The following is a 230,686-nucleotide window of genomic DNA, read 5'->3' as shown; positions in this document are numbered from 1 at the left end:
CAGGTCGAACTGGGCAACCCCTTCGGTACAGAGCAGGTAGATTTTCCCGTTCTGGTCGCCTGCCATACGGAGCACGGTGTTACAGAAGAGGCTGTAGGGATCGTTTTTGTTCAGTTTGTAAGTCTGTATGTCATTTCCATTGTAGCGGTTTAAACCTTCGCGCGTACCAATCCATAAGATACCATTTTCATCAATATACAAACTGTTGACACTAAACTGAGATAGGCCGTCGTCGGTGGTCAGATGATTGAAAGTGATATTCTGGCTGTGTACGTTTGCCGTAACTATGCTTACTAAAACAAGAAACAGCGTTCTGATAAACTTTTGCACTTTTCCTCCGGTATTTTAAGGTTTCAAACACAAATATAAGGCGTTTTGCTCAAAAGGGGGATGTTTATTGGCTGATTTTTATGGTTATGTCTGTCGAAATGTATATTTTTGGGCGTTTGTCGGACGAATTTTGACTTTTGCTTTCATTCGGAAGGCGTATATTTGCATACCAATTTTAAATCTATTATAAAATATCATGAATAACCTCCAATCCATTGTATCCCATTTCAATACGAAGGGTACAGTTAATGAAATTCAGCCTTTGGGCAGCGGACTGATCAATGACACGTACAAAGTGACTACTCTGGAAGCCGGCGCGCCCGACTATGTATTGCAACGTATCAACCACGCTATCTTCCAAAATGTGGAGATGTTGCAGGCAAACATTGAAGCCGTTACCCGGCATATCCGCAAGAAACTTACGGAACAGGGAGCGGATGATATCGATCGTAAGGTGCTTTCTTTTATTCCTGCCGATACGGGAAAAACGTATTGGTACGATGGAGAAAACTATTGGCGCATCATGACTTTCATCCCCAATGCAAAGACTTATGAAACGGTGGATGCGGAATATTCTTATTATGCCGGTGTAGCTTTTGGCAATTTCCAGGCGATGCTTGCGGATATTCCGGATACGCTGGGAGAGACGATCCCTGACTTCCATAATATGGAGTTTCGTCTGAAACAGCTTCGGGATGCCGTGGCTGCGGATGCGGTGGGCCGGGTGAAAGAAGTGCAATATTATCTGGATGAGATTGAAAAGCGTGCAGACGAAATGTGTAAAGGTGAACGTTTGTATCGTGAGGGTAAATTGCCTAAACGTGTATGTCACTGCGATACGAAGGTGAACAATATGATGTTCGATGAAGAAGGGAAAGTACTTTGTGTGATTGATCTTGATACCGTAATGCCCAATTTTATCTTTTCCGATTTTGGAGACTTCCTTCGTTCAGCAGCCAATACGGGCGCCGAGGATGATGAAAATCTGGATAATGTGAATTTCAATATGGAAATATTCAAGGCGTTTGCAAAAGGTTATCTGGAATCTGCGAAAGTCTTTTTGCTTCCGATAGAGATTGAGAACTTGCCGTATGCCGCTGCGTTGTTCCCCTATATGCAGTGTGTTCGTTTTTTGGCAGATTATATTAATGGTGATACTTATTATAAGATTAAATATCCGGAACACAACCTTGTACGTACAAAAGCGCAGTTCAAATTGCTTCAGAGTGCCGAGGAACATACACTGGAGATGAAGGAGCTTATAAAGGAATCATTGGTATGATAGTTACGAGCTACGAGTTACAAGCTACGAGTGCCTTTCGTTATTAGAGCGCAGCCACTTGTAGCTTGTGACTTGTAGCTTCTTTAATGCAATCAAAATATGAGTAAAAGAACCCCTGCATACTTGGTGTTGAAATCAGCAGTCTTGTTTTTATCTCTGCTCTGTTTTTATTCCTTGTCTGCAACTAACCTCCAAAAGAAAGAAATGAAAGAGTTGAATGTAAAGAAAGTGAGTCTGGCTAATGTGGCGGTGGAGAATGTTCCTGCTTTGCTGGACAAAGAAAAGGTCGATTTCCAGCCGATCAATACGGTGAATTGGGAAGCATTTCCTTATCAGCCGGAAGTGCAGTTCCGTATTGCCCATACAGACGATGCGATTTTGGTTCATTATAAAGTAAAGGAAGCTAGTGTGCGTGCTGTAGCAACGGGAGATAACGGTGCTGTATGGGAAGATGCTTGCGTAGAATTCTTTTCTATTCCTGCGGGAGACGGTATTTATTATAATGTAGAGTGTAACTGTGTGGGGACTTTGCTGATCGGTGCAGGTGCCGGACGTAGCAATCGCGAACATGCTCCGCAAGAAGTAATGGATAAGGTGCAGCGTTGGTCTTCTCTGGGACGCGAACCTTTTGAAGAACGGGTAGAAGCGTGCAGCTGGGAATTGGCATTAGTCATTCCTTATTCTGCTTTTTTTAAACATCAAATCACCAGTCTTGACGGAAAGACGGTTCGTGCCAATTTCTACAAATGCGGTGATAAATTACAAACACCTCATTTCCTCTCATGGAATCCTATTAATCTGGAAAAACCAAATTTCCACTGTCCCGAATTCTTCGGTATATTGAATTTTGAGTAACTATTTCCAGTCTTTCAAATTATAGCTTGCTTCTACCGCCTTTTCTATATCATCGGGAAGGGCGGGGAAGAAGTCTATCCCTGTGATCCGCTCCACTTCATCCACAGTGTTTACATAAGAGTCCAGTGGATTATTCCCTTCGTTGTTTTTATAGATAAATCCGATGGCTTTCGGCCTTTTGTGCAGAGAAAGTATCACTTTAAAGAAAGCATCCGGCACGGCCACTTTATGCTCGCCTATGGTCTGTGGCTTCCGGTCATAGAAGATAGGGCCGGCTACAATGTAAAGACAACTGTCTTTTTTCACCCACTTGCGGCATTTTTGTTCCAGTTCGTTCCAGTCGCCCCGGTTTAGATTATGGTGCTGGGGACAGATGTTGGTCATGTAGAAACTTTCTATCATGGCTTCACGGTCCCATTTGTTGTCACCTGCCGGACAAAGGTGCCCACGGTCCCAGCCACTACCTTTATAGTCTTGCGTGGTGACGGCTTTACTCTTAGGTAGGTCAGGGTCGGGACGGAAGCTATTGATTCGCTCGGTATTTTCCTTTAAACGTTCGGGAGTCAGTTTCCAGGCTACCCAGTTGGCTATGCGGGTGTTGGAGTTGTAGGATACGAGGTATCCGGTGCGTTGCAACAGTATTTCGGGGATACCTGGGGCAATGGTTTGCTTGATGTATATATCAGAATTCAGGGGAAGATTCTGAACGATGGTTTCTGTTTGTTCAATACCAGTAGCTTTTTCTTTAGAGTTCGTTGTTTGATAAGTGGTGACGATGCTGCATATGATCAGGATAATCAGGAGCGTCAGTTGTTTCTTGCTATTCGTTTGTTTTTTCTTCTTTCTCATAATTGAATGGGTAAGGTGGTGCAAAGATAACAAAAAAGGCGGACGAGTAAACCCGACCGCCTTCTGAATAAGGAGTATTCCTTTATTTTACAATGCCTTTGGAATCTCGCACGAAGTTGATGATATTGTGTATCTCATCACTCATCGGCACTTGGTCCTCAATCTTTTGCAAGGCATCGTGGATGCTGAAGTTACCTTGATAAATCAGTCGGTAAGCATTTACGATATGGCGTAGAATGCGTTCGGAAACCTGGTGCTTGTGCTGTAGCACAACAGCATTAATTCCGTGATAACTTGCCGGATTACCGTTCATGATAACATACGGTGGTACATCTTTCGCAATGCGGCATCCTGACTGTATCAGTACCCAACTTCCGATGTGGCATTTCTGTTGCAAGATGACGTTACTGCTTAGAATCGTAAAGTCGCTGATACGACAGTCACCGGCTACGATAGTCTTAAGTCCCAGTACACAATGGTTACCTATTTGCACGTCATGGCAAAGGTGTACGCTATCCATCAGAAAGTTCTCGTTTCCGATACGTGTAGCATCTCCTTCATGTGTAGCGCGGCTCACAACCACGTTCTCGCGAATGTCGTTCTGGTCGCCGATGATCAACATACTTTTCTCACCTGTATAGTGGAAATCTTGCGGGGTGGTACCAAGTACGGCTCCATGATGCACTTTATTCTTTTGCCCCATACGCGTACCGTCGAGGATACGCGCACCGGACATGATGATACAATCATCTCCAATTTCCACATCGCCTTCGATATATGCAAAAGGCTGGACCGTTACATTCTTGCCGAGCTTTGCGGCAGGATCTACAAATGCTAATGGACTTATCATAGTAATTAGTTTTTAGTTATTACTTTCTGCCTCCTCCGAGCGCCTGGTACAGGCTGATAACAGCTTGCATGCGGTCGAAAGTGTCGGATACCTCGGAGGTTTGTGCACTGAGGTAAGATTGCTCAGCAGACAGAACTTCCAGATACGTTGACGTGCCTAAGTTAAACAATTCTTTTGTATCTTCCGCAGCTTTACGGGCGGAATTTACCTGGATTTCACGAGAAACAGCCTTTTCGGAAGTCATCTGATATTGATATAAGGCGTTGCTCACTTCGTTTCCAGCTTTCAGCAAAGTGGTCTGGAACTGGATTTTGGATTGCTCTTCCTGTGCTTTGGCCTGTTTCAGACGGGCGATATTAGCGCCGCGATAGAACAACGGTTGTGTCAATGACCCTATGGCGGAAGCCAGTAACTTACCCGGATTCACAATTGCAGAACCTGCACTGTTAGTCCATCCTGCCGAACCACTCAATGTAATCTGCGGATAGAAAGCCGCACGTGCGCTGTTAGTATCGTAATAACTTGCAGCAAGAGACATCTCGGCAGCCTTTACATCGGGGCGGTTAGACAATAGTTGCAAAGGGATACCGGCTGAAAATTCTGTCGGTAATTGCTGGTTTTCCAATACACCGCGTTCTATTTCCTGTGCCGGTTGATTCAACATCAGGCAAAGAGCATTTTCTGTTTCACGAATGCTTTGGCGCATGCCTGGCAGAGATGCCAGCACCTGCGCGTAAGCTGCACGGGTTTGTTCTACTCCGGCAGAAGTCGTATTGTATATGCCTGCATCCTTCATAGCCTCTACGGTTTCCACATTCTTTTTCAGGATATCGGCTGTGGATTCTGTTATCTGCAACTGGCGGTCGAGCATCAACAATGTGTAGTATATATTGGCTACATTAGCGATTACCTGAGTTTGCACCGCTTGTTCATAGAACTGTGTCTGTTTCAGAGACACCTGTGCACCACGTTTCGGGTTCAGTATCTGACCGAACAGATCAATTTGCCAGCTTGCTGTAACAGGAAGCGAATAAGTTTGCGTAGCTTTTCCCTTATCCCAGCTGCTTACGGTTCCTTGCGGAGACAGTGCAAGCGTGGGAGCATAAGCCAGACGTGCAGACATAAGTGCAGCTTCTGCCTTCTTCACGTTCAGAGCGGCGCTGCGCAAATCTGGATTATTGGCAAGTGCTTGTTCGATGAGCGCTTGCAACTGAGGGTCGGTAAATACTTCCCTCCAAGGCAGGTTGCCGAAGTTTGCTGTATCCGCAGCCAGTGTATCGTTCACAGCTGTCGTGTCGCGATACAGTCCGGCAGCCGTAATATCTTCGGGTCTGTCGTATGATTTGTAGATATGGCAACTACTTAAAAGAGCAGTTGCACACATCAGAGTTATAATTTGTTTCTTCATATTCATTTGTTTTAATGAAGAATGATGAATGATGAATGAAGGATTTCCTCGGCGTCGTTTCTTTACTATCACGTTTCTAATTCTTCATTCCTCATTCCTCATTCTTAATTTATTTCGTGTATTGCTCAATTTCAGGTTCTGCATCAGAGTTATCCACATCAGCCCATTCCATCGGTTTAATCTTCTCTTGCAGATATTGGAATGCAACGAACAGGGCCGGTACGATAAAGATCTGAAGAATCATACCGATTAACATACCGCCGATGGCAGAGGTACCCAGCGTACGGTTACCATTGGCACCTGCACCGGATGCCATCATCAACGGAATCAAACCGACGATCATGGCCAGTGATGTCATCAAGATAGGACGCAGACGGGCTGCGGCACCCAGTACGGCTGCCCACGTAATACTCATACCCATCTTGCGACGGTCGAGGGCAAACTCAATAATTAAGATGGCATTCTTCGCCAACAGACCCATCAACATGATCAATGCAATCTGCATATAAATGTCGTTGGACATGGACCCCATTATCATTTTCAGAATGGAGATATTACCGATGGCGCTCATACCGTTGACGAACAGGAAGCTACCCAACAGACCAAACGGAATAGACAACAGTACGGCAAGCGGCAAGATGTAACTTTCATACTGTGCACTCAGCAACAGGTAAACGAATACGAAGCAGAGAACGAAGATCAATCCTGTGGTGCTACCACTGGTTTCGGCTTCTTCACGTGCCATACCTCCCAATTCGTAAGCGAAACCGGCAGGTAGGTTCTCTTTGGCAACCTCGGCGATAGCCGCCAGTGCCTGACCGGAAGTATATCCGGAAGCTGGGGCAACCATTACTTTCATAGAAGTATACAAGTTGAAGCGGCTGATAATATCGGGTCCGTATACCTTCTTGATGGAAACGAACTGAGTTATCGGGGCCATTTCATCGCCGTTGCGCACCTTGATGCTGGACAATGATTCCAGATTCTTGGTTGCTTCCGGCTCTGCCTGAACCATTACACGGTACATCTTACCGAAACTGTTAAAGTTAGAAGCATACAGACCGCCGAAGTACCCCTGCATAGTGCTGAGGATGTCGCTCGGACTGATACCCGCTTTCTTACAGGCAGCAGCGTCGATGTCCAGCATATACTGCGGGAAGCTCGGATTGAAGGTCGTCTTTGCCGAGTTGATTTCCGGGCGTGCTTCCAATGCGGCATTATAAGATTTCACTACATCGAAGAAGTGGTTCAGGTCACCACCGGTCTTATCCTGCATATTCAACTCGATGTCGCTGGATGCAGAGTAACCAGAAATCATAGGAGGAGCGAAGAACAGTACCTGCGCTTCTTTGATAATCTTCTGTGCACGCATAAAGAGCGTGATGTAGACGATGTTTGAATTCTGCATTGTGGAACGTTCGTCCCAGTTTTTCAGCTTGATGATGATAGAACCGTAAGAAGGTCCCTGTCCGCCGATGAAGCTATAACCGGAAATCACTGTACGGGATGCAACAGCCGGTTCGGCGGCCACAAGGCTGTCTACACGGTGCAGCACCTCTTGTGCGCGTTCCTGTGAAGTACCCGGAGGCAGAGTTACTACACCCATGATAGTACCCGTATCTTCGTTAGGCACCATACCCGTCGGAGTAATCTTCATGAAGAAAATCAGTAATACGATGGAACCGGCTACAAGACCGAAACTCAACCATTTCTTTTGGATGAAGAACAATACATTATTTTTGTATTTCTTCAGCATCTTGTCATAAGCTACATTGAAGCCTGTATGGAAACGGCTGATAAATGTCGATTTCTTTTCACCATGCTCATCATGCGGTTTCAGGAAGATGGCACACAATGCCGGACTCAACGTCAAAGCGTTCAATGCGGAGAAACCGATAGCGATAGCCATCGTCAGACCGAACTGCCGGTAAAATATACCTGCCGTACCACCCATGAAACTTACAGGGATAAATACAGACATCATGACCAGCGTAATAGAAACGATGGCACCACCCAGTTCACTCATGGCATCGATGGAAGCGGCACGGGCAGACTTATACCCCTGGTCCAACTTCGCATGGACACCCTCGACGACGACTATGGCATCGTCGACCACTATCGCAATGGCGAGCACCATGGCTGAAAGGGTCAGCAAGTTGATACTGAAGCCGATTAGTTTCAGTACGAAGAACGTTGCGATCAATGCTACCGGAATAGCGATGGCAGGAATCAATGTAGAACGGAAATCCTGCAGGAAGACATATACTACGATGAACACCAGGATAAAGGCCTCGATCAATGTCTTGATTACCTCATGAATAGAGGCGAACAAGAAGTCGTTGGCACTCTGTGCAATATTGATATGCAAGCCTGCGGGCAGTTTATCGGAATAGTCATTCAACAATGTCTCCAGGTCACTGATGGTTTGTGTAGCATTACTTCCGGCCATCTGGAATACAATACAGCTGACGGCCTTATGACCGTTTACGGTGTTATTGAAACTATAGGTCAGACGTCCCAACTCGATATCAGCAATATCTTTCAGACGGAGTACTTCTCCGTTTTCCATTGCTTTGATAACGATGTTCTCAAATTCTTCCGACTGTTGCAGACGTCCTTTGTAACGTATTGTATATTGGAATGTCTGGTTACCACGTTCACCAAACTGTCCGGGGGCAGCCTCGATATTCTGTTCTGCCAAAGCTGCCGCTACATCATTAGGTATCAATTTATACTGAGCCATTACGTCAGGCTTCAGCCAGATACGCATGGAGTAGTCAGTACCCAACACCATTGCGTCACCTACACCGGCCACACGTTTTACTTCAGGAATAAGGTTGATGTTGGCATAGTTTTCGAGGAATTCGATGTTGTATTGGTCCGTCTCATCATAAATAGAGAATACCATCAACATAGAAGTCTGTCTCTTTTGTGTCGTCACACCTACCTTGGTTACTTCAGCAGGCAGCAGACCTTGTGCCATAGATACACGGTTCTGTACGTTTACGGCAGCCATATCCGGATTGGTTCCCTGCTTGAAGTAAACGGAAATATCAGCGGAACCACTGTTGGTGGCATTGGAAGTCATGTACATCATGTTCTCTACACCGTTGATCTGGTCTTCCAGCGGTGCAATAACGGAGTTCAACACCGTTTGGGCGTTGGCACCCGTGTAGGTGGCGCGCACCGATACGGTTGGCGGTGCAATGTCCGGGTATTGGGTGATAGGCAAGGTTGCCAGACCAATAAGACCCAGGATCACTATCAGCACGGAGATTACCGTAGATAGTACCGGACGATTAATAAATCTATCTAATTTCATGTTATTTAGTGATTAGGAGGGGGTGATTCGTTAATTGAACGCAGTTTGGATATTACCTTCTTTTTGGTCTTTCAGTGCTTTCTGATATTCAGCCTCTTTTTCGGCAGGAGTGATAGGAGTGATAGATGCTCCGTCTCTCAGGTTCTGCACACCTTCCATTACTACTTTATCACCGGCTTTCAAACCTTCGGTTACGTAGTAATACTTACCATCATTCAGCTTGAACACCTGGATTTCCGTATTCTTCAGGGTGTTGTCAGGCTGCACTACGAATACGAACTTCTTATCCTGTATTTCTGTAGTGGCTGATTGAGGTATCATAATAACATTCGTCATCGGGTTGGGGAATACCACATTACCGGTACTTCCACTGCGCAGAACGTTACGCTGGTTGGGGAAGAGGGCACGCATGGTTACAGAGCCTGTCTTCTGTTCGATAACGCCACTGATTGTTTCCACACGTCCGCTGTCGGCATACATGGTTCCGTCGATGAGTTGCAACTGCACGTCAGGCATCTTCTCCAGGATTTCCTTGGTGCTGCCACCCTCGCGTATTTGTGAAAGTAATTGCCTTTCAGTCATGGAGAAGTAAGCGTACATTTCAGAAATATCGGCAACGGTAGTCAGCGGAGTGGCAACGGAAGGGCTCACCAAGCTACCTACACGGTAGGGGATGCTACCTACTACACCATCGCTGGGGCTGGTTACACTGGTATACGACAGATTGTTCTTGGCGTTTACTAATTGTGCTTCAGCTTGTGCTAATTGTGCTTTTGTTTGTGCCAGTTGATTCTCTGCCATCTGCAAATCGTAGTTGCTGATGATATTCTTTTTGTTCAACTCACGCTTGTTGTTTACGGTAAGTTCTTGCGTGTTTACGGCAGCTTTAGCTGTTTCAACAGCAGCTTTGGCTGAGTTCACGGCAGCTTGATACTGTACGGGGTCAATGCTGAACAACACTTGTCCCTTGCGTACTACTGAACCTTCGTCTACATGCAGTTTGGTGATAAAACCGCTTACCATGGGGCGGATTTCAACATCTTGTTTACCTCTGATTGTAGCCGGATAACTGTTCGTTAAGTTGGCAGTGGTTGTTTCCACTGTAATCACTGCAAATTCGGGTGCTTTACCCGCAGTTTTGTCACTTTGTCCGCAACTGAACAGTGACAGGCAACATGCCAATAAAATCAATCTACTCTTCATACTTGTAATTATTCTCTGTCTTTTGGTTTATTTTTTCATTTGGTAAATACAGGCTTCTTCTGTCTTGTCATAGTTTGGATAATACGGAGGACAAAGGGGAAAACTTAAAGCACTCTTCGGGTTTTCCGGCTGCAAAATTATCTATTTTTGAACAGATTAGTTCTATTTGCGTCTATTTTTAACTATGTTTCATACATATCTTATATATGTTGTTGGCAGAATTGATTCATTTCTTTCCGTTATGAATTAAATGGGTACGCGTTCATCCGCCTTATCGTTCGCATGCTTATTACTTCCACAAGATCTTACTGAAGTTCCTTCCTTTTCATTTTCCCGATTGAACCTTTCCTTTATTTTATCTGTTTTACTGTCTTCTTGCTCTTTTTTGATTAAAATACTGTAAAGCATTCTGTTTATTAAGGGATAACCTTTATTTTTGCAGCATATTACGTAATAAATATTTAGATATGAAGTCTCTTTTCAATCGTCTGGCAGGTGTTGCCGTTGTTGGTGTCGTGCTTTATTCTTGCGCCAGCATCGGTCGTCCGGAAGGTGGTGCTATTGATGAAACCCCTCCACGCTTCGTAGGTAGTACGCCTGCGCCGGGCGCCCTCAATAATAACCGGAAGAAAATTACGATTGAATTCGATGAATTCATCAAGCTCGATAAACCTGGGGAGAAGATCGTGATTTCTCCGCCCCAGGTGCAACAGCCAGAAATTAAGGCGAATGGAAAGAAGGTGGTGGTCACCTTAAAGGATACCCTAAAGCTGGATATGACTTATTCGATAGACTTCTCGGATGCTATTCAGGACAATAATGAAGGTAATCCGTTGCCCGATTTCGGGTTTACTTTCTCCACGGGTTCTGTTATCGACTCGATGGTGGTTTCCGGTACCGTGCTGAATGCAGCCAATCTGGAACCGGTGAAAGGCATGCTGGTAGGTATGCATTCCAATTTGGCTGACTCGGCCTTTACTACGATACCTTTTGAACGTGTAGGTCGTACCGACAGTCGCGGACGTTTCACAATTCGGGGTGTTGCTCCGGGCGAGTACCGCATCTACGGATTGCAAGATGCTGATCAAAACTTCTATTATAGTCAGCCCACTGAAATGATTGCTTTCGAAGACTCCCTGATTATTCCTGCTATGGATGAACGGATACGTCTTGATACACTCTGGAAAGATTCTCTGACGATAGATACGATCATGGAGAGAACTTATACTCATTACTCTCCGGATGATGTCATATTGCGCTGCTTCAAAGAACGGGTTTTGTCGCAACGTCTCATCAGGAGCGAACGTCCCGAATCCCGGAAATTCTCTTTCTATTTCTCTACCCAGGCTGACAGCCTGCCGTTGTTGAAGGGACTGAATTTCGATGAAACCAACGCTTTCATCGTGGAGAAGCCTACCGGACGCATTGATACGCTTCATTATTGGATAAGAGACTCTCTGATCTATAAGATGGATACTTTGAAGATGAGTCTCACTTACCTCTATACGGATACGCTCAACCAGTTGGTACCGCGTACGGATACTCTGAGACTTGTATCGAAGATTCGGCCTAAGTCCGAGAAAGAACTTGAGAAGGAACGTGAGAAGAAGGAAAAGGAACTGGAAAAAGCCAAAAAGAAAGCGGAGAAAGAGGGTAAGGAGTATGTAGAACCGACGGTATTCTTACCTGTAGATGTATATGCACCGGGTACGATGGATATCTACGACTATATCTCTCTTACGTTTACTGAACCGCTGGCAACTGTTGCTGATGGTGCCATTCATCTGAAACAGAAAGTAGACAGTTTGTGGAATGATGTTCCTTACGACTTTGTTCCGGACTCTCTGAACCTGATGCGCTATAATGTTTATGCAGATTGGGTGCCCGGTGAAAGCTATGCTTTTGAAGTTGACTCGACAGCTTTCCATGGAATATATGGCCTTTTCACCGATAAGATAAAGAAAGAATTTAAGGTGAAGAAACCTGAAGAGTACGGGCAGATTTTTTATAATGTGACGGGAGCGGATTCAATTGCTTTTGTAGAGTTGCTGGACGCACAGGACAAAGTGGTACGTACAGTGCCGGTTGTTGACGGTAAGGCGGATTTTTACTTTCTGAATCCCGGCAAATATAGTGCGCGCCTTATAAATGATACGAATGGAAACGGTGTGTGGGACGCCGGAAAATACGAAGACAAACGGCAACCGGAGAAAGTGTATTACTATCCTCAAGTGATAGAGCTGAAAGCTAATTTCGACCTGACCCAGGATTGGAACATACATGAGAAGCCGCTGGATAAACAGAAACCGGATGAACTCAAAAAACAAAAACCAGATGAAGACAAGAAAAAGAGAAACCAGAATAACCGCAATTCCGGCAATAACCGGTAAGCGCAGATGGGTGTTCTGCCTGTTGGGAGCACTGTTACTTACGATGATGCCCACGCCTGCCAAGGCACAATGTACAGCTCAAAACACCGCATTTCAGTCCGGCGAGCACGTGATGTACGATTTATATTTTAACTGGAAGTTTATCTGGAAGAAGGTGGGGCTGGCAAGTCTGACCACCTTCTCCACTACTTATCAGTCACAACCTGCCTACCGCTTCAACCTGCTTTCGGTAGGAAGTAAAAAGACCGATTTCTTCTTTAAGATGCGTGATACGCTGACTTGCTATGTCAGTGAAAAGCTGGAGCCGCTCTACTTCCGTAAAGCGGCCGAAGAGGGTGACCGTTATACGGTGGATGAGGCTTGGTTTTCATATAAGGATGGTGTATCCAACGTAAAGCAGAGGCGGGTCTGGCACAATCCGGTCCGCGATCCGCAAGAGATGGAATACAGTGATAACCGTTGCATCTTCGATATGTTGAGTATTTTGGCGCAGGCGCGTTCGTACGATCCGGCAGATTATAAAGTGGGCGACCGGATTCTGTTCCCTATGGCTACCGGACGTAAGGTAGAAGAACAAACGCTGATTTACCGGGGTAAAGAAGATGTGAAAGCCAATAACGATACGGTTTATCGCTGCCTTGTATTCTCTTTTGTAGAATATAAGAAAGGAAAAGAGAAAGAAGTGATTACTTTCTTTATCTCGGATGATAAGAACCATCTCCCGATCCGCCTGGATATGTATCTTAACTTCGGGTCGGCAAAGGCTTTCCTGAAGAGCGTACAGGGAAATCGTTATCCGATGACGTCGGTGGTAAAGAAGAAATGAGATAACTCATAACTCTATACCTTGAACGGCAGCGGATCCCCTTTTCTGAATACGCTGGACTCGAATGTGGCAATCAGCTTCCCGTCCTGGTTCGTGATATCTATCTGGTAATATCCGGTAGTACGTCCGATGTAACGTTCGCGTGCTTCGGCATACAGCGTATCACCCGGTCCGCTGGCGCGCAAAAAGGTGATATTGGAAGACAGGGAGAAAGCCAGTGCGCCATGTGAATTGGCAGCGGCGGCCAGTGCCAGGTCTGCAAGAGTGAAGATGGCTCCGCCTTGGGTGCGGTGTCCTGCATTAAGGTGATTCTCCGTGATAACGAGGCGTGCTTTACTATATCCTTCGCGTACTTCCAGTAGTTCTACGCCGGTTTGTTCTGCAAAGAGATCTTTCTTGAAAAATTCTTGTAGGGTCATGTTTATGATATGATTAAAAAGTTCAATCTGTGTGATTTATGTGCAAATGTAACAATTTTGCCCTTTTCCTGTATAATTTAGGAGGGTCTTTTCTGTAAACCTGCGCTACTTTTGCTGACGAAAGAATACGAAACTTTAATAAACAAATCATTATTATGAAAACAATCCTCACGACATTGGGAATATCCCTCCTTGTTTTGGCGGGTTGCACAAGTCAGAAGCAGACCGAGAGCAACTTTATCCAAGAGAATATTGATAATGCGGTGGCGCAGGAAACCATTCAGACCGACATTATCGAAAAGTCAGGGAAAATTCTGAATCCAAGAACTATCAACAAAGATGGTAGCATTGTTTATGTACCCATTGATGACTGGTGTTCTGGTTTCTTCCCCGGTAATATCTGGTATACGTATGAGTTGACCGGTGATAAGAAATGGTTGCCGCTGGCTGAGAAGTATACAGAAGCGCTGGATTCCGTGCAATACCTGACCTGGCATCATGATGTGGGCTTTATGATTGGTTGCAGCTATCTGAACGGGTATCGTTTTGCCGGTAAAGAAGAATACAAGCCTGTGATTATTCAGACAGCTAAGTCCCTTTCTACCCGTTTCCGTCCGGCGGCAGGCGTACTTCAATCTTGGGATGCTGATAAAGGCTGGCAGGCAGAACGCGGCTGGAAATGTCCGGTTATCATAGATAATATGATGAATCTGGAACTATTGTTCGAAGCTTCCAAGCTTTCAGGCGATTCTACTTATTATAATATTGCCGTGAAACATGCCGATGCCACCATGAAAAATCATTTCCGTGCCAATAACAGTTGTTATCATGTAGTGGATTATGATCCTGTGACCGGTGAGGTACGTAAGAAACAAACTGCACAGGGGTATGCTGACGAATCTGCCTGGGCACGCGGACAAGCATGGGCTATTTACGGATATACCATGTGCTATCGTTATACCCACGATCAGAAGTACCTTGATATGGCTGAGAAGATTTATAACTTTATTTTCAATAACCCGAACCTGCCGGAAGACCTTGTACCGTATTGGGATTTTGATGCTCCCAACATTCCGAACGAACCCCGTGATGCTTCGGCCGCTGCATGTACGGCATCTGCTTTGTACGAGTTGAGTACATACATTCCCGGCAAAAACTATAAGGAAACAGCAGATAAGATTATGGAAAATCTCGGCTCTCCGGCTTATCGTGCAGAAGTGGGCACAAACGGTAATTTCATTCTGATGCACTCTGTAGGAAGTATTCCTCATGGTGCTGAGATTGATGTTCCGTTGAATTATGCGGACTATTACTTCCTGGAAGGAATTATGCGTAAAAGAGATCTGGAATCGAACAAGAAGCTCTTCTAATAAACGAATAATAGTGAATGCAAGGGCGTGGTGATTCTGAAAAATCAGAGGAAAACGCCTGGTGTTCAAAGAAATTAAAAGATATGATGAATCGGTTTAGTTTGTTTTTGGGAGGCTTGGGCCTGTTTGCCCTGCAAGGCTGCAAAACTCAGCAGGAAGAGCAGGCACAACTTCCGAATGTTATTTATGTCTTTCCCGACCAGTACCGTAATCAGGCTATGGAGTTCTGGGGACAGGATGGGTTTCGCGACAAGGTGAACTTCCGCAATGATCCGGTGCATACCCCTAACTTGAATAGCTTTGCCCGTGAAGCGCTGGTGTTAAGTTCTGCCCAAAGTAACTGTCCGTTGAGTAGCCCTCATCGCGGTATGCTGCTGACGGGGATGTATCCCAATAAAAGTGGGATACCTTTGAACTGTAATTCAGACCGGCCTATCAGTTCCCTGCGTGCCGATGTGGATTGTATAGGTGATGTATTCAGTAAATCCGGATATGACTGCGCTTACTTTGGTAAGTTACATGCTGACTTTCCTACACCGAACGATCCGCAACGTCCCGGTCATTATGTAGAAGATCGCATACCTGCCTGGGATGCCTATACGCCGAAAGAACGCCGTCACGGCTTTAATTACTGGTACTCCTACGGTACTTTTGATGAACATAAGAATCCCCGTTACTGGGATACGGATGGAAATCGTCACGATCCGAAAGAATGGTCACCGTTGCATGAGTCCAAGATGGTGGTTTCCTATCTGAAGAACGAAGGGAATGTGCGTGATCCGAAGAAGCCTTTCTTTATAATGGTGGGTATGAATCCGCCCCACAGTCCGTACCGTTCATTGAATGATTGTATGGAAGAAGATTTCAATCTGTACAAAGATCAACCTCTGGACAGCCTTCTTATCCGTCCCAATGCAGATAAGAAGCGTGAAAAAGCAGAGAGCGTCCGCTACTACTTTGCCTCTGTTACCGGTGTAGACCGTGCCTTCGGACAGATCCTTGAAACACTGAAAGAGCAGGGTTTGGATAAGAATACGATTGTGATCTTTGCTTCCGACCATGGTGAAACAATGTGTAGCCAGTTTACGGATGATCCGAAGAATTCTCCTTATTCCGAATCTATGAATATACCGTTCCTGGTACGTTATCCCGGCCATATCCAACCGCGTGTAGACAATCTTCTGATGTCTGCGCCGGATATTATGCCCACTGTCCTGGGACTGTGTGGTTTGGGCGATTCCATTCCGTCTAATGTGCAGGGACGCAACTGGGCACCTCTTTTCTTCGATGAAAAGGCGGAAATTGAACGCCCCGGTGGTGTTTTGTATATCCAGAATCTGGACGGAGAAAAAGATGCGGACGGTAAAGTACAGACTTACTTCCCTTCTTCAAGAGGATATAAAACGGCGCGTTATACTTTGGCTTTCTATATTGATAAGAAAGATCATAAGCTGAAGAAAAGCCTGTTGTTTGATGATGAAAAGGATCCTTATCAGATGAATAACCTTCCGTTGGAAGAAAATAAAGAAATCGTTGCGGAGCTTTGCCGTGAGATGGGCAAGGAGCTGAAGGCGATAGACGATCCTTGGTATAAGGAACGTATTCTTTCCGATATGATACCTTACTAAAACTCTCTTTTCTAAATGAAACTGCCTCCCTCTCGATTCGCTTGAATCAGAGGGAGGCAGCTTTTTTATAGGGTAGTGGAGCTTATTTATTCAGCTTCCACTCGCAACCGTCTTTACCGTCTTTTATCTCAAAACCAAGTGCTGTCAGTTCATTGCGGATCTTATCACTGGTAGCCCAGTCTTTATTGGCTTTGGCCTTCATGCGCTCTTCCAGCAGCATATCTACTACTTTACCGAAAGCAACTTCACGCTCTTCGTTCGAATTGTTCTCTTCTTTCAACCCCAGAATATCGAAGCAGAAGAGATGGAAAGTTTCTTTCAGCTCTTTCAGATCATCGGCAGTGATGGTGTCGTTGCCTGCAATGATGTTGTTAATCATTCTGGCTCCGTCGAAAAGATGAGCAATGACTATTGGGGTATTTAAGTCGTCATTCATGGCTTCATAGCACTTCTCACGCACTGCTTTCACATCTACGCTGGAAGTGGCGGACGGAGTGATCTTTTCCAGTCCGTTCAAGGCATCCATCATTCGGGTTAATCCCTTCTCAGCTGCTTGCAAGGCTTCGTTACTGAAGTCTACCGTACTGCGATAGTGGGCTTGCAGGATGAAGAAGCGGATGGTCATCGGACTGTATGCTTGTGTCAGCAACTTATGTGTGCCGTTGAAGAACTCGTCCAGATTGATGAAGTTACCGTAAGACTTACCCATCTTCTGTCCGTTGATGGTAATCATATTGTTGTGCATCCAGTAATGTACCATGTCATTGCCTTGCGATGCAACCGATTGGGCGATTTCACATTCGTGGTGAGGGAAGATAAGGTCCATGCCGCCACCGTGGATATCGAAATGTTCGCCCAGGTATTTCTTACCCATGGCCGTACATTCGGCATGCCATCCCGGAAAACCGTCGCTCCATGGAGAAGGCCAACGCATGATATGCTCCGGTTGGGCGCATTTCCATAAGGCGAAGTCGGCGGGGTTATGCTTTTCAGCTTGTCCATCCAGTTCGCGGGTGGTGTTCAGTACGTCATCCAGATTGCGGCCGGAGAGTTTTCCGTAATGGTAATCCTTATTGTATTTCTCTACGTCAAAGTAGACAGAGCCTTCACTGACATAAGCATAGCCATTCTTCAGGATTTCTTTCACTAGCTCTATCTGCTCGATGATGTGTCCCGAAGCGTGCGGTTCGATACTGGGTGAAAGTACGTTCAGCGCTTCCATTGCCTTATGGTAACGGTTGATGTAGTATTGCGCTACTTCCATCGGCTCCAATTGTTCCAGTCGTGCTTTCTTGGCTATTTTATCTTCTCCGTCATCAGCGTCATGTTCCAGATGGCCTACATCGGTGATGTTACGGACATAACGTACCTTATATCCCAAGTGGGTGAGGTAGCGGAAAAGCAAGTCGAAAGTAATGGCAGGACGTGCATGTCCCAAGTGCGCGTCACCGTAAACGGTAGGACCGCAGACATACATACCTACATGTGGAGCGTGCAGTGGCACGAATAGCTCCTTTTTCCTATCTAAGGTGTTGTAAATTGTCAGTTGATGTTCCATAACGTTTGAGTTTTAGTTTTTTAAAGAGCACAAAGTTACAACATTTTCATAAGATAATAAGTTCTTTCATTCTTTTTCTTGATATGATCAGAGATATAGTAGCTCATTGGCATTGTTGTTTTTAAAGTAGCAAATGTAGTCATTTTCTTTTTCCTTTGTTACTTTTGCACTCATGAAATCAAAGAAGCGTGTATTGTTAGGTATGAGTGGAGGTACAGATAGTTCTGTTGCCGCCATGTTGTTGCAAGAGGCCGGTTATGAAGTAACCGGTGTGACGTTTCGTTTCTATGATTCGGAAAGCTTTGAAGAATCTTTGGATGATGCCCGTACTCTCGCTTCCCGCCTGAATATCCCGCACATGATCTATGATGCCCGCGAATTATTCCGTGAACGCATTATCCGCTATTTCGTAGATGAATATCTTTCCGCCCGTACCCCTGTTCCCTGTACGCTTTGTAACAATGAGTTGAAATGGCCGTTGCTGGCAAAGATTGCCGATGAAATGGGTATTTATTGGATTTCTACCGGACACTACGTACGTAAAGTTTTCTGTGATGGTTACTATTTTATAGCCCCGGCTGCCGACCGTGATAAGGATCAGACTTTTTTCCTCTGGGGACTGCAACAGAACGTTTTAGAACGTATGCTCCTTCCAATGGGTGACTGGACTAAAAGTGAAGTGCGTGCCTATGCTGTCAAGCGGGGCTTTGAACGGACGGCAACCAAAAAGGACAGTCTCGGTGTATGCTTCTGTCCGATGGATTACCGCTCTTTCTTGCAGCGTGAAGTTCCGCAGAATGCTTTGCCGGGAAAAGGACAATTTCTCGATGAAAGCGGGACTTTTTTAGGTTGGCACGAAGGATATCCCTTCTATACGATTGGTCAGCGCAGAGGACTGGGCATTCATCTGAATCGTCCTGTTTTCGTAAAAGAGATACATAAAGAGAGAAACGAAGTTATACTTGCTCCTCTCGCTTCTCTTTACAAAGAGGAAATGCTGTTGAAAGACTGGAATATTGTGGATACTTCCCGTTTACTGAATTCCGGGGATGTCATTGTCCGGATTCGCTATCGGAAGCAAGCTAATCATTGCACTGTCAGTATAACAGATGAGAATCTTTTGCATGTGCTATTGCGCGAACCGCTCGAATCCATTGCTTCCGGGCAGGCTGCAGCATTTTATGATGAGGCAGGTTTGTTGCTGGGAGGAGGTATCATACTGTAATTTCCGTACAATCATTCTTTTTATTTGTTTCTGAACAAAAAAATAGTTTACTCTGTTTGAAATACAAAGACGTCTTTGTTTTGCGGAACAATTAAAACGAATAACAGTATGAAACGTATATATTTAATGATACTATTTGCCACTTTGGCAACAATCGTCTCTGCTCAAACGGACGATAAGGGATATAAAGAAGGAGCTTGGGTACTGAAAGGTGTGACAGGTATAAATATGTCGCAAACTGCAATGACAAACTGGTCGGCCGGTGGTGAGAATTCTATTGCCGGAAATGCTTACCTGAATGGTTCACTGACACATAAGAATGGAAACTGGCTATGGGTGACGAACCTGGTGCTGGATTATGGTCTTTCGAAAACCAAATCGCAAGGGATGAGAAAGAGTTCCGATAAGATAGGATTATCTACCCAGTTGGGCTATGCAGCCACTAAAGTTTGGTATTATACGCTTATGGCTGACTTGAATACTCAATTTGCCAAAGGATATAATTATCCGGACAAGAGTCACTATATATCTAACTTCTTTGCTCCCGCCTATTCTAATGTGGCATTGGGTATGGAATATCGTCCGAAGAGTAATTATTCTATATTCCTTTCACCTGTCTCCACAAAGATGACCTTTGTGAGCGATGATTATCTTTCTGATTTAGGTTCTTTCGGTGTTGATCCGGGGGATCACTTTAAGATCGAAGCCGGAGCTTTCCTGAAAGCCCGTGCAGAGCTGCCTGTCATGGAAAATGTGAATCTGATTACTACAGCCGATTTCTTCACTCCTTATAATAAAGACTTTGGTAATGTGGATGTCAACTGGGATGTGCTCATCAGTATGAAGATCAATAAAGTACTGTCAGCAACCCTGAATATGACTCTGAAGTATGATAATGATGTGAAAACCTTTAATGATGAGGGTATTGAAAGAGGACCGAAGGTACAGTTCAAGGAGATACTGGGTATCGGATTAGCCTATAATTTCTGATAGCCTGGGGTGGCTGTTAGTTTCTCGGTGTGAAACTAACAGTTTCAAGGCATGAAACAAAAATGAAAAAGGCCGTATCGGTTTTGTCTGATGCGGCCTTTCTTATTTATTATCGTATTGTCCTATGTTATTGCAGGAATCAGTTGTTCAGTTCCAGCATTTCCTCGATATATTCCCTTGTATTGCTGAGACGCGGAACTTTGTGTTGTCCACCCAACTTTCCTTTTTGCGCCAGCCAGTCATGGAATAGGTCTTTGCGGGCAACAATCACCTCCAGAGGTTGCAGGGCAATGTTCTTCTGTCGTTTTGCTTCATAATCGGAATTCACTTCTTTCAGTGTATCATCCAGTATTTTGGCAAAATTCTCTATACTGTCCGGTGCTTGTACAAACTCAATCAACCATTGGTGACGGCATTTAGCATTGGCATCCATAAATACAGGAGCAGCCGAATAATCGGAAATCAATGCTCCGGTAGCCTCGCAAGCCTTTGCCAAACCTTTTTCCGCGTTATCCACAATCAATTCTTCACCGAAAGCATTGATGAAATGCTTGGTACGTCCGGTGATGACGAATTTATATGGATCCTTTTGCGTGAACTTCACGGTATCTCCAATCATATAGCGCCACAAACCCGCAGAGGTAGAGATGACCAATGCATAATTCTTGTCCACTTCCACTTCTTCCAGGCAGTAGATACGGGGATTCTCTTTACCTACATCTTCCAATGGGATGAATTCATAGAATATACCATAGTCGATCATCAACAGCATGGACGGATCATTCGGATCGTTTTGCGTACCGAAATACCCTTCGGAAGCATTGTACGTTTCTACATAATGCATTTTAGGTGACCGGATCACTTCTTTATATTGTTCACGATAAGGGGTGAAAGCAACGCCACCATGGAAGAAGACTTCCAGATTGGGCCATATTTCTTCCAGCGATTGTTTACCGGTCTTTTCAAGAATACGCTTAATGAGTACTAACATCCATGAAGGAACGCCCGAAAGGCTCGTTACATCTTTTGATACGGCACTGTTGGCGATTGCTTCTATCTTCTTTTCAAAGTCGCTCATAAGAGCGATTTTCTTGCCCGGAACACGGACGCAGTTCACTAACGGATGTATATTTTGTATCAGGATAGCAGAAAGATCGCCTACAAGTCCGTGCCTGGAGTTGAGGTTGGGGCTGTGGCTTCCACCTAAAATCAAACCTTGTCCGGAGAAAAAGCGGCTGTCAGGATTCTGCCCCAGATAGAGGGCAACCGCATCTTTACCGCCCTGATAATGTGTGTCATTCAATGCTTCTTTGCTGACGGGTAGGAACTTGCTTTTATCGTTCGTTGTACCCGAGGACTTGGCAAACCAGCGTATCTCCGAAGGCCAGAGCAGGTTTTGTTCTCCTGCACGCAAGCGTTCCACATACGGCTTTACCTCTTCGTAAGTCTGTATGGGGAGTCTGTTTCTAAAGTCTTCATAAGTATGAATGCTTTTATAATCATATTTCTTTCCCCATTCCGTATTTTCTGCCATGCGCACTAAGCGGTCAAGAACCCGGTGTTGAAGTTCTCCTGCGCGGTTAGCATAGAAGTCGATTTTTTTCAGGCGAGGGGCAAAATACACCTTATCCAGCAATGTTGTGATATTCATCTCTCTTAGTTAAAACTATTTTGTTGCGCAAAAATAATCTTATTTATCGGCTTCTCTATCTTTTTTCTCTTTTTTTTCTATCTTTACGGACCTAAAGAACAATAATTCAAACAAAAGTGTCATGAGAATCGGTATTTTGACTTCGGGGGGCGATTGTCCCGGCATCAATGCCACCATTCGTGGAGTGTGCAAAACTGCAATCAATCATTACGGGATGGAAGTTGTGGGCATTCATAGTGGCTTTCAGGGATTGCTTACCAAGGATGTGGAGTCGTTTACTGATAAATCTTTGTCCGGTTTGTTGAACCAGGGCGGCACAATGCTCGGTACTTCCCGCGAGAAACCTTTCAAGAAGAACGGTGTGATATCCGATGTCAATAAACCGGCATTGATAGAACAGAATATCAAGGAATTAGGATTGGATTGCGTGGTTTGTATCGGTGGTAACGGTACGCAGAAGACTGCTGCCAAACTGGCTGCCATGGGACTGAACATTGTATCTGTGCCTAAGACTATCGACAATGATATCTGGGGAACGGATTTCTCTTTCGGATTTGATTCGGCTGTAAGTATTGCTACGGATGCCATTGACCGCCTGCACTCTACTGCCAGTTCGCACAAACGGGTGATGGTGATCGAGGTTATGGGGCATAAGGCCGGCTGGATCGCGCTATATTCAGGTATGGCAGGTGGCGGTGACGTTATCTTGATACCCGAGATTCCTTATAATATCCATAATATTGGTGAGACTATTCTGAACCGGTTGAAGAAAGGAAAACCTTATTCCATCGTGGTGGTTGCCGAAGGCATACAGACGGATGGCCGGAAACGTGCCGCTGAGTACATTGCCCAGGAGATAGAGTACGAAACAGGTATTGAAACCCGCGAAACTGTGCTTGGCTATATCCAACGGGGAGGTTCGCCCACGCCTTTCGATCGGAATCTGTCTACCCGCATGGGTGGGCATGCTACAGAACTGATTGCAACAGAACAGTTTGGCCGGATGATTACGTTGAAAGGGGATGAGATTTCTTCTGCGCCACTGGAGGAAATTGCAGGGAAGTTGAAACTGGTAACGGAGGATAATGATCTGGTTGTTCAAGGGCGCCGGATGGGAATTTGTTTCGGCTGATGATGATGTGGGCGAAGATTATTCGCCCTTACATTCGTCCGTTTCAGGATTTTCTACAGACAGAATAGTTTCTTGATTTTCTTCAATCAAAGTCTCCTCTATAAGTTCCTCTGTCTCTTCTGTATTCTCAGGCAAATGATTCTGCGCTTTTGCGGCTTCTATTTGTTCTTTGAATGCAACATCATTCTTTATTTTCTTCAAGGCAGCCTGTGCGGCATTTTGCTGAGACTCCTTTTTAGAGTATCCGGTTCCTTTTCCGGCCGAAATACCTTCTATGCGGATTTCTGTATGAAACATGGGGTTGTAATCTTCATCAAGGAACTGCTCGATAAGCTCAAATGAGACTTCAACTTTGCTTTTCTGGCTCCATTCAATCAGCTTCGATTTGAAGTTGACCTCCTTGCGCGACATCTTGTCGAGGTCAATGTAATTCTTGAATATCTTTTCTTCTATGAACCGCTTACAGCGCTCGTAGCCTTGATCCAGATAGATGGCACCGATGAATGCTTCGAAAGCATTTCCGTACATATAACTGTTGTGCGAGGAAGAACGGGTGGAATATTTTACCAGCTTGTCCAGTCCTGTTGCTACTGCCAACTTATTCAGAGTTTCCCGCTGTACGATTTTGGAACGTGTATTTGTGAGAAAACCTTCGCGGCGGCCTTCGAAATGCTTGTAGACAATATCCCCCACGATGGCGTCAAGAATGGCGTCACCCAGGAACTCCAGGCGTTCATTATTCAAAGGGCGTCCCTTTTCTGAGCGGATGGAGGTGGATTTGTGCAACAAAGCCTGCTGGTAGAGCTGGATGTTGCGGGGATAGAACCCCAGGATCTTATAAAAACAAAAATAAGACTCTTTGTCCTTATGGAATAAGAGCCTTATTTTGTCTATTTGATTACGTAACACGACTGATTATTCTGCGTATTTCTTAAAAATAACACATGCATTATGACCTCCAAATCCAAATGTATTGGACAGGGCTACGTTCACTTCGCGTTTTTGAGCTTTGTTGAACGTAAGGTTAAGGTCATAGTCAATGTTTTCGTCGTTATCACCCTCTTCGTGGTTGATAGTCGGAGGTACGATGCCATTCTTGATCGCAAGAATACTTGCGATGGCTTCTACCGCACCGGCGGCGCCCAGCAAGTGACCAGTCATGGATTTAGTTGAACTGATGTTCAATTCAAATGCATGCTGACCAAATACTTCTTTAATAGCTTTAGCTTCCGATATATCACCTACAGGAGTAGAAGTACCGTGTACATTGATATAATCTACTTCCTCGGGGCTCATCTCGGCGTCTTCCAACGCATTTCTCATCACTAACTTGGCTCCAAGTCCTTCCGGATGAGAAGCGGTCAGATGGTGAGCGTCGGCAGACATTCCTACACCGGCAACTTCCGCATAAATCTTAGCACCACGTGCTTTGGCATGTTCCAGCTCTTCAAGAACCAAACAACCGCCGCCTTCACCCATCACGAAACCGTCACGGCTTGCGCTGAACGGACGAGATGCAGTTGTAGGAGATTCATTGCGTGTTGATAATGCATGCATGGCGTTGAAACCGCCTACACCGCCAACGGTGATTGCAGCTTCCGAACCACCACTTACGATAACATTAGCTTTGCCCAAACGAATCAGGTTGAAAGCATCAGCGATAGCGTTTGTGGAAGTAGCGCATGCAGAACATGTAGCGTAGTTAGGACCGTGGAAACCATACATTATAGAAATTTGTCCGGCAGCAATATCCGAAATCATCTTGGGGATGAAGAACGGATTGAACTTAGGACCGTTTTCTTTACCGGTCAAGGCATAGTTACTTACCTCTTCCTCGAATGTACGGATACCACCGATACCGGCGCCAAAGATGACACCGATTCTGTTTAAATCCTCATTTTCGATGTCAAGACCGGAATCTTCAACCGCTTCTTTTGCGACGGTGATGGCATATTGTGTATATAAGTCCATCTTGCGGGCTTCTTTGCGGTCGATATATTTGGTAACTTCGAAGTCTTTCACTTCGCAGGCAAATTGAGTCTTGAAAAGGGAAGCATCGAAATGAGTAATAGGTCCTGCTCCACTAACCCCATTCACAAGATTTTCCCAAAAGTCGGAAACATTGTTGCCAATCGGAGTAATGGCGCCGAGACCTGTTACTACAACTCTTTTTAATTCCATATTAAGTTGATGGATAGGATTACTTAGCGTGTTCTTCGATGTAAGAAACGGCGTCGCCTACAGTACCAATTTTTTCAGCTTGGTCATCCGGAATAGAGATACCGAATTCCTTTTCGAATTCCATGATAAGTTCTACAGTGTCAAGAGAATCAGCTCCTAAATCGTTAGTGAAGCTAGCTTCGTTAGTAACTTCTGATTCTTCAACGCCTAATTTGTCGACGATAATCGCTTTCACTCTTGATGCAATTTCAGACATAACTTTAAGTTTTTAATTAATAATTAGTTTTATTTCTTTAATTTTGCGGGGCAAAGGAATAAAGATTTATCGTCACTCGCAAATATTTGACGAATTAAATGCAATGTTTTGCACATTTTTCACGGTTTTGTGCACTAAAAAGAAGGAATATGAGGAAAAATATCGCAGTTTTAGCATCGGGAAGCGGCACGAATGCCGAAAATATCATCTGTTATTTCCGGGAAAAAAGTTCGGCTTGTGTGGCCTTGGTTTTAACTAATCGTCAGAATGCGTTCGTTTTAGAGCGTTCTCGTGGGCTGGAAGTGCCATGCTTTTATTTTCCGAAGAGTGACTGGGAGAATGGAGAGGCGATTTTATCGGTGTTGCGGGAGTATGATATTGATTTTGTAGTGCTGGCCGGTTTTCTGGCGCGCGTACCGGATCTTATTTTGCATGCTTATCCTAATAAAATGATAAATATACATCCTTCGTTGTTGCCGAAGTTCGGTGGAAAGGGTATGTATGGTGATCGCGTGCACGGAGCTGTGATTGCTGCGGGCGAGAAGGAAAGTGGTATCACTATACATTATACAAATGAACATTATGATGAAGGTGCTATTATTTGTCAGGTGAAATGCCCGGTGTTGTCGGAAGATACTCCTGATGATTTGGCACAACGTATTCATGCGCTGGAATATGGCACTTATCCCAAAGTGATAGAAAAATTGCTTGAATCCGAAGGCTAAATTTTATAGCTTTATTATACCCGGTTCTGTTCTGAGCCGTGTCTGCTCCGTGTTATCTCCGTGTCTTAGAGTATGGAGCTGGTACGGACTTGCTACGGAGGACTTACGGAGATGCTACGGAGAATGCCGTCTTTTCTCTCCGCAGCGGATAGTCTCCTCTTAACTTTTCAAACAATTCGGGATGAGCTCTCAACGCTTCGCAGTCTTGCCGCGGATCATACATTTTTAAATAGGCTTCTGTGGGGGTCGATGCTATGATAATCGGATTTTCCGGTTTGGGTGGATCGATGTGGTAGTCGGCTTGTATATTGAAATATCGGCAAAGGGAGTCCAGAGACATTCGTGTAGCATTTGCTTTTCCGTCTGCCGAGTATCCGGCGATATGGGGTGTGCCGATGAATACCTTATATAATAAGGAGAGATTAATGTTGGGTTCATTTTCCCATACGTCAATGACGGCATCGGAAATCAGGCCGGTTTGAAGAGCTTTCAATAAAGCTGCTGTTTCAATTACTTCTCCGCGGGAAGTATTGATGATGATGGGAGAACGTTTGAGGGAACGGAAGAATGCTTCATCGGCCAGATGGAAAGTTTTATATTTCCCTTCCTTATATAAAGGTACGTGGAAAGTGATGACATCACATGCTTCGGCAAGAAGTTGCAAAGAGCAGAAGTCAGTACTTCCTTCTTTCTCTTCTCGTGGTAAGTCGTTCAGCAATACCCGCATGCCTAATTCGCGGGCCACTTTAGCCACTTTGATGCCTACGTTGCCTACTCCGACAATGCCGATGGTCATTTCTGATAAGTTTTTTCCTTTCAGGAGATTTATTAATAAGAGTGTGGATTGCAAGTATTGTGCTACGGAGGCCGAGTTGCATCCCGGTGCATTGGTCCAGGTTATGCCCGCTTCGTGGCAATACTCCGTATCTATATGGTCGAAACCGATTGTGGCTGTAGCAATGAATCGCACCCGGCTTCCTTGCAGTAATTCGCGGTTGCATTGAGTGCGTGTGCGGATTATTAGTGCGTCCGCATCTTTCACTAAAGCAGGGGTGAAGTCTTTTCCGGGGACATATATTACTTCGTCGGCTATTTTCCCGATAGCTTCCTTTATAAAAGGTATTTTATTGTCAACAATAACTTTCATGGAATTCTGCATTTTTTGAATACAGGCAAATTTAGAAATTAATTATATGTATAGGGCTATGTTGTACTAATAAAGTATAGCTGGTTTCTATTTTCTTATGAAAGTTGCTTTGATTTGTTAACGTATTCTTCATGCGAATCCTTTCATTCTATCTTACTTGAAGGTGTTATGGGGTAGTAAAAATATGAAATAAATAAGGAAGAGGATGTTTTGCTTTTGGAGTAAGATGGGAATAAAAAGTGGGGAACGGTTGCTTGTGTGGGAAATATTGCATAACTTTGTATTATTGTATAACTGTAAAGTTCGTTAAGATTATGGCATTTAGTAACCTTTGCAACAGCATTTTTGAGAAGTCAGTCGCGGATTATCATGTAATGGATAGCGTGGATGCGCCGATGAACAATCCTTACGAGTTGAAGACGATTGAGTATTATCTGTATTTGAAGAATTGGATTGATGCCGTGCAATGGCATTTTGAAGATATTATACGTGATCCGCAGATTGAACCGAATGCGGCATTAACTTTGAAACGAAGAATAGACAAGTCTAATCAGGACAGAACAGACTTGGTAGAACTGATCGATAGCTATTTCCTGGATAAATATAAAGATGTGAAACCGATGGCAGAGGCTACCATTAATACGGAAAGTCCCGCATGGGCGATAGACCGTCTGTCTATTCTTGCATTAAAGATCTATCACATGCAAAAGGAGGTGGAACGTACGGATACTACTCCCGAACATCATGCTCAATGCAAGGCTAAACTGGACATTCTTCTGGAACAAAAGCAAGATCTTTCGTCGGCCATTGACCAATTGCTGGTTGATATTGAATCCGGAAAAAAATATATGAAAGTATATAAACAGATGAAGATGTATAATGACCCGGCTTTGAATCCGGTGCTTTATGCAAAAAGATGACGAATGGCACGTATCCTTATTATCCGTTTCTCTGCGCTTGGCGATGTAGCCATGACGGTTCCGGTAGTGCATTCGCTGGCAGCCGAATATCCTCAGCATGAAATCATAGTGCTGAGCCGTGCTGCGTTGCAACCTCTTTTCCTGAAGTTGCCGGAGAATGTAAGTTTTTACGGTGCCGATTTGTCGGGGAAACATAAAGGATTACGAGGATTAAACAGTTTGTATGCAGAACTAAAAGGGCTACATTTTGATTATGTGGCCGATTTTCATGATATACTTCGCGCGAAATACTTACGATGGCGTTTTCGGTTGGATGGCGTGCCTGTAGCTGCAATATGCAAGGGGCGGGCAGGTAAGAAGAAACTGGTTCGCCGTCATCATAAGGTTTTTGAAAAGCAGGAAAGCTCTTTCCGGCGCTATGCTGATGTGCTGGAAAAGCTGGGACTTCCGGTTCAATTGAAGTTCACCTCCATCTATGGAGAGGGAAAAGGTGATTTCTCGCAAATAGAACCGGTAGTAGGTCCGAAAGGGAATAATAAATGGATAGGTATTGCTCCTTTTGCTAAACACAAGGGTAAGATTTATCCGGTAGAGCAGCAGGAACGGGTTGTTGCCCATTTTGCCGCAATGCCGGATGTGAAAGTTTTCCTTTTGGGTGGAGGGAAGAGTGAAAAGGAGGTATTCGACCGCTGGACCGCTAAGTATCCTTCCGTCATATCGTTGATTGGTAAGCTGAAAATGGATACGGAATTGAATCTGATGAGTCATTTGGATGTGATTCTTTCCATGGACTCCGCTAATATGCATTTGGCGTCTCTGGTCAATGTGTCTGTTGTTTCCGTATGGGGTGCTACGCATCCTTATGCCGGATTCATGGGGTGGAAACAGTTACCGGCCAATACGGTGCAGCTTGACTTGTCCTGCCGTCCATGTTCGGTTTACGGGCAGAAGCCCTGCTGGCGTGGCGATTATGCTTGCCTGAGGGAGATAAAACCTGAAGAGATTATTGCGAAGATTGAAGAGAATATAAGGTAAATGATGGATAAATATTTTAGAATGACGGGACCGTCTAAAAAGGTGAAGGCAGAGTAAAATATGAAAATAATAGTAAATCCTGCATACGAACATTTGCGGAAATTTGTAGAAAGCATTCCTGATATCTTTGAAAGTGAGGGGAGGGTGATCTACTCTGGAAGAAACCTCATCAAAGTGATGACGGTGGACGATGGATTGGAGATCAATATAAAACGTTATGGAGTTCCGGCTTTGGTAAATCGGATTGCTTATTCTTTTTTTCGTGCCCCGAAAGGAAGGCGCGCCTTTTCATACCCCAATATATTGCTTCAGAGAGGCTTTGAGACCCCGGTTCCTATCGCTTATATCGAAGAGTGCAAGTGCGGTTTGATCAAGTACTCTTATTTTATCAGTCTTCAATCTTCCTATCGAAGAAACTTTTATGAATTCGGCAATGCCGATGTTAACGATTGCCGGGATGTTGTTATAGCCTTTGCCCGTTATACGGCTCGCCTGCATGAATCTGATATTATGCATCGGGATTATTCTCCCGGAAATATCCTGTTCGATAAGATAGACGGTGAGTATCATTTTATGTTAGTGGATATCAACCGCATGAGCTTCGGCAAGATCAGTATTGATATGGGGTGTGCCAATTTTGCCCGTTTATGGGGACAGAAAGCCTTTTTTGAATTACTTGCCAGAGAATATGCACGGGCACGCAATGCTGATGAACGATACTGCGTTGATAAAGTGCTTGCACACCGGAAGAAGTTCTGGATTTATTTTGCAAAGAAACATCAAGTGAAGTATAAACTGGAGCTATAGAGAGAAGTATGCGTATTGTCTTATTCTGTGAAAATAAGTATGCTGTTGATATATTATTGCCTATATATCAGGAAGCGGTAAAGTCGGAGGCGAATCATATCTTGTGGTATGTGCATCTTCCGAAGATCCCGGTTTTTCCACTGGATGGAAAAGTTGTTTATACACATTCGATGCAGGAGGTTTATGATTTTTCTCCGGAAGCTATATTTGTGCCGGGTAATATTGTTCCCTATTATTTACCGGGTGTGAAGATACAGGTTTTTCATGGCTATGCGGCAGAAAAGAAAGATCATTGGATCATCCGTCGCTATTTTGACACCTATTTCACCCAAGGTCCTTTTTTTACGAAAAAGTTTAAGGAATTAGCAGCCGAATATAAAGATTTTGAGGTCGTGGAGACCGGCTGGCCCAAGCAGGATTGGATAAAAAATCATTGGCATGATTTTGACCGGGAACGTGAAGAACTGTTGAAACTGCATGGAAAAAGTCAAATTGTATTATATGCGCCTACTTTTTCACCAAGTTTAACATCTCTTCCTGCATTAAAAGAGGCTTTGCTGCATTTAGTAAAGATGAGGGATGTCGTTCTGTTGTTGAAGTTGCATCCGTTGACTAAAAAAGAGTGGGTGGATGAATATAGACAACTGGCAGAACAAGAAGAACACATTATATGGGAAGACGGCTTTAATGTTACAAAGTATCAGTTAATGTCCGATGTCATGATAAGTGACACTTCCTCAACGGTATATGAATTCTTGCTTCTGGGACGTCCGGTAATCACTTATCGCACCATAGCGAAGGACATTTACTGGACTGACATAACGGATACATCCCAATTGGTGGACGCCTTTGAAAGTGTGCAGCATGATGAAAGCGCTATTGCGAAAAGACGATGGGTGGTTGATAACTACGATCCGTATCTGGATGGAAATGTAGCCAGGCGAATGCTGGAAGCGGCTGAAGATTATATTCGCCGTCATGGTGTTCCGAGAGAACGGAAGTTGAACCTCTGGAGAAAATATATGAGTATAAAGACGTTCGGAAGGATAAAGAAGTGATGAAAAGTAATGTAGAATTATTAAAAAGCAGGAATATGAAATCTTATGTTTTTCCGGGAAATATAGAAGAGCGGATTCTTCGAATCGCAGGAGAACCTTTTCCGTATATGCGCACTGCTTTGTTTTCTGAAATAGTGAATGATTCAGAGCGTATGTTGCTGGAACTGATACATTGTCCAGGCGGGCGTGTTATCTTCTATACAGCTTCAGGAACCGGTGCGATGGATGCTGTGGTTACCAATTATGTTTCCCTGAAAAAGAAAGCTTTTATTATAGCCGGCGGTTCATTCGGCTACCGTTGGAAGAGTCTCTGCAAGTACTATCAGGTTCAGAATGAAGTTTTTGAAGTTCCTTTTGCTCGTGATATCGATTATGCCCGGCTGGAAAATGCTGTGGCTGCTTCGCGTCCGGATGTGTTTTTATGTCAACATCATGAAACCTCTACCGGTCAACTGTTTGATTTAAAGAAAATTTCTGCTATTTGCAGGAAACATAATGTTTCGCTGGTTGTTGATGCTATTAGTTCTTTCTTGTCCGATGATTTGGATATGGAAGAGTTGAATATCGACATCTGTATTACCAGTAGTCAGAAGGGGCTGAATATAGCCCCGGGTTTGTCGTTTCTGTTTCTTTCGCCTAGAATCCTGCAGACTGATTTTTTGCATAAATCTTATTATTTTGATTTTGCTGAGAATCTGAAGAATCTGGAACGCGGTCAGACACCTTACAGTCCGGCCACCAGTTTGTTTATGCAATTGCATGCCCGTTTAAAGGAGAATATAGTCCTTGGGGTTGATAAAATCATTGCTTCCGTGCGTGCTAAAGCACTGTATTTTCGTGAGCTGTGCAGGCAGAATGGTTGGGAAGTTCCGGCGGAAGTGCCATCCAATTGCATTACGGGATTCTTTGTTCGCCGGAATGGAGATATTCTCTTTAATGAATTGTTGAAGCAAGACATATTCATTATGCCGGGCGGTACTCCTTGTTATTTCAGGGTTTCCCATTTGGGAGTTCAAAGTGAAGAGGATCTGGATGATCTGGCAAAGAGAATTAAAGAAATAGAATACCGATAAATCTATATAATATGGAAAAAAAGAAAATCAGAGTATTCACATCCGGTAGTTTTGACCTGTTTCATATCGGGCATCTGAACATATTGGAACGTTCGGCGGCATTGGGCGATGAACTTATAGTCGGCGTAAGCACAGATGAGCTGATACAGCATTACAAGGGAATGCCGCCTATTATTCCCTTTGAACAACGTTTCCGGATTATTTCGTCTTTGAAGTGTGTGACTAAAGCTGTGAAGCAAGTGAAGCTGACTGAGGTGGCGCAATTACAGAGAGAAGATATTGATATAGTAACCATTGGGGATGATTGGATAAATAAGTATCTGGAGGGGCTTGAGTGGATGAAGCAACAGCCCGGTAAGGAAGTGGTCTATTTTCCTTATACTCCCGATGTAAGCACTACAGGTATTAAGAAGAAAATAATAGAGAGTACAAGTGAGATTATCAGGGCAGCGCTACAACGTGAGGCTGAATTAGATTATAATTGGCCGGAAGATCAGAAAAAATGAAGTTGAATTAAAGAATTGATACATGTTAGTCTCATTAATGATATCTACATATAATTGGAAAGAGGCCTTGTCCCTATGTCTGTACAGCGCTTTCGCTCAGACCGTGAAGCCTTGTGAGATTCTGATTGCAGATGATGGCTCACGTGACGACACCAAGCAGCTGATTGATAAGATGCGGGCAAAGACCGATATTCCTATTGTGCATGTATGGCACGAGGACAAAGGTTTCCGTCTTTCCGCTATCCGTAATCGCTCCATTGAAAGGGCGAAAGGGGATTATATTATCCAGATTGATGGTGATATCCTTTTGGATAGGCACTTTATCGCTGACCATCTGGAATTGGCGGAGAAGGGATATTTTGTATGTGGCAGTCGGGTGCTTTTGGGGAGAATGGCTACTGCCCGGTTACTTAGAGGGGTGGAAACTCATCCTGCACTTTTTAAACAAGACCTTAGCTTTTTGTTGAACGCTTTCCGTTCACACACTTTACGTTTGTATTTGGCAAATCGTTATGCCAAGCGTAGTATGTTAAGAATCCGGGGGTGTAATATGGCTTTCTGGAAAGAAGATTTATTGCGCGTTAATGGTTATAATGAGTCTTTGGAGATGTGGGGGCAGGAAGATGTGGAAATTTCCTATCGGCTTATCCATGCAGGTATCCAAAAGAAACAATTGAAGATGGGAGGAGTACAATTTCATCTTTATCATAAATTTGCTTCACGGGAGAATTTGGAATATCACGAACAGGTATTGAGAAAGGTTATTGCAGAGAGGACGGTTTGGTGTGAGAATGGGATCGTGAAAGAAGGTTCGGATTCATAGAATTGTTTTTTGTAAACTTTGATATGTATTATAAATGATGGAAAATATTCCTTTGGTTAGTGTTATTATTCCAAACTATAATTATGCCCGTTTTCTGGAAAAACGTATAGAATCTGTGTTGTTACAAACTTGCACTGATTTTGAAATAATACTTTTAGATGATGCCTCGACTGATAATAGTGTTTTCATTTTGAATAAATATCAGACAAATGCTCATGTATCTTATGTGGATATAAATTCTGTTAATACAGGTAGCCCTTTTGCTCAATGGCAAAAAGGCATTGCCTTGTCACGTGGGAAATATATATGGATTGCAGAGAGTGATGATTTAGCAAGTCCTTCTTTTCTTGAAAAAGCGGTTTGTGTATTAGAACGGTATTCTCAAGCATCATATTGTTTTGTTGGTTCATATAGTATTGATGAATCAGGCGAACAGCTTTCGATAGATTTTGATAGATGGACTGCAAAGCAGAAGAAACGCTCAGATAATTTAGGGTTTTTTGCAGGGAAAGATTATATAATGCATAATTTGTATTGGGCTAACTATATTTATAATGCAAGTGGAGTTGTTTTTAGAAAAAAGTGCTTCGAACGAATAACTGATTATTCGTGTTTTTCCATGAGATACTGTGGTGACTGGCTTTTTTGGATTGAGATGGCACTCCAAGGGGATGTAGTCGAAATTTATGAAAAACTAAATTATTTTCGCCAGCATAAATGCAGTACTACAATGAAATCTATTATAACAGGAGATGGCTTGAAAGAAGATATATCTGTTATAAGATTTATAGAAAATCTGCTCCCCTCTATTTCTTCGTGGAGAAAAATATTGCGGCGTGGCATTTTTTATAAGAAAATAAGAAGGTTGAAGGTGGATTCTAAGGTAAAGAATGAGCTTTATCAAGAACTAGAAACACAATTAAAAGGAGGGGCTTTAGATTATTGCATTGAACGTTTGAATAAGAATCTAAGTTTTATGATACCTTGTTTGTTGACTCGAGATAAAGACCGATTATAATAATTATTATATTTTATAATGGAAAAAAGAACAATTGCATTCTATTTGCCTCAATATCATCCCTTTCAAGAAAATGATGAATGGTGGGGAAAGGGGTTTACTGAATGGCGAAATGTAGTGAAAGCTAAACCTCTTTATAGAGGGCACTATCAACCACATTTACCTGCAGATTTGGGCTTTTATGACTTGCGTCTTTCTGAGGTGCGTGAACTGCAAGCTGAGATGGCTCAAAAATATGGTTTGAGTGGTTTTTGTTATTATCATTACTGGTTTAATGGGCATCAATTGATGGAAAGACCTTTGAAGGAAGTATTAGATTCCGGCAAACCTAATTTCCCTTTTATGCTTTGTTGGGCCAATGAGAACTGGACAAGAGCATGGGATGGTGGTGAAAACCAAATTTTAATAGCTCAAAATCATTCTGAAAAAGATGATCGTATTCATATTCAGTATTTATTGGATAATGTATTTAACGATTCTCGTTATATTAAGGTAGACGGCAAACCTGTGTTTATGATTTATCGTTCAATGCTTTTCCCTAATATAAAGGAAACTATTAGAGTTTGGCGGGAAGAAGCTGCATTGAAGGGGCTTGGGTTATATCTTTGTAGGGTCGAAACAGAAGAATATTATGGTGAAAAATATCTGCAGGATGGATTTGATGCTGCAATAGAATTTCAACCTTTTACTCATCAGATGCGTGAGTTTATAAACAAAAGAAATCCTTTGAAGAAGTTTTGCTATAATGTGAATCGCCATTTGTTTAATACTTGTAAAAAAAGAAAGGTAGACTATCAGGAATATGTGGATTATTCTTCTGCTTTGCCCACTCCTGATTATAAAATGTTTCCGTGCGTAACTCCTATGTGGGATAATACTGCTCGTAGAAAGGAGAGAATGTTTATTTTGGATAAGAGTAGCCCGGAAATATATGGCAAATGGCTGAAATCGGTTACTAATAAGTTTGTCCCCTTTAGTAAAGAAGAAAATTTCATCTTTATTAATGCATGGAATGAGTGGGCAGAAGGAAACCATCTAGAACCTGATCAGAAATGGGGCTTTCGTTATCTAGAAGAGACTAAAAAAGCTCTACTGAGAAGTTCTCTACGATAATTCTTAATTGGGATCATTTTCCGCGTGCTCATAGCAAAAGTCTGGTTTTAAATCATGCAGAACCAGTCTATTTTGAACGACATGTGAAGGATGTAATGAAACATATTGAAAAAGCCTGTGGAACATCGGCTCGCTTTTGTGAAATCTTGGGATGAGTGAGGAGAAGGAAATTATCTGGAACCGGATTTGCGATATGGAAAGCGTTATTTAGAGGTGGTGAAAAAATGGGTTAATATTGTCTGATAATCAGTAGAGAGAATTTATTTGTTGTAAAAGAAAAAAATAAAATATTTATGCCTCAAGTTGCTATAATTATACCAGTACATAATACAGCTGCTTATTTGAAGCACTGTGTAGAATCTGTTCGTAATCAAACATTGAAGGATATTGAGATTATTTTAGTAGATAATCTTTCGAGTGATGGATCTGCTCAAATCTGTGATGATTATGCGTTAATGGATTCTCGTATAAAAACACTTCATTTAACTGTGGCTGGTCTTTCTATTGCTAGAAATGTTGGTATAGCCTCCAGTGTGGCTCCTTATATTGGTTTTGTTGATAGTGATGATTGGATTGAGCCGACGATGTATGAAAATTTGTTAGATGCATTGATTTCTTACGAAGCAGATATGTCCTATTGTAATTACTGTTGTGAATATGAGGATGGTCATAAAGAGCAGTTGTATCCGAATTCTGGTCGGATATATTCTTTAGTGCCTAAAGATGTTGTGATAGATATCTTGTTGGACAAAGTCAGTAGCTCTTCTTGTACGAAATTGTTTAGAAGGGAATTATTTGATATATTTACATTTCCTGAGGGGGTATATTATGAAGATCATTTGACTGTTTACAAGTGGGCGGCTCAATGCAATAGAATCAGTTGGGTAGATAAGACATATTATAATTATTTGCAGAGAGAAGGCAGTATTTGTCATAGCCCGGATTTGAAGAAGTTGTATGATTATTTTTTAGCAGAATATGACAGACTGTCTTTTATTGAGAATGCTGTTTTTTTCAATGAAAAAGAACGTGAGGTATTAACTGCAAGAGTAGTGAAGCATTGTTTGTGGATTTTTAATACGTTTATCCGAAAGCCAAATCATACTTTATATAAGCAAGAAATAAAAGCCATGAAACTACGGTTGCGTGAGTTTTTGTCTTTACCCAGAGAAGCTCTTGATCTTCAAAGTTATAGGCGTTTACGGAAAATATCCTATTTTTGGCCTATGTACTATTTAACCCATTGCTCAAGAAGGAATAAAGTTTAATTGTAAGAGATGTTTATTTTATCATGAAGTATCCGTTAGTATCTGTTGTGATACCTGTTTATAACAGTGAACAAACACTGGACAACTGTCTGCATAGTGTAATCACTCAGAGTTATGTAACCCTTGAAATTATAGTCGTGAACGATTGCAGTACTGATGATAGTTTGGCGATAATGAAGAAGTATGCCGAATTAGATTCTCGTATTGTTATTGTAGATAAGCATAAAAATGAAGGTCTTGTTTATGCCCGAAGAACAGGGATTGATGTAGCCAAGGGAAAGTATGTTCAGTATTTAGATAGTGATGATATGCTATGCGAGGGTGCCATAGCATGTTTGGTGGACAAGGCAGAAAAAACACAAGCGGATATGGTTGTGGCTCCTTTTTTCTTTAGCATTGAAGGTAGACTTGAGAATTCTTTGTTTTTTGATTTTGAGGAATTACAAGGAATAGATTATTTGAAGCATTTATTGTCATGGGAAGCGCATTGGTGTGTTTGGTCTAAGTTTCATCTGAGAGCTCTATATGAGCATGATATAGAGCGCCCTAACATTTCTTTGGGAGAAGACATCATTCTTTCAGCTCAATTGCTTTTTTATTCGAAGAAAGTAGTATGTATTCACAAAGAAATAGTTAATTATAATTTCACTCCTTCTTCAATGTCTCATCCGGAAAACTTTGATGATTTCAAGTATGAAGATTTTAATGGTTATGTGGATTGGATTAATAATTATGTGGCTAAAAAGGGATTATTGTCGAAATTGAGAAGGGAAATGGCCTGCTTCAATCTTAAAACAGTACTGATGCGTTTACATTGGAATAAAATAGAAGACGTAGATAAGAGGATGAAAGGGGTTATTGCTGATCTTAAACAGTTTCCAGACTTACAGGGTATATTGACTAGAAGAGAACGAAAAATTGTAGCTGTTTATAGATTCTCTAGCTGGCTGGGCTATTTGAATTTGAAGCGTTACAAAAAACAAGAGAAACTTTAATGATGTGAAAATGAGAATATTAAGAAAGTGGAAAAGAAGTATTTATAAAAGGTTACTGAAGTATGGAGTAGTATCTCCTAAGGTAATACTTCTCTTGGATGGAGGCATTTGCTCCCAAATGCATCAGTATTTGCTTGGACAATTGTACAAAGAACGTGGGTATAAGGTGGTATATGATTTGTCCTTTTATGATGAATGGGGGATGGATAAGGATCATAAATTTGTACGTAATTTTGATTTATTAAAAGCATTTCCCTATTTGAAAATGGAGATTGCATCCCCATTAGCTGTGAGTGTATATAAGCGGAAGTTCTACAATGAGGGAAATAATACGACAGAAAGAGTTGATGATTTTTCTTTTTTAGAAAAGGTACCTCCGCTTTATTTAGGTGGTTATTACCACCTTCCCGCTGATATTTGGCTACCCGCTTTTCGTTCTATATTTAGGTTATGTCCGGAAATTTTGGATGATGCCAATGCTCGGGTATGTGATGAAATAAGATTGGTTTCTTGTTCTGTTGCCGTGCATGTACGTCGTGGTGACTTGAAAGTGGAGATGTATGATTATGGAAAACCTGCTTCTTTTGATTATTTTAAGAAATCTGTTTCTTATTTTCAAGAAAGAAAATCTGCTCCTTATTTTTATTTTTTCTCAGATGAACCGGAATGGGTAATCAATGAACTTGCTCCGCAGCTTCAACTTACAGAACAAGATTGTAAAACAATAGATATAAATGGTTCGGATAAAGGGTATATGGATTTATATCTAATGGCTTATTGTAAGCATCAGATTACCAGTAAGGGTACTTTGGGTAAGTATAGTGCTTTGTTAGGAGATAATCCTGAAAAGTACGTGATACTTTGTGATGATGAGATAGAGTATTCTTGGAAAGAGTTATTGCATAACCCGATTTTTTTATAACTTTTGAGAAGGCGATTTATCCATTTTCTTGTCTTCTCAAAAGTGATGTGTAACGTTTATCATTGCCTGTTTTTTTCTGACCAATGAGTAGACTTCTTTAGGTGTGTAATATAATATTTTTCCTCTTCTGTCAAATTATGATTGTCTATATACCAAGGTAAGTGTCTTACTGAATAAGGAAATCCAGTACGCAAATATAGGTGTTGGATATCTATTGCTTCTCCCTTAAAGTAAGGCTTATATACAGCGAAGGTGGTATCTATAGGGGCTATGAAAACGTTAGTTTCTATTTCTTTCTGCCAAAATTGGCTTTCCCATTCTTGTACTTGATCTTTTAAGTTATAGCAATCAGGTAAGTCATCAATGCAGATTGAAAAACCAACCTTCAGTGCTTTAGGGTACTTCTTCAGTAAAAGAATGAATTTTTCCATAAAATCTTCTGGGCAATTTGGGTGAATTTCTAAGTCGGAGTCTGTGTATGCAAAATATGAATCAGTAAATTGTTTGTAAATTCCGGTTTCCCAAATAGCTAGGTGACCAATATTTTTGTTTAGCATATATACAGGATAAGTACACTTTTTATAATATTCCAGTAATGGAGGATAAGTGGAATTGTTATCAATAATATATATATTACTGTAGCCTCTTGATTCTAGTCCGTCGATTAGGGTTAATAGTGAATTGACGCGATTGAAATTATTAATAACAATAGGAACATTTTTATAAGAAATTTCTTTGGTATGACTAAAACGCCACTTTAATTCTGGAATCATCCATTTCTTAAATTTGTTATATTTTCGTATAAGTTTTCTTCTCATGATGCATATTTATAATGGTAGATAATAACTGCTTTCAGGTAAGGTCTTATGACTTTTTGAATAATCGGCTTATCCATGGACTCTTTTTGCGTAAATACTTGTGACCTCCATACTCTTTTTTACTTTTGTCCCGTATCATTATTTTTTCTTCAAAAGGTAAAGCCCAACCTTCAGGATATAAATAGGCAGGTGATAATGTCATTGGAGGATAATCCAGAAAATATCGATTGATATGGGATTCATCGTGCCATATTGCTACGAGATTATTAGATTCATCTATATCAACTTGTGATTTTATTGTTTCACAGAGTTGTATGTAGGCTTCTGTGCGACCTCCAGAGAATCCTCCCGCATAATAGTGCTTGCCACTTCCTATGGCAATGTAAGCGGTAGATTGTGGGTTCCGTTCGTAAGTGAAATCTATATTTGGAACATTATAAAAGCCTGGATGTAATGTGCCAACAAGTCCATTGCTATCATTGGGAGGTAAAATTTCATCGTTTACCAGCTGTTTGAACAGCAGATTAGCATTGCAAAAGAATAAATAATCAGTTTCTTGCAATAATCTTTCTTTAATGCGGAGAAATATGTGAAACCGTTTCAATGTATTATCAGGCCATCCCAGGTTTTCCTGTTCTATTCTATGTATATGTTGATTTTCCTTTTCTCCGAATAATGACGGGCTATCTGTAAATACATAATATTCACGTATCACATCAGGATTTTGCATGAAGTAAAGTTCTGCACTAAGATAGAAGTTTTTCCAAAATATATCATATTTGCCTGTACAGATGTATAATATGCCAATTCTCATGGTTTGTTTAAGTTTTGATAATTGCAGCAAAAGTATTAATAAGTTGCAATAATATCTATATTTCTTCTACTCTTTGTGCTCTTTTTTTAGCTATTTATATAAATTTGCGCTTGTTGATCTTTTCTTTTCATAATGGTGATGTGATATTTGTAATGTAAAAATGATTGGCCATGATATCGATAATAATTTGTAATAGGGCAACAGAGGTAGATAAGAATCTATTAATAAATATTAAAGAACATATTGGGGATGTTGTTTATGAAGTCATAAGTATTGATAATAGTAAGAATAGATATGATATATTTCAAGCATATAATATTGGAGTGCGGAAAGCGCAATACCCAATCATTTGTTTTATGCATGATGATATATTGTTTCATTCTTATAACTGGGGGATAAATGTTATAAATCATTTTAAGGATGATCAGCTTGGAATGTTAGGAGTAGGAGGTCCTCGTTTCTTAAGCAGTATTCCTTCTATATGGTGGGCTTCGAATGCACATAATAAATATTCTCCGTCTGCATGCCAATATAGCATAGATACTGAACGGAATACAAGAGTTTCAATACATCAGAAGATTCAACCGATTGATAAAAATCGAATTGAGGTAGTTGTTTTAGATGGTTTATTCTTTTGCATAAGAAAGTCATTGTTTAAAACTATCTCTTTCGATGAGATAACATATCATGGCTTTCATTTTTATGATTTGGATATATCTATGCAGGTAAGAAGTGCTGGCTTTAAAATCGGTGTTATATACGATGTGCTTTTGGAGCATATTTCAGCTGGTCAGTTAAATTCTGAATGGCTTCGCTCGGCAAGATTATTTTATAGAAAATGGAAAGAACAATTGCCAATATTCACATATGAGTTAACAGCTAAAGAAAGACGGTGCTTGGAGTACAGTAATCTAAAAGTTATGTCTGGTATTCTGTCATCTAATCATATTTCTATGATTTCATATTTTACTTGTAAGGAAATATTATATTTGTTGAAATGGTGTCCTAAAGGTTTTATTAAAGTAGTGAAATCTTGGGCTACAAGTTAAGACTCTTCTTTTGTTGTTTAATAAAAAAGTCTTGAGAATTTTGGCACTATTCTTTAAGGTGGCTAAAAGCATGGATTAATTAGGTAAAGAGTTAATATCCTGTTGTTGTACAATTTGTTCTTGTTGTAGAAGTAGAACCGTTTTAATATACTATGACTGCCTTGTTCGTAATGTCATTCTTTCTGTATAATTAGTTTCTGAATATAGAGATTCACCATAAAATGTTATAGAAATATAGCAATGATACTTAAGCATAAATAGTATAATAAGTTTGGGATATTTTTGCTTCATTGTTTCTTGTCGAGTAGTTCGTTTTTTAAGAAAAAGAGTGAGATGCTGATGGCTAAAGTAAAAAAAGAGACAGCCTCGTGCAAGGCAGTCTCAATTCGTTTGTAAGTATTCAAATTATAAATTATTGTAATGCTAATCTGAAATACCTGCCTTAATCGGCTGGATAGATATATCCGGCATTCGGACTGTTTAATCGTATCCAGCCTGAAAAGTTTCCGATTATATTGGTATTGGTGGAGGTATAATGGTTGAAATTGTCGTCGTGATAGTATTCTATTAAAGGTATTGCGCCAATAGTCGCATTTTTGTAAACATACCCCAAAAGGTTGAGCATTATATAATGAGTATATTTCTTATGTATATCTGGTATAGTTGTAACATAATGATCTCCACCTAATTCATTATAATATTCATATAGAGCAACAGTTCCAGGTAATTGTTTCTTCAAAATATACCCCTCTATGCAAAGGAACTTCCACCCTTTAAAACGTTCTACAATGTTTGACGCAGTTGTAACACAATGGTCTCCAATTACATCATGGTAGTATGTAAATAATGGCATTAACTCAAGTGTATTTATTTTGGATGCTGCAATATATTTCAATACAGCAGATTTTATAGCAGCTTTTTTGGTAGGGTCTGAAATAAAGTCATAAATGGGATGTGTTTCTTTCCATGTAATCTCTGTTAGACAAGAATTTTCTAATGAAACGGAATTTTCCCAACTTTGTATGTCTATATTGGTAGGGGTGCCTTTTTCTAAATCATATTTTAAATTTGTTCCTTTACCACCATAAAATAGTACATACAATTCTTTGTATTGGTTATTTTGAGCAAGGCTATTGTCAACTGTTTCACTATGTTCTAAATTGTATCCAAATCCTATTTTACCTAAGGATACTTTGAAGCCCGATTGAACAGTTTCTCTTTTTGTTGAGGCATCTTTAGTATTAGTAATAATAGATCTAAACATTAATTGGTAACGCCCGCCAATAAGAAAATCTGTTAAAACATGAGTTCCATATCTTTCAATGATTCTTTCTGGGGCTAATTTGTTTAAATCTTCTTTAAATTCAAGTGTTAGATATTTTGATAAATTGCTTACTTCATCGTTTATACGTATATACTTTCGGTTTCTTAAAGCGTCTAAACTTGCAAAAGAATATTTATCAGAATATGAATATTCAGTCTTTAAATATGAATTATTTGTTATGTTGGCTGTAAAAAAGGATGTGTCTTTTTCGCTACCATAATTCATTGTATATGTGGCTTTTGTTTCTGTAGTTATATTCTTCACGTAATCAGAAGAGGAATAACCATAATACATTCTATCATAGCCGAATGATGGTGTACCATAAACTAATCGTCCTTTAGAGTCATTTTCATATTTTGCTATATCCAAAACAGGGTTCTTCACTGACATTGGATGCAAATATTCACCTGTTACATCATAACCAAAACCTAGCACATCATACTTTTCATCACCAGCTAATCTCGTCATTACATCTGGTGATAAGGAGTTTACTTCTGGAAGCTCAGCTTCTAAGCAAGAATAAAGAATGGGTAATACTCCCAACAAGTAATAAAGTTTCTTCATCGCATTAATATTTAAAGTTTAACAATTTTCAAATATAAGAAACTTTATAGATATAACATATTTTAAAATGATGCTTATAAACATGATTCTGTGTTTTAATAATGTAGAAATAGTTCTGTATTGCATTATAGAAGAGTGATACCTTTTTTAAAATAAGATAAAAAGTGATTAGTGTGTAAGGTGTATATCATATCCTTTCATAATTGTTATCTTTTTAAAGGAGTATTTTGAGTGTAAAAAAGTACTTTCTTACAGTTTTTTCTCTAAACAAAGTATTTTCAATAGATCGTATTTTTTATTTGATATCAGGTCTTCTTGTATTCCTATTTCCCTAAACAATTAAAGTGTGTTATCAAGTCGGCTACATTATAGGTATCCTTAGCGAATTCTAAATCCTCGGCATTATATTTTTTCTCTTTTAATATTTATTTGTGATCCTGCGGTAAAATCTTTCTTTTGGGGGGTAAGGATACATTGACCAAGTCCAATCCGGCAATAATCGTGAAGTTGTAGCAGGGGGATGCATGTCTATTTGCCCCATTACTTTATCATAACGCATCCCCACGGGGGAGTTCGAATTCTATATATGATTGTTATGTTTATAAACATGCTTTTGAAATTAAATAGAATGATGATTTTTCTTACTTTTGGTAATTGTTAATCTTTTAATATTACTATTATGAAGAAGTCTTATTGTTTATTGTTTTTTTTGCTTCTTTTCTATTCTTGTTCAGAAATAGAGGATTTACCAAATGTTGAATCTTCAGTGTCAAATGTAACAACAAAGGCGGCCGGAGATGGAGTGTATGATGTATTAGGTTATGGCTATGATATAACCGATGAATACATGGGTGAGAATTCAACAAGGTTGAAAATCTTAGATGTAGAAGCATTTGTGAAAGCAAATCCTAATAGATTTGATAAGCAATTTTTAGGGGTAATTGATCAAAGATGTTTTGCAGGAGCAAATGCGCAATCTTTTTTATCTCAGATAATAACCGATACGAATTTTAGTGGTTCTGTAGGTTCTTTACCAGAGAAAAAGGATAAAGAAGGTTTTTTCTCAGGGACTATAACGACGGGATTCAAAACAAGTTCAAAATATTTTTATTCTTCAAAATACTCATTTGCTAGAGCGGAGGTTTTTAAAAAGCAAAGAAGATATTTGCTGAATACAGATATTGGAACCTTATCTAAATATTTGTTGTCTTCTTTTGTTGAAGATTTAAATAAGTATTCTGCGGATCGAATTGTGGAAATGTATGGAACGCATGTTTTGACTAATATAATAGTTGGAGGAAAATATACTGCATATTATAAATCAGCTATAATAGAAGAGAATAGTAGTACGGAAAAGACAGAGATTGTCAGTGCTGGGGCAAAATATAATCTAAGTAATATTGGACTTGATGCTCACGGTTCATGGAGCAAAACGGAAGTAGAGGAACGCAATAAGAAAAATTCTAATTGGGAATGCTATATTAAAGCTCTTGGTGGTTCTACTTCTGGTACTACTATTACGCTCGTACCCGAACAAGGACCAACTTTTACAATTAATTTGGGAGCATGGACAGAATCGGTTGATGACCAGCATTCTAGATTGTTTGATGTCAACTGGAATGCTACGTATCCTATTTATGATCTAATTTCTGATCCTATAAAGAAGCAGGAAATAAAGGAGGCTGTATTTAGGTATATTGATAGTAAAAAGATAGAAATATTGAATACATCATTTGTTTATCAAAGCTATAATGGCAAAGAGCATTACTATTGCACATTCTATAGCCCATCTTATGGTTCAGGTGATCTTATATATGAAGCCCCTGTTTTTAGTATATATACAGAACAGGTGCTAGAGACTGTGCCTCTTTATCAGTATTGGAATGGGGGAGATCATTTTTACTCAACAGATTATTATCCTGGTGGCATATCTGGATATAGTTTTGAGGGACCATTAGGATATGTATATACTAAGCCGCATCCGGAAGCTATCGCTTTATATAGATATTTTAATGGGGTGGATCATTTTTATACTACTATTCTCGGATATTACGAAAGTTATAAATTTGAGTCTATTGAATGTTATGTGTTGCCATTAGAATAAAAAATATTTCTAAGAATGCGGTTGCCGACTTATCCAAGTGTTGTATTTCCTAATGAGATGCAAGGACTTTCATATTGGCAGATGATATAGAAACCCCTTATCGGCATAAATTGCCAATCTGGATTGTTGGTTTTCTATATTGATTATACCTCTTCACATACAGGCATATCCATCCCTTTATACACCACTACAATTTTATGCAGCCTTGTGTTGCCGACAGCATTTCTCACCGTTTCCGTATCGGCATAGCGGTTGGCTTGGGCAATTGCTTCTTGACGCAACTCCTCCACACGGCTTTCGGGATCTTTATACTTGGCATACTTCAGTTCTACAATGTAACTGTGTTTCATGTCGGAATAGATTTCCAGCAACGGGCAGAGAAATATATCGACATAGCCGGCTTGTGTATCCTGCTCTGAAATGGGACGATAGAAACGATTCTGAGCCGTCATGGCAAGGGTGAAGCCGTGGACAAAGAATTCTCCTTTCTGTTTGTCACGCTGGGAGGCATAACGTTTCAGGCAGTCGGCAATGTAGCCGAAATAGGCTTGCCAGCTGCCGTCGTAAGCGAGGGAGCTGGACAGTTCATTCTTTTCGTAACTGCTGAAATTAAGGTCAGCTTCATCGTAGGTACTCAGCAGGTAGGCGTAGAGTTGCTCACGAACCACTTGGTTGGGAATGGTGAGTTTGGTTTTCCCTTTATATGTGCCACTGATAGTGAGCATACCGAAATAATAGAGTAGACTCACGAAGTTGTCGGGATTGGTGATGCTGGTGGCAGGAAAACTATCTTTTAAGTCTCCGGTAATATAACCCTGATTCACTAAAGTCTGAATGATGGAAGCATCGTGGGCGAACTCCTTGTCCTTGCGGATGAGCATGCGCAACTTCTCATAGTCGATACGGATGTTGCTCTCTATCATATTCTGCGGTGCTTTGCCGTCATTATCAAGGTAGTTTTTGACAAAATAGAGTACCATATTAGAGTTGTACATGGTGGTTTCACCGTAACGTCCCTGTGCGAAGCAATAGTTGTCGTACCATGGTTTCATTATGTCCAACAGCTCGTCCACAGTGTGGTTGAAGTGGCTGGTGGTGGAGTAATAGGTCAGCATTTGCCGTACTTCCTCCTCCGTGAATCCTATCATTTCATTGAATTTTGGAGAGAGCGAGTAGTTAGTGCCGATATTGAATCCGCTGGTGAGATCGTCCATCGTAACGGGGCTGACGCCTGTGATGAAACAACGCTCGATGCTGGAATAGGTCCCTGCTTTTACCTTGTTGAAAAAAGCACGCAGATAGCCTTCGCCATGTGTCTCGTTGGTGTAGTGGCGTAAACTCTCAGGATCGGCGAGGATGGCGTTGGTGAAGTGGTCGTATTCGTCGATGAAGAGATAAATTCTTTGACCTGCACGGGCACATACTTGATAGAGAAAATCCAGTTGCTCCACAGCTCCCTCCTTTGTATGCAGTTCTTCCACAGTATCCTTAGGCAGGTAGTTGGCGTATATTTTGCAAAAGTTCTCAAAAGTAGTACCGCAATGTGCATCCAGTCCTTTGCGATAGTTGTGCAGTTCACCTACAATTCCCGAGAAATTGAGATACAATACCAGATAACTGTTACGGTCACGCGTGGGATGTTTTCCGATATAAAGATCGCCAAACAAAGCATCAAACTTATCCTTGGCAGCTATGTCGTAATAATGTTGCAGCATGCTTACCGTCAGGCTTTTGCCGAAACGACGAGGACGGTTAAAGAAGAAAAACTTATCCGCGTTTTCTATTATGGGAATAAAGTGGGTTTTGTCTACATAATAACAATCGTCACGGCGAATCACGGCGAAGTTCATCATGCCGTAGGGGATGCGCTTCCTTCTGGGTGCTATATATTCTTTCATAGCTGATGCCCTTTTTAAAAGTTTGCTTTGAATGCAAACAAAGGTACGCCCTTTCTGCTATTTCTCCAAACAAAGATTCTTAAAAACACGGAACGCTTTCTTTATTATCTTACTTTCCTCCGAAATAATTAAACCGTATCATCTCATCCGAAATATCATATGCCTTCTTTGCAAACTCCACATCTTCCGGACTATACCCTTTCCCTTCCACGTTCATCTGTGAACCTACGGCGAATCCTTTCTTTTTAGGATTGAGAATACTTTCTCCCAGTCCGGTCCAATAATAATCGTCAAGTTGGAGTAAGTTCAGCAGGGTGGGATACATATCTATTTGCCCCATCACTTCATCGTAACGCATACCTATGGGAGAGTTGACAACGATGAAAGGAGTAAACTGCTTGTCGGACACGATCCCTTTGCCACCGGGACTTTCGCATAGCTCTGCACGATAAGACGCTAACCCTTCGTGATCTCCTGTAATTACAATCAGCGTTTCCTTATATTGAGGGAGCGTTTTCAGATACTCTACGAATTTACCGATAGCCTTATCCGTGTAGCGGGCAGTGATCATATAATTACCCATCTTTTCCGGAATGTTGGAGGAGAATGAAATCTCTCTCAAATATTCCGGTAATATGAATGGAGCATGACCGGAATAGGTAATAAGCTGCATATATGCATTTTCCCCTTCTTTCCAGATCTCCCCTTTTTCTATCTTTTCCTGGCATTGGGCAAAGAATGAGCCGTCTCCGGTACGTTTGTGCGTGCCGAAAGCTTCCGTCAGTTCGAAGTCGTGATAGGCGATAATGGTATCCATACCGAAACTTTGGGCTATGGGACCTTGATTCCAGGTGGATATCTTATCTATGGTGAGCAGATAGTTGCGCGAATGGTTCTTTTCGTGCATGGCTTTCTGCAACGAAGGATAGACATGATTGGGGTATTGGCTGCTGTACGTGCCACTGTTGATGGGCAGCAATCCGGTACAGAGCATGAGTTGGGCATCTATGGAGCGTCCGCCTTTTACCTGTGTCAGTACGTGTGGGGCATAGATGGTGGTGGAGTCTTTCAGAAGTTTGTTCAGGTAAGGGGTGATTTCTTGTCCTTCCACTTCTTTCTCCAATACCCAGCTTTCCAATGATTCTGCCAGAATGATGATACAATTGGTGCGGCGATTAGTACTACTGTCCGGCAGGGCAACTTCGTGTTTGGGCTTTTTACTTAACCATTCTTCTATCTTTGCTTCCAGCTCAGGGGTTAACCTTTGTTGCTGACCTACCAGATCATAGCAAAGGCTACCGAAAATGGTATAGAGAGAAGGTCCGCTTGAACAGAAATATGCTTTGTCGCGATACTCCTTGTATGCATTTGAAAATCCGCCTTTAATCAGGGTCATTGTGCCAAAGATACAGATGATGACTGCAAGTACCACCGAATAAGCAAGTACCGGTGCGGGACGCTTCTGGTGTGCCGTTTTTGTACGCCAATGAATGACGGCAGCCGCAAGGGTGGATAATGGGAAAAGTATATCATACCAGCGAAGAGAGTCGAAAACGCTTCCGGTGAAATCGGCTAAGTTTCCTGATAATCCGTAGCTGTTCAGAGGAATGGCGGTATAATAGGTTCTGAAGTACATAAGATTGGCTATCAGCAGGAGATCCAGCAGGAGCATGATGAACGCCTCTGTTTTCCACATACGGAAGAAGGCGTAAGGAATAAGTAATATAAGTGTGGCTATCAGTTTTGTTGTATAACATTCAACTGTAGAAAGAGAAGCGAAAGTAGTCGGGATACACCATAATATATCGAATAACATGAATTTCAGAAAAATAGTGATTCCGAATGTCAGCACGGACTTATCGATCTTTGTCATAATAAAGCGTTTGTTTTATATCCGGGTGCAAAGATACGATATATTTTTCCGATATCACTCCGTGTGCTATATAAATGAACTACAGAACTTATTTGCCGGGGCTTGTATGGATAAATCTCGTTAATATTGGATATATCTTCTTTAACTTAAAGATATTTCTTGTATCTTTGCACCCTTAATTCGTTAAATCCCAAGCAATGAAGGAATTCCTGCAATTGATGCGACGTTTTGTGTCGCCGTATAAGAAGTATATAGGATGGGCAATCGTGCTCAATGTTTTATCGGCTGTTTTCAATGTATTCTCATTCACTTTGTTGATTCCAATCCTGAATATCCTGTTCAAGACAGGTAGCGGGGAGAAAGTATACCATTATATGGAGTGGGGCAGCGATGATTTGAAAGATGTAGCAATAAATAACTTCTATTACTATGTTACTCGGTTGATAGAGGTGCATGGCCCGATAATGACGCTTCTGTTTATGGGGCTTTTCCTTGCTCTCATGACGATGCTGAAAACTTCCTGCTACTTCGGTTCTTCTGCGGTAATGATTCCTTTGCGTACGGGAGTTGTTCGTGATATACGTATCATGGTTTATTCTAAAGTAATGCACTTGCCGCTTGGCTTCTTCTCTCAGGAACGGAAAGGGGATATTATTGCCCGTATGAGTGGTGATGTGGGAGAAATAGAAAACTCCATTACCAGTTCGCTGGATATGTTGCTGAAAAATCCGATTTTGATTCTGTTCTATTTTACAACACTGATTATAACCAGTTGGCAGTTGACCCTGTTCACCATCGTAGTACTTCCCGGAATGGGCTGGTTGATGGGGAAGGTCGGCAAGAAGCTGAAACGCCAGTCTTTGGAAGCGCAGGGTAAATGGAGTGACACCATGTCACAGCTGGAAGAAACTCTGGGTGGCTTGCGTATCATTAAAGCCTTTATTGCAGAAGATAAAATGGTGGATCGCTTTACCAGATGTAGTAATGAACTGCGTGATGCGACCAATAAAGTGGCCGTTCGTCAGGCGTTGGCTCATCCGATGAGTGAGTTCCTGGGAACGCTTTTGATTGTATTGGTGCTTTGGTTCGGCGGTATGTTGATTCTGGGTGATGAGCATTCTTCGCTGGAAGCCCCGACGTTCATTTTCTATATGGTTATTCTGTATAGCATCATAAATCCGTTGAAGGATTTTGCAAAAGCAGGATACAACATTCCGAAAGGTCTGGCCTCCATGGAACGTGTGGATAAGATTCTGAAGGCTGAGAATCCTATTAAGGAACCCGTAAACCCGCTTCCTTTGCATGGCATGAATCGGCAAATCGAGTTTAAGGATGTTTCTTTCAGTTATGATGGGAAGAGGGAAGTTTTGAAGCATATCAATCTTGTTGTTCCGAAGGGACAGACGATTGCATTGGTTGGGCAGTCCGGGTCGGGGAAATCTACGCTGGTAGATTTGCTTCCGCGTTACCATGACATACATTTCGGTGAAATCATGATTGATGGCGTTAGTACCAAGAATTTCCGTATTCATGATTTGCGTGGCCTGATAGGAAATGTAAATCAGGAAGCGATCCTGTTTAATGATACATTCTTTAATAACATAGCATTTGGTGTGGAAAACGCCACACTGGAGCAGGTAATGGAGGCGGCGAAGATTGCCAATGCGCACGATTTCATTATGGAGACAGAGCATGGATACAACACAAATATCGGTGATCGTGGTGGCAAGCTTTCCGGAGGACAGCGCCAGCGTATCAGTATTGCCCGCGCTATTTTGAAGAATCCGCCTATTCTTATTCTTGATGAGGCTACTTCTGCTCTCGATACGGAATCCGAACGTCTGGTGCAGGAAGCTTTGGAGCGTTTGATGAAAACCCGTACTACAATTGCTATTGCCCACCGTCTTTCTACTATTAAAAATGCAGATGAAATCTGCGTACTCTATGAAGGAGAAATTGTGGAACGCGGCAGGCACGAGGCTTTGTTGGAAAAGAATGGATACTATAAGCGTTTGAATGATATGCAGTCTCTGTCTTAAACAGAACTGATACAACTATAAGTTTTTGTCAGTTTTACCTACACTACCTACACCCGGGAGGGTAAGATTTTCATTCATAGTATGTTATGTGGTGTAGGTAACGGTGTAGGTAGGTGTAGGCAATTGGTTTGCCTACACCGGCTTTTTTACTTTTCTTTATTTGGGGGGCGATAGGTGATTGCAACGACATTAGGGCTACTCCTTTCTTTATAATATAAACTAACATCTTGTTGGAATACAGTGTTTTACGACTATCTGGTGCTAGGGAACTTGCGTTCCTGCACTTGGAAACGAACGTTTCCCTTAATGGGAATTATCGTTTCCCTTAATGGGAACGCTCGTATCTCTTAATGGGAACTGTCGTTTCTCTTAATGGGAATGATGTGTACTGGTTTTAGTTGACAACTTCGTTTGTTATAACTGGATTAGTTTACTCAATATACTTTAATATCTAAAGAGGTTTACTTTTGTTTTTCTTATTCCTATTTTAGTTGTCTTTTGTTGGTGCTTGCAAATTTATGCATCTTCCTTTATTTACGCAAGCCTTCTTCAGGAAAATGTAATGTTGCCAACAAACAAGAACTCTTCGGTCGGGGATCGCCCTAGCGGCAAGGGGCGGGCCCCCCCCCGTCCCGACGAGCGGGTATTATGCTGTAAATCCTACCGTTTCTCTGAGCACTTCCATAGGTGTCCTCATGTTTATCCCTTGATGAGGCCGCACATGATTATATACATATACAGCATCTTCAATGCGCTTGCTTACTTGCTCGAAGCTCTCATCATCACAGTCGAATAGCCAACCGTTTTTAATGGTGTTGTTCATTCTTTCAGCCAATGCATTATGCAAAGGATCACCACACTGCGTCATACTGATGTTGATTTGATGCTCTTTAAGCCTCTCTACATATTTATTTGAGCAATATTGGACACCCCGGTCGGAATGATGAATAAGAGTGCTCATGTCTATGTGATACTTCTCATAGAATGATATTGCCATCTCCAAAGCTTTCAAGGGCCCCTCCGTCTCAAGAGTTTTGTAAAGCGCATATCCAACGATGGCACGACTTGCCGCATCGGTAAGCAACGAGAGGTAAGCCCAGCCCTGACCGGTGTTTACGTAGGTTATATCCGCCACTACCATAGCGCCCAATCGCGTAGCGACAAATTTGGGTGTAACATTCAACAGATCGGGGTAGATATAGTAATTATGGTTCGAATTCGTTGTTTTAGGACGCTTGCGACTTGTACGTTGACACAAACCATTGGAACGAAAAATGTCATAACAACGATCACGACCGATAACCATCTTTGGTCCAAACTTACTCACGCAGCAGGCGTATAACTCGCGCATACCAGCTTTGGGCATGAGTTCCAACAGTTCCTTGCAGTACAACACGATGCTTGTGGTAAGGATATCAACCTCCAAATGCCGGTTCACATGCTTGTAATAACCTTGTCGGGTTATGCCGAAGTAATCACAGAGGAACTTTATACAACCATGTTTGCGTCGGGTTGAGTGCCTCTGTGACAAGGTGTCGATTACTTGGCATCGGAGTTTTTTCGTACCTTGATATGATACGTGGATTCAGCAAGATTGATGAGTTCTTCGCACGCCTCATGACGTAAACTCTCATCAGCAAGAGCCCGATGAAGTTTACGGTTCTCAGCACGCAATAGCGATAGTTCTTTCTGGAGCTCAGAAATACTAGAATCAATAGCATCGCTATTTACCGGTTTAGGTGATATACCCATAGCTTTGTCTTCCATTTGATACTTGTTAAGCCAATAAGTAAGAAGCTTGGCACAAAAGCCGTTACGCTTACAAAACTGAGATTTGCTCTCGGGACTTGATAAATACTCACGAATATAAGACATTCGTTCATCATCACTGTAATAGTTGTACTTCTTTTTCGAATATTTCATCTTTATTTTCGATTTTTGAAGTGTCAACTTATTCAGTACACTACAGAATGCTCGTATCTCTTCGTGGAAACGCTCGTTTCCTCTGTTGGGAACGGATACCGAAGCTTGTTTTGTTGACCTTAATGAATAGAAGAAAGGGGAATGGAAAGGCTTATTTTCTTCCGAAATCGGCAGCTATTTCTCCCCACTGTTTAGTTTCCCACTTCATGATTTTGGTGGTGTAGGTGTTTTCGCGCAGCCACTTTTCGGCGCGCTCTATCAGCTTGAATAGCTCTTCTGTTTTGGGTTCACGTGGCAGTTTTGTCTTGCATTTTTTCTGTTTTATCCAGCTGATGGCATTCACACTGTCGCTGTAGATGGGCATATCGAAGCCTTTCTGTTTCAACAGGGCGAGTCCGTGGACGATAGCAAGAAACTCACCGATGTTGTTTGTGCCATATACCGGTCCGAAATGGAATATTTCTTGTCGGCTGGCTACGTGTACACCGCGATATTCCATAGCTCCGGGATTACCGCTACAGGCAGCGTCTACGGCGAGGCTATTCTCTACGACAGAAGAAGGAAGAGGGGCATTCACATCTTTCTTCTGGGCGGGAGCAGCCGGAGAGGAGCGCTTGATATACTCATACGGAGAAGATCCAAAGGCTTTTTCCGCTTCTTCGCGCGTCTCGAACGACTTGTATTTCGCTCCTTCGTAGCCTTTGATTTGTAACTGACAGTCCGTCCAGGAAGGATAAATGCCCGGATTGACGCCTGACCATACAACGTAAAACTTCTCTTTATTCATAATTGGGTGCAAAGGTACAAATATATTCTACAACTTCGAACAACTTCAGCCTTTCACTTGTTCCACTATATAAGACAAAAGTGATAATTACGAAAAGAAAGGATTAAATATGATCAGAGAACGGACATTTGCTGAGGCATTGGAACATCGCCGCAGCTATTATTCCATCAGTAACGACTCTCCGGTTCAGGACGAGGAAATTGTACACATCATCCGTACAGCAGTAAAGCATGTGCCTTCGGCATTTAACTCGCAGACTACGCGTATTGTGTTGTTGCTGGGGGACGAACATCAGAAATTATGGAGAATAGTGAAGGATCAGTTGGAAGAACGCCTGTCCGAAGAACAATATCGCCAGTCGGAGAAGAAGATCGATACCTCGTTCTCTTGCGGATATGGCACGATACTTTTCTTTGAAGACCGCTCCATTGTGGAAGGACTGCAAAAACAATTCCCTACTTATCGTGAGAATTTCCCGACGTGGTCGCAACATACCTCTGCCATGCATCAGCTGGCCATCTGGACTATGCTCGAAGATAAAGGCCTGGGCGCTTCCCTGCAACACTATAACCCGTTGATTGACGAAGATGTACGCAGCACATGGCATCTTCCCGAAACCTGGCAGTTGATTGCACAGATGCCTTTCGGTACTCCTGTTGCCGAACCGGGCGGGAAAGAATTTGATGATTTGAGCGAACGCATTAAAATTTTTATCTGATAGTAAATCTCTCAGAATAGAATTGCTTACCTTTGTACGCAAAGGTAAGCGCTTATGATACGTATTTTTTTAACCGGCTACATGGGAGCCGGTAAAACAACTTTAGGAAAGGCTTTTGCCCGCGAACTGAATATACCGTTCATAGATCTGGACTGGTATATCGAAGAACGTCTTCACAAATCCATACGTGAGCTGTTCACCGAGCGGGGAGAGGCCTCTTTTCGTGAACTGGAACGAACCATGCTGCATGAAGTGGCTGAGTTTGAAAACGTCATTATTTCGACCGGAGGCGGCACTCCTTGCTTCTTCGATAACATGGAGTATATGAACGAACACGGACAGACCGTTTTTCTGGATGTTCATCCTGACGTTTTGTTCCGCCGGCTGCGAGTGGCTACACAGCAGCGTCCCATTCTGCAAGGGAAAACGGACGAAGACTTGCGAGCTTTTATTGTAGAAGCCTTGGAAAAACGTGCGCCGCACTATGGCAAGGCAAGGTACCGTTTTGATGCCGGACAGTTGGAAAGCCGTCGGCAAATTGCGGACTCTGTGCAGCAATTACGTAACTTGCTGGGCATTTAACCGCTTGTAAATGTGTAATTTTAGGAGGAAAACGCAATAAATATCGAGAATTATCGTATTTTTGTCGCCCTATTAAAATCAAACAACAAACATCTGAGTTACAAAAAATGAGAAAATGGCGTATTGAAGATTCAGAAGAGCTTTACAACATTACAGGTTGGGGCACTTCGTACTTTGGTATCAATGACAAAGGTCATGTAGTGGTGACACCTCGTAAAAACGGTGTCGGCGTCGATTTGAAAGAATTGGTGGATGAGTTGCAATTGCGAGACGTGGCGGCTCCTATGCTGATACGTTTTCCCGATATTCTGGACAACCGGATTGAGAAGACTTCTTCATGTTTTAGGCAGGCCGCTGAGGAATACGGCTATAAAGCGCAGAACTTTATCATCTATCCTATCAAGGTTAATCAGATGCGCCCTGTGGTTGAAGAGATTATCAGCCATGGAAAGAAATTCAATCTCGGGTTGGAAGCCGGGTCGAAGCCTGAACTTCATGCCGTGATTGCTATTAACTCAGATTCTGACTCGTTGATTATCTGCAACGGCTATAAGGATGAGAGCTATATAGAGTTGGCTTTGCTTGCCCAGAAGATGGGAAAACGCATTTTTCTTGTAGTAGAAAAAATGAACGAGCTAAAGCTGATAGCCAAGATGGCGAAGCAGTTGAATGTTATGCCTAACATTGGTATTCGTATCAAGCTGGCTTCTTCAGGAAGCGGCAAATGGGAAGATTCAGGCGGTGATGCAAGCAAGTTCGGACTCAGTTCCAGTGAATTGCTCGAAGCACTCGACTTTTTAGACTCAAAAGGACTGAAAGATTGTCTGAAATTGATACATTTCCATATCGGAAGCCAGGTGACAAAAATCCGTCGCATTAAGACAGCCTTGCGCGAAGCGTCTCAATTCTATGTGCAGCTTCACTCTATGGGATTCAAAGTAGAATTCGTAGATATCGGTGGTGGCTTGGGCGTAGACTACGATGGAACACGCTCGTCTAGCAGCGAAAGCAGCGTCAATTATTCCATTCAGGAATATGTGAATGACTCTATTTCCACTTTGGTGGATGCCAGTGATAAAAATGATATTCCCCATCCCAATATTATTACGGAAAGTGGACGTGCACTGACTGCCCATCATTCCGTGCTTATTTTTGAAGTGTTGGAAACCACCACTTTGCCCGAATGGGACGATGATGAAGAAGTAACTGAGGAAGACCATGAACTGGTGCAGGAACTTTATGGCATCTGGGACACATTGAATCAAAATAAGATGCTGGAAGCCTGGCACGATGCACAGCAAATTCGTGAAGAAGCGCTCGACTTGTTCAGTCATGGAATCGTGGATTTGAAAACACGTGCGCAGATTGAGCGTCTTTACTGGTCTGTTATGCGTGAGGTGAACCAGATTGCAGGCGGCTTGAAGCATGCTCCCGATGAACTTCGCGGATTGCCGAAACTGTTGGCGGATAAATATTTCTGTAACTTCTCGCTGTTCCAGTCCTTGCCGGATTCCTGGGCCATCGACCAGATATTCCCGATTATGCCCATTCAGCGTCTGGACGAACGTCCCGACCGTGCGGCAACCTTGCAGGACATCACTTGTGACTCGGATGGAAAGATCGCTAACTTTATCTCGACTAAGAATGTGGCACACTATCTGCCCACTCATTCTTTAAAGAGTAAGGAACCTTATTATATGGGTGTGTTCCTGGTAGGTGCCTATCAGGAGATTCTGGGTGATATGCATAATCTTTTCGGTGATACGAATGCTGTGCATGTATCTGTTAATGAGAAAGGATATACCATCGAACAAGTGATTGATGGCGAAACTGTAGCGGAAGTGCTTGACTATGTTCAATATAGTCCTAAGAAACTGGTGCGTACACTGGAGACTTGGGTGACTCAATCAGTAAAAGAGGGACGTATTTCGTTGGAAGAAGGAAAAGAATTCCTTTCCAATTATCGTTCCGGTCTGTACGGATATACTTATTTGGAATAAGAATATGAGAGAAAAACTGACAGTAATAAAGGTGGGTGGCAAAATCGTGGAGGAAGAAGCTACCCTCCATAAGTTGTTGGATGACTTTGCAGCTATCGAGGGCTACAAAGTCTTGGTACACGGAGGTGGCCGTTCGGCCACAAAATTGGCTGCCCGACTGGGCATTGAAAGCCAGATGGTAAACGGGCGTCGTATCACGGATGCCGAAACGCTGAAAGTAGTGACGATGGTGTACGGCGGGCTGGTGAACAAGAATATTGTAGCCGGACTTCAGGCGCGTGGTGTCAATGCACTGGGATTGACAGGCGCGGATATGGATGTAATCCGTTCCGTAAAGCGCCCGGTGAAAGACGTTGACTATGGCTTTGTGGGTGATGTAAAGCAAGTGAATGCAGAGTTTCTGGGTGATTTGATCCATAAAGGAGTAGTGCCCGTAATGGCTCCGCTGACGCACGACGGTGCAGGCAATCTGTTGAATACAAATGCCGATACGATTGCAGGAGAGACTGCAAAAGCCCTTGCCGCTTTGTTCGATGTGACATTGGTATTCTGTTTTGAGAAGAAGGGTGTGCTTCGTGACGAGAACGATGACGATAGCGTGATACCCCAGATCACTCCTGCCGAATTCAAACAATACGTAGCGGACGGTGTTATCCAAGGAGGTATGATACCTAAGCTGGAGAATTCTTTTGAAGCTTTGAATGCGGGAGTAACTGAAGTGGTAATTACCTTAGCGTCAGCAATTAACGAGAATAGTGGAACCCGCATCAAAAAATAATTCAAAAAAAGTGGTGATCAACTGTAACTTTCCATATACTTAACCGTCATTATTAATAGAGATGCAAGAAATCAGTTTTCGGAATGACATTCTCCCTCTGAAAGACAAACTCTTTCGGTTGGCTCTCCGGATTACTTTCGACAGAGCAGAGGCAGAAGACGTTGTGCAGGAAACACTGATAAGAGTCTGGAACAAACGTGATGAGTGGACGCAATTCGGTTCTATCGAGGCTTATTGCCTGACAGTGGGAAAGAACCTGGCAATAGACCGTAGCGAAAGAAAAGACGCTCAGACCGTGGAACTGACACCTGAAATGGAACAGACTTCCGGAGCATCCAACCCTTACGATCACTTGGTGGATAAAGAGCAAATGACACTCATCCATCGTCTGGTCAATGAACTTCCCGATAAACAAAGGCTGATCATGCAGCTTCGGGATATAGAGGGTAAGAGTTATAAAGAAATTGCGGTCGTCCTGCATTTGACGGAGGAACAGGTAAAAGTGAACCTCTTCAGGGCGAGGCAAAAAGTAAAACAACGGTATTTAGATATAGATGGTTATGGACTGTAAATATATAGAACAACTTTTAGAACGTTACTGGCAGTGTGAGACTTCCCTTGAGGAAGAAGCGCAGTTGCGTGCTTTCTTTAACGGAAGCGACGTTCCGGAGCATTTGCTTCGCTACAAAGACTTGTTCGTATATCAGCAACTGCAACAAGAAGTGGGGCTGGGAGCAGATTTCGACGCCCGCGTGCTTGCAGAAGTGGAGACTCCGGTGGTAAAGGCAAAACGCTTGACGCTTACCGCACGTTTCGTTCCGCTGTTCAAGGCCGCCGCAGTAGTGGCAGTGGTACTTTCATTAGGGAATGTGATGCAGCATTCATTCTATAGTGATGTAAAAGAAGTGGCCGCAGCCGATACGATAGGCAAACAAATTACCACACCTTCGGTAGCTCTCTCGGGAGACGTGACGATTACCCATGAACAACAGATTCTGGATAGTCTGCAACGGGTAGACAAGAAGGTGGAACTGAAGAAGTAACGTTTTCATTTGCTTTTAAGAATAACATTTTCATTTGCTTTAAACATAAATATAGTTAGTGTGCTTTATTAAAACAACAAATTGAGGCTGTGAAGTTTCAATTCTCTCAAATTCTTATAAAAACTAACTAAGATAGATGGGACGCCGCGAGATGCAGCGTCCCTTTTATGTATATATACTCTTCAAAGTTGAGGCGATTTATTAAAAACGAACCGGTAAGATGGTTATTATAGTAGGATTTTATATCTTTGTCCTGTTCGTAAACGTTTGTAAGCATGAAAGACCGGTACCTGCTTTTTGTAATTTCTTTGCTGTTCTGTTGCCTTCTGCAAGCGCAGGAGAAAATAGATTCTTTACTGGTGGTTCTGGACAGGACAATTGAGAACACCACTCAATACGAGCAAGCCAGGCTGAAACGCATTGATCAGATCAAAGAATATTTCCGGACTCGTAAGAGTACTTCTCCTTCCGAGGAATACCAAATCAATCAACAACTTTTTGATGAATATGAAGCGTATATTTGCGATTCAGCAAGACATTATATCAATCGCAATATCGAGATTGCCCTTCAGCACAACAATCAAGACTGGCTGGATGAAGCCAAACTGAAGAAGGCAAGCATCCTGGGAAAGACAGGTCTGTATGCAGAAGGCGTGGCCTTGTTGAAGTCTATAGATAGCAAGCAACTTTCCAGAGAACAACTCATTGAATATTACATCACTTTTGAGGATATTTATCTCTATCATGCAGAGTATGCGATGGACGACGAATATCAGATCGAATATCTGAATAACCTGTATACCTACCGCGACTCTGTATTGCAGATGGTAGAAGAAGGGTCTTATCAGTATGTCATAGCTTATACTCCCGAACTTCTGCAACAAGGAAGAGGAGAGGAAGCCATTGAAATGTTGGAAGCCTATCAGCAAAAGCTTTCACCGGATACACGGGACTATGCAGTGGTGACCTCTATTCTAGCTTTTATCTATCAGAGTACGGGACAGCGGGAAAAGCAAAAAGAATATTTGATAAAGAGTGCAATTGCCGATATTCGTGGTGTGGTGAAAGAGAATAATTCCTTGCGTGCATTGGCGGAACTGTTATATGAAGAGGGACAATTGCAACGGGCGGATGTTTATATGAAGCGCAGTATGGAAGATGCCAATTTCTACAATGCCCGTCTTCGGAATGTGCAGGCTTCAAGGATGCTCCCGGTCATAGACCATGCCTATCAGGTGGAGAAACAGAAGCATCAGCAGGTGTTACAGATCTTCCTGGTTGTTACCAGTTTACTGACGCTGTTTCTGGCATGTGCGGTCTGGTATGTAATTCGTCAGGTGAAGAAGCTGGCCCGTGCGCGACAGGATTTGCTGGCTATGAATGAAGAGCTGAAACTTCTGAATGAAAGATTAATCGAAGTAAATCAGAGACAGCACGAAACGAATAACTCGTTGACGGAGGCTAATCATATTAAAGAGGAGTATGTCGGTCGGTTTATGGGATTGTGTTCCACATACATTGACAAGTTGGAGGGATACCGCCGGATGCTTAACAAACAGGCTGCTTCGGGAAAGGTGGAGGAACTCTACAAAACGTTGAAATCGTCCCGTTTCATCGATGAGGAGCTGAAAGAATTCTATCAGAACTTTGATAATTCATTCCTTAGTATTTTCCCTGATTTCGTGAAACGCTTTAATGAGCTGTTACCGGAAGAAGAAAGAATTATTCCTAAACAGGATGAACGGCTGACAACAGAACTTCGTATATTCGCCTTAATTCGCCTGGGAATTACGGACAGTGCCAAGATTGCAGGTTTCCTGCGTTATTCCATTACTACTATTTATACCTACCGCTCCAAATTGAAGAATCGCTCTCTTTGCCGTGATAATTTTGAGGAAGAGGTGATGAAGATTGGGTCTTTTGCTGGTTAGTGAGGTGTGTTTTTCTTTGTTCTTATTTAGTTTTTTAACGCCTTTTATTTGCTTTATCTTGCTGATATATAATGTTTTGTTCCTTTTGTTAACCTAGATTTTCTTTAGTCCTCTTTTTCTTCCCCCTTCTTTTTACAGACATTTGCATTGTCGCCTCAACCTGTGGAGGTGAACAGAATGATTGCTAATCTAAAAACTAATAGTATGAATGTAAAAAGAACAAAGTTATGTTTGTGCCGGTCTCTACTTCTTATGGCCGGATTACTTTTTGCAGTGGCATCCTTTGCCCAGGATTTAACCGTGAAAGGAAAAGTAACGGATACCACGGGCGAAACTGTAATCGGTGCTAACGTAACCGTGAAAGGTACAACTAATGGTATCATTACCGATATTGACGGTAACTACACTTTGTCGGGCGTGAAGCCTTCTTCCGTCCTTGTTTTCTCCTTTATTGGCTACAAAACACAAGAAATCCCCTGTAGCGGACGCAAAGAAATCAATGTAGTGCTGTCGGAAGATGCCCAGGCACTGGATGAAGTTGTGGTAGTGGGCTACGGTTCATTGAGCAAGAAAGAACTTTCCAGTTCCATTGTGCAGGTAGACAGATCGAAGTTCCTGCAAGGTTCCATGAACAATCCGATGGAGATGCTGACCGGTAAAGTAGCCGGTTTGACCGTAAACAATACGGCGGCAGCCAATCCGAATGCAAGTTCCTCTCTTCAGATTCGTGGTGCAACCTCTATTTCGGCATCCAATGACCCGTTAGTGGTAATTGATGGTGTGGCAGGTGGCGATATCCGCAACCTGGCAGCACAGGACATTGAGTCGATGACCGTACTGAAAGATGCCGCTTCCGCCGCTATCTACGGAACACGTGGTGCCAATGGTGTAATCCTGATTACTACCCGTAAGGGAGCCGGAGAAGCCGGACGTGCCCAAGTGACTTACGACAGCTGGTTCGGTGTGAACCTGGCAAAGAGTGGCCCGGATATCTTGAGCGCAGACGAATTCCGTCGTTCCCGCCGTGCAACGGATTATGGGTATTCTACTGATTGGTATGACCTGTTGCTGCGCGACTTCTCGTATGATAACAACCAATATCTTTCTATCGACGGCAGTACCAAGAACGGATACTATGGCGCTTCTTTCAATTATAAGAAAGCAACCGGTCTCGATCTGAACAGCAGCCGCGAAGAATTTGGCGGACGCTTTGTCCTGAACCAGCGTATGATGGATGGAATCGTAGAACTGAACGGTTCACTCAACGCCCGTCGCGTGAATGAAGTATGGGGTAACGATGGTATGTTTGATACTGCCCTGAGCATGAATCCTACCATGCCTTTGTATAACGAGGACGGAACTTACTTCCAGCCTACGTCTCCTACCGGAGCACGTAACCCGGTGCAGGAACTGAAAGAGATTGACAATAACGGACAGCGCGTTTACCTGTTGGGTACTGCTGAGGTAAAAGTCAACCTGATCCGTTCGGAAAAGCAAATGCTGAATACTTCATTGAGCTACTCTTTGCACTACAACGATCTGAAACAGCACTATTATACCCCTTCCACCGCCGGTGAATCATACTGGAACGGTTATAACGGACGTGCAGAAGTGACTTACCAGAAATGGTATACTTCCCGCCTGGAGTGGTTGGGTAACTACTCGCTGGATCTGGGGGACCACAACATCAAAGCAATGGTAGGCTACAACTACGAGCAAACCACCTGGGAACGCCTGCAAGCCGGAAACAGTGACTTCAATTTCGATGATATTCTCTGGAATAACCTTGGAAGCGGTTCTTATCTTGCCAAAGGAAAAGCAAGCATGGGTACCGGTAAATCTCTTGCCAAACTGATCGGTGTCTTCGGACGTGTTAACTATAACTGGAAGAATCTGTTGATTGCTTCCGCTTCTATCCGTTACGAAGGCTCTACCAAATTCGGTGCAGATCATAAATGGGGCGCTTTCCCGTCTCTTTCCCTTGCCTGGGAAATGGCGAATATGGGTTTCCTGAAAGACCACCAAAACATTGTCCAGAGTTTGAAGCCCCGTGTCTCATACGGTGTAACAGGCCGTTCGGATTTCGATTGCTATCAATCATTGGCCACTTACGGCTCTCATAAAAATGCCCAGCTGAATGTTACGGATACCTATCTGATGGATGGTGCCTGGGTAACAGGTTATGCCCCTTCGGTGAATGCCAACTCTAAACTGGGCTGGGAGAAGAGTGTCAGTATGAATATTGGTGTTGACTTTGCCTTGTGGAACAGATTGCGCGGTTCTGTTGAATGGTTCGACCGCCAGTCACGCGACTTGCTCTACAACTATACGGCTCCGCAGCCTCCCTACATCTACTCCACAATTCTGGTAAACGTAGGAACCACCGTGAACCGTGGTATCGAAGTTTCTCTGGAAGGCGACGCTTTCAAAGGAACTCCCGTAGAATGGACAACGGGTATCAACTACTCCTATGGCACTACGAAACTGGATAAACTCTCCAACAGCCTGTACAAAGCTTCTTATGTGGAACTGTATCAGAAACCGGGTGTAGGTACCAGCGAATACTTCTTCCGCGTGGAAGAGGGCAGCAAGATCGGTCAGTTCTATGGCTACGAGTATGCCGGTGTAGAGAATGGCGATATGATGATTTATACCGATGAAGGCGAAAAGGTTCCCGTGTCCAAGGCAGATGTGAAGTACAAACGCCATATCGGTAATGGTACGCCGACCTCTTATCTTTCCTGGAGTAATACGCTCCGTTATAAGAACTTCGACCTGAGCCTGATGTTCAACGGTGCTTTCGGTTTTGAAATCTTCAACATGCGTCGTTACGGAATGGGGCTGAAAGGCTGCGGTACGGACAATGTGCTGCGCGATGCTTATGGAAAAGATGCGGATATTACAACCGGTGGCGGTGTTATCTCTTCTTTCTTCCTCGAAAAGGGCGATTACTTTAAGCTGGATAACCTGACTCTGGGATATACCATCACCCCGAAAGAAAACAAGTTCATCAAAGGTATGAGAGTTTATCTGACAGCTAAGAATCTGTTTACGCTGACCGGTTATTCCGGTAACGATCCTTCAGCTGTTGCCATCAACGGACTGACTCCGGGTGTAGATACAAACAGCGCCTATCCTTCGGCTACCCAGTTGAGCGTAGGCTTGAATATCCGTTTCAAATAAGGCTATCGTTTTAATCATTAATACAGAAAAGAATTATGAAATATCTGAAATATAAATGTCTGTTGGCAATCATTCTGGGTTGTTCATTGAGCGGTTGTTTCGACCTTACGGAAGAAGTGTTCGACCGTGTAGACTCCGGCGTCTATTATCAGGACGAGAATAGTGTGAAGAGTGCGGTAGCTACCATTTACTCCACAGGGGCTACCAGTTATGCCGAATACTTCTGGTACATGCAGGAATTTCCTGCCGATCAGGTGACCTGGCGTGTATGGAATGGCGGTCAGTGGGGATATGATGAAGGCGAAAAGTTTATCTTCTCCATTCAGAACTGGACTCCCGATGCCAAGATTATCCGCAGTGCCTGGGAGAATGCATGGACCACTATCGGCCTGTGTAACACTTTATTGGCTGATATGGGGAAGTTAACTTCTGCTGATCTGAAGATGACCGATGAAAAATTGAAAGCTTATGAAGGCGAAGTACGTACGCTCCGTGCCTGGGCTTATTACAATATCTTCGAAATCTGGGGTGGTGCATTGCCGCTGAATATTGAACCGGCCACCGTAGACGGTGAATTGCCACCCACTGCCGATCCGGACTTCGATACAAGTTGCAAGAAGATTTATAACTTCATTGCTACCGAGCTGGATGATTGCTACGAAGGAATGGTCGAAAATCAGGTGAACCGCATGAACAAGGCCGTGAACCGTATGATCAAAGCCCGTCTGTTGCTGAATGCCGAGGTGTTTATCAAAGAAAGCCACTATACCGAATGTGCCGAACTGTGCCGTGAAATAATCGGCGGTAAATATGGAAAATATGAGTTGGCAAAGGATTATCGCGATATTTACTCTATCAATAATACGGAATGTCCCGAAGTCATCATGGCTTTTGCCTGCGAAGACGGTAAGCTGAATATGGGATGGATGCGCATGACTTTCTATCCTTATAATATCTGGGATTATTTTGGAGGCACTTACAGTCAGAGTGGTTGGAACTGTACTTGTCTGGTTCCTTCGTATGACAATGCGGGAACGGTGAATGAATTGGGAGGTACACAGGGAGCTACCTGCTTCCTCGATGCGGCTTACGGTGATAAACTGGGTGCAGTCTACGAACGCTTCGACGACCGCGACATCCGTAAAAAGAATTATAGTTATGACAAAAAGAACGGCTACAGCGGTATCTTCCTGAAAGGTACCATAAAAGCTAACTATGGTAAGGGTGAAGCCTTGAAAGCCGATGCCGACCGTGACGGACAAGACTTGGCATATGTAGACCAGGTAGGTACGTTTATGAACCTCGGACGCAACTTGGAAACCGTCATGTCACCGCGTTGGGGAGAGACGAACTCCGGCCTTCGTCTGGTGAAGTATCCGGTATATCCTACTTCCGCCGCTATCGACTTCCAGAACATCGACGAAGTGGAATTCCGCCTGAGTGAAGTGTATTATATGCTGGCAGAATGTGAAATGCGTGCCGGACAAGCCGACAAGGCCAAAGAACTGGTGAACGAAGTACGTAAACGCTACTTCAGTGCCGGCGACTGGGCAGACGTGAAAGACAAACCGGGCCGTGGCTTCACCGCCTTCGATATGGACTGGATGTTGAGCCAGTGGGGTGTTGAGTTCCTGAATGAAGGTCGCCGCCGCCGTACAGATCTGCGTCGTTTCGACAAATTCACGCAAGGTCAGTGGTGGTTCTTCGGACGTGCCACGGACAATGGTCAACTTTATCCCGCCAAGCGTGATCGTAAATATGAGTGGTATCCGTTGCCTGCTTCTGCATTGCTTGTCAATTAAGGACTGATACAGAACCCGAATTATAAATAACTCAAAAACAGAAAATCCATGAAAAAGATAGTTTATTGGCTGTTTATGTTGCCGTTGTTTGCTCTGCTCAATGGGTGCGACGATACAGATACAATTATATTCGATGACGAACTGCCTCAGTTCGAAATCAAGGCGAACGCCATATTGCTGGAAGTCATCATGCCGAAAGGTAGTGCTGCCGATGACGAATACTACATTGTAGGCGACTTTAATGGAGGAGCCAAAGCTGCCGTTGGTAATCTGGAATGGCAGTTGGAGAAAGCTACCGGAAGTGAATCCAAGTGGGGAATCTATCTGTTACCTTCCACGTTTAAAGATGGAAAGACACTGGCGGATGGCTTCTACTTCGTATCGGCCTCGAAAGGTGAAGAACGTTCGGTGAAGAATGAGACCGTGGTGCATCGGCTGGATGTAAAGGTGGGAACCCGTACCAATGTATGGGTAGACCGCTGGGAGGCTTACTTTAATACGGAAGAAGAAGGACATGATGGCTTTGTGGTTTATGTGGCTGATAAGTCCGGTTGGGATAATCTGTACCTGTACGGTTGGGCCGGTGATGGTGATGTGACGCCTGCTTGGCCGGGACTTTCGGTGAAAGGTACGGAAGTGATCAATGGGGTTACTTATAAGTACTTCGATATGGGGAAATCTTTGGATGGCTATGAAGGGTTGAATCTGATATTCAATAATGTAGATGTGCAGGTGAACGGTCCGGCAGTGACGCTCAACAGAAACTTCTACTTTCGCATTACCGACAAAGGCTTTGAAGAGATAGATCCGGAAGCAAGCTATTGCATCTATGTAGACGACCAGTCCGGTTGGGAAGATCTGGCACTTTACATCTCCGGAGCTGGTGATAACAATGAAGACTGGCCGGGACTTGAACCTGCCGGAACAAAGGAAATCAACGGAGTGGTTTATAAATACTTTGAAACCGATGTGGAACTGATGAATCAAAGTCTGAAGCTGACATTTAATAATAACAAAAAGGAAGACGATCCGGGACTCGTGCTGTCTTTCGTTAAGAACATCACTTTCAGCCGCGATTTCTATTTCAGCATTACTCCAGAGAAGTGCGAGGAGATAGATCCCGCAAATCACGGTACGCGCTATTCTCTTTATGTGGAAGATAATACCGGTTGGGGTACGTTGGCACTTTACAGCTATGGAGATGTGGAACTTGGTGGCGGCTGGCCCGGCATACAAGTGTCGGAGACGAAAGAAATCAACGGTACGACGTATAAGTGTTTCCATCTGACACCGGATTGTACAAATAAGAATGTCAATCTGATATTCAATAATAACAATGGTGGAAGCCAGTTGAATGACTATAACCTGACGATAGCTCGTGATTACTACCTCCGCATCTCGGAAGCGGGTTGTAGTGAAATAAAAGATTGTACCGTGTATGTACAGGATAACTCAGGTTGGGATGCTTTGGCGCTCTATGGCTGGGGCGACGCTGCAATTGGTGACAGTTGGCCGGGCATACAAGTAACCGGAACGAGGGAAATCAATGGCGTTACTTATAAATACTTTGATTTATCGGAACATGTTGGTAAGTATTCGAATTTGATTTTCAATAATAATGGAGGTGGACAGCAAATAGAAGATGGCGGGCTGTATACAGCATTGATAGGAGATATCTACTTCTCCATCACAGCTACTTCTTATGAAAAACTGCCCAAGCCCTAAGATGCTAAGAGTTCCACCAGCTGAAACATAAGCTGAAACACTTTTATCAGATAATTAATAGGTATAACATTATAGATATGAGACTAAAAGATATCCTTAAGATTTTGTGCTCCAGCCTTTTGCTGTTGAGCTTTACCGGATGCAGTTCGGATGATGATCCTGATATGCCGCCTCCCGCAGATGACGTTACTACAGACGGAATGGTGATTTATGAAGCCAATCCGGCACTCTTCGGCGAAACGCAGGCGCTGAATGGACTGACTGCCCAACTGCCGCGTATCAAAAAGCTGGAAGCCAATGTTCTTTGGCTCATGCCCATTTTCCAGCAAGGTGAAAAGAATGCTGTCGGTTCTCCGTATTGTGTGAAAGACTACCGGGCTATTAATCCTGCCTATGGAACGCTGTCCGATCTGAAAGCATTAGTTACGAAGGCGCATGCTGAAGGTATACTGGTTATTCTGGACTGGGTAGCCAATCATACCGCCTGGGACCATGCCTGGACTACGGAACATAAGGACTGGTATACGCAGGACGCTAACGGTAATATTGTTTCTCCGCCGGGAATGGGTTGGGACGATGTGGCTGATCTGAACTATGACAACACTGCCATGCGTGTCGCCATGCAGGAGGCCATGCTTTACTGGCTGACCGAAGCTGACATAGACGGATTCCGTTGCGACCATGCCGAAGGGGTACCTAATGATTTTTGGAAGGAAACCATCACGAAGCTTCGTGCCGCCAAAAGTACCTTGCTGATGCTGGCCGAAGGCTCACAAACTTCACTCTACGATGCAGGTTTTGATATGCTGTATGCCTGGAACTTCGCTTATAAACTACAGGATGTATATGCAGGAAGCGCTTCTGTGGCTAATCTGTATGATACACATCGCAGTGAGCTTGCTTCGGTAACGGATAAACGGTTACTTATGCGTTATTCCACCAACCATGATATGGCTTCCGAGAAATCGCCCGTGCAGGCTTATCAAACCAAGGAAGGTGCTTTCTCGGCCTTTGTGGCCTCTATTTCTATGGGTGGCTGCCCAATGATTTATAGTTCGCAGGAACTGGCTTATGACAAGGCCCTCTCTTTCTTTGGCTATCAGGCGATGGACTGGGATTCTAATACCGATTATCAGGCGGATTATACCAAACTGATGCAGTTGTACCGTAACTCTCCCGCTTTACAGAATGGAGAAATCAAACTTTATCAGACGAGTAAAGCGATTTGCTCTTATCGTATCTCCAGTACGGAAAAGATACTGGTACTGATAAATACCAGCGGCAATCAGGAAAGATTGAATCTGCCTATGGAGCGGGTAGGGGATAGTGCGAAGAACCTCTGGACCGGTGAAAGCACCGTATTGCCGAGAACAGTAACACTGGAGCCCTACCAATATTACATTTGGAAAATAGAAGGATAATATGAAGAAATATATATTTATTGTAAGTCTGCTGTGCCTGCTTGCTGCCTGTACAGGTAAGCGGCAGGGCGAAGCGGCGGCGAAAGTTGCGGCATTGCCTGCTGTGGAAGATGTGGTGATGTATCAGGTCAATCCGCGTGTCTTTGCTTCTGAGAAGTCGTTCAAGGTGGTGGAACGTCGCTTGGATTCCATTCAGGCATTGGGAATCAACGTGGTGTGGTTTATGCCGATCAATGAAGTGGGGCAGGAGAAATCAGTGAATTCCCCCTATTGTGTGAAGGACTATAAAGGAGTGAATCCGGAGTTCGGTACTCTGGATGAGTTTAAGGCTTTGGTTGCCACTTGCCATCAGAAGGGGATGAATGTGATTATCGACTGGGTAGCCAATCATACTTCCTGGGACAATGCCTGGATTGTCAACAAAGAATGGTATACGCAGGATGAGGCCGGAAACATAATCTTTCCTGCCGGAACCGGTTGGAAGGATGTGGCTGACTTAAACTTTGATAATCAGGAGATGCGCCTGGCAATGATTGAAGCCATGAGGTTTTGGGTTACAGAAATCGGCATCGATGGCTTCCGTTGCGATGCGGCGGACTTTGTTCCCTTCGACTTCTGGAAACAGGCGCTCGACTCTTTGCGTGCCATCCCCGGGCGTTCGTTACTGATGCTGGCTGAAGGGAAAAGACGCGACCACTTTGATGCTGGTTTCGATATGAATTATTCCTGGGACTTTCTGGAGTCACTTCGCGATGTATTCGTAAAAGATGCTCCGGCACAGGAACTGTTTGCTACGGATAAAGCGGAGTATGACACTATCCCTGTAGGAAAAGTGAAACTGCGTTTTACCACCAATCATGATGAGTCGGCAAAGATGTCGCCTACTAAAGAATTCGGAGATGTGCGCGGCTCTATGGCAGCTTTCGTACTGACTACTTATCTGCATGGAGGAGCGTTGATTTATGGTTCACAAGAGGCGGGTTATCCCGAAGCTATCAACTTCTTTACGTATGTTCCGGTGGATTGGACGGGGAACAGTGAACTGTATCAGGAATACTGTCGTCTGATGGCTCTTTACAACGAGTATCCGGCTATCCGTAAAGGGGGATTGAAGACATATCCGCAACCCGATGTGCTGCTCTTTGAAAAACAGGATGGTAAAGACCGTGTGTTGGTTGCTGTAAATGTACGTAATCGTGAAGTAAATGTGACGCTTCCGCAAGAGTGGAACGGACATCCAAGTAAAGATATGTATAGCGGAACAGAAGAGAAGCTGGAAGCAGAACTGAGTCTGTGCCCTTATCAGTATCGAATCTTTAAGTATTGATGAGATGATATTAGTGTTTAAAAGTATCATACTAAAACCATAATAGAATATGAAACATTCTCTTTTTATTGCCTTTTTCCTTTGCCTCGGCTCGTTCGCCTCGGCCCAGCAACTCACTTCTCCTGACGGTAACCTGTCATTGGAGTTTATGGAGCAGGCAGACGGCGTTCCGGCATACCGGCTGGACTATAAAGGCAAACCCGTTTTAACTTCCGGTCGTTTAGGTCTCCTGACGGAAGAAGCCGACCTGACCCGAGGATTCAAACAAACAAACCTTGAACGTGCCTCTGTTGATAACTACTGGAATCCCGTCTGGGGTGAGTACAACCGGGTACGGAATCATTATAACGAAATGACCGTCACCTTGGAACAACCGGAAACAGGACGGATCCTAAATATCCGTTTCCGTCTGTTCAATGATGGTCTGGGCTTTCGCTACGAACTGCCTTTGCAACGCAAGATGAACTACCTCACCGTAAAAGATGAAGTAACCGAATTCAATCTCACGGGAAATCATAAGGCCTTTTGCATCCCCGGTGATTATGATACCAATGAGTTTGCCTATACCACCGCCCCTCTATCGGAAATAGCAGTGGATATGGAGAAAAGAATCGCCAAGAAATCTTATGAATCTAAAGCCGAAGGCGGCCTGACAGTGCAAACCCCGTTAATGATGAAAAGCGAAGACGGCATCTACCTGAATATCCATGAAGCCGCTTTAGTGGATTATGCCGGTATGTTGCTGAATGTAGATGATAAGCAGTTTAAACTGAGCGCCCACCTGACTCCTGATAAATTGGGTAAGAAAGGCTATTTGCAACTGCCCGTGCTGTCTCCCTGGCGTACTGTTATTGTCAGTGATGATGCCCGCGACATTCTTGCTTCTCAATTGATTTATAATCTGAACGAACCTTGCCAATATGAAGATACCTCCTGGATTCGTCCGATGAAATTCGTCGGCGTGTGGTGGGAAATGTTCACAGGCGAAGGAAAGACCTGGGCGTATAGTGATTTCTATCAGGCCAAACCCGGCATTACAGATTATGCAAAACTGAAACCCAACGGCCATCACCCCGCCAATACCGCCCATGTGAAGGAATATATTGACTTCGCCTCCGCCCATGGCATCGACGGAATACTGGTGGAAGGCTGGAACGAAGGTTGGGAAGACTGGGCTTCCTATCGGAAAGACCGTCAGTTCCTCTTCAACAAAGCCTATCCCGACTTCGACGTCAAAGAACTGCAACGTTATGCCAAAGAAAAAGGCGTACAAATGGTGATGCATCACGAAACAGCTGCCAATGCCGCCGACTACGAGCGCCAATTGGATGAGGCCTTCCAGTTCATGGTAGACAATGGCTATCATGCCGTGAAAACCGGTTACGTAGGTTACATCATCCCCCGTAATGAATATCACTCTTCCCAATGGATGAACAACCATTATATTCATGTAGCCCGTCGCGCTGCTGATTATAAAGTAATGGTTAATAGCCATGAGGCGGTACGCCCCACAGGTTTGTGCCGTACTTACCCCAACTGGCTGGCTCAGGAATCTGCCCGTGGCGGAGAGTTCGAAACAATGGGTGGCAATGATCCCGATCATACCTGTATACTGCCTTTTACCCGCCTGAAAGGTGGTCCGATGGACTATACCCCGGGTATTTTTGAGACAAGATTGTCTTATTACAACGGTGAGAAACCCAACGAACGTGTGCATACCACTTTGGTGAAGCAAATGGCACTTTACATGACTATGCCTTCTCCTATCCAGATGGTAGCCGACCTGCCTTCCAATTACGCCCGTTTCCCGGATGCCTTCCGCTTCATTGAAGACGTTGCGGTAGACTGGGACAACAGCTGGTACCTGGAAGCCGAACCGGGAGATTACATCACCGTAGCCCGCAAGGCAAAAGGTAAAAACGAATGGTTTGTTGGCGGCATTACCGATGAGAACAGTCGTACGGCAACGATTCCTTTCTCCTGGCTTCCGGAAGGAAAACAATATATCGCTACCATTTACGAAGATGGCAAAGATGCAGATTGGGATACCAATCCTCAGAGTTATCGTATACGTAAGGTAGTAGTGACACCCAAGAGTGTGCTGAAACAGAAATTAGCCGCCAGTGGCGGCGTTGCCATCAGCATCAAAGAAGCTGATAAAGCGGAGATGAAAGGTTTGAAAACTATCCGCTAAGGCATAAGGGCATTAAATGGAGATATACTCTGCATTTAATATTAAAGTTAACAATACGAATAGGGAGGCCGGGAGGTTTCCCTATTTTTTTGTGCTTTAGGGAAGCCTTTTGAGAAATTAATTCATTTTAGTATAGAAAAGAACAAAAGTGATTAGTGTTTGGTGATAAGTGATTAGCGCCATTCGGTATATTTTTTTTAGACGCGGATGACACGGATAACGCGAATTTAAAAGGCTGCACTATAAACGTGGATAAAAAAAAGATCCGCGTCATCCGTGTCATCCGCGTCTAAAAGATTATTTATCATTTAGCTCATAACCGTATAAAAACGAATCATCTTCATTTGAAATAACACCATTGGATAAAAACAACGAAGGGTTTCCTCCCGGAAACCCTTTCGCTTGAATTTTGTGTTAAACTATCCTTTTTATAGTAGTTATAAGAGAGAATCTTAAAGTTTGTACAGGCTCTTCTTCGGGTAATCCAGTTCAGGATTTCCTTTATAGCCTATCTTTCCGCTGCCGCTGGTGCGTGCTTTCAGGAACTCGGTAGCGAAACATTTGATGCTGCCGGAACCTGCTACGCTGGCAGTAACGCGTTGAGCCTCGTAACCTTCTGTAAGTAAATCACCTGATCCGGCTACGCTGTAAGTAGCTGTTTGGGTTGTACCGGTAATAGTTGCCGAGCCTGATCCGGCCACACTTGCTTCCGTGCCCGTAGCTGTTACATTTCTTAATACCATGTCACCCGATCCTGCAACGGATACTTTCAGGTTGTTACAAGTAATATTATCAGCATTGATATCGCCCGATCCTGCTACAGACACTTTCATATCATTGCATTTGATGCCGCTGCCTTTGATATCTCCTGAACCGGCAACATTGATTGATAAATTGTCATTAGTCTGAAGGCCGTTTTTCAGGAAGATATCTCCTGAACCGGCAACAGAAATCCCATTCAGAGTTTCGGCGGATACACGTACTTCGAGTTTCTTGTAAGACACATTGACGTTCTTCTTGAAGCCTATATATAAGGTGTTGTCCTTTACTTTAATATCCAGCAAGTCAACAATGTTGTCCGAGGTGTAGACTTCTACTTCGGGGCGTCCCGACTTTTGAGTAAACGTAACATCAGGACTACCGGCTACACTGATCTTTTTGAAGTTATCTACCTTGATATCCTTTGTTACGTATTTATTGCTGGCTATCACTTTTTTACTACCCCAGTTACCTGAACTGTAGTTTTTGCTTTGCGAACACGCTGTTGTACTAAGGATTAAACAGATACATGTGAGGAGGCTTGCTAACTTTTTCATAACTTTTTTAGTTTTATAATTATTCATTTATATTATTCCTGTTTATCTATAAGACGTAAGTTACTTAAAAAAGGTTGCATGTCTTTTTCTCTTTTTTCAGAAACTTTTTTATCAACGTCCGGTTGTATTCTATAGGTCAATATTCATGCCAATTTTATAAAGTGTTGATAATTAGTATGTATTCTTTTAGGGAAGGTGTTCGTTTTCGGACACTTGTCCGTTTTTGGGTATCCGGTCATTTGTATATTCGAACGATATTTTGTTTATTTGTCTGTTTATTCATTGGGAGGTTTTGTCGTTTTGGAAAATGTATTGGAAGATAATGAACTTGGACGCTTTCTTATTAAAGTGAATACCCGTGCGCGGCGTTTGACTTTCCGTACGCGGGAAGATGCTATCTATGTAACCATTCCACCGGGAACTACACTAAAAGAGATAAAGAATGCGATAGAAGAACTGCGTCCCCGTTTACGGGTAGCCCGGAAAAAACATATCCGTCCTCTGATAGACTTAAACTTTCGGATTGATACGGAGTTCTTCAAATTAAGTCTTGTAAGCGGACAGCGCGAACGTTTCCTTTCACGCTCCGAGTTGGGAGAGATGCAGATTATCTGTCCGCCGGGAGCCGATTTTGCTGATGCGGAATTACAAGCATGGCTACGTAAAGTTATCGAGGAGGCTCTGCGTCGTAATGCAAAGATCATTCTTCCACCCCGTCTGTATATGCTTTCACAGAAACACAATCTGCCTTACCAAAGTGTAAAAATCAATTCCAGCAGTGGACGCTGGGGGAGTTGTTCGGCACGGCGCACAATCAATCTGTCTTACTATCTGGTTTTGTTGCCGAAACATCTGATAGACTATGTACTTCTACACGAATTGTCTCATACTCGTGAGATGAATCACGGTGAGCGCTTCTGGACACTTCTCGATGAATTGACAGAAGGAAAAGCCCAAGCTTTGCGGAAAGAATTGAGGCAATATCGCACGGAGTTTTAACCACTTGAAGTCATATCGCATATTGCTTCTTTACTGTACACTTACCACGACTTACCAAGCTACTTACCCAGTCGCTTACCATACTAGGATTACCCTTAAACCGTATCTGAACCGTACTTGCTCCGTACCAACTCCGTAGTTCCTTCGGTCAGAGGTACCTCTGAGTGGAGAATGTACGGAGCAAGTACGGTGCAGATACGGTTCGGGTACGATGCAGACATGGTTCTGATACAATCAATACATGGTATAGGAGTTGTCACTGTTTTCCGTGATTGTATTTCTTTTTTGAGTTAATAAACGTAAACGCTCTTGCGGTTTGATAACAAATGTTTATTTTTGAAAAATTAAAGTAAGATACAAGTTCAGAAGTTTAAATTATATAATTCAAGAAGTTTATGAGAAAGATTGTACTCTTAGTGTTTTGTGTGGTATATTCACTTGCCGGTTATTGCCAGAACTTTGATGAGCCGAAGGGAAAGCCTACGGTATTCATTGACTATTTCAAACGCTCCGGCGATGCGCCGTTCTCGTGGGTAGAGGGCTTGCGTAATACGGTGATTGAGGGTATACAGAAGATGGAACGTGTGATTCTGATTGATGTGGATGCACAGGATGCCTTGCGTATTGAATCGCAACGTCGCTCATCTGCTAATATCTCTTCGGGTGACGATAATGAAATGGACCGCCTCTCGGTGATGGAAGAATTGGGGGCGCAGTTCATCATTACAGGTCAGGTATCTTCTATGACTGCCGCTTATAAGACAAGAGATGGAAAAGGATATTATGATGGCTCAGTATCTTATACACTGAAAGTTATCAATCCGAAGAACGGTACATTGATCGGTACCAAGACGTTTCAGCACAGCGGACTGACCGGAGGAACCGGTGGCAATAAGGAAGAAGCCATTGCCAACACTATCAAAAGTGCGGTATACAGCATGCGCGACTTTGTGGATGAATACTTCAAAATGGAAGGAACTATCCTTGAAGTAAATAGCGAGAAGAAAGGCAAGGCAGAGGAAGTGTACATTAACCTCGGCTCCATGAATGGTGTGAAAGAGGCCCAGAAATTTACTGTTTATGCCATACGTGAAGTTGCCGGACGCGAAGCCAAGAAGGAAATCGGCCGTTTGACCGTGAAGGCGGTTGAAGGAGATGATATCTCTTTGTGTAAGGTGCAGAAGGGTGGTGAAGAAATCATGAAAGCCATCCGTGATGAGCAACCGATAAAGATCGTTTCCCGCGAACAGACATTGATGGGCGGGATTTTCAACTAATAAAACCATACAGTTATTATGAAGCATTGTTTTATGTTTCTTTTGGGAATATTTCTGTCCGCCACTCTTTGCGGACAGAATTATTCCAGTGAAGTGGTCTTTCTGCAACAGCAGGGAAACACATTGACTGTCCGTGCCCTGGGTATCAGTGAGAAGAAGAAAGAGGCGGCAAATATGGCATTGAAGTCTGCCTTCTATACCTTATTTTATACGGGGGTGGATGGAGTCAATAAAGGAAATCCGATGATTTCTACTGCAAAACCTGACTATGACCGCCGCTTTTTCGATGAAAACCGTTATTCCGTGTTTGTTAAGGATTATACAATTACGGAGGGACCGGAAAAGCAAGGTAAGCAATACCGCTGCACGGTGGAAATGACTATTTTGTTCGATGCTTTGCAGAAAGATCTGAACCGGAATAAGGTGCAGACTAATCTTGGTATGGCAGTGGGTACCCCTGGCAGTCAGGTAAGTTTGCCTACGGTGACGGTGGTTCCTTATACCAGGGAAGATGAAGATATACGTGCTATTCTCGACCATAACCAGATGTTGAGTTATGCCGTGAGTAAGATGACCAGTGAGTTCAGTTCACGCGGATATAAGACGAAAGATTTCCTTGCCCAACTGAAACGGGCGAAACGGAATGACGTGCTGACAGCCGGTACTCAGTCTGATGCCGTAACTAAGATGATTCAGAATATGGGTGCGGATATCATTGTGACTGCCAAAGTAATGACAACCACTGATGCAAGACGCCAAAGCGAAGTGTCGCTGGAACTGACGGCAACTGAATTTCAGACGGCAGGCAATCTGGCAAGCGCCACTTTCCAAAGTGGTAGGTATGTCACCACAGATACCATCAAGCTGACGGACTATGCTCTTAAAAAGGTAAAAGATGAGTTTTTCACCAAGTTGCAGGCTTCTTTCAATGACATTGTGAAGAACGGTCGTGAGATGGCTATCCAAATGGTACTGGCGAAATCCATCACCGACTGGGACTTTGACCAGCTGTTGCCCGATGGAAGCGCAAGTTTCAAGACCGTATTGGAAGACTGGTTGCAGGTTCACGCTTTGAATGGTGTTTACGATATGAGCCGCAGCAACGACAAGGTGATCGATATGTCTGTACAAGTGCCAATTTGGGATGAAGCGCAGGGACGCGCTTATACCATTTCCCGCTTCAGTACCGAACTGAAGAACTTCCTCGATGAGAAATTAGGGGGAGAATATGTTGCCTCTGTAGTTACAATGGGGCAAGGGCTGACTGTAATCATTAAATAAATCTGCATTTTATGAAGAAGAATAGATTTCTATGGGCTTTATTGTTGCTCGTTTCGCTGGGTGCGGCGGCGCAGGATAACATTCATTTTGTGGCGGGTACGCCCACGCAGAAGGGATTAAGCCAGAAGAACATGGATGCGCTGAAACTGAAAGTGGAGCAAATTATTGCCCGCAATAATGCCGGAACTGCTTCACTTTACAATGCGTTTGTCATTCAGCCCGAACTTGTTCTCGGAGAGACGAAGAAGACGGAAGGATTACTGCGGGATGTGACGCTGGTTACAGGTGAATTTTCATTGACCGCCCGTAATAAATATGACGACAGCGTATATGGAACAGCCGTTATCGAGGTACAGGGAGACGCTACCGGAAGTAAGGACGATGCAATTGCTTCGCTTATCTCCGGTATCAAGGTTACTGATCCGGCTTTTGTGCGTTTCATCCGCACTACACGTAAGCGTATTGCTGATTTCTACCAGCAGAATTGTTCTGTCATCATTAAGAAAGCGGAGGTGCTGATAGATGCCGGGTTGCTGAATGAAGCCGCGGATTATTTATCTATAGTTCCCGAAACGGTGCCTTGCTACGATGAAGTGTTGGGGCTATTGCAAAAAATAGGGAAGCAGGAGCCGCAGGAATCGCCTGTCGCTTCTGAACCTGCTCCCGAAGAACCGGCTTCCCCGGAACCTGCTCCAGAAGTGCAACCTACTCCCGTTGCAGAGCCTGTGAGGTCTCCCGAACCGGTTGCCGTGCAGCCTGAGAAGTCTTCTTTGCCCGAATGTAAGATCTCGGTATCCTGCAATGACCTTTCTTTTGAACTGGTGTCTTGTGAGGGTAATGAAACGGCTGAAAGTATTCGTGTCTATGCCCGTTTCACCAATACAGGTGTGACGAATAACAGTGCGACTATTCGTATGACTTCGGCGATTGATCCGGATGGTGCGACCTTTACTAATTTCTCTCAGATAGAGACGAATGGCTGTACTTCCTGGACTTATGGAAACAAGATGCCGAAAGGTGTCAGAATAGGTAAGGTGTTCGAAATCAAAGGTGTCAGTACTCCTTGTGTCACACTTTCGTATGTAGAAATGACGGTGGATAACTGTAAAGTGATTATCCATAATCTGCCCGTTGATTGGAAATAAAGAAAGGAAAACCGCTTATGAAGATGAAAAGAATAGGAATTACGGTTGCCTTGTTTTTCTGCATGGGAACAGCTTCATTGTTTGCCCAGGCATATAAAGTCGTTGAAAAGAGCGATAAGAAAGCTCCCGTCTGGTATGAGTCTGCGGAGTCTGGCTATATCGTGGCTTCTGCTGAGACTGGTTCGATGGAAGAGGCGCGTCAGCAATGCCTGGAAAGTGTGAAGCGCCAGATTATTCAGGCTGTGGCACAGAATATCGAGTTCTCGGATTCGCATACAGTGAAACAGACTTCCGGTAACGGTGATCGTATCACGGAGTTTGTCGATCAGTATATGGCCGAAGGCTCTACCCGTGCGGCTTCTTTGCCTTTTATCAAGGGGATCTCACTTTCTAAAGTCGATGGTTCGTATTGGGAGAAACGCCGTGATAAGAAGTCCGGTAAGATAACGTACGCTTATGCGATACGCTATCCCTTCCCTGAAAGTGAACATAAAGCGTTGGTTCGTCAGTTCGAAGAGCAGGATCGTGCGATGGAAGACTTGATAAAGAAGATGGAAGAGCGTATTTCTGATATCTCTTCGGTGGAAGAAATAGACCAGTGCATCACAAAAATGCGTCCCGCCGCAGAATATTTCTTCGATAAGACACGCCGCGAATGGGCGGAAGGTGTTGTTCAGAACTACCGGAAATTGCCAACCTTTATCACTGCCGAAGGAAGGTCGGACGGCAAGGATGCTTATATAGTCTCCTTATTTATAAAAGGAAAGAAGATAACTACGGCTGCTATGCCGAAACTTACTTCTAACTGTGCTTCCCAGCTGAAAGCTGTGCCATGTGGCGAAGACATTCTGATAACTTATAATAGCGAAGACTGTCTGGAAGACGAAGAGAACTTTGTGGAACTGACATTTAAGATGCCGGGAAAATCACTGAAGCATAAGTTCTATTTTCAAGTGAAATAAGTTTTCACCACAGAGTAACACAGAGTCTCACTGAGTTTAATCTATTGAAATAAAACTCAGTGAGACTCTGTGTTACTCTGTGGTGAATTATTTTTGCGCCAGCTGTTTTATTTCCCCATTTTCTTTTTCAAACCGGTAGTTACCACCTTTTTCACTCAGTTCGAATAGGGATAGTTGATCCGTTGCTTTATCCACAATCAACAATGCGCTCTGTTCGGCAAAACGTTTCACATCCATACTGAATGGTTCTTCGGTTATTTTCTTATCCACCAGTACGCTGTCATTAATCATTAGTGACAGGGAATCTCCAATAAATCCTTTTTCCAGGGTGATGGTGTACGTTTCGATAAAGTTCCGGTCTTCATCTTTCTGCTTCTGCAAACGCAGGCTCATGTAAACGAAGATGACGACAACGAAAATAACTGCAAAGGCCAGGATGCCGTTGCCTACCATAAACTGTTTGTTGGTATTCAAGTGGTGTGCCATAATTGTAAGAAATTGAATGCTTGCGCAAATGTAATGATTAAAATTGAACGTATAGACAATCTTTTCAACAATTAAGAAGCAGCTCTTTGAAATTATTTGCCTAATATTGCAGCTACAAACCTTTAAACAAATATGCCATGAAAAGGAAAGTGACACTTCTGTTGTTATTATTCTGTATGTTTACCCTGCATGCACAGGAAGTATATAAAACTGTAAAAGACCTGTCGTATATTGCCAAGTCCGAGACTGACGCTTACCGGAAGGAACGTTGCAAACTGGATGTCTACTATCCGGTGGACAAAAAAGATTTTCCTACTATCGTATGGTTTCATGGCGGTGGTCTGGAAGGCGGTGGGAAGCATATCCCCCAGGAATTGATGAACAGAGGCTTTGCTGTGGTGGCGGTGAACTACCGTCTAAGTCCCAAGGCCAAGAATCCCGCTTATATTGAAGATGCTGCGGCTGCCGTGGCATGGACATTCAACCATATAGAAGAATACGGCGGCAGTAAAGACAAGATATTTGTTTCCGGACATTCCGCAGGCGGCTACCTTACACTGATATTGGCTATGGATAAGAAGTACATGGAAGCTTATGGTGCGGATGCCGATAAAGTGGCTGCTTATCTTCCCGTCAGCGGACAGACGGTGACTCATTTCACGATTCGTAAAGAACGCGGGTTGCCAAACGGTATTCCTATTATAGATGAATATGCCCCGGTGAACTGTGTGCGTAAAGATACCCCTCCTGTCATACTGATTACCGGAGACCGCAATCTGGAAATGGCGGATCGATGGGAAGAGAACGCCTTATTCGCTTCCGTAGCGAAGAATATCGGCAATAAGAAGGTGGCTCTGTATGAGTTGCAAGGCTTCAATCACGGCACAGTACTTGAACCTGCCTGTTTCCTGATTATAAACTATATCCGTGAACATTGATATATACATACTTATGAAAAGATTAACAGCTTTGATCGTCGCCTTGCTGATTGGCGTGACGATGTTTGCACAACAAGCCCTTTGGGGAAGTGCTCCCGTGGTATCTCCCGAGATTCATGACAACAATACCGTAACCTTCCGCTTCAAAGCACCAAAAGCGGTGAGAGTACAGCTTACAGGAGACTTCCTGCCTGTACAAAAGAATGCTAAGTTTGAGGCTCCCGGAATTGTGGATATGAAGGAAGGGCAGGAGAGTGTATGGGAATATACTACTCCCGAACCTCTGAAACCGGAGCTTTACAGCTACTCTTTCATAGTAGATGGCTTGCGGATGAACGATCCCGCCAATGTCTACCTGATCCGTGATGTGTCCACCTTAACCAACGTATTTATCATTGGCGGCGACCGTGCCGATTTTTATAAAGTCAATCCGGTGCCTCACGGAACTGTCTCCCGAATATGGTATGATAGTCCGGCACTTGGCCTGGAACGTCGTATGACGGTCTATACTCCTGCCGGTTATGAAACCGGCGGCAAACGCTATCCCGTGCTTTATCTCCTTCACGGAATGGGTGGCGATGAAGAAGCATGGATTTCTTTGGGTCGTACTGCACAGATATTGGACAACCTGATTGCACAGGGTAAAGCAAAGCCCATGATTGTAGTAATGCCGAACGGTAATGCTTCACAGGAAGCTGCTCCCGGAGAGTCATCCCGTGGAATGGTTCCCCCGACAATGCAGTTGCCCAAGACGATGGAGGGATCTTATGAACAAGCGTTTCCCGAGATCGTGAAGTTCATCGATAAAAACTATCGTACGATAAAGAGTAAATCCGGTCGTGCCATTGCCGGTTTGTCTATGGGTGGTTTCCATTCTTTGCATATTTCCAAGCAATATCCTGATATGTTCAATTATGTCGGACTGTTTTCCGCTGCCATTATGCCTAACAAAGAGGTGTCTTCACCGATATACGAGAACATGGAAGGAAAACTGAAAGTGCAGTTTGACAAGAACCCTGCCCTTTACTGGATTGCCATCGGTAAGACGGATTTCCTCTACAAAGCCAATGAGGAGTACCGTAAACTGCTGGATGAAAAGGGATATAAATATACCTATTACGAATCGGATGAAGGACATATCTGGAGGAACTGGCGTATTTATCTGACGGAGTTCGTTCCGATGTTGTTCAGGTAAGAGAAATACAGGAAATAACAAAACAATACCTAAAAAGCATCCTGTTATACCCTTGAGGATAACAGGATGTTCTTATCTTTGCCTGCTGAAACCCAAAAACAATACCATGAATAGAAAATTAATCTTATCCGCAGCCCTCTCCGGGCTGATGTTAACCGCTACGGCGCAAACTACAGTGGCTCCTGCCATCCCAAGAGATGGGAAAATAGAAAAGAAGGTAGAAGCCTTGCTCAAGAAGATGACCCTTGAAGAGAAGATTGGGCAGATGACAGAGCTTACCATTGACGTCATTACCAAACGTGATAATTCGACCCAAGAGTTTCAGATAGATGATGCTTTGCTGGATACCGTTATCGGCAAGTACAAGGTCGGCTCTATCCTGAATGTGCCCCAGGGCGTTGCCCAATCCAAAGAGAAGTGGGAGGAAATCATCCGGAAGATACAGGACAAATCGATGAAAGTGATGGGTATTCCTTGTATTTATGGTGTAGACCAGATACACGGAACAACTTATACATTGGGTGGAACCTTCTTCCCCCAGGGTATCAATATGGCAGCTACCTTCAACCGCGAACTGGTGCGTGAAGGCGCCCGCATCTCTGCTTATGAAACCAAGGCCGGAAGTATCCCCTGGACCTATGCTCCGGTGCTCGACCTGGCACGTGATGCCCGCTGGCCCCGTCATTGGGAGAACTACGGTGAAGATTGCTACGTGAATGCCGAAATGGGACGCGAAGCTGTAGTCGGTTTCCAGGGCAGTGATCCTAACCATATAGGAAAACAACAAGTAGCCGCCTGCATCAAGCATTATATGGGTTACGGTGTCCCTGTTTCCGGTAAAGACCGTACCCCTTCGTCCATCACCGTGCAGGATATGCGCGAGAAACATTTCGCTCCGTTCCTTAAAGGTATCAAGGCAGGTGCTTTGTCTGTGATGGTGAACTCTGCCATGAACAACGGGCTTCCTTTTCATGCCAACTATGAACTGCTGACCGAGTGGCTGAAAGAGGACTTGAACTGGGATGGCATGATTGTGACCGACTGGGCGGATATCAATAACCTCTATACCCGCGATAAGATTGCAGGCAGCAAGAAAGAGGCTATCAAGATAGCTATCAATGCTGGTATCGATATGTCGATGGTGCCTTATGAATGGAGTTTCTGTACATACCTGAAAGAGTTGGTGGAAGAAGGCGAAGTGCCGATGAGCCGTATTGACGATGCTGTACGCCGCGTGCTGCGCATGAAGTATCGCTTGGGCTTGTTCGAAACGCCTGCTTATAATCATACGGATTTCCCCCTGTTCGGAGGTAAAGAGCATGCCGCCGCCGCTTTGCAGGCTGCCGAAGAGTCTCTAGTCTTATTGAAGAATACCGATCACATCTTGCCGTTGCCCAAAGATAAAAAACTGCTGATTACAGGTCCTAATGCCAACTCCATGCGTACGCTCAACGGTGGCTGGTCTTACACTTGGCAAGGGCACAGGGCGGATGAATTAGCAGCGGATTATAACACCATTCTTGAATCGTTCACTCAGAAGTTCGGTGCTTCCAATATCATCTATGAGCCGGGTGTCACTTATAAGGAAGGTGGCGCATGGTGGGAAGAAAATGCTCCAGAGATAGATAAAGCCGTAGCTGCCGCCGCCAATGCGGATTATATCATCGCTTGTGTGGGTGAGAACTCCTATTGCGAAACTCCGGGTAACCTGAACAATCTCTTCCTTTCCGAAAGCCAACTCAATCTGGTGAAAGCATTGGCTGCCACCGGAAAACCGGTTATTTTGGTTCTGAACGAAGGCCGTCCGCGCATCGTCAACGAAATAGAACCGTTGGCAAAGGCTGTTGTCAACACCATGCTTCCGGGTAACTATGGGGGCGATGCTTTGGCGAACCTCGTGGCAGGAGACGCCAACTTCAGCGGTAAGATGCCTTATACTTATCCGAAGGAAATCAATTCACTGTTCACTTACGACTACAAGCCGTGCGAAGACCTTGAAAAGATGTCGGGTGCTTATGATTACGATGCCGTGATGTCCGTGCAATGGGCATTTGGTTACGGATTGAGCTACACTACCTATGCTTACAGCAACCTCAAAGCGGATAAAACCAACTTTACGGCTGACGATGTACTTACTTTCACCGTTGATGTGAAGAACACCGGTAACTGTATTGGCAAGGAAAGCGTTCTGCTGTTCAGCAGCGATCTGATCGCTTCCCTGACTCCTGATATCCGCCGCCTGCGTGCTTTCGAGAAAGTAGAACTGCAACCGGGAGAAACGAAAACCGTTACGCTGAAAGTAAAAGGCTCAGACCTTGCTTTCGTGGGTTATGATGGCAAATGGATTCTGGAAAAAGGTGACTTTCGCATACAGACGGGTAATCAAACTTTGAATATTACTTGTACGGATACCAGGAAATGGGATACGCCGAATAAATAAAAATATATAAAAGTTCAGGTACGTTTTACCTCCTATGGATAGAGCCAATAGTTCCCTTATTTCGAACTATTGGCTTTCTTTGTATGCAAAAAGATAGTAAAATGCCTGTATTACTTACGCTCCGTTTTTATAAAAGAGTGGAAATAGTATCTTGTTCTGTCTTATAAAGGAATATAAATACGGAATATTGAATAATATACAGTCATTATACGGACTTTATACAAGATAACTATACATCTTATGCCTCAAAACTATATATCTAATGTCTACTATCTATATATCTAACGCTTACGATCTATATATCTAATACTTGCCATCTATATATGGAACGCCTACGATCCATATATCCAATGCAAACCAACAGTTTATGGGCTCCAAGCCGCATGCGTTTTATTTTTCAGCATTGTCCGTATTTATGTATCCATCTGTCAGTCTGCCGGATACACTTTTTTACTTGCGTATTTCCATCCAGACCGGCGGAAGGACGGATATACGGCATTCTCCTTATGCATAAAATACAAAATGTCAGAATCCACCTTGCCATATCGAAGCGGTTTTACAGAAGTCATTTGCATTACTTTCTTCTTTCAGGAGCGTTAAATCATTCTTTTTTTCTCTAATATTTTGTAGTCGAATAGATTATTTATATCTTTGCAACCGCAATGGATGAAAGGTGGAGGGGCAATTAAGCTCCTTTTTTTGTTCTTATATAGTTAATCAATGGTAGAAAAGAAAACTGTTTGTCAGATTGTTGACGAGTGGCTGGACGGAAAAGAGTACTTTCTGGTGGAAGTAGCTATCAGCCCGGACGACAAGATTGTGGTGGAAATTGACCACAAAGAAGGGGTTTGGATTGAAGATTGTGTGGAGTTGAGCCGATACATCGAATCCAAGTTGAACCGTGAGGATGAGGATTATGAGTTGGAGGTAGGTTCTGCCGGTATCGGACAGCCATTTAAAGTGTTGCAACAGTACACCAACCACATCGGAAAAGAAGTGGAAGTGCTGAGAAAAGATGGACGCAAGTTGTGCGGCGTGCTGAAGGCGGCCGATGAACAGCATTTTACTGTAACTGTAGAGAAGAAAGTGAAACCCGAAGGAGCCAAGCGCCCCCAGCTGGTGCAGGAAGACGAAATGCTTGCGTATGATGAAATAAAATATACTAAATACTTAATCAGTTTTAAATAAGACTATGGCCAAGAAAGTAGAAACTATCAGCCTGATAGATACATTTTCGGAATTTAAGGAACTGAAAAATATCGATAGAACCACCATGGTGAGCGTGCTCGAAGAGTCGTTCCGTAGTGTGATCGCGAAGATGTTCGGCACCGATGAGAATTACGACGTAATTGTGAACCCGGACAAGGGCGACTTCGAAATATGGCGCAACCGTGAAGTAGTGGCGGATGAAGACCTGGAAAATCCGAACTTGCAGATTGCATTATCGGAAGCACAGAAAATAGATGCTTCTTATGAAGTGGGCGAGGAAGTGACGGATGAAGTAATCTTCGCGAACTTCGGACGACGTGCCATCCTGAACCTGCGTCAGACGTTGGCCTCTAAAATATTGGAACTGGAAAAAGACAGTATCTATAATAAATATATTGATAAGGTGGGTAATATCATCAATGCAGAAGTATACCAGATATGGAAGAAGGAAATGCTGCTGCTCGACGATGAAGGAAACGAATTACTGCTGCCCAAGACGGAACAGATTCCGAGCGATTTCTATCGCAAGGGAGAAACGGCGCGTGCCGTGGTGGCCCGTGTGGACAACAAGAATAATAATCCGAAGATTATCCTTTCCCGTACATCGCCTGTATTTCTGCAGCGTCTGTTCGAGATGGAAGTACCCGAAATCAATGACGGACTGATTACCATTAAGAAGATTGCCCGTATCCCCGGTGAGCGTGCCAAGATTGCCGTTGAGTCGTACGACGACCGTATCGACCCGGTAGGTGCCTGCGTAGGTGTGAAGGGTAGCCGTATTCATGGCATTGTTCGTGAGTTGCGCAACGAGAATATTGACGTAATCAACTATACGTCCAATATCCAGTTGTTTATTCAGCGTGCCCTCAGCCCCGCGAAGATATCTTCTATTCGTCTGAATGAAGAGGAACGTAAGGCAGAAGTATTTCTGAGGCCTGAAGAGGTTTCGCTGGCTATTGGTAAAGGCGGTTTGAATATCAAACTTGCCAGTATGTTGACCGAGTACACCATTGACGTATTCCGTGAGTTGGATCAGGCTGTTGAGGATGAAGATATCTATCTGGATGAGTTCAGAGACGAAATCGACGGTTGGGTGATTGATGCCATCAAGTCGATTGGTATCGATACAGCGAAGGCCGTGTTGAACGCTCCGCGCGAGTTGTTGATTGAAAAGACTGACTTGGAAGAAGAAACGGTGGATGAGGTATTACGCATTTTAAGTTTGGAGTTTGAAGAAGGCGAACCCGAATTGGATCCGGCACCTGAGGTTATGCCTGAGACAGAGCCCGAGGTTGCCCCTGAGGCAGAGCCCGAGGCGGAATAAAGTGTCTGTTGACATCTGTTTCTGTTTGCACTAACTTCTTTCTCCACATTATTCATTAATTTTTTAGTATGACGATAAGGTTAAATAAAGTAACAAGAGATTTGAATGTAGGAATTTCAACGGTCGTTGAGTTCTTGCAGAAGAAAGGATTTGCCGTTGAGGCAAACCCCAACACAAAAATTAACGAGGAGCAATATGCCTTGCTCGTGAAAGAGTTCAGTACAGATAAGAATCTTAGACTTGAATCGGAACGTTTCATTCAGGAACGGCAGAATAAAGACCGTAACAAAGCATCGGTATCTATCGATGGTTACGAGGCTGAGACTACGGAGAAACCGAAAGTTGAAGAAATAAAGACAGTTGTCCCCGAAGATGCACGTCCGAAGTTTAAACCTGTCGGAAAAATAGACTTGGATAAACTGAACCGGAAACCGGTAGTAGAAAAAGTGGAAGAAAAGAAAGTGGAAACATCTGCGCCTGTGGTAAAGGAAGAACCTAAACCGCAGCCCAAACCGGAACCGAAGCCTGAGTTCAGACCGGAACCGAAACCGGAACCCAGACCGGAATTAAAGCCCGAACCGAAGCCAGCTCCGGCTCCCGAACCGGTTCCTGTGGTGAAAGAAGAACCGAAGCCGGCAGTCGTTGCAGAAAAACCTGCACCCAAACCCGCTCCGGCAGTAGCGAAAGAAGTAGTGAAAAAAGAAACACCTGCTCCCGCGGCACCTGTCCGGGAAGAGGAGAAACCGGCTGTGGCAGAAGAAGCGCCTGCAAAGAGTGGTGAAGCGGAAATCTTCACAATTCACAAGCCGGAGTTTGTTTCTAAGATCAATATCATCGGTCAGATTGATCTGGCGACATTGAACCAGTCTACACGCCCTAAGAAGAAATCCAAAGAGGAGAAACGTAAGGAGCGTGAAGAGAAGGAGAAGATTCGTCAGGATCAGAAGAAGCTGATGAAAGAGGCGATCATCAAAGAAATCCGTCGCGAAGACATCAAAGCGAAGGATGGCAAGGAGAAAGATGCCGATGCCAACGCCAACAAGAAGAAACGTCTCCGCATTAATAATAAGGAGAAGGTGGATATCAACAACGCATCCAACTTCCAGCGTGGAGGCGACAACCGTGGTGGAGGTAAAGGATCTCATGCCGGTGGTGGTCAGCAAGGTGCCGGTGGTGGTAATAATCACCAAGGTGGCAACAAGAACAATCGTAACAACAATAACAGGGATCGTTTCAAGAAACCGGTCATCAAGCAGGAGGTTAGCGAGGAAGATGTAGCTAAGCAGGTAAAAGAAACCTTGGCACGCCTCACTTCCAAAGGTAAGAGCAAGACTTCCAAATACCGTAAGGACAAGCGCGATATAGCGAACAGCCGTATGCAGGAGCAGGAAGACCGCGAAATGGCGGACAGCAGAGTGCTGAAGATAACGGAATTCGTGACTGCCAACGAGTTGGCAAGCATGATGGATATTTCCGTGACGCAGGTCATCGCTACTTGTATGAGTATCGGTATCATGGTGTCTATTAACCAGCGTCTGGATGCTGAAACCATCAATCTGGTGGCGGAAGAGTTCGGATACAAGACTGAATATGTCAGTGCGGAAGTGGCGCAGGCCATTGTAGAAGAGGAGGATTCTGAAGAGGATCTGGAACCGCGCGCACCGATTGTTACCGTCATGGGTCACGTAGACCACGGTAAGACATCATTGCTCGACTATATCCGTAAGGCGAACGTTATTGCCGGTGAAGCCGGTGGTATCACGCAGCACATCGGTGCTTACAACGTGAAACTGGAAGACGGACGTAAGATTACGTTCCTCGATACTCCGGGTCATGAGGCGTTTACCGCTATGCGTGCCCGTGGTGCGAAGGTGACGGACGTGGTTATCATTATTGTCGCTGCCGATGATAACGTGATGCCGCAAACGAAGGAAGCTATCAACCATGCTATGGCTGCCGGTGTACCTATCGTATTTGCAATTAACAAGATTGATAAACCGACTGCCAATGCTGACAAGATTAAGGAAGAACTGGCAGGTATGAACTATCTCGTTGAAGAATGGGGCGGCAAATATCAATCGCAAGATATCTCGGCCAAGAAAGGCTTGGGTGTGAAAGAACTGTTGGAGAAAGTATTGCTGGAAGCAGAAATGCTTGATCTGAAAGCAAACCCGAACCGTAAGGCGACAGGTTCCATCATCGAGTCTTCATTGGACAAAGGACGTGGTTACGTAGCTACCATGCTGGTATCAAACGGTACACTTCAGGTGGGAGACATTGTACTGGCAGGTACAGCATATGGTAAGGTGAAAGCTATGTTCAACGAACGCAACCAGCGTCTGAAAGAGGCCGGACCGTCTGAGCCGGTATTGATTCTGGGATTGAACGGTGCACCTGCTGCCGGTGATACGTTCCACGTAATCGATACGGAACAGGAAGCACGTGAAATCGCTAACAAACGTGAACAGTTGCAACGTGAACAAGGTCTGCGTACTCAGAAGATGCTTACTTTGGATGAAGTTGGCCGTCGTCTGGCACTGGGTGACTTCCATGAACTGAATGTTATCGTTAAGGGTGACGTGGACGGTTCTGTTGAGGCGTTGAGCGATTCACTGATCAAGCTGTCTACAGAGCAGGTACAGGTAAATGTAATCCATAAAGGCGTTGGAGCTATTTCCGAATCCGATGTTTCACTGGCTGCCGCTTCGGATGCTATCATCATCGGCTTCCAGGTGCGTCCGTCGAATGCCGCTGCAAAGATGGCAGAGAACGAAGGTGTGGATATCCGCAAGTACTCAGTGATTTACGACGCTATCGAAGAGGTGAAGGCCGCTATGGAAGGTATGTTGGCACCGCAGGTGAAGGAGCAGGTAACTGCAACCATCGAGGTACGCGAGGTGTTCAATATCACCAAGGTAGGTCTTGTAGCCGGTGCGGTAGTGAAGACCGGAAAGGTGAAACGCAGCGACAAGGCCCGTTTGATCCGCGACGGTATCGTAATCTTTACCGGTTCTATCAATGCTTTGAAACGTTTCAAGGACGACGTGAAGGAAGTAGGTACCAACTTCGAGTGCGGTATCAGCCTGACGAACTGCAATGATATCAAGGTAGGCGATATGATCGAATCTTACGAAGAAATAGAAGTAAAACAGACTCTTTGACAGTTGACAGTTGATAATTGACAATTGACAATTATCTGTAAAATGGACTTAGCAATGGATAGTTGGTAGTTGATAATAAAAGGAATTGTCAATTGTCAATTATCCATTGTCAATTTATATAGTTATGACAATAATAGATATCATCCTGTTGGTGGTGATTGGTGCGGGAGCGGTCATCGGTTTTATAAAAGGCTTCATCAAGCAACTGGCATCCATTCTCGGATTGATTGTTGGATTGCTGGCTGCAAAAGCACTGTATGTGTCGGTGGCGGAGAGAGTCTTTTCTAAGATAACGGACTCTATGACGTTTGCACAGATATTGGCGTTTGTTGTAATCTGGATAGTGGTTCCGTTGTTGTTCCTGCTGGTAGCGGCTTTGCTGACGAAGGCGATGGAAGCAGTCTCGCTCGGTTGGCTGAATCGCTGGCTGGGTGCCGGACTGGGCGCGTTGAAGTTTCTGCTGCTGGTGAGTCTGCTTATCTGTGTTGTCGAGTTTATCGACTCGGACAATACGATGATTGATAGAACAATGAAGGAGGAATCCGTGTTATATTATCCTATAGAGTCGTTTGCGGGAATGTTTTTCCCGGCTGCAAAAGAAGTTACAGAACAATATATACTTAATACATAATGCAACCCGAAGAACCCAATAAATATGTAAAGGAACTAACGCAGGAGAAGTACAAGTACGGCTTCACCACCGACGTACATACGGAAGTCATTGAGCGTGGGCTGAATGAAGATGTTGTACGGCTGATCTCTGCGAAGAAGAACGAGCCGGAATGGCTGTTGGAGTTCCGTCTGAAAGCATATCGTCACTGGTTGACGATGGAGATGCCTACATGGGCGCATCTCCGTATTCCTGAGATAGATTATCAGGCTATTTCCTACTATGCCGATCCGTTGGCGAAGAAGAAAGATGCGCCTAAGAGTATGGACGAAGTAGACCCAGAGTTGATAAAAACCTTCAATAAGCTGGGCATCCCCCTGGAAGAACAGATGGCGTTGAGTGGCATGGCAGTGGATGCCGTGATGGACTCCGTATCTGTGAAAACTACGTTTAAGGAAACGTTGATGGAGAAAGGAATTATTTTCTGTTCCATTAGTGAAGCCGTACGTGAGCATCCGGATTTGGTGCAGAAGTATCTTGGTTCCGTAGTGGGCTATCGTGACAACTTCTTTGCCGCACTGAACTCGGCGGTATTCTCCGACGGTTCGTTTGTATATATCCCGAAAGGGGTACGCTGCCCGATGGAGTTGTCCACGTATTTCCGTATCAATGCGCGTAATACAGGCCAGTTTGAGCGGACGCTGATTGTAGCGGATGATGATTCGTATGTTTCCTATCTGGAAGGTTGTACGGCTCCGATGCGTGATGAGAATCAGTTGCATGCCGCTATCGTGGAGATTGTGGTGCACGAGCGTGCCGAAGTGAAGTACAGCACCGTACAGAACTGGTATCCGGGTGATGCCGAAGGTAAAGGCGGTGTTTATAACTTTGTTACGAAACGTGGTAACTGCAAAGGTGCGAACAGTAAGCTCTCTTGGACACAGGTGGAGACAGGATCGGCTATTACGTGGAAATACCCTTCCTGCATTCTGACTGGAGATAACTCTTCGGCTGAATTCTACAGTGTGGCGGTGACGAACAACTACCAACAGGCGGATACGGGTACGAAGATGATTCATCTGGGTAAGAATACCAGCAGTACCATTGTCAGCAAAGGTATCTCTGCCGGACATAGTGAGAACTCTTACCGTGGTCTGGTGCGTGTAGCTCAAAAGGCGGATAATGCGCGTAACTATAGTCAGTGCGATTCTCTGTTGCTGGGTGATAAGTGTGGTGCGCATACCTTCCCGTATATGGATATCCATAATGAGACGGCGGTTGTGGAGCATGAGGCGACTACCAGTAAGATCAATGAAGACCAGATCTTCTATTGCAACCAGCGTGGTATTTCTACGGAGGACGCAGTTGGGCTGATTGTGAACGGTTATGCTAAGGAAGTGCTTAATAAGCTGCCTATGGAGTTTGCGGTAGAGGCTCAGAAGTTGTTGGCAATTTCGCTGGAAGGCAGCGTAGGATAAATGAAGAGTTAAGAATGAAGAATGAAGAATTAAAATAAAACGATGAAGAGTTAGGAGTGGAGAATGTTGCGATATTCTTCATTCTTAATTCTTCATTCTTAATTTAATAGATTATGTTAGAGATAAAAGACCTGCATGCCAGTGTAAATGGTAAAGAGATATTGAAAGGCATCAACCTGTCGGTAAGAGCAGGTGAGGTGCATGCTATTATGGGACCGAACGGTTCCGGAAAAAGTACTCTTTCGGCTGTATTGGTAGGTAATCCTGCCTTTGAGGTGACGAAGGGAAGCGTGACTTTCTGCGGTAAGAACCTGTTGGACTTTTCACCGGAAGACCGTAGTCACGAGGGTATCTTCCTCAGCTTCCAGTATCCGGTAGAAATTCCGGGTGTGAGTATGGTTAACTTTATGCGTGCAGCGGTGAATGAGCAACGTAAATACAATCATTTGCCCGCTCTCAGTGCAAGCGAGTTCCTGAAGTTGATGCGTGAAAAGCGTGCCATTGTGGAACTGGACAATAAACTGGCTAACCGTTCGGTGAATGAAGGTTTCTCCGGTGGAGAGAAGAAGCGGAATGAAATCTTCCAGATGGCGATGCTGGAACCGAAATTGAGTATTCTGGATGAAACGGATTCCGGGCTGGATATCGATGCTTTGCGTATCGTAGCCGAAGGTGTGAACAAGTTGAAAACACCGGAGAACAGCACCATTGTCATCACTCACTACCAACGCTTACTGGATTATATCAAACCTGACGTCGTACATGTGCTTTACAAAGGTCGTATCGTGAAGACGGCGGGACCGGAATTGGCGCTGGAACTGGAAGAGAAGGGGTATGATTGGATTAAGAAGGAGTTGGGAGAATAAATTATGAATGCAGAACAACAATACATAGATCTTTTCTCCCAGACGGAAGCTATGATATGCCAGCACAGTGCCGAGGTGCTGAATACCTCTCGTGCCACTGCGTTTGCCGACTTCGAGCGGCTTGGCTTTCCTACCCGTAAGCAGGAGAAATATAAATATACCGATGTCAGCAAGTTCTTTGAACCGGACTATGGGTTGAACCTGAACCGTCTGGATATTCCGGTAAATCCCTATGAAGTATTCAAATGCGATGTACCCAATATGAGTACGTCCCTCTACTTTGTAGTGAATGATGCTTTTTACAATAAAGCGCTACCTGCTTCACATCTGCCCGAAGGAGTCATCTTCGGTAGTTTGAAGGAGATGGCGGCGAAGCATCCGGAACTGGTAAAGAAGTACTATGGCAAGCTGGCAGACACTTCAAAAGACGGAGTGACAGCATTCAACACAGCTTTTGCACAAGACGGTGTGCTGTTGTATATACCTAAGAACGTCGCTTTGGAACGTCCCATTCAGTTGGTAAACATCCTGCGTGGTGACGTGAACTTCTTGGTGAACCGCCGGGTATTGATTGTATTGGAAGATGGCGCACAGGCACGCATGCTGGTGTGCGACCATGCCATGGATGCCGTGAATTTCCTGGCAACCCAGGTAATAGAAGTATTCGTAGGTGAGAATGCTGTCTTTGATCTTTACGAACTCGAAGAAACGCATACAAGTACCGTACGTATCAGTAATATGTATGTGAAGCAGGAAGCCAACAGCAATGTATTGCTGAATGGCATGACCTTGCATAACGGCACTTCCCGCAACACCACTGAAGTATTGCTGGCAGGTGAAGGCGCCGAAATCAACCTTTGCGGTATGGTCATTGCAGATAAGAATCAGCATGTAGACAACAATACAAGTATCGATCATGCCGTACCTAACTGTACCAGCAATGAGCTCTTCAAGTATGTGCTCGATGACCAGTCAGTCGGTGCATTTGCCGGTTTGGTATTGGTGCGCCCGGATGCGCAACATACCAATTCGCAACAAACGAACCGGAATCTTTGTGCTACCCGTGAAGCACGTATGTATACGCAGCCGCAACTGGAAATTTATGCCGATGATGTAAAGTGTAGTCATGGCGCTACCGTTGGTCAGTTGGACGAAAATGCACTCTTCTATATGCGCCAGCGCGGTATTCCGGCACGTGAAGCCCGCTTATTGCTGATGTTCGCCTTCGTAAACGAAGTAATCGATACCATCCGTCTGGATGTATTGAAAGATCGCTTACATCTCTTGGTAGAGAAACGTTTCCGTGGTGAACTGAATAAGTGCCAGGGCTGTGCGATATGCAAATAAATGAAGAATTAAGAATGAAGAATTACCATGCGGCATGACATGGCGCAGCCAATTCTTCATTCATCATTCATAATTCTAAGCTAATATGGATATTCAAAAGATAAGAGCCGATTTTCCGATACTATCCCGTGAAGTGTACGGCAAACCATTGGTCTATTTGGATAATGGGGCGACGACACAGAAGCCCCGCTGTGTAGTGGATGCCATAACGGATGAATATTATTCTGTCAATGCCAATGTGCATCGTGGCGTACACTTTCTGTCGCAACAGGCAACGGAACTGCACGAGGCAAGTCGAGAGACAGTGCGAAAGTTTATCAATGCCGGTTCTATAAATGAAATCGTATTTACACGGGGAACCACGGAAAGCATCAATCTGTTAGCCTCCAGCTTCGGTGAAGCATTCCTGCATCCGGGTGATGAAGTGATTGTTTCCGTAATGGAACATCATAGTAACATCGTCCCCTGGCAACTGCTGGCCGAACGGAAATGCATCAATCTGAAGGTTATTCCGATGAACGACCGCGGCGAACTCCTGATGGATGAATACGAGAAGCTTTTCACTGACCGGACGAAGATTGTGAGCGTAGTACATGTGTCCAATGTTCTGGGTACGTTCAATCCTATCAAGGAAATGATTAAGATTGCCCATAAGCATGATGTACCTTTTCTGGTAGATGCGGCACAATCCATTCCTCACATTGCAGTGGACGTGCAGGATCTGGATGCTGATTTCCTTGTATTCTCCGGTCATAAAGTGTATGGGCCTACCGGTGTGGGCGTGCTTTATGGTAAGGAAGAATGGCTGGATAAGTTACCTCCTTATCAAGGCGGCGGTGAGATGATAAAGCATGTATCTTTTGAACGTACTACCTTCAATGAATTGCCATTTAAGTTCGAAGCCGGTACTCCTGACTATATCGGTACTACGGGACTGGCGAAAGCTCTCGATTATGTTTCTGCCATTGGCATGGATCAGATTGCCGCTTATGAGCATGAATTGACGGAATATGCCACACAGCGATTGAAAACAATCCCTGGTATGCGCATCTTTGGTGAAGCAGCTGCGAAAGGGAGTGTCATCTCTTTCCTTGTGGGTGATATTCATCACTTCGATATGGGCACATTGCTCGATCGTCTCGGTATTGCCGTACGTACAGGACACCATTGCGCCCAACCGCTGATGCAACGCCTCGGCATAGAAGGAACAGTGCGTGCTTCCTTTGGAATCTATAATACAAAAGAAGAAATCGATGTCTTGGTGACAGGTATCGAACGTGTCGGTAAGATGTTTTGATTAGCGATTAGGGGGTAGTGATTAGTGATTGGCGCTATGCGGATGGTTATCACTAATCACTACCCCCTAATCGCTAATCATTAATTTTCGCCTCTGCCAGCTTCTTCTGCCACTTATCCCGTGCCAGTTTCTGCATATCCGTTACGGAGTCTTTTTCATCCACAATCTCAAAACCTAAGGCTGTTTCGATAATATCCTCCATTGTGACAATTCCCCAGAAGCAGCCATATTCATCAATCAAGATTGAAATATGCTCTTTCTTTTCAAGCATCTGTTCCCAAACCGTGGAAACAGGACTATTTTCCGGGAAGGAAAGGATAGGGCGGGCCACATCCTTCAGACACATATCGAATCTGTCTTCTGCTAACTTTTCGAGTACAGTCTGCCGCAACACATATCCTGTGATATAATCTTCGCTATCATTATAAATTGGAATACGAGAGTAAAACTTATACTTTCCATCCTGATAGAACTCTTTCAGAGACATACTTTCGGGAGCTGTTGCCACTACAGTACGGGGAGTCATAATGGATTGTGATTTTACTTTATCCAGTTTAATGAGGTTTTGTATCATCTTGTTTTCTTTCATCTGGAAAACACCTTCTTCTACCCCGATGGAAATCATAGCCGAAACCTCTTCGCGGCTTACGGATAATTCTTGTTTGCCAGAAGAAAACAGACGGGTAATCAGCTCGGACAACCACACCAGGGGATAACAGATAATAATAAGGAAATTAATGATACGGGCTGATGGAAGTGCCAGTGTGCGCCAGTAGCAGGCGCCTATCGTTTTAGGAATGATCTCTGAGAGAACGAGAATTAAGATAGTCAGTATGGCGGAGATTACACCGAAGTAAGCTTCTCCGAATATCTTTACTGCTTCGGCACCGACACCGGCCGCACCCACGGTGTGGGCAATGGTATTCAGAGATAATATGGCGGCAATAGGCCGGTCGATGTCTTGTTTGAACTTCTTTAATAAAATAGCGCTTTTCCCGTGTGTTTTCTCTTTGGTGGAGATGTACGACATTGGGGTAGATAATAAAACTGCTTCAAGGATGGAGCATAAAAATGATAATGATAATGCAATGGTTAAATATAATATAACAAGTCCCATATATAAGTTTATTAATTAGACATAGCGGAACGAATGTATGATTCGTCCCGGATAGAATATAAAAATACGGTAATAGAAGGACTTGTGCTAAAGCCGGTATATACAAAGTAGGGAGCGTTCGGGTGAATATACGCTCCTGAGGTTGCACGGTTGGCTACCGTCACTATATTGATATAAATTAGTATTCTCAGTAGAGAAAATATAAGTAGTCGTAGTCTCTGCACAGAGCTTACGCGCACGGTTTAAAGAAAGTGTACGTGAGATAACAGCTTCATCGTTAAACTCTTCAGGCGAATGATGCTCATTTTGTTCGATGCAAAGAAAGGGAGGTTCGTTCTCGGAAAAGGAATTATAATCTTCTGGTTGCAGAGCAAAAAGCACTACGACCAGATACATCATTATTTTAAATATAAAATGCTTTGTTTCCATTTCTTCGGCACAAAGATAGATAAATGCTGACTTTGCTCATATATAGGTGCTCTCTTTTTTGTTTTTTTATTATAATGAAGAGGTATAAAAGCTCTCGCTACTGCAACTTTTCGTTCTATTCGTGCGTCTAATAGGGTACAAATAACTTAAATAAATAGAGAAAGATTATGTTAGTAACAACAACCCCAACTATCGAGGGTGGACGTATCACCCGCTATTACGGTATCGTTTCAGGCGAGACGATTATCGGTGCCAATGTATTCCGTGACTTTTTTGCCAGCATCCGCGATGTAGTGGGCGGACGTAGCGGCTCTTATGAGGAAGTGCTGCGCGAAGCGAAAGATATCGCCCTGCGTGAAATGCAGGAACACGCCAGAGCTCTCGGAGCAAATGCCGTGATAGGCGTGGATTTGGACTATGAAACTGTAGGTGGAAGCGGTAGTATGCTGATGGTAACCGCTTGCGGTACGGCTGTGACAGTAGAATAGTAAATACAGGAGGAAGAACTTTCCGGCTCTTCCCCCTGTATATCAATGTTTGGGAGAATAATCGCTGATGATTACTTTTCCCTTTTTTTGTTCCAGTTTGGCTATTCCCAGATCATTAAGTGCTTGCACTACTTCTTCCAAGGAAGTTGTTCGCGGGAAGCGGAAATGAATGCGTTGTTTCAGCAAGTCGGGCGAATGAAAGATGATACTGGCATTATACCATGTGCCGACAGACTTCATAATCTCCGCCAGTTCGGCATCATCGAAGCTGAACTCTCCTTTGGTCCATCCTTCCGTTGCGGTGAGTTGTGCTTCGGCTATGGTGAAACCATTATCTTCAGACAATATAGCTTGCTGTCCGGGCAATATGTCTTTCTGCCGTGTTTGTTTTTTGTCGCTGACGCGGACGCGCCCCTGAAATAAAGTAACTGCCGCTACTTTTCCCGGATAGGCATTTACATCGAATACCGTGCCCAATACCTGTGTCTGCATCTTACCGGAAGAAACAATGAAAGGACGTGTACTATCTTTTGCCACTTCGAAACGTGCTTCTCCTGTCAGATGGACTTCACGGGTCCCCTCTGTGGGGAATTGTTTAGGATATTCCAGGCGGGAATTGGCGCTGAGTGTAACCTGTGTGCCATCGTCCAGAATGATTTGCGTGGTAGTGGCTGGGGGAGTTGAAAGAGTAATCCTGCCATTGCTTTCCGAGGTGATGATTGCTTCGGGAACATCCAGGGCCGCAAAGATTTCAATATCTTGTATTGTGTCTTCGCTGATAATGCGGGGCACGATAAGCGCTGCCAGCACTACGATGGCAGCTGCAATGCCGGAAGTCCACATCTGTATGATGCGTCTGCGTTTTTGGGCGTCTTGCCGGGAGGCAAAAGCATTCCATGCCGCGCGGGTTTCTTCTTCCGAAGGTAAGTCTCCGAGTGCTTCCCCGAAGGCATTCAGTAATCTGAGGTCTTCAGTATCCATCTTGAAATCATTTTCTTTTTTCTCTTCCATCATCGGTTTCCTCCTTTCTGAGTCATTGCTTCGCGCAAGGTACGCAAAGCTTTGGATATATGTTTCTTTACGGTGTCGGGACTGATGCCAAGTTGTTCGGCTACTTCCCGATAGGTTTTATGTTCATAATAGCAGAGCCGCAATACCGTGCAGGTCGGTTCCGGTAGGTTACGGGCAATGCTTTCCGCCTGTTGCAGTAGTCGCTCATGTTCCCGGTAGTCGGTTGCTACATCCATGCGGGTGGCTTCGTGTAATGCTTCCAGATTGGTGGCTTCTACTTGCAGATGCTTCAGACGGTTAAGGCAGGCATTACGTGCGGCAGTGTAAAGCCAGGCTCCCCGGTTTTCCGGTTTCAGCTTTTCGAATTGTTTCCACGCCTGCTCCATCACACTACCCACAATATCACGGGCTTCTTCTCCGTCGCCCAATAGTTGGGTGGCGTAGCGCACCAGACGGGGATATAGCTCCGTGAACATCTGTCCGAAAACTTCTCTTTTTGTGTCTTTTTTATGAAACAAGGACATTCTCTGATTCTTTTTTGGTCTGCAAAGGTAAGGATTATCCTTTATTTCCTTTATCAATCTCCTTAAACTGTCGCTGCACCGTTGTGGAAAGGGCATTGTACATATTGGGAAAGAGAGATACTGGAATGGTTAGTGTTCTCGCAATCAGTGGTTTGCATTTACAGGTCATTTACATCGCACGGTAAAAGCCTTTACCGCCGTATGTAACGACCTTTACCCCTTATTGTAACGGTCTTTACCTCGGTATGTAACGGTCTTTACCTCGGCGTGTAAACGGAGTTATCATTTGAGGTAAACAGAATCATCCTTTGAGGTAAACGGAATTTAAAGACGTCCTTTTTCACTTTCTCCGGCACCTTTACCTTTATATTTATTCTTGGTGGCATTGAACTGATAGTTGAGGCGTATGCCGAAACGTTGTTTGTCGGCATAATTTTCAAACTCGTTGTAGGTGCGGTCGCCATATACACGAAAGTGATAGGTACCTGTACGAAATATATCATTCGCTACCAGCGAGATGCGCAACGCACGGTCTTTCAGGAAAGATTTGGTAAGTTGCGCATCTACAGTCCCTTCTGTTTTTTTGATGGCATAGCTTTGCTTTGCACCAAATGCCAGTCTTCCTTTTATATTGAAAAACCAGCCACGAGGCAATGTAAAACTGTTATTCAGAATGAAATCCGGTTGCACCTCATTCCAAAGGGGCTGAATATTCAGTGAACGGGCGTTGGACTGAAACCAGGACACGCTGGCCGTAAATTGCGGTTGCCACCAGCCGAACTTTGGGGAGAGTACCAAGGCGCCTCCGTATGCATAGGAGTTGGGAATGCTTGCCATCGTCCACAATACTACGCCGGGATGCATTGTATCGTCGTATGGTTTAGCATAAGTGGTGTACATGTTTCGTACGTGGTTGAAGTACAAACTGGCATTGATCCATTTCCAGCCTCCTTCCAATGAGAAGAGGTTATGCTTTTGTGGTTCCAGTTCAGGATTTCCGTTGTGGTATTGGTACTTGCTTTGGTAACTGATGGTACTGGACAGCATACTGTAGCTGGGATTATGCTTTTTCATGCGATAAGACAGGCCGATATTCCAAGCGTCCTTTTTGTAGAAAATGCCCGCTACGGGAATCAGGTCATGATAAGCAGGACTTTTCTCTTCTTTATAGATATCTGATTCGTAATAATCCGTCTTTTGATATTCATAGCGTAACCCTGCCATGATGTCGAACTGTCCCAATTCTATGGAATAATCGACAAAGGCAGAGGCGATGGACTGTTTGATGCGGTTATCGGCATCATTGGAGAAACCGCTTTGCTTGAAGATGTCGTGGCGCTCGGTGAAAGTTTCTTCAGTACCGAAAGAGAGTTTGCCTTGCCCGAGCGGTGCTGTAATCACCAGTTTAGCGGCATACAAGCGGTTTTTTACTTCACTGTCGGATGAAGCGTCTGTTTCACCATTGTTGTCTACCTTCTGCCCACCTCCGGAGCGACCGTAGAGGTAGTCGGCATTGAAGTCGATGTTCCATTTTCCGAAAGTACCGTTATAATAGCCATTCACGGTATGATTCCAGTTGGTGTGCTTGCGACCGTGTGCGTCGGATGTGAGACGATCTACCTCTTCTCCGTCCCGCAGCATCACGGTTTCACCTTGCGAATAAAGCTCCTGATCGCCCAGTCCGGTTTTGGGTACATAGCGTATACCGAAAGACTGATGGTCATCCGGTTCGTAGTTGAAACCTACTTCGCCATTGAAGTTCGCGTCATGTGCACGATTGACGTTGTCAGAGATGCTTTTCCATTCGGAGGAAGTGTTCAGTTGCAGTTGGGTATGACTGGTGGAGTATGTGTCCGACTCATTGAAGTGCCCTTTGACAAAGATGTCCAGTCCGCCGGTACGATAATTTAGTGAGGCACCTTGTTTGCCTTTTGCCGAGTGTCCCTGAGTATAGTCTGCGTAGGCATTGGCACTTAAACCTTGCCCGCGCTTGCGGATGGTACGTAGCCGGATAACGGATGACACGCTGGAGGAATAACGTGCTCCGGGCGTGGTTACAATTTCAGCGGAGAGTATTTCGTTAGCCTGAAGTTGGTTTAGTTCGGAGGTGTCGCGCACTTTCCGGCCATTGATGTAGATATCCGATTTGCCTCGTCCGATAACGGTATAGTTACCGTCCGAGCCGGTGACAAAAGGGAGGTGACCGATCATATCGCTTGCGGAGCCCAGCATAGAAAGCGGTGTCCCAGCTACGTTGGCAACAAAAGCGCCATTCTTGCGTTCCACCAGCGGGCGGGAGGCAGTGACGGTCACTTCTTTCAGCATTTGTGCGTCTGGTTGCAGGCGGATGTCATTTTCCGGCTGGCAAGGAAGCGTCAAGGATTGATAGCCTATGTAGGTTACTTTCAGCAAATGATTTTTTTCATTGTTGCCGGGTAGGATAAAGCTACCGTCTTCCGCTGTGACGCATCCTGTGATAAAGGCGGAATCAGCTGCTGCCAGCAGGATGACGTTGGCATACGCTAACGGTTCATTCCGGTCTCCGTATATGGTTCCGCGTACCTGGGTAGTCTTGCCATCTTTTCCCTTCCGTTGAATCACGAAGTAATCGGTACGTTCGATACAGTTGAAAGGTTTTCCTTTCAGTACTGTGCGGATGGCTTCGCCTTGCGTCTGTTTACGGATACTTGCTGTTACGTGATAATTCTCCGTCTCTTCATAGGCAAAAAGGATATTCTTGCCGCCCATCTTCTCTATCTGTTTCAGTGCGACAGACAGCTTTTCGTTTTTTAGTTCCAGGCTGACCAGGCTGGCTGTTTGCTGTGCATTTGCGGTTGGGGTAAAGAGTAGAAGAAAATATACAGTGTATATCATCCATGCCTTTCTAAAAGTAAAATCTGTGCGTTTCATTATTCCTTTGTTTTTATTGATTTTACTTATACTACAACATGGGTGCTCAATCGGGTACGGTTTTCGACTGCAAATTTAGTGTAATTATTGAGCCGTCATTGAGCAAACGGAAGATTATGGCGGATTTTGATGGATAAATTGGGTAAATAGCTATTAAATGACTGGCTAATACTGACTTTCTATGTTGCGAGTAACCTATATTAACGATTATGTAACATATTACTGGTACTATGTTACGTGGAGGAAAATATGTGTATTATTTGTTTTCTTGCATTTGTTTTTTATTATATAGTTTTGTCTTCGAGAAGTTTTTTAATGCAAAAAACTATGTCGTGAATAGTAAAATATGTTTAACCTATAAATTAATGTGTATGAAGACATAAAAGACGAATCTTAATGCGTGAACTTGTATTTTTAATTAATGGTAATTTAAATCAAAAAAATGTTTTTATGAAAAACACTAATTCTTATTTTAAACCTTTGGTACTATTGTTCTTACTTAGTGTAATACCCTCGTGGGGTTTTGCACAAAGTATCCGGGTGCAAGGTGTAGTAAATGATAATGCGAGTGAATCGATTATCGGAGCTAATGTGACTGAAAAAGGTACTACAAACGGCGTGATTACTGATTTGGATGGTAAATTCTCGCTTTCAGTGCAGAAAGGAGCTACGCTCGTAATTTCTTATATAGGATATGTGACGCAGGAAATTCCGGTAGAAAATGAAACCGAACTTAAGGTTATACTGAAAGAAGACTCCAAAGCATTGGAAGAAGTTGTTGTAATTGGTTATGGTACGGCACGCAAGTCGGATGTAACGGGATCTATTGCATCTGTAGGCGGCGACAAATTGCGTGAAGTACCTGCCGCTGATGTATCTTATGCTCTGCAAAACCGTATTGCCGGCGTGGATATGTCACAGACATCTTCTCGTCCGGGTGCCACTATGCAGATACGTATTCGTGGTACACGTTCTTTGAGTGCTACTAACGACCCGTTGATTGTGTTGGATGGAATACCGTTTATGGGTAGCCTTACCGATATCAATCCCAGCGACATCAAGAGTATGGATATTTTAAAAGATGCTTCTTCAACGGCTATTTATGGTTCGCGCGGTGCCAATGGTGTTATCCTTATTACAACTCATAAAGGTGTGACCGGTGCTCCTGCCAAAGTATCATATAATGGTTATGTAGGTTTGAAAAAGGTATTCTCCAAATATCCTATGATGAACGGTGAAAAGTTTGCTGAAATGCGTAAATATGCAGGTAAATTTGAGAATTCTATGGATGAATCGGATGATGTCAATACCGATTGGCAGGATCTGATGTACCGTAATGGTTTTGTTACCAGCCATGATGTTAATATTTCAGGTGGTACGCAAGGTGGAAACTACAGTTTTGGTGGTGCATACTACAAAGATCAAGGTGTGATTCCTACACAGAATTATACCCGTTATTCATTGCGTGGTTCGTTCGATCAAGGTGTAGGTAAATACTTCCGTTTTGGCCTTACCACAAACAGCAATTACAATGTGACTAAAGGCAACAACATCGGTCTGTATGGCGTATTGTCTGTTTCTCCTATAGCCAATCCGTATAACGAAGACGGTACTTTGAAGCGTACTGTAAAATATAACAGTCAGGATGAGGCATTCGTGATGACTCGCGATGTTGTAGAGAATTTGGAAGAGAAATGGTTGAACGAAAGTAAAGGATTCGGTACTTATAACAACCTTTTTGCGGAAGTTCAATGTCCTTGGATAAAAGGATTGAAGTATCGTATGAACCTTGGTTTAAACTATCGTTCCACCAAGCAGGGTGAGTTTACCGGTTACGGCATTAACAATACGGCGCCCGATGCCCCCTCTACTGCAGCATTGGCACATTCGGAAACAACGAACTGGGCGGTTGAAAACTTGCTGACTTACGACCGCACTATCGGAAAACACCAATTCAACGTCATTGGAATGTATTCAGCCGAACAAACTGTTTATACGCGTTCTCATGTGGCAGGTCGGGATATTCCGGCAGAGTATTTCCAGTACTACAATATTGGTCGTGCTGAAGGTACTATTACTGTAAATCCGAGTAACTGGAATTATCAAAAGACAGGTTTGATGTCATGGATGGGGCGTGCGATGTACACTTATGATAATCGTTATATGTTGATGGCAACGGTTCGTTCGGATGCTTCTTCACGTTTGGCAAAAGGTCATCAATGGCATACTTATCCGGCTGTATCTGCCGGTTGGAATATTCGTAACGAAGCCTTTATGGATGGTATAGAGTGGCTGGATATATTGAAATTGCGTGTAGGTTATGGTGAGACTTCCAATCAGGCTGTAGATCCTTATAAGACATTGGGTAGACTGAATACACGTCCTTATAACTTCGGACCTACTAATTTTGCTACGGGATATTACGTATCAGAAATGCCCAATGCGATGTTGGGCTGGGAATATTCTTCCACATGGAACGTAGGTTTGGATTTCACTTTGTTCAATGGTCGCTTGTCCGGTACTTTCGAATACTACATCCAGAAGACACATGATTTGTTGCAGAACGTGAACTTACCTTCTACATCAGGTGTAGGTAGCTACATGGCCAATGTGGGTAAAACCGAGAATAAGGGCTTTGAGTTGACATTAAACGGTACGATTCTTGACAATCATAACGGATGGACATGGGATGCCAGTCTGAATCTTTCTGCCAACCGCAATAAACTGGTTGAGTTGGCATCAAAGAAAGACCGTGATGAAGGCAATGGCTGGTTTGTAGGCTATCCTATTGACGCTATTTTTGATTATGAATATGTCGGCTTGTGGCAAGAAGGGGATCCTTATCTCGATATTCTTGAACCGGGTGGTAATGTAGGTATGATCAAGGTGAAATATACCGACGATTACAATGCGGACGGTACTCCTGTACGTGCTATCGGACCGGAAGACCGTCAGATCATGAGTTTAGAGTCTAAATTCCAGGGAGGTTTTAGTACGCGTGTGGCTTATAAGAATTTTGACTTGAATGTGATTACTGCGTTCAAGTGTGGCGGTAAGTTGTTGAGTACGCTTCACCATTCCAGCGGTTATCTGAATATGTTGAGCGGCCGTCGTGGACAGGTAGATGTAGACTACTGGACAGAAGAGAATACCAATGCTAAATATCCGAAACCGGGTGGCATTCAAAGTGGTGATAATCCGAAGTATGGTTCTACGTTGGGATATTTTGACGCCTCATATTGGAAAGTACGCACCATTACATTGGGCTACAACATGGACAACCAACGTTGGCTGAAACAACTGGGAGTACAAGGATTGCGTGCATACGTAACGATCCAGAACCCGTTTGTAATCTGTTCTCCGTTCCATAAGGAAACCGGGCTTGATCCGGAGACAAACTCCTATGGTGATGAGAATGTAGCAGTGGTAGGTTTTCAGAGACGTTTCCTGACAGTAGGTACGAACTCACCCTCTACGCGTAACTATTTATTTGGTATTAACTTGACATTCTAAAGTATTATGAAGATGAAATCGATATATTCTCCTATAAGAGTTCTCGGAACCGCTGCTTTGGGTCTGCTTTTGGCAACTTCTTGTTCCGATATCCTAGACGAACAACCCCGTAGCAGCTATGATCCAACTTTCTTTAAAACGGAAAAAGGGGTGGAAGGCGGTATTACTTCCATGTATTCTTATTTGCGCGACATCTACGGACAGGCTTATTACTACAATTCCTGTCTTACGGGTACGGACGAGGCTACTTACGGGCAAAGCGCCGACGGCAACTTTAAGGATGCCGATCTTTCGGGAGTAGGAAACCTGACCTCTTCTACTTGCCGTGCGGATGCATTATGGGGTATGGCATTTACCAATATCAATACTTGCAACGGTGTGATTGCTAATGGCGGAGAAGTGGGTATATCAGAATCTTTGATATCCGAAGCGCGTTTCTTCCGTGCCATGTACTATTTCCTGCTGGCTCAGACTTTCGGTGGTGTGCCCTTGGACTTGGGCTCTGGTGAGTTGGCTTTCAACATTACTCCGTCACGCACGTCCGTGCGTAATACGGTACCGGAAGTTTATACTAAAGTCGTTTTCCCTGATTTGGTTACAGCTGTTCAGAATTTGCCGGACAATCCTCGTATGACGGGTGGTTTGACTAAAACAGTGGCTCGTCTTTATTTGTCAAAAGCTTATCTGACTTATGCATGGTGGTTGAAGAATCCGAACAATATTCCTACTTATCCGGAATGTCAGAGGACCGATCCTGATGGACATGATGCGGCTTGGTATTTCCAGCAAGCTTATAATATCGCTGTAGAAGCCATAGAGAATCCTGGTCCGTTCGGTTTGGAAGAAAGTTTCTGGAAAGTGAATGCAGGAGTTAATGATCGCAATAAGGAAATCTTGCTTTATGCTGACCATACTCAAGAAGATGAATATTATAATGGTGGTAGCTTGTCATACGGTGGTGGTGGCGCTCCCGATAACTTTGCCGGATGGATGATGAACTGGAATTATACGGATGCGCAATCTAAAGTGAACGGTGTCACTGTGGCTCCTGTCATTCGTGTGGCAGAGCAGGCTTATGGTCGCCCTTGGACTCGTATGGCTCCTCCTCATGGGGTGTTTACTCACACTTTCGCTGATAAAGTGAATGACTCTCGTTATGATGGAACTTTCACGACAGTATATCGTGGAAATTGGTCAACCAATGGTGCCAATTGGGATGCAGTGGAAAACGCCAACGGAATGATGGTAAAAGAAGGGGAACCAATTTTCTCTTTCTTGCTTGAAGAGGATCCTAACGTTGCCTATGGTTCCAATTTGGGTAATTTAGGCGCAGGTATTCTGCCCGGACGCGCCGATTGGGTAATGAATCCCAGTGGAATCAGCCGTCGTATATTTCCTGGACTGTGGAAATTAGGTCCGTATCGTACGGATAACGGTACAGGTACAGGCCAGCCGAATGCAGGTAGTACTCGTCCTTACAATATAGCTAAGTTTTCTGAACTTTATTTGGTGGCTGCTGAGGCTGCAGTAGAGGGTGCAACTACTAAGAGCGGAAAGAATGCGCGCGAACTGGTGAATGTTCTTCGTGCACGTGCCGGTAAATGGACATTCAGTAATGCTCTTAATGCAGAAGTATTGGAAGACCATAGTGCGGAAATGGTTGCCGCCACTCCGGTTACCATTGATATCGACTATATTCTTGATGAACGTTCACGCGAGTTCTTTGGTGAGGGTTATCGCTGGTTCGACCTTGTTCGTACACAAAAGTGGAATGAATATGCCGATGAGTATGTGATTTGTGGAAACGATAAGGGAGATCATACCCCGAAAACTTACCGTCGTACTATCGAAGCGTTCCATTATCTTCGTCCCATTCCGCAAGGACAATTGGACGGTATGGAAATGACCAAAGAAGAAAAGATGGCCTATCAGAATCCGGGATACAGAGATTGAACCGGAATGTATAGACTTTTGCGACAATTTATTAATGTACGTATGCAAGATTGACCTATAAGGGGTTAACAATTAGGTCGCTTAGTTTGATATTCTTACTTTTTGATCAAAAGGTAATTGTGGATTTTCTAAAATTCAAAAAGAGAATATAGAACTGAGCGACCTATTATTACCGGTAAACTTTCAGGCTATTGCTGTTAAACTATTGTGCTTATACTGATAAACCGACAGCTTGCTTTATTTCATTCCACTTTATTTTTCTCCATGGTATCCACGATATTGGACTTTGCGTTGTTGGCACTCTGTTCCATATAGGTAGTGGGCGAGATACCGAATAATTCCTTGAACGCTGTCGAAAAATGGGTGGTGTTGGCAAAACCTACCGCCTCTGCCACTTCCGTGATGTTATGGTGTTTCTGTGCAAGTAGGAGGGCAGCTTGTTTCAACCGGACATTGCGTATAAAGTTGCGTGGTGATTGGTTGGTAAATTCTTTTATTTTGCGATATAAGTGTACACGGCTGATTCCTGCTTCTGCTGCAATCATTTCCACGCTGAGATTTGGGTTTGCCATTTCCTTATTAATGATGGTCATTATGCGCGCTATCAGCTTTTCATCCGGTGATTGAACCTCAATCGGTTGTATCTTGTCAGTTTGTTCCATGCTTCCATTAAAGGTATTTTTTATCAGTTCATGCCTGTAGATGACATTTCGGATTGTTTTTTTCAGAACGTCTATATTGAACGGTTTTGTGATATAGGCATCCACTCCTCCTTCTAAAGCCTCCAGATTACTTTCTTCATTAATTTTGGCAGTCAGCAGGATGACCGGAATGTGGCTGACAAGAATGTTTTGTCTTATTTTCCGGCAGAGGGTCATTCCATCCATTTCCGGCATCATGACATCACTGATAAGGGCGTCGGGTGCATCCTTTATGATTTGCTCAAAAGCTTCTTGTCCATTGTTACATTCAGTTATGTGGTAGTCGGGGGTTAGTTCCTGACGTATGTATCTGCGTATCTCTTCATTATCATCTGCTATCAGTATGCGATATTTGGTTTTGGTGCGTATTCTTTCTTTTTCCTCATTTTCAGGTAAGAATATGGGTAACACCGGATTATTGTCAGATGCGATCTGTCCTTCAGTGTTAGTTTCTTCTATTTCCTCCGGTTTCAAGTGTTCTTTTCCTAATGGCAGGCGAATGATGAATCGGCAACCGGCTTTTTCTTTATTATTTTCGGCATGGATTGTTCCTTTATGTAATTCAACTAGCGATTTGGTCAAATGTAGACCGATTCCGGTACCTGAATTATTTAATCTGTTGGCAACTTGATAAAAACGGTCGAAAATACGTTCTATTTCTTTTTCGTCAATACCCGTACCGTTATCTTCTATTACAATCTTAAAATAAGCTGGTTTTGTTTCATACGCTTCATGTGTGTGCAGGTAGATATTGATTTCTCCTCCTGATTCGGTGAACTTAAATGCATTTGAGAGTACATTGAATATGGCCTTATCAAGATTTTCAGGATCTATCCAGGCACGTAGTTCTTTTGTATCGGGATGGAAGTTCAAGCTAATCTTTTTGGCATTTGCCTGATATTCGAAGCTACTGGATAGATTACGTATAAACTCTACTATTTCTACTTCTCTAAATTTCAGTTGCATCTGGCCTTTGTCAAGCTTGCGGATGTCCAGTAGCTGATTCACCAATTGGAGGAGACGTCCAGCGTTACGCGAGATGGTTTGGTAGTTTTTTTGGCGTTCTTCGTTTCTGTCCTTGCTCATTAGTTTTTGCAGGGGGCTGAGGATAAGGGTGACCGGGGTACGGATTTCGTGAGAGATGTTGATGAAGAATTGTAACTTGGCCTCGTTGATTTCTTCAGCATGTATGTGTTCTAATAATTTTCGGTGAACTTGATAGCGATGGCGTATCTGTGCGCCAATGATGTAAATTATGGTCAGTGCTATCAGCAGGTACACTCCTTTGGCCCAATTTGATGCATACCATGCGGGAGAGATATTGACAATGAAATTTTTAGGTTCGGAATAGAAAGTATAATCTTTGGCCTTGATACTGAACTTGTAAGTGCCGGGTGTCATGTCATTAAAAGATATCCGGTTAATACCTGATTGCATAGTCATCCATTGTCCGTTGTTGACTGAGTACATATAAGTAATGCGTTCAGGATTGAAGAATTCCATGACAGAAAACTCCATGCTGAAAGAATTATGTTTGTGCGACAGATTGAACTGTTGAGCATTCATAACGGAGGTTTCTATGATTCTTCTTCCTTCGGACAACGTATTACTGTTGACGCTTTGATTGTGTATATAGAAACCGGTGAGATGCACGGAAGGAGTGGTAGCTATATCTTTTATTTCTGCAGGATTAAAATAGGTAACCCCGTTAATTCCACCGAACAGAATATGTCCGTTATTGTCGGTACAGACGGCTCTTTTGCTGAACTCATTACCTTGCAGGCCATCATTGGCATAATAAGGGGTAAAGTTGCCTTTTTGTGGGTTGTAGCGTGCTATCCCGTGGTTGGTACTGAACCATAAAGCGCCATTGATATCTTGGGTGATGGCGCATATGATGTCACCAGGCAGTCCGTCTTTTTGTGTGTATTCACGTATTTTATATTCTTGGGGATGCATGGCTTTCAACCCCTCCGATGTGCCTATCCATATAGTGCCTTCTTTGTCTTCATAAAGGGAATGGATGACGGAATTTGGAAGGAGTGTATTGGTGTTGAAAGCGGTGGCAAGGTGCATGGTTTTCAGGTCAAGGCAACCCAGCCCGTCATAAGTGCCGATATAGAGTCTTTCGTCATGACTGTGTAACAGGCTGGTTATCCAGTAACCGGGCAAGAAGTTGCCGGTTGCATAGTATGTACTGTCTTCTTGTTCATAGCGATGCAAGGTTTCGGTGTTTAGATCTATGTAGTAAAGTCCGTTACCCATGGTGCCTATCCAGAGTCGGTCGTGTTTGTCTTCTGCAAAGCTGTATACACGCAGTTTCCCTTCTTTGCTGTCTGCATCGGTTTTTCTTTTGAAATATTGGCAATGGCCGGTTTCTTTGTCAATCTTAGCCATACTTTGCATGTATGAACCTATCCAAAGATTCTGACGCGAGTCTTCGTAGATACTCATGATGGTTGAAGGTACTGAGCCGGTTTCCTGTGTAGGAGGGAAGTGGACGGTATGTTTACCATTCTTTTCCACTTTGTATAAACCATCGTTGTCTGTACCTATCCATAATGTGCCGTCATGATCGTTACAGACAGACATAATACAATTGGAACCGATGATATTGTTTCGTACGGATTTGTATCCTATATATTGAAAACCATTGGCAATGGCAGGAATCAGCAATACCCCTTTTTGGAAGAATCCCAACCACAGATTGCCGAAACGGTCTTTCATAATGGAATGAATTTTTGACTTGTCAAGGTTGAAAGTGGTGATGTTTAACTGATTTTCTGTGATAGTGCGACTTTGAATGTTATATACTTTCAAACCGTATCCGTCAGTTCCAATGTATATTTCGTCCGGCGTGGCAAGAAGAAGACTTTTGACAGGTAATTCAGGGTGATTGGCATAGATGATGGGTTCAAATAAGTCGAGAGTTGGATTATATTTAAGTAGTCCTTTACCTAAGGAACCAATGTAAATCTGTTTGTCGGGGGTCTCACAAATACTACTAATGGTATATTCTGATTCGTTTGCCCCTTTCTGATAGCAGTGTAGTTGTTGGTTCCGGTCTATTCTGAAAATTCCATTTTCACCGGCACTTATCCATAGGTTACCATTACGGTCTTCGTGAAGCGCATTTACGATGGGGATAGGGATTCTTTTCTCCATGCTAATTCCGACCAGTCCTTTATGGGTGTTTGTAATCTTGAACAATCCTTGACCGGCGGTACCCACTAATAAATCTCCGTTACTCAGTTCTTCTATGGCGGCTACGTTAGGCTCTACTATTATACCATCTTGCAGAATCAGTGGGATATCGGTAAAGCGGTCGGCATCAGCACTGTAGTGTTGTAATCCACTTAATGTTCCTACAAAACACTCCTTCTTGCTGCTTTCAAAGACACAACGTACATAATTGTTTGCTAAGGAGTGTTCATCGTTTTTGTCGCTTTTGTAGATAGAGAATTTGGCACCGTCATATTTGTTTAGTCCATCTTCTGTGGCAATCCAGATAATTCCGTTATGGTCTTGATAGATAGAATTTATCATGCTGCTCGATAACTCCTGATCTGCTGTAAATAGGCGACCTGTTTGTCCGTAGCACAATATAGACATCCATGCATAGAAGATACATAGTATAATAGATTTTTTGTTCATAAGGTTCTTTTTTTATATAGCAAGCAAATGTAGTAATTATTTTGTTATTTATGTAACTAACTCTTCTTTTGTATGAAAATATAGGGTTGGGGCATAGTTTATGTGAGTTGTATGAGCTGTGATGAAAGTAGATCATATAGTTTAAAAGCAAATAATTCTATTTATTTTTTGTTTATTTCGTTTCAAATCAATACTTTTAGACTTTCAATCAACCTTTTAATACGAATAACACCATGGACAGTTTGCTTTTCTGGCTGATTCCGGCCGCTTCCGTTTTAGCTCTCTGCTTTGCTTACTATTTCCATAAGCAAATGATGAAAGAGAGTGAGGGTACTCCGCAAATGATAAAGATTGCCGCTGCTGTGCGTAAAGGCGCGATGTCTTATCTGAAACAACAGTATAAGATAGTTGGCTGGGTATTTCTGGGACTTGTGATCCTTTTCTCTATTATGGCATACGGTTTCGATGTACAAAATCACTGGGTACCGATTGCCTTCCTGACGGGTGGTTTCTTCTCCGGACTTTCCGGATTTCTCGGTATGAAGACGGCAACGTATGCTTCGGCACGTACGGCAAATGCTGCCCGTGATTCACTGAATGCAGGATTGCGTGTTGCTTTCCGTAGCGGTGCGGTAATGGGACTGGTTGTAGTGGGCTTGGGCTTGCTCGACATCTCTTTCTGGTACCTGTTATTGAATGCGGTTATACCGGAAGATGTTTTGACTCCGACTCATAAACTCTGTATCATCACTACCACCATGCTTACTTTCGGAATGGGTGCTTCTACACAAGCGCTCTTTGCCCGTGTAGGTGGAGGTATTTATACGAAAGCTGCCGATGTAGGCGCTGACCTGGTAGGTAAGGTTGAGGCCGGTATTCCCGAAGATGACCCTCGTAACCCTGCAACGATTGCCGATAATGTAGGTGACAACGTAGGCGATGTAGCCGGTATGGGTGCAGACCTCTATGAAAGCTATTGTGGCTCTATCCTGGCAACTGCCGCTCTGGGTGCCGCTGCCTTTATTCATACGGGAGATACGGCCATGCAATTCAAAGCTGTTATAGCTCCGATGCTGATTGCAGCCGTAGGTATTCTTCTTTCTATTATCGGTATCTTCGCAGTACGTACCAAGGAGAATGCGAAGATGAAAGACCTGCTCGCTTCGTTGGCTTTCGGTACGAACCTGAGTTCAGTGCTGATTGTAGTGGCTGCTTTCTTTATTCTTTGGCTATTGAAACTTGATAACTGGATGTGGATATCTTGTGCCGTTATAGTCGGTCTGGTAGTTGGCATCATCATCGGACGTTCTACAGAATACTATACCTCACAATCTTACCGTCCTACTCAGAAGTTGAGCGAAAGCGGAAAGACTGGCCCGGCTACGGTAATTATCTCCGGTATCGGTTTGGGTATGCTGTCTACTGCGATTCCTGTGATTGCTGTGGTAGTCGGTATCATTGCTTCCTACCTGTTTGCATCGGGGTTCGATTTCAATAATGTAGGCATGGGACTTTACGGTATCGGTATTGCTGCCGTAGGTATGCTTTCTACCTTGGGTATCACGCTTGCTACGGATGCTTACGGTCCTATTGCCGACAATGCCGGTGGTAACGCTGAGATGTCCGGTCTGGGTGCGGAAGTACGTAAACGTACGGATGCTCTCGACTCTTTGGGTAATACTACTGCCGCTACCGGAAAGGGGTTTGCCATTGGTTCGGCTGCACTTACGGGACTTGCCCTGCTTGCCTCTTATATTGAAGAAATCCGTATCGGACTGACTCGTTTGGGAACTACGGAATTAACACTTCCTCATGGGGATGCCGTGGGTCTCCAGGATGCCACTTTCTTTGACTTCATGCATCATTATGATGTGACGTTGATGAATCCGAAGGTTCTTTCGGGTATGTTCCTGGGTAGTATGATGGCATTCCTCTTCTGCGGATTGACAATGAACGCTGTTGGTCGTGCTGCTGCTCACATGGTGGACGAAGTGCGCCGTCAGTTCCGTGAAATCAAGGGTATTCTTACCGGTGAAACAGAACCGGATTACGAGCGTTGTGTGGCTATCTCTACAAAAGGGGCACAGCGTGAGATGGTGGTTCCTTCACTGATAGCCATTATTGCTCCGATTGCAACGGGACTTATCTTTGGCGTTCCCGGTGTTCTGGGTTTGCTGATCGGTGGGTTGAGTAGCGGCTTCGTCCTTGCCATCTTTATGGCGAATGCGGGCGGTGCATGGGATAATGCAAAGAAATATGTGGAAGAAGGTAACTTTGGCGGTAAGGGTAGCGAAGTACATAAAGCTACTGTGGTAGGCGATACGGTAGGTGACCCATTCAAAGATACTTCCGGTCCGAGTTTGAATATACTTATCAAGCTGATGAGTATGGTAGCTATTGTGATGGCCGGACTGACGGTTGCGTGGAGTCTCTTCTAAGGAAAGTTGCCTGAAAAACGGGGGTGAGGAAACTTAATAAATAAGCCATCTGTCAATGACTTCTTCTACATTGACAGATGGCTTTCTTTTTATCGAAGAAATTCATACCGTCCGGCAGTACCTTCAAAAGAAAGGATACCATCGTCTGTACGAACTTCCAGTGCGGGAATATATACCTTGCCGTCTTTCTTAATTTGCCAGGTTCCCGGAATAAGGTCGGTAATGACAAACTTCATAGTTTGGCCGCCACTTACCGTGAAATTAAATTTACCGGGCAGCGGCTGGCTGTTTTTGCTGAAGGTGACGACGCGGTCGGCTATCTGTACGCCTACTATTTTATCTGCGTCGATGCGTTTTACTTCATTCATTTGCAGACAGGTGTTGTCAGCTACTTGCATTACATTCAGAAAGTAATTTTCGGCAGTAGCGGTTGCAGGTGATATTTCTATACGCCATGCGCCTCTTTCGTTGGCGTCGTCGGGACGTCTCGGCATGGCATCGTTGGCATAATTGGTGCCGAATACCCAAAATTCTTTTCCTTTTCCACCGATTTTCTCTATCCGTGCATCTTGAATTTCGGGGAGCAACACTTGATTCTGTAACATGCCGGTGTCTTCGTTTTTGGTGCGTTTGACGGTGAAACGGTTACTTTCTATTATCGGCTCTTCTATACTGTGCAGTAGCCAGAACTTCTTGAACTGAGGGTCGGCAGAGACTACTTTATCAAACACAATTAAGGCGGCAGGCACTTCGGTAGCGTGCAGGTTGAGGAAAACAAAAGAGCGTTTCGCTTCTTTTACCTTGTCTGTATAGGCTTGCGTGATGTCACCTTTCAGATAAGAATAGTCAGGTTTATTGGCATCGGGGCCGAAACCATGTCCCAGGACTTTACCTGTAGTATATTCCTTGCTTAATAAATCTTTAAAAGAGCGGCAGGTTTCCCAGCGGTCGCCCGGCATGCGTTGTCCACCGTCATTATCGGCAAATTCCGTTTTATCTTGTCCGCCATAATTCCAGCTGGCAAATTTCTCGTTCGGGTTGTATACTAACAATGAGTTATGGGCAATGGTACGTTTGAAGAAATTTTTGTTGTGCGGGCTGTTATATCCGCCGGAACTTCCTTGGTAAGCTCCGGCATCTATTGCCAACGGGCCTTTATAATAAAGTTGAAACGAACCACCGTCCATGTGTTGATGGTTACCAAAGAATTGTTCATTGATTTTCATTTCGGCAATCACGCTGTTTTTGTCCCATCCTGTACGCGCTATCATCCACCCGAAAGGTGAGCCTGAGTATCGGGTCAGCGGCAAGTCATCAGGAGCCTTGGCTTTCAAATCAAAATCTCTCCACAGTATCTCGAAGATGAGGCAGTGGCTTTCTAACTTGGGTTTGAGTTCGTATTCGTAAGCCAGATAATTGTCTTTATAGAAACTGGAAGCGAGCATGGCGGGCAGGGAGTAAGAAGGAATGTTCCTTTTGTTAGGATTCGTATCGCCTGCGGGCATTACTTGTCCGTCCGGACGACGGCGGTACAGGAAGTCGTATGGTACGAATTGTTGCGCGGGATTGTAGATTGCGCCGGCTCCCATACGATCCAGAATCCATAAGGAGAACAGGTCATTGCTGAAACGCACATTGACATAACTTGTTCCCTGATGATAATTATGGCCGGAATAGATGTAATTTCTTACCGGCAAGTAATCCTTGTACAACATTCGGATGACATGGAGGTACATATCCGGATATTCGTCGTAGATAGCAATACCGGCTGAAAGCATGTCCCGCAAGATCATCCATTCGGAAGAGTGTCCGGCTATGGGTTCGTTATTTTTGGGTGGATAACCGCATTCCATGGTCTTGGAGATTCGGATGAACGATTCTATATATGCTTTCTTTTCCGATTCTTTCATCTGGTCGTAGCACCAGTCATATACCATTGCGCCGCACATCAGCATGACTCCGCTGGCGCGCGATAAGTCTTGTTTGGTTCCGAAATTGGTATGCTGTAATGAATCGAGCATGGAAGTGATGGCGCGTCTGGCTTGCTTCTTGTCACCATATACCAGATAGTCGAGAGCTTGTACTTGTACACGGCTGGTTACTCCCCGCATCTCGAAGTAGTAGCGGAAGCCTCTGTCGGTTACTTTTGCCTCTTCCTCTGCGGTGCGGTCTATGCCAAGTTTACGCAAGGTTGCCAGATTTGCTTTTACTTGCGGGTGATCCATCCGTTTCTTTAAATCCGGTAAATTGGCGGGACGTACATAGAGTCGGGGGTGAGTTGAGGGAGGAATGGGGATGGTGATGTCCTCGAATTTCTCCCAGGTTACTTCATCTCTTTTCTGAGCACCGGCTTCCAGACAAAAGATGAAGAAAAAACTCGCTGCTAAAAGAAAATTTTTCTTCATGGTTGCTGTTTTATAGATTAATAAAATACTGGTTCATGCATGATATACGGTGCGAAAACCATATACTCTGTTTACAAATGTAGAACATTCAACCATTACCTACATCATTATAAAACAACAAAATACTGCCGGTGCAGCATTCTGAGACATAAGTGACATTTTCCAAAACAATATTAGCGTAGCTATGAAATCATAGAGGGATAGATTTCCAAGGAAAGCTATCCCTCACGCAGGAATTACTTTCCGTAATCATCGTACATCATCAGCAGATGGGAGGAACTCCAACTAAAATGCGGTGCTTTTAGTCGCTCTCCGGTGTGAGTGCCGTAGTTCTCGTGGACGGGCGCTCCTTCTTTCAGTCCGTTCAGGCGGTCGAATACCTGCAAGGTATATTCATCGGCGAGCTTATGATAACCGTAGTTGCGGAGTCCGCGGATGGCAAAGTAAGTTTGATCCAGCCAGATAGGACCACGCCAGTAGCCGCGTGGGTTATACTTGGGATTATCCGCGGCAATGGTGGGGAAAGGAATATACGTTGAGAACTTTGCTGTATCTTGAAGCATGGGCAGCATCTTGTCTACCTGTTCTTGCGTGGCAATTTGTGTCCACAGCGGAGTATAGGCTTCGCATCCCGGTTCTTCAATAAATGAACCGTCTTTCAGGCGGCGGTCAAAGAAGAAGTTGAGTTTGGGATCAAAGAAATAATCGGCTACTTTGTCGCTATAGTCAGGACCGTCGAATGGGACATTCAGTAATCCGGCAAACTTCTTCAGCATTTTACATTCCAGTGCCAGGTAGGCGTTCAGGTCTACACTTTCCTGGTCCATACTCCAGGCATCTTCGCTTCCATCGTTTTTCAACATCATGGCATCGTCAAAACGGATGGCATTGTCCATTCCGCTTTCCCAAGCGGCTGCTTCCAGAGTACCGTCTGTGGAGCCGTATTCACACATACCGTTATGGTTATGGTCGCGTTTCTGATACCACCATTTATAATAAGAAAGCAGTTGCGGATACATCTCGGAAACGAAAGCCGTGTCGCCTGTATGCGTGAAAATCTTGTCTACAGCCCAACATACAAGGGGTGGCTTGCTGTCGCGCGCATTGTTTTCGGATGGATCAGTGTAGATACAGTCGATTACCATGCCGTCCGGTTGCTGATAATCGAACATGGCGCGGATGTTATTCTTTGCCAGTTCAGGATCGAACTTAGCAGTCCCCGCACTGAAACGCCAGGTGTCCCATGCCCAGAAACCTACGAAGTAGCTTGCTGCATGACTTGGAACGATTCCCTCGTGCAACAGACCGCCACGGTGGGTGCGCCAGTTGGAGATAAGAGTGGTTACGGCTTTCACGGCGATGCGGTCATATTCGGGTTTCATGTCGGTACGCAGTATCTTCGTCAGGTATCCTTCCCAACGTTCGGCATTGGCCTGCAATGCTTTCTCGGGATTATTGAGCAGGTTGGGGAGGTTCTGTAATCCGGCTGTCATTTCCTTTTCGGAGGTGAAGAAGGAAATGGCTACATTTACGGGATACTTAGAGGGGTGGATAAGGGCGGTATAATTGTTATCCGTTCCGGTAAGTGCCACATCGGGAGGGAACGTTACAGTTACGCTTTCTCCACTGGGATGGCGGGCTATTACAGAGTTCTGCTCTACGCTTACGGTTATATTCTTCCCCCATTGACTACCGGTCAGCATCAGTTCTTCCGCTTTGTCGGCTTCTATACGAAGCAATGCGGTGGAGGCACTTACGAAGTTAAGCCGTTGGGTGATAGTTCCGTTGCCGGAATGGGCGGACATATACAGTTCTCCGGGATAGTAACAGGTGGAGTCAGGCACAAAGGTATCTGAGATTTTCTGACTAAAACCTACCGTAACAGCGGATTGAGCCATCCACTGGCGGCGGAACATATCCAGACTGAACGGGCCGCAGAAACCGTTTACCCAATTCTCTTTCTCGGGAAGAGTGAAACCCATCCACGAGCCGGCATCTGTGAACCAGCCGTAACAGCGGTGCAAGGTATCGGGAGTGTAGGCGATATCCAATATATTGTTGAAGGTATACCGCTTCTCTGCAGTGTTTTTGTTGCCGGGAGTGCAGGCGGCGATACCTGCAACCAACAGAGTAAAACAAATGATGTGTATAAACTTGTGTCGCATGATCTAATTTATAATTAATGATTTCTTTTTAGGTGATAAATTATCATTTATCTCTCAGAACCAACATTTGTGAGCCTGTTCCGCTGCATCATCTTTTGCTTCGAGCGGTTGCAGTGTGAAACTGTATTTCCACTCTTGTGGCGTGATGGTGTATTCGGGATGTACCTGTGCTCCCCAGGTATTGTCACCCCCCACACCCATCTGCCGATGATCGATGTTCAGCCAAATTATATCCTTTTTCAGGATACTTCCTCCATGACGGCGTTCCACCTGCGAGGGACGATATTCAATGTCCTCCATCGGGAAGTTCCAGACGCTTACGCTCAGAGGCTCTTCTCCCGTAATCAGTAAACCCTCTCCGGCGGCATTGCGTAGGGCAGTCCAACGTACATCACAGTGATTGGCCGTTTCCTGGGCACGTACATACGGATGGAATTGTTCCCAAACCGTAGCATTATACAGGCCTATCAATGCTCCTGTCTTCCGGTCTGCATAGTTTTCCTGCGGACCGCGTCCTAGCCAGGACATCATTTCATATTCTGCCGGAAGTATCATGCGCATACCCAGACGAGGCATTTCACTCAGTGCCTGTTTGCCCGGGGTGAAGTGCATGCTCACCCGGACAGCACCGTCAGGATGAATATCATAGATCGTTTGCAATGTAGAGCCTTGCGCTTCCATCTTATAAGTAGCCGTTACGGTGGCAATCTGCTGTTTCTCCGTAACTTCCAGATTCTCCAGTTTAGCATCCTTTCCGGCAGTCTTCCAGGTGGCGCAGCGATTGAGGTGTCCATTAGGAATATCGTTGTCCGTCAACGGACGCCAGAAGTTGGGTTGTAATCCCTCTTTTATCAGATTCTTTCCATGGTAGATTAGTTCTGTTATCTCACCGTTTTGGGCAGAGAAGGCTATCTGGAAGTTATTTCCTTTCAGTGTGATTGCTTCGTTATTCCGGTCTATTGCCAATGTATTGTTGGCGGGCTGAACCTTTCCGGCGATTTGAGTCGTGGGGAGTATCCATTGCTCGATGGCCACTTCATGTCCTTTCGGTATCAGCGGAGCTTCATGCTTGGTGAATGCGCGCAGAGTCAGGAAGTATTCCTTACCGTCGGCAGGCAATGCTTTCAAGGGTAATTCTATATTGGCAGAGTTTCCCGGAGTGATTACGGGGAAGTCCATTTCACCTCCTTGTACCGCTTTTCCGTCGCACTCTACTGCCCAACGCAGGATATATCCTTCCAAGCCGATGAAATCATGTCGATTGCTGGCTTTTATCTTGTTCGGAGTAAAAGCTATCGGTTCGAAGTGAATGTATTGCAATACTTTCTTTACCTCATAGATGTGCGGATGGAGAGAACGGTCGGCGGCTACCAATCCGTTGGCACAGAAGTTAGAGTCGTTGACGATGCCTACAAAGCCCATGTCGCCTCCGAATGCCCAGATATCACGGTTGTTTTTATCTTTGATGGCGAATGTCTGGTCTACCCAGTCCCAGATAAATCCGCCCTGTAGCTGGTCATACTTATAAATCAAATCCCAGTAATCCTGGAAGTTTCCTATGCTGTTGCCCATCGCATGGGCGTATTCACACATAATCAAGGGGCGTTTGTCACGCTGATTGATGTGGCGGCGCAGTGACCAGATACGTGCATACATCGGACAGTAAATGTCGCTTTTTGCATCGTAGCCGCCTCCTTCGTATTGTACCGGACGAGTCGGATCTATTTTCTTAGTATAATCATACAGCGTTTCAAAATGTTTGCCATACCCGGATTCATTACCCATGGACCAGGTGACGATGGCTGAGTAGTTACGGTCGCGTGCAATCATGCGGCTCATGCGCTCCATGAAGGGGCGTTCCCAATCCGTATAATTAGCCAGCGTACCATCCTTATGATCCATCATGCCATGACTTTCGATGTTGGCTTCATCTACCACGTACAGACCGAATTCGGTGCAAAGCTCGTACCAGGCAGAATAGTTCGGATAGTGACAGTTGCGTACACCGTTCAGGTTGAATTGCTTCATCAACTGAATATCATGTATCATGGAAGCAACACTGATAGTGCGTCCTTTGTGCGGATCGTGCTCGTGACGGTTTACTCCTTTAAACAGTACTGCTTTCCCGTTGATCATCTGCATTCCGTTGCGCATTTCTACCGTGCGGAAACCAAAAAGGTGAGTGAAAGATTCCAGTGGTTTTCCCTGGGCGTCGAAGGTACTGACTACTAATGTGTAAGTATTTGGCGTTTCAGCATTCCATGCACGTATATTCGGGAAAATCTCCTGTTGGCTGAACAGAGTATCGGTGGTGGAAGTGATGGATTTCTTCCGGTTGTAAATCTCCTTGTCTCCATCCAATATCTTAACTTCGACGGTTTCTCCGACTTTCGGCTGGTGAAGTAATATATCGAGGTCTAGTTCCCCATCTTTGTAATCATTGACTAACTCGGCAGTCATACGGAAATCACGGACACGGCTTTGCGGACGGGCATAGAGATATACATCTCGCTCAATGCCACTGTATTTCCAGTAGTCCTGCCCTTCAAGATAGGAGCCGTCGCTGTAACGGAATACTTTCACGGCAAGTTTATTACTGCCTTTTTTCAACAACTTCGTAACGTTGAAGTGAGACGGCAGACGGCTGTCTTCGGCATATCCGGCAAGTTCACCGTTCACCCATACATAATAAGCGGATTCCACTCCTTCGAAGTCAAGGAAGATATCCATACCTTCCCAACCATTCGGGACGGTAAACTCACGGATGTAAGCTCCTACCGGATTGTAATCGGCAGGCACATACGGAGGATTGGCAGGAAATGGATAGCGGGTATCCGTATAGATAGGAGCATCGAATCCTTGCAGTTCCCAACTTCCGGGAACTTGTATTTTGCTCCACTTCCGGGTATTGTATCCGGGTTTATGAAAATCCTTGGGACAAAGATCGTTATTCTTTGAGAACAGGAATTTCCAGGTTCCATCCAGAGAAACTCGTCTTTCTGTCGCAGGATTCACGTCGAAACGCACATCGGCGGGGAGAGAGCGTTGTTTCAAAGCGTTGGTTTCATTCGTAAACGGAATGAAGTGCGCATACATCGGCTCTCTGTTTATCTCGTTGATTTGTGGGTTCTGCCAAGGTTCGTTATCAGCCAGGGCAGAAACACAAAGCAATGAGGAAAAGAGTAAGGTATAAACTTTGGCTTTCATGATAATTTGCTTTAAGTTCAAAACAATATTAAATTGAACAAAACAGTGTCACAAGGAACGGAACGCTGAAATCCACCACAAATCCGTGGAAGATGGAGACAACTACAAATTGTTGTCCGGCCGTTCGTGTAATAATGGGCAGTGTGGTGTCCATTGTAGTTGCCCCTCCGGCAGAGATAGGGGCGAGGTTACCGAACCAGCGTACCAGTAACGGTGCAGCCAGCAAGGTCAGAATCTCGCGGCTGATGTTGGCGAGCAGGGCAATTGTTCCTAATTCAGCTCCTTTATATTCGGTAATGAAGATACTGGAGAGTGAATAGTAACCGAAGCCCGAACCTACAGCCAGGCAATCTGTCAGGGAACGGTGTGTCAGTATCAGGCTGACTGCGGTAGAACCTGCCAACGTGCCCAGAATGGTCATGATAGGCAGGAATATCAACCGTGGATTGAGTGAACGGAAATTTTTCAACGTTTGTGGGTCATTGCCTACGCTTAGCCCTACACAGAACATCAGTGCGCAAAGTGCATAAAAGCTGACTTTACTATTTACTACGATGTCGATAGGTATCAGGTGAAAGACTCCGCAAAGTGTACCCAGCACAAAAAAGCCGACTATGATAAGACTTCCTTTCATGCTTGTCCTCCTTTCCGTTTGTATAAGGCTCTCCACAGTGCCCAAGCGGCAATCACACTTCCCAGAGTTCCACCTATGGTGAGTATGACGGCTTCAAAGCCAATGGTGTGCAGTCCTTTGATAATCTGCTCGTTTCCTCCCACTTCAATACCGAGAATGAAGAGCAGTACCCAGATCAGTACTGTGATAACCTTATGTATTTTACTTAAATTCCGTTTCCGTAAGAGGTAGCCCAGCAGCATTCCTGTGAGCATCAGTCCGATAATTGTAAACATATCTATGTCGTTTTTGAGGGCAAAGATAATTCATTTGAATATAACGAGGCGGTATCACTGTAAGTAAATACCGTCTCGTCAGGATGTCATATTGAATGAAGAGAGAATTTATTTGTTAATTTGGTCGTTCGAATTGATTTCAGTCAACGGAATAGGATAGAACGAATTCTTCTCTGCATTAAAGCCGGCGCGCCCTGCATCAGCCAGTGCTGAAGCTAATTTGCCCCAACGGCGTAAATCATACCAGCGCCAGTTTTCCAGCGGGAATTCAATCATGCGTTCATGTTCTATTTGCTCACGTACCTCCTGTTGTGAAGTTCCTTTCATAGCAGGCATGTCTCCATGCACATTTCTGATTTCATTAATCAGTGGAATGGCTTGTTCGGGATGTCCTTGCTCGTTCAATACTTCCGCCTTCATCAGTAGTACATTGGCATAACGCATCAAAGGAATGTTGATGGCACAATAATTATTGTATAAGCCATCATAGTCGGTGGGCATGAACTTGCGGAAAGAAGGACGGTTGTAACTTGTACCAGGAATAGGGTTATTCTTTTCATCGAAACTACAGAACCAGTTGTCATAATCGCCTCCGTAAACACGTCCGCTTCCATCATTGAAATAATCACATTGGAAGAATACACTCTCGTACAAGCGTGAGTCATAGCGTCCGGTTGTGGCAATCTCACCTTCTTTCATGTACGCTTCCATCAATACATTACTCGGAAGAATCTCATCCCATCCCCAAAGTTCGGATGTACCTATCCAACGGTGGAGTTGAGTGCGATAGTTAGCACCATTGGCGCTACTCATGGAAGTTTGCAACTCAAAGATAGATTCTTTGCTGTTTTTGTTGCTGGCGTCAAACATACTTGAAAACTTCTTTACCAGTTCGTAGCCCTTGACATTGTTTAGTGCTGTAAGTGCCTCATTCAAATATTCTGTCTTCTTGTCAGATTCTTCATAAGCGCGTGTCAGATAGGCAAAACCTAAATAGGCATTGGCTGCCCCACTGGTGGCACGACCGATGTTGTCGTTGTCATAAGAAGAAGGGAGAGCAGTGGCTCGCTTTAAATCTTCTATAATAAAATCCCAGGTATCGGGACGCGGTGAAAGTCCTTTGCTTAATTCTGCCTGGCTGGTGATATACTTATCACGGATGATAATTTCTTTCCAATTCAAAAGCAGTTTAAGGTGATAGTAAGCACGAAGAAAATAACCTTCGTTTATAATTTGTGTGCGGACAGTAGGGTCGATAGTTCCTTCTTCCATTTCTGTCACTTTCTCTATTACCTGATTGGCAAAGCTGGCTCCTTTGTAGTTGTTCCACCAATAATTGCTGAACTGTGAGTTACCGTTTGTGTAAGTGAAATTGTAGAGTTCCAACCAGTTGGGATAGTTACGTGCATCGTTACCCATATTGATAATGTCTTCACGGTAAGCTTCCACCGGCCATTTAACTTCGGCAAATTCCCAGGTGTCAATGTAGTATTCTAATTGCGAATATGCAGCCGATATTCCGGCTTGTGCATCACTTTCGTTACGCCAGAAACTTCCCGAAGTCAACTGGTCGGGAGATTCTAAGGTTAGATGATCATCGCAAGAGCTCACAAAGAGCGATGCAAAACAAAGGCTGGCTATATATATTACTTTTTTCATGTTTATACAATGTTAAATGAGTTAGAAAGTAAGTTGGGCACCCAAAGTGAATGAACGGGTAAACGGATAAATCAGTTTATCAATACCGGTATTCAATACACTTACACGTGAGAATTCGGGGTCGATGCCGTCGTATCCGGTGATTGTGAAGAGGTTTTCACCACTTACATAAAAACGCAATCTCTCGATGAATACTTTTTGCATCATTTTTTTCGGTAGGGTATAACCTAATTGTAATTGACGGAGGCGGACAAAGTCACCTTTCTCAATGAAGCGGTCAGACTCCTTCAAGTTACCGTTCGGATCGTTGAAGATGGCGCGAGGTATGTTTGTATTGGTATTTTGAGGTGTCCAGGCATTCAAGGATGATGTGAGGAAGTTGGAACCGGAGTTCATGCCTTCATAGAAGTACTTGTTACCATTATAAATCTTGTGTCCCCATGCACTACCCAATACAACAGAAAGGTCGAAGCCTTTATAGCCGGCAGAGAAATTCAGGTTAACTTCCAGTGTAGGTATACCCGATCCACAATAGACCTTATCGTCGTCATCAATAGAGCCGTCTCCATTTACATCTACAAAGCGGATATCACCGGCATCGGCGAAAGGCTGATACTCGTCTCCATCTGCATTTACATATTGGCGGGCTTCTTCATTGCTTTGGAACAAACCGTTGGTCTTATAAAGATAGAATGCACCAATGGGTTTGCCAACGCGCGTCTGGGTTGGGAAGTGTTCGGTTCCATATTTCAAACCTTCACCGTAAAGAACCTGTCCTTTGTCTGCCAGTTCTACAACTTTATTCTTGGTTGTACTGAAATTCATACCGATGTTATAATCGAAACCACCTTTTGAGTCAGCCCAGTTTATCTCAACTTCAACGCCGGAGTTGCGGATTTTACCCACATTCAGGATTGGGTTGTTCAAGCCGGCAGAAGGTGGAAGTGCTTTCGTAATCAAGAGTTCTTCGGTTTGATTGTAATAGTAGTTCATGGCACCGGTCAGTTTGTTGTTGAAGAAACCGAAGTCAAGACCAATATTCTTAGTATCTGTAGTTTCCCATTTCAACGAACGATTCTCCAGCCCGCGGGCAATACTTCCTGCCCATGCATTATCACCGTTACCTTTTACATATCCCTGGTATTTAGTGTTATAAGTAGAAATTAAAGCGAGGAAGTCGTAATATCCCAAGGCATTTTCGTTACCCAGACGTCCCCAACTGGCACGTAATTTCAAATTGTTCAGCGCAATACCTTTTGGGAAAAATTCTTCTTCACTGATTCTCCAGCCCACAGCTATTGATGGGAAGAAACCCCAACGGTTGTCAGCACCAAACTTGGAAGAACCGTCGGAACGTACAGTTGCCTGAATCAGATAACGATCGTTGTAGTTATAATTTACGCGACCGAAGAAGGATACGCGTCTGTAATCCCATTTAGTTCCATCACCGTCGTAAGTACCACCTGCACCTGCGCCGATTGTAGAGAAGCCCAGATCGAGGAAACCGCCTGCTTGTTCACCGATTACCAATTGCCCGTCCTCTACCTTATAAGTTGTTGATTTACCTTCTACGCCTACAGAATTCCATGTATATTTGCGAGCCATGGTTGAAGTACCGGCTATGGCATTGACAGAATGTTTACCGAATACTTTGTTGAAACTCAGTACATTCTCCCATACATGCTCTTCCCAGTAAGCGGTGGTTTCGCTATGATACGGATAGTCTCGCTTGGCTTTTACGTCGGAAATGTAAGCCGGTGTATGGTAAGTTTGGCGTTGATGCTCTCCACGGTAAGCATAACTTGTTTTGAAACTCAACCATTTAGTGAAGTTGGCAGTTAAAGCTACGTTGGCGGTGGTATGATACTTCTTATCTGTAGATTTCTCGTAGTGCTGGTCGGCCATGACATTACGATTGTTGGGCAGGTTATCGAAGTTTGTCAGACCGAAGCCATATTCTTCATTTTCATTGTAGATAGGTACCAGCGGAGAAATCATATACATTTCTTTCAGCTGATATTCGGGCTGTTTGCTATTTGTGAATTTGAAAGCCATGTTGGCGTCAATATCAAAGATATATTTGCTCATGTGCAGCTTTAGGCGTGCATTATCCTGACGGTAATCATTGCCAAGGAAAATACCTTTATCATCAGCGTGATTGTACGAAACGGAATATTGAGCATTTTCGCTACCACCTCTTACACTGAACATATAGTTCTGTGAAAGACCGGTACACATCATGGCATCCTGCCAGTCAGTGTCGATGCCAGTATTCTTGGTCATGTAAGGTTCTAGTTCCAATATTTGTTTTTCCCATGCACCGTTACCTTTCGGGTCGTATTGCGACTTATGATTCATTACATGAGCGTTCCAGTTCTCATACATTTGTGTATGTACTTTCTTATATTGCTCTGCATTCAGCAAGTCGAGCTTTTTCGCTACATTTGTCATACTTACGTACGCACTGAAATCTATTTTTGTTTCACCTTTCTTACCATTTTTAGTAGTTACGATGATTACACCATTGGCAGCAACCGAACCGTATATGGCAGCGGCAGCACCATCCTTCAGTACTTCCATGGCTTGAATATCCTGCGGGTTGACAGCATTTATATCACCCGGGAAACCATCGATGATATAAAGAGGTTCGTTATCTCCAAAAGTCTTTACGCCACGAATTTTTACTTGTACGCCGGCACCGGCGTTACCACCTGCTTTCATAATGTTTACACCGGCGATTTTACCTTGCAGCGCTTCGGCGGGGTTGGTGGTGGTACGTTTGGATAGTTCTTCGACGTCAACAGATGAAATGGCACCTGTCATATCACTTTTCTTCATGGTACCATAACCGATGACTACTACTTCTTCCAACATTTCAGTATCTTCTTTCAATACTACCTTAATGTTTTTTGCACCGTTAAGAGGAATTTCCTGAGTAGTGTATCCTACATAAGAAATAACGATAATTGCCTTAGGGGAAACGTTTAGTGAGAAGTTACCGTCTATATTGGAAATAACTCCGTTAGTAGTACCTTTTTCAAGTACACTTGCACCGATAACAGTTTCACCTGTTGTATCGGTTACTGTACCTGTCAGTTGAATGTTCTGTGCTAAAGAACTTAGTGGAATCAGGAAAGCAAAGAGTAAGGCTAACTTGACTACTCTCTTCATGGAACAATTCTTAATAATTCTACCCATGTGTGTGGTTTTTTAAGGTTAATAAAATGTGTTTCACACCACAAATAAGAATGTTATTTATCAAAGTTCACAATTTGGGAGTTCTATAATTAATCTACAAAAGGGCTTTTTAGAGGAAATATTTGTACTACAACGGAAACTTTAATTGTTTGATTTATAGTGATATAGTTCTAGAGTTATATCTACAAAATGCTATTGTGTGTAAGGATGGGGTTAAATACTTTGCAAATATGTAGTTAAGTCTTCTTCTGTGGATAAGTTGAGTGATTTGCGCAACCGGTAACGGTTCATGTTGATGGTTTTGGGAGTGCTTCCAGTAATCATTGAGATTTCTTTTGTAGAGAGATTCACCCGTAATAAGGTCGCGAGATATTTTTCGCCTTGTGTGAGGTTGGGGTGTTGCTTTACGAGTTTTTCGATAAACTCTTTATTTTTCTCTTCAACACTCAGCAGCAATGTATTATTGGTCTTATCTCCGCTTTGGTATTGGCTGATAAAAGCATTTACCTTCTTTAAATGGGGAACCAGTGCTTGGTTGTCCATTCTATACCCTTCCTTAATCATCTCACGTATTTTGTCCAGCAACTCGTTACGGCTTCTAAGAAATACGGCAAAACTGGTTACTTCTTGTTGACTGTTGTCTAAGGCGTTTTGTACATTTTGCAGTTCCAATTCCTGTTGGTGCAGTTTCAATTCGGATATTTCCCGTTGTGACAGTTCCAGTTGATATCGGGCTTCTATTAGTTGAAGGCCTTTTCTGCGTTTATACCATTTATATAAGAATATACTGAAGGCTAAACCAAGAACAAGTATACTGCCCAAAAGCCATAGGTTGCGCTTTAGTAGTTCTATCTTATAAGTTTGTTCCTGCATTTCGGTAGCATATTTCTGATCCTGATATCTTTTATAAGAGATTTCCTGTTCAATGTTGCGCAACTTGTTGCTACTTTGTAGCTCCTTGCTTAAAGCATACATTTGACTGAGCCGTTTATAGGCCTGGTCATAATCACCTATGGCGGCATATACCCAGGATGAATATTCATAATAATCACAAATCAATTCCTTGGCACCGATATTATGGGCGTATTCATAGGCTTTCTGCAGAGCTTCCAAAGCTTTGGAGTATTGCTCGCCGAAGTAATATTGCTTGCCCATATTGTTGTAGTTCTCTCCCAATGACCATTGTGCATCCAGATTTTTATTGATGGCTATGGCTTCCTGAATAAAAGATAGTTTCTTGTCCGTATCTCCTTGATATAGACATAAATTATTCAGATTGGTAGCAATCTCTTTTAAGTTCCTTTGGGCACGGTTGATAGTCAATGCCCGTTGAAGAAATCTTTCTGCTACCAGAAATTCATCAAGCAGATAATGCATGACTCCACGCTCATTATAACATCCGGCCACTGAAGCTGAATCTCCTAAAGACTTGAAAATAGAGGTTGCCTTATCATTCAGTTCTATCCCTTTGTTATAATCGCCCAATTTACTATATACACGTCCCATGAGTGAATAAAGCTGAGCTGTTTGCCGTTTGTTTGCAGGGTTGATATATCTCTGTGTATCATACAAATTCTTGATACTCAAATCGAAGTTACCCAGCAGTTGCTCTGCTTGGCAATAGAGTATCATAGCTTGTGCACGGGTTTCATTGGGCTCGTCTTCGGGAAATAAGGCAGCTGCCTGAGCTGCATAGTATGAGGCCTGCTTGGGATTGCTGAACAAGGCATTTTGAGCTTGTTCTAATAAGGTCTGGGCTTGTTTGCTGTCTTGAGCCTGTAAGGGGATCGTGGTTAATAGAGAAACTGCAAATATTAGATACAGTACTTGCTTCATAGTATATTTGTTGTTTCTGCAAATGTAATTATTTTCCTTTAAAAGTCAGGTTTGCTCTCAAAAAGATTTATCTTTGTGCCTCTAAATTAATGCTGTATGCTATTGCCTTATTTGAATAAAGATCTGATTGAAGCCGGTTGCGATGAGGCCGGACGTGGTTGTCTGGCAGGAGCTGTATATGCTGCTGCCGTGATTTTTCCCAAAGATTTCAAGAACGAACTACTGAATGATTCCAAACAGTTGACGGAACATCAGCGCTATGCTTTGCGTGAAGTGATTGAGAAAGAAGCACTGGCATGGGCGGTTGGCATTGTATCTCCCGAAGAGATTGATAAGATTAACATCCTGAACGCTTCTTTCCTTGCCATGCATCGTGCCGTAGATCAATTAAAGATGCGTCCGCAGCATCTGCTTATAGATGGCAACCGCTTCAAAAAATATCAGGATCTTCCGCACACCACGGTGATTAAAGGCGACGGCAAATACCTTTCCATTGCGGCGGCTTCTGTGCTTGCCAAAACCTATCGTGATGATTATATGAACCGTCTTCACGAAGAATTTCCATATTATGATTGGGACCATAACAAAGGTTACCCCACAAAGAAGCATCGTGCAGCCATCGCCGAACGTGGAACTACGCCTTATCACCGCATGACATTCAATCTGTTGGGTGACGGGCAGTTAGCACTTGATTTCAAGTGATTATTCAATCGCTTCATCCAGATCGATAAACAGGAATTGGTTTTCATTGTTAAGTAGCAGCAGCTTATTATCAATCACCCGTCCCTTCTTGAAATCAGTTTGAAGATGGGCTACAGGCATTCCCATTTCATGAATGAACCAATAGTCTCCACGATTGCCGATACATAAATAATCTTTTAGTTGAATACTGGGACTGTAAATCCGTTCCCGTTCGTAGGTCTTACTGATATTCAAGTCTTTGTCTACTTCATAGATGACTCCCTGATCATTATATACCAGGCAATGTTCCCCATTGTAGGCGAGCGACTGGAAAGCTGTTGTATCTTTGTTGGCTGCATAGAGTGTACCGGGCAACATCGCTTCCAGCTTACCGTATTGCTTGGTATCCCAAGGTACAATATTTACGATGGAATCCGTCAGCTCCTGATAAGCCATTCCGTCATCAAACAGCATGTAGAGTGCGTCATCAGTCCGCAGGGCATCTTCAATCATATCTTTCTTTACACTTAGTTGGTTGAAGAAGATTTCTTCTCCGTTTAGCAAGTTATAACAGGCTATAAATGGGCGCCCATATTTCTTGCGATTTGCTCCTTCGCGTAATCCGTAGCCGTAATTCAGCATGAATAACTTACCATCTTGCACGAAAAGTTGAGAGCGGGAAGCTTTCACATCAGGAAACTCCGTTTGCCACACTACGTTGAAAGCCGTGTCCATACAGGAGATGTGTTGACGGTCTGCCCAGTAATAAAGTGAATCCTGAGACAGTATATTGGAAGTCAACCCCGTGATTGTATTATTGGCAATGGGAACATAGCTGTAATAATAGGCGCCGCCGGTTGCTACGCCACCGGCTACTCCGACTGCTACGGCGGCTAATCCTTGCAACAATGCCGCTTTTGTATCATGAGCTCCCGGTTTGCCCGGATAGGTCAGTAACTCTCCGGTCATGAAATCCAGCTTATGCAATGCATCCGCTACAATCAGGCGTTTATTTTGTTCCAGATCAAGAACTTCGTTCCAACCGTATTGATGAGGTATTTTGTTTTCCCACAAATCGTTACCGAATTTCAAGTTGACAGCGCGGAGTTTGTTGGAGGTAGGGGAGTTATAACCTAAGACCAATCCCAATGAATCGTCCACATATATCGGAAATAAATTGGCTTCCCATCTCTTTGCTCCCGTTTCTCTACTGAGCAATGATATCTTGCTGCCGATTTCAGTTATCAAGACCCCTTCCGAAAGACAAGTTATCCGTGATTTGCTGAAGTCAATCGGCTGTTTCCATAGGAGCTGACTGCTCTTTGTGTCATAGAAACCTATTTCTCCTTTATTCTTCAGATACTTGCCGCTTTTAGTGGTTTCCCTGAAACTGACGCAGAGGTAATCGCCTTTATCACTCATGGAGAAGGTTTCCACCCGCTGCGGAAAAGTGTAGCACTGTGCTTTTAAGTCCGTTCCGTCCGCTTTCTTTCCTACAACGATGGTTTCGGACTGCGCATAAGAGATTGATGCCATGAGGAGCAGGCATACAAGCATTAGATTCCTGTGCGTTTTCATGTTCATTGACCTATTTTGGCGCAAACATACGTATTATTTGCGAAATCTGGTCATAAAGGGGAAAATATTATTCTCATACTGAAGAATGACTATATCTGATTTCAATTAGTATATTTGGACGGAAGCGAAGTAAAGGAAATATACGAAGCGGAAAAACAAAACTGACGTTGCATTAGGCTAAGTGTCTTTCTTTGTATATCTTTGTACACAAAGAAAGACACTGCTATGAATTGCTACAAACATTTGAATGACTATGCTGTTGCCACGTGCGCATCTTGTGGAGCAGGGTTATGTCAGAACTGTCTGGATAGTTCTGTTTACTCTTATGACGGCAAACCTTTGTGCTACGACTGTAATTTGAAAGCCGCGGAAGATGAAATGTCTACATTAAGTAGGCGGAAAGTATGGGTGCTGATAAAGTTCATCTTTGTATTGGCTTTCATGATATTGGGGTTCGCTATCTGGCAATTTACCGGTGATGCTATGAACGCGTGGATATATGCAGGTATTGGCGGCATTCCATCTGCTTTTAAGTCTACGAAGTCTTCTGAAAGAGTGCGGGTAGTCAGTAATGACATTATTGACACTCTTTTTTACCCGTTTATAGCTTTGCTGATCCGGTTGGCGCTTATCATCGTTCTTGCTCCCATTGCGGCTATCTTTCTGGTGATCATGAATCTAGTTACTTTCTTCAAAACTTCGAGTGCTTTGAAGGATACGAAGAATATGTATGCTTTCCTGCTGAACGCTCCGAATCAGCCGGTACAGATGTTTTCCGCATCCCAATCTTCTGTACTTCAATCTTCAGCGGCTACGAATTCAAAGAATGTTGACGATGCTGACGACTCCTGGATGGACAGCTTTATGAAACCTTCCAGTACTAAACCTTCTGTTATGACAACGCGCCTTACCTGGAAAACCCAACCTACTGCTGCCGGAGCGGACAAGGTGGATAAAGTGGAAAAGGTGGAAGAAGAAATAAAAGAAGATGATGATAGTCACGAAACTGCGACTATACCATCTTCGATGCAAAAACAAATGCGGTAATGGTATTTTAGAACCACTTAATCTTCCTGAACCAAATGAATGTTCCTGCCGATAGAATAACGGAAATCAGGATAATCAATATGAAAGCATACGGGAAACCTTCCAAGTGAATATCCACGTTCATGCCGTAGAAACTGGCTATCAGTGTCGGTATCATGAGCGTGATGGAAAGGCTCGTCATGCGTTTCATGATAGCATTGACGTTGTTGGAAATAATGGAGGCAAAAGCATCCATCGTTCCTGTCAGGATGTCGCTGTAAATGTTTACGGTATTGTATGCCTGTTTTAGTTCAATGACTACATCCTCCAACAGCTCCATATCCAGATAGTCGGTATCCTGGAAGATATTCTTCAATCGCCCGATCATCACTTCATTTCCGCGGATGGAAGTGTTGAAGTAGACAAGGGTTTTTTGCAACTTCATCAGACGGAGCAAGTCTTCATTGCGGATACTTTTCTCCAACTCTTTTTCCGCATTGGCTACATCATTGTTTATCTGTTTCAGATACTTCAAAAACCAGACGGCAGAAGAATAAATCATCCGCAGGATCAAGTCCAGCTTATTGTTTACTACGATACCTTTGCGACGTGTATGTTGGATAAAATCTGAGATGAGTTCAGTCTTGTGGTAACATACCGATACGATAATTTCATTATTAGTAATGATGCCTATTGGCACGGTGATAAAGGGAATGCCATGCTGACTGCTCTGCATCGGGATACGCAGGATGGTGAGCAACCAGTTGCCTTCCGTTTCCGTACGCGGGCGTTCATCCGCATCGGCGATATCTTCCAAAAAAGATTCCGGAACTTTCAACTCTTGGGTGAGGAAATCAAAATCATTGTCATCGGGGCATTCAACGTTTACCCAGCTATTGGGCATCCATTGCGACTTTTCTATAAAGCCGGCTTCAGAATAAAGGTACGTTCTCATCGTAATGGCCTCCTTTCTTTAGGAACGAACTGAGGCATTGCGGGCAACGTCTCTGTTCGCTTTAATTATAAATACTATTGCACGTTCGTGGGTTTGAATCGTCCATATTTCTTGTTTTTTGTTTTTTAAAGCGCGACAAAAGTACATAAATCATTTGAAACAGTACGCTTTAACCGTGCTTTTTTGTACCTTTGCAGCCGGAAAAATCGTTCTCTCTATAAAGAACGTTTTTGCTAAGGTTAAAGATTGTACATTTAAAATCAATTAATATTATGAGTAAGAAAGCCCTTTTAATGATTCTTGATGGCTGGGGTATCGGCGATCAGGGGAAAGACGATGTGATTTTCAATACACCTACTCCGTACTGGGACAGTCTGCTGACAACATATCCTCACTCACAGCTTCAGGCAAGCGGTGAAAACGTAGGTTTGCCTGATGGTCAGATGGGTAACTCGGAAGTAGGACACCTTAATATTGGTGCCGGACGTATCGTATATCAGGATCTGGTAAAGATTAACCGTGCATGTGCCGACAATAGCATTCTAAAGAACCCGGGAATCGTTTCCGCCTTCACTTATGCCAAAGAAAACGGTAAGAATGTTCACTTCATGGGATTGACTTCCAACGGTGGCGTACATAGCTCATTCGACCACTTATTCAAACTTTGCGATATTGCCAAAGAATATGGTGTGGATAATACTTTTGTTCACTGCTTCATGGATGGACGCGATACCGATCCGAAGAGCGGTAAGGGCTTTATTGAAGAACTGACTGCACATTGCGAAAAGTCAGCAGGTAAGATTGCTTCTATCGTAGGTCGTTTCTATGCAATGGACCGTGACAAACGTTGGGAACGTGTGAAAGTGGCTTATGACTTGCTGGTAAACGGCGAAGGTAAAGTAGTTACCGATATGGTTCAGGCTATGCAGGAATCTTATGACGAAGGTGTGACGGACGAATTTATCAAGCCGATTGTAAATGGTAACTTCGACGGAACCATTAAGGAAGGTGATGTAGTTATCTTCTTCAACTATCGTAACGACCGTGCGAAAGAGTTGACCGTAGTGCTGACTCAACAAGATATGCCGGAACAGGGTATGCACATCATTCCGGGCCTGCAATACTACTGCATGACTCCGTATGATGCATCTTTCAAAGGCGTACATATTCTTTTCGATAAGGAAAATGTTCAGAATACATTGGGAGAATATCTGGCTGCTCAAGGCAAGACTCAATTGCACATTGCTGAAACGGAAAAGTATGCTCACGTAACTTTCTTCTTCAACGGTGGTCGTGAAACTCCGTATGACGCTGAAGAGCGCATCCTGGTTCCGTCTCCGAAAGTAGCTACTTACGATTTGAAGCCGGAGATGAGTGCTTACGAAGTAAAGGATAAATTGGTGGAAGCTATCAACACTCAGAAGTTCGATTTCATTGTTGTGAACTACGCTAACGGTGATATGGTAGGACATACCGGTATTTATAGCGCTATCGAGAAAGCTGTAAAAGCTATCGACGAATGTGTGAAAGATACGGTAGAAGCTGCCAAAGCCAACGATTATGAAGTAATCATCATCGCTGACCACGGTAATGCAGACCATGCATTGAATGAAGACGGCACTCCGAACACTGCTCACTCTCTGAATCCGGTTCCTTTTGTTTATGTAACCGAGAACAAGAACGCTAAGGTTGAGAATGGTGTTTTGGCAGATGTTGCTCCTTCTATCCTTCACATTCTGGGTATGGCGCAGCCGGCTGATATGACAGGAAAAGACTTGATTAAATAAACAGTAATGACTATATAAGTAAAGGCGGGGTGTACTCCGCCTTTATCTTTTCTAATTCTTTGGCTGAAGATGATACAAATAGGTGACGTAGTTGTCAGTTTTGATGTGCTGCGTGAAAAGTTTATATGCAATCTGGATGCCTGTAAGGGTGCTTGTTGCATTGAGGGAGATGCCGGGGCGCCGGTAGAACTGGATGAAATAGAAAAGCTGGAAGAAGTACTGCCTGTGATTTGGGAAGAACTTGCTCCCGAGGCACGTGCTGTTATAGAGAAACAAGGTGTAGTGTATACTGATTGTGAGGGTGATCTGGTGACTTCTATTGTCAACAACAAGGATTGTGTTTTTACTTGTTATGATGAGAAGGGTTGTTGTTATTGCGCTATTGAAAAGGCATATCGGGACGGAAAGATAGATTTCTACAAACCTGTTTCCTGTCATTTGTATCCGATCAGGGTAGGAAATTACGGAGTTTATAAGGCAGTGAATTATAATCGTTGGGATGTGTGTAAAGCCGCTGTATTGCTGGGACGGAAAGAGAATCTGCCGGTATACAGGTTTTTGAAAGAACCGTTGATACGTAAGTTCGGTGAGGATTGGTATGCTGAGCTGGAATTGGTGGCAGAAGAGATGAAGAAACAGAATCTATTGTAGGGATAGTACGGAACCATCTCACGGGGCGGATTTTTCTATTTCGTGAGCTGAAAAGAAAAACGCCGGATAACAGGATTTTCCTGTCCGTCCGGCGTTTCTTCGTTGTAAGATGTGAGGTTGGTTAATAAAAACGTGTTATTCAGTGACTAATCACTAATCGTAAATCATTAATCACTGTTTTTCTTACGCATCAATATTTGCATATGTTGCATTCTTCTCAATGAAATCGCGGCGTGGTCCAACGTCTTCACCCATCAGCATGGAAAAGACATAATCCACTTCGGCGGCATTCTCAATGCTTATCTGTTTCAACATACGGTTTTCAGGGTTCATGGTTGTACTCCACAACTGTTCCGGGTTCATTTCACCCAAACCTTTGTAGCGTTGTGTATGTACGGCATTTTCCGAACCGCCACCATAAGTGTCGATAAATTTCTGGCGTTGTTGATCTGTCCAGCAATATTCCTCCACTTTACCTTTTTTGCAGAGATAGAGGGGCGGAGTAGCGATATACAGGTATCCGTTGCGGATTACCTGCGGGAAGTAGCGGAAGAAGAGCGTCATGATCAGCGTGTCGATGTGAGAACCATCGACGTCGGCATCGGTCATGATAATCACTTTCTTATATCTCAACTTATCGATATTTGCTTCCTTGCTATCTTCGCCATCCACACCGAAACGTATACCCAACGCCTGAATAATATTGTTGACTTCATCACTCTCGAACGCCTTATGCCACATGGCTTTTTCCACGTTCAGAATCTTACCGCGAAGTGGCAGGATGGCCTGGAATCTACGGTCACGGCCTTGCTTGGCAGAACCACCTGCCGAGTCACCCTCGACGAGGAACAATTCACATTCATCAGGATCCTTGCTTGAACAGTCGGCCAGCTTACCAGGCATACCACCACCGGACATCGGTGATTTACGTTGCACGGATTCACGCGCCTTACGTGCGGCAACACGTGCCTGTGCGGCCAGAATCACTTTGTCTACCACCATCTTGGCTTCCTTCGGATGCTCTTCCAGATAATAGTTCAGTGCTTCACCTACAGCCTGGTCTACGGCTCCCATAACTTCGCTGTTTCCGAGCTTTGTCTTGGTTTGTCCTTCAAACTGTGGTTCGGCCACCTTGATAGAGATTACAGCCGTCAGACCTTCACGAAAGTCATCGCCTGCGATTTCTACTTTGGCTTTTTCCAGCATCTTGTTGTCTTCGGCATATTTCTTCAGCGTACGGGTCAGTGCGCGGCGGAAACCTGCAAGGTGCGTACCACCTTCGATGGTATTGATATTGTTTACGTAAGAGTGGATATTTTCGTTATAAGATGTATTGTACATGATAGCCACTTCCACCGGTGTGCCCTGTTTCTCTGTGTTGATGTAGATTACATCATTTACCAGATGTTCGCGGGAAGAGTCGATGTAGCGGACGAATTCCTTCAAACCTTCTTCCGAGTAGAAAACTTCCATCTTGGCGTTGTTTTCTTCATCTTTTACACGAAGGTCGGTCAGAGTGATCTTGATGCCTGCATTCAGGTAGGCCAACTCGCGCATACGGGTAGCAAGGATCTCGTAGTTATAAACAGTTTCCGTGAAGATCGTGTTATCTGGCCAGAATTGCTGACGTGTACCTGTAATATCGCTTGTTCCGATTTCCTTTACCGGATACAGCGGATGTCCGCATTCATATTCCTGCTGATAGATTTTTCCGTTACGGAAAACCTGCGTAGTCATGTGTGTGGACAGGGCGTTCACGCAAGATACACCTACACCGTGCAAACCTCCGGATACTTTGTAAGATCCCTTATCGAACTTACCGCCGGCATGCAATACGGTCATGACAACTTCCAAGGCTGATTTCTGCTCTTTTTCGTGAAAATCAACCGGAATACCACGTCCGTTATCCTGTACAGTGATGGAATTATCTGCGTTGATGGTTACTTCAATGTGGTCGCAATAGCCGGCGAGCGCTTCGTCGATAGAGTTATCCACAACTTCATAAACCAGGTGGTGAAGTCCTTTCATGCTAATGTCACCAATATACATCGCGGGACGCTTTCTAACAGCTTCCAAACCTTCCAGAACCTGGATGTTTTCGGCTGAATAGCTCCCGTTATTGGAGTTAATCTGTTCTTCAGTCATAATCTAATTTCCTTATTCAAATAACAGAGCAAATATAGTGAAAATTCGTGAGATACGAAACTAAACAGAGTGATAAATTTCGTTCGTTTACAGCTTTTTAGCTTCTTACGGAAGGTGTCCGGAACAGGGTGGGGCGATAGGTGCAGATGCGGAAAAAAGTCGGACTAAAAAGTCCGACTTTCCTTGTATATCTTTTGTATAATATTAATTAGCTTATCCTAGCTTATTAATGTAGAGAGCCAACTTTGACTTCAAGTTGTTAGCTTTGTTCTTATGGATTACATTGGTCTTAGCCAACTTATCCAATATCTTGGTTACGCCCGGATACATTGCAGCAGCTTCTGCTTTGTCGGTTGTAGAACGAAGCTTTCTAACAGCGTTTCTCATGGTTTTGCCATAATATCTGTTGTGAAGTCTTCTAGTCTCTTCTTGTCTGATTCTTTTCAGTGATGATTTGTGATTTGCCATCTCGACTAATCTTTTTTAATTCGTTTATTTTTTTAATTGTAGCCCGTGGGGGAATCGAACCCCCCTTTCAAGAATGAAAATCTTGCGTCCTAACCGATAGACGAACGGGCCATCCTTTGGTGAGCATTTCTGCTCTTGCAGAGAGATTATCTCTCGTTTGCGGTTGCAAATGTAGGGACTATTTTTGAATTGGCAAAATAATCTATAGAAAAAAATAGAGAGATTTGTAGAATTTATTCTATAGTTTTGTGTTTGTAGCCTGAATATCAGGAGAATAATATCTTTCATTTTTTTACTTCCCTACCTGCATTTTTTTATTTATCCTTGTTTTATTCCCGTTATTTCCGGCTTTTTTCGTAGTTTTGTTACCGGATTGAAACCAAAACTTGAAGCGCGAATGTTACAGAAAACGCTGGGGATTGTGCTGCATACCCTGAAATATAACGATACCTCTCTTATTGCGGACATCTATACGGAGACGGCCGGACGTGCTTCGTTCATTGTAAAGATACCCCGTTCGCGGAAGGCTGCGGTGAAATCGGTGCTGTTTCAGCCACTCGCCTTGGTGGAGTTGGAGGCGGATTTCCGTTCGAACGCCAGTATGTATAAGATAACGGAGGCGAAGTCTTACTATCCGTTTTCTTCTATTCCCTACGATCCGTACAAATCTTCCATAGCGCTTTTCCTAGCGGAGTTCCTGTATCGTGCGGTGCGCGAAGAGGCTGAGAACCGTCCGTTGTTTGCTTATCTGCAACATTCTATTATCTGGCTGGACGAGTGCCGCGATAGTTTTGCCAATTTCCATCTAGTGTTCCTGATGCGCTTATCCCGCTTCCTGGGGTTGTATCCTAATCTGGAGGATTATGAGAATGGTGATTACTTTGATCTGCTGAATGCCTGCTTCACTCCTTTGCGCCCGCAGCTTCATTCATTTTATATACTTCCTGCGGAGGCTTCACGGCTGACGATGCTGATGCGCATGAATTATGAAACAATGCACCTCTTTGCCATGAATCGCGCTGAACGTACCCGCTGCCTTACAATAATGAATGAATATTATCGCCTCCACTTGCCTGACTTTCCCGTATTAAAGTCTCTTGAGGTGCTGAAGGAGCTCTTTGATATGGATTAATAAGTCCTTTGAGGTAAAACAATAAACCTTTTCCTGTACATCTCACTGACCTTTGGCGCAAAAGATGCCATCTTTCGCTGTAAAAGATGCCATCTTTTGTAGCATAACATGCCACCTTTTGATGTAAAAGATGCCATCTTTTGCATGAGATTAAATAGGGATGTGATAGAGATGTATTAGGGATAGGGGGAAGAACTCCCGGACCGGATGTGTTGTATCAGCGGTGGAAAGTCGGATACTTGTTATTGAAACGGAAGCCGATACCCAGCATCAGATAGTTCGGATCGCTGAAATTCTTCAGATTGTAACCCACATGCAGGTAGGAGCTGCGGGTAAGTTCCACTTTGAGCGTCAGCACTTGGTAGATACCTTTGTGGTCGCCGCCACCATGCAGAACGTTGGCACCAATACCGACACCTACTGTGAAGTAGGGCATCACGTATTCCGCACGTCCTGAAATACCCAGGGCTAACTGCTTGTGAAGAGACGGCTTGTAACACTCATTTCCGCTTCCGGGGATCGTATAAACATTGGAGCTGGCGTCGTATACACCGTCCAGCGAAACACCGGTACGGAATTTATATCCGATGTTGTACATGGGGGCGAAGTTGAAACCAAGTACCGTATAAGCATCCGGTGAAGCGATCTGTCCGCTACCTACCCACACGCCTTTCCGCCTCCATGAGCCGAACAGGGTTAGGTCATAACTGACGTGGCGCGGAAATTTCGGTACTGGTGTGAAGTATGTGGGGCTGGTCAGCGCATCTTCCGGTCTGTTGAAGTTATAGACGACGCCTACTTTTAATCCCATGGTGTTCAGACCCGCATTAGGGAATTTGGTATTACCATTAGAGAAGTGGGTACCGGTTACTCCGGCAATCAGGTCGATCTGCCGTGAAACCATCCAGTTCAGTTGTACGCCGGCATTGATATAGGCATTGGCTTTCGAGCCGATTACACTGTTGTGCGGGTTGTAGCGTTCGTCATAAGGTTTCCAGCCGAAAGACACACCGAAGTTCCATTCGTAATTGAGTGACAACCGTTGGGTGATACGCGCGATGCGTGCCCCTTGATAGACGTAAACGGCAATCGGGTTTCCCAGTTCTTCTTTGCTTCCGAAGTCGTAGTAGCCTACGCCTATACCTTGGTAGGCGCTGCCGTAAATCCGGTCGGCACAAGTATTGGGTTTGAACTGGAATGAATATTTCAGGTGGGCGGAATAGCCCCATTCGAAAGGTTTCCATTGAGAATTGTCCCCTGCCAGGAATGAACTGGTAGGGAATATATATCCCGGGCGGTATTCTACGCCCAGTCTGTGAATAAAACGTTTGGCGAAGTATCCCGTATCCGGTTTATACCCCGGTACGCTGTCTTGTGTCCGGCTTTTGGCGTAAGCTATGTCAGACAAGAAAAGCATTGCCCCCGCAAGGACCATTAATTTCCACATCTTTATATTGCTTTTCATATGCTGTGCCAGAATTCTAGTTTTATTATTATGCGGGGATATTCCCTTGAAAATGCGTGGCAAATATAATGATAGTATTTGAAATAAAAATTATGATACTCAATAAAATGCGAAAAGAAGCCGTGTTTTCGGGCGATAGAAGTTAAATTACTTTCTTCTATCTTCCGGAAACACGGCTTATAACAGAAATAAAAGGGGAGTTTATCCCAGCAATTCTTTTACTTTGGCGGAGATGGCACGACCTTCGGCAAGTCCGGCAAGCTTCTTGGAAGCAACGCCCATTACTTTCCCCATATCTTTACCACTGGTAGCACCTGTTTCGGCAATGATTTCCTTCAGGGCAGCTTCCAGTTCTTCAGCGGACATCTGCTTCGGCAAGTAAACTTCAATCACCTTCACTTGTGCCAGTTCAGCATCTGCCAGGTCCTGACGACCTTGCTGGATGTATATTTCAGCGGCATCTTTGCCTTGTTTCATCAACTTCTGCATGATCTTTAATGCAGCGTCGTCGGTCAGAGTATCGTTGGCGCCCGGAGCGGTCTTTGCTTCCAGGAATACTTTCTTGATGTTTCTTAATGTTTCGAGTGCCACTTTGTCTTTGGCCTTCATCGCGGTTTTAATGTCTTCGCTGACTCTTTCAAATAAATCCATAAGTTTACTCTATTTTTGTTTATTACATATAGTGTGTACTAATCCTCCATCCGCGTAATCTGCGGATGAAAGATGTCTTAAGGCAGATTTAGAAGGTAATCACTCCTCCCATATCTTCACCGCCCTGTGCCTCTTCCGTCGCAAGCTGCCCTTCGGTAGCCGCTTTGGTTTTAATGGTGCTCAGGGTGCTCTTATCGCGCAGGTATGTCGGTGAACTTTCTACCATGCTGATAATATCGGCATTATCCAGATCCTCGGGGTTGAAGATATAGATATGTCGGCGTTTGCGGATGTTCTTGCTGCCGATGCCGCTGGCACTTTCGCCATAAGCCTTGCGTATACGCTCTTTGTTCTTTTCTTTTTCTTCTTCGAGCTGAAGCTGGCGTTCTTCCTCTTCCTGGCTGCGCTTTTCGAGCACACTGTCCATACCGGGGACATCTTCCATGCCGAAACCGGTGGCGAGTACGGTAATCTTTACTTTACCTTCCAGTGTGTTGTCCATAGCCACACCCCAGATTACCTCTACGCCTTCGCGGAACTTGCTCATGAATTCGTGGATCTCGTTCATTTCCTCCATCATCAGTTCCGAGCTTTCACAGAAGGATACGTTCAGCATCACCTTCTTGGCATTGAAGATATCGTTGTTGTTCAGCAACGGAGAATGCAGGGCATCGTCGATGGCTTTCGTCACACGGCTTTCACCTTCGCCGAAGCCGGTGCTCATGATGGCAACGCCACCGTCTTTGAGGATGGTCTTTACATCTGCAAAGTCCAGGTTCACCGTTCCACGCATGGTGATGATCTCTGCAATACTCTTGGCTGCGATAGACAACGTATCATCTGCCTTGCCGAAAGCATTCATAAACGTAAGGTCGGAATATATTTCGCGCAGGCGCTCGTTGTTGATAACCAGTAGGGCATCTACATGCTGGGCGATACGCTCCACGCCATCCAGCGCCTGGATAATCTTCTTTTCACCTTCGAAGATAAAAGGTATGGTGACGATACCGACGGTGAGGATGTCCATTTCCTTGGCTATGCGGGCAATGACGGGAGCAGCTCCCGTACCTGTTCCGCCCCCCATTCCAGCGGTGATAAACACCATTTTGGTACCGTCGTTCAACAGCGATTTGATTTCTTCGCTACTTTCTTCGGCGGCTTCTCGGGCACGTTCGGGACGGTTTCCGGCACCCAGTCCCTCGGTAATAGAACGCCCCAATTGTAGTTTTACGGGGACGGGAGACTCTTTCAACGCTTGGTTGTCCGTGTTACATAGAACGAACGTCACGTCGTGTATGCCTTCCCGGTACATGTGGTTCACGGCATTACCGCCACCACCACCTACTCCAATCACTTTAATGATCTTCGGTGAATCTGTCGGGAAATCGAATTGTACTATATCATCCATATATTTACGATTTTACGATTTACTATTTACGATTGGAGTTACTTCAGATCGTCATCCGAGAAAATCTCATTGGAAATCTTGTTGAAAGTCTTTTCAAACCAGCTGGGACCTTCTTTCTTCTTTTTCTTTTTCTCTTCTTTTTCTTTACGTTCTTTCTCCTTGCGTTCCCGTTCGCGACGTTCTTTCTCTTCCTTCTCGCGCTGTGCTTTGGCGGCACGGGCGGCGGCTTCCTGTTCTTTCAGGGCTTCGTCATCGCCAAACATATCGGCGGGTTTCGGTGGAGTAACATTGGAAGTGGCCGGAGCAGGTTTCACCTCTTGCAGACAGCAATTTTCGTTGCCGGCAGCAAGCAGGCCGAGCAGTGTGTTCTGCATGCCGTCTTTCTTCAGTACATCGTTGAAGCCATGGATGGTGTTGTGTACAAAGCGGGTGGTCTTTACCTTATCGACCTTGCTGCGTTTGCGGAATGCGTCCTCCATGTTTTTCAGGTTGGCACCGCCGCCGGTGAAGATGATGCCGGACAGCAATTTGTCTTCGTATCCGGAAAGTTGCAGTTGGTTCCATACATTGGCAAGGATTTCTTCGGCACGGGCGTCGATGATGTCGTTCAGTACGTTCAACTCGATGCTACGACCGTCCTCCAGTGTGCAGACTGCCGGTGTTTCCGCCTCTTCTTCTTCGTAAAGCATATCTCCGTATTTCAGCTTCAGCTGCTCGGCTTCGGCCTCTTCCATTTGCAGGGCGGTAATGTCACGGGTGATATTGTTTCCACCCAGCGGTAGTACGCTAAGGAAGCGGAGAATGTTATTCTTATATACTGATACGGTAGTCGTATCTGCCCCGAAGTCTACCAAGGCACATCCCGAGCGCATTTCGCTTTCCGTCAGCACGGCATTGGCCAGGGCTATCGGGGCGATGAGCAAGTCGGCAATTTCTACTTTGGCCTGTTCGAAACTGTGCTCCAGATTCTTCTTGAGGGAAGCGCGCGCTACGATATTCAGGAAGTTTCCTGTGATACGCTTGCCTGCCACACCCACCGGATCAGCCTGAAGATTGTTGTCTATCTTATATTCTTGCGGGGCTACATCCAGCACACTCATGTCCATCAGGGGAACTTCGAGGTTTTCATCGCTGATTGCATCTACCAACTCTTGCGAGATAATCCCTTCCTCTTCCAGCACACGGCTTACCGCATTCTTTACCGTGCGCAATGACTGTCCGCCGATGCCTACATATACTTTGGCAATGGAGTTGTTCAACTGGCTCTCCAGCTTGTTGATGATGGAAGTCAGAGCCTGTGCGGTCTTGTCTATGTTGTAGATGACTCCTTTGTGGATAAAAGAAGAGGCATCTTCACGCGCGTAGGCCAGCACTTGTATGCTTCCGTCGCTGTTCTTCTTGCCGGCGATACCGGAAATCTTGGAAGAACTCAACTCGATAGCGGCGATAAATTCTGTTGTTGCCATAGATATATTCCTAATTTATTTAATTTCCTCGTTTTGTACAGATAATCTGGTTACTAAATTCAACGTTAATACGTGAATATTTGTTCCATCCTACCTTATTTAATCCTTTTTCGTAGAAAGCTTTCACCCGTTCGAGCTTGCGCTCAAAGCCGTTCAGCTTACCGAGATAGATGATATGGTCGCCCACCCGGGGCACTAATTCCACATTCTTGTCCGGAAGCACATGTATCTGTTCGATTTGCGCGTCCCAGAACTTATTATTCTGCAAAAATACACCAAACTTATATAAATCCCTCATGGCAAACGACTTTTCTACTCTTCCGGTCACTATGGCAAGGTGAGCAACGCACTTTGCGTCGGGTGGCATTACGGTGCCTTTGTTGTCCAGATAGTAGTTTTCACCGTTTGCGCTCATTACTCGCAGGATAGGGATGCGCTGGCTGACTTCCACACAGAGCATTCCACTGGGAGTCTTATAGCACTCCACTTCGTCGATCAGCGGATGTTTGGCGAGTTCCCGCTCCAATGTTTTGCTACGAATGCGATCCATAGGTTTGCCAACGGGATAAATACCTTTCTTCTCCAGCATACCCGTTACTTCTTTCTTGGTGATGAAGCCAGCATAAACTGTATCCTTGATAACCAATTCCATGTCACGACACACCTGTCCGGCAGGCTTCCGATTGAAAGCCGTGATAGCTACCACCAGATAGGCGATGACGAGCAGCAGGACGATAGACAATAGAATTCGCTTTAGCATAATGTTTATATTAATGAAGAATTAAGAATTAAGAATGAGGAATTTAGCTACGCTGTGTAAGAATGATGCGCAGCCAAATTCTTCATTCTTCATTCCTCATTCTTAGTTTAAGTTGTTTCGTGATTTCGGGGACGTAGTTGTCTATGTCTCCTGCACCTAAAGTAATCAGAACCTCGGTCTTTTTCTGAGACAGCAGGTTCAGTATGTCTTCTTTCCTGCACATACATTTTTCAATGCCCGGACGCAGGTTGTCGTATATCAGCTGACTGGTGACACCGGGAATCGGTAGTTCACGTGCCGGATAGATATCTACGAGGATCACTTCATCGAGCAGGGACAAGCTGTCGGCAAATTCCTTGTAGAAGTCACGGGTACGTGTGTAAAGGTGCGGCTGAAAGATAGCCGTAATTTTCTTGTCCTGATATAGGTCGCGGATAGACTTTACGCTTTGTGCGATTTCGGCAGGATGATGGGCGTAGTCGCTCAGGAATACCACTTTATCATTCTTGATTTTGAAGTCGAAACGGCGGTCTACTCCGCGGAAACTTGCCATGCCGCGTTTGATTTCCTCGTCCGTGGCACCGTTGAGGTGGGCGAGCGCCATGGCTGCCACGCCATTCTCTATATTGATGCTCACGGGAACACCTAATTGGATATCATTGATACGTGTATCAGGTGCCACGAAGTCGATAAATATCTCACCGTTTCCGATGCGGATATTCTCAGCATGGAAATCACCTTGGGTACGAGCATAGGTATAAACTTTTACCCCGGATTGCACATCAGGTTTCAAAGCAATGTCTTTGTGAATGATCAATGCGCCGCCCGGTTGAATCAGGGTTGTATAATGACGGAAACTTTCCAGATAGGCTTCTTCCGTACCGTAGATATCCAGATGGTCGGGGTCGGTAGCTGTAATGACACTCATGTATGGTGATAACCAATGGAAAGAACGGTCGAACTCATCTGCTTCGATCACTGTATACGGACTGGACTGAGACAGCAGCAGGTTGGTTCCATAATTCTTGGAGATGCCTCCGAGGAATGCGGTGCAGCCTGCATGTGACTGATAAAGTAAATGTGCAGCCATTGTGCTGGTAGTGGTTTTACCATGCGTTCCGGCTACGCACAGACCTTTACTGCTGTGGGTGATTGTTCCCAGAACCTGAGCGCGTTTCTGTATTTCGAAACCGTTATTGCAGAAGTACACTAACTCGGCATGATCTTGCGGAACGGCCGGGGTATATACGACTAAAGTTGCTTCCTTGTCCTTGCAATCTTCGGGGATCAGGCTTACATTTTCTTCATAATGTATCTGTGCGCCTTCTGCGATAAGGTGTTCGGTCAGTTCGCTCGGAGTGCGGTCGTAACCAGCTACGAGTTTGCCCTTTGATAAGAAATAACGTATCAGGGCACTCATACCGATGCCGCCGGCACCGACGAAATATACGGATTTGATGTTTTCTATATTCATCTTCTTCTATTTTAATACTATCTCAATTCTCCTCCTGGGAGGAAGGGAATTGAGTTGCTACAGTTCATTTATTGAATTATTATGGTTTACTTATCAGTTTCAATACTTCTTTTGCAATTATAGTTGCTGAGTCGGGCAGAGCCAACTTGGCAATGTTCTCGCTCAACGTTTTTAGTTTCCCGACATCGGCAACCGTTTCGAGTGCTACTGGAATCAGATTCTTCATTGCATCTGCATCCTTCACGTAAATGGCAGCTTCCTTATTTACGAGGGCCAGTGCATTTTTAGTTTGGTGGTCTTCTGCCACATTGGGTGAAGGTACCAGAATAACCGGTTTATTCAGCAGGCAGAACTCAGAGATAGATCCTGCTCCCGCACGCGAAATGACCAGATCGGTAGCCGCATACGCACTTGCCATATCTTTGATGAAGTCCGTCACATAGAGGTTCGGGATAGCTGAAATGCGTGGATTGCGTACCGCTTCTCCGGTGGTGGTAGTGATGGCATCTTTCACTTGCTGAATGTATATCTTTCCGGTCTGCCAGATGAACTGAATGTCACCGTATGCTTTGATTGTATCCAGTGCGGCAATCAGCGTCTGGTTTATAGTACGCGCTCCAAGACTGCCACCCAGTATCAATATTGTTTTCTTCTCCGGATTGAAACCGAAAGAAGTCACGGCAGCTTCGCGACTCTGCTTATTGGCTAACAGATTCTGTCGAACCGGATTCCCTGTCATAATAATCTTATCCGCGGGAAAGAACTTTTCCATTCCGTCATACGCTACACAAATCTTGCAGGCTTTTTGTGCCAGCAGCTTATTTGTTACGCCTGCATAAGAGTTCTGTTCTTGTATCAAAGTAGGCACTCCCATCATACCTGCTACTTTTAACGTAGGGCCACTGGCATAACCACCTACACCTACCGCTACCTGAGGATGAAACTCTTTCAGTATGCGGCGTGCCTTCAACTGGCTACGGAGTAACTTTATAATCACTGCAAAGTTTTTCCATAAACGTTTACGGTCGAAACCTGCCACGGGTAAACCGATGATTTTGTATCCTGCATCGGGTACACGTTGCATTTCCATCCGTCCTTCCGCGCCTACAAAGAGGATTTCTGCATCGGGGCGTAGTTCCTTGATGGCATTGGCAATGGATACTGCGGGAAATATATGTCCCCCTGTACCTCCACCGCTTATGATAATGCGGGGAGCTTCTCCACTATGGCTCTTATTTATATCTTTATTCATACTCTTCTATGCTCTTACTCGAATTCTGCATCACTATTCAGCACCTTTGCTGTTGGTTCAGCCGCTGTTTGTATCTCGCTATATCCTTCTTCAACAGCAGCTTTCACTTGCATCGGTATCTGTGCGTCATGTTCTTTAATCTCTTCCAATTTGGCGGTATAGCGACTCACACTCAATATCATGCCGATGTAGGCGCAGTTGATAAGTGTGGAGGTACCACCTTTACTGATAAGTGGCAGCGGTTGCCCGGTGACCGGTGCCAATCCTACTGCTACCATCATGTTGAATACGGCTTGCGATACAAGCAGCAGCGCAATTCCTATGATAAGGAAGGCCGGAAACGTGCGGTCGCACTTCTTCGCTATACGCCCCACTCGTATCAGTAGGCAGACGTAGAGGAACACGACGAAAGCCCCGCCTATCAATCCCAATTCTTCCACAATGATGGCAAAGATAAAGTCAGAGAATGCCTGGCTCAGGAAGTCGCGCTGTACTGAGTTGCCCGGTCCTCTACCTACAACGTTGCTTGTGGCTACGGCGATACGGGCGTGGGCTATCTGGGCATCTTTGTCAATATCGAATTTGGCGGCAGGCACTTCTGTGTCATCTGTGAATTTCTCTATACGGGCACGCCATGTGTCAAAACGGTGCAGGAACGGTAAATCGCTATTCTTGGTCAGTACCAGAAATGCTACGCTTACGATTGCCACTCCTGCCAAGCCACCGAACAGTATCAACAGTTTTTTCATTGCCACCCGTCCGATGAACATCATCAGAAAAACCACTCCGAAAAGTAAAGCTGCTGTCGAAAGGTTCTCCGGTGCAATCAGCAGGCAGACAACTCCTGTGATAATCATGATACGCTTAAAGGCTTTCGGGCTGGCCCCGTCTTCATCCTGTCCCTTGGAGAGGATAAAGGCAGTGACGATGATCACGGCCATTTTTGCCACTTCCGAAGGCTGGAACTGGATACCCATGAAGGTCATCCAGCGTGCAGCGCCGTTGATGCGTTCCATCATCATAACGAGACCCAGTAATACTACGGACAAGGGAAGCAGGAACACAGGGAATACCTGAAACCACTTATAGGGAATATTGTGCATAAACACCACTACTACAGCGCCCACCATCAGGATGATGCTGTGCTGTGTAATAGGCCCCCAGTGGTCGCCGCTCTTGTACGTCAGTGTAGACGCGGCGCTGAACACCTCTACGATAGAAATGAGGCAAAGGAAAAGGAATATGATCCAGATTACCTTGTCACCTTTGAATATGCTTCTGAGTAAGTCCAATGCTTCGCAAATTAATAGTTAATAATTAAAGAATGAAAGCGCTCATATACGCTTGCTTTTCTCACGATGTGCGACCGTCTTTTTATCCCGGGTACGGTCATAATGCTCTTACGTATTCCTTGAACTGGTCGCCCCGGTCTTCATAACTGTTGAAGAGGTCAAAGCTCGCACAACAAGGACTCAGCAATACCGTTTCGCCTTTTTTCGCTAAACGGAAAGCGGCGTCTACGGCATCTTTCATACCGGTCTGTACATCGGCAACGGGCAATCCCATGCGGTCGAAGAAATCGTGCAACTTTTCGTTATGCAATCCCAGGTAAACCAGGGCGGAGCATTTCTCGCGCACCAGGTCTTCAATCTCTGTATAGTCGTTGCCTTTATCTTTTCCGCCCAGTATCAGGACCGTTTTCGTTTTCATGCTCTGCAAAGCATACCAGCAGGAATTTACGTTGGTAGCTTTAGAGTCGTTGATAAACTCTACACCGCGCACTGTGGCTACCTTTTCAAGGCGGTGTTCTACGCCTTTGAAGTCGGACAAAGCCCGGCGAATATATTCTTTCTCTATTCCGGCGAGGTTGGCGGAGATGCCTGCGGCGAGAGAATTGTATAAGTTATGTGTGCCTTGTAAAGCCAATTTTTCCTGTTCCATGTTGAAGGCGATGGGTTCGTTGATTTCCACTTCACCGTCTTCTACGTAGGCTATGGCTCCATCTTCTTTCACTGCGGAGAATGGATAAAGGTGGGCGCATAACCCGTGTTTGTCCAATTCGCGTTTGATGATGGGGTCGTCATTCCAGAAAATGAAAGCATCTTCCGGTGTCTGGTTCTGCGTGATACGGAACTTTGCATCCACATAGTTCTGCATGCAGTGATTGTAGCGGTCCAGGTGGTCGGGCGTAATATTCATCAGCACGGCAATATTAGCGCGGAACTTATACATGTTATCCAACTGGAAAGAACTGAGTTCAATCACGTAGTAATCATGTTGATCCGTGGCCACCTGCAAAGCTAGGCTCTTGCCAATGTTGCCTGCCAATCCTACATTCAGACCTGCACTCTTGAAAATGTGATAAATGAGTGAGGTAGTAGTGGTCTTACCGTTTGAACCGGTAATACATATCATTTTTGCATTGGTATAGCGTCCTGCAAACTCTATCTCAGAGATGACAGGCGTTCCTTGCGCTTTCAGTTTCAATATCATCGGAGCATCGTTGGGGATACCGGGACTTTTCACCACTTCATCGGCGCTTAAAATCAACTCTTCTGTGTGTTGTCCTTCTTCCCAGGAGATGTCGTACCTGTCCAGCACTTCTTTATATTTGTCTTTAATGGCGGACATGTCGGATACGAATGTGTCGAATCCCTTCACTTTGGCGAGTACGGCAGCACCTGCACCACTCTCTCCGGCTCCTAATACTACAATTCTACTCATGCTGTTTTAAATTAAGAATGAAGAATTAAGAATGAAGAATTGCTATGCGGCGCAATAGTGCGCAGCCTGATTCTTCATTCTTCATTCCTAATTCTTCATTCATTTGTTATCTTATCTTTAATGTAATAATCGTTATTGCGGCCAGTACAATTGTCACAATCCAGAAACGGACCGTAATTTTTGACTCATGGAACAGCTTGGTCGGCGTTGTAAACTTCACCGTACAGCCCGGTTCTATCAGGCTCATGGAGGTACGGAAGTGGTCGTGAATAGGTGTTCGTTTGAACAGCCTTTGTTTTACTCCTTTCCGTTTTCCGGCTTTGTAATAGAACCGTTGTAAAATGACGGATAGGTTTTCCAGCAGGAATACACCGCAAAGAATGGGTATCAGCAATTCTTTGTGTATGATGATGGCAAATACGGCGATGATACCGCCAATGGTTAAACTACCCGTATCACCCATGAATACCTGTGCCGGATACGCATTGTACCACAGAAAACCAATCAAGGCACCAATGAAGGCGCAGATGAAGATTACCAGTTCCTCCGATCCGGGAATATACATGATATTCAGATAACCGGCATATTCGATGTGGCTGGATACATAAGCTAAAATTCCCAGTGCCAAACCTATAATTGCCGAGTTTCCTGCCGCCATACCGTCCATTCCATCATTCAGATTGGCGCCATTGCTGACGGCTGTCACTACGAATATAGTGATAATCACAAACAGTACCCAACCTGCCGTTTGCGCATGTTTACCCATAAAACTTACGAAATCAGCATAATCCAGGTTATTGCTTTTGAAGAAGGGGATGGTAGTCTGCGTCGACTTAATGTCTTGTCCCGCATGAATAACCTCCACTTCCTGCCCGGGTTTCTGCACTTCAATGTTTTCGCGGATAACAGCTTGCGGGCTCAGGTATAAGGTAAGCCCCACGATTAATCCCAATCCTACCTGTCCGATAATCTTGAACTTTCCGTGCAGGCCTTCTTTGTCTTTCTTGAAAATCTTGATATAATCATCGGCAAATCCTAATGACCCCAGCCATACCGTGGTAATCAGCATCAATATCATATAGATATTACTCAACTTACCCAGTAGCAGACACGGAATGAGAATTGCTACAATGATAATGACTCCCCCCATGCTCGGTACACCTACCTTGTTCACCCCGAACGGATCGATGCTGGCATCACGTTGTGTTTCCGTAATCTGTTTCCGTTTCAGCAGGTTGATAAAACGATCTCCCCAGATGCTTGAAATGAGCAATGCAAGGATGATTGCCATCAAAGCCCGGAATGATGTATATCCAAACATACCCGCGCCGGGAATGTCATACTTGTCTAACCATTGAAATAAATAATACAACATAATTTGACTATTTGCTGTGATAAGGTGGTAAAGTAATATCACTCTATCACCCTATTACTCTAAAACATTATCGCTTTTAATTCTTCTTTATCATCGAAATGATGTTTCACTCCCTTAATCTCCTGATAGTTTTCATGGCCTTTTCCGGCTACGAGAATTACATCACCCGGCTGTGCCAGTAGGCAAGCGGTCTTGATGGCCTCGCGACGGTCGGCTATGCTGATGGTTTTCTGCATGTCCTCCTTGTCTAATCCGGCAAGCATATCGTTGATGATATCCTGGGGCTCTTCAAAACGCGGGTTGTCCGAGGTAATGATGACGCGATCGCTGGCTTTGGCTGCTTCCTTGGCCATGATGGGGCGTTTGCCTTTATCGCGATTACCGCCTGCGCCTACTACGGTGATCACCTTGCCTTTACCTTCAAGTACTCCGTGAATGGCGTTCAATACGTTGATGAGGGCGTCCGGAGTGTGTGCATAATCTACAATGGCGGTGATGCCTTTGGGTGAACGCACTGCATCGAAGCGTCCGGCTACCGGCTGCAAAGTGCTGAGGGCAACCAATACATCTTCCTCTTTTTTGCCGAGCAGTACAGCTGCACCAAATACCGCCAACAGGTTTGAAGCATTAAAACGGCCGATGAAATGCACGGCCAGTTCGTGGTTATTGAAGTCGAGTAACATACCTTCGAAATGAGACTCCAATATCTTGCCTTTGAAATCGCTGAGGCTGCGCAATGAGTAGGTGTATACCTTCGAGCGCGTGTTTTGCGTCATTACAAGCCCGTTCTTATCATCCAGGTTGGTCAGACTGAAGGCATTCTTCGGCATATCGTCGAAGAATTTCTTCTTAGCTTTGAGGTAATTCTCCACTGTCTTGTGATAGTCCAGATGGTCTCGCGTCAGGTTGGTGAAAATACCGCCTGCAAAACGAAGCCCGCTGATACGCTTCTGGTCGATAGAGTGCGAACTCACTTCCATGAAGACATACTTGCATCCGGAGTCTGCCATCTGTCCTAATAACTGGTTCAGAGTGATGGGGTCGGGGGTCGTATGCTCAGTGGGTATGGGTTGATCGTCTATGTAGTTGCAAACAGTAGAAATCAGTCCTACCTTATAGCCGAAATAACGGAATGTATTATATAATAAGGTGGCGATGGTCGTCTTTCCATTCGTTCCGGTTACACCTACCAGTTCCATCTTGGAAGTAGGATCGTCGTAGAATGTAGTGGCTACTTTGCCTACAGCGTCTTCGCTGTCTTTCACCTGAATGTAGGTGATGCCCTCCTGTTTAGCTTCGGGTACATCTTCGCAGAGCACGGCGACAGCGCCTTTCTCTATGGCCGCGGGAATATAGACATGTCCGTCAGTTTGGGTACCGCGCATAGCCATAAACAGATGTCCGGCTTGTACCAGGCGGGAGTCGATGTTTACCCCCGTTATCTCCGTCTCCGTACTTCCGATAATCTGTATCGGTTGTATTGCTTTCAGTAATTCACTTAATACCATACCTTATATATAATATATATTCTAAATTAGTAAATCTTTCGTCCGCACCTCTAATGAAGTGCTAACGTCACCGTCTGTCCTTTTACCACACGGTTGCCGCCCGGTATCGATTGATTTCTCACTTTTCCGATACCGTTTAGTTTGACTTTCAGACCTTTACTCTCCAATAGGTACACAGCATCCTTCGCTCCCATTCCAATAACACTGGGGACAAGATCCGGGTTGGCCCCGTCTTTACCTTGCAGAATAACTGCATTGGGAGCTGCTTGTGTATGTCCCCAAGCCTCTTGTCCTTTCTTGGACGTGAACTGTTTCTGTACCGGTACTTTCAAACTATTCAATACCTGGAAGGCTTCATTCATTTCTCCGGCTTTTACGGGAGGAATGACATTGCTTGTACTGTCTATTGCACTGCGGATATCAAACCGCAGATTCTTTGCATATACTCTTTCTGCAATTTTTCCGAATACACTACCTGCCATCAGACCACCTGATGCCGGAAGTCCCGGTTTCTGTATGGAAACGATACAGCTATACTTGGGAGCATCAGCCGGGAAATAGCCACAAAAGCTTACCAGATAATTCACTCGTCCGTTTTTATAGCCTGCTGTACCTTGTGATACCTGTGCTGTACCCGTCTTGCCGGCTACGGAAAATTGTTTGCTTCCGGCTGGTTTGGCTAATCCTTGTGATACCACTTTTTCCAGAATATCACGTATCTGAGTCAATGTCCGGTCAGAGCATATCTTCGGGTTAATCACTTCCGTAGGATATTCTTCTATAACTTCACCGTCTTTTACCGCAGCCTTTACGAATTTGGGTCGTATCATTACACCATTGTTGGCAATGGCATTATAGAAAGTCAGGATATTGAGTGGCGGAACCTGTGTTTCGTATCCGATACTCATCCAGGGCAGGGTTGTTTTTGCGAAGTATCTTTCCTTCGGTCCCTTGATGTTAGGCTTTCCTTCGCCGGAAATTTGTAGATGTAGCGGTTGGTCGATGCTCATGCGCTTTAAACCATCCACATATTTCTGCGGATTATCTTTGTAATGTTTGTCAATGAGATAGGAGACACCTACATTGGATGAGACTTCCAGAATACGTGTTACATTGATTTTCCCGTATCCTCCGCGATGCCAGTTATGATCTCTCATTTTGCTGCCATACATCATCATAATACCATTTCCGGTGTCTACTTCTGTTTCCGGTGTGATCTTTCCATCTTCAAGAGCCACCATGATGGAAGCTGTCTTGAAAGTCGAGCCCGGTTCCATCATGTCACTGATGGCATTGTTGCGCATTTCGTAATAGTTGCCATCGTTGGCTTTCATCATGTTGACGATGGCTTTCACTTCGCCGGTCTGTACTTCCATGAGTACTGCCACACCTACAGTGGCATTAATTTCCTTCAACTTGTCTACCAATGCTTTCTCGCAGATATCCTGCATGCCTACATCGAGGGTTGAGATAATGTCGCAACCGTCTACGGGGGCTATATCTACGATATTCAGGTACTTGTTCATCACCTTCTGGCGATGGGTGATGCCGTCGCGACCTTTCAATAAGGTGTCGAATGACAACTCGATACCATTTTTTGCACCTTGTGCAGTATCGGCATAAAGATCGCCCAATGTACGGGCTGCCAATGATCCGAATGGCTTCTTACGTTGATTATAAACCTGCTCGTGGAAGCCACCTTTGTACTTGTTCAGATTGAATACAGGCAAACGTTTTGCTTCTTTATACTGGATATACGAAATGCGTCTCGGATAAATCAGATAATTACGGCTGCCCTTCTTACGCCCTTTCTGTAAGTGTGACTTAAATTCAGCGGCACTTTTATCGGGGAATATCTTATGCAGTCCTTCGCAAATTTCGTTCATATGATTCACCAGCATGGTATCTTTGGTTACACCACCTGCCTTAAAGTCCATATAGATGCGATATTCCGGCAAGGAACTTGCCATTAGTTTGCCGTCGGATGAAAGAATATTACCACGATTAGGCTTTACCGTTACGTTCTCTTTTATGAAACGGTCGGCTACATCCTGCCAGTATTGTCGCTCTGCAAACATGATAATTGCGGCTTTTACGACAATAGCTATTCCCAGCAGCCCCATTACGAGGACTACAAAGAAGTAGCGGGTCATGATATTTTTCTTATTTACTGCCAAGTCTGTTTTCTGTTTAACGGTTCTACTGATTACTTAATCAAATACGGTGGATTGGTTGAGGTCTGTAAGTCACTCTCCTTGGTTGCAATGTATTCCTCAATGCGTGACTGGCGACTTTTTTCCATCAACTCCGAGCTACGGGTGAGGGCATCATATTTAATGTCAATCAGTTCTTTTTTCAGTTTATCAATCTCTATCATTTGTTGCTGACAAGCATAACGGTTGTGTATGTAAAACAGTATCAGCACCATTATCAGCACAAGCAATTTGGTCTGACGACGGAAAAAATCCGTTGCCAGAATATCACCACCAATGATGTTCTTCAGAGACGTGCGATTTTTAGCTTTCTTCGCCTTTTCCGCTTTCTCTGTTTTCTCATTTACCTGTTTTTCTTCCATTTCCTTCATCGCTCTATCACTCTACCGCTTTATCATTTTACCACTCTTGCTCTTTATCACTTCTTCTCCGCTATTCTCAGTTTTGCACTTCGCGATCTCGGATTTCGTTCTATCTCCGCTTCGTCCGGTACAATCACCTTATTGTTCACCAGCCGGAAAGGTGTCTGTACATTTCCAAAGAAATCTTTTTCCATCTTGCCTTCTACGTTTCCGGTTTTCATCATATTCTTCACCATTCTGTCTTCCAGCGAGTGATACGTGATTACTACCAGTCTTCCACCTGGTTTCAGCGCCTCGGTTGCTGCATACAACATCTCTTTCAGCGCTTCCATTTCCTGATTTACTTCGATACGCAATGCCTGGAAGACTTTTGCCAGTTCTTTTTTCTCCCGTTCCCGGCCGAAAAGTGGCTTGATGATTTCCAGAAACTCACCGATAGTTGTTACTTTTTGTCCGGCGCGTGCCTTTACGAGTACGGATGCCAATTTGCGGCTGTTTTTCAGTTCACCGTACAAATAGAAGATATCTGCCAAGCGCTCTTCATTATAAGTATTGATAATGTCCGCCGCAGTGTCTCCTGCACGTTTGTTCATACGCATATCCAGTGCCCCGTCAAAGCGGAATGAGAATCCCCGCTCGCTATCATCGAAGTGGTGTGAGGACACACCTAGATCGGCAAGTATCGCATCTACTTCTTCTATATCATGGTAGCGTAGGAAGTTATGCAGGTAGCGGAAATTGCTGCGTACAAAAATGAAATGCGGATTATCCACGATATTCTGTTCGGCATCTTCGTCCTGGTCAAATCCCAGTAACCGTCCGCCGTCTCCCAATCGTGACAGTATTTCGCGTGAATGTCCTCCTCCGCCGAAAGTGACGTCTACATACGTCCCATCCGGGCGGATATTCATTCCGTCCACACTCGGCATCAACAGCACCGGTACATGATATGTCAATTCTTCATTCATCACTAATCACTCATCACTAAACGTTAATCATTCTCTTCCTCTTCCTCCCAATCATCCTCATCTCCCAGAATGTCCTGCAATGCTTCGCTGAACTCTTCCGGACTGACGAATGGCTGTTCGGTTTTCTCTTTTGCCCAGATCTCTATTGTATTATCCATACCAATAAAACGTACATCGCTCTGTATGCCGGCCATTTGCAGGTAACGTTTGGGCAGAAGGATGCGTCCGTTCCCGTCGGGAATCATGATTTCCGCATCGCTCACAAATTGCCGGAAAATGTCTTGGTGTTTTGCGTTCCATTTGTTCAATCGCCTCCTTAATTGGTTTTGCGTCTTGAACCAAACGCTTTCTGGATAGAGTACCAGGCAATCTTGGAATACGTCTTTGCGCAGCACTAGCCTTTCTTCGGAAGCGGATTGCAGTTGCCTCCGAAAGCCGGCGGGGATAAATACACGTCCCTTTGCGTCGGTCTTCGCTTCTATATTGCCCAAAAAACGTATCATTGCTACCTTATTATAATAAGCGACGGTAAAAGTACACATTTCCCCACAATCCCCCACAAGTTTTAACTAAAAACTTTCAGAGAAGTTTTCAACACCCTGTTCATTGTTTATTTCGTTGATAATGAACATGGTGCCGAAAGGCTTTATTCGTGGGGAATTGAGGGGCAAAAACCTTGTTAGTTTTCTATTCGGACTGTACTTGTACCGTACCTGAGCCGTACTTGCTCCGTACCAACTCCGTAGTTTCTCCGTATAGAGGTACTTCTGACCGAAGAAGGTACGGAGCAAGTACGGTTCGGGTACGGTTGGAGTATGGTGGGGTTAAAAGATGGAAGACTTTGCATTTTTTATTTGATTTAGCGAAGTCATGGAGGAAAAAACTGCATGAGAAATTCCTGGTTGTTGTCTATAAACTTTTTATTTAGAGTAAAAACTGTAGAAAAAGGAGTAAAAATTGTATTGCCTCTAAATACATAATGCTGATAGCTTTTTTCTAAAAAAAGAGTGTCTATCTTTATTGCGTAATTAAATTATGAAAAACATGAAATTGAAATTTATTTTGCTCTTAATCAACTTAGGATTGGCCACTTCCATTTTCTCACAATCTTTTTCGTATTTGTATGATGCTGCCGGTAACAGGGTTACTCGAATGCAAGTAGCTACGCGTTCTTTTGTTCTTCAAAAAAACGAGGTAAATGTTGTTTTGTCGGAAGGACTGTTGGAACAGAAAGCAATTAAGCTCTTTCCTAATCCAATGCAAACGGAGTTGACTGTTCTGTTAAGTGAACTCTTTGAGCCGGGTTACGGCGAGGTTTTCCTGTACGATTTGCAAGGTCGACTATTGTTAAGACAGGATGTGACTTCTATACGAACTATCCTTCAGCTTGATAGCTTTGTGTCGGGTACATATTTGCTGAAGTTGGTCTTTGGTTCAAGGCAATCTATATGGAAAATTATTAAAGAATAGGGTTATACTGTTTGTAAACTAATTATTTATTATGAAAACACATCACTTATGGCTTATTCTTTTAGCCGTGACATTTACTTTTATAGTGACATTCCCATCTATGGGACAACAATCTTTTGATTTTATTTCATCCATAAAAAAACATCGGACAGTACCTACTGACACAATTTCTACTGGTGATTCCATTTATATAAAAAAGCTAGAGTGCAGGAGCAAAAGAGACTATTGTTAACCAAAATCCTATGTCTCAACAAGATTTAGTAAGAGGTTTTGCGAGTGGTTCTCATACGCATATCCCTACCTCAATATCTGTAAATACAAGTAAAGATGTTGGTGTTATACCAATAAATTCACAAGTTACGCCATCGGGAGGACTTGTTTACAATGTTCCTATTTCGTGTGTTCCGGTACGTAGTGGCATTACACCTTCTGTTTCCATTACTTATAATAGTCAAGGTGGAAATGACATAGTTGGTTATGGTTGGTCTATTGGCGGTCTATCATCTATAATTCGAGTACCACGTTCTATGTACTATGACGGTAAAACAGCACCGGTTGAAGTGAATGGTGATGATGCATTAATGCTTGATGGAGTTCGTCTGTTACCAACAACTGTTGTGAATGTTTTTGAGACAGAACAAGGGAATATTCGAGTGAAAGCGCAGAAAACGGCATCCGGAACGTTTAGTTATTTTATGGTATTATATCCGAATGGCACGGTAGCTGTGTTTGGTTCACAAACTAATGCGAGTGACTGCCTCGTTTACCCAATATCTAAAAGTACAGATGTTTTGGGGAATATGGTATCCTTTTCTTATGCTTATCAAAATAACAGATATCGTATTCTAAATATAGAATATGGAGCCCATACCTCTTCTGATACGCCATTGGCTAATATTACATTTACTTATAAAGACCGTGTGGACGTGTTGGGTGGTTTTGAAGGAGGGACAGAAGTAAAGTTATCCCATTTACTTGATAATATCAAGTGTTATCACGGAACAGAATTGCTTCATACCTATTCATTTGTTTATAAAACTAGTAATGTGTCTTTGTTGACAAGAATCGATTGCGATAATTTAAATCCTTTGTTGTTTTACTATGGATATGATAATAATATGAATGGATGGGAAAAACAAAAAGCTATATTAACGAGATATTTTAATCAGGATACCGATTTAGTAGTAAATAAGGTAAAGTTTGAGTCAGGGACAGAAGATGATGGACTTTTTTCGTATCCGGATTTTAATCCTTGTGCTATATCTTCGAAAGGGTATTATTCTGCTTTTGCTGAAAACCAAGAGTTGCTTGTATATCGAAATTTGGAAGGTAGTACTTTGGTACCTGCAACTTTGTATGCAGAGCGAGGCTTTCAGACTTTATTGTCGGCAGATGTAGATGGAGTATCTGGAGATGAACTATTGAAGATAAATGCTACGGTGCAGAGTGGTAAGGATCGTTTAACTGTAAAGGTTTATAAGCCTGGTCTGGGTTTGTCTTTGACACAGACTTCTACTTTTACATTTGACAGTGAGGCTCCCAATAGTTCTAGCATTTGGCCAAAAGTATATCTTCCGGGCGATTACAATGGAGATGGAAAAGCTGAGTTATTGGCTATATCTATGGATAGACCTTTGGATAAGGATATGAACTCTAAGTGCTATTTGTTTGATTTGAGCACAAATAAGGTGTTGTTTAATGCTCATGTTTTCAATTTCAATGTGAAACAAGGAATTTTGGTGGCTGTAGATATTGACGGAGATGGAAAGACGGATATTTGTCATATTAATTTTGGGATAACAAAAGTGTATTCGTTTTCTCAAGTGAACGGAGTATATAGCTTAAACTTGAAATGTAGTTTTGACTTATCCTATAATTATGTATTTCAAAGCAATAGAGACATGGCCATTGGAGATATAAATGGTGATGGCAAACCGGAATTCTTAGTAACTCCTGTCAAGTCATATACCAAAAAAGGTACGTATGAGATGCCTGTTACTTCACACGAATTTTGCCCGGAGTGTAATGCAGAATATCCGGAAGATTATGAATGTGTGCATTGTGGAGAATATATTGGGTATTCCAACAGGTGCTTGGTTTGTGGTGAGTGGCTGGATGGTAGTAGTTGTTCTGTGCATGGGGATGTCTGTCAAGTGGAATATTGGCGTAAATTTCATAATGGTACGTGGTGGGAGGTTTATTATCCGTTATCCAATATACGTAGATCGTTTAATTTAACGGAATATGTGGAACATGAAGCTGCCTGTATGCTACAGGATATAGATCAAGATGGGTATGTAGACTTGGTACTTAGGCAGAATACCAGTACGTGGGGGTATTTCAATCGTAATGGTGGGTTTAAAGAAGAGGATAGGTTTGGAACGTCACTTGGTGGTGGTATTACTTTACTTCCTTCTTCTATTTCTCAACCGAATTTTTATAGTTCCCTTATAGCTGTTATTGATGAAAATGTTTACAAGGTGAGCTTTACAAGGAATGAGCGTAAACAATATTTGCTAACAGGAGTAATTAATAGCTTCGGGGTGATAGATAAAAACTCCTATCAACTTCTCAATGCAAAGAACGGAGATTATATTGATTTTTATAGTTCCAATGCAATTGTTTCATTCCCTTATGAACGCTTTCAAGGGCCTTTGTGGGGGCTCGCTGCTAAAGAAACTGCTTTAAATGGTAGCATTTTAACCTCGGAAGAGTATCGCTATCAAGGAGGGGTTGTACATCGGCAGGGCCGTGGCTTTTGTGGCTTTACTAAAATAATAGCAGAGGATGTATTACGTAACAAAACCATAACAACGATATACGATCCTTTGAACTTTAATAATTTGGTTAGGGTCATTACTCCTGAAGCAGAAGGAAATTATACTTATTATTCAGCTGTTGCTTCTAATAAGAAAGCCACGGTACGACTGAACAACTCAGTAGAAAAGGATCTTTTGAAAAGTACCACAGTGACTAAAGATTATCTTTATGATACTTACAGTAATCCTACGCGTGAAACAGTTACTTATACGGATTATACATCTAACAATGTGATCAAAACAGTTACGAATCAAACTTATAGTAATACAAACACAACCGCGAAGTGGCTGATAGGTCTTCCCTGTTTGAAAACAATAACAGAATCGCGTGATGGGAGTTCGTGGGTAACTTCAGAAGAATTGGTTTATAAAACAGGAACAAATCTTCCAGAAAAGAAAATAATTAAAATTAATGGTAATAAAGTTGGAGAAACGCGATGCACTTATGATGTTTACGGCAATGTTTTAACAGAAGTAAGTGCCCCCCGTACATCGGTGGAATATTTAGGAGACACTTGTACTTATTTGAATAATTGCTATGTAAACACTCGTACTGATGCTTTAGGACGTATGACGGTATATTCTAATTATAATAAATATGGCCTACCAGAAAAAGTGGTAAATAATTTGGGTAAGATTGCTTTGTATAATTATGATGATTTGGGGAGAGTTAATACAACCACTTATGATGATGGTACAATAGAGAATATAAATTATAGATGGGATTTGAGTACAGGGGTATATTATATTGAGAAATTAGTAACGGGGATGCCGGAACAGCGTACATATTATGATGCTCTAGGGCGTGATATTCGTATTGGTAATAAACGCTTTGATGGAACTTGGCTGTATATAGATAAACAATATGATAACTGGGGACGCTTATGGAAGGTCTCTCTGCCTTATAAAGGAAATACAGCTTCGTTATGGAATGTATATAGTTATGATGATTTTGATCGAATAGTTTCGTTTTCAGAGCCATATGGCAAAACAACATCTTACAGTTATATTGGGAAAAGTGAAACAATAGTAAAAGAAGGTATTACAATTACCCGAACATACGATAAGAGTGGACTGTTGGCTTCCGCAACAGATCCAGGAGGAACAATTACTTATTCTTATCGTCCAGACAAACAGTTGAAAAAGGTTATTGCACCAGGAGGGGTTATAACAGAGTTTGACTATGATCCTGATTATGGACACCGAACTAAAATTGTAGATCCTAGTGCTGGGACAATGACTTTTACGGAGGGTTACTCGGGTAATATACGTACGGTAACACAAACTGATGCAAATAATAAAACTGTAGCTATTGTATATGATAAATATGGTCGTCCTAAAAGTAAAGTTCAACCAGAGTTTACTACTACTTATAAATATGATCCGGTAACAAAACAGATTGATAATGAGACTTCGACCAATGGCGTTTCTAAAGTCTATACTTATGATGAATATGCCCGATTGAACTCACGGACGGATAAGGTTTCGGATGATATCTGGTTGAAACGTGTTTTCGCTTATGCAAATGGCAATGTGTCTTCTGTTACATATAGTTCCTCTAAAGAGGCGGTGATTGGAACGGAGAATATGACCTATGTTAATGGACAATTAACAGAAGTAAAGTTGGGGACAACTTCTATATGGAAGTTGACAGCCGAGAATGGATTGGGGCAACCTACGAACGCTGTAACTGGACCATTAACGCGTACGTATGGATATAATAGCTATGGTATACTGACAGAAAGAAAAGCTGGAGTGATCCAACATTTTGCTTATACATTCGATATTCAGAAAGGAAACCTGACAAGTCGTGTAGATAAGAAGCGCAATCTGACGGAATCTTTTAGTTATGATAATCTGAATCGTTTAGCTAATTATGCAGGTAAGACGGTAGGGTATGATTCGAAAGGAAATATTACCTCAATGAGTGGTATTGGCACCATGTTTTATAGTCATGATACGAAGCCTTATGCAGTGACTAATGTGGAATTAAATGGAAATCAAATACCTATACGGAATCAAGATGTTACTTATACTTCTTTTCAGCGTCCGGCTACTATTGTAGAAAATGGTTATACAGCTACTTTTACGTATGATTCTTCTGGTGAACGTGCTAAAATGCTTTTAACTCATAAGGGGGCTGTACAAAATGCGACTTATTATCTCGGTAATTGTTATGAGACAAATAATGCGGAAACTCGCCTTTATTTGGCTGGTGATTATTATTCTTCGCCAATTGTTTATATGAAGAAGAATGGATCATGGGGAATTTATTATATTTGTCGTGATTACTTGGGTAGTATCACGCATATTACAAATTCTGCGGGTATTGTCCAACAGGAATTGAGTTATGATGCTTGGGGGCGTTTACGTAATCCTATTAACCATGTACTTTATGCTCCTGGTTTAGAACCGGCATTGCTTTTAGGCAGGGGGTATACGGGGCATGAACATCTGTCTGCCTTTGGCTTGGTTAATATGAATGCGCGTTTATATGATTCCGCATTGGGACGATTCTTGAGTCCGGATCCATATGTGCAGATGATGGATTTCACGCAAAACTTTAATCGATATAGTTATGTGCTAAATAATCCGTTGATGTATGTAGATAAAAGTGGAAAATCTGTTTGGTTAGCTGCTGTTATTGTGGGGGCTTGGATTGGGATGGGAACTGCTATGGTGATGAGTGATAATTCTGGTTGGGCTTTGGCTGGTGATATGTTGAAAGGGCTATTCATAGGTGGAGCATCTGGTGCTGCCGGGTATTTTGCAGGCGGAGCAATGGCTGGATTATTAGGAACGACTAGTTTTATCGGTGGGGCGGTTACTGGGTTTAGTGGAGGTTTTGCTGGCGGTTTTGTCGGAGGAGCTGGAAATGCTTGGTTGAATGGAGCAAATTTTAAGCAGGGGCTGAATGCAGGTTTAGCTGCTGGAGGGATAAGTGGTGCTATTGGTGGTGTTATTGGAGGAGTGCTGGGTGGTGTCTCAGCAATGAAGAATCATGGAAATTTCTTTACGGGAAAGGGAGCTCAATATTTTGATTATACTAATGGAGTGAATATGGCTGATGGAAACACGGTTCAGATTGGTGAGGGTATGGAGTATTCAAATGAGTATGCGGCTGAATTTTCATTAGAAAATTTTGAAAATGTACAAAATGTAGATAATTTGTATGCGGATGGGACTATTCCTAGAGGGCATATAAAATTGGGTGATTTAGTTAAATACAGAGGTCAGTATGTAAATGGAACAACTGTATCCAACGGAGTTGGTAAAGGATATAATGTTTTCTTGTATAAGTCAGCATTTATATGCAAAGAACAACTTTTTTTGACTATGGGACATGAATATTATCATGCAGGTTTTTATGGTATGGGATTAAATAATCCAACCTCACATCATGCTTATATAAGAGAGTGGGAGTATCAGCATGCATTGAAATGGAACTATAAAGTGGGATATTATCGAAATCTGAATAATATGACTTCTACTATTCCGACTAGATATCTGAAAGCAGCGAAAATATTAGGTTATTAAAATATTGGATATGAAAATAGTAGTAGTAAGTTGGGTTCTACTTATGCTTTTAAGCTGCTCATCGACTATCACGAGGAGGGAACTAACAGATATCAGTTGGATACGTAATGATAGTCTTTTGCTAGAGTATCAAAACTATGAAGATGGGAATACATTCGATGTGTCAGATACTTTAATGAATTCGTTACTCGTTTTTGTTCCTTTTAAAAATGATAGTATTTCTTTTGTTCAGAACTCTATATCGGGACTTTGTGACCGAGAGGATTACTCTATGGTTTACCCTAAGGTGGGAGGACGTTTTTATGAATGGTTGGTTAATCAAAGTGTCATAAATAGAACTAGGCATGACAGTATAGTATCATTGCACAAAAATATGCAGTGGGAGGGAAAAGAAGCAGCGGTAAAACTCTTCAGGAAAGTATCTGAGATTTTATATCTTGGTTGTCTTGAAGAGGATACCCCATATAAAAGTTTTCTGCTTCTTATCAAATATAATAGTGAAGAAGACGGAATGGATTCATCTTTTTTTCTGATGAATGATATTGTTCGTGTGGTTTGTAAAGATAATAAGGTGCGTTCTCTGATACGGATAGCTTCTTTGATGAGAGAACAGACTGAATTTGTAGCCGTTTGGACAGAAAAGAAGGAGGACCTTTTTTCTATAAAACGCTTAAGAGGTGATGTTTGGGAGCCCTTCCCTTCTGAAATCTTGAATGAAATGGCTCATACAGGTGAGCGATTTGAAGAGGAGTGGGAATATGAAATGTATAAGATAGATAGAAATGGATGGCTCAGAAATGATTTTTCTGATATGGAATTAGATAAGTATAGGGCTTTGTTTGGAATTAAATGAAATATTCTTATATTAATAGTTGATAATGATTCACTGAAAGTTTCTCATAGCATTCTGTATTTAGGGAGCCATGTTGTATAAATGGATAGTTAGACAAAATTGGATTAAAAATAGCGATTATTGTAACAGTGGTTTTCTGTTTTGCCCTATTTTTGCATCGGATGTTGTAAATGGCTATTACATCAAGTTATGTACACCTAAAATAATACTATTTTCATGAGAAAAATCATTCATTTAATACTAATTGTTTTATTGTTAGTTCCCTGCAGCGCATTGCAGGCGTCTCACCAACCAGAGTTTTCCACTGCCGGTTTCTTCGAGTTACCCAATTCCGGGCGTGAAGTGTTTTCAATGAATCCCGCCTGGCGCTTCCACAAAGGAGCGGTTGAGGGTGCTGAGGCCACGAACTTTGATGATGCAGAATGGGCGGTAGTCTCCCTTCCCAATGGCATTGAATATCTGCCTACGGAAGCCAGTGGCTGCATCAACTATCAGGGAGAAGTCTGGTATCGCAAGCACTTCACCCCCGCAGATGCTTTGAAAGGGAAGAAACTCTTCCTGCACTTCGAAGCCATCATGGGAAAGAGTAAGGTATTCGTCAACGGGAAGTTGCTGACCGAACATTTTGGCGGTTATCTGCCTGTGGTGGTCGATATCTCTGACGTATTGAACTGGGGAGAGGATAATGTGATAGCCGTGTGGGCGGATAACAGCGATGATACGAGCTATCCTCCCGGAAAGGCGCAGGATGTACTCGACTTTACCTATTTCGGCGGCATTTATCGTGATTGCTGGCTGATAGCACATAATCCGGTCTTTATCACCGACCCGAACTTTGAGAACGAAGTAGCAGGCGGTGGCTTGTTTGTGGCTTATGATAAGGTGTCGGATGCCTCAGCCGAAGTGTTACTGAAAGCGCATGTGCGCAATGACAGCCGTAAAGCCTTTACGGGCGTTGTAGAATATGAGTTGCAGCAACCGGATGGTACACAGGTTGCTTTCTTGAATGATAAGGTTCAGGTACGTCCGGGGAAAGCGTTTACCTCGAAAGATAAAATCACGGTGAAGACCCCGATGCTGTGGAGTCCGGAAACTCCCACCTTATATAATCTGATAGTACGCATCCGCGACCGCGAAGGCAATGTGGTGGACGGTTATCGCCGCCGTATCGGTATCCGTAGTGTAGAGTTTAAGGGCAAGGACGGTTTCTGGCTGAATGGCAAACCTTATGAAAGCCCGTTGATTGGCGCTAACCGTCATCAGGACTTTGCGGTGGTAGGCAATGCCGTTGCTAACAGTATTCATTGGCGTGATGCAAAGAAACTGCGTGATGCCGGAATGAAAGTAATCCGCAACGCCCATTGTCCGCAAGACCCGGCATTCATGGATGCATGCGACGAGCTTGGGCTGTTTGTCATTGTCAATACCCCCGGCTGGCAGTTCTGGAATGATGCTCCCGAATTTGCACAACGTGTATATAGCGATATCCGTAATCTTGTGCGGCGCGACCGCAACCATGCTTGTGTGTGGATGTGGGAACCTATCCTCAATGAAACCTGGTATCCGGAAGACTTCGCCAAGAACACCCGTGATATTGTAGACCAGGAGTATCCTTACCCATATTGTTATTCCGGTTGCGACAGCGGTGCACGTGGACGTGAGCATTTCCCGATACTCTTTACACATCCCTCTTACGATGGCAAGTCGTGGGGCGATAAGGATGCTGACCCAAAGATAACCTATTTTACCCGTGAATGGGGTGATAATGTGGATGACTGGAGTTCACATAACTCTCCCAGCCGTGTAGCCCGCAACTGGGGAGAACAGCCTATGCTTATCCAAGCGCAACATTATGCCAACCCCACTTATACATATACCTGTTACGATGCCCTTTACCGCACTCCCCGCCAACATGTGGGCGGCTGTCTGTGGCACTCGTTCGACCATCAGCGCGGTTATCATCCCGATCCGTTCTATGGCGGACTGATGGATGTGTTCCGCCAGCCCAAGTATTCTTATTATATGTTCAAGGCACAACGCTCACCCCAGAAGCAGGAACGTCTTTTTGAAACCGGTCCGATGGTTTATATTGCTCACGAGATGACACCGTTCTCCGGCAAGGATGTGACTGTTTTTTCCAATTGCGATGAAGTGCGCCTCACCTTCCTGAAAGATGGAAAGACTTATACTTATAATAAACCGGTAGTTAAAGAAGGTATGCCTTCGCCGGTTATCACTTTCCCCGATGTCTACGATTTCATGACTGATAAAGCAATGTCACGTAAGAAAAAGCAGGATGAAGTATTCCTGCGGGCAGAAGGCTTGATAGACGGTAAAGTGGTTGCTACGCACGAAGTGCATCCTGCCCGTCGTCCGGAAAAAGTGCTGCTTTGGGTGGATGATGAGAATGTGAACCTGAAAGCCGATGGTTCCGATTTTGTCACTGTAGTAGCTGCCATAGCCGATAAGAACGGGAATATCAAACGTTTGAACAACTACTATGTGAAGTTTCATGTGGAAGGCGAAGGACGTATTCTGGGTGATGCCGGAATATTGGCAAATCCCGCTCCGGTGAAGTGGGGGACGGCTCCGGTGCTGATACAGTCCACTTTGAGGCCGGGTAAGATAAAAATAACGGCAAGTGTGTTGTTCGAAGGTTCGCAGATGCCTGTAAGTGCTGTATTAGAATTAGAAAGCTATTCTGCCGCCCGTCCGTTGGTTTATTCGGAGAAAGATGCTGCGCTGATCGCCGGTTCATCTTCTTTGCAAACTGCCGGAACGTCTGCAAAATCGGCTGCGGAGTTGGAACAGGAACAGCTTTTGAAAGAGCAAAATGCTCAGAGGCTGAAGGAAGTGGAGCAGCAACAGGAAGACTTCGGGGAGAAGAACAAGTGAGTAAGTGACGAGCTACAAGCTACGGGCTACAAGTGGCTACGCTGTGTTGGCGGGCGAAAGATTTTTCGCCCCTACACGTATTGTGACAACGCTTGTAGGGGCGAATAATCATTCGCCCGGAATACATCGATATTTAATTTGAATATACAATTCAGTATGAAACAGACAGTTATAACTTTAGGAACAGGCCTGCTGGCTACTGTTGCTTTGTGTGCCAATGCGGCAAACAAGAATTCCAAACCTAACATTATCTTTATCCTCTGCGACGACATGGGATACGGGGATTTAGGATGTTACGGACAGAAATACATTGAAACGCCTAACATAGACCGTATGGCAGCCGAAGGCATGCTGTTTACCCAAGCCTATGCCGGTAGTCCGGTGAGCGCCCCTTCCCGTGCTTCGCTGATGACGGGACAACATACAGGACACACCCATGTGCGCGGAAATAAAGAGTATTGGCAGGGAGTTCCAACCGTGAAATACGGGATTAATGACGAATTTACCGTTGTCGGTCAGGAACCATACGATGAAAATCATATCATTCTTCCTGAGATTATGAAAAAGAACGGTTATACAACGGGAGTCTTCGGCAAGTGGGCAGGTGGTTATGAAGGCTCTTGTTCCACACCGGATAAGCGGGGTATCGATGAATTCTATGGTTATATATGCCAGTTCCAGGCTCATTTATACTACCCTAACTTTCTGAACAGGTACAGCACACAGGCAGGCGATACAGGCGTTATACGTATTCTGCTGGAAGATAATATCAACTACCCGATGTTTGGCGATGATTACAAGAAACGCACTCAATATTCGGCAGACCTGATTCACGGTAAGGCGCTGGAATGGCTGGACAAACAGGACGGAGAGCAGCCTTTCTATGGCTTTTTCACCTACACCTTGCCGCATGCGGAACTTGCGCAGCCGAATGATTCTATCCTGAAAAACTACAAGAAGAAGTTTTTTAGAGATAAAACCTGGGGCGGGTATGAGAAAGGACGTTATAATGTTTCGGAGCATACTCATGCCCAGTTTGCCGGTATGATTACCCGCCTGGACTGTTACGTGGGTGAAGTCTTGAAGAAGTTGAAAGAAAAGGGACTGGACGAGAACACCATCGTCATCTTCAGTAGCGACAACGGCCCTCACGAAGAAGGAGGAGCGGACCCGGAGTTCTTCGGACGGGATGGGAAACTGCGTGGTTTGAAACGGCAGTGTCATGAAGGTGGCATCCGGATTCCTTTCATTGTGCGCTGGCCGGAACGCATCTCCGCCGGTTCGGTAAACGACCACCAGCTGGCATTTTATGACATCATGCCTACTTTCTGCGAACTGGCGGGCGACAAAGGATTCCCGAAAAAGTACATCAACAAGAAGTTAGAAGGTGACTGTTTCGATGGCATCTCTTTTGCCCCGACTTTGTTAGGCAACGCTGGTGAACAGCAGAAACATGATTTCCTCTATTGGGAATTCCATGAAACCGACCAGTTCGGCGTTCGTATGGGCGATTGGAAACTGATAGTTAAGAAAGGAAAGCCCCATCTATACGACCTTGCAAAGGATATCCACGAAGATAACGATATAGCTGCGCAACATCCGGAAATCGTGAAACAGATGCTCGAAGTTATCCGTCGGGAGCACAGAGAAAACGATATGTTCCCGGTGACATTGCCGGAGTCCGCTTCGAATTATCCTTTACTTTCTAACATAGAAACCTTATAAAACTCAAAAGATACCTCAAGATGAAATTAATAAAGCTGTTCGTTTAAAAAGTGAGTATTATAATGAAAAAGAAAAGGAGAAAAAGAAATGAACAACATAGAGTCGCATTTATAACTTGAACTCAGCCCCTACATAGAGTTTATCCTCACTTTTACCTACACGCTTACACCCGTGCTCTGTATCTCCCTATTCATCGGTGATATAGCATGGTGTAAGCAAATAAAAACAGAGTGTAGGCAAATTTGCCTACACTACTCTTAATTAGATGTATGTTTTTGATTATCTTTTTGTTATCTTTCATATTCGTATAAAACCTTTGATTCCCTATCTTCTCATTTCCTGCTTTTTTTGATATAAAAGATACCGGATTACCTGTTTTTCATTAGATAGCACTCTGTTTCTTACCTACTTTTATCCATTCTAAATAGGGATTGTATATGTCAATCTCCTATGTTCATTGGGAAAACTATGTATGTTTATTTTGTTGATATCCAGTGTTTTAATGGTGATTACATCTGTGGAGCTCGTGCTTTACGATTGTGGAGCACGAGCCTCATAACTGTGAGGCAACTGAACTACATTTGTGGCCATTGCAAAATGAAGCACTCTGAAATAAGCAACTGCCTATGCGAAAGCAATGAACTGCCTATGTGAAAGCAATGATACAGCTGTGTTTACACTACATAACAGCCTTTTTACGTATGTTCCTCCTTGTATTGGGTCGGCGAACACCCCATATACTGTTTGAATACCGTACTGAAATAGCGTGATGTGGAGAACCCCGTCTGATCCGCTATCTCATTAATGTTGAGGGTGCTATGGGTAAGTAACCAGACCGCCCGTTCCACCCGGAGCTTGGTTATGTAATCATTGGCTCCCATACCTGTCACCACCTTTAGTTTATTATAGAGAGAAGCGCGGCTGATTCCCAGTTCCGTACAGAGGAAAGGCACCCCCATCTGTAGATTGTCCAGATTCTCGGTGATTGACTTATTCAACCGTTTCAGGAACTTCTCGTCTGCCGGGCTGAACGTACTTTCCTGTGGCTGAGGCAATGGTCCCGCTTCTGCATAGCGCGTCCGCATCCGCTCACGGTTCTTCAGTTGGCTCTGAATGATGGTATGAAGTATGCTGACCTCAAAAGGCTTCGTCAGATAAGCATCGGCTCCGTTCTTGTAACCGAAAATCTGGCTTTCCTCATCATTGCGGGCGGTCAGCAGAATAATAGGGATATGGCTGATTTCCAGGTCTTCCTTGATGTGCTTGCACAACTCATACCCATTCATGCGGGGCATTTGTATGTCACTGACAACTATATCTGGATATGATTCCCGACAAATGCGCAGCGCTTCTTCACCGTCATAAGCCACCCATATCTTCTTGAATTTGCCTTTCAGTGCTTCGGACAAATAGTCAGTCAAATCCTTGTTGTCATCTACTATGAGCAGCGTGTTGTTCGTGGTTTCCTCTTTTACGGCTGTTTCTTCCGGAATGCTTTCCACTTCCTGGGTAGGAGCTAACAACTCATTCAGATAAGGTTGGGGTTGCAGGGTTACTTTTCCGGGCTGCACGTTGCGGGGCAACTCAAACCAGAAGGTTGCTCCGGGGGCGGTTTCGTGGTCATAAGCACCGATGCTCCCGCCATGCTGTTCGGCCAGAATCTTGGAATAAGAAAGACCGATACCTGTGCCCGGACGGCTGTTGTTGCCTTGATAGAATCGGATAAAGAGATTGTTTATATCTATGTCCTTTAAACCGGGACCTTCGTCGGCTACAGAAATGCGCACGTTGCTCTGGTCTTCGGACAAACTTACGGATACACTGATTTGTCCGTTCTCAGAACTGTATTTCAGTGCATTGATAAGCAGGTTCGTCAGGATGGTGGTGCATTTCTCCTTGTCAAAACAGAGGGTGTCCACTTCCTTGTCCGAATTGTAAACAATGGAAATTCCTTTCATTGTTGCCTCCGGCCGGAAATCATCAATAAGTTGTTCCACCCACGGGTTCAACTCTACGTTCTCCACATGCAAGGTGCTTTGTCCCACTTCCATTTTCCGTACATTCAGCACCATGTTCAGAAGCTCTTTCATGCGTCCGGACTGCTTGCTGATGCTTTGTATAATAGGGTATTTTTCATCCTCCGGTGATAAGGTTGCCAAGAGTTGCTTTAGTGGGGCATGTATCAAGGTGAGTGGAGTGCGCAATTCATGGTTGATGTTGATAAGGAAGCGTACTTTTTCTTCATACACTTGTTGCTCGTGCTCTTTCATGGCCCATTTCAGCTTGTTTTCTTTGCGGCGCAGCAGGGAGAAGAATACGAGTACAATGCCGGAGAATGCCACTATGATGCAACTTATTGTGAACCAGCCGGATTTATACCAGGGCGGAAGCACTATTAATTCCAGTATTTGGTAATCTTCCGTCCATCCTCCACTGCGGGTGCTGCATGCAGCCATCACTTGATAAGTTCTTGCAGGCAACCCGCTGAGTGTCAGTTCCGGTTGATAAGAGTAGATGACTTGCCCCTCCATTCCCCGCAGGGTGTAGCGATACATGGGTTTGCGGAAGATATCTTTGTCGTGGGCGATAATCTTGATGGATATGGGCTTGCTTTGCTCCGGTACTTTCAGGCTTTGTCCGGTGTTAATCAGGGCGTTCATACGCTCTCCGCCTACCGATACGTCAGCCAGTTCCAGTATGGGCGGAGTTGTTGACTCGTCGGGAAGTTGCTTGTTGACACAGAGCAGGCCGTTGACACCACCCATGTAGATATCGCCTTGGGCAGATAACAACCGTGGCTTTTCCAGATACTCATTCAGAATCACTCCGTCAGATTCTCCGTAGAGGATGAACTCTCCTTCGTGAATGAGGTGGGCAAACAGTTTTCCGTCAGCCCCCAGCCATACGCGCCCCCGTTTATCACAAATCAGTGAATTGATTTCATGGATCAGGCTGTTGGGAATGTTGGTGTGTTCTCGCTTCTCGATGGAGTAACGGCTGAGGCCGTAATTGCTTCCTATCCAGAAAACCCCGCTTTCATCGATAGCTATGGAATTGAATATGGTGTCTCCCTGACAACTGAAGAGAGTTTCCAACATATTCTTCCGGGAGTCTATGCGGTAGATGCGTTTAAAATCGTGCAGGTAGGAGACAGGACCTTTGCTCTCTATCGGCAACATGGTACCAATAATCTCTTTAGTGTATTTATCCAGTGAAATAGGGGTGAATTCTTTCTTACTTATGTGGTAACTATAAGGCGATTCGGCAAGTAATAATATGGTTTCGGGTGTATTTTGGAATACGTTTACGGTTTTTCCACGCTTGCACATCAGTTCGTTGATGCTGTCATTTACGATAATGAGTGGCTGGTAATTTCCGGTTTTCCTGTCGAAGAAGAACAATCCTTTGCTAAACAGGGATACTAATAACCGTTGTTTGTCCACTCCTGTGATAGAAGATACTTTGTCTCCCCATGTAGATATGACGTGATGGAATTTCTTGTTGCCGGGATGAAGACTGTTGATTCCACCGCCGTCTGTCCCGATCCAGATTTCGTCATCTTCGTCCTGATAGATGCATAAGATTGATTTCTCACTTAATCCGTATTCCGTGCCGGGCAGGGCATCCGAGTAAATCTTCATCCCTACTTCCTTAATGCTGATTAGTCCTCCGCGTACACTGCCTGCCCACATACTATTGTTAGCGTCAGCGTACAGATAAAGAATGGAATTGACCGGAAAGGAGTAAGGATCACCGGGGGTATGGGACAGGACGGACATTGTGTCGTCTTCCGGATTTAAGATATAAATACCTGCACCATCTGTTCCAATCCAGATTTTCCCGTCATTTTCGGCCAGTGAGAGCACGACGTTGGTTTGCAAAGGGGAGTTCCCGCTGTGGTAGGAGTGTAGGAGTTTGCCATTCCGGTCGTAGCACCTCACTCCTTGATGATAAGGAGCTATCCATATATTCCCATCCTTGTCGATAAGAGTGGAGATTAATTCGTTACTTTCAAAAGGGACAGGCCGTGTCTGACCGGTAGGTACGTCAATGAGTAATGCGTGGTTCCAGCGGTTACTGCACAATAGGGTGTGGTCGTCCCACTTTTGTAAGTTGGTAATATTGTATTTATTATTAGGTGTCAGAGGATATAAGAATTTGATTTTCCGGTTGGCATAGTCATATTTATAGAGTCTTCCGTTACCACCGAACAACACGCCGTCGGTCCACGGGCAGATGGAAGTCACGGTCACCGGGTTGTTGTCTTCGTCGCGTGCCTGGAGGAATTTGTCTTCCTGATAATCGTAGTAGAATAAACCTTTGGGAGTAATGGTCCAGATGGTATGTTCTTTATCTTCAATAATATGGGTGATATTTCCCAATAGATATTTCCTTAGTTCGTAGCCGTCGAAACGTCCGATACCCAGCCTCGTTCCCATCCATACGTATCCCTTCTCCTGGCTCACAACTAGGCAGCGGACCGAAGAGGACAGGCCGTTTTGCGTACTTATCTGCTGGAAAGCGTATTGTTTATTGCCGACTGCTTTATCCGGAAAGAGCGATAATAGGAACAATACTAGTGTGGTTAACATGGTTTTTCTCATGGTATTGTGCAAAGATTGGAACAAAAATAAACTTTTGTATCGAACCATACAAAACAAAAGGCAGGAATCTGATGGGAAGAAACTCCAATTTTGTCTATTTTTAGCTCCAAATTTGGCTATACCACTGCAGGAAGGCTGTAGGTAGTCAATTTTGGATTTAGTAATAGTGATTATTGTACCGGTGCTCCTTCTGTTTCGCTTTACATTTGCATCGAAATCAATGTTAACAATAGTCTTTACTAATTTAAATTTAATTCTATGAGACAGAAGCTATTTAATGTTTTTCTAACATGTCTGCTCTGCTTGACAACTACTGCTGCCGCTTTTGCACAGCAATCCGTCAAAGTAACAGGTAAAGTGATTGACAGCACCAATGAAGGTGTACCGGGTGTCAATGTACAAGTAAAAGGAGGATCGCTTGGGACGATTACTGATATTGACGGTAATTATAAGATTGATGTCCCCAACTCTAAATCAGTATTAGTTTTTTCTTTCATCGGTTATGAGACGCAAGAGATTGCGGTAGGTAACAAGACGGTGATCAATGTGACCATGAAGGACGACACGCAGTTGTTGGACGAAGTGGTGGTGGTAGGTTACGGTTCGGCTCGTAAAGGCGACCTTACTGGAGCATTGACCAGTATACGTCCGGATGCCAATGATGCGGCCAAAGCAACTTCTATCGATAACCTGTTGTCGGGTAAAATTGCAGGTCTTGTGGTTAACTCCTCATCTTCGGCTGTCGGTTCTGCTTCTTCAGTAACTATTCGTGGTGCCAGTTCACTCCGTGGAGACAACCAGCCGCTTTACGTTATTGATAATGTACCGCAGGCGTCAACGGGTGAATTTGCTTCTTCAGGTATCAGTGGTGACTTCCAGATCAATCAGGACCCCTTGTCTTCTCTGAATCCTGCCGATATCGAGGATATCACAGTATTGAAAGATGCTTCTTCAACAGCTATTTATGGTTCTCGTGGTGCAAACGGTGTAATCCTCATCACAACAAAGAAAGGTAAGCAAGGAAAGACCAAAGTGAATGCTTCGGTCACTTTCACAATAGCCAATACTGCCAAACTGATGGATATGATTAATCTGGAAGAGTATGCAAGCTATGCAAACAGCAGAATCAAAGATAATTTGTATCCTTTTTATCTTGTAGGTGATGAGGTGAGATATGTATTCAACGGTTCTTATGACAAGTATAATCCGAACGATCCTGAAACGTATAATGTCGTAAATTATAAGAACTGGCAAAAAGAAATCTATTCTTCGGCCTTCTCGCAGAACTACTCTTTGTCTTTGAATGGTGGTTCGGATAAGGTTACCTACTATATATCTGCCAATTTCAAGGATATTAACGGTACGGTAAAACAAACTTCTTTGAAACAGGGTGACTTGCGTGCTAATTTGAGTGCCGAGATTTCAAAGGCTGTTAAGATAGACTTGTCCCTGAGCGGTGCTCTTCGTCAGAATGACATGATGGCGGGTGGTAATACATTGGGTGGTTCTACCGGAGCTATTTCTCGTACTGCATTGGATTATGCTCCGTTTGAAATGCCGGAAGATGACCCGAATTTCAATAATGAGAACAAGACGACTGTTTTCAGTTGGTTGAATGACTATGTGGACGTAACGGATGACAAGAGTTTCAAAGCCAGTATGGATTTGACTTGGAAGATCAATAAGTTTTTCCGTTATAATCTTCGTACCGGTGGTAATCTGAATATTAATGACCGCAAACGTTGGTATGGTCTGCAACTTTATCAAGGTATGAATAATCAGGGCTTGTTGTCACTGTCTAACCTGAACAAGAGTAATGTTTCTGTAGAAAACCTTTTGAACTATAATACGAAGATCAAGTCTATCGCAACGTTGGATGCTACAGCCGGTGTTACTTATGAAGATTATAATTTCCTGAATAAGAATACGACGGGTAATAACTTCACTTTTTTTGAAATGCGTGAGAACGGTCTTCACATGGCAAGCAATGTAACCAATGCACAACCTATCCAGAAAGACTACCAGTTGGTTTCTTACCTGGGACGTGTCAATGTGTCCTTCTTAGATAAATACTTGGTTACGGCTTCTTTCCGTGCCGATGGTTCCAGTAAGTTTGCCAAAGGCAGTCGTTGGGGATATTTCCCGTCTGCATCACTGGCATGGCGAATGGAACAAGAGGAGTTTATGAAAAATCTCACTTGGCTGAGTCAGTTGAAAGTTCGCGTGAGCTACGGTGTTACCGGTAACCAGTCTATCGATCCGTATTCTACATTCTCTATGTATGGCTCTAATTCGAATCTTTATTATGCTGATGGTTCAGGTAATCCGTTAACAGCTTTCTCCGTAACCAATCTGTCAAACAATAGTTTGAAATGGGAAAAGACAGCTTCCTGGAATGCAGGTGTGGACTTCGGAGTATTTAATTCACGCTTGAGCGGTACCGTTGATGTGTATCAAAAGAAGACTACGGACTTATTGATATCCAGATCATTACCCGGTTCTGCCGGTTTCGGTTCTACTTATTACAATCAGGGTTCTTTGACCAATAAGGGTGTTGAAATCTCCTTGAACGCACAGATCATTGATGGCAAAGAATGGAAATGGAGCGTAATGGGTAACATCGGCTTTAATAAAGGCGAAATTAGCGAGTTGGGACTTCTGCCGTCTGATTTTGGTTACTTGGGAGAGAATGTGGGTTATTATGGTAACTCTCTGGGCGACCACTTTGGTGTGGCTCATGTCTTCATGGAAGGTAAAGCTCCGGGCTTGTTCTTCGGTTACGTAACACAAGGCATTGTACAGCCGGAAGACATCACAGATCAAGGTGTGAAGTATACTAAGAAGGATGGTTCAATCGGATACTATAAGACGGTAAACGGTGCTATTCCGGTAGCGGGTGATATTAAGTATGTAAATAGTGATGAGGATAAGGATGGGGATATCAATGTAAATGACCGTGACATTATTGGTGACCCGAATCCGGACTTCACATACGGTTTTTCTACAACGGTTTCATGGAAAGACATTAGCTTGTCTGCGATATTTAATGGTGTACAGGGAAGAGACATTTTGAATACGAACAACCGTTATATCAATACTCCGGGTATCCGGTCTAATAACATTACCAGAGAGGCATTCCGGAATATGTGGACAGAAAGCAATCATTCTAACTTATATCCGAGTTCTGCATACACTGTGCCGAATGCTGTGCTGGACCGCTATGTAGAGGACGGCAGTTATCTGCGTTGCGCTGATATCACTTTAAGTTATGTGTTGCCTAAAGTATGGCTGAGTAAGATTGGTTTCCAGAATGCATCTGTTTATGCTTCTGTTAAGAATGCATTTATCATTACCAACTATAGTGGCTATGACCCGGAAGTGAGCTCTTTTACATTCGACGGACTTCGTCCGGGAGTTGATATGAGTTCTTACCCATCTCCACGTTCTTTTATATTTGGCTTAAACTTAACTTTTTAATCATTAATACTCTACGAATATGAAAAAATATAAATATTACATCCTGTCTTTGGTTGCACTGTGCAGCTTCTCGGCTTGCGATGCGCTACTTGATGAAGATCCCCTGTATTCTCAGAACAGCAATATTGTCTTCCAATCCGAGAGTAATGCAGAGTTGGCTTTGCTGGGATGCTACGGCTATATGGCTTCCACCAACGCTTATGGGCAGATGTGGCAGGAAGTTCCTATTGTTGCTTCCGGTCTTGCCTGGTCACAGCGTCCCGAAGATTTGAATGCCCTGAATACATTGGCTGCCAATAGTTTGGTTTCGCCCACTTGGAATGGCATGTACAAAGCGATATCCGAAATCAATGCTTTCCTTGAAAGTATTGAAAAAAGTTCTTTGAGTGAGAGTGTCAAAAATCAGAAGGGTGGAGAGGCTAAAATATTGAGAGCACTGGCTTATTATAACCTGGTTTCTTTGTTCGGTGATGTACCTTTGAAAACAATAGCTTCTTCTTCGGAAGGTATCTCAATCGCTCGTTCTCCTCGCGAAGAAGTCTTGAACCAGGTAGTGGCTGACTTGAAAGACGCTACTTCTATCTCCGAAACATCGGCAGTGGGTCGCGTTAACTCCTGGACCGCTAAGGCTCTCTTGGGTAAAGTATATTATAAGATGGCTGCCCTGGATATCAATGCTGCTGCCAACTGGCAGAATGCAAAGGAAATGTTTGATGCAGTGTATGCCAGCAAAGTTTATTCATTGGAACCTAAGTTCGCAGATCTGTTTGGCGAGTATGCTACTTCCAAAGAAGCCATTGTCATGATGAACTACTCAACCGGTAATGCCAGTGGCGTTTATAACCGTGCTAGTAATCGTTTTGCACCGCAAGCCTCTACGAGTGGTATCAATTGGAGCACGTATCGCGTTGCCAAGTTCGCTTATGACATGCACGAAGGCACTTATCCGGGAGATCCCCGCATAGAAGTTAATTTTCTGACAAGATGGAGAGACCGTAATGGTAACAATCAGGCTAATCCGAAGCCGCAGGTAGGTTCAATTCCTACCCCTAATGATTCCGTGTATACGTATCCTTACTGGAGATATACGTATGATGAAATAGTACCGGGAACAACAGATGTGAAATTGTACAATGTGGGCAAATTGCCTTATGCAGAGTTTGCTGACCCGAAGAATCCGAGTCTCAGTTTTATTGAGAACTATGAAACTACGCACGGTAACTCTCCATATGGTGAAACGCTCGTTAAAGCAACGGAAGAATTTGTGAAGGTGGGCAACGGAAATAAATGGCCGTATTTTGGTAAGCTTTATGACCAGAAACAAACAGGTACGATGGCTCACAAGAACCTGATGGTTTACCGTTATGCTGAGATGTTGCTGTTGATGGCGGACGTTTATAATGAACTGGGTGATACTCAGAAAGCTATCAGCCTGGCCAACGAAGTGCTTGCCCGTGCACGCAAGTCCGGAGCCGTAGCTTCGGCACAGCCGGCAGACTGGTCATCGTCTCTTACCAAGGATGAGGTCACGGAAAAACTGTATTTTGAACGCGTTATAGAACTCTGTGGTGAACCTGCTATCTACGACATGATACGTATTCGTGGCACAAAGTATTTTAAGAAACTGCTGGAGCTGAATGCCAATCATGAACTGACCATTAAGGGAGATAGCAATTATCCTGGCAGCAATAATAACTTTGCCGACCGGCTCATTAACGATGGCAACCTGACAGATGATTTCCTGAGAAAGAATCTCCTTCTGCCGATTCCTACCAGTGAAATAGATGCGAACCCGGGGCTTTCCAATAGCGATAATAACTTCGGCTATTAATAGCTATCAGTTGACCACCTTTTTTCAATAGGCTGATATAACCTAACATTTCGGAAGCAGACAGCGCATCTTGTCTGTTCTGCTTCCGGTTTTGTCTTCGCTGCTTTTAATTTTGTCTTTTTGTTGCTTTAGATATACCCGAAATGGTGAATTTTGGATATGATAAAGATATTCTTGAACATTGCTCTTATCCATTACGCGTACTTTTGGGCAATTAAACTACTAAAGATTTCCGACCATGAAAAACTTACAATCAGGATTACTCTATTCCCTGACCGGTGCCGCCGCTGTGGCATCCTTGGCCTCATGCTCTGCCCAAAAGAAGGCTGAAGAGCAGAAGCAATATAACATCGTATACATCATGACGGATGACCACACAGCCCAGATGATGAGCTGCTATGACCACCGTTATATGGAAACACCGAACCTGGACCGCATTGCTGCCGATGGAGTACGTTTCACCAACAGTTTTGTTGCCAACTCATTGAGCGGACCCAGCCGTGCCTGTATGATTACGGGCAAGCACAGTTGTGCCAATAAATTCTACGACAACACCACTTGCGTGTTCGATGCTTCGCAGCAAACTTTCCCTAAACTTTTGCAACAGGCCGGTTATCAGACTGCGTTGGTTGGTAAATGGCACCTGGAAAGTTTGCCTACGGGTTTTGATTACTGGGAGATCGTGCCCGGACAAGGTGATTACTATAATCCTGATTTTATCACTCAGGACAATGATACGATACAGAAGCACGGATATGTGACCAATATCATCACCGATGATGCTATCGATTGGATGGAAAATCAGCGGGATACAAATAAGCCGTTCTGTATTTTAATTCATCATAAAGCGATTCATCGTAACTGGTTGGCAGATACCTGCAACCTTGCACTTTATGAAGACAAGACCTTCCCGCTGCCGGACAATTTCTTTGACGATTACGAAGGACGTCCTGCCGCTGCCGCACAGGAAATGAGCATTGTGAAAGATATGGATATGATCTATGACCTCAAAATGCTACATCCGGACAAAGAAACTCGGTTGAAGTCTCTTTATGAGAAATATATTGGCCGGATGGATGAGGGGCAGCGTGCCGCATGGGATAAGTTCTATGGTCCTATCATCGATGATTTCTATAAAAAGAATCTTCAGGGTGAAGAACTTGCCAACTGGAAGTTCCAGCGCTATATCCGCGACTACATGAAGACTGTGAAATCTCTGGATGATAATGTAGGCCGTGTGCTGGATTACCTGAAAGAGAAAGGATTGCTGGATAACACATTAGTTGTTTATACTTCCGATCAAGGTTTCTATATGGGTGAGCACGGATGGTTCGACAAGCGTTTCATGTATGAAGAATCCATGCATACACCGCTGATTATGCGTTTGCCGAAAGGCTTCGACTGTAAAGGAGACATCGGAGAGTTGGTACAGAACATTGACTATGCACCCACATTCCTGGAACTGGCCGGTGTGAAGGTGCCCGAAGATATTCAGGGACTTTCCTTGGTTCCATTACTGAAAGGCGAAAAACCTGAAAACTGGCGGAAATCCCTGTACTATCACTTCTATGAATATCCTGCTGAACACATGGTGAAGCGTCATTACGGGGTACGTACAGAACGTTACAAGCTGATCCATTTCTATAATGACATCGATGAATGGGAATTGTACGATTTACAGGCCGATCCGACCGAAATGCGTAATATCTATGGACAGCCGGGTACGGAAGACATTGTGAAGGAATTGAAAACCGAACTTACGGCATTGCAGGAACAATACAATGATCCGGTACGCTTTTCCCCAGAGAGAGATAAAGAATAATTCATATTATCAAACGCAATGACCTTATGAAATATATATATACAGTACTGCTTTGTCTGTTCCTGGCAGTAACAAACATTCAGGCTGATAACTTGACACAACCTTTTTCATTAGTTCCCTGCCCGGTGAGTTTAGTACCGGGCACGGGTAACTTCCACTTCTCCGCTAAGACGAGTTTCGCAGTAGAGAATGAAGGACAAGCTGAGCAAGTGCGCCAGTTCACCGGGCTTCTTACCCGTGCGGCAGGTTTTACTCCCCGCATAAAGGTAGATAGCCGGAAAGGTGATGTCTGTCTGGTGACGGACGCTACCTTAAAAAGTGAAGCTTACAAACTGGAGATAACGGCTAAGAAGATAACCATCCGTGCCTCTGATCTGCAAGGTTTCTATTATGCCCTTCAAAGCATCCGTCAATTACTTCCCTCTGCGATTGAAAGTGAACAAGTGACGGAGAACGTCGATTGGACTGTTCCGGCATTGACTATCACCGACCAGCCCCGTTTCGGTTATCGGGGACTATTGGTAGATGTGGCACGTTTTTTCTCCCCCAAGGAAAACTTGTTGCGTATTATTGATTGCATGGCGATGCTGAAGTTGAACAAGTTACATCTGCATCTGGTAGATGACAATGGCTGGCGTATTGAGATCAAGAAATACCCCTTGCTCACAGAAATAGGATCATGCCGTGTAGACCGTCCGGGCAAGACATTCCCTGAACGCCGTAATCCCCGTCAGGGTGAACCTACTGTGGAAAAAGGATTCTATACGCAGGATGAAATCCGCGAGATTGTGCGCTATGCTCAGGAACGGCATATCGAAGTGATCCCGGAAATAGAAATGCCGGCACATAGTAATGCTGCATTGGCGGCTTACCCTTTGCTGTCCTGTCCGGTAGTGGATAAATTTATCGGTGTATTGCCCGGTTTAGGCGGGAATCATGCGGATATTATCTTTTGTGCAGGAAATGACAGTGTATTTACTTTCCTGCAAGATATTCTGGATGAAGTACTCGAATTGTTTCCCTCAAAATATATCCATTTAGGTGGTGATGAGGCGAGAAAGACACATTGGGAAGAATGTCCGTTGTGCCAGGCACGGATGAAAGCAGAGAATTTGGAGAATACGGAAGAATTACAAGGCTATTTCATGGCACGGGTAGCACGGTATGTGCAGAATAAGGGACGTGAAGTGATAGGATGGGATGAACTGACGAATGCCAGAATCCCCGAAGGGAGCATTATCCTTGGATGGCAAGGTTACGGACAGGCTGCACTGAAAGCTGCCGAATTGGGCCACCGCTTTATCATGACTCCTGCCCGGATATTGTACCTCATCCGCTATCAAGGTCCCCAATGGTTCGAACCTATTACATATTTTGGAAATAACACCCTGAAAGATGTCTATGACTATGAACCTGTACAGAAAGACTGGACACCGCAGGCTGTATCTCTGCTAATGGGGGTTCAGGCGTGTATGTGGACAGAGTTCTGTAACTCTCCGGCAGATGTGGACTACCTGCTTTTCCCCCGCCTGTCGGCATTGGCGGAAGTTGCTTGGACGAAGCCTGCACGCAAGAACTGGGCCTCTTACCTGAAAGCTATGGACCACTTTAATGAACACTTGGCTGCAAAAGGCATTGTCTATGCCCGTTCCATGTATAATATACAACAGACTGTAACTCCGAAAGAGGGTCGTCTGCAAGTTGAACTGGATTGTATTCGCCCTGATGCACAGGTGCGTTATACAATGGATGGCAGTGTGCCGACTGCGCAATCACCCCTTTATATAAAACCGTTGATGCTTACAGAGGCCAAAACAATTAAGGCAGTAACCTTTGCCGGAAACGAGCAATTGGGACAAATGCTGGAGTTGCCTGTCATCTGGAATAAAGCGACGGCAAAGCCTGTTAAGAGTGCCAGTACAGGAGATATTTATATGCTGACAAACGGGATACGGGGAAGTCAGAAATATACCGATCAGGAATGGTGCTCCTGGATGAAAAGCGATACGGTTACTTTCACCCTCGACCTGGAGAAATCGGAATTAGTGAATAAACTAACGTTAGGCTCTATTACGAATTATGGTATGGCAGTGCATAAACCAGCTGAAATAGAAGTTTGGATTTCGGGTGATGACAAGGAGTATCGCAAAGTGGGTGAGTGCAGCTACACAAAGAACGAAATCTTCCGTGAAGGTGTATTTAGAGAAGATATCCTGTTTGAAATAGGGACAGAGGCACGTTATGTTCGTGTAGTAGCCCGTGGAGCAGGAGACTGTCCTTTCACGCATGTACGTCCGGGACAGGAAGCGAGGATATACTTTGATGAGATAATAATAGAATAGAAAATTAGAAAAATGAGATATAGTACCATGAAAAAGACCCTGTTGAGCTTGTGTCTGACTTGCCTGCTTACCATCCCTGCTATAGCACAGGCTGTACAGCCGGAATGGCAGAGCCAATATGCTATCGGAAAAAACAAACTGGCACCACATACTTATATATGGCCTTATGCGAATGCTGATGCTGCGGGTGAAGGCAATTATGAGCAATCACCTTACTATATGAGTCTGAATGGTAAATGGAAATTCCATTGGGTGAAGAATCCCGATCATCGTCCGAAAGACTTCTATAAACCTTCGTTCTATACGGGCGGATGGGCAGATATCGATGTACCCGGTAACTGGGAGCGTCAGGGATATGGTACGGCTATTTATGTGAACGAAACTTATGAATTTGATGATCCTTTGTTCAACTTCAAGAAGAATCCACCGCTGGTACCTTATGCAGAGAACGAAGTAGGTTCTTATCGCCGTACGTTCACGGTTCCTGCTGACTGGAAAGACCGTCGCATCGTGATTTGTTGTGAAGGTGTGATCTCTTTCTATTATATCTGGGTGAACGGACATATGCTGGGTTATAATCAAGGTTCAAAGACTCCTGCCGAATGGGATATCACGGACTATGTACAGGAAGGAGAAAATACCGTGGCACTTGAAGTATATCGCTGGAGTGCAGGTTCCTATCTGGAGTGTCAGGATATGTGGCGGTTGAGTGGCATTGAACGGGATGTCTATCTTTACAGTACTCCACGCCAGTTTATAGCTGATTATAAAGTGACTTCTTCTTTGGATAAGAAAGAGTATAAGGAAGGAATTTTCGGCCTTAATGTAACAGTTGAAGGAAGTGCGACTGGTGTGTCTACTTTGGCATATAGTCTGAAAGATACTGCCGGAAAGACAATATTACAAAATGAAATACCGGTCAAGAACCGTGGTTTGAATAATTTTATTACCTTTGACGAACAGTCTCTTCCTGGTGTAAAACGTTGGAGTGCAGAACATCCGAATCTTTATACGTTAATATTGACGTTGAAAGATGATGCAGGACATATAACACACCTGACCGGTTGTAAAGTTGGTTTCCGTACTTCCGAAATCAAGGATGGCCGTTTCTGTATCAACGGGGTACCTATATTGATAAAAGGTGCTAACCGGCATGAACATTCACAGTTGGGACGTACTGTCAGCAAAGAACTGATGGAAGAAGACATTTGCCTGATGAAGCAACATAACCTGAATACTGTGCGTAACTCGCATTATCCGACACATCCGTACTGGTATCAACTCTGCGACCGTTACGGCCTTTATGTGATAGATGAAGCAAACATCGAATCGCATGGCATGGGGTATGGCCCGGCTTCATTGGCAAAGGATAGCACTTGGTTGCCTGCACACATGGACCGTACGCAACGTATGTACGAACGTGCCAAGAACCATCCGGGTATCGTGATCTGGTCGTTGGGCAACGAAGCGGGTAACGGAATCAATTTTGAACGAACATATGATTGGATGAAGTCCATTGAAACCACCCGCCCTATACAATACGAGCGTGCCGAACAGAATTATAATACGGATATCTACTGCCGTATGTACCGCAGTGTGGAAGAATTGCTGGCCTATGCCCGCCAGACAGAACCGAAAGTGTATCGTCCTTTCATCATGACTGAATATCTGCATGCTATGGGCAATAGCGGAGGCGGATTGAAGGAATACATGGATGTTTTCGAAACAGAACCTATAGTGCAGGGCGGTTGTATCTGGGATTGGGTAGATCAGTCTTTCCGTGAAATAGATGCCGATGGTCGTTGGTATTGGACTTACGGTGGCGATTATGGTCCGAAGAATGTACCCAGTTTCGGGAACTTTTGCTGCAATGGTCTGGTGAATGCTGTCCGCGAACCTCATCCGCATTTGCTGGAAGTGAAGAAAGCATATCAATATATAAAGGCTACATTGATTGATAAAAGCAACTTGACTTTAAGTATAAAGAATTGGTATGATTTTACGAATCTGAATGCTTATACCTTACACTGGCAGGTGGTAGGTGATCATGGGAAAGTGATTGCTGACGGTACTCGTCGGGTAGATGCCGCTCCGCACGCTACCATTGAAGTTACGCTGGGTGCTGTACGTTTACCTACTGATGTTCGTGAAGCTTATCTGAACTTAAGTTGGACGCCTGTGGATGTTGTTCCGTTTATTAATACGGATTACGAAGTAGCCTATGACCAGTTTGTTCTTTCGGGTAATAAGAACTACCGGACTCCGGAAACTAGACTTTCGGGTAAGGTGGAAATGAATATAGATCCGGCAACAGGGGCGCTTCGCTCTTATATTTATAATGGGAAAGAATTACTGTTTTCCCCTGTTACATTGAGCCTCTATCGTCCGGTGACGGATAATGACAACCGTGAAAAAGTAGGAGGGGCCAAAGCCTGGAAGAAAGCCGGGTTGGATCAGTTGACACAGCGTGCCCTTACCGTGAAGACCTCTACCCGTGGTGGACGTGCCAAAGTGGAATTATTAAATGTCCGTGGTGAAAAAGTGGGAACCGCTTCTTTCATCTATACATTAAAGAAAAACGGTGAATTGGATATACAGACACACTTCGTACCGGATACTACCGTTATCACTTCACTGGCGCGTGTAGGGCTTACTTTTGAAATGCCCGATGCTTACAGTCAGGTGTCTTATCTGGGGCGTGGAGAGCATGAAACTTATATGGATCGTAACCAATCCGGTAAAATAGATATTTATCACACCGATGTGGAGCGCATGTTTCACTATTATGTTCGTCCGCAAGCAACGGGTAATCGTACGGATGTCCGTTGGATGCAACTTGCTGATGAGGCAGGTGAGGGGCTGGCATTCTGTTCCGATGCCTCGTTCCAATTTAGTGTGATTCCTTTTACGGATGAGAATCTGGATGCGGCAACGCATATCAATCAACTACGGCGCGAAGGAGTGATAACTGTTCATCTGGATGCAGCACAAGCAGGAGTCGGTACGGCTACCTGTGGTCCTGGAGTATTGCCGCAGTATCGTGTACCTGTGCAGGATTACACATTCCGGTTTGCAATCCGTCCTTTGAAATAGATCGAAACCTATAATATACGATAGCATGAAAAACCTGATTTTAACTACAGTTCTCAGTCTTACAATCCTTTCCGGATTGCAGGCACAAGAAACTTATTATGAAAAGCACGTTGCTTTTCCCGCTGATGCTACAGCTGCGGAAAAGATAGAAATGGCTTCACGCCTTGTACCCACTCCGCAACAATTGGAGTGGCAGCGTATGGAACTGACCGCTTTCCTGCATTTTGGTGTAAATACTTTCACCGGACGAGAGTGGGGAGATGGTACTGAAGATCCTGTCATCTTTAATCCTACCTCGCTGGACTGCGAACAATGGGTGCGGACTCTTAAAGAATCCGGTTTCAAGATGGCTATCATCACTGCCAAACATCATGATGGCTTCTGTCTCTGGCCTACCAAAACTACTCGTCACTCCGTAGCCTCTTCTTCCTGGAAAGGTGGAAAGGGAGACGTGGTACGTGAATTGCGGGATGCTTGCAAGAAGTACGGTATCAAGTTTGGAGTTTATCTCTCCCCGTGGGATCGTAATGCCTCTTGCTATGGTGATTCTCCTGCCTACAACCAGTTCTTCATCGAGCAACTGACCGAATTGCTTACCAATTATGGTGAAGTCCATGAAGTGTGGTTTGACGGTGCTAATGGTGAAGGTCCCAATGGAAAGAAACAAATCTACGACTGGGATGCCATACTGAAAACTATCCGTCGCCTGCAACCTAAAGCAGTCACAGCCATTATGGGTGATGATGTTCGCTGGGTAGGCAATGAAAGAGGTATCGGTCGTGAAACAGAATGGAGTGCTACGGCGCTGACTCCGGGCATTTATCCCCGTTCCGGTGAACAGAACAAGAAACTGGGTATCTATGGAAAGGCAAAGGACTTAGGCGGGCGTGATATAGTGGCTCGCGCTACCGAACTTTTCTGGTATCCTTCTGAGGTAGATGTTTCCATCCGTCCGGGTTGGTTTTATCATGCCGATCAGGACAAGCAAGTGAAGTCTTTAAATCATCTGACGAATATTTATTTCAAATCAGTAGGCTATAATTCCGTTCTATTATTGAACATTCCGCCCGACCTTCGTGGGGTGATCAATGAAAATGATGTGCAGCGGCTGAAAGAATTTTCCAGTTATTTAAAGAAAACTTTTGCCCGTAATTTTGTGCTGAAAGGAAACGAGGCATGGCATGGAACTTCCGGTACAGTCCGTCAATATGATATACAGAAAGATGCGTTGGTAAATGCTTTCATGATTCAGGAAGATATATCCAAAGGACAACGTGTTGAAAGTTTCCTTGTAGAAGCGTATAAAGATGGTTCCTGGATTCATATGGCAGAAGGCACAACAGTAGGGTATAAACGTCTTGTACGTTTCTCTGATACTCGTCCGGAGCGCATTCGTGTAACCATTCGCTCTGCCCGTGGTGTGGCTAATGTTGCTGCGGTCGGTCTTTTCTATGCAGAACCTCTTGCAGATAAAAATGAAGAAGTACAACTCAGCGATGTACCTGTCGATGGATGGCAGGTGGTTGGTGGCAATGCAGATTCCCGTAAGGCTATTGATGGGGACCGGAAAACGGTTTGGCGTGCTTCCGCACTTACACCATTGGTAGTCGATATGGGACATGAAGTGAGTGTGAATGGTTTCAGTTATGCTCCCTCTCTGGAAGAAGATTTAACGGGAACTATCTATAAGTATGTTTTCTACGTCAGTCTTGATGGTCAGTCATGGACTAAATGTGAAGCAAGCGGTGAGTTCAGCAATATCATGCACAATCCTGTGCCTTACTTTGTACGGTTTGGCAAAACATATCCTGCACGTTATTTCAAGCTGGAACCATTGTCGGAGATAAATAATAAAAATGTTGTAACGGTCGGTGAAGTCGGTATCCTGACAAAGTAGTGTTATGAAGAATTCGATACTCTCTATAGCTGCTATGGCATTGCTTTCAGGTAATGCCATAGCTCAGCAGAAACCTAATATTATTCTTTTTCTGGTGGATGACATGGGATGGCAAGATACTTCCTTACCGTTTTGGAATGATACCACCGAACTGAATTATATTTATGAAACCCCTAATATGGAGCGTCTGGCAAAGAAAGGTGTCAGATTTACACACGCTTATGCATGCCCCATCAGTTCTCCTTCACGTGTCAGTTTATTTACGGGAGCAAATGCTGCCCAGCACAAAGTAACGAACTGGACGTTGAAGAAAGATACACCGACTGACCGGAAAAATGAAACGCTGGATTTTGAAGCATGGAATTATAATGGTCTGTGTCCTGAACCCGGGTTGGAACATTCTTTTTATGCAAAGTGCCTGCCACAATTGCTTCGTGAAAATGGATATACTACCATGATGGTAGGTAAAGCTCATTTCGGCTCGATAGATACACCGGCTGCCAATCCATTGGCAATCGGTTTTGATTATAACATAGCTGGTCATGCAGCCGGTGCTATGGGCAGTTATTTGGGAGAAGAAGGATATGGTGCTTCCGGTAAACCGGAATGGGCAATGATATGGGCTGTGCCCGATTTGGAAAAGTATCATGGAACAGATACTTTTCTTACTGAGGCTTTGACGTTGGAGGCAAAAGGGCTTATGGATAAGGCTCTTGACCAGTCCAAACCTTTTTTCCTCTATATGAGTCATTATGCCGTGCATGCGCCTTTCGGGACAGACAAGCGTTTCTATCAGAAGTATATGGATAAAGGGCTTCCGCATAAAGAGGCTCAGTATGCTGCCTTGGTGGAGGGTATGGACAAGAGCCTGGGAGATTTGATGGACTATGTAGACCAGAAAGGCATTGCAGATCATACAGTTATTCTTTTCATGTCGGATAATGGTGGCTATACAATAGGCCGTGCCGATAAAAATGCTCCATTGAGTGAAGGAAAAGGTTCCTTGAAAGAAGGAGGAGTTCGCGAACCGATGATCGTCTATTATCCGAATGTAACATCCCCCTCAACCATGAATGATACACCAGTCATTATTGAAGATTTCTTTCCGACTCTGTTGGAAATAGCTGGAGTACATGATTATCAGACACCACAGCAGATTGACGGGCAGAGCTTTATGGCGCAGATGAAAGGACAGACTGGAGAAAAAGAACGTGCTTTATTTTTCCATTATCCGAATAATTGGGGTGAGAGAATACAAACGATTGGTGCTCCGCAAAGTGCTGTTGTGAAAGGTGACTGGAAATTAATTCATTATTACGAAACCGGCAGCGATTGTCTATACAACTTGAGCGATGATATTTCCGAACAGCATGATTTGTCTGCATACTATCCGGATAAAGTGAAGGAGCTGGTCAAAGTTTTGAGTGACTATTTGCGAGCTCAACATGCCACTATGCCTATTCTGAAAACTACTGGCAAGTTTGTTCCCTATCCCGATGGAGAAGACGTAGAGAGGATATTGCCGAAAGATGATGAAACATTGGTGTATGACAATCCGGAGGATGTCCTGCACTTGAAGAAGGGCGATATGCATCCTAAAATGAAAGGATGGTCTTTTTATACAGCACATGAGTTTAATGATAAAGATACGAAAAAGGGACTGCCGCTTGGCTTTGTAGAACATAGAGGCTTGCATATGTCACGTACGGCAAAGGTTGATAACCGGAAATGTTCAAAAGTAGAGGATGGAGTTTTGCGCATCTGGAGTATAGAGGAGAAAGACTCGATAGACAACCGCTTCGGTAAGAAAGTGAAGTATTCCCACGGTTGCTATCGCACCTCACTTCCTGGCAGTAAGGAATTCTGGTGTAACTTTACTGAAAATATGCGTATTGAAATACGTTTCAAACGTACTCCTTATGTAGGTTTCAATGATGCCCTCTGGTTTATGGGAAACAATAACCGCCCCTGGCCGAAGAATGGTGAGATCGATCTTTTGGAGAATCCTAAGAAGACATTGAACGATTGTGCTCATTTCACGCTTCATTCCGAAAACCACTATGCCGGTGTCGTAGGCGGTGGTGGTAGTGTCACTTCTTCCATCAATCTTGCCAATATGTCTCAATGGAATATCTATTGGCTGGAGTGGTATCCCGACCGCATTGTAGGAGGTGTCAACGGACAAGCCTATTTTGAGCATCACAAAGGTGCTGATGGTAATACCGACTGGCCTTGGAGTGATCCGCTGGGCTTCTTCCTGATTTTCAGTACGGGTATTTCTACGAACCCGAATGCCTGGCCTGGTGCTATCATTCCTTCCGAATGGAAAAAAGATGCCAAACCTGCCATGTACATCGACTGGATACGCGTTTATACGAATCGAGATTATAAAGGTGAAAATCCTCCTGCTCCGAAATATTATTAGTCAAATATCTACCTACACCGTACCCGAGTCGTACTTGCTCCGTACCAAGTCCGTAGTTTCTCCGTACAGAGGTACTTCTGACCGAAGAATGTACGGAGAAACTACGGTTCGGATACGGTTCGGGTATGGAGCGAGGAGATATAAAGAAAGGGCAGACTGGATATTATCCCGGTCTGCCCATATTCTCTCTAACACAACTAAAAATTTATACTATATATTGGTTTTGCAGATTTTTCTCTTTTCTCTTAAACAAAATCCTTCAGTTCTTGTTGTAACTTCTGTCGGGTGAAGAAGATACGACTTTTCACTGTTCCGAGTGGTAATCCCAGCTTCTCTGCGATTTCACGGTATTTGAAACCGGATACGTGCATGGAGAATGGAATCTTGTATTCGCGGGGCAATGCATTTACTATGCGGTGCATCTCTTTCAAGTCGTATGCGCTTTCCGTACATTCAAAGCCGGAATCTTGCGGTAAGTTCAGATGATAGAGATTATCTGTCTGATCTACGAAAGTCTGGTCGCGAACCACCTTGCGGTAGTTGTTGATAAAGATATTGCGCATGATGGTATACATCCATCCTTTGAAATTAGTATCAGGTGCATATTTATCTTCGTTATCTAATGCCTTTAAAGAGGTTTCCTGGAGTAGGTCATTTGCTTCTTCGTGGTCGGAGGTTAATTTGTATGCAAAGCGTAATAGATCATCTTGTACTCCGAGCAATTCTTTTTGGAATGTAATACTGTTGTTCATAATCATTTCTCCTTTTCAATAGTTATTCTTTTGTTTTGCCTTTTGACTTTGCAATTTTACGAAAGTAACCTTACTCCGATAGACGGATTTCAGGTAATATTTAGGGGGTAAACTATCAATTGATAGTTTTTAGGTGGTATTTTGATAGTTTTCGGGTGGTCGGAAAGTGCTCATGCAAGTAGTCTCTGACCCCTTCATGAACACTTTTTCATATCTGAACGTTATCGGTTTAGGTTATATGAGGTAATAGCTGTTTTTATCCTGCAACACAGATTATCTGAAGTCTTTCAGTTCCTGTTGCAACTTCTGGCGTGTAAAGAATATGCGACTCTTTACTGTACCTAAGGGTAATCCCAGTTTTTCTGCAATCTCGCGGTATTTGAACCCGGATACATGCATAGAGAATGGAATCTTATATTCGCGTGGCAATGCATTTACAACACGGTGCATCTCTTTTAAGTCGTAAGCGCTTTCGGTGCTTTGGAATCCGGACTCTTGAGGTAGATTGAGGTGATAAAGATTATCAGTCTGATCTACGAAGGTCTGGTCGCGAACCACCTTCCGATAGTTGTTTATAAAGATATTGCGCATGATGGTGTACATCCATCCTTTGAAGTTGGTGTCGGGCATGTATTTATCTTCGTTATCTAATGCCTTTAAAGAGGTTTCCTGGAGTAAGTCGTTAGCTTCTTCACGGTCGGAGGTTAGTTTATATGCAAAACGTAATAAATCGTCTTGTACTCCGAGCAAATCCTTTTGAAATGTAATACTGTTCATATCGTTCTCCTTTTTTATTATAATTATTCGTTTGTTTGACTTTTGATGTTGCAATTTTACGAAAGTTCCCTAACTCTGACGGACGCATTTTGAGCAATCTTTAGGGCAAAAACTATCAATTGATAGTTTTTGGGTGCCTTTTGTTTGTTTTTGGGTGCAGTTTTCACCGATTTTATTGCGTATAATTAAAAAGATGAGTTAATTTTGCGCAATCATTTCATCTTAAAAAGAATGGCTGACGACTCTTTATTTTTGATTGATATTGATAAAGTGCTCCGGGAAAAGGCTCCGAAGTACTATAAATATATCCCTAAATTCGTGGTTTCTTATCTGAAAAGAATCGTTCATCAGGAAGAACTGAATGTTTTCCTGCGCGAATCGAAGGATAAGGTAGGTGTGGACTTCTTAAAAGCCTGCCTGGAATTTCTGGATGCCGATATTGTGGTGAAGGGAGAAGAGAATCTACCGACTGAAGGATTGTACACCTTTGTCTCCAATCATCCGTTGGGAGGCCAGGATGGTGTGGCTTTGGGATATGTGCTGGGTAGTTTCTATAAAGGTAAGGTGAAGTATATGGTGAATGACCTGCTGATGAATCTGCAAGGATTAGCTCCTCTTTGTATACCTATTAATAAAACTGGAAAACAGGCGAAAGATTTTCCGAGAATGGTGGAAGCGGGCTTTGCATCGAATGATCAGTTGATTATGTTCCCTGCCGGATTGTGCTCCCGGCGTCAGAATGGAGTGATCCGTGATCTGGATTGGAAGAAGACCTTTATCGTAAAGAGTGTGCAGGCACAACGCGACGTTGTCCCCATTCATTTTGAAGGCCGGAATTCGAACTTTTTTTATAATTTGGCTAACGTCTGCAAATTTTTGGGCATCAAAATTAACATAGCCATGCTCTACCTTGCCGATGAGATGCTGAAGAACCGTCATAAAACGTTTACTGTTACCATCGGAAAACCTATTTCCTGGCAGACTTTTGATAAGTCAAAGACTCCTGTCGAGTGGGCGGCTTATGTGAAAGACATTGTGTATAAGTTATAGGGTGGTAAAGTGACAAGGTGATAAAGTGAATTAAAGAACTACTAACAAAAAAATATGGAAGAGATTATTGAACCTATTAGTAAGGAACTTCTGAAAGCGGAACTGACCGAAGAGAAGCGTCTGCGTATGACGAATAAGAGCCATAATCAGATTTATATCATTACAGCTCAGGATTCTCCGAATATTATGAAAGAAATCGGGCGTTTACGCGAGATTGCTTTCCGTGCGGCAGGTGGAGGTACAGGACAACCGCTGGATATCGATGAATACGATATCATGGATAATCCCTACAAACAGCTGATTGTCTGGAACCCTGAAGCAGAAGAGATATTAGGTGGTTATCGTTATATCCTTGGTACGGACGTTCGGTTCGATGAACAGGGTGCCCCTATTCTGGCTACAGCCCACATGTTCAATTTCTCTGAAAAGTTCTTGAAGGAGTACCTTCCTACTACTATTGAGTTAGGACGTTCGTTTGTTACGGTAGAATATCAGTCCACCCGTGCCGGTAGCAAAGGCTTGTTTGCGCTGGATAACCTGTGGGATGGTTTGGGTGCGTTGACGGTAGTTATGCCGAATGTGAAGTATTTTTTCGGTAAAGTAACTATGTATCCAAGTTATCATCGCCAGGGGCGCGACATGATTCTTTATTTCTTGAAGAAGCACTTTGAGGATAAAGATAATCTGATTACTCCGATGAAACCGCTTGAAATGGAAGCTAAAGAGTCTGATTTGGCTGCCTTGTTTTGTAAGAAGACATTTAAGGAGGACTATAAGATACTGAATTGTGAGATACGTAAGTTAGGCTATAATATTCCGCCGTTGGTAAATGCTTATATGAGTTTGAGTCCGACGATGCGTATGTTCGGTACTGCCATTAACTATGGCTTCGGTGATGTGGAAGAAACGGGAATTCTGATTGCTGTGGATGAGATTCTGGCAGAAAAGCGTATCCGCCATATCCAGTCATTTATCGAGAATGAGCCGGAGGCTTGCAAACTTACCTCCGGGGCTAATAAAGTATTCTTTCCGAGTAGATGATAATTGTGTCTGAAGCACAACTTATACTGCCGGCAAACTGTTTCCGTTGATCTTTCTATAGAGATCGAGTGCATAGACATCTGTCATGCCGGAGATATAATCCAATACTGCCTGTATTCTTTCGTAGAGTACGGGCGCTTTTATATTGTATTGGCCGGATACCCGGTTGATGAGCAACTGTGAATAAGCTTTTTCCGGTGAGCAGACGGCATCGATCATCAGATCGAGCAAAGTACTGATGATACGGAAACCGGCAAGTTCGATGTCCAGTACATCACGCGAGCGATAGATTTTCTTTAACGAAATATCTGCACTGTGCTTATAAGCACCAGCTGGCAATTCAGAAATATGCTTGATGAGGCTTCCTTCAAATTCCCCTTCCAATATCTTCTCCTCATTATTCAGAAAGGCCTGGGTGCATTCCTGAATCAGCAGGCCGATGACGCAGGAACGCAAATAGGCAATCTGTTCGTTGACGTCGCTGACAAGCTTCAGTGTCTTGAGCATATGCGTTTTACGCTCTTCGGGAAAATAGGAAAGAAGTAAATCTTGTGTTTCCTGCGTGGTAAGTATCTTGAGTTTGTGTGCGTCTTCAATATCCATCATCTGGTAGCAGATGTCGTCCGCTGCCTCTACCAGATAGACCAATGGATGACGGGCATATTTCAGCGGAGCGTCATTCAGCTTTTTCATACCCAGTTCTTCGGCTATCCGGCGGAAACTATCTTCCTCTGTGGTGAAGAAGCCGAACTTCGATTTCTTACCCGCTAAACTCGATGAAAAGGGATATTTTACGATGCTGGCCAGGGTAGAATAGGTTAATACGAAGCCTCCTTTGCGTCTTCCCTCAAACTGATGGGTAAGTAACCTGAAAGCATTGGCATTTCCTTCGAAGTGTGTCAAATCCTCCCATTGCTCTGCGGGCAGTTGTCCTTTCAGAGTCATACCTTTTCCTTCAGAGAAGAAAGTGGAGATGGCTCGTTCTCCAGAGTGCCCGAAAGGCGGATTCCCCAGATCGTGTGCCAGGCAGGCTGCCGATACGATAGAACCTATTTCGGGTAAATAAGAATCTTTCAATTTCGGCTGATGGGTAAGAATGGCTTTAGCTACATCATTTCCCAACGAACGGCCTACGCAGGAAACTTCCAGGCTATGCGTCAGGCGGTTGTGTACGAAGATACTACCCGGTAAGGGGAAAACTTGTGTTTTGTTCTGCAAGCGGCGGAAAGGGGCGGAGAAGACGAGGCGGTCATAATCCCGCTGAAATTCTGAACGGTTTTCGTGACGCTCCTGGTGAAACTCTTCCAGCCCGAAACGTTTGGCAGATATGAGGGTATTCCAATTCATGGCGATAATTACGAATTATGAATTACAAATTATAAATGGCAAAAGATAGGGGGACATTTGCCCTTTGTTATTATTTAACTGCAAATGTATCACTATTTTGCTTTAAAAGCTGTATTTTCGCCCAATTAAAAAAAGAAGAACTGCTATTAAATACTGAATAGCGGCAGTTCGTAATTTATAATTCGTAATTTGTAATTATTGTCATGAACGTACAAATCATTAATAAATCGAAACATCCGCTTCCGGCTTATGCCACCGAATTGTCCGCAGGAATGGATATCCGCGCAAATCTTTCAGAACCTGTTTCTTTAGCTCCGATGCAGCGTTGTCTGGTACCTACGGGACTGTATATTGCCCTGCCACCGGGATTTGAGGCACAAGTGCGCCCTCGCAGTGGTCTGGCTATTAAGAAAGGTATCACGGTACTGAACTCTCCGGGAACGATTGATGCCGATTACCGTGGGGAGGTTTGTATCATTCTTGTAAATCTTTCGTCGGAGACTTTCGTGATAGAGGATGGAGAACGCATTGCGCAGATGGTGATAGCACGCCACGAACAAGCTACATGGCAGGAAGTGGAAGTGCTGGATGAAACGGAGCGTGGTGCAGGCGGCTTCGGCCATACAGGAAAGAGTTGAGGAGTTCAAAATCAAAGAATTAAAAGCTAAAAGGGGCTGAGTTCTACTAACAGACTGAATGAAAATGAAATTTAAAATAGTATCTCTTTTCGTGCTGTGCTTGATACTTATATCGTGTGGTACTTCCCGTCAGGGGAAGAAGCTACGGAAAGGAACCAAGGCGCAAGTTGTGCTTACGCCCGAACAACAGCGTAAATACGATTACTTCTTCCTTGAAGCTTCCCGCTTGAAGATGAAAGACGATTATAGTGCCGCCTTTGACTTATTGCAGCATTGTCTGACCATTAATCCGAATGCTTCATCGGCTTTGTACGAGATTTCGCAGTACTACATGTACCTTAAACAAGTTCCGCAAGGACAGGCGGCATTGGAAAAGGCTGTGGAAAATGATCCGGATAATTACTGGTATAGCCAGGGATTGGCCAGCTTGTATCAGCAACAGAATGAGATGCAGAAAGCTACGAATCTGCTGGAAAGCATGGCAACCCGTTTCTCGGATAGGATGGACCCTCTGTACAGCTTGCTGGATATATACAACCGTCTGGAAGAGTACGATAACGTGATTACCACCTTGAACCGTTTGGAAGAAAAGATGGGAAAGAACGAGCAACTCAGTATGGAGAAATTCCGTATCTATTTACAGAAGAAGGATAATCAGAGTGCTTTTCGTGAGATAGAGAGTCTGGTGGAAGAGTATCCGATGGATATGCGATATCAGGTGATATTGGGTGATGTCTATATGCAGAACGGCAAGAAGGACGAAGCCTATAATATATATAAGAAAGTGCTTGCCACCGAACCGGATAATGCCATGGCGATGTATTCATTGGCCTCTTATTACGAACAGACCGGACAGAAAGAACTCTACGAGCAACAACTGGATACCCTTTTACTAAATAAGAAGGTGCCCTCTGATACGAAGTTGAACGTGATGCGTCAGTTTGTGGTTGAAAATGAACGCGCAGGTAGAGACAGTACCCGTGTAATCAACCTTTTCGACCGTATTATGGAGCAAGACCAGGATGATGCGCAGATGCCGATGCTTTATGCCCAATATCTCCTTGCCAAGAAAATGAATAAAGAGACCATGCCCGTACTGGAACGAGTGCTGGACATTGATCCGACGAATACGGCTGCCCGCATGACACTTCTCGGTGAAGCAATACGGAAAGAAGATTATAAAGAAGTAATCCGTCTTTGCGAGGCCGGTATCGAGTCTAATCCCGATATGCTGGAGTTCTATTTCTATCTTTCCATAGCCTATAACCAGGCTGACCGCACAGATGATGCACTTGCCATTTGCAAGAAAGGATTGGAAAACATCCCGGAAAAGAGTGATAAAGAATTCGTTTCTAACTTTTATGCTATCATGGGTGATTTCTATCACACAAAGAAAATGAATACGGAAGCCTATGCGGCTTACGACTCTGCATTGGTTTATAATTCGGCAAATCTGGGAGCATTGAATAACTATGCCTATTACCTTTCGCTGGAACGTCGTGACCTGGACAAAGCGGAAGAGATGAGCTATAAAACGGTGAAAGCCGAACCCAAGAACTCCACTTATCTGGATACCTACGCTTGGATTCTGTTTGAGAAAGGTAACTATGCCGAAGCCCGCCTCTACATAGACGATGCAATAAAGAATGATGAGGACCAAAGTGATACCATTCTTGAACATGGGGGTGATATCTATTATATGACCGGTGATGTGGATGGTGCTTTGAAGTATTGGAAGCAGGCCCAGGAAATGGGCAGTGAGTCCAAGACGTTGAAAAAGAAGATCGAGAAAAAGAAATATATACCCGAATGAGAACGTTACACAGCAAATACAGAACGGTAGGCAGTATTCGTATGCTGCCTCTCTTGCTTATCCTGACCCTGGTAGTAGGTCTTTCCGGTTGTAAGACTTCCCGGAAAGCGACTTCTTCGTTGGGAGAACCGCGCTTTTTATCTTCTAAAGTACAGTTGACCATTCCTAACAAGGGAGGCACAATTACAGTGAACGGTACTATGAAGCTTATAAGCGGTGAACGTATGCAGCTTTCCCTTCTGATGCCTATCCTCCGCAGTGAAGTGGCACGATTGGAGATTACTCCCGACGATGTGTTGGTAGTGGACCGTATGGGAAAACGTTATGTACAGGCTACCCGTAAGGAATTGAAAGACGTTTTGCCCAAGAAGGCCGACTTTGCCCATTTGGAGAAGATGCTTTTTGAGGCAGCCAAACCCGGTGGCAAAGCTTCTTTGACAGGTAAGGAACTGGGTATTCCTTCTTTGGAAAAAGGAAAAATCGTTCTTACCGACTTTTCGGACAAAGAGATATCGCTGACTCCGACTCAGGTGTCTTCCAGATATACTAAGGTTGAATGGACTGAACTTTTAGAGATGCTGGCCAAGTTATGAGACAGTTTCTTTGTATTTTCATAGGTTGTTTCTGTCTGGCTCTGCCACTTTGCGCCCAATCCAACAAGATGATTAAGGAGTTGGAAAGTAAACGGGGCGCTTTGCAAAAGCAGATAGCCGAGTCGGAAACACTTCTGAACACTACAAAGAAAGATGTCGGTAGCCAGTTGAATGGACTTGCCGCCCTTACCGGGCAGATTGAAGAACGGAAACGGTATATCCTCGCCATTAATAATGATATGGAGACTATAGATCGTGAGCTTTCCAAACTGGAGCGCCAGTTAGTCCGCCTCGAAAATGACCTGAAGGATAAGAAGAAGAAATATGAGTCTTCTGTTCAATATCTGTATAAGAACCGTTCCGTTCAAGACAAACTTTTGTTTATTCTTTCCGCCAAGACATTATCGCAAACTTATCGCCGTTTGCGCTATGTGCGTGAGTATGCCGACTATCAGCGCCTACAAGGCGAAGAGATCCTGAAGAAACAAGAGCAGGTCAATCAAAAGAAGACGGAACTTCAACAGGTAAAGAAAGCCAAAGCCAGCTTGCTGAAAGAGCGTGAAGTGGAAAAAGAAAAGTTAGAAAACCAGGAGAAGGAGAAGAAAGCCTTGGTTGCCAATTTACAGAAGAAGCAGCGTGGGCTGCAAAATGAGCTGAACAAAAAACGCAAGGAAGCCAATCAACTGAATGCCCGTATCGACCGCCTGATAGCCGAAGAAATTGAGAAAGCCCGTAAACGTGCTGCGGAAGAGGCGCGTAAAGAAGCAGCTGCCCGCAAAAAAGCTGCTGCAAAAGAAACGAAACCGACTGCTACTTCTTCTTCCGAAGTGGTCACTGCCAAGAAAGCGGCACCTCTCGAAACCTATACGATGGATAAGGCAGACCGGGAATTGTCCGGTAGCTTTGCGGGTAACTGTGGTAAATTGCCAATACCTATTACCGGACCGTATATCATTACCAGCCGCTACGGTCAGTATTCCGTAGAGGGGCTTCGCAATGTGAAACTGGATAATAAAGGGATAGACATTCAAGGTAAGCCCGGTGCACAGGCGCGTGCTATTTTCGACGGAAAGGTAGCTGCCGTTTTCCAACTGAACGGACTTTTCAATATTCTTATCCGCCATGGAAACTATATTTCCGTTTATTGTAACCTGGCTTCTGCTTCAGTGAAGACGGGGGATACTGTTACTACCCGGCAAGCCCTCGGACAAGTATTCTCGGATGGTGCGGACAATGGACGTACGGTGCTGCACTTCCAGTTGCGCAAAGAAAAGGAGAAACTGAATCCGGAGCCGTGGCTGAATCGATGATTGTGAATTTCCTTTTGAAAGATTATTGCTTCACTTCACAGGCTCCATCTTGTATTCTTCCTTCTGCAAGAGGGTAGCTAGTCCATTCTTTCCCAGCAAATGTTGCACGTCTATACTGTGAAGGTGGGCTTGCTGCAATACTTGTCGTTGATATATGGCTGTTTGTTCTTTATGATTGTATTTGGATAAATTCTCCTATAAAAATGAAAAAAAATCCAAGTATAAATGGTTGTTATTCGCTATTCTTGCACCCCAAATAAAACGTTTCATCTAAATTTAATAACTATTAAAAACAGCATTATGGATTTTAGAAAGACTACTCAAAGGGTATTTGTACTTTTATTATTAAGTACAATCTGCTCAATTGCTTTTGCGCAGAGCCATCAACTAAAGGGAACGGTTCTTGACAATGCCGGAGAACCAATAATTGGTGCAAATATTTTAATTGTCGGTACAACAAATGGGGTTATTACAGACCTTGAAGGTAATTTCACTTTGCAAGATGTACCTTTAAATGCAAAAATGCAGATTTCTTTTATTGGGTATATTACTCAAGTTGTTACAGTTGGGGAACAATCCTATATCAAAGTTACTTTGAAAGAAGATGCCCAGGCTCTGGAAGAGGTTGTGGTAGTTGGCTATGGTGTGCAGAAGAAATCAGATTTAACAGGTGCTATTGGTAGTGTGGATAATACTAAACTGACATCCAAAGGAGCTACTACAGTTATGGAGTCTTTACAGGGGCAAGTTGCAGGGGTGGATATTAGCCAATCATCCAGCCGTGTAGGTGAGAGTTTCAATATTTCCATTCGCGGTAAAAGTACATTAGGAAGTAGTACCCAACCTTTATTTGTAGTAGATGGTATTATTTGTGATGATATTAATTTTCTCAATCCTTCAGATATTGAAAAAATAGACATATTGAAAGACGCCTCTTCCACAGCTATTTATGGTTCGCGTGCTACCAATGGTGTTGTCATTGTTACTACTAAGCAAGCCAAAGCAGGAGAAGACATGAAAGTGTCTGTCACATATGATGGCTATGCTGGATATAAAACTGTTGCGCGGATGCCTGACTTTATGGACCCGATTGAATGGATTAACTACCGTTATATGAGATATGCTACACCTGTTGAGAATGCAGCGATTATTAATGGACGGTTACCTCTTGAAATAACAACAACAAATATGAAAGCTTGTTGGAATAAAAATGCTCCTAAAATGCAAGAGCAGTTTTTGAACCATGATTTTACAGACTGGACTGATCTAATGCTTAAAGATGGTACACAGCAGAATCATTTCATCCAAGTGTCAGGTGCTGGAAAAAAAGTTTCCTATCGTGTAGGTACTGGTTATCAACAAGAGGATGGGGTAATGGGTGATGGATTGAGACGCTATAATCTGAAATTAGCAATTGATGGTAAGATAAATAGGCAATTGGCCATGGGGGCAACAGCTAATCTGGTCGCTTTTGAGTATAATTATGGTTCGAGAAGAGCAGTACAGACATCTTTTCGCTCTAATGGCTTTTGGCTTCCTTACAATACTGCAACTGGAGAACTGAATTATATGCCAGGTAAAGATTTGGTAGCTGGACAAGAGAAAAGTGAGGCGTATCCGGCAGGGTTTACTTCTACAGTTTCGCCTTTAGTTGATGCAATGAATTCCGAGGATAAAACTAAAGGATATCGCGTATTGACAACGATGTATTTGCAATATCAGCCGATAGAAGAAATATTGGTTAAAACAACATTCTCTCCAACAATGTCTACTAAACGAAGAGGAGAATACTATGGTGGGCTTTCTGAAGAACAAGCAGGGACTTACAATGCTAAAGACAATCCTACCGGTGATGCTAAAGCGACTATAACTAAAGATGAATATTTTTCTTATACATGGGATACACAAGTGAATTACATTAAGACATTCGGTGAAAGTCATACTTTGAATGCTATGGCTTTGATGAGTGTTTATAGCACAGAAGCTGAAAAATATGAGTTAACAGGAAATAATGTTACTTCTGAAACTTTGTGGTATAATTTGGGTTCGGCTGCTTCGGGCTATAGCGATGTGAAGAGTTCTTATGGGAAATCGACAATGCTTTCATATGCTTTACGTGTAAATTATGGTTATAAAGGGAAATATCTGGCTACTTTGTCTACTCGTTGGGATGGTTCTTCAAAATTCAAAGAAGGTCATCGCTGGGGAATGTTTCCTTCAGCGGCATTAGCGTGGCGTATTAGTGAAGAGAATTTTGTTAAAAGCAGTATGTCGTGGATTAATAATCTGAAATTACGTGTTAGCTATGGTGCTACGGGAAATAATGCTTCTGTAGGAAATTATGAAACTTCATTTCTTGCCAATCAGCTTTATTATTCTGGCTTCGGTAAAGGATTTGGTCCTGGTATTATGAATGAATTATTAAGTTGGGAAACTACCACGGAATTTAATACAGGTCTGGATTTTGCTTTCTTGGGAGGACGAGTTTCTGGTACATTTGATTGGTATACAAAAACATCCAAAGATCTGCTTATGGATATGAAATTATTATTAGAACAAGGTTCCTATAATGGAAGTATGACTGCGAATGTAGGTAAAGTGCGTAATAGCGGAGTGGAATTGATGTTGAAAGGAATATTATTTCAATCAAAGGATTTTTATTGGGATATAACGGCCTCATTCGCTAAGAATAAAAATGAAATTCTTGAACTACAAGGTAAGAAAGAAGACATGCGTGCCGAGCGTTGGTTTATCGGGCAACCCATTGATGTTGCTTATGATTTGAAACAATTGGGAATATGTACTCAAGCAAAAGCGAATGAGTTAGTAACGATTAATGGGGTGACAAAGACCAATTCTGAATGGTATGGCTATTTTGAAGGATGTATGACTTATGAAGACGCAAATAAAGATGGGAAACTGAATGATGATGATCGGCAGATATTGGGGCATGCTTTACCGAAATGGACTGGAAACTTGTCTACCACTTTGTCATATAAGAATTGGGATTTTTCTATGAGTATAAATACGAAGCAAGGGCATTTGTTATATAGTCCTTTTATGGAAGAATTTACAAATTATAGTGACCGTGGACGAACTAAATTGAATATGGATTTTTATATTCCAGAGGGTGCTCCAATATTCAATTATACGTGGGATGGAAAAACAACGACCTCACTTACATCCAATCCTAATATAGTGGCTGACCATACAACCGTAGGCTCTTATCCGTATCCGTTTGATGGGGCAGCTTATAATTATGGCGGTGGAAATGGTTGGTATACTAGTAAGAATAAAGAATTTGAATCTAATAATTATGTGGATGCTTCTTATTGGAAAATTAAAAATATAACAGTTGGATATACTTTTTCTAAAAAACTGATAAAGAAAATAGGTCTTGAGAATTTGCGTATTTACGCTAATATATTGAATCCTTTCACTTTCACAGATTATAAAGGATTTGATCCGGAATGGGCTGATGCTAAAATTTCAGATGGAACAGGAGGACCGAGTTCTGTTACTTATCAATTAGGATTAAATGTTAAATTTTAATAGTAGAAATATGATTATGAAAAAGTTATATACAGTTGTGACAGTCTTTTTATTTGCAATATTAGCTGGATGTTCTGATTTCTTGGAACAGGATAATAAATCGAATGTACCGGGAGCTGATTACTATAACACATCAGCTGGGTTTGAAAGTTTGTGTAATGCTGCTTATGGCTCATTAAGAACTATATATAGTGATGCTCCTTGGCTGTTTGAGGGAGGAACTGATCTTTTTGCAAGTGGACGTACTTCTGTGCAAGTTTGTAACTTGTATGGTCAGAACTATTCAAGTGCCGAAGAAAATGTGACAACATTTTATAAGGAACACTACAAGGCTATTTCTTTAGCGAATGAAGTGATTTATTGGGGAGGTGAAGATGATAGCCGTGCCGAGCGCATTGCTGAAGCACGTGGTTTACGTGCATTTTATTATTTGAATTTAGTACAGCAGTTCGGTGGAGTTCCTTTAGTGACCACACGTACTACTTCTCCTATTGCAAGTGTACAGCGAGAGAGTGCGGAATCTATTTTCCAATTTATTATTGATGAATTGACAGAGTTGGCTTCTTCTTCATCTGTGCTTGCTGAGAAATCAAGCGACGGTCGTTTTACAAAAGTCGCTGCTAAACATTATTTGGCAAAAGCTTATTTATGCAAAGGATACCTCACTCATGATGAGAAAGATTTTAATGCAGCCGTTACATCAGCTAAAAATGCAGGAGCTGGTGCTCCTTTGACCACGCCATTTACAACTTTGTTCAGTAACCAAGGGGAAAGGAATGAGGAGATTCTATTTTTTATTGATTACAATGTAGCAACTGTAGCTGATGTACAGAAAGATGGAAACAGACAACAAGCTGATTACGGACCTTATTTAAAAGGTGCAGAAGCTGGTCATAAATATACCTCCTCTACATTAACTCCCACATTATGGATGCATGAAGTATTTAATACAAATACGGATAATCCGGCTCAAGATGAACGATATGAAGGAACTTTTATGCTTGAGTTGCGTCAAAGTTATTGGGACTATTATGATGAGAAAAAGAAAAATACGAGTGAAGTGATTTATTATTATTGTCCTTCTTGGGAGATTGCAAACATAGCAAGTTGGCGCTCGGCTCTTGACAGTCGTAAAAATGCAATTATAGTGGAAATGCTTCCGGAAGGAAATAATATTAGCAATGAACAAACCTCTTATCAAGCTAAAATGTCTGCAGATATCTGTGGAGTAGCTCCATTTCGTAAGTTTGATGATATAGAGAATGGAAAACAGTATTTTAAGATTACTTCTTCTATGCGTGACATCTATTTAGCTCGTTTAGCAGAGACAAATCTGATAGCTGCGGAAGCTTATATTAAGTTGAATAAACCGGAAGAAGCGGTCTCTTATATTAATATTGTACGTAATCGTGCTAAAGCAACACCTGCGGTCGCATCTGAGATGAACATTGATTATATTTTGAATGAACGTGCCCGCGAATTGGCTGGGGAGTACCATCGTTGGACAGACCTGACTAGAACGGGGAAATTAGCAGAATATGTGGAAGCGCACAATCCGGATATTCCTGTGGGGAGGATTACCACCAAATTTTATCTGCGCCCTATACCTTTGGCTGCAATAGAATTGAATTTAGCGCTGAAGGGGTATCAAAATGAAGGTTGGGATTAACTTTTAATCGATATAGAATGAAAAATCAGTTATTAATTTTTCTATTTATAATTATGTCCTTTTCAAGTATGAAATTGCAAGCAAAGGATATGAAAGACATTTATCGTGATTTACCGTTTGAAATGCCTGTTATTGAGCGGCCTGTAATCCCTGATTTAAATATCTGCTTAACAGATTTTGGCGGTTCTGGTGATGGAGTGACACTCAATAGTGAAGCTTTTGAGAAAGCCATTCAATATCTTGCTTCAAAGGGAGGGGGACGTTTGATTGTGCCCCAAGGGGTGTGGCTGACCGGACCAATTGAATTGGAAAACAATGTGGAATTACATCTGTCAGACAATTCGATAGTGGTTTTCAGCCAAGACAAGTCTCTCTATCCCATTGTCGAAACCGTGTTTGAGGGGTGTAAGACGTTCCGTTGCAAGCCTCAGCTTTCGGCTGTGAGAAAGAGCAATGTAGCTGTTACTGGCAAGGGAATCATAGATGGTGCAGGTGATATTTGGCGCCTTGGAAAGAAGAATGAAATGCCACCTATGGTATGGAATGAATGTATACAAAGTGGAGGAATACTTAGTGAGGATGGTGAGTTGTGGTATCCTACGGAAAGTTACTATCGCGGTGCCAAAGATGCCATTCAAAACATTGTTCCCTGGGCTAAGACAATGGAGGATTTTGAAAGCGTTCGTGACTTTTTACGACCTGTAATGGTGAATTTCAGAGAATGTGATGGAGTTTTGCTGGAAGGAATTGTGTTCCAAAATTCTCCTTGTTGGAATGTACACCTCTCTCTTAGCCGTGATATTATTGTTCACAATATCGCTGTGCGTTGTCCGTGGTATGCCAAGAATGGTGATGGAATAGATATTGAGTCATGTACCAATTTGCTTCTTACCGACAGTTGGTTTGATGTAGGTGATGATGCTATCTGTATTAAAAGTGGCAAAGATGAAGAGGGACGTCGTCGTGGTATACCGGCTTCTAATATTATTGTGGACAACTGCGTTTGCTATCATGGACATGGAGGCTTTGTTGTGGGCAGCGAGATGAGTGGGGGAGTAAAGAACATTGCCGTATCCAATTGTCGCTTTTCGGGTACGGATGTAGGCCTGAGATTCAAGAGTAAACGTGGACGTGGAGGTGTTGTAGAGAACATTTACATTAAAAATATCATGATGAATGATATCGTTTCGGAAGCTTTACTATTTGACTTGTTCTATGGGAAACGGGTGAGCGTGAAACTACCGGAACAAGACGAGGACATGATTGCTTTTGATGCAGATGAGACTACGCCACAATTCAAGGATATATATATATCGCAGGTAACCTGTCACGGAGCAAAACGGGCAATGCTTTTCAACGGACTGCCGGAGATGAATGTCCGGAATGTATTTATAGAAGATTGTCACATATACGCTGACGAAGGTGCAAAGATACACGAAGCTACCAATGTAAACCTGCGTAATGTGATGGTTACTCCTAAAAGTGGTCCGGCATTGATGCTCAATAATGTGAAAGATTTAACTGTTATAGGTTTTCAATGTCGCCGGATAGATGGGAACGCTTTGATAGTAACGGGCAGTCGCAATCGGTTGATTTCAGTTTCTTCTTGTATATCGGAGAGAAACGCTTTTGTTTCAAATAAGGCGGAAGGGAGCGTTGTATATAAATAAGCTAAGATGAAAATATTTATATATTTTTTTTCTCGTTATTTTATCGGTAACGGATATTACAGCGAATGCAGGCGATTCACTTTATCAGGCAGATTTTGTCGTATCTGCTGATGGAAGTGGTAATTTTAAAACTTTAAGTGAGGCAATAGTGGCTGTTCCTGATTTTTGCGACCGTGAAACAGTTGTATTTTTAGAGGAAGGAATATATCAAGAGAAAGTTAATATACCTTCGTCAAAGAAAAATCTCAGGATTATTGGTAGGCCGGGAGGGCAAACGGTCATCACTTGGCATGATTCTGCCAGATTACCAGGAAAAACCGGAGTGCGCATTGGCACTCCGGGAACGGCAACTATCATTAATGCTGCTGATTCTTTTGTTGCAGAAAACATTACGATTGAGAATTCGTCGGAACCTGCTGTAGGGCAAACGGTAGCATTACTTTGTATGGGTGATAGGCAACGTTACATAAATTGCCATATAAAAGGCAATCATGATACGTTGTTCCTATATGGTATCGGAAATCTGAAAGAAGATGAATTATGTAGTCGAAACAAGTGCTATTTGTTTGTAAACTGTCTGATTGAAGGAACCACGGACTTCATTTTCGGAAGTGCGACAGCTTATTTTAAAGAATGCACTATTTTGAGTAAAAAGAACTCTTATATAACAGCTGCATCGACTTGTAAAGGACAACAATATGGATTTATTTTTGATAGCTGTTCCTTGATTGCAGCGAAGAATGTAGATCATGTTTTTCTGGGTCGCCCTTGGAGAATCCATGCTCAAACTGTCTTTTTTAATTGTTTTTTGGGTACTCATATATGTCCGGAAGGTTGGTCAGATTGGAAGAAAGCTATCGTACAGAGCGGAACTGCATTTTATGCCGAATATAATAATAAGGGACCTGGGGCTGGAACTGGCAAAAGAGTAGTATGGAGTCGGCAACTCACATCGGAAGAAATTGAAAAATATAAGCTGAAGGCTGTGTGGGGAGAAGAATAGTTTTATATTTGTTCCAATAAACCCTTTATTTATGAGGAAATTTCTACATATATTGTTTTTCTGCATTTGGATATCTCCAATGACGATATCAGCACAATCTTTACGAGGTACTTTTTCAACGTACACATCGTTAGATGGACTCGTGCATAATAACATTTTAGATATTTATACCGATTCAAGAGGTTTTGTCTGGATATGTACTTGGAATGGGATAAGCCGTTTTGACGGTTACCATTTTAAAAATTATTGCAATGATCCGGATAATCTTCCGGTACAGCATAATCGTTTCACTCAGGTCATGGAGGATGCGAACGGGCATTTATGGTTTCAGACTTACGATGGGCACCTCTATCGCTTTAATCGTTTTACAGAACAATTCGAGAGTATAGATCAACTTGTAGATCAACTTGCTGGGAAATCTTATCGTATAGGAAAAGTCTTATTTTGTCATAAAACAGGGACTGTATGGGTTGAGTTTCAAGATAATGGCGTGGTATGTTTCTCTGGTTCCAAAAACAGCTCCCCTCTGACGGCTCATAGTTTTATTGGAAATAGACAGATAGATTCCGCTGTTTCTTTTATGTGTGAAACAGTTGATGGTGCTGTTTGGCTGGTTTGCGATAGGGGGAGGCGTGTGATAACTATAACACCCGATTTTCAGATTGAGATGCGTATTAAAAGTGATGAACCGATTATTGCAGCAGCCGTTGTAGGTGAAGGAATTGCTTTCGCTACAAAATATTACTTGATTTCTCGGTTTTTGAAAGGCTACTCTCTACTTTGCTATGATGATATCAAAATAGATGGCATAACGACTCTGGCTAGTGCAGCAGATGGAAGTGAACTATATATCGGTACTTCCTTCAGTGGGGTTAAAGTGCTGAAGAAAAAGATGAATGCTTTGGAAGATAAAATGCCGTCAGGTATTGTGCCACAGCATATATGCCACATGACAGTTGATTCTCACAATACTGTGTGGATAACCGATTTGTGCCCGGGTATTACACGCTTTGATCCCTCAAGATGTGATTATAAACACTTCAGTCAAGAGTTGAATACTGTTGATTATTTTTCCGATACATTGAGCGTAGTACAAGAATGTAATGATGTTGTATGGATAAAAATGAAACAAGCAGGTTTTGGCTATTATAACCGGGAGAAAGACTTGGTAGAACCTTTCTTTAATGTACCTTCAACCGATTTCAGAATGACAAATGGAGTTACCGCTTTCGAAATAGATGATGATAATGTCATGTGGCTTTCGCCATATTATGAAAAAGGATTAGTGAAAATTGTTATAGAAGATGCCCGGTCGGATATTTTCCAACTTTCAAGTGGACAGGACACGAATTATCCAGATAATATACGCGCTCTCCAATTGGATAGAGATAGTAATCTATGGGTCGGAACAAAGAATGGTAGATTATATTGTTATGATAGTCAATACAATTTAAAACATCTCTATTCTCATTCTGATAATGGAAATCCATTAGGCAAGATATATGCTATTTTTGAGGATTCACTTCGAAATATTTGGGTTGGGACTAAAGGAAATGGGTTGTGGCGTCTTACCCCTGACGGGAAGGAATATAAATTTAATCATTATCTTCATGTAGAAGGAGATATTGGGTCACTTTCTGATAATCATGTTTATGCTATTGACCAGGATTGTTTTGGCAGAATATGGATTGCGACTTTTGAAGGAGGAGTAAATCTGTTGTCTGATATCGACTCTGATCGCTTTATAAATATTTATAATAATTTCCCCAATTATCCTAGGGGAGAGGGCAAGCGAGTCAGATATATACTTAGTGATACATTAGATAGAATGTTTATAGCTACGACTGAGGGATTGATGATATGTAATCCTTCAGAATCACCCGAAGAAATGCAATTTACTGTATGTAGACGCTATCCGGGCAGTAAGAATTCTATTGGAGGAAATGATGTCATACATATATTGAAAGATTCCTCCGGACAGATATGGCTATCAACTTATGGAGGAGGATTAAGTTTAATAAAAGGATATTCCGACAATGAGGTACCCATATTTGTGAATTATACGACAGTTAATGGCTTGCTTGACAATATCGTGTTGGCTGCAGCCGAAGATATTGACAAGAATATTTGGATTTCGACCGAGAAAGGAATCATGCGTTTTGAACCTCAGCAGAAAATATTCACTGATTATTCTCTATGGAGCAACTCTACTCCGATATCTTATAATGAAGCATCCGTTGCCACTGACGCTAAAGGCACTATCCTTTTTGGAGGGCTAAATAAACTACAGATGATAAATACTCATAAAGTGCAGTTCTCTCAATATGAATATCGTCTGTCATTCACGGATCTGGAAATACAGGATCAGAAGATCGCAAATCCTTTTTTGGAGACTGATATAACAAAGAATGAGATAGAATTACCATATAATTATTTACTCTTCCGGGTAGAGTTTGCATCACTTAATTTCCGATTGCAAGACAAAGTAAATTATATGTATTATTTGGAAGGGTATGATAATACTTGGACTATTTCGCGAAAAGTAAACAGTGCCTATTATTCAAAAGTTCCTCATGGGCATTATACTTTTCATGTCAAAGCTTTTGTTGGCAATGAGTTGATGAACAGTCCGGAGATTACGATGAAGATTCACATTGCTACTCCTCCATGGCTCAGCTGGTATGCTTATTGTATATATAGTATTCTGTTTTTAGCTGTATTATGGCTTGTAATGCGCACACTTTATATAATGACAAAGCTTCGTGCAGAAACAAGGATGGAACAACACATGTCGGAAATGAAGATAAGATTCTTTACTAATATTTCACATGAATTGCGCACTCCTTTGACCCTTATTATTGGAGGATTGGAGGATTTGCAAAAACGGGAAACATTGTCAAAAAGAGGACAAGACAGTTTAGGAATGTCATACAAGAATTCCAAACGGATGTTATCTTTAATAAACCAATTACTCGACTTCCGTAAAATAGTTAAAGACAAATTGGAACTTAAAGTACAGAATGCTGATATTATACCCATAGCTCAGAATGTACTTAAAGACTTCAGGGATATGGCTGATGAACGAAAAATCACTCTCTTATTGACAGTTTCTCATAGTTGTATTATGTTATGGATTGATACGGAGCGAATGGAGAGTGTGTTATACAATTTACTTTCCAATGCTTTTAAATTTACTCCGGATAATGGGAGGGTTTCTCTGTCTATAACATGTAAGGAGGCAGAAGATGAAAAGGACTGTGTTTATATATCTGTAGATGATTCCGGAGTGGGAATCTCCAAAGAACACCAGAAACAGATATTTGCCCGTTTCTCACAATTTCGGAAAGCGATAAGGAGAGATATACATGGAAGTGGAATAGGCTTAGCTTTGTGTCGGGAGATTGTGGAATTACATCATGGTACCATTAATGTGGAAAGTACGGTGGGGAAAGGCAGTACCTTCACAATAAAACTCTTGCGGGGTAATCAACATTTCAGTATGGAGCAGATTGATTTTGACACTGTAGCGGATGAAAATAATTATTCGGTGTCGACTGACATGAAAAATATATCAGCGACTTATTCAGAACAGGCTCTTCCAAAGGATGCGCCAACAATTTTGCTTGTTGACGATAATGCAGAGATACGTAAATTTATCTTTAATAACTTGATGGAGAGTTATAGAGTGATTGAAGCTGTGGATGGGGTGGATGCATTGGACAAAATCGCTGTCCATCAACCGGACGTTATCGTGACAGATTTAATCATGCCGCGGATGGATGGAATCGAATTGGTGGATAAGCTTCGCCATAACTTTGAGACCAGTCATGTTCCTATTATTATGCTTACGGCAAAACAAACTTCGGAAGATAAATTTAAAGCTATAAAGTATGGGGCAGATAGCTATATTACCAAACCATTTAGTGTGGAATTTTTGCTGGTTTGCATAGACAATCTCCTTACACGGCGCAGATTGCTTTTTGAACATTTCTCATCTCAGTCTGCCAATCATCGCATTGAAGAGTTTGTATCACAGGAGGATGTGGTGGTGACCAATCGTGATCAAGAGTTCATGAAGGAACTTATGGAATGGATAGATACTAATATACATGATACGGAATTGACGGTCAATGATCTGGCTGTTCATCTCAAGTTGGGAAGAACTACTATGTATAATAAAATAAAATCTTTGACCGGCAAATCTCCTATAGAGCTTATCAAAGAGTATCGTGTGATAAAAGCCGAATTGCTTATCAGAACCGGACAGTTCTCCATATCAGAAGTTGCCTATCAGTTGGGATTCTCAGATCCGGGTTATTTTAGTCGTTGTTTCAAGGAACAATATAAGGTGTCGCCCAAGGAATATATTCAACTGCATAAATTCAAGAATAAAGAAGATGAAATAAATAGTATTTGATAAAAAGTGAATGATAACTGATGATTTTTACAAATCTCCATTTTATAGATTGCTTACTTTTGTAACATCAAATTTTAAAAGAATACGTAATATGAGAAAGCTAGTTAAACTTATTATGCTTGTGTTCATAATATTGTTTGTTGTTTTTCCCTGTAAAGCGGAAGGATACGGTAAATACTATCAAGGTTTGCCTTTTGATATTCCAAAAGCGGTTACTCCTGCTATTCCTGAACTGGAAGTTTCTCTGGCTGAGTATGGTGGTATCGGTAATGGCATGATATTGAATACTCAGGCATTTGCGGCGGCTATAGCAGACTTGTCAGAACGTGGCGGAGGGCATTTAATTGTTCCGGAGGGGATATGGCTTACTGGTCCTATCGTTTTGAAAAGTAATATCGACTTGCATGTTTTGAAAAATGCAATTGTTTTATTTACACCTGATAAAACGCAATATCCTTTATTATCACCGGATGAGGGCACTTCTGGAAGCCGTTTCCAATCTCCTATCAGTGCTTATCATGAAAGTAATTTTTCAATTACCGGTGAAGGTGTATTTGATGGTAACGGAGAATTCTGGCGTCCGGTCAAGCGTTTTAAGGTTAGCAATGCAGAATGGAATAGTTTTATAAAAACAGGTGGGACTGTACAACAGGATGGAGCAATATGGTATCCTGAAACATCATCTGAGAAGTTAGCCAAGAAACGTCCACGTATGGTACGCTTTGTTCGTTGCGAGAGAGTACTGTTGCAAGGTGTCGTGTTCCAGAATTCTCCGAGTTTTCATGTAAATTTTATTTTAAGCGATAATATTGTGGTTGATGGAATTATGGTTCGTTGTCCTTGGAATGCTCAGAATGGTGATGGCATTGATTTGAGTTCATGTACAAATGCACTGATAGTGAATTGTGCGGTAGATGCGGGAGATGACGCCATCTGTCTGAAAAGTGGAATTGGTGATGTGGGACGTAGAAGAGGACCTTGTGCCAACATTATTATAGATAATTGTACCGTGTTTCATGGGCATGGCGGATTTGTCATCGGAAGTGATACGGGAGGTGGTATTGATAGAGTCTCTGTGAGGAACTGCCGTTTCATTGATACTGATACTGGATTTCGATTCAAAAGCAAACGAGGTCGTGGTGGAGTTGTGTCTAATGTATACGTAGACAATATCATGATGAATGATATAGCGAACTATGCTATTTGGTTTGACTCTTACTATCAAGAGAAAACTCCTGAACCGGATGGTATTCCGGAAGGAGGTGAAATGACTGATGTTCCCTTCATGCCGGTAACTGATGACACTCCGTGTTTTCAAGACATACATATTTCAAACATCACATGCCGTGATGCTGGTAGGGCAATGTTTTTCAATGGCCTTCCGGAAATGAATGTAAGTAATGTATCTCTTACTGACTGTATGATACATTCTGTTGCCGGAGCGCAGGTTGATGAGACATGTGGATTACGGATGGAAAATATACATTTGGATGTTGCAGAAGGGCCGGTACTTTCATTCAATAACTCAAAAGACATTGAGGTCAAAGATTTAGTTTATGCCGGAAACGGAGAGCAAAAAGTTCGGGTGTCCGGTAGTCGTAACCGGAATATTAAGATAAAGGGAGGAAAGTTTTGCATCGACGATGTATTATTTACTCCGAAAGCTAAAAAGGCAATAACGATAGATTGATAAATTTAATACTAAATTGATTTCAGATGGAAAAACAAAAATTATTTAGCATCTCTTGTGGAATCGCAGGAGCTATGGTTGCTTGTAGCTGTGCGCAGCAGCCGGAAGCGGAATGGAAACAAAGCCCCAATGTCATTTATATTTTGGCAGACGACCTTGGTATAGGTGATATTTCACCGTATGGGCAGAATTTAATAAAGACTCCTAATTTGCAACGGATGTCTGATGAAGGTATGCGGTTTACGCAGTGCTATTCCGGTACTTCCGTTTCGGCGCCTTCGCGTGCATCACTGATGACAGGGCAACATACGGGACATACATATATTCGCGGCAACATGCGTATGGATCCTGAAGGACAAGTAGCAATGCCTGCCGGTACATATACTATTGCAGAACTGTTCCATGAGGCTGGTTATGCAACCGGGTGTTTTGGAAAGTGGGGTTTGGGATATCCAGGTTCCGAATCAGATCCGACTAAAGTGGGCTTCGATGAGTTCTTGGGGTATAATTGTCAAACATTGGCTCATGATTATTATCCCGATCATCTGTGGGACGGTACAAAACGTGTAGAATTTCCCGAAAATTACAATCAGGCTGAGGGTACGTATTCAGCGGATTTAATCCATAATCGGGCTTTACAGTATATTCGCAGCCATGCGGGAGAAAAATTCTTTGCCTATTTATCATATACTCTTCCCCATGCAGAATTGGTTTTGCCGAAAGATTCGGTATATCAATCTTATTGTAATCTCATCCCGGCAAAAGATGATGAGGCTTGGGCAGAGCAAAACCCGAACCGCCGGGGAGCTTATGGTGCAGCAGAACGTCCTTTGGCTGCATTTGCTTCAATGGTAACTCGTTTGGACAAATATGTGGGTGAGATAATGGAACTGTTAGCTGAATTGGGAATTGATGATAACACTATTGTCGTATTTACTTCTGATAATGGACCTCATAGAGAAGGCGGGGCAAACCCTGATTATTTTAAAAGTTACGGACCTTATCGCGGAGTGAAGCGTGATCTCTATGAGGGGGGCATTCGTATGCCGATGATTATCCGTTGCCCGAATCATATTGAGGGTGGAGTTACGAATGACCATATTATGGCTTTCTGGGATATGATGCCAACCTTTGCCGAGTTAACAGGCACTACACGTGATATTCAAACTGACGGCATTTCGTTCTTGCCGACTTTGTTACGAAAAGGTAAGCAGAAGGAACACGAATATCTTTATTGGGAGTTTCATGAAAAAGGAGGTAGACAAGCTCTACGTTATGGCAATTGGAAAGGCGTGCGACTGTTTGTTGGTTGTCCGGAGAAAACAACATTTGAACTTTATGACTTATCCAAAGATATACATGAGGATAATAACGTTGCAGAGCAATATCCGGAGATGGTAAAGAAAATAGAAACATTGATGCAAGGTGCGCGTACAGAATCTGAATTGTTTGACTTTAGTCGTATGTAAGTCATGGTATTGATGACTTATTTAATGATTGTATTGATAATCTATTTGTTTTTTTCTTCTGCTTAGCAGAAGAAAAAAACAAATAGATTAATATGGCATGGAATAGTTTTCTATAGCATAACATCCGTTACTCTACAAGATAAATAGTAGGTAGATGCAATATGTTGATAATTAAAATACTAACGGGATATTGCTGAAGACAATTTATTTTCTACGGCTTGGAGTTAGCTCTTTATTTCATTCATAAAGTTGCTCCGTCCAGTAGCTCAATATACAATCCGATTGCCTCCTCTATCTCCTGAATGAAAATAAATTCGTCTGCCGTATGAGAACGGCTACTCTTTCCCGGTCCCATTTTGAGGGAAGGGAATGACATCAGGGCCTGGTCTGAAAGAGTGGGGGAGCCGAAGGGTACACGTCCCATGGCAACGGCACGTTGCACTATCGGGTGCTGTTCTTCCACGTGAGAAGAACTCAAACGGAAAGAACGCGCTTTTGCTTCGCAAGAAATATGTTTTTGTATTTCAGCAAACAGTTCCTGATTACTATAACATTCGTTACTGCGGATGTCTACCACAAAAGTGCAGCGGTCGGGAATGACATTGTGTTGCGTGCCTGCATTGATCTGCGTTACACTCATCTTTACAGGACCCAGTAGTGGGGATACTTTTTCAAATTTGTAGTCGTGGAACCAGGCGATATCTTCCAATACCTTATATATAGCATTGTCTCCTTCATTTCGTGCGGCATGTCCGGCTTTACCGTAAGCGGTCACGTCCAGTACCATTAATCCTTTTTCAGCAATAGCGGGCTGCATCTCGGTTGGTTCCCCGACAATAGCAAAACTGATAGGAGGTAGTTCGGGCAATACACACTCGATACCACCTTTCCCGGAAATTTCTTCTTCGCAGGAAGCCAGATAAATCAAATTATACTTCTGCGTCGTACGGCAGAGTTGCAGAAATACCTGCAACAGGCTGACTACACTTGCGCCTGCATCGTTGCTGCCCAATCCGTATAGTTTGCCGTTACTTTCTATTGTAGGGGTAAACGGGGCTTTTCGCCAGCCGTTTACGGCCTTTACGGTATCAATATGCGAGTTCAACAGTAGGGTTGGCTTGCTCAGGTCGAACATCGGACTGAGGCACCAGACATTATTACCCTTGCGGCCGGTTGCCATACCTTGTAGTTCAATATAATTCTGCAGGTAGTCTGCTGCTTTTTCTTCGTCGCGGCTAAGAGAAGGGATCGCAATCAGAGACTTGAGGACTCCGGTTGCTTCGGAAACCATTGTAGGTATATCGTAAGTCATATCTTTTTCAAATAAGTTATCAAAATGCAAATTTATGGATAAATCCTGATATATGCTTAATTTACGTTTGGCAAGTTTACAACTTGCCGTAGTTTTTCTTGTACATCGGAAACTCTGCTTTCCGGCGTTTCCACAAATCTTTCCGGCTTTTCTTCTCATGTTTTCCTTTATTTGCTCCGCCGTTATGGGTCTGCCGGAAGGCCTTCTTGACCTTTCCCCCGTAAAAAGCTTGCATATCTACTGAAGCATGATTACCTTTACTGCTCAAGATGGCATCTTGTGTTGTTCGAGATGGTATGTTGTGCTGTACAAGATGGCATCTTGAGCAGCAAAGCAAAGGGAGTTCCGGCTCTCAAGGTAATAAGTTCCAAGTGTCATGTCCCTATGCTGCTGACATTGAGAAGTATAGTTCCCTTTCTGCACAGTTATGAATCTGTTTCCACTCCTGATTCGCGTTAATAATAAACGTTTAATTAAACAATGCTCTTTAGTGTAGGTTGTTACATAAATCCGTATCTTGATGAAGATCGTATTTAACGATTAGAATCTTTTTTATTATTCATTTAAAATTATTATTCATGGCATCTAAAACAAAATTCAGATCCTCTTCTACAGAGAGTAAGCAAGTAAAAGGCAGTGCATTACCGGGCGCTTTTTTACAACCGTTCATGCAAGAGATCATCCATCGAATGCATATGCTGGGCAAAGAACGTACCGGAGAGACTTACACCAGTACGCTTAATAGTTTTATGCGTTTTCGCCAAGACAGAGACATCCTTTGGGAAGAGTTTGATGCAGATTTGCTGGTCTCTTATGAAGCTTACCTTAAATCTACCGGAGTGGATATGAACACCATTTCCTTTTATAACCGGATTTTGCGTGCCGTATACAATCGGGCGGTAGAAAGAGGATTTACTACACAAAGGTATCCCTTTAAATATGTGTATACGGGAATCGGGAAGACTGTCAGACGAGGGCTTCCCTTAAAAGTGATCCGTAACATTAAATACATGGAGTTGTCGGCATTTCCTCTGTTGGATTATGCCCGTGACATGTTTCTCTTCAGTTTCTACACTCGTGGTATGTCATTTATTGATATGGCTTATCTGAAGAAGAGCGACCTGAAGAACGGAATTCTTACTTATTGTCGAAAAAAAACAGGACAACGTCTTTGGATAGGATGGGAGCATAATATGCAGGATATACTCGATAAGTATCCTGTAATACAAAGCTCTCCGTATTTGCTTCCTATAATTCGTGAGGCGGGAATAAAGGAGAGGGCGCAATACAACAATGCGCTTCATCTTGTCAATAGGAAGTTGAAATTTATTGGGGAAATGCTTGAGGTGTCCATTCCATTGACTATGTATGTTGCACGACACTCATGGGCAAGCGTAGCTAAAAGTAAGAATATTCCTCTTTCTGTCATTAGTGAAGGAATGGGACATGATTCTGAGAATACAACATTGATTTACCTGACTTCACTTGATACTGCAACAGTGGATAGAGCTAATAGGTTGATCTTGAAATCTATATAGGGGTATTTTCTTTGAACCGTCTCTTCCCAAGAGATGGATAGCAGGATAATGGGCTGGAAGAAAAAGGGAAAAGAAGCATATACAGAGTAATATTTCAATATACAAATCAATATACAATGATATTGATTGATGAAAAAAAATAAGGTGAGTGCTTGGATATTATTGCTGCAAATCATAACTTTGCAACCCAAATCCATCTCTTGGGAAGAGATGAATCCTAAAATGCAGTTTGAAGAAATTAGCTGTTAAAAATGTAGAACGATTAAACGCTATTGGGAATTGCGATTATATTAATAACAATGAGTAGTGATTTCAGTAATATCTATGTTTATTCTGAGTACTTATCATTGTTCACTACCAGCGGTATATAGGCTGGGCATACAGTATTTGGTTTGATCTCTTTTAAGAGATTTTATTGGTAGATTGATAAATCTTTCTCCACAACGTGCCGGGGAAATATATATTTGATATTAATAAATCTTATTATATGGGAAAGATGACTTTAAAACTTTATGTGATTTTGTTTTTAGGTCTTTTCAGCATGGGAGCCAGATGTCAGGAAGTGGTTCTGAAAAGTAATTTACTATACGATGCTTTCGCCACGTTGAACGCGGGGGTGGAGGTAGGTCTTGCGGACAGATGGACGTTGGACGTGTCTGCCAATTATAATGGCTGGACCTTCTCTCACGATCGAAAATGGAAACACTGGCTTCTGCAACCCGAGGCACGCTACTGGTTTTGTGACCGGTGGGCAGGTCATTTTGTGGGTGCGCATGCCCTTGGTGGACAATACAATGTGGGAAATCTGGATAATAACCTTTCTTTTCTCGGAACCGACTTCTCTGGAATCTCCGACAACCGCTATCAGGGTTGGTTCGGAGGGCTCGGATTGGTATATGGTCATTCGTGGATACTTAATAAACATTGGAATTTGGAAGCTTTGTTTGGTTTCGGGTGGGTTTATACCCGCTACGATGTCTATCCTTGTGCCCATTGTGGCACAAAAGTGGCTGAAGATAAATCGCATAACTACATAGGTCCCACGAAAGCGGCAATCAATCTGGTTTATACATTTTAAATTTTACGGTTATGGATGCAAGATATGGAATAGCGAAGATATTGATTTGCGCCCTGTTGCCCCTATGCACGGCACCGGTGCTGAAAGCCCAGTCATTGATGGACGGGCAGATGGAAGTGCGAAATCTGGCAGTGTCCAGACAAGAAGATAAACTGTTTGTCTCCTTGGATCTTGACGTTTCGGCACTCAAGGTTGGCACCAACCGCGAAGTGGTGTTTGCCCCTACACTCAGCAAAGGCGAGCACTTGATAGAGTTGCCGGCAGTGATGGTGGCGGGAAGGAATCGTTATTATCACCATCTGCGCAACAAATCTGCCGTGAGCCTTGACAGACTCTACCGTAGCGGTGAACGGGATGTGATAGAATACCGTTTGGTAGTGCCTTACGAGAAATGGATGACTAACGCTGCTCTGAACGTTTCCAATACTACCAACGGATGTTGTGGTACTCCCATCCTGAACGATATTTCTCTGTTGGAGAACGTACTTCCGGAAAAGAACGTGATGGCTTTCTTTCCCGAATACGTCTACATACGCCCGAAGGCTGAACAGAAAATCAATCAGATAGAAGGATCGGCCTATATCGATTTCCCTGTAAACCGCACGGAACTGTATCCCGAGTACCGCCGTAACCCGCAAGAGTTGAAGAAGATACTTGCCACAATAGATGCCGTGAGAGAAGATGCCGATACCCGCATCCTTGCTATCAGCATCAAGGGATACGCTTCGCCCGAAGGCTCGTACACCAACAATATACGCTTGGCGAAAGGACGTACGGCAACGTTGAAAGAATACGTGCGCAGACAATACCACTTCCCCGACTCACTGTTTACTACCAGCTACGAACCGGAAGACTGGGAAGGTCTGAGGCGTTTTGTGGAAGGTTCGCACCTGACTTATCGTGACGAGATTCTGCGCCTGATAGACAGTGACATGGAGCCAGATGCCAAAGACCGTAAGATTAAGGTGACTTATCGAGACGATTACGCTTATCTGCTGCGCGAAGTCTATCCCGGATTGCGCCACTCCGATTACGTGGTGCGTTATGAAGTGCGTGCCTACACTGATCCGGAAGAAATAAAGCGCCTGCTACGGACACAACCGCAGAAGTTGAGTTTGGAAGAGATGTACCTCGTGGCACAAGACATGGAACCAGGTAGTGAAGAGTATAACGAAACTTTCGAGATAGCTGTACGTATGTTCCCCGAAGATGCTACTGCAAATTTGAATGCTGCCAATACCGCCATGCGTTTAGGCAACTTGCCTTTGGCGGAAAAATATTTGGAAAAAGCTGGCGATACGTCCGAGGCGGCTTATGCCCGGGGCATTCACTCCGCTCTCTCCGGCAATTATGAAGCGGCCGAGATATTGTTGAAAGAGGCCGACCGGAAAGGACAGGAGAAAGCCAAAGAGATGCTGAAACGCCTGGAAGAGGTAAGAAAGAGTTTGGAATAAGATAAGAAAATAGAAGAATCAATCGGATAGAATAAACTTAATTATAGAACATTTAATTTGATTACGCTATGAAAAAGAAATTTTGGAGCAATTTTTTCATGGGAATCTTGGCAATGGGACTCATTGCCGGATGTAGCAGCGATGAATGGGAAGAGGGTGGAAGTACTCCGAATCCTGATTTGGAAGATGCTGTGTATATGAACGTGCAAGTGCAATTGCCGGTGGCAGGGGCAGGAACACGTAGTGAAACCAATACGCCAGAGGATGGTGATTATGGTACAAGTACAGACGGTGAAGAAGTTGGAAAAGATTATGAAAATGCCGTAAATAGAATCTTATTGGTATTGGCCGATAAGGAGGATAACTTAATTGGTTGTGGAACACAAGAAGGATTTAATACTCTGACGAATGGTAAAGTAAACACTGTCCAGGCAATTAAAAAATCCACATTAAAAGATTATTATGACAAAGCAGAAAAAGATGAGACTGATCCTACTCAATTGAAGGATAACACTATCCACGTCTATATTTTCTGTAACCCGACAAAACGTCTCACAAGTACTCTTTCAAATACTGCCATCGGTACCAAGGAATGGGTGAATAATGTTGCTACTCTAACGGAAAATCCTGATGGTACAGTAGGTGAAGGTGCAGATCAAGATGGCTCATCTATTTGGGGAGGTTCAGACCATAAAAGTGGTTTCTTGATGTCTACGGCTATTAAGTCGCATATAGAAAAGTTCATCCCTAAAAGTATGAATGATTGGAATAATTATAACTCTAAGGATAAAGCTTTTGATTTGACAGGAAAAAATGCCGGTGATGTAGACAATAGCAAAGCTGGCTCTGCGATTAAAGTAGAACGTTCCGTGGCTCGTTTCGACTTTAAAGACGGAAGTGGAAATGCTACCGGAGAGAATACGTATAATGTTGTGAAAGACGATGACGGTAATACCACAATGCAAATTCAATTGCAGAGAATGGGATTGGTCAATATGAGTAAAAGTTTTTATTATTTGCGTCGTGTTTCAGCTGATGGTTCTTCTAAAGGTTCTGTTCTTTGTGATACAGAGTTGGAGCATAATTATGTTGTTGATACAGATGTTGACTTCAAGAGAGGTGGTTTGGATGCATCAAGCGATTATGCAGGTCATTTCAATTTTTGCCTTGGTAATGTTACTGACAATGCATGGAGCATAAATGAGGCTGCACGCGAGCAATGGTATAACGTAGATATAAAAACAGTTCTTGGCTCAAGCGAGAATGATAATTATGGAAATAAAGAGTACAAGATTTGGCGCTATATTACCGAAAATACGATACCTGCAAAAGAAGATGGTACTAATGACATACAAAGAAATGGTATCTCTACAGGTATCGTGTTTAAAGGTAAAATGTTGTCAACTCCTAACACTCCACCTGAGTTGAAAAATGCTTTAGGGAATGTAACCGGACAATCTGACAAGGATCCAATCTTGTATAAATATAATAATAAATTGTATGTACGTTGGACCGAAGTACGTGCAGTTGCATTGACAAATAGGGAAACAATGCCCGAATTCTATAAACTTGTATTTGGTACTGCAGATCCTAAAGATATTGATTTGGGAAAAAAAGAGACTGTAAATGATAAAGAGGTAATAGTTAACGCAAAATATAGTACAGACGAAAAAAGTCCTGATTATTTATGGGGCCAGTGGCAAGATAACGATGACGAAACATTAAAAGATGAAAACGGTTTGGTTGACAAATTCCGTTTAGATTTCAAAAATGCTGCTACAAAGAGAGACGTGAGAGACGAAGTTGGATTTACTCTTTATCAATCCAGTAATGACGAAGGAAATAATCCTGGTTATTTCTGTTATTATTATTATTGGAACCGTCATAACGATAACGGTGACAACGGTTCGATGGGTCCGATGGAATTTGCCGTAGTACGTAACAACGTTTATAAACTTGCTGTGACCAGAATCGACGAGCTTGGACATCCGCGTGTATCAGAAAACGACCCGGATCCCAAAGATCCTGAGGATCCTGATGAAAAAGATGACGTTTATTTCAAGCTTGCTGTTGAAGTTCTCCCCTGGACCGTACGCGTAAACAATATCGAATTCTAAGAAAATCGACCGACATGCAAAGCAGAAAGCGGAATATAATTTCACAGTTTGCCGGCATGGTGCTCAGCGCCGTGCTGGCAACTGTTGCCTTGTCCTCGTGCGAGCGGATATTCGAAGACCTCGATCCATGTCCGCACGGTGTATCGTTGCGTTTCGTCTATGACTACAACATGGAGTTCGCTAACGCGTTCCCCAAGCAAGTGGACTGCCTGACGCTTTACATCTACGATGACAAGGACAATTACGTAGATACAAAGATAGTGACAGGGGCGGAATTGCAGGACGAAGATTACCGGATGACACTGGATCTTGAAAAGGGAAATTATCATTTCGTGGCATACGGCGGATTGGCCTGCGACAAAAGCTCTTTCTCGCTGTTGCAAGCACCTGCAGCGGGCAGCAAACGGACAGACTTGCGCGCCGCCATGGATGCTGACTGTCTCACCGTGCCCGAACGCCGCAACCTGCATGATATGTTTTGGGGACAACTTACCCTCGCCACTGCCGATCTTTACAGTGAAGGAACAGTGAAGATGATGAAGAACACCAACAGCATACGTATCGTATTGCAGCACGTGGACGGAACACCGGTCAAAGCCGATGACTTCGACTTCGAAATCATCGATGACAACACGCTCTTCAACTACGACAATGACCTGTTGCCCAACGGAAACATCACCTACATTCCCTGGGCTAAAGGACAAGCGCAGACGGGTGTCTCTATCGTAGGTCCCGATCAGGTAGTGCCCCAGCCTGTCGAAGTGGCCTATGCCGAGCTCAGCACCTCACGGCTGATGACCAAAAATTCTCCGCGTCTGCTTGTGAAGCGGCACGAAGATGGAGAAATCGTGATAGACTTTCCGCTCAATAATTATCTGTTGCTGATGCGAAGCGACCGTTACAGCAAGATGGGCGACCAAGAGTATCTGGATCGTGAAAGCCGCTGGACGCTCTACTTCTTCCTGCAAGCGGGTATTTGGTTGCAGACGCGTATCGTAGTGAACGACTGGGTGGTGAGGATCAACGACATCGAAATGTAAAGAAGAGAATAAGAACAAAGAGTAAGAGAACGGAAGCTAAAAACAAGTTTTTCAATCAGGAAAAAAGCGTTTCAAATGAAATTGCAGCATCGACATATCATCGGACTTTGCCTCTTGTGCGTTTTTTTGCTGGGGTTCGCTTCGTGCATCAACGAATCTTTCGACCTGCCCCATGAAGAGGAGGAAGAGAACAGCATATACCTCACTTTCCACACTGCCGTAGCAGGGGTTTCTACCCGTGCGGACGAAATACCTGATGATGTCCGTATCAACCAACTGCTTGTGGTGATTGTCTCGGAAAATGATGTCTCGGAAGAGGAAAACACTCCGGAAGGAGGAAGTGTCTCGGAAGGAGAAACCGGCAATGCCGGCAAGAGATGGGTGGTAGAACACAGTCGCTTGGTAAAAGGTGCTTCCAACATCGGGTTGCCGTTGACTGACGAATATACTTTCAAAGTGAGAGCCGGTTGCCGGAAAAGAATCTATCTCTTGGCAAATTGCGCCGGGCTGAAAGACGGTCGGGGAGAAAAACTTGACTTAGGCAACAGTTCTTTTATTCCGCAGACTTCTTCCGGTGCTTCAGGCAAGGAAACCGGCAATGCCCCGATAGATGACTTTGTATTCAATCTGAGCGATGCCGAAGGTGGTTACCAATACGATCCCGTCTCGGGCATTCCCATGACGGCCATGTACGAGATTGAGATACCCGATAGAAAGGACATAGGGAAGGATGAATTTTCTGTTCCAACTTCTCTTTATGTGGTACGTGCCGCCACTAAGTTTTCTTTCAATTTCACCAACCGTTCTTCAAGGCGAAACATCACGGTGACCGGATTTTCCCTCACCAAAGCCGTTGGGGACCGGATGTACCTGATGCCGCATGTGAACAAGAATAAAGAAGGCAGGTATTGGGTGGTGAATTCGGCGTGCAACAGTTCTATACCTTTACCTGAAACCGATACACCGGATGCGAACCATAAGGTGACGGAATGGGACTGGATACACTGGATGGTAGCGGAAGCGGGGAAAACTGAAAAAGGCGACAATATAGACCAATATCAATGGCTGACCGACTATGATATACCGGCTATAGACGTTTCGGGAGGAGAATCCGGTGAAGAAAGCTCTCGTGTCAAGGTAAACTTTAAGAATTCGGTGACGGTTCCCGCCAAATCAGCAGGCAGTACCGGAGAACCTGTTTCAGTTCCATCGGAATTCGCTTATCTGCCCGAAAGCCGTACGCTGAAAACTATCGGCACCGAAGAGGGCAGCACAGTGGGAAGCGGTACGGTTGCCTCCGATTTGAAATTGCAGGAATATGAACTGACCGTCTATACAAAAGAAACATTCCTGGATGAACCGGAATATGGCACTGCGCAGCAGAGAGAGGTCGAAAGAGAATATAGTGCCGCTTTGGAGCATCTTGCCTCCCTTTTCCGCAACACGCACGTAAAGGTAAATGTCTGTTTCAAGGATTATACGCTTGACTGGGAAGTGGATGTAGAACCTTATTGGGAAGTGGAGCTAGATCCTGTATTCGGACTGGACGAGCCGGAAAAGCCGGTTAATCCGGCGGAATAAGAAAATACTGAAGAATCAACCGTTCCTTTAGTATAGAAACATACTCGAAAAAAATGACAGAAGATATGAAACGCAACTTTTTGACATACATATTTTTATGCATATTGCTTCTTGGCACCGCCTCCTCCTGTAAGGACGACTTGCTGTATAGTGGCGGAATCATAGGCGAAGGGGAAAGCGTCATCAGTGGCACCGTGAAATTCAAGCCCCTTACTCCTGCGCTGAACGGAACCACGCGTACGCCCGGAAATGCGATAAAGAGTATCAACAGCCTTTGTGTGCTGTTGTATGATGAGGAAGGAAAGTTGGTGAAGAAATATCCGTTAAATCAGGCAAGTACCGGAACTCCCAATGAGGGGGAATACGTGCTTTCGGAAGAAGAGCGTACAGACCACAAAACCGAATCAATAGGTGGTGAAGACAAGAATCTTCCCCCCGCTGAATCCAAAACTCCCCATGCAGAATTCCAACTGACCGTTCCTTTCGGGTATTATTATATCTATGCGGTGGCAAACATGGACGACCTCTCCGAATACGAGGAGGCTATAAAGACAAAAGATGGATTGAAAAGTATTTCCCTTGAATGGAAAGCGTCGGAGATCGCTGCCAATAATCAAATGTTCGGATTCTTTAGCGATGCTTCAACAGATTCCGATGCACCCTTACTGACCATCAACCAAAGAGCAATACCATTGCATGCTTGGATACGTCGTGCAGCATCCAAAGTGACCATTGCATACGATGGCTCAATGCTTCATGAAAACGTATATATCTATCTCAAATCCGTAACAATCAAGGATATACCAAATCAGTGCTATTTAGGTAAGAAGAGTGCCGTCAACAAAGATCCTGATAATCCCGAAAAAAACTTCGGAGACCTTATTAAAGAGGGCGAAAGTATTACGTATGTTGAGGGGACTTCATACGATGAGCATTGGCCCGCACGTATCACGAAAGGTAGACCATATTATTATTATTATTATGACTCTGTGGATCAGCAAAATAAGGGAGTGTCTGTGTTGAGTACAGAATACAGTGATGATAATCTTGACAAGAAGAATGAACATATCCAGAAAGCTCATGGAGAAAAAAATGAGGCCCTCTTTTTCTATGAAAATATGCAGGGAGAAGGAAAAGACAAACGGCAAGATCATGACGGAAATGGTGAACTTGATGCTCCGGGACTGAATAACAGACCTGAAGATGAATTTTATAAAGATCAGAAGCCCTATGGCACTTATATTGAAGTAAAGGCCTATTATGTTTCTAATGCCGAGGGCCGGGTGGGCAGTGGCGATATCACTTACCGCTTCATGTTGGGTAAAAATGTCACTACCGACTATAATGCCGAACGTAATCACCATTATAAATTGACACTGAAATTCAACAAATATGCCAATGACGTGGACTGGCACATCGAATACGAAGAACCGAAACCCGGTATCGAAGTACCCAATCCTTACTACATCTCTTATCTGTATAACAGGACTATGGATCTTCCTATAAAGATAAATACAGGTGGGGGAGAACTCATCTCCTTGAAAGCCAAGATAATTACAAATAATTGGGCACCCAACGGTGCATATACAGAAGGTGACGGCCGGCTTGATTATGCTTATTGGTATGATTACGATGTGACGTCACAAAAGGATTATACAGCTCAAAACAAAGGAGGACAAAATCAGCCTTGGAATGGTTTTCTTTCACTACGCAGAACCACTGCAACCGTATTAACACAAAATAAAAGTCTGAATGACCCGGCAAACGGGGTCGTATGGTTAGGCGAAAAAGACGGTAAGGCCAAAGGAAATAAAGAGTATTATGAAGATTCCAAAAGAGGTGAAAGAGACTATGTGATAGAGGCAAAAGAAAACATCGAAGAAAATACGGAAGAACTTGGAAAATTTACTATTGGAAATCCTGTAGGAACTGGCAATGAGCAAAATATTACGGTCCATATTCCATTGTATACGCGTGCCAAACAGATGATTATAAGTACTGGATACACTGGAAATAATCCCTATGTAGCCTACAGGCGAAGAGCCACGGTAGAAATTCAGGCCGGAATTAGATTTGCTAATAGCGAAAAGATAACTATTTTGAAAGATACAGCCGAAATACTTCAGGTACGTCGTGTTGTTAATCCTAAGGGCATCTATCGAAGTTGGAATAATGATACTCCTTTTCACGTGACGCTCATGAGACTGCCTCGTGAAAATTCAACGACATTTGAGCCTTTTACATCAGAAGGTCCTTGGAAGGCAGAAGTGGTTGAAGGTGGTGATAATATGATTTCTCTGAGCCGGACAGCGGGTGAAACGGGAACACCTATTGATTTTAAGGTAATCTTTAATAGTAAATGCCCCAATAAGGATACATCTCGATTTGCAATTATACGGATTAACTATCATAATTACACTTGCCAACATCTGATATTTGTTCGTCAAGGTGATGCA

At 43.5% G+C, this 230,686-nt stretch carries 160 protein-coding genes and 1 tRNA gene (2 of these 161 only partly in view); 96 read left to right on the top strand and 65 right to left on the bottom strand.

What is annotated here, in order from left to right; genetic code table 11:
- Positions 1 to 330: the 5' portion of a hybrid sensor histidine kinase/response regulator transcription factor gene (locus VYM24_RS04010; protein ID WP_330941510.1), read on the bottom strand. Its footprint begins 3,744 nt before the window's first position; the window shows 330 of its 4,074 coding nt (coding positions 1–330); it begins with the start codon at positions 328 to 330; the stop codon falls past the left edge of the window.
- 196 nt (positions 331 to 526) lie between these two features.
- Here VYM24_RS04010 and VYM24_RS04005 point away from each other — a divergent pair, with 196 nt between their 5' ends.
- Positions 527 to 1,612, top strand: coding sequence for a phosphotransferase enzyme family protein (locus VYM24_RS04005; protein WP_299090324.1), 1,086 nt, complete (start codon positions 527 to 529; stop codon positions 1,610 to 1,612).
- A gap of 99 nt (positions 1,613 to 1,711) precedes the next feature.
- Positions 1,712 to 2,467: a carbohydrate-binding family 9-like protein gene (locus VYM24_RS04000; RefSeq protein WP_291550826.1), complete on the top strand. Its 756-nt coding sequence runs from the start codon at positions 1,712 to 1,714 to the stop codon at positions 2,465 to 2,467.
- Here the strand turns inward: VYM24_RS04000 and VYM24_RS03995 are convergent, their stop codons facing one another.
- The 6 genes from VYM24_RS03995 to VYM24_RS03970 all read right to left on the bottom strand — a co-directional run bounded on the left by VYM24_RS03995 (position 2,468) and on the right by VYM24_RS03970 (position 10,507).
- Entirely contained in the window at positions 2,468 to 3,319 is an 852-nt protein-coding gene (locus VYM24_RS03995) for a DNA/RNA non-specific endonuclease (RefSeq protein WP_330942210.1), read from the bottom strand.
- Positions 3,320 to 3,398: 79 nt separating this feature from the next.
- The gene (gene lpxA / locus VYM24_RS03990; RefSeq protein WP_299090322.1) at positions 3,399 to 4,166 is read right to left on the bottom strand and encodes an acyl-ACP--UDP-N-acetylglucosamine O-acyltransferase; all 768 of its coding nucleotides are present in this window, start codon (positions 4,164 to 4,166) and stop codon (positions 3,399 to 3,401) included.
- 19 nt (positions 4,167 to 4,185) lie between these two features.
- Positions 4,186 to 5,574 (bottom strand): TolC family protein, encoded by a 1,389-nt coding sequence (locus VYM24_RS03985; RefSeq protein ID WP_330941509.1) that lies wholly within the window; start codon positions 5,572 to 5,574, stop codon positions 4,186 to 4,188.
- A 109-nt stretch (positions 5,575 to 5,683) separates the two neighbouring features.
- On the bottom strand, positions 5,684 to 8,896 hold the full coding sequence (locus VYM24_RS03980; protein ID WP_007216785.1) for an efflux RND transporter permease subunit: 3,213 nt from the start codon (positions 8,894 to 8,896) through the stop codon (positions 5,684 to 5,686).
- Positions 8,897 to 8,926: 30 nt separating this feature from the next.
- On the bottom strand, positions 8,927 to 10,099 hold the full coding sequence (locus tag VYM24_RS03975; RefSeq protein WP_291550831.1) for an efflux RND transporter periplasmic adaptor subunit: 1,173 nt from the start codon (positions 10,097 to 10,099) through the stop codon (positions 8,927 to 8,929).
- Between the two features lie 246 nt (positions 10,100 to 10,345).
- The gene (locus VYM24_RS03970; RefSeq protein WP_291550833.1) at positions 10,346 to 10,507 is read right to left on the bottom strand and encodes a hypothetical protein; all 162 of its coding nucleotides are present in this window, start codon (positions 10,505 to 10,507) and stop codon (positions 10,346 to 10,348) included.
- Positions 10,508 to 10,566: 59 nt separating this feature from the next.
- On the opposite strand from VYM24_RS03970, the gene VYM24_RS03965 reads away from it, so the two are divergent.
- Both VYM24_RS03965 and VYM24_RS03960 read left to right on the top strand, forming a co-directional pair.
- A complete protein-coding gene (locus VYM24_RS03965; protein ID WP_330941508.1) occupies positions 10,567 to 12,489 on the top strand; it encodes an Ig-like domain-containing protein in 1,923 nt (640 codons plus the stop codon).
- A complete protein-coding gene (locus tag VYM24_RS03960) occupies positions 12,434 to 13,315 on the top strand; it encodes a DUF3108 domain-containing protein (RefSeq protein WP_330941507.1) in 882 nt (293 codons plus the stop codon). The genes VYM24_RS03965 and VYM24_RS03960 overlap by 56 nt, the downstream gene beginning before the upstream one ends.
- 14 nt (positions 13,316 to 13,329) lie before the next feature.
- On the opposite strand, the gene VYM24_RS03955 is transcribed toward VYM24_RS03960, so the two are convergent.
- Positions 13,330 to 13,734, bottom strand: a complete 405-nt coding sequence (locus tag VYM24_RS03955) for a PaaI family thioesterase (protein WP_330941506.1) — start codon at positions 13,732 to 13,734, stop codon at positions 13,330 to 13,332.
- Between the two features lie 155 nt (positions 13,735 to 13,889).
- Between VYM24_RS03955 and VYM24_RS03950 the strand changes: the two genes are divergently transcribed.
- Positions 13,890 to 15,104 carry a glycoside hydrolase family 88 protein gene (locus VYM24_RS03950; RefSeq protein WP_330941505.1) on the top strand — a complete coding sequence of 405 codons (1,215 nt, stop codon included), beginning with the start codon at positions 13,890 to 13,892 and terminating at the stop codon, positions 15,102 to 15,104.
- Positions 15,105 to 15,187: 83 nt separating this feature from the next.
- Positions 15,188 to 16,732 (top strand): sulfatase family protein, encoded by a 1,545-nt coding sequence (locus tag VYM24_RS03945; protein ID WP_330941504.1) that lies wholly within the window; start codon positions 15,188 to 15,190, stop codon positions 16,730 to 16,732.
- Between the two features lie 82 nt (positions 16,733 to 16,814).
- On the opposite strand, the gene cysS is transcribed toward VYM24_RS03945, so the two are convergent.
- Complete coding sequence (cysS, locus tag VYM24_RS03940; RefSeq protein ID WP_291550841.1) at positions 16,815 to 18,290, bottom strand: cysteine--tRNA ligase; 1,476 nt, start codon at positions 18,288 to 18,290, stop codon at positions 16,815 to 16,817.
- A 172-nt stretch (positions 18,291 to 18,462) separates the two neighbouring features.
- Between cysS and mnmA the strand changes: the two genes are divergently transcribed.
- Positions 18,463 to 19,515, top strand: coding sequence for a tRNA 2-thiouridine(34) synthase MnmA (mnmA, locus tag VYM24_RS03935; RefSeq protein WP_330941503.1), 1,053 nt, complete (start codon positions 18,463 to 18,465; stop codon positions 19,513 to 19,515).
- Positions 19,516 to 19,623: 108 nt separating this feature from the next.
- Positions 19,624 to 20,505, top strand: coding sequence for a DUF3078 domain-containing protein (locus tag VYM24_RS03930; RefSeq protein ID WP_291550844.1), 882 nt, complete (start codon positions 19,624 to 19,626; stop codon positions 20,503 to 20,505).
- Between the two features lie 139 nt (positions 20,506 to 20,644).
- Here the strand turns inward: VYM24_RS03930 and VYM24_RS03925 are convergent, their stop codons facing one another.
- Positions 20,645 to 22,156, bottom strand: a complete 1,512-nt coding sequence (locus VYM24_RS03925) for a GH3 auxin-responsive promoter family protein (RefSeq protein ID WP_330941502.1) — start codon at positions 22,154 to 22,156, stop codon at positions 20,645 to 20,647.
- A gap of 121 nt (positions 22,157 to 22,277) precedes the next feature.
- On the opposite strand from VYM24_RS03925, the gene VYM24_RS03920 reads away from it, so the two are divergent.
- Complete coding sequence (locus VYM24_RS03920) at positions 22,278 to 23,288, top strand: ATP-dependent 6-phosphofructokinase (protein ID WP_007216812.1); 1,011 nt, start codon at positions 22,278 to 22,280, stop codon at positions 23,286 to 23,288.
- An 18-nt stretch (positions 23,289 to 23,306) separates the two neighbouring features.
- On the opposite strand, the gene rnc is transcribed toward VYM24_RS03920, so the two are convergent.
- Genes rnc through VYM24_RS03905 form a run of 3 tightly spaced genes read right to left on the bottom strand, consistent with a single transcriptional unit; the run spans position 23,307 to position 25,725 of the window.
- The gene (gene rnc, locus VYM24_RS03915) at positions 23,307 to 24,197 is read right to left on the bottom strand and encodes a ribonuclease III (protein WP_291550849.1); all 891 of its coding nucleotides are present in this window, start codon (positions 24,195 to 24,197) and stop codon (positions 23,307 to 23,309) included.
- A gap of 6 nt (positions 24,198 to 24,203) precedes the next feature.
- The gene (fabF, locus tag VYM24_RS03910) at positions 24,204 to 25,469 is read right to left on the bottom strand and encodes a beta-ketoacyl-ACP synthase II (RefSeq protein WP_299090299.1); all 1,266 of its coding nucleotides are present in this window, start codon (positions 25,467 to 25,469) and stop codon (positions 24,204 to 24,206) included.
- 19 nt (positions 25,470 to 25,488) lie between these two features.
- Positions 25,489 to 25,725, bottom strand: coding sequence for an acyl carrier protein (locus VYM24_RS03905; RefSeq protein WP_004291965.1), 237 nt, complete (start codon positions 25,723 to 25,725; stop codon positions 25,489 to 25,491).
- 149 nt (positions 25,726 to 25,874) lie between these two features.
- Here VYM24_RS03905 and purN point away from each other — a divergent pair, with 149 nt between their 5' ends.
- Positions 25,875 to 26,450, top strand: a complete 576-nt coding sequence (gene purN / locus VYM24_RS03900; RefSeq protein WP_330941501.1) for a phosphoribosylglycinamide formyltransferase — start codon at positions 25,875 to 25,877, stop codon at positions 26,448 to 26,450.
- A 103-nt stretch (positions 26,451 to 26,553) separates the two neighbouring features.
- Here the strand turns inward: purN and pdxB are convergent, their stop codons facing one another.
- Entirely contained in the window at positions 26,554 to 27,597 is a 1,044-nt protein-coding gene (gene pdxB / locus VYM24_RS03895) for a 4-phosphoerythronate dehydrogenase PdxB (protein ID WP_299092055.1), read from the bottom strand.
- 314 nt (positions 27,598 to 27,911) lie between these two features.
- Here pdxB and VYM24_RS03890 point away from each other — a divergent pair, with 314 nt between their 5' ends.
- From VYM24_RS03890 to VYM24_RS03830, 13 genes are all read left to right on the top strand, one after another.
- Positions 27,912 to 28,517, top strand: coding sequence for a DUF4254 domain-containing protein (locus tag VYM24_RS03890; protein WP_291550858.1), 606 nt, complete (start codon positions 27,912 to 27,914; stop codon positions 28,515 to 28,517).
- A 3-nt stretch (positions 28,518 to 28,520) separates the two neighbouring features.
- Positions 28,521 to 29,552, top strand: a complete 1,032-nt coding sequence (locus VYM24_RS03885) for a glycosyltransferase family 9 protein (protein WP_330941500.1) — start codon at positions 28,521 to 28,523, stop codon at positions 29,550 to 29,552.
- A 60-nt stretch (positions 29,553 to 29,612) separates the two neighbouring features.
- Positions 29,613 to 30,359, top strand: a complete 747-nt coding sequence (locus VYM24_RS03880) for a lipopolysaccharide kinase InaA family protein (protein ID WP_044265380.1) — start codon at positions 29,613 to 29,615, stop codon at positions 30,357 to 30,359.
- Positions 30,360 to 30,367: 8 nt separating this feature from the next.
- On the top strand, positions 30,368 to 31,417 hold the full coding sequence (locus tag VYM24_RS03875) for a CDP-glycerol glycerophosphotransferase family protein (RefSeq protein ID WP_330941499.1): 1,050 nt from the start codon (positions 30,368 to 30,370) through the stop codon (positions 31,415 to 31,417).
- A 35-nt stretch (positions 31,418 to 31,452) separates the two neighbouring features.
- Positions 31,453 to 32,490 carry a pyridoxal-phosphate-dependent aminotransferase family protein gene (locus VYM24_RS03870; protein ID WP_291550864.1) on the top strand — a complete coding sequence of 346 codons (1,038 nt, stop codon included), beginning with the start codon at positions 31,453 to 31,455 and terminating at the stop codon, positions 32,488 to 32,490.
- 11 nt (positions 32,491 to 32,501) lie between these two features.
- The gene (locus tag VYM24_RS03865; RefSeq protein ID WP_044265377.1) at positions 32,502 to 32,996 is read left to right on the top strand and encodes an FAD synthase family protein; all 495 of its coding nucleotides are present in this window, start codon (positions 32,502 to 32,504) and stop codon (positions 32,994 to 32,996) included.
- 22 nt (positions 32,997 to 33,018) lie between these two features.
- Positions 33,019 to 33,819: a glycosyltransferase family 2 protein gene (locus VYM24_RS03860; protein WP_291550866.1), complete on the top strand. Its 801-nt coding sequence runs from the start codon at positions 33,019 to 33,021 to the stop codon at positions 33,817 to 33,819.
- Between the two features lie 34 nt (positions 33,820 to 33,853).
- Positions 33,854 to 34,837 (top strand): glycosyltransferase, encoded by a 984-nt coding sequence (locus VYM24_RS03855; protein WP_291550867.1) that lies wholly within the window; start codon positions 33,854 to 33,856, stop codon positions 34,835 to 34,837.
- A gap of 18 nt (positions 34,838 to 34,855) precedes the next feature.
- The gene (locus VYM24_RS03850; protein ID WP_425286629.1) at positions 34,856 to 35,950 is read left to right on the top strand and encodes a glycosyltransferase WbsX family protein; all 1,095 of its coding nucleotides are present in this window, start codon (positions 34,856 to 34,858) and stop codon (positions 35,948 to 35,950) included.
- Complete coding sequence (locus VYM24_RS03845) at positions 35,947 to 36,105, top strand: hypothetical protein (RefSeq protein ID WP_330942209.1); 159 nt, start codon at positions 35,947 to 35,949, stop codon at positions 36,103 to 36,105. Before VYM24_RS03850 ends, VYM24_RS03845 begins: the two co-directional genes overlap by 4 nt.
- A 138-nt stretch (positions 36,106 to 36,243) precedes the next feature.
- Positions 36,244 to 37,218 carry a glycosyltransferase family 2 protein gene (locus VYM24_RS03840; protein ID WP_330941498.1) on the top strand — a complete coding sequence of 325 codons (975 nt, stop codon included), beginning with the start codon at positions 36,244 to 36,246 and terminating at the stop codon, positions 37,216 to 37,218.
- Between the two features lie 23 nt (positions 37,219 to 37,241).
- Entirely contained in the window at positions 37,242 to 38,213 is a 972-nt protein-coding gene (locus VYM24_RS03835; RefSeq protein ID WP_330941497.1) for a glycosyltransferase family 2 protein, read from the top strand.
- Between the two features lie 10 nt (positions 38,214 to 38,223).
- The gene (locus VYM24_RS03830) at positions 38,224 to 39,135 is read left to right on the top strand and encodes an alpha-1,2-fucosyltransferase (RefSeq protein ID WP_291550872.1); all 912 of its coding nucleotides are present in this window, start codon (positions 38,224 to 38,226) and stop codon (positions 39,133 to 39,135) included.
- A 59-nt stretch (positions 39,136 to 39,194) separates the two neighbouring features.
- On the opposite strand, the gene VYM24_RS03825 is transcribed toward VYM24_RS03830, so the two are convergent.
- Positions 39,195 to 39,953: a glycosyltransferase family 2 protein gene (locus tag VYM24_RS03825; protein WP_330941496.1), complete on the bottom strand. Its 759-nt coding sequence runs from the start codon at positions 39,951 to 39,953 to the stop codon at positions 39,195 to 39,197.
- Positions 39,954 to 39,999: 46 nt separating this feature from the next.
- Complete coding sequence (locus VYM24_RS03820) at positions 40,000 to 40,767, bottom strand: family 6 glucosyltransferase (RefSeq protein WP_425286628.1); 768 nt, start codon at positions 40,765 to 40,767, stop codon at positions 40,000 to 40,002.
- Positions 40,768 to 40,937: 170 nt separating this feature from the next.
- On the opposite strand from VYM24_RS03820, the gene VYM24_RS03815 reads away from it, so the two are divergent.
- Positions 40,938 to 41,816: a glycosyltransferase gene (locus VYM24_RS03815; RefSeq protein WP_330941494.1), complete on the top strand. Its 879-nt coding sequence runs from the start codon at positions 40,938 to 40,940 to the stop codon at positions 41,814 to 41,816.
- Positions 41,817 to 42,258: 442 nt separating this feature from the next.
- Here the strand turns inward: VYM24_RS03815 and VYM24_RS03810 are convergent, their stop codons facing one another.
- The gene (locus tag VYM24_RS03810) at positions 42,259 to 43,704 is read right to left on the bottom strand and encodes an MAC/perforin domain-containing protein (protein ID WP_291550879.1); all 1,446 of its coding nucleotides are present in this window, start codon (positions 43,702 to 43,704) and stop codon (positions 42,259 to 42,261) included.
- Positions 43,705 to 44,383: 679 nt separating this feature from the next.
- Between VYM24_RS03810 and VYM24_RS03805 the strand changes: the two genes are divergently transcribed.
- Positions 44,384 to 45,808, top strand: coding sequence for an MAC/perforin domain-containing protein (locus tag VYM24_RS03805; RefSeq protein ID WP_330941493.1), 1,425 nt, complete (start codon positions 44,384 to 44,386; stop codon positions 45,806 to 45,808).
- A 143-nt stretch (positions 45,809 to 45,951) separates the two neighbouring features.
- Here the strand turns inward: VYM24_RS03805 and VYM24_RS03800 are convergent, their stop codons facing one another.
- Together VYM24_RS03800 and VYM24_RS03795 are read right to left on the bottom strand one after the other, a co-directional pair.
- Complete coding sequence (locus VYM24_RS03800; protein ID WP_291550881.1) at positions 45,952 to 47,706, bottom strand: AAA family ATPase; 1,755 nt, start codon at positions 47,704 to 47,706, stop codon at positions 45,952 to 45,954.
- A gap of 109 nt (positions 47,707 to 47,815) precedes the next feature.
- Positions 47,816 to 49,579 (bottom strand): LTA synthase family protein, encoded by a 1,764-nt coding sequence (locus tag VYM24_RS03795; protein WP_330941492.1) that lies wholly within the window; start codon positions 49,577 to 49,579, stop codon positions 47,816 to 47,818.
- A 197-nt stretch (positions 49,580 to 49,776) separates the two neighbouring features.
- On the opposite strand from VYM24_RS03795, the gene VYM24_RS03790 reads away from it, so the two are divergent.
- Positions 49,777 to 51,618 (top strand): ABC transporter ATP-binding protein, encoded by a 1,842-nt coding sequence (locus VYM24_RS03790; RefSeq protein ID WP_299091988.1) that lies wholly within the window; start codon positions 49,777 to 49,779, stop codon positions 51,616 to 51,618.
- A gap of 646 nt (positions 51,619 to 52,264) precedes the next feature.
- Here VYM24_RS03790 and VYM24_RS03785 read toward each other — a convergent pair.
- From VYM24_RS03785 to VYM24_RS03775, 3 genes are all read right to left on the bottom strand, one after another.
- Positions 52,265 to 53,149, bottom strand: a complete 885-nt coding sequence (locus VYM24_RS03785) for an IS3 family transposase (protein ID WP_330941491.1) — start codon at positions 53,147 to 53,149, stop codon at positions 52,265 to 52,267.
- 8 nt (positions 53,150 to 53,157) lie between these two features.
- Entirely contained in the window at positions 53,158 to 53,541 is a 384-nt protein-coding gene (locus VYM24_RS03780) for a transposase (RefSeq protein ID WP_224320807.1), read from the bottom strand.
- A 151-nt stretch (positions 53,542 to 53,692) separates the two neighbouring features.
- Positions 53,693 to 54,328 carry a ribonuclease H family protein gene (locus tag VYM24_RS03775; RefSeq protein ID WP_330941490.1) on the bottom strand — a complete coding sequence of 212 codons (636 nt, stop codon included), beginning with the start codon at positions 54,326 to 54,328 and terminating at the stop codon, positions 53,693 to 53,695.
- Positions 54,329 to 54,437: 109 nt separating this feature from the next.
- Here VYM24_RS03775 and VYM24_RS03770 point away from each other — a divergent pair, with 109 nt between their 5' ends.
- The 13 genes from VYM24_RS03770 (at position 54,438) to VYM24_RS03710 (ending at position 73,032) form a co-directional block, all read left to right on the top strand.
- On the top strand, positions 54,438 to 55,046 hold the full coding sequence (locus VYM24_RS03770; protein WP_217716164.1) for a nitroreductase family protein: 609 nt from the start codon (positions 54,438 to 54,440) through the stop codon (positions 55,044 to 55,046).
- Positions 55,047 to 55,100: 54 nt separating this feature from the next.
- Positions 55,101 to 55,628, top strand: coding sequence for a shikimate kinase (locus tag VYM24_RS03765; RefSeq protein WP_217716165.1), 528 nt, complete (start codon positions 55,101 to 55,103; stop codon positions 55,626 to 55,628).
- A 107-nt stretch (positions 55,629 to 55,735) separates the two neighbouring features.
- Entirely contained in the window at positions 55,736 to 57,628 is a 1,893-nt protein-coding gene (speA, locus tag VYM24_RS03760; RefSeq protein ID WP_224320905.1) for a biosynthetic arginine decarboxylase, read from the top strand.
- Positions 57,629 to 57,632: 4 nt separating this feature from the next.
- Positions 57,633 to 58,406 carry an acetylglutamate kinase gene (gene argB, locus VYM24_RS03755; RefSeq protein ID WP_224320904.1) on the top strand — a complete coding sequence of 258 codons (774 nt, stop codon included), beginning with the start codon at positions 57,633 to 57,635 and terminating at the stop codon, positions 58,404 to 58,406.
- A 61-nt stretch (positions 58,407 to 58,467) separates the two neighbouring features.
- Complete coding sequence (locus tag VYM24_RS03750; protein WP_291550889.1) at positions 58,468 to 58,977, top strand: RNA polymerase sigma factor; 510 nt, start codon at positions 58,468 to 58,470, stop codon at positions 58,975 to 58,977.
- Positions 58,967 to 59,449, top strand: a complete 483-nt coding sequence (locus VYM24_RS03745) for a hypothetical protein (protein WP_217716168.1) — start codon at positions 58,967 to 58,969, stop codon at positions 59,447 to 59,449. The genes VYM24_RS03750 and VYM24_RS03745 overlap by 11 nt, the downstream gene beginning before the upstream one ends.
- A gap of 275 nt (positions 59,450 to 59,724) precedes the next feature.
- A complete protein-coding gene (locus VYM24_RS03740; RefSeq protein ID WP_330941489.1) occupies positions 59,725 to 61,380 on the top strand; it encodes a DUF6377 domain-containing protein in 1,656 nt (551 codons plus the stop codon).
- Positions 61,381 to 61,584: 204 nt separating this feature from the next.
- Complete coding sequence (locus tag VYM24_RS03735) at positions 61,585 to 64,563, top strand: SusC/RagA family TonB-linked outer membrane protein (protein WP_330941488.1); 2,979 nt, start codon at positions 61,585 to 61,587, stop codon at positions 64,561 to 64,563.
- 35 nt (positions 64,564 to 64,598) lie between these two features.
- Positions 64,599 to 66,365 carry a RagB/SusD family nutrient uptake outer membrane protein gene (locus VYM24_RS03730; protein WP_330941487.1) on the top strand — a complete coding sequence of 589 codons (1,767 nt, stop codon included), beginning with the start codon at positions 64,599 to 64,601 and terminating at the stop codon, positions 66,363 to 66,365.
- Between the two features lie 48 nt (positions 66,366 to 66,413).
- Entirely contained in the window at positions 66,414 to 68,090 is a 1,677-nt protein-coding gene (locus VYM24_RS03725; RefSeq protein WP_330941486.1) for a starch-binding protein, read from the top strand.
- Positions 68,091 to 68,167: 77 nt separating this feature from the next.
- Positions 68,168 to 69,511: an alpha-amylase family glycosyl hydrolase gene (locus VYM24_RS03720; protein ID WP_330941485.1), complete on the top strand. Its 1,344-nt coding sequence runs from the start codon at positions 68,168 to 68,170 to the stop codon at positions 69,509 to 69,511.
- A 1-nt stretch (position 69,512) separates the two neighbouring features.
- A complete protein-coding gene (locus VYM24_RS03715; RefSeq protein WP_330941484.1) occupies positions 69,513 to 70,838 on the top strand; it encodes an alpha-amylase family glycosyl hydrolase in 1,326 nt (441 codons plus the stop codon).
- A gap of 49 nt (positions 70,839 to 70,887) precedes the next feature.
- Positions 70,888 to 73,032: a glycoside hydrolase family 97 protein gene (locus VYM24_RS03710; protein ID WP_330941483.1), complete on the top strand. Its 2,145-nt coding sequence runs from the start codon at positions 70,888 to 70,890 to the stop codon at positions 73,030 to 73,032.
- Between the two features lie 452 nt (positions 73,033 to 73,484).
- On the opposite strand, the gene VYM24_RS03705 is transcribed toward VYM24_RS03710, so the two are convergent.
- Positions 73,485 to 74,348, bottom strand: a complete 864-nt coding sequence (locus VYM24_RS03705) for a head GIN domain-containing protein (protein ID WP_330941482.1) — start codon at positions 74,346 to 74,348, stop codon at positions 73,485 to 73,487.
- 282 nt (positions 74,349 to 74,630) lie between these two features.
- Between VYM24_RS03705 and VYM24_RS03700 the strand changes: the two genes are divergently transcribed.
- The 5 genes from VYM24_RS03700 to VYM24_RS03680 all read left to right on the top strand — a co-directional run bounded on the left by VYM24_RS03700 (position 74,631) and on the right by VYM24_RS03680 (position 80,012).
- On the top strand, positions 74,631 to 75,347 hold the full coding sequence (locus tag VYM24_RS03700; RefSeq protein WP_330942208.1) for a YgjP family zinc-dependent metalloprotease: 717 nt from the start codon (positions 74,631 to 74,633) through the stop codon (positions 75,345 to 75,347).
- A 395-nt stretch (positions 75,348 to 75,742) separates the two neighbouring features.
- Positions 75,743 to 76,624, top strand: a complete 882-nt coding sequence (locus VYM24_RS03695) for a hypothetical protein (protein WP_195352718.1) — start codon at positions 75,743 to 75,745, stop codon at positions 76,622 to 76,624.
- A gap of 18 nt (positions 76,625 to 76,642) precedes the next feature.
- Complete coding sequence (locus tag VYM24_RS03690) at positions 76,643 to 77,905, top strand: DUF6175 family protein (protein ID WP_330941481.1); 1,263 nt, start codon at positions 76,643 to 76,645, stop codon at positions 77,903 to 77,905.
- Between the two features lie 11 nt (positions 77,906 to 77,916).
- On the top strand, positions 77,917 to 79,050 hold the full coding sequence (locus tag VYM24_RS03685; RefSeq protein ID WP_330941480.1) for a hypothetical protein: 1,134 nt from the start codon (positions 77,917 to 77,919) through the stop codon (positions 79,048 to 79,050).
- 23 nt (positions 79,051 to 79,073) lie between these two features.
- On the top strand, positions 79,074 to 80,012 hold the full coding sequence (locus VYM24_RS03680) for a hypothetical protein (protein ID WP_330941479.1): 939 nt from the start codon (positions 79,074 to 79,076) through the stop codon (positions 80,010 to 80,012).
- 87 nt (positions 80,013 to 80,099) lie between these two features.
- On the opposite strand, the gene VYM24_RS03675 is transcribed toward VYM24_RS03680, so the two are convergent.
- Entirely contained in the window at positions 80,100 to 80,498 is a 399-nt protein-coding gene (locus VYM24_RS03675) for a hypothetical protein (protein WP_330941478.1), read from the bottom strand.
- A gap of 137 nt (positions 80,499 to 80,635) precedes the next feature.
- Between VYM24_RS03675 and VYM24_RS03670 the strand changes: the two genes are divergently transcribed.
- The 11 genes from VYM24_RS03670 (at position 80,636) to VYM24_RS03620 (ending at position 96,363) form a co-directional block, all read left to right on the top strand.
- Positions 80,636 to 81,436 carry an alpha/beta hydrolase gene (locus VYM24_RS03670; RefSeq protein WP_330941477.1) on the top strand — a complete coding sequence of 267 codons (801 nt, stop codon included), beginning with the start codon at positions 80,636 to 80,638 and terminating at the stop codon, positions 81,434 to 81,436.
- Between the two features lie 13 nt (positions 81,437 to 81,449).
- Positions 81,450 to 82,631: an esterase gene (locus VYM24_RS03665; RefSeq protein WP_330941476.1), complete on the top strand. Its 1,182-nt coding sequence runs from the start codon at positions 81,450 to 81,452 to the stop codon at positions 82,629 to 82,631.
- Between the two features lie 106 nt (positions 82,632 to 82,737).
- On the top strand, positions 82,738 to 85,071 hold the full coding sequence (locus VYM24_RS03660; protein WP_330941475.1) for a glycoside hydrolase family 3 N-terminal domain-containing protein: 2,334 nt from the start codon (positions 82,738 to 82,740) through the stop codon (positions 85,069 to 85,071).
- Positions 85,072 to 85,791: 720 nt separating this feature from the next.
- The gene (gene rimP, locus VYM24_RS03655) at positions 85,792 to 86,259 is read left to right on the top strand and encodes a ribosome assembly cofactor RimP (protein WP_007210917.1); all 468 of its coding nucleotides are present in this window, start codon (positions 85,792 to 85,794) and stop codon (positions 86,257 to 86,259) included.
- Between the two features lie 4 nt (positions 86,260 to 86,263).
- The gene (gene nusA / locus VYM24_RS03650; RefSeq protein WP_217716185.1) at positions 86,264 to 87,604 is read left to right on the top strand and encodes a transcription termination factor NusA; all 1,341 of its coding nucleotides are present in this window, start codon (positions 86,264 to 86,266) and stop codon (positions 87,602 to 87,604) included.
- A gap of 68 nt (positions 87,605 to 87,672) precedes the next feature.
- Positions 87,673 to 90,765 (top strand): translation initiation factor IF-2, encoded by a 3,093-nt coding sequence (infB, locus tag VYM24_RS03645; protein ID WP_299091905.1) that lies wholly within the window; start codon positions 87,673 to 87,675, stop codon positions 90,763 to 90,765.
- Between the two features lie 124 nt (positions 90,766 to 90,889).
- Positions 90,890 to 91,396, top strand: coding sequence for a CvpA family protein (locus tag VYM24_RS03640; RefSeq protein ID WP_007210914.1), 507 nt, complete (start codon positions 90,890 to 90,892; stop codon positions 91,394 to 91,396).
- Positions 91,396 to 92,853, top strand: coding sequence for a Fe-S cluster assembly protein SufB (gene sufB / locus VYM24_RS03635; protein WP_007210913.1), 1,458 nt, complete (start codon positions 91,396 to 91,398; stop codon positions 92,851 to 92,853). The genes VYM24_RS03640 and sufB overlap by 1 nt, the downstream gene beginning before the upstream one ends.
- A 113-nt stretch (positions 92,854 to 92,966) precedes the next feature.
- The gene (gene sufC, locus VYM24_RS03630) at positions 92,967 to 93,719 is read left to right on the top strand and encodes a Fe-S cluster assembly ATPase SufC (RefSeq protein ID WP_025832420.1); all 753 of its coding nucleotides are present in this window, start codon (positions 92,967 to 92,969) and stop codon (positions 93,717 to 93,719) included.
- Between the two features lie 3 nt (positions 93,720 to 93,722).
- Entirely contained in the window at positions 93,723 to 95,066 is a 1,344-nt protein-coding gene (gene sufD, locus VYM24_RS03625; protein ID WP_299091892.1) for a Fe-S cluster assembly protein SufD, read from the top strand.
- An 85-nt stretch (positions 95,067 to 95,151) separates the two neighbouring features.
- Complete coding sequence (locus VYM24_RS03620) at positions 95,152 to 96,363, top strand: aminotransferase class V-fold PLP-dependent enzyme (protein ID WP_291550929.1); 1,212 nt, start codon at positions 95,152 to 95,154, stop codon at positions 96,361 to 96,363.
- 73 nt (positions 96,364 to 96,436) lie between these two features.
- Here the strand turns inward: VYM24_RS03620 and VYM24_RS03615 are convergent, their stop codons facing one another.
- Complete coding sequence (locus VYM24_RS03615; RefSeq protein WP_291550931.1) at positions 96,437 to 97,480, bottom strand: CNNM domain-containing protein; 1,044 nt, start codon at positions 97,478 to 97,480, stop codon at positions 96,437 to 96,439.
- Between the two features lie 87 nt (positions 97,481 to 97,567).
- Positions 97,568 to 97,879, bottom strand: coding sequence for a hypothetical protein (locus VYM24_RS03610; RefSeq protein ID WP_330941474.1), 312 nt, complete (start codon positions 97,877 to 97,879; stop codon positions 97,568 to 97,570).
- A gap of 197 nt (positions 97,880 to 98,076) precedes the next feature.
- Between VYM24_RS03610 and VYM24_RS03605 the strand changes: the two genes are divergently transcribed.
- Positions 98,077 to 98,397 (top strand): heavy metal-binding domain-containing protein, encoded by a 321-nt coding sequence (locus VYM24_RS03605; protein ID WP_007210905.1) that lies wholly within the window; start codon positions 98,077 to 98,079, stop codon positions 98,395 to 98,397.
- A 42-nt stretch (positions 98,398 to 98,439) separates the two neighbouring features.
- Here the strand turns inward: VYM24_RS03605 and VYM24_RS03600 are convergent, their stop codons facing one another.
- The 3 genes from VYM24_RS03600 to VYM24_RS03590 form a co-directional block, all read right to left on the bottom strand.
- On the bottom strand, positions 98,440 to 99,411 hold the full coding sequence (locus tag VYM24_RS03600; RefSeq protein WP_291550933.1) for a FecR family protein: 972 nt from the start codon (positions 99,409 to 99,411) through the stop codon (positions 98,440 to 98,442).
- On the bottom strand, positions 99,408 to 99,932 hold the full coding sequence (locus VYM24_RS03595; protein ID WP_330941473.1) for an RNA polymerase sigma-70 factor: 525 nt from the start codon (positions 99,930 to 99,932) through the stop codon (positions 99,408 to 99,410). The genes VYM24_RS03600 and VYM24_RS03595 overlap by 4 nt, the downstream gene beginning before the upstream one ends.
- 324 nt (positions 99,933 to 100,256) lie before the next feature.
- Positions 100,257 to 102,842: an outer membrane beta-barrel family protein gene (locus VYM24_RS03590; protein WP_330941472.1), complete on the bottom strand. Its 2,586-nt coding sequence runs from the start codon at positions 102,840 to 102,842 to the stop codon at positions 100,257 to 100,259.
- 450 nt (positions 102,843 to 103,292) lie between these two features.
- Here VYM24_RS03590 and VYM24_RS03585 point away from each other — a divergent pair, with 450 nt between their 5' ends.
- Together VYM24_RS03585 and VYM24_RS03580 are read left to right on the top strand one after the other, a co-directional pair.
- Positions 103,293 to 106,355, top strand: a complete 3,063-nt coding sequence (locus VYM24_RS03585) for a SusC/RagA family TonB-linked outer membrane protein (RefSeq protein WP_330941471.1) — start codon at positions 103,293 to 103,295, stop codon at positions 106,353 to 106,355.
- Positions 106,356 to 106,367: 12 nt separating this feature from the next.
- The gene (locus tag VYM24_RS03580) at positions 106,368 to 108,308 is read left to right on the top strand and encodes a RagB/SusD family nutrient uptake outer membrane protein (RefSeq protein ID WP_291550938.1); all 1,941 of its coding nucleotides are present in this window, start codon (positions 106,368 to 106,370) and stop codon (positions 108,306 to 108,308) included.
- Between the two features lie 242 nt (positions 108,309 to 108,550).
- Here VYM24_RS03580 and VYM24_RS03575 read toward each other — a convergent pair whose 3' ends face one another.
- Positions 108,551 to 112,663, bottom strand: coding sequence for a hybrid sensor histidine kinase/response regulator transcription factor (locus tag VYM24_RS03575; protein ID WP_299091861.1), 4,113 nt, complete (start codon positions 112,661 to 112,663; stop codon positions 108,551 to 108,553).
- Positions 112,664 to 112,896: 233 nt separating this feature from the next.
- On the opposite strand from VYM24_RS03575, the gene VYM24_RS03570 reads away from it, so the two are divergent.
- A complete protein-coding gene (locus VYM24_RS03570; protein WP_299091858.1) occupies positions 112,897 to 115,101 on the top strand; it encodes a sodium-translocating pyrophosphatase in 2,205 nt (734 codons plus the stop codon).
- 89 nt (positions 115,102 to 115,190) lie between these two features.
- On the opposite strand, the gene hepB is transcribed toward VYM24_RS03570, so the two are convergent.
- From hepB to VYM24_RS03530, 8 genes are all read right to left on the bottom strand, one after another.
- Positions 115,191 to 117,506, bottom strand: coding sequence for a heparin/heparin-sulfate lyase HepB (hepB, locus tag VYM24_RS03565; RefSeq protein ID WP_291550943.1), 2,316 nt, complete (start codon positions 117,504 to 117,506; stop codon positions 115,191 to 115,193).
- A gap of 236 nt (positions 117,507 to 117,742) precedes the next feature.
- Entirely contained in the window at positions 117,743 to 119,671 is a 1,929-nt protein-coding gene (locus VYM24_RS03560) for an MGH1-like glycoside hydrolase domain-containing protein (protein ID WP_330941470.1), read from the bottom strand.
- A gap of 54 nt (positions 119,672 to 119,725) precedes the next feature.
- Positions 119,726 to 122,878, bottom strand: a complete 3,153-nt coding sequence (gene lacZ / locus VYM24_RS03555) for a beta-galactosidase, LacZ type (protein ID WP_330941469.1) — start codon at positions 122,876 to 122,878, stop codon at positions 119,726 to 119,728.
- Positions 122,879 to 122,906: 28 nt separating this feature from the next.
- Entirely contained in the window at positions 122,907 to 123,512 is a 606-nt protein-coding gene (locus VYM24_RS03550; protein ID WP_330941468.1) for a LysO family transporter, read from the bottom strand.
- Entirely contained in the window at positions 123,509 to 123,787 is a 279-nt protein-coding gene (locus tag VYM24_RS03545; protein ID WP_330941467.1) for a LysO family transporter, read from the bottom strand. Before VYM24_RS03545 ends, VYM24_RS03550 begins: the two co-directional genes overlap by 4 nt.
- Positions 123,788 to 123,895: 108 nt before the next feature.
- Positions 123,896 to 125,446 (bottom strand): RagB/SusD family nutrient uptake outer membrane protein, encoded by a 1,551-nt coding sequence (locus VYM24_RS03540; RefSeq protein WP_330941466.1) that lies wholly within the window; start codon positions 125,444 to 125,446, stop codon positions 123,896 to 123,898.
- Positions 125,447 to 125,467: 21 nt separating this feature from the next.
- The gene (locus VYM24_RS03535; RefSeq protein ID WP_330941465.1) at positions 125,468 to 128,644 is read right to left on the bottom strand and encodes a SusC/RagA family TonB-linked outer membrane protein; all 3,177 of its coding nucleotides are present in this window, start codon (positions 128,642 to 128,644) and stop codon (positions 125,468 to 125,470) included.
- Between the two features lie 213 nt (positions 128,645 to 128,857).
- On the bottom strand, positions 128,858 to 130,480 hold the full coding sequence (locus VYM24_RS03530) for a tetratricopeptide repeat protein (RefSeq protein ID WP_330941464.1): 1,623 nt from the start codon (positions 130,478 to 130,480) through the stop codon (positions 128,858 to 128,860).
- 96 nt (positions 130,481 to 130,576) lie between these two features.
- Between VYM24_RS03530 and VYM24_RS03525 the strand changes: the two genes are divergently transcribed.
- Positions 130,577 to 131,182 (top strand): ribonuclease HII, encoded by a 606-nt coding sequence (locus tag VYM24_RS03525; RefSeq protein ID WP_330941463.1) that lies wholly within the window; start codon positions 130,577 to 130,579, stop codon positions 131,180 to 131,182.
- Here the strand turns inward: VYM24_RS03525 and VYM24_RS03520 are convergent, their stop codons facing one another.
- Positions 131,183 to 132,739 carry a hypothetical protein gene (locus VYM24_RS03520; RefSeq protein WP_330941462.1) on the bottom strand — a complete coding sequence of 519 codons (1,557 nt, stop codon included), beginning with the start codon at positions 132,737 to 132,739 and terminating at the stop codon, positions 131,183 to 131,185.
- 225 nt (positions 132,740 to 132,964) lie between these two features.
- On the opposite strand from VYM24_RS03520, the gene VYM24_RS03515 reads away from it, so the two are divergent.
- Positions 132,965 to 133,786 (top strand): hypothetical protein, encoded by an 822-nt coding sequence (locus VYM24_RS03515; protein WP_330941461.1) that lies wholly within the window; start codon positions 132,965 to 132,967, stop codon positions 133,784 to 133,786.
- A 7-nt stretch (positions 133,787 to 133,793) separates the two neighbouring features.
- Here the strand turns inward: VYM24_RS03515 and VYM24_RS03510 are convergent, their stop codons facing one another.
- Positions 133,794 to 134,720 (bottom strand): magnesium transporter CorA family protein, encoded by a 927-nt coding sequence (locus tag VYM24_RS03510; protein ID WP_291550954.1) that lies wholly within the window; start codon positions 134,718 to 134,720, stop codon positions 133,794 to 133,796.
- Between the two features lie 272 nt (positions 134,721 to 134,992).
- On the opposite strand from VYM24_RS03510, the gene gpmI reads away from it, so the two are divergent.
- Both gpmI and VYM24_RS03500 read left to right on the top strand, forming a co-directional pair.
- Positions 134,993 to 136,507 (top strand): 2,3-bisphosphoglycerate-independent phosphoglycerate mutase, encoded by a 1,515-nt coding sequence (gene gpmI, locus VYM24_RS03505; protein ID WP_291550955.1) that lies wholly within the window; start codon positions 134,993 to 134,995, stop codon positions 136,505 to 136,507.
- A 69-nt stretch (positions 136,508 to 136,576) separates the two neighbouring features.
- The gene (locus tag VYM24_RS03500) at positions 136,577 to 137,158 is read left to right on the top strand and encodes a DUF3109 family protein (RefSeq protein WP_291550956.1); all 582 of its coding nucleotides are present in this window, start codon (positions 136,577 to 136,579) and stop codon (positions 137,156 to 137,158) included.
- 183 nt (positions 137,159 to 137,341) lie between these two features.
- On the opposite strand, the gene gyrB is transcribed toward VYM24_RS03500, so the two are convergent.
- The 3 genes from gyrB to VYM24_RS03485 all read right to left on the bottom strand — a co-directional run bounded on the left by gyrB (position 137,342) and on the right by VYM24_RS03485 (position 139,882).
- Positions 137,342 to 139,303, bottom strand: coding sequence for a DNA topoisomerase (ATP-hydrolyzing) subunit B (gyrB, locus tag VYM24_RS03495; RefSeq protein ID WP_330941460.1), 1,962 nt, complete (start codon positions 139,301 to 139,303; stop codon positions 137,342 to 137,344).
- Positions 139,304 to 139,516: 213 nt separating this feature from the next.
- Complete coding sequence (rpsT, locus tag VYM24_RS03490) at positions 139,517 to 139,771, bottom strand: 30S ribosomal protein S20 (RefSeq protein ID WP_007210874.1); 255 nt, start codon at positions 139,769 to 139,771, stop codon at positions 139,517 to 139,519.
- 39 nt (positions 139,772 to 139,810) lie between these two features.
- A tRNA-Glu gene (locus VYM24_RS03485) sits at positions 139,811 to 139,882 on the bottom strand.
- Between the two features lie 286 nt (positions 139,883 to 140,168).
- Here VYM24_RS03485 and recO point away from each other — a divergent pair.
- On the top strand, positions 140,169 to 140,903 hold the full coding sequence (gene recO / locus VYM24_RS03480; protein WP_007210873.1) for a DNA repair protein RecO: 735 nt from the start codon (positions 140,169 to 140,171) through the stop codon (positions 140,901 to 140,903).
- A 217-nt stretch (positions 140,904 to 141,120) separates the two neighbouring features.
- Here the strand turns inward: recO and VYM24_RS03475 are convergent, their stop codons facing one another.
- The 15 genes from VYM24_RS03475 to mraZ form a co-directional block, all read right to left on the bottom strand.
- Positions 141,121 to 142,368 (bottom strand): acyloxyacyl hydrolase, encoded by a 1,248-nt coding sequence (locus tag VYM24_RS03475; RefSeq protein ID WP_291550959.1) that lies wholly within the window; start codon positions 142,366 to 142,368, stop codon positions 141,121 to 141,123.
- Positions 142,369 to 142,569: 201 nt separating this feature from the next.
- Positions 142,570 to 143,019: a GatB/YqeY domain-containing protein gene (locus tag VYM24_RS03470; RefSeq protein WP_007210871.1), complete on the bottom strand. Its 450-nt coding sequence runs from the start codon at positions 143,017 to 143,019 to the stop codon at positions 142,570 to 142,572.
- Between the two features lie 88 nt (positions 143,020 to 143,107).
- The gene (ftsZ, locus tag VYM24_RS03465; RefSeq protein WP_007210870.1) at positions 143,108 to 144,427 is read right to left on the bottom strand and encodes a cell division protein FtsZ; all 1,320 of its coding nucleotides are present in this window, start codon (positions 144,425 to 144,427) and stop codon (positions 143,108 to 143,110) included.
- 38 nt (positions 144,428 to 144,465) lie between these two features.
- Complete coding sequence (gene ftsA / locus VYM24_RS03460; RefSeq protein WP_291550960.1) at positions 144,466 to 145,893, bottom strand: cell division protein FtsA; 1,428 nt, start codon at positions 145,891 to 145,893, stop codon at positions 144,466 to 144,468.
- A 19-nt stretch (positions 145,894 to 145,912) separates the two neighbouring features.
- Positions 145,913 to 146,653 (bottom strand): cell division protein FtsQ/DivIB, encoded by a 741-nt coding sequence (locus tag VYM24_RS03455; RefSeq protein ID WP_291550961.1) that lies wholly within the window; start codon positions 146,651 to 146,653, stop codon positions 145,913 to 145,915.
- 82 nt (positions 146,654 to 146,735) lie between these two features.
- On the bottom strand, positions 146,736 to 148,127 hold the full coding sequence (gene murC, locus VYM24_RS03450; RefSeq protein WP_291550962.1) for a UDP-N-acetylmuramate--L-alanine ligase: 1,392 nt from the start codon (positions 148,125 to 148,127) through the stop codon (positions 146,736 to 146,738).
- 79 nt (positions 148,128 to 148,206) lie between these two features.
- Positions 148,207 to 149,379, bottom strand: a complete 1,173-nt coding sequence (gene murG, locus VYM24_RS03445) for an undecaprenyldiphospho-muramoylpentapeptide beta-N-acetylglucosaminyltransferase (RefSeq protein ID WP_330941459.1) — start codon at positions 149,377 to 149,379, stop codon at positions 148,207 to 148,209.
- A 14-nt stretch (positions 149,380 to 149,393) separates the two neighbouring features.
- Positions 149,394 to 150,671, bottom strand: coding sequence for an FtsW/RodA/SpoVE family cell cycle protein (locus tag VYM24_RS03440; RefSeq protein ID WP_330941458.1), 1,278 nt, complete (start codon positions 150,669 to 150,671; stop codon positions 149,394 to 149,396).
- A 97-nt stretch (positions 150,672 to 150,768) separates the two neighbouring features.
- Positions 150,769 to 152,103 (bottom strand): UDP-N-acetylmuramoyl-L-alanine--D-glutamate ligase, encoded by a 1,335-nt coding sequence (gene murD / locus VYM24_RS03435; protein ID WP_330941457.1) that lies wholly within the window; start codon positions 152,101 to 152,103, stop codon positions 150,769 to 150,771.
- 106 nt (positions 152,104 to 152,209) lie between these two features.
- The gene (gene mraY / locus VYM24_RS03430) at positions 152,210 to 153,478 is read right to left on the bottom strand and encodes a phospho-N-acetylmuramoyl-pentapeptide-transferase (protein ID WP_007210863.1); all 1,269 of its coding nucleotides are present in this window, start codon (positions 153,476 to 153,478) and stop codon (positions 152,210 to 152,212) included.
- Positions 153,479 to 153,537: 59 nt separating this feature from the next.
- Positions 153,538 to 154,986: a UDP-N-acetylmuramoyl-L-alanyl-D-glutamate--2,6-diaminopimelate ligase gene (locus tag VYM24_RS03425; protein ID WP_044265177.1), complete on the bottom strand. Its 1,449-nt coding sequence runs from the start codon at positions 154,984 to 154,986 to the stop codon at positions 153,538 to 153,540.
- Positions 154,987 to 155,036: 50 nt separating this feature from the next.
- Positions 155,037 to 157,139 carry a penicillin-binding protein gene (locus VYM24_RS03420; protein ID WP_330942207.1) on the bottom strand — a complete coding sequence of 701 codons (2,103 nt, stop codon included), beginning with the start codon at positions 157,137 to 157,139 and terminating at the stop codon, positions 155,037 to 155,039.
- Between the two features lie 53 nt (positions 157,140 to 157,192).
- On the bottom strand, positions 157,193 to 157,561 hold the full coding sequence (locus VYM24_RS03415) for an FtsL-like putative cell division protein (protein ID WP_125910786.1): 369 nt from the start codon (positions 157,559 to 157,561) through the stop codon (positions 157,193 to 157,195).
- Positions 157,562 to 157,617: 56 nt separating this feature from the next.
- Positions 157,618 to 158,529, bottom strand: a complete 912-nt coding sequence (gene rsmH / locus VYM24_RS03410; RefSeq protein WP_044265170.1) for a 16S rRNA (cytosine(1402)-N(4))-methyltransferase RsmH — start codon at positions 158,527 to 158,529, stop codon at positions 157,618 to 157,620.
- 23 nt (positions 158,530 to 158,552) lie between these two features.
- Positions 158,553 to 159,032 (bottom strand): division/cell wall cluster transcriptional repressor MraZ, encoded by a 480-nt coding sequence (gene mraZ / locus VYM24_RS03405; RefSeq protein ID WP_291550967.1) that lies wholly within the window; start codon positions 159,030 to 159,032, stop codon positions 158,553 to 158,555.
- Between the two features lie 541 nt (positions 159,033 to 159,573).
- Here mraZ and VYM24_RS03400 point away from each other — a divergent pair.
- The 5 genes from VYM24_RS03400 to VYM24_RS03380 all read left to right on the top strand — a co-directional run bounded on the left by VYM24_RS03400 (position 159,574) and on the right by VYM24_RS03380 (position 171,828).
- Positions 159,574 to 159,999, top strand: a complete 426-nt coding sequence (locus tag VYM24_RS03400; RefSeq protein ID WP_330941456.1) for a T9SS type A sorting domain-containing protein — start codon at positions 159,574 to 159,576, stop codon at positions 159,997 to 159,999.
- Positions 160,000 to 160,241: 242 nt separating this feature from the next.
- Complete coding sequence (locus VYM24_RS03395; protein ID WP_330941455.1) at positions 160,242 to 166,355, top strand: RHS repeat-associated core domain-containing protein; 6,114 nt, start codon at positions 160,242 to 160,244, stop codon at positions 166,353 to 166,355.
- 10 nt (positions 166,356 to 166,365) lie between these two features.
- Positions 166,366 to 167,208, top strand: a complete 843-nt coding sequence (locus VYM24_RS03390) for a hypothetical protein (protein ID WP_330941454.1) — start codon at positions 166,366 to 166,368, stop codon at positions 167,206 to 167,208.
- 216 nt (positions 167,209 to 167,424) lie between these two features.
- Positions 167,425 to 170,103 carry a glycoside hydrolase family 2 protein gene (locus tag VYM24_RS03385; protein ID WP_330941453.1) on the top strand — a complete coding sequence of 893 codons (2,679 nt, stop codon included), beginning with the start codon at positions 167,425 to 167,427 and terminating at the stop codon, positions 170,101 to 170,103.
- A 156-nt stretch (positions 170,104 to 170,259) separates the two neighbouring features.
- Positions 170,260 to 171,828: an arylsulfatase gene (locus tag VYM24_RS03380; protein ID WP_330941452.1), complete on the top strand. Its 1,569-nt coding sequence runs from the start codon at positions 170,260 to 170,262 to the stop codon at positions 171,826 to 171,828.
- Between the two features lie 695 nt (positions 171,829 to 172,523).
- On the opposite strand, the gene VYM24_RS03375 is transcribed toward VYM24_RS03380, so the two are convergent.
- On the bottom strand, positions 172,524 to 176,420 hold the full coding sequence (locus tag VYM24_RS03375) for a hybrid sensor histidine kinase/response regulator transcription factor (protein ID WP_330941451.1): 3,897 nt from the start codon (positions 176,418 to 176,420) through the stop codon (positions 172,524 to 172,526).
- A gap of 270 nt (positions 176,421 to 176,690) precedes the next feature.
- On the opposite strand from VYM24_RS03375, the gene VYM24_RS03370 reads away from it, so the two are divergent.
- The 7 genes from VYM24_RS03370 to VYM24_RS03340 all read left to right on the top strand — a co-directional run bounded on the left by VYM24_RS03370 (position 176,691) and on the right by VYM24_RS03340 (position 193,319).
- Positions 176,691 to 179,909 carry a SusC/RagA family TonB-linked outer membrane protein gene (locus tag VYM24_RS03370; protein WP_330941450.1) on the top strand — a complete coding sequence of 1,073 codons (3,219 nt, stop codon included), beginning with the start codon at positions 176,691 to 176,693 and terminating at the stop codon, positions 179,907 to 179,909.
- Between the two features lie 19 nt (positions 179,910 to 179,928).
- Positions 179,929 to 181,740 (top strand): RagB/SusD family nutrient uptake outer membrane protein, encoded by a 1,812-nt coding sequence (locus VYM24_RS03365; protein ID WP_330941449.1) that lies wholly within the window; start codon positions 179,929 to 179,931, stop codon positions 181,738 to 181,740.
- 238 nt (positions 181,741 to 181,978) lie between these two features.
- Positions 181,979 to 183,562 carry a sulfatase family protein gene (locus VYM24_RS03360; protein ID WP_330941448.1) on the top strand — a complete coding sequence of 528 codons (1,584 nt, stop codon included), beginning with the start codon at positions 181,979 to 181,981 and terminating at the stop codon, positions 183,560 to 183,562.
- A gap of 26 nt (positions 183,563 to 183,588) precedes the next feature.
- Positions 183,589 to 185,904, top strand: a complete 2,316-nt coding sequence (locus VYM24_RS03355) for a glycoside hydrolase family 20 protein (protein WP_330941447.1) — start codon at positions 183,589 to 183,591, stop codon at positions 185,902 to 185,904.
- 27 nt (positions 185,905 to 185,931) lie between these two features.
- Positions 185,932 to 188,997, top strand: a complete 3,066-nt coding sequence (locus VYM24_RS03350; protein WP_330941446.1) for a glycoside hydrolase family 2 TIM barrel-domain containing protein — start codon at positions 185,932 to 185,934, stop codon at positions 188,995 to 188,997.
- 25 nt (positions 188,998 to 189,022) lie between these two features.
- Positions 189,023 to 190,894, top strand: a complete 1,872-nt coding sequence (locus VYM24_RS03345) for an alpha-L-fucosidase (protein ID WP_330941445.1) — start codon at positions 189,023 to 189,025, stop codon at positions 190,892 to 190,894.
- Between the two features lie 4 nt (positions 190,895 to 190,898).
- Positions 190,899 to 193,319 carry a sulfatase-like hydrolase/transferase gene (locus tag VYM24_RS03340; protein ID WP_291550982.1) on the top strand — a complete coding sequence of 807 codons (2,421 nt, stop codon included), beginning with the start codon at positions 190,899 to 190,901 and terminating at the stop codon, positions 193,317 to 193,319.
- Positions 193,320 to 193,331: 12 nt separating this feature from the next.
- Here the strand turns inward: VYM24_RS03340 and VYM24_RS03335 are convergent, their stop codons facing one another.
- From VYM24_RS03335 to VYM24_RS03325, 3 genes are all read right to left on the bottom strand, one after another.
- Positions 193,332 to 193,514 carry a hypothetical protein gene (locus VYM24_RS03335; protein ID WP_330941444.1) on the bottom strand — a complete coding sequence of 61 codons (183 nt, stop codon included), beginning with the start codon at positions 193,512 to 193,514 and terminating at the stop codon, positions 193,332 to 193,334.
- A gap of 50 nt (positions 193,515 to 193,564) precedes the next feature.
- Positions 193,565 to 194,071 (bottom strand): RNA polymerase sigma factor, encoded by a 507-nt coding sequence (locus VYM24_RS03330; protein ID WP_044265240.1) that lies wholly within the window; start codon positions 194,069 to 194,071, stop codon positions 193,565 to 193,567.
- A 273-nt stretch (positions 194,072 to 194,344) separates the two neighbouring features.
- Complete coding sequence (locus VYM24_RS03325; RefSeq protein ID WP_291550983.1) at positions 194,345 to 194,848, bottom strand: RNA polymerase sigma factor; 504 nt, start codon at positions 194,846 to 194,848, stop codon at positions 194,345 to 194,347.
- A gap of 231 nt (positions 194,849 to 195,079) precedes the next feature.
- On the opposite strand from VYM24_RS03325, the gene glsA reads away from it, so the two are divergent.
- Positions 195,080 to 195,898: a lyso-glycine lipid O-acyltransferase GlsA gene (gene glsA, locus VYM24_RS03320; protein WP_330941443.1), complete on the top strand. Its 819-nt coding sequence runs from the start codon at positions 195,080 to 195,082 to the stop codon at positions 195,896 to 195,898.
- Between the two features lie 54 nt (positions 195,899 to 195,952).
- The gene (gene glsB, locus VYM24_RS03315) at positions 195,953 to 196,939 is read left to right on the top strand and encodes a glycine N(alpha)-acyltransferase GlsB (RefSeq protein WP_330941442.1); all 987 of its coding nucleotides are present in this window, start codon (positions 195,953 to 195,955) and stop codon (positions 196,937 to 196,939) included.
- A 21-nt stretch (positions 196,940 to 196,960) separates the two neighbouring features.
- On the opposite strand, the gene VYM24_RS03310 is transcribed toward glsB, so the two are convergent.
- Positions 196,961 to 198,286 carry a deoxyguanosinetriphosphate triphosphohydrolase gene (locus tag VYM24_RS03310; protein ID WP_330941441.1) on the bottom strand — a complete coding sequence of 442 codons (1,326 nt, stop codon included), beginning with the start codon at positions 198,284 to 198,286 and terminating at the stop codon, positions 196,961 to 196,963.
- Positions 198,287 to 198,489: 203 nt separating this feature from the next.
- On the opposite strand from VYM24_RS03310, the gene dut reads away from it, so the two are divergent.
- From dut to VYM24_RS03255, 11 genes are all read left to right on the top strand, one after another.
- Positions 198,490 to 198,924 carry a dUTP diphosphatase gene (gene dut / locus VYM24_RS03305; RefSeq protein WP_217712538.1) on the top strand — a complete coding sequence of 145 codons (435 nt, stop codon included), beginning with the start codon at positions 198,490 to 198,492 and terminating at the stop codon, positions 198,922 to 198,924.
- Between the two features lie 64 nt (positions 198,925 to 198,988).
- Complete coding sequence (locus tag VYM24_RS03300; protein ID WP_330941440.1) at positions 198,989 to 200,737, top strand: tetratricopeptide repeat protein; 1,749 nt, start codon at positions 198,989 to 198,991, stop codon at positions 200,735 to 200,737.
- Complete coding sequence (lolB1, locus tag VYM24_RS03295) at positions 200,734 to 201,330, top strand: lipoprotein insertase outer membrane protein LolB1 (RefSeq protein ID WP_330941439.1); 597 nt, start codon at positions 200,734 to 200,736, stop codon at positions 201,328 to 201,330. The genes VYM24_RS03300 and lolB1 overlap by 4 nt, the downstream gene beginning before the upstream one ends.
- A complete protein-coding gene (locus tag VYM24_RS03290) occupies positions 201,327 to 202,640 on the top strand; it encodes a murein hydrolase activator EnvC family protein (protein ID WP_330941438.1) in 1,314 nt (437 codons plus the stop codon). The genes lolB1 and VYM24_RS03290 overlap by 4 nt, the downstream gene beginning before the upstream one ends.
- Positions 202,641 to 202,940: 300 nt before the next feature.
- On the top strand, positions 202,941 to 206,192 hold the full coding sequence (locus VYM24_RS03285) for a SusC/RagA family TonB-linked outer membrane protein (RefSeq protein ID WP_217712534.1): 3,252 nt from the start codon (positions 202,941 to 202,943) through the stop codon (positions 206,190 to 206,192).
- A 16-nt stretch (positions 206,193 to 206,208) separates the two neighbouring features.
- Positions 206,209 to 207,861: a RagB/SusD family nutrient uptake outer membrane protein gene (locus VYM24_RS03280; protein ID WP_330941437.1), complete on the top strand. Its 1,653-nt coding sequence runs from the start codon at positions 206,209 to 206,211 to the stop codon at positions 207,859 to 207,861.
- Between the two features lie 89 nt (positions 207,862 to 207,950).
- On the top strand, positions 207,951 to 209,531 hold the full coding sequence (locus tag VYM24_RS03275) for a glycoside hydrolase family 28 protein (RefSeq protein ID WP_330941436.1): 1,581 nt from the start codon (positions 207,951 to 207,953) through the stop codon (positions 209,529 to 209,531).
- 22 nt (positions 209,532 to 209,553) lie between these two features.
- The gene (locus VYM24_RS03270) at positions 209,554 to 210,534 is read left to right on the top strand and encodes a pectinesterase family protein (RefSeq protein WP_330942206.1); all 981 of its coding nucleotides are present in this window, start codon (positions 209,554 to 209,556) and stop codon (positions 210,532 to 210,534) included.
- 31 nt (positions 210,535 to 210,565) lie between these two features.
- Positions 210,566 to 214,951, top strand: a complete 4,386-nt coding sequence (locus tag VYM24_RS03265) for a two-component regulator propeller domain-containing protein (RefSeq protein ID WP_330941435.1) — start codon at positions 210,566 to 210,568, stop codon at positions 214,949 to 214,951.
- A 91-nt stretch (positions 214,952 to 215,042) separates the two neighbouring features.
- On the top strand, positions 215,043 to 216,641 hold the full coding sequence (locus VYM24_RS03260) for a glycoside hydrolase family 28 protein (protein WP_330941434.1): 1,599 nt from the start codon (positions 215,043 to 215,045) through the stop codon (positions 216,639 to 216,641).
- A 26-nt stretch (positions 216,642 to 216,667) separates the two neighbouring features.
- Complete coding sequence (locus VYM24_RS03255) at positions 216,668 to 218,110, top strand: arylsulfatase (RefSeq protein ID WP_330941433.1); 1,443 nt, start codon at positions 216,668 to 216,670, stop codon at positions 218,108 to 218,110.
- A 241-nt stretch (positions 218,111 to 218,351) separates the two neighbouring features.
- Here the strand turns inward: VYM24_RS03255 and VYM24_RS03250 are convergent, their stop codons facing one another.
- Both VYM24_RS03250 and VYM24_RS03245 read right to left on the bottom strand, forming a co-directional pair.
- Positions 218,352 to 219,422 (bottom strand): M20 family metallo-hydrolase, encoded by a 1,071-nt coding sequence (locus VYM24_RS03250; RefSeq protein WP_291551158.1) that lies wholly within the window; start codon positions 219,420 to 219,422, stop codon positions 218,352 to 218,354.
- Between the two features lie 76 nt (positions 219,423 to 219,498).
- Positions 219,499 to 219,690 (bottom strand): hypothetical protein, encoded by a 192-nt coding sequence (locus VYM24_RS03245; RefSeq protein WP_330941432.1) that lies wholly within the window; start codon positions 219,688 to 219,690, stop codon positions 219,499 to 219,501.
- A 310-nt stretch (positions 219,691 to 220,000) separates the two neighbouring features.
- Between VYM24_RS03245 and VYM24_RS03240 the strand changes: the two genes are divergently transcribed.
- From VYM24_RS03240 to VYM24_RS03210, 7 genes are all read left to right on the top strand, one after another.
- Positions 220,001 to 220,960 carry a site-specific integrase gene (locus VYM24_RS03240; protein WP_291550996.1) on the top strand — a complete coding sequence of 320 codons (960 nt, stop codon included), beginning with the start codon at positions 220,001 to 220,003 and terminating at the stop codon, positions 220,958 to 220,960.
- 496 nt (positions 220,961 to 221,456) lie between these two features.
- Positions 221,457 to 222,038, top strand: a complete 582-nt coding sequence (locus tag VYM24_RS03235; RefSeq protein ID WP_330942205.1) for a DUF3575 domain-containing protein — start codon at positions 221,457 to 221,459, stop codon at positions 222,036 to 222,038.
- 11 nt (positions 222,039 to 222,049) lie between these two features.
- Positions 222,050 to 223,492, top strand: coding sequence for a DUF3868 domain-containing protein (locus VYM24_RS03230; RefSeq protein ID WP_291550998.1), 1,443 nt, complete (start codon positions 222,050 to 222,052; stop codon positions 223,490 to 223,492).
- 68 nt (positions 223,493 to 223,560) lie between these two features.
- Complete coding sequence (locus VYM24_RS03225; RefSeq protein WP_330941431.1) at positions 223,561 to 225,609, top strand: Mfa1 family fimbria major subunit; 2,049 nt, start codon at positions 223,561 to 223,563, stop codon at positions 225,607 to 225,609.
- Between the two features lie 14 nt (positions 225,610 to 225,623).
- Complete coding sequence (locus tag VYM24_RS03220) at positions 225,624 to 226,649, top strand: FimB/Mfa2 family fimbrial subunit (protein WP_291551001.1); 1,026 nt, start codon at positions 225,624 to 225,626, stop codon at positions 226,647 to 226,649.
- Between the two features lie 75 nt (positions 226,650 to 226,724).
- Positions 226,725 to 228,230 (top strand): hypothetical protein, encoded by a 1,506-nt coding sequence (locus VYM24_RS03215; protein WP_330941430.1) that lies wholly within the window; start codon positions 226,725 to 226,727, stop codon positions 228,228 to 228,230.
- A 65-nt stretch (positions 228,231 to 228,295) separates the two neighbouring features.
- Positions 228,296 to 230,686: the 5' portion of a hypothetical protein gene (locus tag VYM24_RS03210; RefSeq protein WP_330941429.1), read on the top strand. It continues 885 nt past the right edge of the window; the window shows 2,391 of its 3,276 coding nt (coding positions 1–2,391); it begins with the start codon at positions 228,296 to 228,298; its stop codon lies beyond the right edge, outside the window.

Source organism: Bacteroides sp. MSB163, assembly GCF_036416795.1.
Classification (GTDB): domain Bacteria; phylum Bacteroidota; class Bacteroidia; order Bacteroidales; family Bacteroidaceae; genus Bacteroides; species Bacteroides maternus.
This window is presented reverse-complemented; position numbering and strand designations above follow the sequence as displayed.

Coding starts and splice junctions, on each gene's coding strand:
- VYM24_RS03280 (WP_330941437.1), top strand. CDS start 206,209: ATGAAAAAGTTATATACAGTTGTGACAGTCTTTTTATTTGCAATATTA.
- VYM24_RS03515 (WP_330941461.1), top strand. CDS start 132,965: ATGAATTGCTACAAACATTTGAATGACTATGCTGTTGCCACGTGCGCA.
- VYM24_RS03575 (WP_299091861.1), bottom strand. CDS start 112,663: ATGAACAAAAAATCTATTATACTATGTATCTTCTATGCATGGATGTCT.
- VYM24_RS03680 (WP_330941479.1), top strand. CDS start 79,074: ATGAAAAGAATAGGAATTACGGTTGCCTTGTTTTTCTGCATGGGAACA.
- VYM24_RS03920 (WP_007216812.1), top strand. CDS start 22,278: ATGAGAATCGGTATTTTGACTTCGGGGGGCGATTGTCCCGGCATCAAT.
- rsmH (WP_044265170.1), bottom strand. CDS start 158,529: ATGAATGAAGAATTGACATATCATGTACCGGTGCTGTTGATGCCGAGT.
- rpsT (WP_007210874.1), bottom strand. CDS start 139,771: ATGGCAAATCACAAATCATCACTGAAAAGAATCAGACAAGAAGAGACT.
- VYM24_RS03780 (WP_224320807.1), bottom strand. CDS start 53,541: ATGAAATATTCGAAAAAGAAGTACAACTATTACAGTGATGATGAACGA.
- VYM24_RS03560 (WP_330941470.1), bottom strand. CDS start 119,671: ATGCGACACAAGTTTATACACATCATTTGTTTTACTCTGTTGGTTGCA.
- VYM24_RS03770 (WP_217716164.1), top strand. CDS start 54,438: ATGATCAGAGAACGGACATTTGCTGAGGCATTGGAACATCGCCGCAGC.
- ftsA (WP_291550960.1), bottom strand. CDS start 145,893: ATGGCAACAACAGAATTTATCGCCGCTATCGAGTTGAGTTCTTCCAAG.
- VYM24_RS03675 (WP_330941478.1), bottom strand. CDS start 80,498: ATGGCACACCACTTGAATACCAACAAACAGTTTATGGTAGGCAACGGC.
- VYM24_RS03475 (WP_291550959.1), bottom strand. CDS start 142,368: ATGAAAAGCAATATAAAGATGTGGAAATTAATGGTCCTTGCGGGGGCA.
- purN (WP_330941501.1), top strand. CDS start 25,875: ATGAGGAAAAATATCGCAGTTTTAGCATCGGGAAGCGGCACGAATGCC.
- VYM24_RS03945 (WP_330941504.1), top strand. CDS start 15,188: ATGATGAATCGGTTTAGTTTGTTTTTGGGAGGCTTGGGCCTGTTTGCC.
- VYM24_RS03525 (WP_330941463.1), top strand. CDS start 130,577: ATGCTATTGCCTTATTTGAATAAAGATCTGATTGAAGCCGGTTGCGAT.
- VYM24_RS03225 (WP_330941431.1), top strand. CDS start 223,561: ATGAAAAAGAAATTTTGGAGCAATTTTTTCATGGGAATCTTGGCAATG.
- VYM24_RS03905 (WP_004291965.1), bottom strand. CDS start 25,725: ATGTCTGAAATTGCATCAAGAGTGAAAGCGATTATCGTCGACAAATTA.
- VYM24_RS03325 (WP_291550983.1), bottom strand. CDS start 194,848: ATGAACAGTATTACATTTCAAAAGGATTTGCTCGGAGTACAAGACGAT.
- VYM24_RS03975 (WP_291550831.1), bottom strand. CDS start 10,099: ATGAAGAGTAGATTGATTTTATTGGCATGTTGCCTGTCACTGTTCAGT.
- VYM24_RS03885 (WP_330941500.1), top strand. CDS start 28,521: ATGGCACGTATCCTTATTATCCGTTTCTCTGCGCTTGGCGATGTAGCC.
- VYM24_RS03235 (WP_330942205.1), top strand. CDS start 221,457: ATGACTTTAAAACTTTATGTGATTTTGTTTTTAGGTCTTTTCAGCATG.
- VYM24_RS03815 (WP_330941494.1), top strand. CDS start 40,938: ATGATATCGATAATAATTTGTAATAGGGCAACAGAGGTAGATAAGAAT.
- VYM24_RS03380 (WP_330941452.1), top strand. CDS start 170,260: ATGAAACAGACAGTTATAACTTTAGGAACAGGCCTGCTGGCTACTGTT.
- cysS (WP_291550841.1), bottom strand. CDS start 18,290: ATGGAACATCAACTGACAATTTACAACACCTTAGATAGGAAAAAGGAG.
- VYM24_RS03550 (WP_330941468.1), bottom strand. CDS start 123,512: ATGAAAGGAAGTCTTATCATAGTCGGCTTTTTTGTGCTGGGTACACTT.
- VYM24_RS03950 (WP_330941505.1), top strand. CDS start 13,890: ATGAAAACAATCCTCACGACATTGGGAATATCCCTCCTTGTTTTGGCG.
- VYM24_RS03510 (WP_291550954.1), bottom strand. CDS start 134,720: ATGAGAACGTACCTTTATTCTGAAGCCGGCTTTATAGAAAAGTCGCAA.
- VYM24_RS03425 (WP_044265177.1), bottom strand. CDS start 154,986: ATGGTATTAAGTGAATTACTGAAAGCAATACAACCGATACAGATTATC.
- glsA (WP_330941443.1), top strand. CDS start 195,080: ATGGCTGACGACTCTTTATTTTTGATTGATATTGATAAAGTGCTCCGG.
- VYM24_RS03850 (WP_425286629.1), top strand. CDS start 34,856: ATGGAAAAAAGAACAATTGCATTCTATTTGCCTCAATATCATCCCTTT.
- VYM24_RS03240 (WP_291550996.1), top strand. CDS start 220,001: ATGGCATCTAAAACAAAATTCAGATCCTCTTCTACAGAGAGTAAGCAA.
- lacZ (WP_330941469.1), bottom strand. CDS start 122,878: ATGAAAGCCAAAGTTTATACCTTACTCTTTTCCTCATTGCTTTGTGTT.
- VYM24_RS03275 (WP_330941436.1), top strand. CDS start 207,951: ATGAAAGACATTTATCGTGATTTACCGTTTGAAATGCCTGTTATTGAG.
- VYM24_RS03775 (WP_330941490.1), bottom strand. CDS start 54,328: ATGAATAAAGAGAAGTTTTACGTTGTATGGTCAGGCGTCAATCCGGGC.
- VYM24_RS03350 (WP_330941446.1), top strand. CDS start 185,932: ATGAAAAAGACCCTGTTGAGCTTGTGTCTGACTTGCCTGCTTACCATC.
- VYM24_RS03830 (WP_291550872.1), top strand. CDS start 38,224: ATGAGAATATTAAGAAAGTGGAAAAGAAGTATTTATAAAAGGTTACTG.
- VYM24_RS03800 (WP_291550881.1), bottom strand. CDS start 47,706: ATGAAAGAATATATAGCACCCAGAAGGAAGCGCATCCCCTACGGCATG.
- pdxB (WP_299092055.1), bottom strand. CDS start 27,597: ATGAAAGTTATTGTTGACAATAAAATACCTTTTATAAAGGAAGCTATC.
- sufD (WP_299091892.1), top strand. CDS start 93,723: ATGAATGCAGAACAACAATACATAGATCTTTTCTCCCAGACGGAAGCT.
- hepB (WP_291550943.1), bottom strand. CDS start 117,506: ATGAAGAAAAATTTTCTTTTAGCAGCGAGTTTTTTCTTCATCTTTTGT.
- gyrB (WP_330941460.1), bottom strand. CDS start 139,303: ATGACTGAAGAACAGATTAACTCCAATAACGGGAGCTATTCAGCCGAA.
- VYM24_RS03715 (WP_330941484.1), top strand. CDS start 69,513: ATGAAGAAATATATATTTATTGTAAGTCTGCTGTGCCTGCTTGCTGCC.
- VYM24_RS03840 (WP_330941498.1), top strand. CDS start 36,244: ATGCCTCAAGTTGCTATAATTATACCAGTACATAATACAGCTGCTTAT.
- VYM24_RS03570 (WP_299091858.1), top strand. CDS start 112,897: ATGGACAGTTTGCTTTTCTGGCTGATTCCGGCCGCTTCCGTTTTAGCT.
- VYM24_RS03615 (WP_291550931.1), bottom strand. CDS start 97,480: ATGGGACTTGTTATATTATATTTAACCATTGCATTATCATTATCATTT.
- VYM24_RS03265 (WP_330941435.1), top strand. CDS start 210,566: ATGAGGAAATTTCTACATATATTGTTTTTCTGCATTTGGATATCTCCA.
- VYM24_RS03875 (WP_330941499.1), top strand. CDS start 30,368: ATGCGTATTGTCTTATTCTGTGAAAATAAGTATGCTGTTGATATATTA.
- dut (WP_217712538.1), top strand. CDS start 198,490: ATGAACGTACAAATCATTAATAAATCGAAACATCCGCTTCCGGCTTAT.
- VYM24_RS03685 (WP_330941480.1), top strand. CDS start 77,917: ATGAAGAAGAATAGATTTCTATGGGCTTTATTGTTGCTCGTTTCGCTG.
- VYM24_RS03750 (WP_291550889.1), top strand. CDS start 58,468: ATGCAAGAAATCAGTTTTCGGAATGACATTCTCCCTCTGAAAGACAAA.
- VYM24_RS03285 (WP_217712534.1), top strand. CDS start 202,941: ATGGATTTTAGAAAGACTACTCAAAGGGTATTTGTACTTTTATTATTA.
- infB (WP_299091905.1), top strand. CDS start 87,673: ATGACGATAAGGTTAAATAAAGTAACAAGAGATTTGAATGTAGGAATT.
- VYM24_RS03620 (WP_291550929.1), top strand. CDS start 95,152: ATGGATATTCAAAAGATAAGAGCCGATTTTCCGATACTATCCCGTGAA.
- VYM24_RS03710 (WP_330941483.1), top strand. CDS start 70,888: ATGAAACATTCTCTTTTTATTGCCTTTTTCCTTTGCCTCGGCTCGTTC.
- VYM24_RS03540 (WP_330941466.1), bottom strand. CDS start 125,446: ATGAAAAAAGTAATATATATAGCCAGCCTTTGTTTTGCATCGCTCTTT.
- VYM24_RS03455 (WP_291550961.1), bottom strand. CDS start 146,653: ATGCTAAAGCGAATTCTATTGTCTATCGTCCTGCTGCTCGTCATCGCC.
- VYM24_RS03345 (WP_330941445.1), top strand. CDS start 189,023: ATGAAAAACCTGATTTTAACTACAGTTCTCAGTCTTACAATCCTTTCC.
- murC (WP_291550962.1), bottom strand. CDS start 148,127: ATGAATATAGAAAACATCAAATCCGTATATTTCGTCGGTGCCGGCGGC.
- glsB (WP_330941442.1), top strand. CDS start 195,953: ATGGAAGAGATTATTGAACCTATTAGTAAGGAACTTCTGAAAGCGGAA.
- VYM24_RS03370 (WP_330941450.1), top strand. CDS start 176,691: ATGAGACAGAAGCTATTTAATGTTTTTCTAACATGTCTGCTCTGCTTG.
- VYM24_RS03290 (WP_330941438.1), top strand. CDS start 201,327: ATGAGACAGTTTCTTTGTATTTTCATAGGTTGTTTCTGTCTGGCTCTG.
- VYM24_RS03930 (WP_291550844.1), top strand. CDS start 19,624: ATGAAACGTATATATTTAATGATACTATTTGCCACTTTGGCAACAATC.
- VYM24_RS03535 (WP_330941465.1), bottom strand. CDS start 128,644: ATGGGTAGAATTATTAAGAATTGTTCCATGAAGAGAGTAGTCAAGTTA.
- VYM24_RS03395 (WP_330941455.1), top strand. CDS start 160,242: ATGTCTCAACAAGATTTAGTAAGAGGTTTTGCGAGTGGTTCTCATACG.
- VYM24_RS03790 (WP_299091988.1), top strand. CDS start 49,777: ATGAAGGAATTCCTGCAATTGATGCGACGTTTTGTGTCGCCGTATAAG.
- ftsZ (WP_007210870.1), bottom strand. CDS start 144,427: ATGGATGATATAGTACAATTCGATTTCCCGACAGATTCACCGAAGATC.
- sufB (WP_007210913.1), top strand. CDS start 91,396: ATGCAACCCGAAGAACCCAATAAATATGTAAAGGAACTAACGCAGGAG.
- VYM24_RS03300 (WP_330941440.1), top strand. CDS start 198,989: ATGAAATTTAAAATAGTATCTCTTTTCGTGCTGTGCTTGATACTTATA.
- VYM24_RS03970 (WP_291550833.1), bottom strand. CDS start 10,507: ATGCTTTACAGTATTTTAATCAAAAAAGAGCAAGAAGACAGTAAAACA.
- VYM24_RS03590 (WP_330941472.1), bottom strand. CDS start 102,842: ATGAAACGCACAGATTTTACTTTTAGAAAGGCATGGATGATATACACT.
- recO (WP_007210873.1), top strand. CDS start 140,169: ATGTTACAGAAAACGCTGGGGATTGTGCTGCATACCCTGAAATATAAC.
- VYM24_RS03965 (WP_330941508.1), top strand. CDS start 10,567: ATGAAGTCTCTTTTCAATCGTCTGGCAGGTGTTGCCGTTGTTGGTGTC.
- murG (WP_330941459.1), bottom strand. CDS start 149,379: ATGAATAAAGATATAAATAAGAGCCATAGTGGAGAAGCTCCCCGCATT.
- VYM24_RS03355 (WP_330941447.1), top strand. CDS start 183,589: ATGAAATATATATATACAGTACTGCTTTGTCTGTTCCTGGCAGTAACA.
- VYM24_RS03260 (WP_330941434.1), top strand. CDS start 215,043: ATGAGAAAGCTAGTTAAACTTATTATGCTTGTGTTCATAATATTGTTT.
- VYM24_RS03860 (WP_291550866.1), top strand. CDS start 33,019: ATGTTAGTCTCATTAATGATATCTACATATAATTGGAAAGAGGCCTTG.
- sufC (WP_025832420.1), top strand. CDS start 92,967: ATGTTAGAGATAAAAGACCTGCATGCCAGTGTAAATGGTAAAGAGATA.
- VYM24_RS03960 (WP_330941507.1), top strand. CDS start 12,434: ATGAAGACAAGAAAAAGAGAAACCAGAATAACCGCAATTCCGGCAATA.
- VYM24_RS03805 (WP_330941493.1), top strand. CDS start 44,384: ATGAAGAAGTCTTATTGTTTATTGTTTTTTTTGCTTCTTTTCTATTCT.
- VYM24_RS03600 (WP_291550933.1), bottom strand. CDS start 99,411: ATGATGGAAGAGAAAAAAGAAAATGATTTCAAGATGGATACTGAAGAC.
- mnmA (WP_330941503.1), top strand. CDS start 18,463: ATGAAATCAAAGAAGCGTGTATTGTTAGGTATGAGTGGAGGTACAGAT.
- VYM24_RS03725 (WP_330941486.1), top strand. CDS start 66,414: ATGAAAAAGATAGTTTATTGGCTGTTTATGTTGCCGTTGTTTGCTCTG.
- VYM24_RS03705 (WP_330941482.1), bottom strand. CDS start 74,348: ATGAAAAAGTTAGCAAGCCTCCTCACATGTATCTGTTTAATCCTTAGT.
- VYM24_RS03375 (WP_330941451.1), bottom strand. CDS start 176,420: ATGTTAACCACACTAGTATTGTTCCTATTATCGCTCTTTCCGGATAAA.
- VYM24_RS03250 (WP_291551158.1), bottom strand. CDS start 219,422: ATGACTTACGATATACCTACAATGGTTTCCGAAGCAACCGGAGTCCTC.
- VYM24_RS03855 (WP_291550867.1), top strand. CDS start 33,854: ATGATGGAAAATATTCCTTTGGTTAGTGTTATTATTCCAAACTATAAT.
- VYM24_RS03890 (WP_291550858.1), top strand. CDS start 27,912: ATGGCATTTAGTAACCTTTGCAACAGCATTTTTGAGAAGTCAGTCGCG.
- mraY (WP_007210863.1), bottom strand. CDS start 153,478: ATGTTGTATTATTTATTTCAATGGTTAGACAAGTATGACATTCCCGGC.
- VYM24_RS03330 (WP_044265240.1), bottom strand. CDS start 194,071: ATGAACAACAGTATTACATTCCAAAAAGAATTGCTCGGAGTACAAGAT.
- VYM24_RS03955 (WP_330941506.1), bottom strand. CDS start 13,734: ATGACCCTACAAGAATTTTTCAAGAAAGATCTCTTTGCAGAACAAACC.
- VYM24_RS03835 (WP_330941497.1), top strand. CDS start 37,242: ATGAAGTATCCGTTAGTATCTGTTGTGATACCTGTTTATAACAGTGAA.
- VYM24_RS03720 (WP_330941485.1), top strand. CDS start 68,168: ATGAGACTAAAAGATATCCTTAAGATTTTGTGCTCCAGCCTTTTGCTG.
- VYM24_RS03745 (WP_217716168.1), top strand. CDS start 58,967: ATGGACTGTAAATATATAGAACAACTTTTAGAACGTTACTGGCAGTGT.
- VYM24_RS03810 (WP_291550879.1), bottom strand. CDS start 43,704: ATGAAGAAACTTTATTACTTGTTGGGAGTATTACCCATTCTTTATTCT.
- VYM24_RS03765 (WP_217716165.1), top strand. CDS start 55,101: ATGATACGTATTTTTTTAACCGGCTACATGGGAGCCGGTAAAACAACT.
- VYM24_RS03695 (WP_195352718.1), top strand. CDS start 75,743: ATGAGAAAGATTGTACTCTTAGTGTTTTGTGTGGTATATTCACTTGCC.
- VYM24_RS03310 (WP_330941441.1), bottom strand. CDS start 198,286: ATGAATTGGAATACCCTCATATCTGCCAAACGTTTCGGGCTGGAAGAG.
- VYM24_RS03820 (WP_425286628.1), bottom strand. CDS start 40,767: ATGAGAATTGGCATATTATACATCTGTACAGGCAAATATGATATATTT.
- VYM24_RS03665 (WP_330941476.1), top strand. CDS start 81,450: ATGAAAAGATTAACAGCTTTGATCGTCGCCTTGCTGATTGGCGTGACG.
- VYM24_RS03520 (WP_330941462.1), bottom strand. CDS start 132,739: ATGAAAACGCACAGGAATCTAATGCTTGTATGCCTGCTCCTCATGGCA.
- VYM24_RS03730 (WP_330941487.1), top strand. CDS start 64,599: ATGAAATATCTGAAATATAAATGTCTGTTGGCAATCATTCTGGGTTGT.
- lpxA (WP_299090322.1), bottom strand. CDS start 4,166: ATGATAAGTCCATTAGCATTTGTAGATCCTGCCGCAAAGCTCGGCAAG.
- nusA (WP_217716185.1), top strand. CDS start 86,264: ATGGCCAAGAAAGTAGAAACTATCAGCCTGATAGATACATTTTCGGAA.
- VYM24_RS03390 (WP_330941454.1), top strand. CDS start 166,366: ATGAAAATAGTAGTAGTAAGTTGGGTTCTACTTATGCTTTTAAGCTGC.
- VYM24_RS03470 (WP_007210871.1), bottom strand. CDS start 143,019: ATGGATTTATTTGAAAGAGTCAGCGAAGACATTAAAACCGCGATGAAG.
- VYM24_RS03360 (WP_330941448.1), top strand. CDS start 181,979: ATGAAAAACTTACAATCAGGATTACTCTATTCCCTGACCGGTGCCGCC.
- VYM24_RS03595 (WP_330941473.1), bottom strand. CDS start 99,932: ATGTCCTTGTTTCATAAAAAAGACACAAAAAGAGAAGTTTTCGGACAG.
- VYM24_RS03865 (WP_044265377.1), top strand. CDS start 32,502: ATGGAAAAAAAGAAAATCAGAGTATTCACATCCGGTAGTTTTGACCTG.
- VYM24_RS03415 (WP_125910786.1), bottom strand. CDS start 157,561: ATGGAAGAAAAACAGGTAAATGAGAAAACAGAGAAAGCGGAAAAGGCG.
- VYM24_RS03400 (WP_330941456.1), top strand. CDS start 159,574: ATGAAATTGAAATTTATTTTGCTCTTAATCAACTTAGGATTGGCCACT.
- VYM24_RS03500 (WP_291550956.1), top strand. CDS start 136,577: ATGATACAAATAGGTGACGTAGTTGTCAGTTTTGATGTGCTGCGTGAA.
- VYM24_RS03740 (WP_330941489.1), top strand. CDS start 59,725: ATGAAAGACCGGTACCTGCTTTTTGTAATTTCTTTGCTGTTCTGTTGC.
- VYM24_RS03660 (WP_330941475.1), top strand. CDS start 82,738: ATGAATAGAAAATTAATCTTATCCGCAGCCCTCTCCGGGCTGATGTTA.
- VYM24_RS03985 (WP_330941509.1), bottom strand. CDS start 5,574: ATGAAGAAACAAATTATAACTCTGATGTGTGCAACTGCTCTTTTAAGT.
- lolB1 (WP_330941439.1), top strand. CDS start 200,734: ATGAGAACGTTACACAGCAAATACAGAACGGTAGGCAGTATTCGTATG.
- gpmI (WP_291550955.1), top strand. CDS start 134,993: ATGAGTAAGAAAGCCCTTTTAATGATTCTTGATGGCTGGGGTATCGGC.
- VYM24_RS03420 (WP_330942207.1), bottom strand. CDS start 157,139: ATGACCCGCTACTTCTTTGTAGTCCTCGTAATGGGGCTGCTGGGAATA.
- VYM24_RS03385 (WP_330941453.1), top strand. CDS start 167,425: ATGAGAAAAATCATTCATTTAATACTAATTGTTTTATTGTTAGTTCCC.
- VYM24_RS03365 (WP_330941449.1), top strand. CDS start 179,929: ATGAAAAAATATAAATATTACATCCTGTCTTTGGTTGCACTGTGCAGC.
- VYM24_RS03925 (WP_330941502.1), bottom strand. CDS start 22,156: ATGAATATCACAACATTGCTGGATAAGGTGTATTTTGCCCCTCGCCTG.
- VYM24_RS03735 (WP_330941488.1), top strand. CDS start 61,585: ATGAATGTAAAAAGAACAAAGTTATGTTTGTGCCGGTCTCTACTTCTT.
- VYM24_RS03215 (WP_330941430.1), top strand. CDS start 226,725: ATGAAATTGCAGCATCGACATATCATCGGACTTTGCCTCTTGTGCGTT.
- VYM24_RS03825 (WP_330941496.1), bottom strand. CDS start 39,953: ATGAGAAGAAAACTTATACGAAAATATAACAAATTTAAGAAATGGATG.
- mraZ (WP_291550967.1), bottom strand. CDS start 159,032: ATGATACGTTTTTTGGGCAATATAGAAGCGAAGACCGACGCAAAGGGA.
- VYM24_RS03795 (WP_330941492.1), bottom strand. CDS start 49,579: ATGACAAAGATCGATAAGTCCGTGCTGACATTCGGAATCACTATTTTT.
- argB (WP_224320904.1), top strand. CDS start 57,633: ATGAGAGAAAAACTGACAGTAATAAAGGTGGGTGGCAAAATCGTGGAG.
- VYM24_RS03585 (WP_330941471.1), top strand. CDS start 103,293: ATGAAAAACACTAATTCTTATTTTAAACCTTTGGTACTATTGTTCTTA.
- murD (WP_330941457.1), bottom strand. CDS start 152,103: ATGAGTAGAATTGTAGTATTAGGAGCCGGAGAGAGTGGTGCAGGTGCT.
- VYM24_RS03220 (WP_291551001.1), top strand. CDS start 225,624: ATGCAAAGCAGAAAGCGGAATATAATTTCACAGTTTGCCGGCATGGTG.
- VYM24_RS03255 (WP_330941433.1), top strand. CDS start 216,668: ATGGAAAAACAAAAATTATTTAGCATCTCTTGTGGAATCGCAGGAGCT.
- VYM24_RS03690 (WP_330941481.1), top strand. CDS start 76,643: ATGAAGCATTGTTTTATGTTTCTTTTGGGAATATTTCTGTCCGCCACT.
- VYM24_RS04000 (WP_291550826.1), top strand. CDS start 1,712: ATGAGTAAAAGAACCCCTGCATACTTGGTGTTGAAATCAGCAGTCTTG.
- rimP (WP_007210917.1), top strand. CDS start 85,792: ATGGTAGAAAAGAAAACTGTTTGTCAGATTGTTGACGAGTGGCTGGAC.
- VYM24_RS03880 (WP_044265380.1), top strand. CDS start 29,613: ATGAAAATAATAGTAAATCCTGCATACGAACATTTGCGGAAATTTGTA.
- speA (WP_224320905.1), top strand. CDS start 55,736: ATGAGAAAATGGCGTATTGAAGATTCAGAAGAGCTTTACAACATTACA.
- VYM24_RS03580 (WP_291550938.1), top strand. CDS start 106,368: ATGAAATCGATATATTCTCCTATAAGAGTTCTCGGAACCGCTGCTTTG.
- VYM24_RS03530 (WP_330941464.1), bottom strand. CDS start 130,480: ATGAAGCAAGTACTGTATCTAATATTTGCAGTTTCTCTATTAACCACG.
- VYM24_RS03340 (WP_291550982.1), top strand. CDS start 190,899: ATGAAGAATTCGATACTCTCTATAGCTGCTATGGCATTGCTTTCAGGT.
- VYM24_RS03605 (WP_007210905.1), top strand. CDS start 98,077: ATGTTAGTAACAACAACCCCAACTATCGAGGGTGGACGTATCACCCGC.
- VYM24_RS03545 (WP_330941467.1), bottom strand. CDS start 123,787: ATGTTTACAATTATCGGACTGATGCTCACAGGAATGCTGCTGGGCTAC.
- VYM24_RS04005 (WP_299090324.1), top strand. CDS start 527: ATGAATAACCTCCAATCCATTGTATCCCATTTCAATACGAAGGGTACA.
- fabF (WP_299090299.1), bottom strand. CDS start 25,469: ATGGAATTAAAAAGAGTTGTAGTAACAGGTCTCGGCGCCATTACTCCG.
- VYM24_RS03230 (WP_291550998.1), top strand. CDS start 222,050: ATGGATGCAAGATATGGAATAGCGAAGATATTGATTTGCGCCCTGTTG.
- VYM24_RS03670 (WP_330941477.1), top strand. CDS start 80,636: ATGAAAAGGAAAGTGACACTTCTGTTGTTATTATTCTGTATGTTTACC.
- VYM24_RS03870 (WP_291550864.1), top strand. CDS start 31,453: ATGAAATCTTATGTTTTTCCGGGAAATATAGAAGAGCGGATTCTTCGA.
- VYM24_RS03640 (WP_007210914.1), top strand. CDS start 90,890: ATGACAATAATAGATATCATCCTGTTGGTGGTGATTGGTGCGGGAGCG.
- VYM24_RS03610 (WP_330941474.1), bottom strand. CDS start 97,879: ATGATGTATCTGGTCGTAGTGCTTTTTGCTCTGCAACCAGAAGATTAT.
- VYM24_RS03980 (WP_007216785.1), bottom strand. CDS start 8,896: ATGAAATTAGATAGATTTATTAATCGTCCGGTACTATCTACGGTAATC.